Below are 202,960 nucleotides of genomic sequence, written 5' to 3' on the forward strand. Positions count from 1 at the left end.
AAACAAGGTTAAAAGATTTTCATTTTGAAATGTTAACATGGAAATCCTCACTTCAATTTATTGAAGGTGAAGTACAATTCATTAATCAACTCCTTAATTCCTATGTTTTTGAACCCAATACACCAAACCTTTTTGAAAGACTTCAGGAATTTAAAACACAAATAAAAACTGTACAGACAGAATTAGAGAATATTTATTTAGAGATAAGCAAGCAAGAAAGTGAATTAGGTGGAATGATGGAGTGCGATACCATGTCTTGCGATATTTTTTATAGTGATAAACATTATTCATTAAAGGAGAAATTTGATCTGTTTTATAAAAACTATCAATTTTTCAAAACAAAGGTGTTTAGCTATGCTGGAGGAGTGCTTAAAAAGAAGAAGAAATAAATCTTAAAGCTGAGAAATATCATTTTTTTCCTCATTCAACTGATTTAATTTTATTACAGATAATAACTATAAAACCTAAATATTATGTCACTAATTAAATTTAAAAGAAACAGACTTCCTTGGATTAATGATAGTATTGGTAATTGGTTAGATACAGATAGTTTTTTCTCTGATGATTTTTTCATTCGAGATAAGGATTTACCAGCCATGAATATTAAGGAAAATAAGGATGATTTTGAAGTAGAACTGGCAGTTCCAGGTTTTTCTAAAGAGGATATAGCTGTAACTATAGAAAATGATATGCTTCATATCTCTGCAGAAAATAGTAATAATGCTGTTCAGGAAGAAGAAAACTATACCCGAAAAGAATTTAGTTATAATTCTTTTCAAAGAAGACTACAGTTACCCAATAGTATTGACCAAAATAAGAAGGTCAAAGCGGCATATAAAGATGGTTTGTTAACCTTGAATTTACTCAAAAAAGAAGAGGCTAAGGAACCACCAAAAAGAGTAATAGAAATTGCTTAGAAAAAGAGGTAGGCAGAAAATGATGTGGGGTTAATTTTCTGCCTTTTCTATTTTAAAACTATCATCAATAAGAGCAGAAATATGAAAACCGATGAGCAATATATAAAATATGCTGAGTGGAAAAGTGCTGATGAATTACATGAAATAACAGTAGGCTGGATTTCTGAATTGAAATTTAGTAAAGATGAACAATTATTTCTTCAAAATCTTATCAGGAACTATCCGATAACGCCAATTTCAGAAATTGAAGTAAAAGAAAGCAAAGAAACTGCGGATCGTCTTGCTAAATTATATGAACAAATAGATCCTCTGCTTAAGAAAATTACGAATCACAATAATGAACTTCTTGTATTAGTAGACAGTGAAGATCAATTGGAGGAGGAAAAGGAGTATAAGCAAACACATCGATTATTATTGGAAGAAGTAAATAACTATTTAGAAACATATAAAGCTCACAAGAGAATAATTTTCGAACTAATTAAAAGCTTTATCAAAAAGGAAAAAGTAAAACGAATATCAAAATAATAGCATTGAAATTATTCAAGAACATATCAATAGTCATAGTTCTTTTGTTTATAGGATTTTGGATTTGGTATGAGTATACATATTCCATGGATACCGTAATACCATTTCAGGTAAATGATCCAAATCTAGAAACAAAAGTGCTTATCGCCTCTCAGGGAAGCAGGTTTAAAGATTCATTGGTACAAAGAGTATTAAAATATTATAAAGAGGATGCTATTTATTTTAAAGTAATTGATGTGTATACATTGTTTACAGTACCAATAGATAAATGGGATGCAATTGTGATTATCAATTCTTGGGAATACGGAAGCCCGCCATCTAATGTGAAGAGATATATCAAAAATCATCCTGAAGATCTTGATAGATTGATTATTCTTTCTACCGTTGGAAGCAGTCATATCACATTACAAGATGTAGATGTAATATCTGGCGAATCCATTATTGAAAAACTGCCAGAATATACAAATGAGGTAGTCCATAGACTAGATAAAATATTGTCAAACTTAAAAACTGATCATAATGAATAAAGTATTTATATATAAGCTACTCATCATAGGATTGCTTTGGAGTTGTTCTTCGAGTGAATTAGTAGAAAATTGGAAACATCCAGATATCGAAGTATTTGAATCTGAAAAGGTACTGGTGGTCGGAATTACTGCAGATAGTAAGAATCGAAAAAGTTTTGAAGAAAGGCTCTCTAAAACGTTACAAAAAAATGGAGTTAATGCTGTTACTAGTCTCGACCTTTTTGAACAATTCTATGACGATTCGCCAAAAACTGAAGAAGAATTATTAGAACTTGAGAAAGAACTGATTCAAGAAGGTTTTGATGCTATATTGCTTTCCAAAGTTCTTGGTGTAGAAGACAAGGTTACGGTAGTTTCTTCCATGAGAAACCTTGATCGCACTTTTAATAATTTTAGAGAAGATTATTACCAGAATCAGGAAATTTATCATGATCAGGATTATTATGAAGAGTATCAAATATTTCATGCTCAGTCCACACTGTATTGTATCTGTCCCGAAAAAGAAAAGGAAGTGATCTGGCAAGGATCCATCGACGTTACCATGCCTGATAATATAAAAAAGGCTATAAAAGATTATGTGAATATGTTAGTCTGGGCATTAAAAGAACAAAAACTATTAATTGTAAAGCATGAACTCTATTATGAAGGTGTTGATATATAGTGCAAAGGATTTTGAAATACCATTTTTGGAGCAGGCGAATAGCGATCAATTTCGTGTAAAATATAGTAAGGAACGTCTTACCGAAGATACAGCAGTTTTAGCTCTTGGATTTGACGTGGTTTCTATTTTTTCGGCTGATGATTGTTCCTCTTCGGTTTTAGAAAAGCTTAGAGATTTTGGGATACGTTATATTACTTTGCGTTCTTCTGGATATGATAATATAAATCTAAAAACAGCCAGCAGGTTGGGAATTCGAGTGGCCAATGCTGCGGGATATTCGCCACACGCTATTGCAGAACATGCCATTACATTATTATTATCACTAAATCGTAAAATAATAATGGCAAATCAACAGGTTCATAATTATAATTTTTTGCTGGATGATCTTATTGGTTTTGATCTTAATCAAAAAACTGTTGGGATAATTGGTACAGGAAGAATAGGAAAGGTAATTGCTAAAATCATGAATGGTTTTGGGTGCCAAATTATTGCTAATGATTTGATAGAAGATCCTGATTTAGTAGAAAATAATAAAGTAACATATTACAAATTAGAGGAACTATTAAAACAATCAGATATCCTATTTTTAAGTACGCCTTTGACTTCAGAGACACATCACTTAATTCGTACAGAGACTATTGAGTATATGAAACGAAACTTAATTCTTATTAATGTAGCCAGAGGAGGTATCGTAAGAACTGAGGATATCATTAAAGCTTTGGAATTAAAAAAGATTGCAGCATATGGCTCGGATGTTTACGAGTATGAAAATGGAGTTTTTTTCTATAATAGATCTCAAAATCATCCAAATGATCCACTTTTACAGGAACTAATAGATTTACCCAATTCTTTGATTACACCGCATCAGGCATTTGCGACTAAAGAAGCATTACATAATATTGCGAAAACTACTTTTGATAATATACAGAGTTGGCAAAATGGAGGAATACCGCAGAATGAGCTAACACCCGTATTAAAGGATATCGATGGTTAGGGTTTGACTAAAGAACTGGACTGAAAATTTTAGCGATACCTTCTTTTATTTTGTGTGACCAGGGTCTTGTTACGAAAGTATCATACGCTAAAAGAGTACTCTTATGACAATCCTCTAAAAAATCTTCTCGAAGTTGAATTGCAAAATCATCATCAAATAGTACAGCATTCACTTCATAATTTTGTTCGAAGCTCCTTATGTCTAAATTGGTAGTGCCTACTGATGATATTGTATCGTCCGAAACAATCGTTTTACTATGCAAAAAACCATCTTCAAAAAGATAAATCTTTACACCAGCTTGTAACAAATTTTCAAAATAAGAACGAACACACCACTTTACAATTAGGTTATCCGATTTTTGAGATAATAGTAGCCTTACATCCACTCCGCTCAATGCAGCAACCTTCAAAGCATCTAAAATCGATTCTCCCGGAATGATATAAGGATTCGCAATATATACGTAATCTTTTGCCTCATTAATGATAGAAAAATACATCTGTTTTGTAGCTGGAAAATTATCATCTGGACCACTATGAACTATCTGTACAGTAGAGTTTCCGTTAACAAGGTTTTTAGAAAAATAGGATGTGTTTAATATAGATTCGTCATTACTGACCAAATACCAATCAAGAGCAAATATTGCTTTTAAGTTGTTTACAGAAGGACCTTTTAGTTGTAAATGTGTATCATACCAAATTCCTAAATTGGGATCTCCTTTTATATATTTATCCGCAATATTAATTCCTCCTGTAAATCCTATTTCTCCATCGATCACTATGATTTTTCTGTGATTTCTATAATTGATAGAAGAAAGAAATTTGCCAAATTGGATGGGTAAGAATTTATGAATTTTTACTCCGATATTCTGTAATTTTTTGATGTATGCTTTACTCAGAGATAAGCTACCTATTCCATCATAAAGGATATAAATATCTACTCCATCATTAATTTTAGTATTGAATAGATTAAAAAGCTCTGTAGTAAGTCCTCCTTCTTCAAAAATATAATATTCAAGATAGATAAATTTGTTGGCATTCTTTATAGCTTCAAAAATGGCTTCAAACGTAGTTCTTCCATTTTTGAGTAGTTTTACTTCATTTCCTGTACTAGGTCTAAAAAGTGAGTTCTGAGTAATCAACGAAATTATTTTATGATGCTCATTAAATTCTTTTGTCGAAATAGGAGCGCATTCTGCTACGGCTCTTTCCATGAAAGTTGCAACCCTAGGTGTTTTTTTTAATCGAAAGAGTTTATTTTTTCTTCGATTTCTTCCCAACATAAAATACAGAAATATACCACCTATTGGAATTGTGAAAATAGCAAAAAGCCATCCTAATATTTTGGTAGGTCTCATACCATTAAGCAATAATCTAATAGTAATTATTGCACTAATGATTATGTATATAATAATACCTATTGAATAAATCACAAATTAAAGATAAACTTAATAATGCATTATCAATAAAGGAATTTGAGTTCCGTAACTAATTTTAGAAGTTTCAGATCCTTTAAAAAAGCGTTCTAAAAATGTTTCTCTTTTTACGAATATTGCAGTAAGATCTACTTCCATCACCTGCACAAAACTATGAATCGCTAAAGAAAACGGTATATTACTAATAGTATGAAAAGTATGGTTGTAGTCTTTAAAAAATGATTCTAGATTCTTTTTATCATCAAATTCTGTTACGGTTACCAATTCATCTTCTTTGGTTTTCAAAATTCTTAGAGAAGCATTGTGTTTTGATAAAATATCGGTGAGAGGATCAATTCCTTCTGTTGTAAAATGATCATCTATATTCAAAGCATATAACACTGTCTTTGGAACTCTGAATTTGATATTATTTGGTATTGCCAAAACTGGACAATCAATTTTACGGATAACTTTTAGTGTATTGCTTCCAAAAACCACCTCAGCAGCTCCAGTAGCTCCGTTTGTACCCATAACAATTAAATCAATTTCCTTAGTCACGACAGCTTGCCTAATGGCATCCGTGAAAATGTCATAATCAATTATTTTCTCGAAAGCATAGTTTTCATTAGAATATTTAATTTCTAGATCGTCGACAAGCTGATTTAATTTTGTTTTTGATTCATTAGTTATCGAATGATAAAGAGAAGTGTTTGTCGGAGCGCTCATCAAATCATCGGTGGTATAATGAGATGCTTTTTGTACATGTAAAATATAAAAAGTACATAGTTCTTTTTTAAAAAAATCCGTAGCATAGTCGATAGCATTTAAAGAATTTTTTGAAAAATCTGTGGGTAAAAGAATATTCTTCATGATGTTTGATTTATACCATAAAATTACTTTTTAAACCTTAGATCAAATATGATCTTTATCATATAAAAGGGGATTACCAGAGGGTAGATCACATTACTATATTTTTATGTATTAATACAGATTTGATTTTGGATTTCCTCCAGTATTTCAAAAACAGAAAGTAGATTCTCTTTGGATAATTTGGTTTTAAGATATTAATGTTTGAACAAGAATTATTCATACAGTCTTCCTCTACATTTAGACCAAAACTTAGGGTTACATTCATCAAAAAATAAAAATTTTTAAATGTTGTGGGTAACATTTTAATCTAGTTGAACTCCTTCTATCAAATGGACATTTATTATCTGGTCTGATCAACCTAAATAATTTTTGCAAAGCAAAACGCGTAAGCCGAAAAGCGAAAGAGTAAGCATTTCTTTTAAAACTTAATACAATGAAGCTTAAAAATATTTTATCGCTATTTTTTATGATAGCAAGCATATATCTGGGGATAAGTCAAAACCTGGTGTTAAACGGAGATTTCTCGCAATACGATGTTAACTGTAATGATTTTAGTTTTGGTTTTACTGGATCAGCAAACACCAATTGTGTAGATGATTGGAACTCCTATTCCGGAAGTCCTTCCCTACATGGAGTATCATCAAATCCACATGCTTGGATGTGGTCAGGAGGGACGAATGATCATTATGAAAGTATCCAAACTCCAGTAGCATTTGAACAAGGTAAGTGTTACACTGTTTCTTTTAAAGTAAGAACAAATGATAGAGGCAATCAGGATATCAGTGATCATGGTACCGTAAACTTAAGAGCTGTAAATTTTCAAAATGGAAGTATTGATACAGAACAAACGATATTTTCTAATACTATCGGAACCTATTTAGGGAATAACTGGCATACCGTAACCACTACGTTTACACCTAATGCTAATTATTCTAGATTATTAATAAATCCATTATACACAGGAGGTGTAAAACAGGCTGAGATGGCGATTGATGATATTGTGATTCAGGAAAGTCAAAACCTTAGTGTGGATTTTCATTTTGAAGATACAGCTGGTACTCATAAGAATACTTTTTGCGAGGGAGAGACTATTCTACTGAATGGAAGCGCTTCTCAAGGCGAGATTCATTATTTTATTGATGCCTGGAGAAGACCTAGCGGTAGTTTAGGAAGTTTTCAGTATGTATCTGGATTAGGATGGACAGCAGGACAATTACAAACGGTGAATTTAACCAATCTATTTGCTGGTAATAATGTTAATTTTGAGGCAGGTTATGAATATGAAATCAAAGTAGCGTTAGGGAATGATTGCATCGGTTGGCTGCCTTTAACTAAGAGATTTACTGTATTACCTAATGCAGCCTTGGATCCTGATTTTACAATAAATGCTAGTTGTGCAGGTAATGGAACTATTACCATTCAGGCAACAGCTACAACAACCAATGCCTACCAATGGTGGGGATTATTCGAAACAGCTACCTCAACTACAACAGGAGGTACACAAGTAGGACCTATTCAAGGAGGAACATCGGTTACTTTTAGTGGACTAAGTAGAACCAAAAATTATTACATAAAGCATGGTGTTTGGAAAGATTCTGATAAGAATTGCTATCCATGGCAAGAAGCCAGAAAAATTGTACCCAATTCTGTTAGTTGGGTAGGATATACTACAGATTTTACACTAAGCCTTAGTGCTAGTGGAGGTCTGGTAAATGTAAATCTACAGGCGGATCCAAATCCAGTATCTGTTTATCACGGATGGCAAGTGTATGATGTAAATCATAATGTAATCAGCGGTTTTTGCTGTAACTCCGATATCGCTTCTTTTTCAGGACTTTCTACAAACACTTGGTATTATATAAAACATGGAATTTGGAATGATTGTAAAGAATGGCAAGAGACCAGAAGATATTTTAGAGTTCAGATACAGGAAAGTGAGAATGATACAGGAGGTTTTGTATTAGAAACCAAAGAATATCCTTTTGAACCAGATAGTGCCTATACAAAAGAGATCAATGAACTCATTAATTCTGGTGTAATTTTCGAACTTTTTGAAGAGTATGAAGAGGGAAGTTTTGTGGAGGATGATAAAGAAATTTCAAAAATCGAAATGTACCCTAATCCAGTTCCAGCAGGAAGAGTGCTTACCATTACCACCTCAACTACTACGGATATTCAACATGTTGAATTGGTAACATTTACAGGGAAGAGTGTATCCATATCGTTTAAAAAAGAAAAAGGTATGATCCTTTTGGATATAGATGCGAAAACACCTAAAGGGATGTATTTCGTAAGAATCATTAAAGACTCTGGAGAAGTAATCACAAGACAACTAGCAATACAATAAGCTTTATAACCAATTTAATATAGAATAGATGAAAAATTTTAAAACATTTTTACTACTCTCATTTTTAGTACTCATCACTTTTTTTTACGCTTGTAATGATGAGTTTACTACATCAGAAATGAGTGTAGATATATTGGAAACTACTTTAAAAAGAGAAGGAACTTCGGATCGCCTGAGTGGGACTCTTCAAACTAAAAACAACAAACCAATTGTAAATGCGACGATCAAACTTCGAGGCGATATAATAGCATTCAGCGATTCGAAAGGAGGTTTTGTTTTAGAGGAAAACAGTTTTAGGTTAGGAGATGTATTAACTATAGAGCATGAGGATTTTGTTACAGTTTCTAAAGTAATTGAAAAGAACACAAAACTATTTGTTTTAATGAAAGAAAGAGCCAAAGCTCATGTAATTAATGCTGATAAAGGGGCAGAAATACCTGTGGACTTTCAAGGACAAATATCAATTCCTGCTAATGCATTTAACTATAAAGGAGAACCATATTATGGTAAAGTAGAAATAAGAGCCACTTATATAGATGTAACTGATCCGTTTGAATTAAGAAGTGCTCCTGGAAGTTACATTGCAGAAGAGGAAGATGGGACTTTATATCCATTAACATCTTTTGGAATGATAGAAATTACAGCTACAATACCTGAGAAAAATATTCCTTTAGATCTAAATGAAGGAGCGGTAATTGATGTTTCATTTCCAATACAAACAGAAAATACACCAGAACAAGTGAATTTATACGAATTGAATAAAGAAACAGGATACTGGGATATTTCTGGAGTTTTGGTTAATCAAGGAAATGTATTAAGAGGAGAGATTACATCGGTTAATAGTTCATGGAATGCAGATGATCCATGTGCAAACGCATTGGTATGTGTGAGAGTACAAGTGGTATATACCAATGGAGATCCTGGATGTTATGTTTGGGCTACAGGACTTACTTATAACGGTTTTTCGGGCCATTTTACCCCTGATGCAAATGGATTTGTAGAATTTTGGGTGTGCCCCGATAGCGTATTCCAGCTAAATGCTTGTTTATGCTTATGCATTCCAGGAGGACCAATTTATACTTCGATTATTGACCTGTCTACAGTTACGATGAATCCTTCGGGCTGTACAGATCTTGGTGTCTGGACAATTAATAACTAATATCAAATAATCCACCTTTGTGATTTTTATTCATAAAGGTGGATAAAAATACATTACGATGAAATCTTTTGTAACAAACCTATTGTTTATAAGCTTGGGGTTGACCATGCTTTATGGACAAGAACAGATTAAAGAAGGAAGCGATTTTGATCATATAGATGACTATAGACCTAAGATCTTTCAGTTAAAAGAAACTAATGAGCGTGTAGATAGTTTAGAAGAGTATTTTAAGAGTTATCAGCTTTTAGATTTTAATTTTGAAGAAGTATACCATCATGTTAAAAGAGATAATTATATATCAGAGTTCCTACTAGCTGCAGAAAACTGGAAATATGAAATTAGTTTACAATCTAATGATATAAGAAGTCCCGAGTATGTAGAAAGTATTAATGGAGAGATTATAAATCAAACAGATGAGGCAAACAATACTCAATCAAATACATATAAAGGAGTAGCAGATAAAAACAGAAATAATATTGTAAGAGTAACTATCACTAAAGATAATTTTTGGGGATATATTTATAATCAAGAAAAGGAGGATTGGTTGTTTTTTGAATCAACACGACATTTTCTTAAAGATGATGAAGCAAGAAATTATTTGTTAGTATATCATCTAAAAGATATGAGAGAAAATGCATTTGGAGAATGTCAAGAGTTGATAGCTGATATAAGTGATAGAGAAGAAATTAATATTGGAGGGCAAACATTTTCATCAAAAGGCGGTACTTCTATTTGTACACCAAAATATTTAGAAATTGCTACAGATGCAGATTATGAACATTATCAATACTATAGAAATATTGGTGGGTCTAATCCAGAGATTTTATCCTTACTAAATCAAACAGAAGGGATCTTTTCTATTTATTTTAATATTCTTTTTAGTGTAACAGGGCAAAATGTACAAACTTCAAACATGGATCCTTATACATCAATTATTGCTGAAGATCGTTTAATAGAATTTAGGGTTAATAGTCCCTCAGTTTTTTCTGGAATTAACAGAGATATAAGCATGTTATTTACAGGGTTAACTCGCATGAAAGATGATAATGGAAGTTTGTCTGTAGCTGGAATTGCTTACGTCGGCACCACTTGTAGATACCCTACATATGCCTGTACGGTTATCGGAAGAACAGCTGGTGCATATATGACCATCGCACATGAAATAGGGCATCTACTAAATATGCCGCATCCGTTTGAAGTTTCAGGGAATACAGAATGTGGTACAACTCCAGGAATTATGTGCTACGGTACTAGAGGATATTTTTTTAATGCTTCTAGTATTTCGAAAACACAAAATCACCTTGCTTCATATGGTAATTGTTTAAATAATATTAATTCATCGACGGTAGGAAATGATTGGGAAATGACTTGGACTAATGAAAGAAACAAAAGAAGATTAGGAGGATGGTATTTTAATAATGGAGATCATAAACTAGTAGGTGATTTTGATGGAGATACCGATGAAGAACTACTTTTTATGAGTAGTACAACCTGGTCTGGTATGGAAGATTATTCTTGTGATACGGGAACAGATTGGTACGATATGTGGAATAATCACGGAAGCAGATGGATAGGATCCTGGTATATGAATGAAGGAGATCGCCATTATACAGGAGATTTTGATGGAGATGGAATTACAGATTTATTGTCTATTTCTGTTAGTAATGCATGGGCTACATTACAAGGATTTAATGCAGCTACCAATTCTTGGTATTATAAATGGAGCAATTTTGGCAGCTTTAATATTTCTACATGGCATATAAGATCTTCTGATCAATTTCAGATAGGAGATTTTGATGGGGATGGAAAAGATGAATTGTTAGGATTCTCTTATAATTGGTCAAGCTTATTTGATTTTGAAGGAGGTACTTTTAGTCAAAGATGGACAAATAGTGGCAGCGGAAGAATTGGAGGTGTAGATGCTAATTATGATAATAGGTATACACCTGGGAGATTTACCGTTACGAATGCAGATGAACTTTTAACTTGGGTTAATACTTGGGTAACAGTACTGAGATTTGATACTAATACTTCGCAATGGAATTGGATATGGAGTCAATATGGAGATTCAAAATTTGCAAATATGCAGATATTACCTTTAAACAATCAACAAAAAATTTTGATAGGTAACTTTGATCAGGATGCTACGGATGAGGTTTTAAATATTAATAATACTTGGTCTGCAACCGCAGATTATAATGGCACCAATTTTCAACAAAATTGGAATAATTCAGGAACAGGAAGGTTAGATAATTGGTACTTAAATGGAGTTCAAAATGATTATTTAACTGTAAAAGCAACACCACATAATGAAAAACATATACTGGCTTTAAAGTATTACGAAATATTTGATTTCTTTTATTATGAAAAATATCCAGAATTGTCTAGTATGTATCGCAGCAATGAATTACATAACAAACAGAATATAGGAGATCCTTTAAATACTAATAGTGTAGATGTCTTGAGTTCGTATGAGATAACTTTATTTCCTAATCCTACATCTGATAAAATTCAAGTAAAAATAGAGTCAGAGAATGATAAATTGAATGGACTTCGGATAGAATTGTTTGATTTAAAAGGAACCAAACTGATTTCTGAAATAATCACTCAAAAACATTATAAAATAAATGTAAAACCCTACCCAAGCGGAGTATATATGCTTAAAATCTCTGATACGAATGGTTTTCGAAAAACTCATAAAGTATTAATTACAGATCATTAAACTATTTTCACTATAAATCTTGAAAGCAATATATGGAATCGAGTATTCCTATTTTGTTTTCAAGATTTTCTCGTTTTTCTAAAATAAATTAGGATTATAATTCCGATAATCACCAGTAAAATAGCTATCCATAAAAAACTGCTTAAATGATTAGAAAAGGGTATTGGAGCGTTATTGCCAATAAGTATCAAAGAACCCCAATAAAAAGGAGATAATTCACTTCCATCATGAGAATTAATGTATTGTAGTTTGGCGTTTCGTAAGGCAGAAGATTTAGAAAGTCCTTGATCAATGTTTTTATAAAAATTAATCATAAGTTCTTGATTAGCTTTATCATTTACAGACCATAATGAAGATACGACACTATTAGTTCCCGAAAGAAAAAAACCTCTTGCTAAACTCATAACACCTTCTCCTTTATTAAGTTCTCCTAAAGAAGTTTTACATGCACTTAATACAACCATTTCCGATTGGTTCTTGGTGGCATAAATCTCTTGCAATGTGATTTTTTGATTCCTAAATGCAATCCATGGACTTGTATGATGGTCGATATCAGCATGTGTTGATAAATGTATGATACGATATTGATCTATACTATCCAGCACATTGGTTTTAGTTCCTTGTTCCTCTAACAATACGTCACCAGATAATATGTCCGTGATTGTGGTTATTTCCTTTTTACTATGAACCAAAGATCCCAAGTTTTCTATCTTAAAATCTACAGGTGCGACTCCAAGAAAATCCAATGGCGCATTTCTTTCTTTTTGATCATTTTGGTCCAGATAACTCATGGAGTATGCATATCGTACCTCAACATCTTTAATTAAATAACTATGATCCTTATCAGAAGTAATAAGTGTTTCAAAAGAGAGTTGCTGTAATGCATAATCAGGAATAATAGTGATATTTTTTCCTTTTAGAATAGAGAAAACAGATGAGGGGATTAGTTTTTGAAAAATTTGATAGGCTGTTTTGTGATATGCTTTTAATTCTTCCCCATTCTTAAACCAGTTCGTAACTTGTTTGTTTAAAAGAGTAATATCTTGCGATAATTCGTTCACCCTTGGGATTTTAAAAAATAACTGTTGATCTCTACTGTGAAAAATTCCATATCCTTCATCTTCACTTAAAATATATTGTAATACAACTTCTTGATCTGAAATGAATTGAGATGTAAAACTGTCGTAGGGTAGTACTTTTATTTTCTGTTTGTTAATGGCATAATCAGGATATAGGAGATGAAGTGAATCTACAAATACTTCATAATTCTTTTTATGGTTATAAATTTCTTTTTTAGTCTTTTGCAGAGCATCTTCGGATGTATCGGTAAGAGTATTCAATCTATTTTCGGATAAATAGATGTTTTGTTTTAATAAAAACTCTCTATTGGCTAAGTCTTCAGGTAGTTTGGTGTTCTCTTTAGCTTGTTCGTTCGTAATATCTTCAAGCAGTAAGATCGCTTTATTTTTTTCCATAAAATAATACCCGTCTTTATGATTATTAAGCAGAAAAGAGGCTGCTACCGCATTTAGATACAAAGCGGAAGCCCGTTCTCTCCAGTATAATTTTGATCTGTATTCCGAACTTTCAAAACGAATAATATCCACTAATTGATCTGCTATTTTAAAGGTTTTGATAGCTTGATATAAGTGATCTTTATTTTGATCATGGTGATAATATTGAATCCAAGCATTAGCCTTTTGGATAAGATGACTCAAGGTGTAGTACTTATTAGATAATAATACCAGGTCTTCGATTTCTATGCTATCTTTATAATCATGTGGTTCGTTTGGATCAATATTGTACTGAATCGCTTTTTGATATGATTCTAAAGCTTTTGTAAACTCCTTTTTGGCGATGTATAGATCTCCCATATTTTCCATCGCAGGAGTATAGTTAGAATTATATTGATTAGATAGTTTTAGGTGAAATTTGGAGCTGTCTAATTGTTTTAGTTTTAGAAATGCCAATCCTAAACTATTATGAGTAGAAGCTCTGTTTATAGAATCTAAAAGTGATAAACCTTTTAAAGCTTGAGAAAATTTGACAATAGATTTTCTGTATTCTTTTATTTTTAAAAGTCTATTACCTTCTATTTGAAACATTCTAGTTTTTTGGTTAGAAGTATTATAAGAAACTAAGTTTAATAAGGAATCAGCTTTTTGCAAATAAGATCTAATTTGTTCTGAATATGGTTTGAATCCCATTGACGAATAGATATCTGCTTTGAGCAAATATAATTCAACTCTTTTTTTATAGTATTGCGGTGAGTTGAGACACATTTCAATAGCTTTTTCTGTGGTGTTTAAAGCTTTGTGATAATCTCCTATTTTTCTATAAATCTCTGAGAGTTCAGAATATGCACTTATTTTTTTTGGGAGTTGTCCTATCTCTGATAATCTAACGAAATAGTCAATGGCTGCAAAACAGTTATTAACTCTAGAGTTAAAAAGACCGAGATTGAATAAAGTTTTATCTAAGGATTTTGATGACTTAACCTGTAGACTATCTTTTATTTCAAGTGACTTTTTTGTAAACACAATAGCTTTTTTTAAGGCTTTCTCATTATTAAGTGTTTTTCGTTTTTTAAAAAGAAAAACTCCATAAGCATGATAGGCATCGGCTATATCAAAAGTGTAGTTATTGTTTTTAACTCTAAAGAATGAGTCTAACTTCTTTTCTTTTGTTTGTGGATTGGCGTGAGAGTTTAAAATTTTTAAAAACTCTTTGTTATCTTTTTGAGAATAAACTGTATAGGAAGCATGAATGCTAATAAGAAAGAAAAAAAGTGTAATTTTCATACTTTAAAAGTATGAAAATTACACTTTTTGTTGTTAAGAGAAAATACATTTGATTTCTTACGGTTATATAAATCGATCTTTAGAAATGATGTTTTTATAACTATTCCCTTATCACAACTCTTCCTTGATGAATATGATTTTCTAACCTGTATATGTTATACGCACCGCGCAATACATCTTGATGTAGCTCTAGAGAAGTGATTTCTTTGTCGTATAATTTCCCAGCAGAAGCAGTTATGTACGCAGCAGAAAAAGAAGTTCCTATAGGATTAATAGAAAGGTTTGATTCTTTGTTCATAATATAGAAATAGCCGTCTATAGGAGCAGCGATATCAATAGTCTCTGATCCGTAGTTTGATGAATTTATAGAAATGAAATCAAGTATATCTGGCATTTGTACCTCTTCAGGTGCATCAAGCTCATAACCTGCAACTCCCAAAAGATTTTCTATAGCATATCCCGAAGGGAAATGAGGGATCTCTTCGTCAACGTTTACACCTAAATTACCTGCGGAGGTAATGAATAAAACATTACTTTCCATTAGTTTAATGATCTGTTTTAAGATCTTCTGATTCTTTAAACCATACCAACCAAAACTCATATTAACGATATCTATATTGTTTAATTTAGAAAGATAATTCAAGCTACAAACGATATCATAATAACTACCTCTCCCTTCTTGGTCAAAAGCTTTTACTGATAACAACTGATGTGGGATATTGTTTGAGGTAAGTTCTGAGTTAATGATTTTGGCAACCATGGTACCATGCCCGTTATCATCTCTCATATCGTTATCGTGATTAACATAATCCCAACCTGAAATTCCGAATCTATTGTTAAAAATGTTTCTTGTACTATAAAGAATAGGACTGTCAAAATAGTCATAATCAATACCTGTATCTACAATAGCAATATTTACATAATCAGAATTGGTAGCAGGAATTATTTTGTTTTCTAAGATGCTACTGTAATTACCTGATAGTGTTTTATCCGCTATATCAATGTAAAATTGATAATCAAAAATAGCTCTTGGATCTACTTCTACTTCTTCATCTCCTGAATTATTTTCATGATTAGTTACCAAATTTTCTACTAGATGTTTTATTCCTGGAAAATTGGAATAAGTAGTATCTATTGTCCATAATTCAGGGCCTTCAGGATCGCAATCACAAACCTCCTTATTAAGTATTTTGAAATCATATGATTGTTCAATTTGTAGACGAAGTAACTTTTTATCAACTTCGTTTAAGTTCGGATTTGTAAATTTTACAACAACTTGATCTTTCATAATATCGGGTATTACTGAGTTGTAAGAGTTACTTTTTTCATACGCTTTATTAAGTTCAGCACTCTCAATCATGCTTTCCTCATCAACAGAACATCCCCATATTCCTAGTAATGAAAGACAGATTAATTTTAATGTTACAATACTTTTTTTCATGATAATTGATTAGTTTTTTAGGTGAGCAGTACTCATAAAAATACCTGTAGCACTGCACTTTTAAATTGGTATCCATTCATCCGATTCAAAAACCTTCGAAATGTTACCCTAAAAATTGGAATAATTAAATTTTTATATCAAAAATTATTTTTCATTGTGATTTTGATATGATGGTTTTGTGTTTAATTGTATGATAATTAATGGATTGCTGTTTTGTAATGATAATTTGTTCTTGGAGTTATAATTGAAACTATATAAGAAATCAAAAGAAGTTAACCCTAAAAAAAATAGGTATATCCCCCTGATGAAGTTTTACGAATTATCTTATGTTTGTGATCTTCATAATCTGAAGTAATTAAATAGCACCTATAATTACGCAAGAAATCACATGGCTACTCAGAAACAAGATGACTATTTATTGCAAAGCCTTATTGATGGTGATGACAAGGGTATAAAAGAGATCTACAAGAAAGTTTATCCTAAGGTTAGGAACTATATCCTCAGTCATGACGGATCAGAAGACGATGCTAAGGATATTATGCAAAAGTCATTACTACAATTACTAGCCAGAGCGCAGGCTGCAGATTTTAAAATTACATCGAGTTTTGATGGTTATTTTGTGACCATTGCCAAGAACTTATGGAGAAGGGCAGCAAAAATGTCAAAATCTCGGGTAACAAATGAAGGTGTTTTGGATCTTGTACATGAAGAACGAGAAATAGCTTTAGCAGCTTATGAACAAGAAAAATGGGAGCTATTTCAGGAAAAACTATCAGAAATATCACAGAACTGTAGAGAAGTTTTAACTTTTTTCTTTAATAAAGTGCCTTATGTCGATATTGCTAAGAAACTAGGGTATGCAACGGAGAATACAGTAAGACAGCGTATTTTTAAGTGTAAGTCAAAATTAAAAGAAGCGATATATTCTGATAAACGTTATAATGAATTAAAAGAGTTGTAAAAGATTATGGAACAGGATATAGAGAGATATCTTAATAATGAAATGACCCAAGAAGAGGTAGCTGCTTTTCTAAATAAAATAGATACGGATCCAGAGGCAAAAAAGTTGCTCAGTCTTTATCAAGAAATGCATATTGTTTATGATCAGAATGATTGGGAATTATCAGATAAAAAAACTACAAATCAAAAGGTTCAACAATACGAACAGTTTTTAAGAAGTGATAAAGGAAAAGAAATAGCCAGTAGTATTAAATCAGCAGAACAATCGTATTTTAATGAGAAACCTTTTAGGTTAACAAAAATTTTAAAGTATGTAGCGGTTGCAGCAATATTTATAGCGGGATTATTTTTGGTTGTTGAATACAATCAAGGGACTAATACCGAACAATTATATGCGACTTATAAGAATTGGGATGAGCTGCCATCATTAACGCTAAGAGATCAAAATTCTGATTTAACGGAGATAGAACAGCAATTTAGAGCAGAAAATTATGAAGAGTCTTTGCTGTTACTAAATACTTATGTTTTGAATAATGATCAAGATGTAAATCCACAGTTACTTATATACAAGGGAATATCTCAATTAGAGTTACATAAAAATGCAGCTGCAATTGATACTTTTACTGAATTATTAGAGAGTAACACCTTGGATGCGGATAAAGCCCATTGGTATTTAGCACTATGTTATCTGAAGAATCAAGATTTGGAAAAAGCCAAAACCGAGTTAGCACTTCTGTTAGAGAAACCTACCAATTTTAAAAATAAAGAGGCAAAAGAATTATTATCTTCACTAAATTGACATGGTTTTTGTATGTTCTACTTTTTTGTTTAACACCTTACTGTAGAAAGGGTGTTATATTTCGTCGTTTTTCTAAGCATTTAAACGATGTTTCTTGTCTGATTTAATAGATAATTCAATTTTTTAGACATTGATCTTTAATTTTCTTTAAAATTAATTGGATCGATGAAAGGGATAGTCAATAGTGTGCTTCTTGTCAATAGCGATAAAACTCATAATTTTTTAAATCAGTACCGTTTACTGAAATATTGTGCGCTTGGAAATATCATTAAAGTTTCTAATGGTAATGAGGCAATTGATTATTTGACAAAAGCTAAAAAAGACCTTTCGTTAAAACCAGATTTAATTATCCTGAATTGTGATTTGGCAATGATGAATAGATCAGAATTTTTCTCACACTTTTCTAATTTAGGACCTAGGATTACAAGAGGAATTAAAATAATAATTCTACATGAGACTTTACCTCAACAAGACTTAAAGAAGATATGTAAGTATAGAAATGTAGTAGGTGCCATAAAAAAACCCTTAAGTCCATCTAAAATTGATGAACTCTTTCATAAGTACTTTTTAATCGATATCAATAATCAAGATATATCTTAATTTTTCTCCGCTACATCTAAAAAGATTATGATTCTTTTGATAGTGAATCATTCATAATAACGATATCGTCTGGAAACGAATAATTTTTTGTCCTAAAAGAAATATTGTTTGTAAGTCCTATAAATAGTACCGGATTTCAGTCTAGATTTTCCCAAAATTGGATCAATAGTTTATAAAAATTACATTTGTTATATAGCTTAACTCATACACTATGCAAACGGCAAAGACTATTTCCTTTTTTAAAATTATTAAATGGACAGGATTCCACATACTTTGGTTACTTATTTTTTCTGGAGGAGTAGCGGCTTTGTATTATTTTAAGATTATAGAAGTAAGTATGCCTTGGTTGCCAATATCTGTTATTGGTACTGCAGTAGCTTTTTATGTAGGTTTTAAAAACAATCAGTCGTATGATCGAATGTGGGAAGCACGGAAGATTTGGGGCGGCATTGTAAATGATAGTAGAACCTGGGGGATGTACGTAGATGGTTTTGTTACCAATTTGTTCTCTAATACAGAGGTATCCGAAAAGAAAATTCACCAGATTAAAAAACGCTTAATTTATAGACATATAGCATGGTTGTATGCGCATAGAAGTCAATTATTGGTTCCTACACCTTGGGAACACGTTAGTCAAGGAGGTCCTGTTGCCCGAAAAGCAAGATATTACCAGAAAAAATTCGGAATAGGCTTAGTCGATGATGAATATACACGAACAGAATTAAAGAACTTTTTGCCAGAAGACGAGCATGATCGATTGGTAGCCAATGTAAATACAGCTACACAAATTATTAATGAGCAGTCTCAAGATTTACAAGAGCTTAGAGCGCAAGGGCTGATCGAAGATTTTCGTCATATGAGGATGGCAGAGTTATTGAGAAGCTTTTATGCTTTACAAGGCAAGAACGAGCGTATTAAAAAATTTCCACTTCCCAGGCAGTATGCAAATATGAGCAGAATTTTTGTGTGGATTTTTATTTTCCTACTACCATTTAGTATGATACCAGAGTTAATGAAATTAGGAGAAACGGGGTTTTGGTTATCCGTACCCATTACATCATTGATAGGATGGGTATATGTAATGATGGAATTAGTAGGTGATTACTCCGAAAATCCATTTCAGGGAATGGCGAATGATATTCCTATGTTATCGCTTTGTCGAGTAATAGAAATTGACCTTAGAGAAATGTTAGGAGAAAAAGATTTACCACCTGGCGTTAAAATCAAGAACAATATTTTAATGTAAAAGAGAAGATAATTTGTAAGCAAAAGGCGATCTAAGAGTAGATCACCTTGCTTATAGATGTACTATCTGCTTATCGCATAGCGACTAGCGGTAGGAAGGTTTGCTAACAATCTCTTCAATCTTTTTATAGAAATAAATTAGAAATTTTACTTCTAGGTATTTCAACAGCATAACTGCCTGAGTAGATTGGACAAATAACACAATCATCAAAATAAAATTTCACTGTATTTTGATTGATTACAAAATTATTCTTGTACTGTTGAAAAGTATCTAGGTCTAATTGCCAGCATTCTTCATATTGTGGTTCTGATTTTTTATACTTAGTCAATGTTTTATTTACTGCATCCAACATGTCTATTTCAGATCCATTCTTGAAAATGTTGTTGTAATTGATGAATTCAGCTTTTTTAGGATCAAAATTTAATGCTTTAAACATGTAAGACGATTGGTTATCATCGATATAGTGATTTGCTTTGTATAACAGAATACTAAAAATATTCTCCTGAGAATAAATTTTATAATTAATTAATCTTTTTTGCCGTTCAGAAGAATTATAACCAAGATCACATTGCAACTTTGTTTCATTCAAAGTGTTTTTTACAGAAACATTAGTGGATAAATAATTATTGGATATAAAATCATTAAATTTTTTGAAAGATGGGTTGGATGAAATATTTAAATAAGGATACTTATAATCAATAATGTAGTTTTTTTCCTTTTTATAAAAGGATTTGGTTATTATTATATCTTCTTCTGTTTTTGGATCACCTTTTAAGTCTCCAAAAATACTTGCAGTATTGATTTGCTCATTTGTTTGATTACTTGTCACGTTTTCTCCCGATAAAGTAGATTTTTCCTTTTTGCAAGACCCTACAAAAAGCAACAATACAAGTGATAATGATAAGGTGAAATAGGATCTTGTTGTCATAATATTAGATTTAATGAAGGTTTAATTGATAAATATTGACCGCAAAATTCTATACTTTTTTACATTTAATATTATTTATATTAATTATAATATTCATAATAAAAAATTATAATTAACTCATCTCTTATTTGTTCAGGTTTTTTCGTTAACAATTTTTTACATATTTCTTAAAGATTTATGAGTTCAAGTATTTGTTTTTCAAGTATTTATTAGATTTTTGAAAGCTCTAATGGTTTAACATTTTGGACAGTTGTTTTGTTAAACAAAGTATAATGAAAATTTTCATAAAAAATATTTATTAATTAGATAATAAATATAAATAATAATTAATGAAACAAAACTAGTAATTTAGAACAAAAAGGTTGGTTAATTAAAAGAAAGTAATATGAAAATCAGAGTTTTAATTTATGTCGGGCTTATTGTTTTTTTATCTAATTGCGCGGTAATAAGACCCGGAGAAGCAGGTGTTAAACAAACACTTGGAAAATTATCAAATAATGTTTCTACTCAGGGAACGATGTTCTACAATCCTTTAGTTAGTAGGGTAATAAAAGAATCTACTCAAACAAATAATATCAAGTTGATTTTAAATCTTCCTAGTAAAGAAGGATTGAGTGTTAATTCCGAGATTTCTATTCTTTATAGGTTAGAGCAGAACAAAATACCAAGTGTATTAGAAAACTTGGGAAGAGATTATGAATCCATTATAACAAGTGTATTTAGATCAGCTTCTTCGGATGTCTGTGCGAAATTTTTTGCTAAGGATATGCATTCTGGAATGCGAGCGAATATAGAAGAAGAGATCAAAGTGAAAATGAAAGAAAACCTGGAAAAACAGGCGGATGGTATTGAGCTTATTGCAGTGCTTATGAAAAGCATCCAGTTACCTAGAGGTTTGGCAAATTCTATAGAAAGAAAATTACAAGCTGAGCAAGATGCCATGCGAATGAAATTTGTAATCGACCAGGCAAAACTAGAAGCTGATAGGAAAATCATTGATGCAAAAGGAGAAAGAGATGCTCAAAAAATACTAGCAGAAGGTCTTACAAAAGAAATTATACGAATCCGTAGTATCGAAGCTTTTAACAAACTTTCAGAATCTCCGAATAGCAAAGTGATTATTACAGATGGTAAAGCACCTTTTCTTATAGCAGGAGATGATTAATCAAGAGTTTAACTTAAAAACAAATGATCATGGAATTATTAAATAAAGCATCAGAATTTATAAAAAGAAGTATGGCTAATATGAGCACAAGTGATAGGGTAGTAGCATCCAGAGAAGCCAAGGCGATTGTATTATCAATTAATGAAGTGTATAAAAAAACAAAAGATCCAGAGTTAATGGATATTATGAAGTCTGTAACTAACAAAAAACGTAAAATCGATAGAAGATTACGAGGTATGTTAGGGTAGTTGTTTGATTAGTTTATGGAATAGGAAACTTTAAAAGGAAAAAATATGGAAGTAATTTTTGAATATCATAACGCAAGAAGTAGTGGTTACTTGTCATCCATGGCAACTAAAAAACTGAAAAGATTAATTAAAAAATATCCTTTTGTGGTAAAAAGCTATGTGTTTTTTAAGGAAGAGCTTAGTCTTAAAGAAAAGGGACAAGGATATATATGTGGAATTCGTCTTAGTGGTCCTGGTCCATTATTATATGCTTCTTCGCATAATAGTGATCTCTTAAGTGCTTTGAATGAGACGATAAAAAGTTTAAAAACTCAACTCAATAAGCGTAAAGCGCTCTTATATAATAATTAACGATAGTAATGTTGTTTTCATTGATTGTTTAGTTGTTGCCCATTCTAAAGGCTGTTCTTTTCCCGTATGAACAGCCTTTTTTACAAAAGATCTCTAAGAAGATACTAACAGATAGATTAGTAATCGGTGTATATAATGGAAAACAAAAAGGCGATCTATTTTTAGATCACCTTTTTAAACTAAATGTATAATATATTACTTGTCTAATGCCATTTCTGGTTCTTTGGCAGTACTAGCTTCAAATTGATTACTAGTATTTTTAGCTCCTCCTGCTTTTAGTGCATTGTCACCAGCAAAGAATGTTTTGTGATCATCACCAAGATCTGAACCTGCCATACGTTGGTGTTTTACACAAGAAACTCCTTTTCTGATTTCCTGACGCTGAACAGAACCTACATATGCTAACATTCCTTTATCACCAAAATAACCTTCTACTAAGTCATTCATATGTAGTGCAGTAGTGTGATATGTTGGCAATGTGATCAAGTGGTGGAATACTCCTGCTTCTCTAGATGCATCTGCCTGGAAATTTCTGATCATTTCATCTGCTCTATTCGATAATTCGGTACCGTCATATTTAGCATCCATAAGCTCTTCGCGATTATATGTTGAAGTATCTTCTCCAGCTTCTACCATAAGATCATAAGCCTGCTGACGGAAATTAATTGTCCAGTTAAATGATGGAGAATTGTTATATACTAATTTAGCATTTGGTACTTGCTCTTTTACACGGTTTACCATATGAGCAATTTGTTTTACATTAGGCGTAGGTGTTTCGATCCATAATAAATCAGCACCATTTTCTAAACTAGTTACACAGTCTAATACAACACGATCGATATTAGATCCTTCTTTAAACTTGTATAATCCATTAGGTAATCTCACAGGTCTAACTAATTTTCCATCGCGTTTGAAAAGAACATCGTTTTCATTTACCTCATCAATACGAACTTCCTCAGCTTCTACAAAATCCATATACTGAGAAGCTAAATCACCTTCTTCTTTAGAAACTGGTAATTTTTGAGTTAAACCAGCACCTTCAGAATCTGTTCTTGCTACGATGATACCATCATCAACTCCTAATTCTAAGAATGCATACCTAAGAGCATTCAACTTTGCAATAAAATCTTCGTGTGGTACAGTTACTTTACCATCTTGATGTCCACATTGTTTTGCATCAGAAACCTGATTTTCTATCTGAAGTGCGCATGCACCAGCTTCTATCATTCTTTTTGCTAACAAATAAGTAGCTTCTTCGTTTCCAAAACCAGCATCAATATCAGCAATAATTGGCACTACATGTGTTTCGAAATTATCAATTTGATCTTGTACATCTTCACCTGCATCCAAACGACGGAAAAGATCATTAAGCTCTACCGCATCAGCCTGGCGTAAAAATGTATAAATCTCTTCGATTAGATTTGGTACAGCTGTTTTTTCATGCATTGACTGATCTGGTAAAGGTCCTAATTCAGAACGTAAAGCCGCAACCATCCAACCAGAAAGGTAAAGGTACGTTTTGTCGGTAGTTCCTTTATGCTTTTTTACCGCGATCATTTTTTGCTGTGCTACAAAACCATGCCAGCAACCTAGTGATTGAGTATAATTAACACTATTTGCATCGTATGCTGCCATATCCTTACGCATGATGGAAGCCGTATATTTTGCGATGTCTAATCCAGTTTTAAATCTATTTTGTACCGCAATTCTCGCTGCATTTTCTGGTTTAATGGTTGCCCAAGTGTTTCCGTATTTAGCTTTTAATGCTCGTACTGTATCAAGTGCCGAATTATAAGTAGTCATAATTTTGTATTTAAATTTTATTTCAAGGATTTACTTTTTATGCTTTAGTGGTTTTTTCTGAATTGTAATCAATCGTATTGTTGACCGCCCAGTTAGTGACTAGTGTCTTAGTTTTTGCTTTTGATTTCATCTTTATAATCTTTAGTGTTCATTAATAATCCGAATTCCAATTGCTACTTACAGGCTTCAACCAGATTCATTTTTCTGTAATATTATTTTCTAAGTGTTTTAGTAAATTAATTACAGGACAATATTAGAAAAAAGTTTTTTATAAAAAAAGCGAACGTTCGCTAAAATGATTAAAAAATGTAAAAATAAGATTTTCGCAAAGTGGTTTATATATAAATTTAAAATCTAAGTGCCAGCACTGTTTTTTGTTTATAAAAATCTGATAATTAGATATTTGACATGTTTCTAATTGCTCTTAGAATAGTGCAGAAAATTCGTTGTTAGTAACTGAATTATTTTTAGAAAAAAATAAATTAAAATAGAATTATTTTTCTGTTTTGAGCAGTTTTGAACTGTTTTTGGAAAGTGAAAACGTCAAAAAGAGTGAATCAAAATCTATACAAATGATAAAATCTGATCAAAAATTGAACGTAAAAAGAGGAAGTTGTAGCGGTTTTACGATTGGATTTGATTACTCTGTAAGAGTGTTTTAAAATGGGGAAGATAAAATTATATTGATTTTATATAATCTTCTAGGTTTTCCTGCTCCTGAAGTTGCATTCTTTTTCTTAGGCGACTTCTCGATTTTTTTACAGCTTCTGTAGATGTAAATCGCAGACGGGCAATTTCTTTTCGTCCTAAGGACATTCTTAAATAAGAACATATTTCCAAGTCCGTTTTGGTTAGATTTGGATGTTTTGCACTTAATCTTTCAAAGAAATCATAATTAATTTCTTCCAAATTATTTTTTATAATCGTTATTTTAGAATCCTCCAAAACCTCAGATTTAAGATCCGCAATAATGCTTTGAAGAGAGACCTCATTAGTATTTGAGGCTATTTTTTTGAGATCACCAACTAACTTTTCTTTGGATTGTAAATGCTGAATTGATTTAGTCATCAGCGTGGTTATTTCTTCTCTTTTTGATGTGATTTCATTTTCAAGAACTTCAATTTCAGCACGAACTTGTTTCATCCGTTGTTCGTTTTTCTGAGTTGACAAGGTGAGTAACTGATCTAATTCTTCTTGGGCCAGTCTAGCCTTTTTCCAACGTATTTTAAAATATCGTATTCCATAATATCCTATGATACTGGATACAACGAGTGTTATGATCAATAGAACGAGATATAATTTCTTTTTTACAGATTGTGTTTCTGCTTGAGCTAAGATGACTTTCTTTTCTTGCACAAATTGAATACTATCTTTTAATTTTTGTTGGCTAAATTCGTATTGTAATTCAATTTCTCTTAGTTCTTTTGCTTTAGTCAAATTGAAAACACTGTCGTTAGCTTTTGCATATTTTCTGTAGTAATCTAAAGCAGGTTCAAATTCTTTCATCATATAATAAGAGCGACTTTTTCTTTTATATGCTGCAGCTAATAGCTGCCCCATTTGTTCTTCTTTAACGATTTGTATGCATGAATCAACATGAGATAATGCCTTAGAAAATTGTTCTAAATTATTGTATGTACCTGCGATATTAAAATGTGTATTTCCGATACTAGCTTTTTTAGTATTTTTTTTACAGTAGTTTAAATATTCTAATTGAAGGGAAAGTGCTTGGGAGTATTTTTTTTGTTTCCTCAGAAGTATTGCTTTGGTTGATTTTAAACGATATATTCCTTCTATGTAACCTGCCTGTTCAAATTTTTTGTTTGCCTTATTATAGTAATATGAAGTAGAATCCATAAGACCTAATCTTTGATATGATAATCCAATTCCTTCATAATTATCTCCAATTTTTTTAGGAATGTCAAGTTGTTCATTAATTCTAATTGCCTTAATAAAATTTTCTACGGATTTTCTATATTCCTTTTGATATCTAAATACGGTAGCGATATTGTGATAATTAGAGGAGAGGTTGAGTGAATCATTTATGGATAAGAATATTTTTTGAGCGTCTAAATAATACTGTAATGCTTTAGAATAGTTTCCTCGTTTACGATTAATGATTCCTAATTGCTGAAAAACTTCAGCTCTATGTTGCCTTACATCATAGGAAACTTTGGATGCATTCAGAATTGAAGTAACTTCATCCATATAAGATGCTACTTCATTAAAATCTCTGCGAAGCTGATACACTCCTAGTTGTAATAAAGCGTGGACTTTTAGAGAATCGGTAGTGGCTTTGGCTACTTCTTGTTGTAGCATCACTAGTGTAGTGTCTTTTTCCTGAGCAAAGGAAATACAGGTGCTAAAAGTTATAATAATAAGAAAGTATCTGTGCAAAGTCACTCTTATATTGGTTTTAAGATAAAGATATTTGTTTTTCAAGGAATATATAAAGATTTACTTTTGAATTCTATGATAGATAGAGTTCTTTCAATAGACATAAAATATAAATTATAAAAACTGCCTAACATCCAAGATGTAGGCAGTTTTTGATTACCAATATTGCTAATTTAAGTATAACAAAGCCCCCTTATCTTTATACAAATTATTAGCAACCTTAAGTTATCTAACTACGCAGAAGATAACGCTACAATGGTATAAAACATAGTAGAGTAAAACAGTATTAAAATAATAGATAGTCTATGTTTTATTATAAATTCCTTTAACCACATATATTAATTTTTAACTATTCTTTTTATAATACTTCCTTGCTCAGAAGTAATATTTACAAGATAAACTCCCGACTCTAGATGTGAGATATCTATCTTATTACTTGTAGAAACCATTACTTTTTGACCAATTGTACTGTAGAATACTACTTCATCAATATCCATCGTAATAAACAACTTATCTGATGTTGGATTTGGGTAAATCTCTATCTGTTCAATATTGTTATCTTCTATACCTAAAGAAGGAATCACATTTACTGTTCTGGTAACTTCAACCGCATTGTTTCCTGCAGCATCACTTACATTATACGTTATAGTATATGTTCCTTGTACAGAAGTGTCCACAGGATTGGTTACAGTAATGTTTGAACTAATATCACCATCTAAGGAGTCTGAAGCTGTAGCGCCAGCATCTATATAAGTTTCTCCTTGCGCAATTTCAACTGGATTATCTCCTAACAGATTAATGACTGGAATTGTTGTATCAGAGACTGTAACTTGTCTGGTAACTTCTAAGGCATTATTTCCTGCTGTATCACTTACATTATAAGTAATGGTATATATTCCAGGAACAGCCATATCCACTGGGTTTACGGTAACAATATTTGCGGTAATATCATTACCTGAAGAGTCAGTAGCAGTGGCTCCAGCATCTGTATAGGTAGTTCCAGCTTCTACAGTTACAGTAGGAGAACCAATTAAAGTGATTACCGGAAGGGTTGTATCTAATACGGTTACTTGTCTAGTAACTTCTACCGCTTCGTTTCCTGATGCATCACTTACATTATACGTAATCGTGTATAATCCAGGTACATTGATGTTCACTGGGTTTACAACAACAATATCCGTGGTAATATCACCATTAAATGAATCAGATGCAGTGGCCCCAGCATCGGTATAGGTAGTTCCTACTTCTATAGTTATTGTTGGAGAACCAATTAATGTAATTACAGGTATGGTTGTATCTGAAACTGTTACTTCTCTAGTTACTTCTATCGCATCATTTCCAGCAGCATCGCTCACATTATAAGTTATCGTATATATTCCAGGAACATTAGAGTTTACTGGGTTTACGACAACCATTTCTGCAGTAATATCACCATCTAATGAATCAGAAGCAGTGGCTCCAGCATCAGAATAAGTTGTTCCAGCTTCTACAATTACAGTATCAGAACCTAACAATGCAATTACAGGTATGGTAGTATCGGAAACTGTTACTTCTCTAGTTACTTCTGTAGCATTATTTCCAGCAGCATCACTCACATTATAGGTAATCGTGTATACTCCCGGAACATTTGTATTAACTGGGTTTACAACAACCATTTCTGCGGTAATATCACCATCTAATGAATCAGAAGCAGTAGCTCCAGCATCTGTATAAGTTGTTCCAGCTTCTATGGTTGTAGTTGCAGCTCCTATTAATGTAATTACAGGAATTGTTGTATCGGAAACAGTAACTTCTCTGGTAACTTCTGTAGCATCATTTCCAGCAGCATCACTTACATTATAAGTAATGGTGTATATTCCAGGAATGTTAGTGTTTACTGGGTTTACAGTAATAATATCAGCGGTAATATCACCATCTAATGAATCAAAAGCAGTAGCTCCAGCATCAGAATAAGTTGTCCCAGCCTCTATAGTTACGGTTGCAGCGCCTAATAATGTAATCACAGGAATTGTTGTATCGGAGACAGTAACTTCTCTGGTCACTTCTGTAGCATCATTTCCAGCAGCATCACTTACATTATAAGTAATGGTGTATATTCCAGGAATATTAGTGTTTACTGGGTTTACAGTAACAATGTTGGTGGTAATATCACCATCAAACGAATCAGAAGCAGTAGCTCCAGCATCTGTATAGGTTGTTCCTGCCTCTACGGTTACGGTTGCATTGCCTGCTAATGAAATTACAGGTGCTGTTGTATCCGAAACAGTTACTTCTCTAGTAACTTCTACGGCCTTATTACCCGAAGAATCACTTACATTATAAGTAATTGTATACATTCCTGGTGTAGAGGTGTCTACTGGATTTACAGTAACGATATTTGCAGTGATATCTCCATCGAAGTTATCCATGGCAGTAGCTCCTGCATCTGTGTATGTAGTTCCTGCTTCTACAGTTAATGTTGCGCTGCCATTTAGAGTGATTACAGGTGCAACAGTTTCGCAATTTACTTCATTAAAGGAAGCAGTTACATCAATGTTTGTCCAATTCGTGGAACTATAGGCCGCATCATCCACTAAAATACATGTGAGATTATCATTATTAGTTGCGTTAAAATTGGTGATACTCGTATTATTTCCATTTTGAACATTTAAACTAGTAAGCTGATTATTGTCTGCTAAAAAGGTTGTTAGCGCTGTAAGACTGCTTACGTCAAGAGCAGTAAGCTCATTGCGTCCAGCATCTAAAGTTTTCAATTGTGTATTGTTACCAAATGTCAGTGTTGCCAGATTACAATTTTCAACATCAAGAGTTTCCAAAGCAATATTATTAGAGACATCTAATGATATAAGGTCGTTTGAGTCTATTTGCAAAGTCTCTAATGCTGTGTTATTGGATAGATCTATAGTCGTTAAGCTCATTTGCTGCACATTCATGTATTCCAGTAATGGATTATTAGTTACATCTAATGCAGATACATTATTGTTGCCTCTCATATGCAAGTTTACCAACAATGGATTGTTTGATATATCAAGTGCAGTAAGTTGATTATTAAAGATATTTAAGGTAACCAGTTTTGAGAGTGCACTAACGTCTATGGATGAAATGGTGGTATACTGAACTTCTAGTGTTTCTAAGTTAATGTTTTGGCTTACATCGATAGACCTTAAGTTATTGCCTTGGCAATTAAAGTTAGTCAAATTAACCAATGCAGAAATGTCTATGGATGTTAGGTCATTATCTCTAACATTTAAAACCTGTAAATTGGTATTGTTAGATAAATCTACAGATGATAATGAATTAAGACGAGCTTGTAGTTCTGTAAGTGCAGTGAAATCTTCTATACCAGAAAGATCTGCAACATCTTTGCCTTGTATGCTTAAGTAAGTAATTCCTTCGATCAAGGCAGTAGGCACTCTTCCATCAGCAGTAGTATCATCGTAACCCAAAGCTTCTAAAGCTGCTTCAAAGTTAGTATCGGGTATATCAGTATATCTACAATACGTATCACTAAAACTTGTGGTGTTATCGATTCTTGTCCAATTCGTGTTACTATACGTTACATCATCAACGAGAATACAAGTAAGATTTGGATTATCTCTTGCGTAAAAATCGCCTCCACCTAGATTCGTATTGTTTCCGTTTTGAACATTTAGATATGTTAACCCGGTTTCTTCGATTTCTAAATAAGATAGATTTTCATTTTTAGACAAATCCAGACTTGTAAGGGAAGGAGCTGTAGCAAATTCTAGTTCTTCTAAAGCGATATTGTTACTAAAGTCTACATTCCCTAAATCAACATTCTCACCACACTCAATACCTGTTAATTTCGTATTGTTAGAAACATCAAAGCTAGTCATAGCATTATCCCTTACGGTGATGTAATCTAAGTTAGTATTGGTTGAGATATCTATACTAATTAGTTGATTTTCATTAAGCTGTAATCTTGTTAATGAAGTTAACCCAGATACGTTAATAGTTATCAGATTACAGTTGTTAAAACGTACTTCTTCTAGTAGTGAATTATTACTAAGGTCTATAGTAGTCATTAAATTCCATCCCGCTTCCAAATTGGTAAGGTTTGTAAAATCTTCTATTCCTGTAAAGTCACTAATATCTTCTCTATCTAAATCTAATGCAGTAACAACATTGATAAATGAAGTTGGCACTTGTCCGTCATTTTGAATATTATCTAAACCAATACCAAACAATGCCGCTTCAAAATTAGTATCAGGAATACTTGTATATTCAAACGCTCTAACCAAAGCTGAGGAAGAATTAGTACTATCTCCACAAGGGTTTGTTAGTACTACTCTTAAAGATAGTCCAGTGGTATCTTCCGTATCAATGGTAACAGATAGATTAGCCGTATCTACTCCAGAAAAAGTGGCACCTTCAGTAGCATCAGACCAGTTCATACCGCCGTCTGTAGAAAACTGCCACGTATAGCTGTCTACATTATTGGCTGTGATAGATAGATTTGCCGTTCCTCCAACTTCAATATCAGTTCCAGTAGGTTGTTCCGTAATACTTATGGCATCACAACAATTTATTTGCGTGCTCATGGGTTCAATTCCACATCCTGCTGTTTCTGTAAATAATCCCATGGTATACACAGCTCCATCGATATCTCTTTGGTCTAAAGCATATCTAGAATCACCAGCTCCAATATTATAGTGCATGATCAGGTTATCATCGATTACATGTCCTAATTGATGTGCATGACCTAATTCGTGTAGGGCTACACTTTTAAAGTCGTATTGTGTAGCACTTGGTGTACCACTTCCATAAAACCAATTGGTTCCATCATTCCAGGTAACATCTAATTCCTTTACAATAGCTCTGTTTGTAGTTGGGCAAGTTCCAAGATAACGGCTTGTTACTCTTCCTAAAACACCAGAAGGAAGTTCTGATCCATTATCAAAGCGTACAATATTAATTCCATCATCTACAGATTCGTCTGTAGTAGTGGTTCCACCAAATACAAAATTAATATCGGATTCACAGTTCCAAAGCTCGAAAGCAGCTTCGAAGTCTGCTTTTGCAGAACTGGAATCAAAATCAGTATGATATACAAATGTGTAAGCTCCATTGCCGTCGTTATCTTTTAAGGTTGAAGGAAAAGCATCCGAACCAGAAGTAGCATTAATATGGCTATAATTTACTGTAAGACTACCACTACTGGTCCCTGTTTCTGAAGTACCATTAGTAACCTGAATAGTACCTGTACCAGCTAACCAAGGAACTTGAACTTGGATTTTTGTATCTGACCAACTAATGATTTCAGAGCTTAAAGCGTCGGTATAGGAAACACCTCCCGCATTTGCATTTGGAAAACTTACTGTCCCGGTAGTATTTCCGAAATTACTTCCGTTTATAGTTAATACCGTTTGTGTACCGGCACTGGCTGATGTAGGAGAGAAACTGGAAATAACTGGAGTAGCTAGTAATGCTTTTGAGTCAAATTTTGATGTAGCTGCAACCGTAGGACGTTTTAATAATGTTCTAAATGTTTTAGAAGTAACCCTTTGAATTTTTGGATACAACTCTTTTGTAATCGAATTGTATTTGTGGAATACATCAGATGCTTCTTCGTTAAATTTGTTATATTTTATAACACCTTGAGCAGCACCTACAAGTTCATATAAAGTGCTTTTGGTGTTAAGCTTTACAGCACTTTCTTTCAAGAAAAAAGTAGCAGTATTTCCTACTTCTAGTGATGCTGCACTAGAAGTAACTTGCATGGCTTCATCTACTTGTCCGCCCATTGTTGCAAATTGTACAGTTGCCGTGCTGTTACCAAGCATATCATTGTAAACTTGTATGGTATGTAAGGTGTAAATATTATGTTTAGGAGTATCCCAATAACTCTGACTACTCGTAATAATACCTTCGACAATTATAGTAGATTCTTGTATACGATCTTCTATGGATAACGGGATCATCATTCCACCACAAGATTGACCAAATGACCAAAAGGTAATTAAATGGATGATAATAAGGTTTAGTAATTTTGATTTCATAAATAGGGATAGTTTTAAAGTTCTGTTTCTGTTTTCATGTTTTATTCTAAAATCTCTTTAGGTTTAGGATAAATAGTCCCAGGATCACCCTTTTTATAAGGAGATCTAACTGATTTTGATTCTTGATTAATGGGGATTAATTCAGCGTGTAAATAAGTTGGTAAGAAGCTTCGGAATTTAGTCTATGAAATGAAGTTTCTTGTCATTTCTTTCTAGGGGTATGGATTTTTATTGTTCATAGTTTTAGGGTTTTAAAGTTTCGATATTATATCGAATATGGTTATTAGATTTGGATATGTCTTACTATGTATTTTATACAGATCAAAATTAATGTTGGTTTTGTTTAAAATAAATTAATGCGGGAGACTTATGGGAGACAATAGTTCGTTATTAATTAGTTGTTAGACTTCTATAGTATATATAAACTGACGCAATGACGATGCGGGATCTAATCCTAGTTTTTTACGCAATCGCTGAATTGCTTTTTTAACACCAGATATCGATATTCCCATAAAAAATGAGATTTCTGTATTGTTAAATCCCATTTTTAATAAAGCTGCTAGTTTAAGATCATTGTTTGACAAGCTAGATTCTTTAAATAATAATTTTTTGTAAAATTGTGGATGTACTTCTTCAAAATGTGCTTTAAATAACTCATAGTGGTTTCCATTTTTTAAGTTTTGAATAATATTATTATTTATCTTTATTAGTTCACTTTTAACTTCGCTGTTGGATATTGGATATATGGCTTCTATCTGATTTTTTGATTTCTCAAGGCACTCGGTCTTGGCATCCAATGATAGATAGTTGGTAGATAAAATTCTATTTAATTGATTGGTTTTGATCAATGATTCATTGAGTTTTCTCCAATATTTTACAGTTCCAAAAATCGCCCTAATAATGCTAATTGTATCATTGCGATGAAGTAACAAAAACTCTTTGTCTTTAAGAGACAGAACATCTTCTAGGCGTACTTCTTTTTCACTGAGTACAATCACAGGGATTTCTTTATAGATACTCTCTTCTTTTATTTTATTAATTTGCTTTTCCCATTGATTGTATGAGATGCTATCTATAACGATGGTGTCTGGTGTTGCTCCCCACGATTCTATCGTTTCAGGTATAACATTCCTCACATTTACTGTTATATTATATTGCTGCAAAAGTTGTATAAACTCTTGTGTAGAATCCCCTGTAATTACTGTGATTACTGTTCTTTCGAAATTACTTACTGTTGTCATCTCCATATCTATTGCTGAGTCACATAGTCTAAAGCGGCATCTTTGCTACTAAAAATTTTTACGGGACTTCCTGAGTAACGTATATAAATTTTCAGCATTATCGTTTTAAACCCAACAGTGCCTATGATAGCTGATGATTTAATTCCACGTTGAGCTTTTTCACCAATATCTTTGCAAAATCGAATTGCATCTAAACTTGGGTTGATATCTGTTATATCCGTAAATATCCTGACACTTTTATCTGGTCTTTGTAAAATCATATCACAAGCTTCTGCATAATGCTTTATCATTAAATCTTCCGAGCTATACTGAGCAAGATTAATTTCTATATATTCGATACCTTTATGATGCTTCCATAGTGGTTTTTTATAGGTCTCGTTTGAAACTTCCTTTACCATCTTAATTGTATCGTTTCGCTTTATTCTTTATAAATCACTCAGTCATTAATTAAATACCGGATAGCTGCTTCTTTGTCGGTAAAGAATTTTATTTTACTACCAGTATAACTGATATATATTTTCATTAATAGAGATACAATACCTACTGAGCCTACGAGTGCTGATTTTTTGAGCTTAGGTTGTACCATTTTGCCTAATTTCTTTATTGATCTGATAGCGTTTGGGCTGGTAGTAGAATCTTTTAAATAGACCAATGCTCTTACTGATTTATCTTCTCGCTGTAATCCCATTTCTACCGCATCTGCTACACATTGAATGATATCTTCATCTTTGCGTAATCCAGTGAAATTAATTTCGATATACTCTATGTTCATATAATGTTTCCAAGTAGGAGGTGTATATATGGGGGTAGTATGATCTGGCATCGTATATACATTTAAAGAACTCATTTCTTATCATTTTTTTTAATTGATCTTAATTCGTCTTCTAAATCTTTTAGACGGTTTAGAGTTGCTTGCAGTTCCTTTTTTTTCATTTCCATATCTTGAATTTTCTCGAACTGCGAATTTGATTTTTTAACGGTAAACATCTTTCGTATAAAAGGTATCATAGCTAATTGTTAAGCACACTGCTAAATAACTAACAAAATCTCTTTTATCTAAAAAAGGAGGGGGTACAAATAGGGGTACAAGTTTTTAAAAAACTGAAAATGAAAGTTTTATATCAATAAGAAGAGTTAGGGGATCTAGATCTAGATAGACTTTATATATTCTTCTAAGTTGATTTCTGAAGATAGTTCCATTTTTTTTCGTAGTCTACTTCTTGATTTTTTTACAGCTTCTGGAGATGTAAAACGCAGTCTGGCAATTTCCTTTCTTCCCAAAGACATGCGTAAATAGGTACATATTTCTAGGTCGGTTTTGGTGAGTGTTGGATGTACCTTTTTGATGCGTTGTGCAAACTCATAATTATAAGCTTCCAAATCATCTTTGATGAGCTTTAATTGAGAGTCTTCTAATAGTTCTGATTTTAGATCGGCGATTAAGTTTTGGATAGAGATAGTAGCGTCATTTGAGGCAACTTTTTTAAGATTTTCAACAAGTTTTTCTTTGGATTTTAATTGTTGAAAGGTCTCGGTACGTAAATCAGTAATCTCTTCTTCTTTTTCTAAAATTCGATTAGATAATTCAGCCACGTCCGTTGATAGTTTTATCAGTTGTTTTTCGGATTGTAGTTGTATTCTGTTATTCAAAATAATCTGAAACCCAACATAAAATAAAAAGCCATAGGTGATAATGTATGTAGTTTGTATGATAAGAACAGCATTTAAGAGGTCATTGATAAGCATAACCGATACAATACTCATACTAACGAGCATTCCTCTAGCATATGGTTTTTTATCTCTTACAGCATTGATCATTTGGTAAAAACCTAATGAGATGGTGAATAAACCAAATAACTGAAAAAATGGAGCACTGTAGGTGGCGTAGAATACTGGGGTAATCATCACATATAAAACACCTAAAACCGTAATGAACGAACAAAAAAGAGCAAACTTTTTGGAGTAATAGCCAGGGAAAAGATAAAAATGATACATAATTACAGAGCCCAATCCTCCATAATATCCTATATATCGCATTTTTTGAACGATATCGAATGGTATGTCTGGAATGAAGTAATAGATCAGTGCTTCTCCAACAAATAATTGTCTAGAGACACCTAAAAGACAAAACAATCCAAAATAAAGAAAGTAAGGGTATCTAGAGAAACTAAAAAAATGGAATACCTGGTATGCCCCAAAAAGAAGTATTAAGAAGGTTATGATTCCTTCGATTAAGGGTTTTGTTTTGTTTTTATTAGTAAAATGTGTTTTTTCAGTGATACTATTTTTTAGGGCAAATCCTCCTCCAAGCCGATGTTTATAATTAGAAATTAGTAACATGATATCCAAATCTTGCTCTTGCGGTAGTTCGAAGCGAAGAGGACGACCGTCTATCTCCTCTTCATCAGCAGTTTTGGATATTTTTCCATGAGAAGCTATTTTTTTTCCATTCACCCATACTTCTGTAGCTGCCAAACATCTAGGCATATCTACTATAATGTGATTACTCAGATCTTTTCTTTTGACAAAAAATCTAAATGTACCAAAGCCTCTATTTTGATCAATTTTTTGAGTCCATAATCCTGTTGGCCATGAGATGGTTTCAGGGTTTTGTAATAATGAATCATCATAAGAATTACTAGTGTCTAAAGGCCATTGTTTCCAATAGAAATAACCATCTCCTTGTAATAAGAATTCTGGATTTTTTTCAAAATTCCAGTCAGCAATTTTTATGGTTCCATTTTCTATTTTTGGAGGTGTTGGCTGGTTTGTATTGCAGCTCATTAGAAAAAGAAATAGAAATGCCAAACCACAAACTTTGGGTGTGTTCATCATATAAAATAGAGATGAAATTATGGTTTTTTCTATTTTCTTTGGATTCGTCATATTATCAAAGATACTTCAAAAATCTGGTAAGATTTTAGTAGCTTTCTTTGCTTTTCTCTTTAATGTCAAAACTGATTATGTCAATCAAATATTGTACTCCTTATATTTTTGGTAACTATATTTATATGTATAGTTTTGCGATCCTAATGACTAATGTTTTAGATTGAATAAACTAAGCAATATTTTTAGTTTTAGGAATTGTATTGGGTTAAATATGTAATTAATGTTCAAAAGGTATTTACTTTTTATTTTTAGTTGTTTTTGTATAACTGCTAGTTCTCAGATCGTTAATGTGGAGTCATTAAGAAAAGTGTCGGATACTTCTCGTTGGTATGGGTTTGTAAGTTTGGATGTAGCATTGATAAAAAACAAGCGTGATATATTTAAGATTGCTAATAGAACTCATATTCAATATAAAACAGATAAGAATTTGGTGCTTTTTATTAATGATCTTAATCTACAGCAATTGGACTCCGAAAGATTTGTAAACAGAGGCATTCAGCACCTTCGGTATAATTATAGATTTCATCCTAGGGTAACTTGGGAAGCCTTTGTGCAAACTCAATATGACCCTGTTTCTAATATAAAGTTTAGAGGGTTGTTAGGTTCTGGACCAAGATTTAAAGTATTACCTTCCGAAAAACATAAGTTTTATATCGGTACCTTGGTAATGTATGAATATGAAGAAACAGAAGAGTTAGATCAGATAATTACTAATTCGGATGTTAGAGGAAGTACTTATATTTCTGTAAACCTGTATCCATCCAATCAGGTTTCGATCATAAGTACTACATATTACCAGCCCAAAATAGATCTGCTAAAAGATTACCGTATTTCTACTGAGACTTCATTGGTGTTTAGTATTTTTAAAAATTTCGCTTTTAAATCCACTTTTACCTTGTTGTTTGATTCTTTCCCAGCAATGGGTATACCAGATACACAATATGAATGGACCAATGGCTTAGCCTATTCTTTTTAAATAAAAATTATTTTGATTTCCTAGTTTTATCGGTGCATTCTATCTAATATTTCCATTACTTCTACTTTCTTTCGAACAGAAACTGGAACGTTTTCTCCATTTTTTAGCATCAGGTAACCTCCATCAGCTTTTATAAAAGCGCTAATACATTGTAGGTTGATCAAATGACTCTGATGAACGCGTAAGAATTGATAATTCTTAAGCATATCAGCAAAATATTTTAGTGTTTTGGTTACAAAAACTTTCTGACCATCTTGTAGATAGAAAATAGTGTTATTACTATCAGATTCACAACGCACAATATCATCCAGGCTTACAATGATAATCTTGTCTAAAGTATGAAGAGATATTTTATCAGGTTTTTGTTCTGGAGCAGATAAAGTGTCCTTCAGAATGTTTAGGCGTTCTTTATTAGGCTGAATCTGTTGTTTGGCTTTGCTAATAGCCTGGGCAAGTTCTTCATTAGAATATGGCTTTAATACGTAATCTATAGCAGCAAACTTGAAAGCTCGTATAGCATATTCATCACTAGCAGTAACAAAGATGATTTTGGATTTTAATTCAGGAAATATTTCCAGTACATCAAAACCAGTACCATCACCAAGCATAATATCTAAGAATAAAATATCGGGTTCCTGAGTTCTTAATGCCTTTGCGGCTTCTACTACACTTCTAGCAGTATCAATAATTTTTATTTCGGGGTGGTTAGTTTCCAGGTCACTTTTTAATAATTGAAGTGCGTCTGGCATATCTTCTACAATAATTGCTGTAAGCATAGTTAACTTAATAATCAGTTAGTAATGGTATTTTAAACGAAATTTCAGTTCCTTCAATGGAAGAATCTTCGTGTACTATTTCTTTTATCTGTAAGGCATCTTTTCCCGAAATAGATTCTAATCTTTCTCTGGTAACCGTCAATGCCATGGATTGATGATCCGTTTTTGCCTTCGCTTTTTGGGATTGAAAAATACCCATCCCATTGTCTAATATCTTACAATGTAAGAATTCTTCATTAGTATCAAAAAAGACTTTTAATTTTCCATCTTTATTTCCTTTTAGGATTCCATGTCGTATAGCATTTTCTACAAAAGGTTGTATTAGCATCGGTGGAATAAGTACTTCTTCTGGATCAAATTCTGAATCAATAGAAATAGTATAATCAAATGGTTTTGTGGCCATTAGTTTTTCTACTTCTATATAATGTTTCAAGGTTTTCATTTCCTGATCCAAGGTAATATGATCTTTTCTAGAATTGTATAAAGTTTCTCTTAATAACGTAGCAAAAGTATTAATGGTGCTATTCATTTTTGATGGATTACTAGTTCCCATCGCTTTAATCCCATTTAACACATTAAAGATAAAATGAGGATTCATTTGAAGACGTAAGGCCTTTTGTTCTAATGAAAGGAGGTGGTTTTGCATCTGCAGCTTTTCTCGTTCTTCTTTGTTTTTAAGTTTTACTTTTCTAATGTAAAATAGGGCAATAAGGGTCACTATTAAAAGAAGAATACCTAACATGGTCAGTTGAAACCAAAGTTTTTCATAAATAGGACTGTCTATAAAGATATTGAACGTTATGGGTTGACTTTCTTCCCATCGATAATTTCTAGATTGTGCAGAAAAAGAATGTGCTCCATATGCTAATCCAGCCAGGTTCTGCTTTTTTTCTGATGACCAAGGGCTCCAGGCAGTACTATTTAAACGGTATCGATATTCTATATCATTAGGGTGATCTAAATCGATTGTTTTATAACTAAAGGATAACTCCGTTTGTTCTGGAGTTAATTGTAAAACATAATTGTTTTTAGCCCAATCGTCTGGATTAATGGAATCTAGTGTTTGGTATGCTATTTCAATATTTTCGAAATGAATTTCAGGTTTTATGGGTTCTTTATCTGTTTCTCCTGGTTCATATTTTGTTAGGCCATAGATAGCGCCAAACCATAAATTCCCATCATTATCTTTAGTAATCGCATTAAGACAAGTTTCGATACCTAAAAAACCATCATTGCGACCATAGTGAAAAATATCCTGAATTTGATTGAGTAAATTAATTTCTACACGATCCACACCACGTTCGGTCCCAATCCATAAGTTTTCTTCATTATCAAATATCATTTGATAGATATTGTTGGAGTATAGATTTTTTTCGCCTTTTAATTTTTTAAAAGAAAGTTCTTTTTCACTCAGATCAGCCCACCAAATTCCTTGTCCAGCAGTACCTAAATACATTTTCTTGTCTTTAAAAACAAAGCTGTTTATGGCTACTTTTTGATTTAGGACATTGCCGAGGTGAGTGACTTTATTTCTTTTTATAAATCCAAGACTTCCATTTTCTGTAGCATACCAAATCTTACCTTTTTTATCGGCTGACATATACTTAATTTCTAAGTCTTTGATTCCTCTTCTTTTAGCAAATTTGCGAACAGATTTCACCTTATGTCTTCTATAATCATAAATAAATCTGGTAATTCCAGAGGAGTAGGTGGCAGCCCAAACGGTGTCGTTACTGATGTGTATCGATCTTACCCAGTTAGAGGAAAGTCCTCTTTTTTTATTGATTACATAGTTTTTAATAACTTCTTTAGTAATGGTATCTTTCTTAGCCCTTTTAGATCTTCTTTTGGTAGTAAAAATGCTGTCTTTAAGTTTTATCTCTTTAAGTATAATACCTTTTCCTTCAGTACCAGCCCATATGTTTCCACGGCTATCACTAGTTAACGTTTTAATTTTTAACTCAGATAATTTTTTATCTTGTTTTATTTGATGAATTCCTGCGCTATCAATTTTTATAAGTCCAGCTTCTGAGTTAGAAGCCCAGATTTCATCATCCTTATGATGGACAGCGTATACGCGATTTCCTTTTAAACCTGTATCTTGATTGTAATGTGTGAAGTTGTTCTGAGAATATTTATAAAATCCACCTCCAGAAGTAGCGATCCAAATATTCGATTGACGATCTGTAATACTCTTTCTGATATTAGATACAGCTAGTCCGTTTTTACGATTTATTTTTTTCTTTAATCGATAGTTGGTAGCATCTAAAATGGTAACTCCATCATTACTGGTAGAAAACCATAGTTCATTGTTAATGATCGAAATATCATTAACATTTAGTGTTTCCTGTATCCATTTATTTCCATAGCTTTTGGCATTGGTGTTTAAAACTAGAGTTCCTTGGTTTAAAGCGGAAGCAAATACTTTGGTTTTATGATAAAGAGCAGCGCTAAAATTGTAAGCACTATGACGCACCATAATGCTCGCATCTTTATGAATTTGATTTAGTTTCCAAAGCCCCTTATTAGTTGCGATCCAAAATAGCTTTCCGTCGAATACAATATCATTTACAATACTGGTATTGATTCTAGGATCTAATTGTACTTTTTTCAAGCCATTGCGAGCTGTATATATGTAAATTCCAACATTCGATGCTAGATAGGTTTTATTATGAATTCTAAAAATCTTATTGATCTGAAGTCCTTCAAAATTGTGGAATTGTTTTTTTGTTTTTATCGAAAGTCCTAATCGTGTACCTACGAATAAACTGTCATTAACGAAAAGTAATGAATGAATATAATTCGATAAAAGCCCATCATCTTCATTCCAGGTTTCAAATTCCTCTCCATTAAATCTGCTAAGTCCACCGCCACGAGTTCCTAACCACAGATATCCGATATCATCTTGGATAATATCATGAACTTGTGATTGCGGTAGTCCATCTTCTAAGGTATAGGCTCTTAAGCCATTATTCTGGGCTGTGATTTTATTGGAGCTTCCAATTCCGATATATAATAATAAAAGGAATAGTAGGTATGAAAAGCGATTGGGGCTCATAACTTTTGGTTTGATAACAAATATAATCAAACTTGATTTCTTGTTAACGGTACCCATAAAATACTTATGATAAAAAGGAAAATAAAGTAAAACCGTATACAAGCAGGCAGTTTTTTTGGGAAAAAACAAATTGGAAATAATTGGACGCGCCTGCCGTATACAATGGTTTTAATATGATATTATAACATCTTAATGCTCAATAGAACCATAAAAACAAATAAAATAGCGCAATAAAATAATATGATTGAATAATAGAAATTCGCTGAATTTATATTCAATAAATTAATTACTGGTAATCGCTGTATTTTTTGGAGTAGTAACCTTGTTGTCATTCCAGGTAAAACTTTGTTTTAGATTTACGTATTTTATTTCAGATGTCTCTTTATATAATGTTTCAGTTTCTAATATATTTCCATGGATACCATACTCTTGGCTAGGAAAAGTATATTGAGAATCGGTGTTTGAATTATCGCAATAAACGTTCGTTAGATGTGGTAACTTAATTAGTTCGTTTTTATCATTCACCATAAAATAATAGGAATCTACCTCAGCACAACAGGCTAAATATTCCACTTCCATCTTAATCACCTCAGAGATCCCTTCCAGACCTGGGTTCTCCAAGGTGGTGATAAAGATGTCCTCAAAAAGCTCACTGTCTTTTACTTCGAAAGTAAAAACGTTTTCTGAAATTCCCCCCAAACGAATCAGATTAACAATGCAAGTCAGTTGTTCTGCCCCATTCTCTTTAATTTCAGTAACTGCTTTATACTTTCCTGTTTTCTGAAAACTTTGCGCTTTCATAAACTGAAATCCTAAAATTAGGATGAAAAAAACAATGATCTTTTTCATAACAGTATTATTTTGAGGTTGATTATTTGATACAAATGTATAGGCGTTACACCGTTCAAATTTGCTGGTTTTAGAATTCGTTAGAATCAATTTAGAATTCGTATCGCTAATTACGGTTTTAACATAATGAAGGAATATTCCTTATTGAGAATTCGTTGTATAGTGATTCATATCTAATAGTTATTTTTGCGCTATGATAAATAATTTCGAGAATGAGTTTTTTGGAATAGGAATCCAAAATGGGAAAACGCCAGAGAACTTAGGAGTATTATGGAGAACCGCGCAAAATATGGGCGCTAGTTATATTTTTACTATTGGTAATCGTTATGCTAAGCAAGCTTGTGATACTCATAATGCGGTAAAAGCTATGCCATATTTTCACTATAATACTTTCGAAGATTTTTATAGTCATTTACCAAAAGGTGCTATGCTTGTAGGAGTGGAATTGACGGGAGAAGCAGTTCCACTAGAAACTTTTCATCATCCAAAAAGGTGTGTGTATCTATTAGGAGCAGAAGATCACGGTTTGTCTAAATTAGCAATCGAAAAGTCACATTTTTTAGTAAAATTTTCATCTGAGCTAAGTGTTAATGTTGCTGTAGCTGGAAGTATAGTGATGTATGATAGAGGCATAGATAAGCCAAGGTTTATTAGAGCATCCTCATAAAAGTTCTTGAAGCGCGTCCGAATCGAAATATATCTTTATACCTCAATTTACAACAGTTTAAGAGAACTACTTTTTTTATAGTACATTTATAACTTATTTAGTTCTATGTTCGAAATAATTGAGAAATCTATAGCCCAATTCAGTTCATGGATTTGGGATTGGCCCTTGTTAGTTCTTTTAATTGGCGGAGGAGCTTTTTTTCTTTTGTATTCTCGATTTACTCCTTTTTTATATTTCGGACATGCTATTCAAATATTACGAGGTAAGTATGATAATGAAGAGGCTCCTGGACAATTAAGCCATTTTCAGGCATTATCATCCGCAATAGCCGCTACAGTTGGTATGGGGAATATTAGTGGAGTGGCAGTAGCCTTGGTTATGGGTGGACCTGGAGCAATATTCTGGATGTGGATAAGTGCTGTAATTGGAATGGCGACTAAATTTTATACCTGTACTCTGGCGATTATGTATCGATCGGAAAGTAAAGAAGGTACAACTCTTAGTGGTCCGATGTATGTAATTGTTGAAGGATTAGGGAAAAGTTGGAAACCATTAGCAGTTTTCTTTGCTATTGCTGGATTAATAGGAACATTACCCGCTTTTACTGTTAATCAATTAACACAGACACTGGTAGATGTTCTAGATTGGGAGGATAATACTAAGCTATATATAGGAATTGTTTTAGCGGTTATAGCTTCATTTGTCATTCTTGGAGGAATTAAAAGGATTGGTCTAGTTGCAAGTAAATTAGTGCCTTTTATGGTGGTATTATACTTTATTACTGTATTTACCATATTAATATTACAAATCGATAAGGTACCGGAAATGTTTATGTTGATTTTTTCTGATGCTTTTTCTGGAGAAGCGGCAGCTGGTGGTGCCTTAGGATATTTAATAAAAACAGGTGTAAAAAGAGCCGCTTTTTCTAATGAGGCTGGAATTGGAACTGCTCCGATGATGCATGGAACCGCAAAAACGAACGAGCCCATAAGAGAAGGTTTGGTAGCTATGATTGGACCTGCAATAGACACCCTTTTAGTATGTACCTTAACAGCCTTAGCTATTTTGTCTACTGGTGTTTGGCAGCACTCTGATGACAATGGAATTTCACTTACACTAGCTGCATTTAATTCTGTATTGCCTTATGGGATTGGAGATATTGTGGTAATTACTATGGTACTAGTTTTTGCTTTTTCAACCTTATTTTCGTTTTCGTATTATGGAGTTACTTGTCTAGGTTTTTTAACCAAACCAAAATTCGGAAAGTATTATAATTATATCTATATACTTTCTATTGTTGTTGCTGCGGTCGTAAAAATAGATTTTGCTATTAACCTAATAGATAGCGCATTTGCCTTAATGGCGATTCCCACCGTAATTTCCGGGTTATTGTTATCAAAAAAGGTAAATGACAAGGCAAAAACGTACTTTCAAAAAATCACTTCCAAATAATCTGTAAAACTACTTTTTAAACTAGTATTATTTGATAGGAGAAACTACAGAAAACCAAAGTCTCCTATTTTTCGTATATATTTGTTCTAACCCAAATTTTTGAAAATATGAACAAGTTTACCTATTTATCATCTGTAATATTGATGCTTTTTTTTGTTTCCTGTGAAGAATTGGAAAGACTAACAGTATTTGAGATTGACTACGATTCTGAATTTACAGTGGCTTCAACAACAATTATTGATGTGCCAATAAGTATAGAAACACCTCCGGTACCAACTAATTCGGAATCCGAATTTGAAAGTAATAATACGAGTAGTTCACTAATAGAGAGTATTCAATTAAAAAGACTTAGCCTTATCATAGAAAGTCCGGAAAGTGGAGATTTTAACTTTCTTCAAGAGGTTAGGTTATTTATTGATGCAGAGGGATTAGAAGAAACTGAAATCGCATTTGCCGAAGATTTAGAAAATGAAAACCTAAAGGTGATCGAGTTGGAAACGACCCGAGCAGAGTTAAAAGAGTTCTTAAAAAAAGACTCGTTTACTCTGAGAGCTTCCACCACTACCGATGAAACCATAAATGAAGATCATAAGATAAAAGTCGATTGTGTATTTCGAGTAGATGCAAATATTCTAGGGCTTTAATTATTTAAGATAAACACGAGGAATATCATTTTTAATTTCTCGTGTTTGTATTATAATTTAAGATGCATTTTCAAGCAAACAGTAGTTTTATTCTCTTACAATAAATTCACTTCTTCTATTTTCTTGATGCTCTTCTTCTGTACAAGGAACACCATTTGCACATTTATTTTTAAGTCTTCGTTCACCATACGCTTTTCCTCTAATTCTACGCCAATGTATACCACCATTTCTGATTATGTATCGTACCGTCGCTCGCATACGTTTTACACTAAGTCTTTTGTTATACCAATAGCTTGATCTGCTATCAGTATGCGAACGTACTTCAATTTTTAAATTAGGATTTTGTTGCATAACGGCAATTACTTTTTGTAAGTCAGCAATTGCATCAGGTCTTATTTCATCGTTATCTAGGTCAAAGAAAATCGTATTTAATTGTAAAGGGTCTACTATATCGTCACCGATAGAAACAGGTTCGGATGATGTAGATAGTAGTTTTTCTTTTGTGAAATTGATAGGTACATTGTTAAGAGTTTCATAGGTATTGTCTGATCTAAAAATAATATCATTAGGATTAAGACCATCGATTGCTACTCTTATAATATATTGCTTATCACATTCTACTTCAAAGTTATAACTACCATTATAATCAGATTTGATCTCATTAATCACATTTCCATCTGTATCCAATAAGATAACATCAGCATTTGCAATTGTTTCACCTGTTTTTTCATCAGTAATAATTCCAGTTAAATACTCTTTGCAGGAAGTGATAAGTTCTTCGGTTTGTTTAAAACTATAAATGTCATCATTTCCTTTCCCTCCTTTTCGGTTACTGGCAAAATAACCTGTTCTGTTTTCTTCATCAATAACAAAAGAAAAATCATCTTTTGGACTATTAATAGGTCTCCCTACATTAAATACTTCATAAGAGTTTTCTTCTTTTGGGATAGCAACAAAAACATCTAAACCTCCAAGTCCCACATGACCATCACTGGCAAAATATAATTGTCCACTGTTGCTCACATATGGGAATGTCTCTCTTCCTTCGGTATTAATAGAATCTCCAAGATTTCTAGGCTTCCCATAGCCTCCTCCTGGAAGTATGTCTACGACGAACAAATCAGACTTACCTCGGGTTCCTCTCATATCACTTGCAAAAAACAACTGTTTGTCATCAGGGCTTAGTGCCGGATGCGAAATGGAATAATTATCACTGTTAAAAGGTAGTTCTTCAATATTAGTCCACTTTTCATTAATGAATGTTGCTTTATACAATTTGAGTAACACAACACCTTTTCTGCTTTTTCCTAATTTGTTATTGGTGAAATTGTTTCTGGTAAAATACATAGTATTCCCATCCTTTGTAAAACTAGTAGAAGATTCGTGATATTTAGAGTTTATCTTACCCTTTAGTTTTTTAGATTCCTTTGTTGATATATTATCGTCATTTATTTTTGAGGAGAACAGGTCTAAGAAAGGCATTTTATTCCATTCATGTAGTTTTGAATTTTTACTTCTGGAAGAGGCAAAAACAAGATTTCCTTTATAATCAAAACTTGGAGCATAATCCGAAAATTCAGAATTTATATCTAATGTATAAGTGTCATATTTACCAGATTGCATTTCGATAAAATTTAAGTAATCTCTTTTGTCAACAAAAGATTTGGCTCGTTTATCATTACCAGTTATCGAATTAAATCTTTCCATAACAGTATCCGCTTCATTGTAACGTTCAGCACTTTTTAGACTTTGCGCATAGCGGAACAAATATTCTGGTTTAATTTGATCAGAAAAATTCGAGATCAATTTTTCATACCACTCGATAGATGCTTCGGGTTCTCCTGTAAAATAAAAGGAATCTGCCAATTTTCTGTATAAGTCTGGTGATGAATATCCTTTCTTTGCAACATCGAGATAGATGTCTCTGGCATTAATATAAGCTAATGCTTCAAAATTTTGATCCGCTTTAGAAAGTAACTTTTCTGTGCTTTGAGAAAAACAATTTATTGATATCAAAAATAACGTCATGACAGCATAAATAGATACCGTATGAAACGTCTTGAAATTAATAAAAAATGATATAGAACAATTTCCCAAAATGATCCCAGTATTTTAATGTCAATAATTTATTTTCAGGGGTTTTTGAAAATATACTGGAATTGAATTTACAAAAAATTAACAAGAGTACCTTTAGATTGTATTTCTATATCAGATTTTTCTGTGTTTTATGTATATAAATTTTAATCAATTGAAAAAGATAATAGTTTTTAGGAGTGCGTAGTTTTGTGAAATAATCAACTAACTTTGCATCAAAATTATAAGTATGAGTCATAAAGCTGGTTTTGTAAATATTATAGGAAATCCTAATGTAGGGAAATCAACTTTAATGAATGCATTTGTTGGAGAACGGTTATCCATCATTACTTCAAAAGCGCAAACAACACGGCATAGAATTTTAGGAATCGTAAATGGTGATGATTTTCAGGTAATTTTATCGGATACTCCAGGGATTATCAAGCCTGCTTACGAATTGCAGGAATCTATGATGGGATTTGTAAAATCTGCTTTTGAAGATGCAGATGTTCTTATATATATGGTAGAAATTGGTGAGAAAGAACTTAAGGATGAAGCTTTTTTTAAGAAAATTACAAATGCTAAGATCCCAGTGTTTTTATTATTAAATAAAATCGATCAATCCAACCAGGAACAATTAGAAGAACAAGTAAAGTTTTGGTCAGAAAAAGTTCCAAATGCAGAGTTATATCCAATATCTGCGTTAGAAAATTTTAACGTAAGAGAAGTTTTTGAAAGGATTGTAGAATTACTACCAGACTCACCACCTTTTTATCCTAAAGACCAGCTAACCGATAAACCAGAACGTTTCTTTGTAAATGAAGCTATTCGAGAAAAAATCTTGTTGCATTACAAAAAGGAAATTCCTTATGCTGTAGAAGTGGAAACAGAAGAATTTTTTGAAGACGAAAAAATCATTAGGATTAGATCTGTTATTATGGTCGAAAGAGATTCTCAAAAAGGAATTATTATAGGTCACAAAGGCTCTGCACTTAAAAGAGTTGGAGTAGAAGCTAGAAAGGAATTAGAGAAGTTTTTTGGAAAGCAGATACATATAGAGTTGTACGTAAAAGTGAATAAAAATTGGAGAAATAATCAGCGTCAATTAAAACGTTTTGGTTATAATCAATAATCATAGCACTTCTAAATTCTTCTAAAACTTTGTTTGTAAGATTTTTATAAGTTATCCAACTTAACGATTTACGGTAAAACTGTATTTGAAAGATAAAACCTTGCATTTAAACGTTTTTATAGGTTTTTCTATGATTTTTTAATGCGAATCTTCTAATTTTGTTACATAACAAATATCTAAAGCCCTAAAATATGATATGAAACTTACTTTAACTTCACTCGTTTTTTAATAACGTTTTACTTTTAAAATTTAATAAACAATAGACAATACAGTTCATGCTATAATGAATTTATTGACTCTTTTTGTCTTGTAATTGTTTATGAAATAACCCAAAATAATTAACCATATTGAATCTATTGATTCAAAAGAAAAAACTACACAATGTCAATATTTAATAAAAAGCTTAACTCTTTAAGCCGAAAGATAAGCGCAACAAATGTTGGAGCGACTATCTTTAGCCTAACCATGATCGTCATTTTTATGATGACAACAGGATTTAATTCTGTATTAGATAAAAATAATAGTGCTCCTGCTACCGTATGTAGCAATCCATTAGGAGAAGCATTAGGGTATAACGCGTTTGTTCGATATAATACAACACTCAAAGGAGGTGATACTGAAGGGCCTATAGCATTAGGTGGAAATTTAACAATGGATGGTATCATTACTGTAGCGGCACAAACTGCCGGTAATAATTTTTTTAATGGCGACGATCAGCCTTCATCATTAGTGGTAAACGGAAGAATAATTTATACTTCTGGAGAAGGAATTCATTTAAATCAAGGATATGTGAAAGTTGGGGATCTTAATGGTTCTTCTGTATTTGATTTAGATAGAAATAACGCATCTGTAAATACAAGAGTAACTTCTGGAGATTATGATGCAAAACCTAGAGTACAGGTACAAAGAAAACAAGTAGAGAACTCTGTTAGTAATGGAGGTTTAATAGATTTTGAAGCGGCTTTTAGAGCTTTCGAAACGAGATCATTAGATTATAGTCTGTTAACACCAAATCTTACGGTTAGTAGTGATAATAAAATTTCATTAGCTCCAAATACTGTGAATGTATTAAACCTTACGGGAGCTCAACTGCAAAGTCTTCCGTATTTAACTTTTGAGAATACGCCTAATCAAGATACTCCTTTAATTATTAATGTAGATTCGCCAGGTGATTTTGAATGGAATATTTTGAATATTGCTGGAATAGGAGACCCGCAAGGAGCATTTATTATTTGGAATTTTTATAATAATAATAGTATTACACTAAAAGGAGGTTCTACAATAATCGGAAGTTTGTTTGCACCAAAATCTGATGTAACAAAAGATTCTTCAGGGAATATCAATGGTCAGGTAATTGCTGCTAATTATTATCATATCCAAGGAGAATTGCACCAGCATGTTTTTGATGCTTGTACGGATAACAATATTTGCGAACTTACCGTTGATGCAGGTGAAGATTCTGAATTCTGTGGAGAAGGAGAAGTAACTCTTACTGCTAGAGTTAATGGAGCTTCTGAGTGTGTGGATTGTATTGGGACTTATGGAGTAGAAAATACGAATAACTGTAGAAGAGATCAAGACTACGTGATGTGGTTAACGGATGGGAGCAATCCAAGATGGTTTTCTAATGTAGATCTAGAATGGAATGAGTTAGCAGACGGAACTGCAACGCTTACAGGAACTATTTTTGATCATACCCTTACGCAAACTACATATGAAGTGAACGCAGTTTTATCTGGAAAAACATTTTCTACACCTGCTAATAGTCCTAAAAACCATGAGTGTAATTCAGAGAATACGAATGATTGGGTTTATTATACAGAATTAGCTGGTACAGTAACTAGTACAGATGGATCTTGGTCTATTGATTTATCTAGAAGAGGTCCTTCATTTCAGTTAGGAAATGGAGCAAATGTTACGGAAACGGAACTAGGTAAGTTAGGAGCTTGTGGATGGTTCAATACTACAGATGGTCAATACAATAGAGGAGATTTTAACTTTAACTTAGGCGACTGTGTTACAACAACAAATACAGAAGTAAGTTATTTGTGGTCTACAGGAGAAACTACACCTTCTATTACAGTTAATGAAGGAGGAACATATACTGTTACTGTTAAAGATTGTGAGAATTGTGAAGCTTCTGATGCTGTTGAGGTAATCATTAATGAAGCTCCTACTGTAAATGCAGGAGATGATCAGGAAATTTGTCTTGGAGATGAAGTAACATTAACTGCTACTACAGACAACAACGAAAGTTGTGAAAGCTGTGTAGAATATGGTATTCAGGATACAGAGTATTGTCGTGGAGATCAGAACTATGTGTTGTGGTTAGAAGGAAATAGATTTTTCTCTAACGTAGATCTAGAATGGAATGAACTTGCTGATGGAACTGCAACATTAAAAGGTACTGTTTTTGATTATACGGTAACACAATCTAATTATGAAGTAGACGTGGTATTTACCGGAAAAACTTCGGTAGCACCAGCAAATAGTCCTAAATCACATGTTTGTAATGATGAAAACGAATCAGCATGGGAGTATTATACAGAATTTACTGGAACAATTACTAGTGAAGATGGATCTTGGTCAACTAGCTTAACTAGAAGAGGACCAGCTTTCCAGATGGGTAATGGAGCAAATCAAACAGAAACTGAATTAGGAAAATTTGGAGCTTGTGGTTGGTTCGATACAGATGATAATGAATATCCTGTAGGAGATTTTAATTTTAATTTTGGAGATTGTATTTCCTCAGAAACGAGCAATACAACTTTCTTATGGTCTACAGGAGAAACTACAGCTTCAATTACTGTTTCTCCAGAAGAGGATACTACCTATTCAGTTACTGTTACTAATTGTAATGGTTGTACGGCAACTGATGAAGTAGTGGTAACTGTGAAATCTGCTGTGGTAGATGCAGGAGATGATCAAAATGTATGTTTAGGGGAAGAAGTAACACTTACAGCTACTGGAGAAGGTACATTTGTATGGTCAACAGGAGAGACAACAGAAAGTATTACAGTATCTCCGACAGAAACAACTACATATACTGTTACAGCTACTAGTGGAAGTTGCGAGGCTACAGATTCGGTTACGGTGGTAGTTAATGATCCAGTGATTGTTGATGCTGGTGAAGATCAAGAGATTTGTTTAGGAGAAGAAGTTACTTTAACTGCACAAGCTACAGGTATTGATAATTGTGGTGATTGTATAGAATATGGTATTAAAGATACTGACTATTGCAGAGGAAGACATCATCAGTTTGTTGTTTTCATAAATGATAACGGAACCAGATTATGGTTTAGAAACGTTGATCTTGTTTGGAGTGAAAATGCTGTTGATGGAACTGCAACGTTAAAAGGAGAAGTATTTGAATACAATTCCACGAACACTGCTTTTACAGTAGATGCTACCTTTACTGGATTTACAGATACACCGCCAGCAGGAAGTCCTAAAGCAAGTTCTTGTCAAACAGAAGATGCAACAGGTTGGGTATATTATACAGGAATCAGCGGAACGATTACACAAATTGGAGGTGATTTAAGTTATGATATCTCCAGAAGAGGTGAAGCTTTTCAGGTAGGAAATGGTGCTAACGTATTCGAATATACTCCAGCTGTTTACGGAGGATCTGGATGGTTTAACTTAGAAGGAAACCCAGATTCGTTTGGAGATTTTAATATAAACTTAGGAGATTGCATTTCTCAAGGACAAGGACAAGTACAGTATTTATGGTCTACAGGAGAAACTACACAAAGTATTACCGTTTCACCTGAAGAAGATACTACATATACTGTTACAGTAACTGGATGTACAGAGTGTGTTGGAGAAGATGAGGTAACTGTTACCGTTGATAATGCTACTGCAGATGCTGGAGATGATCAAGTTATTTGTGTTGGAGAAACTGCAACACTAACTGTTGTTGGAGAAGGAGCTATTCTATGGTCCACAGGAGAAACTACAGCAAGTATTGATGTTTCGCCAGATGCTACAACAGAATATACAGTTACGGTAACGAATGGAAACTGTTCTGCTACAGATGAAGTAATAGTTACAGTAAATTCGGCAACTGCAGATGCAGGAGAGGATCAAACAATCACGGTAGGAGAAACCGCTACACTAACAGTTGTGGGAGAAGGAGCTATTCTTTGGTCTACAGGAGAAACTACAGCTAGTATCGAAGTTTCACCACAAGAAACTACAACATACACTGTTACCATAACTAACAATGGATGTGCATCAACTGATGAAGTTACGGTATTTGTAGAAGGTTGTTCACTAGTTGCTGACGCTGGAGAAGATCAGGAAATCTGTTTAGGAGAGGAAGTTGTATTGTCGGTAGAAGGGGAAGGAGATATCTTATGGTCTACTGGAGAAACGACTAGAACTATAACAGTATCACCAGGAAATACAACTACTTATTCTGTAATTGTTACAGATGGAGCTTGTGAATCTATGGATGAAGTTATAGTAGGAGTAACGATATTAGAGGTAAGTGCTGGAAGAGATAGATTTTTATGTGAAGGTTTTGGAGAGGAGGCAACTTTAACAGCTTCTATCGGAGATAGTTATTTATGGTCTAACGGAGAAACAACAAGAACTATTATTGTATCTCCACCAGTTACTACGAATTATACAGTTACAGTGACTACAGGAAACTGTAGCGATTCTGATGAGGTTACCGTATTTGTAGATAACTGTGATGAGAGTATTATAAGTACAAAACTATATCCAACAGTACTACATTCTGGAGAAGATATGACCATAGATATCATGTCTAAGAAAGAACAAAATGTAAGAGTAACTTTCTACAGTATGAATGGTTCAAGAATGACTCCTACAAAAGAGTCAGTAATTACGAATGGTAAAAATTCGTTAGTGTTTAACATGACACAATCAATGGAATCAGGAGTGTATGTAGCGAAGATACACAAAGAAGAAGGTGTTGAATATAAGAAGTTTATTATAGAATAATACTTTCTTCGATATAGCTTAAAATTTGAAAGCGCTCTAAAAAGTAACACTTTTTAGAGCGCTTTTTCTATCTAACAATTTCTTAACTCTAAGAATTCGTAAAATAGACGTAATTTATTATTATGGTAACATTAAGGATATATGCATTATTGAATTTAGCTAGCTAACGCAAATCAAATTAATAATGAAAATCTTTAACAAATCAAGTCTATTTGTAATTGGGGCTTTAGGATTATTTTATTCTTGTAATCTCGATGATTATCAAGGTGGAGGTGGTAATACAGACGACCTTACGTTTAACAAAATTGGAGGATTTATCAACGGAACTGGAGATGAAGGCTTTGCAGAAATTTCTGCTTTTGATCCAGAAACAGCAAAACTGTTCGTAGTTAACCCTAATGATGTGGAACTTTCTGTATGGGATCTTTCTAATCCTTCTAATCCAGTAGCTGGCACAGATATTTCTTTAAACGGAATTCCTAATAGTGTAGCAGTACAAGATGGATTGGTTGCTGTAGCGTTAGAAAATGCAGCAGATAAACAGGCAAATGGTACAGTAGCAACATACGATGCAGATTCACAAACTTTGCTAACAACCTATCAAGCAGGAGCATTACCAGACATGGTAACATTTAGTCCAAATGGCAAATATATTATAGCTGCAAATGAAGGAGAGCCAAACGATGAGTATACCATTGATCCAGAAGGTTCTGTAACGATTATAGAGGTAGCAACAGGTCAAGTGCACCAAGTAACGTTTACTAGGTTTAATGGTGTTTCTATTGGCAATGACTTTAGGGTTTTTGGTCCAAATGCAACATTTGCTCAGGATATAGAACCAGAATATATAGCTGTTTCTGATGATTCTAGAACGGCGTATGTAGCATTACAAGAAAATAATGGGATTGCTGCAATAGACTTAAGAACTAAAACGGTACGTTATATTACTGGTTTGGGAACTAAGGATTATTCATTACCAGAAAACCAGATCGATGCGAGTGATCGAGATGATATTGTTGGAAACTTTCAGAACTGGCCAGTATTAGGGTATTATCACCCAGATGCTATGACATTTGCTAAAATACGAGGAGCGAGATTTTTAATTACTGCAAACGAAGGTGATGCTAGAGATTATGATGGATATTCTGAAGAAGAAAGAGTAAAAGATTTAACACTTGATCCTACTGTATATCCAGATGCTGAGACATTACAATTAGACGAAAATCTTGGACGTTTAAAGACAACTACTGCTAATGGTGATATAGACGGAGATGGTGATGTAGATCAAATCTATGCTTATGGAGGAAGATCTTTTACCATTTGGACTACAACAGGAGCAAAAGTATACGATAGTGGTGATCAGATTGCAAGAACCGTATTTGAATTTGATCCTAGCGCCTTTAATAGTAATGAAGGAGATGGAGTTGATAATAGATCTGATGATAAAGGAGCAGAACCAGAAGCTGTAGAAGTGCTAAAAGTTGACGGAAGTACGTTGTTGTTTGTAGGTTTAGAAAGAACAGGTGGAGTAATGGTGTATGATATTTCTAATCCAGTAAATCCGAGGTTTATCGATTGGTTGCGTGATGCCGCTGATATCTCTCCAGAAGGATTGATTACCGTTAAAGCAGAGGATAGTCCAACAGGTAATGCTTTGGTGATTGTTACACACGAAGTATCTAATTCTGTGGCTATCTACGAGGTGAAATAAAAGCATCCATAAAAATTTTGATGTTTTACAGTAACCAACTTATATAGATTTGTTTATATCTTTGAGGTAAGTAATTATTTCACTGACTGACTATCAATTATGAAAAAGTTCAATAGGTCGATGCGCTGACCGTTGAGCTTTTTCGTTTTTTACACCTATTTCATTACATTTTATTTACTTCATCTTACAGGATCAATAGTTTAGGAAGAATAAAAAGACTAATTTTGCACAAATTTTAGAATTCGAGATAATGAGTAATATAGTGGCAATTGTAGGGCGACCTAATGTAGGAAAATCTACTTTTTTTAATAGACTGATCCAAAGGAGAGAAGCCATCGTAGATGCGGTGAGTGGAGTTACTCGTGATCGTCACTATGGTAAGAGTGATTGGAATGGAAAAGAATTCTCATTGATCGATACAGGTGGTTATGTAGTAGGTAGTGATGATATCTTCGAAGCAGAAATCGATAAGCAAGTAGAACTTGCTATAGATGAAGCTGATGCAATTATCTTCATGGTAGATGTAGAATCTGGTATTACTGGTATGGATGAAGAAGTCGCTAATCTGTTGCGCAAAGTAGATAAGCCCATTTTTGTAGCGGTAAATAAGGTTGATAATGCCAAAAGAGCTGCCGATGCCGTTGAATTCTATAATCTGGGATTAGGAGAATATTATACTATTGCTAGTATTAACGGAAGCGGTACAGGAGAATTATTAGATGCTTTAGTAGACGCTCTGCCAGAACAAGAAGAAGAAGAAGTTTCTGAGCTACCACGTTTTGCTGTAGTAGGAAGACCAAATGCTGGAAAATCGTCTTTTATCAATGCCCTTATCGGCGAAGATCGATATATAGTTACGGATATCGCGGGAACTACAAGAGATGCTATTGATACCAAGTACAATCGTTTTGGTTTTGAATTTAATCTTGTAGATACTGCAGGAATCCGACGTAAATCTAAGGTAAAAGAAGATTTAGAATTTTATTCCGTAATGCGATCGGTAAGAGCGATAGAACATAGTGATGTATGTTTATTGTTAGTAGATGCTACGCGAGGATTTGATTCACAAGTGCAGAATATATTTTGGTTAGCAGAACGCAACCGAAAAGGAATTGTAATTCTGGTAAATAAATGGGATCTGATCGAAAATAAGGAAAGCAATACCCTTAAAGATTTCGAAAAGTATATTCGTAAGCAAATAGAGCCATTTACAGACGTGCCTATTGTGTTTATCTCTGCATTAACCAAGCAACGTATATTTAAAGCCATTGAAACGGCTGTAGAAGTGTATAAAAATCGTTCTAAAAAGATCAAAACGAGTGTTATGAACGATACCATGCTTCCTATTATTGAGCATAATCCACCACCTGCGTATAAAGGAAAGTATGTAAAGATTAAATACTGTATGCAATTACCTACACCCCAACCGCAGTTTGCATTTTTCTGTAATCTACCGCAATATATCAGAGATCCGTACAAACGCTTTATCGAGAATCAACTACGTAAGCAATTTGACTTTCACGGTGTACCTGTTGCAGTATATTTTAGGAAAAAGTAATTTTGGAAGTGAAGAAGTCTACATTGGTTATTTTAGTTCTTGTTGTTATGCTAATTTCTGGTGTAGCATGGTTTCTAAAAAAGGCTTCTCAAGAGGTGTTGACTGCTTTTGGTACAATGAATAGTAGATTGCAAACTAATTCCACTTCTGTAGCAAAAGATAACGATTCTTTATTAACTCTGATAAGAGATGAAGAACATGTGGTAAAAGCTAAAGAAATAGAAGTGTTAGTTGATGATTTTGGAAAGTATTTAGAATCTATCAAAGAAGAGATGTTAGGGATTAAAGATCCAACGAATTATGAAAAAATGGATCAGGCTAACAATATGTTTTTTACAGAAAATGGTCTTTCTGAAAAAGGATTAGAATTCCTAAATACGATCAATCAGTTTAGAGAAGAAATACTTAGTAGGGTTGATGATAATGGATTAAAAACCGATATCTCTGAAAAAATAAACACAAATGATGTGATTGATAGATCAGGAAAAAAACACAATTGGCTAATCTATAATTTTAAAGACTTTCCATTAGTAGCGAGCATAACCAAACTTACCCAAATGCAATCAGATGTTTCCAGTATCGAATCAGATATCTATAGAGCGTATTTAAGAAAACAAAAATAGACTACTAGTCCATTTTCACTTTAACTGTAAGTTCTTCGAAGTTTGCAACTTTGCAGGATCATCATGTATTGAGATTTTGAAGATTGTATAAAAGATAAAACCAATTATGATATATAATGCCCACATATTACATAGGTATTATCCGTTATTGAAGTCTACAACCTAGCGGCAGGAAAGGTATCTATATTTATCATGATAAATTTTAAAAATAGATATTATGCCTGGTAGAACTAACGGAGATCAACCCAATGATGATAAACCTAAAAATATATTTGAACGTGTTAAAAAGGCGTATAAAAAACGACAGGAAAGGAAAGCACGAGAAAGACAACGAAGAGAACGACAGAGAATAGAGGCAGCTAGACGCATTAGCGGATCTAGAGAGAATATAGAATGGCGGCAACAACAACGTAGAGAAGAACGAGAACGTAGGTTAGCAGCACAAATAGAAAGAATAGTATCTAATGTTAGGGTTCTTGATCCACGAGAACCTGTTGTTGAAGCTAGATTAGCAGAACGACAACCAGAAGATCTTAAACCAGGCAAACTCTATAGGAGTAGAGAGAATGGATATGATCCCTATGTAAAAGCTCAATATGTAGAAGAAGTAAATAATACATCACAAAAAGATCTTGATACATCAAATACAAAAGAGATTTCGAAAGAAAAACTTACAAATCTAACCGAACAACCTAAAGAGAAAGCTGAAAAAAGCGAAAAAGCTAAAGCTAGAGAACAAGATAAAAACAATAGAAATAGCCAAGATAGCACCAGAAGTAACAAAAGCAAGAAAAGAAAAAGCCAAGGCAGAAATATATGATGGTAACAAGATAGTGCAGATTTGCAATCCGTTTGATTCCGTACGATGATGTTTCTAAGATACTTGTAGCATCATTACTAATTCATAATCTAAATCTGATAATTTTTAGTTACAAACTTTTAAGAGCCATTGTTAAAAAAGAGATTGCCGACGTAGACAATCTCTTTGTTTCTTATAATTCGCACGGATTACAAATTCGCGTTATCGGGTTGATGCTTTAATTAGAGATTATAATGCTAAAAAAGTATATTCTTAATCCATGAAAAAACCAGCTACAACATCATTGTAACTGGTTCTTAATATTTATAATCCTTCTTTGATCGTTACGCTAAGTCAGGAGACTTTGCGCAGCTGGTCTTTATCTTTTATTATTCCTACCTGCCAATCTTTATCGGCACGAGCCTGGAGGCATCGCGCTAGCTGTTACTTTTTTTTGCTCGCGCTAGATTGGGGAATCACCTCAACCACATATACTAGATAACTTTTTTTGAATTGTTCACCATTTACTTTGATTGACAAATACATCATTATTATTAATTAAAACTGCCAAATAAAACAAAAACCACTCCGAAGAGTGGTTCCTAATTTAAGTTACTAAAATCTTAATTAAAAAAATAAATAAAACTTATTTTTCATCCCCAAAATACGTGATATTGGTTAATGCACCGATATAAATTCCTAAATGTCCTTTGTTCTCTTTAGAAAAAACTCCTTTTATTTTAATTTTCTTGTTAGAACAATCTAAGAGCTTATTTTTTGCAAAAAGTTCATTATTATTATTGTCCAATAAATTCTTTTTATAATCAAAATCAATCCAAATTCTTTGTTTCACACTTGAACTTTTATCATTTGTAATTGCAGCTTCTTCTAAACCATAAAAAAAATAACCGTTTAATTCAATTTTTTTTTCATGATATAAATTAGGGTTTTCCAGAATTTTATCTATTGACACTTTTGTATAATCGTCTTCTTCATATGACGTTGTTTTGTATGTTCCAATACTAGCACAACCATTTAAAAAGACAATTAGAATCAAGAACTTCATTTTCATAAATATTTAATTAATCAAAAGAGACAAATTTTTGTTTTTTGGTATCATATACTCTTCTTATTGAAGGTTTTCTGACATAAGTATTATCGATGCTTGGATTAAATTCAGGAACAGGAGTTATGCGCTTGTATACTTCATTTCTCCCCAATGGAGCTATGTAAGAATTAAAATAACTTGCGGATTTTCCTCCTAATGCATTGCTAAGACCATAATTAACTCCACCAAATCTATAGTTTAATCTCATATCTGTTTCTCCATCTTGAGCTCTTAAATAATTTTCAAATTTAACAGCATTTATTTCACTTGCCGGCAAGCCTCCTAACGCAATGCTCCCCATATCGAAACCTCTATCTGAATCATATGCATGGGCTAACTCATGTCCTAATTTAATATGACTCTTGTTGAACCTAACGCCATCATGACGACCCGCATCATCTTGAGAATAGCTTATACTATTGGTATTTGGGTCAAACGAATTATCTAATGCATTACCTGAATTAGAAATACTATAACCAGCTGAAGACTCTTGTAATTTTCCAATTATTCTACTTCCTTGCTTAGTATCTCCTATTTTATCTAAATCAGCTATCGCTTGTTTTAAAAACCCATTATCTTTTCCATCATATTCTTCCCCTTTGGTAATATTTCCATCTGAATCCTTGGAGTAATGATAGGTTTTTCCATTTTCATATAAAACAGAATATTTATTACCGTCATTATCTTCAATTCCAATGGTTATATAATCTCCATTATAATCTAGATATAGAATAGGATTATTTGCTCCGTATTGATATGGAGAAATAGGCATAAAAGTTTCCGAATACCTATCCATATTCATAAATCTACCTAATGCAGGGTCGAAATTCCTAGCTCCAAAATCTAACCAAGCTAAACCAAGTTCATCTTGTTCTTCCTTTCCATTATAGCTATAAGGATGTTCACGTCCAGTAATCGTACTATTATACCCCTTATGTGTTAACCCAAAGGGATAGTAGTTATTCTCTTCTAAGATTTCGTTTTCAGCTGATCCTAGGATTACATTAATATTTCCATCTTTGTTTTTATCGGAATAGGATAATCGTATATTTCCTAAATGATCCTTATACTGGTATACATAATCGTATTCACCATTTCCGTTTGGTTCTATATATCCTTCCGTATGATTAAAGAATTTAAGCTCTTCTTCTGGTTGTGGGCAACCACTACAAGTAGAAATACTACTTTTTTCATAGATATAATTACCCGCATAGGAGGTGATATTGGATGCGCCATTATTATAAGTCACTCTTTTACTTAATTTAGTACCTAAAGCATCGTAGGTATACGAAATAGAACCAATTAAAACAGGAAATAATCCAGAATTATCGGTAAAACCTATACTAGTGGGCAAGTTTAAATGATTATACGTAATATTAGAAATTTCTTTATTATTATCTTTTGTCATATTTCCATTCTCATCATAAAGATAATCATTTCCAGAAGTATTTTTATCATTAAATCCAGTGGTAATGCCACTGTTATCTGTTACACTAGTTAATTGATTTCCAATTTCATTTTCATTGTAATTGTAAGTTAACTGATCCATTACCCCAAAACTATTGGCATTTTCAGTTAAGTGCCCATTTCTGTTTAAAGCAGTGATATTACCATTTTTGTCATAGGCAATACTACTTAGACTATATCGCCTATCTGTGGTGTTATCTAATCCAGCAGTAATACGATTTAGTGCATCATATTGGTATCCATAGGCTCTTTTGATATTATCATTCACCGTTTTCCAACTGGTTTCACTAATATTTCCATTATAGAGTGGGGTAGCACCTAGATTTTCTGTAGTAGTACTATAGTTAATTGCAAATCCAAAGAGATCTCCATTATTGGTGGTTCCCTCATTAATGTTTTTTAACCATCCACGCACATTATAGGTATAATCTACTTTTTGTAATCCACCACCAACTTCTTTGGATTCCAATTGTCCAAGTGCATCATAGGTATTGGCTACCATATGTTCTTGAGCTTGATTGTTAATGGTTTGTTTTTGATCTAACAATCTTCCCATATGATCGTAGGTAAAAGTATCTACAGTCACAATAGGAGTGTTGCTTGCTTTGGTATGGGTAGTTTTAGTTTCTAATACCTTCCCAGCAAAATCTAATCGGGATTCTATAATATCTACGGTATTCAAATACTCATTAGTACTATGCACATAAATCGGTCTTCCTTTTGCATCATAATAGGTTACCGTAGTTATCCAATCATCTGTACCTAATACACGTACTTTGGTTCCTGTAGGCAATCCTTTTACATCAGAAGTTACTGTTTGACCGAATACCGTTCCTGGATTCGCAACAGAGTGATCAAAGGTATAGTTATCATAATAGTTAATGGTATAGATCAATTTGGTGTCTGGATACGCATTATCTGAATAGTAAATAGTTGTGTTTGCAATACTTGATGCTGAGTTTTGTTTGGTTTCAAATTGTACCAAATCACTATTGTTAAAAGCATTTTGTTGTAGTCCAGCTCTAGTGGTCACAAAGGAATGTTCGTGTAATCCTGTATATGCAACTCTACCAAAGGCATCATATTTAGTAAACAACCATTCTTTATTAGGTCTTTGTATTCCATCTTGTGTCATCACGGGTTGATCCAGTTTGTTGTATATGATATATTCTATATCCTTGCCAGGAATCTTTTTTTCTACCAATCTATTTCTGTAATCATAAATGTATTGGTAACAGAGTTCTGCAAGTTCTATGTTTGATACACCATCTGTTATATCCACTTTTGGTGGAATGACATAGGTAAGATTCCCAAAATCATCATATACATAATAAGTATCATGTTCTATACCATCATTAAAAGTACGTTTTAGGATCACTCTGCCCAGTTTGTCCTTGTATTCTCTGGTCGTATGATCATTAGGGTGTGTTTGTTCTGGTTGCCAGTTTTCATCTTTGGTAGTAGTTACCAAAAGTTCGTTTGGGTCATAATTCCCTTCCTGTACCAAAATAGGAACTTCGGTGTTTCCTTCATGAAAATTCACCCAAAAATAGGCTACTTCATCTGCTAGATTAGTATTCCAATCAAACTTAATGGTATGATCAGTATCTGCTTGGGAATCTGCTTTCCAATCTTTTCCGGGAGCACCTTGTTCTAGTACACGATTTAGTGGAGAAGGTTCGAAGATACTTTCAGAATAGGCATTAAAATTGGTTGTATCATCCTGATCAATTCCTGCAAAATCACTACTGTATTTGTTTTTATAATACGCATTGATATCGGTAATGATATTTACTGGATCATAGGCACCATTGGTGGCACTGACTTTTTCAAAAGGTAAATATTGTTTGTCTTGTCTTCCATATACATCATATGCAATATGAGTTACAATATCTCTTTTATCAGGAGAAGCTTTGATACCGATCTGCTGCTTCGCTCTTCCAAGTCCATCAAAATAGGTAATGCTCTCTATGACATCGCTATTGTTTTTTACCTCATCAAAGCTTGTTTTTTCTTCTTGATACACTCGAGTAAATACATAATTTTCATTGGTATCTAAAGAAGGTAATAGGTATGGATCTTCTGTGATTACAGCAGAGAATGTGGTTCCTGATTGTATCCAAGTCGTTGGTTTAATGATAATGGTTTGTCCAGCCCTTACATTTAGTAAAGCAGGATCACTGGATGAGTTGATGGTTTCATCCTGTACGGTTACAGTATCTGCAACCTGACTATATGCTGAGATGCCTACAAAAAGTAAGGCAACAGTTATGTATGGAAATAGTTTTTTCATCTGTTTCTTAGTTTTTGTAGTTATACTTGTTTTCTGATACGAGATTACCGTCATTATCTTTTACAAATTTCAGTCGGTTAAATTCATCATAATGATAGGTCATGTTGTATCCTCGGGGATCAATCATTTTAATTAATTGTCCTAAAGAATTATAAGCATAACCTGTGATCATCGCGTTGGGATGATCTGCATACAGATCTGGCAGTAAATTTTCTATATCATTTGCTATAGGGATGTCAGCTTGGTCATCAGAAATTGTAGGATTTGCATTTTCAATTTGAGCAATTATCCATCTGTTGTTAGGATGATATATGATTTCTTTATGCAAGTTTTCATTGACCAGAACTTTAGTTGGTTTAGCCAAGTTGTTATAGCTTTGATATTTTATCCTATTGATAAAGGGATTATTTGCTTTGGACTGATATACGTTATAAGGTAATGGTCCAAGGCCATCAAAACTTTTAAAACTAGTAATAACAGTAGATAATTTTTGGGTGTTTTTAAAACGCTCTATCCGAATCGGTATAGAAATTTTATTTTGATCCACCATAGCATCATATCCAGCCTTTTCCTCGTTATTATATATGTCAAGGTCTGGTAGATTGCCTAATTGATAATCTTTTGGATAGTAATAATGGATTGTCAAATTCTCTGTTGCTTCATTGTTTAGCTCCACAGATCTGAGTAGATAATCAATATCAGCGTCATGAGTGTAGTTTTTAGAAGTCTTTATAGATCCGTTAGAATAATAGTTATATACTATTTCTGATGCTAAAAAACCTCCACGCCCATTAATAGTTCTTCCTATGAGCTGTTTAGTAGCGGATTTTGGATCTAGATTACAATCCGCAAGGTTTGCTGGTCTATTAGGATGATTACTTGAAGTACATATTTCTGGTGGAGCAGCTTCGTTAATTACGACATCATTACTACATTCAAAACAAGATAGGTTTCCTGGATATGTTCCTTCATAAACCTGACCATTAGAATTGTTGTAATATACTTTGTATAAGTATTTGTTTTCTTCATTTAACTGAAATACTAAACCAGGAGAAGAAAAAACCGGATAATCCTCATAGGTAAATGCTCTAGACGATCTTAACCTTCTATAAGCATCGAATACATCTATAGTTTTAGGTTTTCCAATTTTGTAATCAGAAAAATAATTGTTTCCTAATCGATCCGGAACGATACCATGACGCCCTGTATGATAGGTAGTAATAGTATATCCATTTTTAGGAACGGATAATAATCTTGGTTGATCAGGGTCAGTTTCTTCAATTAAAATATCACCTTCGTCAGGAGGTGTTCCTATTGGAGGAGTACTTCCGTCATACTGATCTTCTAATACGCGATTGTATTCATATACTTTTTGGTAAACAATATGGTTTTGTGGCGAACCTGCTGCAGTTGCTTTTCTAACTACTGTTTTAGTATCTATAAAACCTTGATTAGCTTTAAAAATTTTGGAGGAGCTATAACTTACTAAAGAAGGTTTATACAATTCTCTACCACTAGAAAATCCATTGCCCAATCCGGTATCATACTGATATTCTTTTGAAGTCAATTTTGTGTCATTATGGTCATAGTTTGCTATAGATTTTAGGCGTAACCCAGGCTTGGTACTAGTAACTACTTCATATTCCTGAGAACGTCTATCAATGACTTCAATACCTACCGAAGTTCCTTCTTGCTTGTTAGCTATGGTAATTTGGTAATATCCAGAAGCAAAATATACATTGTTATCAGTGTAATCTCCTACCGTAGTATTGGGAAACCAACTAAAACTAGGATTTGGTAAAGAGCCACCTCCCCAGCCAATGAAACCATCATATACTACGGTGTTATTTGGTCTTTTAATGATCCAGGCATCATATAACTGACTTCCAGAATTTGTGAATTTAATGTCATATTTACCACTTTCAGGAATATATAACATTTTGGATTGCACTTTAGGAGGTTGTATATACTTATCCCTACAAAGACCTCTACAATCAAAAGTACTAGTGCCGCCAGAAACTATAACCTTTTCTAAAGTAATCGGATCTGCAGCTAAAGTTTTAGAAATTTGATGATTTTCAAAATTGAATATAGAGTATCCTCCTGTTGGATATATCACTTTTTTTAGCACACCTACATTAGATACAGCAGCGTTTGGATTACGATCTGCTCCAGCTATCTGGAGGTTGTTTTCCTCAATCTTTGGGAATAATGTGGTATTGTTTTTACCATTATAATATCCCATATAATCTTGAGCTTTCGAATTTCTTGCAGGAACAGCTGTTGGACTATAATACTCAAAACCAAACTTTTTATTTAACAAGTCATCGGCGTTTTTGAACGCCACAACATCTAGTTTTAATTTAATTTTTAAATGATCCCAATTAGAAACTGTTTGTGGATTGTTAGCTAGCGCAGATGGGCCAAAATAACTATGCTGCAGGTCGACGCTTTGTACAAGATCATTTATGTTTGTCTTATGATTGTATTGATATATATCGATGGCATCAATAACATTTTGTACAGAAGTATAGGTGTTGTTGGTGCGATTTACCTGTCTGTAATCATATCGATCACTTAAATTGATGTCATAAATTTGTCGTCCATTATAAGAAACACTGGTTAGAAAAAGTTGTTTAATACTTATATCAGGTGTAATACTACTGATATTGTCGATTCCATGATTAACCTGATTTGGTTTAATAGTTGTGGAGGCAATTTCATATTCTTGTGCTATAACGATCTCACTGCTATAAGGTTGTTGTTCATACTGAAATGTATAAATGTCTGCTCTATTGGGAGATTCAATTTTTGTTAGTACCCAAGAAGAATTATATATCTGTAATAGGCTATAAGAATTAAAAGAACTGTCATCTCCAATTTTTCTAGTTTGTTCAGCCATTTCAAAATGGTAACGACTGCCATCCTCTCCTGTAATAATCCATCCTTGAATATCCTGATTTGACGAAGAAGGAAATCCTCCAATGAGTTCAACTTGTATTCGCGGATTAGAAATAACTTTGGCTTCCATTCCACCACTAATATCAAATGCAATTACTTCATTAATTCCTAATGCATTCAAAGTAAAATAATCAGGATGTACATCAATACGGCCTTTTTCTATGTCCTTTGTCCATTCATAATGATCTTTTGCAGAAGAGACACTGCCAAACATACCGCCTTGACCATAATAGTTTTGTAAACTAGCTCTTGTATCTGCATCAAAAACAGTTTGACCACTGATACCGTTATCGGGTAATCCATTGACCACTCTGGAAATTCTACCACCTAGATTCAAATTCCATCCTAAACCAGCTCCTGTAGCCACTTGGGATACTTTGATATTCTGATCATAAGATAAACTCATGGGGAGCGACATCTCTGCTCCAGTATGTGTAAATAATGGTAAGGAATATCCTAAATTACCGGTGTAACTGTTTACGGGAACTTGTCCATATTGCATAAAAGCATATGCCTCAGGAGACAGAGGGGTTGGGATTGAACGACTGAGTTCACTTACATAGTCGAATCCAGCATTAGTTTGGTTGTCTTGAGCCCAACAAGAAATTCCTATGATTATTAAAAAAGTGGTAATATATTTTTGTATAAACATTTTTCTTCTTTTTGAGGAATTATTTCTTTTCTAATAGAGATTCAATCTTTGCAAGTCTCGCTTCGAGTTCGCTATTTTTAGCTTTTACTTCTTGTAGTCTTTTAATTTCCTTTTCTTGGTAATCAAGTTTCTTCTCCTGCGCAATTGTATATAAGGTAAGCTCTTCAATTTTCTCTAATAGTTTAGCATTCATTTCACCTAATTGGATACCATTTTGCTCCACTTCAGCAGCAGATGGAATGTTGATGAGGTGTCCTTTTTGGTCAATATGGTTTTCTACTTGTCTTAGAGTAGGTAATTCATAAGCATCTTCAAATACATAGTCTGGCCAACTATTTTGTAAAGCCACTTTTATTTCTTCTGCGATAACTTTTCCCGCTACTGCTAATTTGTATCCTTGGGTATTGGTGGTGCCTATACCTACATTACCCTCGTTGTTGATAATCATTCGGGTAGCAGGAGTAATGGTTTGACCGCTTGAGGTATTCTCCCTATTTGCGTAGAAATAAAGATGTCCCCAGGATGCTTTAACTCCAGCATAACCATAACTATTGGTGTGAGAATATGGAGTGAAAAGTTTATTATGGTCGGTACCACCATTTTGAATCGCTAAGTTGGTTCCAAATACAGCATTCCCTCCACTTGATCCCGAGATGGTAGCACCAAAATTATTTCCTACTACGACTTGGGCGTTTGGAGCAGAAACTCCTAAGCCTAAATTTCCCTTATAGTCCATTAGAAGATCATTTTCTCCAAAATTTAATCGTCCAAATTTAGCAGTAAGTAAAACAGACCCTTCGCCATTAGGCAAAGTTCCTTCGAAAAGTGTACCTCCGGTCCAGGCTGAGCTGTCCAAATGAACATCGAGTAAAGGAATATTTATAGTAAAATTTACTTCCAAATAAGAGCTCGTGCTATCATAGGTAATTCGAGCATCATACCAATGCCCATTATCGGATATAGAAGTTAGATTTAATCCTCCATAATTACTCCATCCCTTAAACCAAGAAATGGTTGCTACTCTTGGAGTAGTAGCGCCACCTTTAGTCATAAGAGTAATTTTATTATAGCCTCTTCCAGCTCCTCCATCTAGTTTAGCAACTCTTTTCCAACCTGGACTGTCAACAGTTACTGTTTTACTTATGTGGGTTTGAGCATTTATTACGAATGTGAAAAGGCACATTAAAAATAACAATGAGTTTTTCATAATTTAAAAATTGATTATATGATGTATTTTCCTTGAAATTCTCTCATTTAGAAAAGAATTATATAAGATAGTTTCAAAACGAAGGGATATGTTACTATAGAAATTATGATTATTTGCTATCCAGAATTTTGTTTAGTTTTTCTTCTAAAATTTTGATTCGATCTTTCTGTTCCTTTAATTCTTTCTCCTGCGCAATCGTATACAAAGTCAATTCTTCGATTTTTTCGAGGAGTTTAGCATTCATTTCCCCTAATTGAATCCCGTTTTGCGCTACTTCTGCAGCAGATGGAATGTTGATCAGATGTCCTTTTTGATCAATATGATTTTCCACTTCTTGTAAAGTTGGCAATGCATATGAATCTTCGAATACAAAGTCTGGCCAACTATTTTGTAAAGCCACTTTTATTTCTTCTGCGACAACTTTTCCCGCTACTGCTAATTTGTATCCCTGGGTATTGGTGGTGCCTATACCAACGTTACCGTAGTTGTTTACATAAAAAGTAGATATCCATTCTCCATTTTGCCAATTTTTATAACCTATATTAAAACTACCTAGGGAATCATCCCCTATTCTTAATTTTACCACAGCATTATCAACGCCAGCATCTTCTCGAAAAATTGCGGTATAATCAGAATTAGATCCTAAATCAGGATCTATTAATACTAATTCTTTAGATTGGATACTACCATTCACGTCTAATTTTCTAGAAGGAGAAGTAGTCCCAATCCCTACATTACCTCCATTAAAATAGGTTATACCATTGGATGCAATTTGAAATTTATTCTGAAAACTAGAATTCCTTCCTATTATATAGCCATGTTCATTTCCATTTAACGAAATTATGTAACTACCTCCCTTTTGCACATTAATAAAACTCTGTCCTGATATAGTTCCATTAACGTCTAATTTTCTGGAAGGAGAATTGGTTCCAATACCTACATTACCATTAGAGGTAAGCGTCATTATATCTGACCATGTAGAAGAATTATGTCTTCCTTGGAAATTTAGTAAAGTTTGACCTCCAGGATCAGTATTAAGAATTCTATGGCCAAAACCAGAACCATAATTAGATGTATACCAGGTTATAGATTTATTTGTGCTGTAATTGGCAGTTAGGTTATCGAAGTTGGTGTTTTGCCCAAAAACATTAATGCTTGATATTAAAATGCACAAAAAGAACAATGAGTTTCTCATAATTTAAAAATTAACTATGTTATGATATTTTTTTAATACTCTTTTTATTCAAGAAAGGCGACAAAAGTAATAGTTGTATATGAATACGATCAGCAAGAAATCAGATTGTTATCAACAAAATTTGATTAAATTCTGTATTAATATTTTTTCGATTTCCCTTACAACTTCTTCCTTTTTATTCAGAGTACTATTAGGTAGTGTCGAAAAGAGAAGAAATGTTACTATAGAAATTACACTTTTTTAGAAAAAAGTTTTGGATGGGTGTTGGATATTGGATTTTTTAGGAGATTATAGTTTTCCCTCTTCCTAATTCGGTCATAAGACTTCTGTCTTCTATTGATGAAAAAAAAGGAAAAAATTATTTAGGCTTTATCAAATGGGAGAAAAACGTATTACAACTGTTCTTTAATCTTTAACAATTGAGCACGTATAGATTCTAATTTTCGGATGATATCAAAGCTATCTAAAGCTTCTTGCTTTTGTTCTTTAAGGTGAGTTTTAGCACCTTCTAAGGTAAAACCTCGTTCTTTTACCAAATGGTAGATAAGCTCTAAATTTTTAATGTCTTCTGGAGTAAACTTTCGATTTCCTTTGGCATTTTTTTTAGGTTTTAAAATATCAAATTCCTTTTCCCAAAAACGGATAAGAGAAGCATTTACATCAAATGCATCAGCTACTTCACCAATACCATAATATAATTTTTTGGGTAAGTCTACGTACATATTTAGTTCTCTTTTTGTTGGGTAAAACTCCCATCTTCTTTAAATACCAAATTGCTTTCTGGAAAATCTTCCTCTGTCAATTTTTTAATTTCTTTTAGAGCTCTTTTTTTGTCATCCATAAACGGATAGATCTCATCAATCTGTTTAGCAGAATGTAATTTGCCTTGGATAAAATTACCTTCCGGATCGATATCGATCTCTGCTATGGGTGCATATCCTTTAATTCCAGTTAAATTAAATCTAGAATAAGTGCAAAAATTTCCTAAACTATAAGCAATAAATTTGTTATTATATACTTCAAAAGCTCTGGAAACGTGCGGTCCATGGCCTAAAATAACGTCTGCTCCTGCATCTATTAATGTATGTGCAAACAGGTATACATTACCGCGATCTTCACCGTAAAAACGTTCTGTTTTTCTAGGTACATGCGTATGATCCGATCCTTCTGCACCACCGTGGAAAGAAACAATTACAATATCTGCTTTTTCCTTCAGTTCCTTTACAATCCTTTTTGCTTTGGTTAAGTTATGAATTTTTACGCAATCTTTGTTTGGGGCAAAGGCACAAAATCCGTACGTGATTCCATTTTTTTCGAAAATAGTAGATTCCTGTGCGAAAATTCCAGCATAGGCAATGTTATGTTTCTCTAAAGTTTTAGCCGTGTTTTTGATACCTATAGCTCCAAAATCACCAATATGGTTATTCGCAACACTCATCACATCAAATCCGCTTTCCTCTAAATATTGACCAAAGAATTCCGGAGAACGAAACGAGTAACATTTAGAAGGGTCAGAACAACGCTTGGCATTTTTACCTTCGTCAGTAAGCGTGCCTTCTAGATTTCCAAAAAGAATATCTGCTTGTTGCAATACTATGTTCACATCATCGAATGGTCCTTTGTCTTTTGGAGGTAGGTAACTTTCGTTAGGAAAATTGGTTCCCATCATGATATCTCCAACAGCCATGAGTTTTATGCTTTTGGGAGCAGACAGTTTTTCCATTTCTAGTTTAAAATCCTCCACAATTGTGGTCATGGAGTCAATGGCTTCTTTTGAAAATTTCTGAGCTTGTATTGTAGTGCTAAAACCAATTAGAATTACAAAAAGAAGTGCTTTGCGCATATAGACTAGTCTAAAGTTTCATTAATAAGAGAAGAAGCTTTTAGCATTTCATTAAATTCCTCAGAAGTTAAACTTCCATAATAGAAGTTACGAGGATTAATACGTTCACCATCTTTAAATATTTCATAATGAAGGTGAGGCGCTACGGATCTACCGGTACTACCTACGTATCCAATAATATCTCCACGTTTTACTTTCTGTCCTTTCTTTACATTGTATTTGCTTAAATGAGCATACAAACTAACATAGTTAAACCCGTGATCTATTCTTATATGTTTTCCGTAACCACTTGAGTTTGCATCTGCACGAGTAACTGTTCCATTTCCAGAAGCATAAATTGGGGTTCCTGTAGCTGCAGAAAAATCCATTCCATAGTGAAACTTTCGGGCTTTGGTAAAAGGGTCACTTCTCCATCCATAACCAGAGGCCATACGTTTTAGATCAGAATTTTCGATCGGTTGAATTGCGGGAATCGTAGCAAGTAATTCTTCTTTCTGTTCTGCTAATTCTTTAATCTCATCTAAAGATATAGATTGAACAGCGATTTGTTTGGTAAGTTTATCTATTTGTTTTTGGCTTTCAATAATCATTTCAGAGTTATCGTAACCTTCATAACCTTTGTATCTATTTACTCCACCGAATCCAGCATTTCGTACTTCTTCAGGAATTGGTGGTGCACCAAAATATAAGCGGTAAATATTATCATCTCTTTCTGCAATTTCAGCAAGAACAGCATGATCTTTTTTCAATTGCTTGTTCATAAGTTCATATTGCAGTTTCATATTGTCTAATTCCCTTTTATATGCTTTCTCTTTAGGAGTTTCTAATTGAGGAATATTTAGGTAGATTACCAGAAGGATGAAGCCTGCTAAAAAAGCACCAAGAATCCCCAAGATGGCAAAACCAAATTTACGACCCTTTTTTTGCTCAATTCTACGATAAGATAGCGTCTCGCTATCGTAGTAATATTTAACCTTTGACATAATCTAAAATATACTATTTTTGCAGGATGTTAGCCAAAAACAGGCTAATTTATACTTTGAGGCTGCAACAAATATAATAAATTGTCGCAAAGTCCAGAAAAAACTGACAATTATCGATGGCGTAGGGAAGTCAGAACTATCGATAACTAACTGATAAGAAATAAAATAGAAGAAAAATGAAATCCCAAGACATCAGAAACCAATTTTTAGCGTTTTTTGAATCCAAAAAACATAGCATAGTGCCTTCTGCACCCATGGTGATCAAAGACGATCCTACACTGATGTTTACCAATGCCGGGATGAACCAGTTTAAAGAATTCTTTTTAGGAAACGGGATACCAAAGAATAATAGAATTGCAGATACCCAAAAATGTTTGCGAGTAAGCGGTAAGCATAACGATTTGGAAGAAGTGGGGATGGATACGTATCACCATACTATGTTTGAAATGTTAGGGAACTGGAGTTTCGGTGATTACTTTAAAAAGGAAGCGATCGAATGGGCATGGGAACTGCTAACTGATGTTTTCGGTATCGATCAAGATATCTTGTATGTGTCAGTTTTTGAAGGAGCAAAAGATGAAAATCTGGAAATGGATCAAGAAGCGTACGATTTGTGGACAAAAATAGTTCCAGAAGATCGTATCATTATGGGGAATAAGAAAGATAATTTCTGGGAGATGGGAGACCAAGGGCCTTGTGGACCGTGTTCGGAGATTCATGTAGATCTAAGATCTGAAGAAGAGAAGGCGAAAATTCCTGGACGTGATTTAGTGAATCAGGATGATCCATTAGTAGTAGAGATTTGGAATCTGGTTTTTATGCAGTTTAATCGTAAAGCTGATGGTTCTTTAGAAAAATTACCAGCACAGCATGTGGATACAGGAATGGGATTTGAGCGTTTGTGTATGGCGTTGCAAGGAGTAAAGTCGAATTATGATACAGATGTATTTACTCCGTTAATTCGAGAAATAGAAACGATTACGAATAGTACGTATGATAAAGATAGTATCCCAACTGAGGATAGTGGTAAGGTAAGTGTTGCTATACGGGTAATTGCAGATCACCTTAGGGCAGTATCTTTTTCGATTGCAGATGGACAGTTACCAAGTAATACAGGTGCTGGATATGTGATTCGTAGAATTCTAAGAAGAGCTATCCGATACGGTTTCACGTTTTTGAATACCAAAGAACCTTTTATCTATAAATTGGTAGATACGCTTAGCAATCAGATGAGTGATGCTTTTCCAGAATTGAAATCTCAGAAAAACTTAATTGTCAATGTAATTAAGGAAGAAGAAAATTCTTTTCTAAGAACCTTGGACCAAGGATTGGTGTTGTTGGATAATGTGATCAAGAATACCAAAGGAAAAGTAGTTTCGGGAGAAAAAGCATTTGAGTTGTATGATACCTATGGTTTTCCAAAAGATTTAACGGCACTTATTTTAAGTGAACAAGGATATGAATATGATGAAGCGAGTTTTGAAGTAGAGTTACAAAAACAAAAAGACCGTTCCAGAGCAGCTTCCGAAGTAAAAGCAGGAGACTGGGAAATCTTATTGCCAGATGCTGAAGAAGAATTTATCGGATACGATCATACTACGGGAGATGCTAAAATCTCTCGTTATCGTAAAGTAAATAGTAAGAAAGATGGAGAACTGTATCAATTAGTACTAGATCAAACTCCATTCTATCCAGAAGGTGGAGGTCAAGTAGGTGATAAAGGATATTTAGAAGTTGCTAATGGAGATGTGGTATATATTGTTGATACTAAAAAAGAGAACAATTTGATTATCCATTTTGCTAAAAGTTTGCCGAAGCATTTAGGAGAAACTTACAAGGCAGTAGTAGATACAAAACAACGCACCAGAACCGCTTCTAATCATACGGCAACACACTTATTACATCAGGCATTGCGCACTGTTTTGGGAACTCATGTAGCTCAGAAAGGTTCGATGGTACATAGTGGGAATTTGAGATTTGATTTCTCTCATTTTTCTAAAGTATCTGCAGATGAGTTACAGCAAGTAGAAGATTTTGTGAATGCTAGAATTAGAGAAGGATTGCCATTAGAAGAAAAACGAAGTATATCTTATGATCAAGCAATTGCAGAAGGTGCAATAGCATTATTCGGAGAGAAATATGGGGATTCAGTAAGAGCAATTCGTTTTGGAGAGTCTATGGAATTATGTGGAGGAATTCACGTGCAAAACACTAGTGATATTTGGCATTTTAAAATTACTTCTGAAAGTGCTGTCGCAGCGGGAATTCGAAGAATAGAGGCGATCACGAGTGATGCTGCTAAAGATTACTTCACAAATCAATCGGAAGCTTTTTCGGAAGTAAAAGCAGTATTGAAAAATGCAAAAGATCCTGTAAAAGCAATTACTGCTTTGCAAGAGGAGAATGCAAGTCTTAAAAAACAAATAGAAGCGCTTCTTAAAGATAAAGCCAAAAACCTAAAAGGAGATCTTAAAGCTGAATTTGAAGAAGTAAATGGAATTCAGTTTTTAAGTAAAAAAGTAGATCTAGATCCAGCAGGAATTAAAGATCTATCCTTTGAATTAGGAGGAGAAGTATCAAATGCATTTATGCTTTTTGGAGCGGATAATAATGGCAAAGCATTATTGTCTTGTTATATCTCTAAAAACTTGGTTGAAGAGAAAGGGCTTAATGCTGGTCAGGTGGTTCGCGAACTTGGAAAATATATCCAAGGTGGTGGCGGTGGTCAACCGTTTTTTGCAACAGCAGGTGGTAAAAATCCAGCAGGTATCGAAGAAGCCTTAGAAAAAGTAAAAGAATATTTAAACTGATAGCTCGTTAAGATGTAGAGTGAAACCTTATTTGCGTCTCTTCGAGATATAACATATATGAACTTACAAACCAACATACCCTTAAAACCTCAGCAACCTAAGATCAACTATGATTCTAATCTAGTGTTACTAGGATCGTGTTTTGCTGAAAATATTGGAGAGAAGTTCTCGTACTTTAAATATAAGTCTTTAGTAAACCCTTTCGGTATACTTTTTCATCCTAAAGCTATTGAGACATTTTTGTGGATGGCTACTCAGCAGGAAAAGTATACCGAAACGGATTTATTTTTTCATAACGAACGATGGCATTGCTTTGATGCGCATTCTAAATTGAGTCACCCAGATCAAAAAACAGTGTTGAATACACTAAATCAAGGGTTGGATCATACGTATAATGATATGCTGTCTGCTACGCATATTTGTATAACTCTAGGAACAGCCTGGGTATATCGACTGCAAGCGTTAGACATGATTGTAGCAAATTGTCATAAAATTCCTCAAAAAGAGTTTTCTAAAGAAATATTGTCCGTTGCCGAAGTAGTGCAATGTTTGCAGAATAGTGTTGGTTTGATCAGAAGTTTTAATCCAGATGTTCAGATAATTTTCACAGTATCTCCTGTTAGACATAGTAAAGACGGTTTTGTAGAAAATAATCGTAGCAAGTCGCATCTTATCGCTGCAATACATCAGATTATTAGCGTTGATCAGAATAGTACTTATTTTCCTTCCTATGAGATTATGATGGATGAACTTAGGGATTATCGATTTTATAAAGAAGATATGATTCATCCTAGTTCACTAGCTATTGATTATATCTGGGAACGTTTTAAGCAAACCTGGATTGATGAAAATGCCCTGCCGACTATGGATAAGGTAAATGAAATACAAAACGGGATAGCACATCGACCTTTTAATCCCGATAGCGACCAACATCATCAGTTTCTTCAGAAATTAGAACAAAAAAAACTACAAATCCAGCAGCAATATTCTTTTATTAAGTTCTAATTTAGGAAACCAGATAATACTTGTAGACTTCCTGCCAATATTCCTGCACCAAGAGAAGTGGTATTGTAAGGATTGTCCCAATTTCTTCGATCTACAGAATAAGATGTAAATGGGTCAAATAAGAATTCATGAGTAAAAGCATTGCTCGTAACCGCAACAAATGGACGAGATCTTGAGATTCCAAAAACTGGGTAATCAGAAATTCTTGAGGCACCAAAAAAAAGTCGATAGTCTACATTATTCTTACTGATTCCTGTTAATTGATAGTTCTTATACACAGAAACGGGAATAGAATCTATAATTAAAGTTTTCTGAACGTTCTTTTTCTTTGTCAATGACGGATTTTGTAGCGATTGCGCAGGTAGTATTTGAATACAAACAAAGCAAACGATGCAGAATAAAAGATTAAAATTTTTCATATTTCAAAAGGTTAGTAGGGTTTTGAAGAAAAATAGCATCAAAAAATATTCCATAAATATACACTATAAAATGTTAACTTTTTGATTTATTGAAAGACAAAAGGAAGGATAGATATAAGTATAAAAGTCTTTATTGTGAGGTTTTTTTACGTGAGATCGGGTGATGACTACGGTGGTTGCGCCCGATCTTTATCTAATGACTTCTCCTTAATTCCTCTTCTAATAAAACAATTTTAGTTTCTAAATCATGAAGCCTGTCATAAACATCTACAGGTTCAGGCATTTGTTTGGAAGCGAACATGGTAACATACCAAGCTTCCATAATTTCCTCAGAATTTATTGTGTAGGTAGGATAGTTTCCGTTTTTATTGTCAGATTTTAGAATAAGCTTACCTCTTTCTTCAATGCGATTGATTACTCGTTTTAACACAATACCGTCATTCTTACTTACAATTACGTAGATCCTTCCGTCTTTTATATCCTGTAAATCTTCCACATACTTCCCAAAAACCAAATCTCCATCAAAAAAAGTACGCACCATGGAATTTCCTTGTACTTCAAAACATCTAAAGGTTCCATTGGTAAGATGAGGCATATTAAAAGAAGGAAGTGTTTCTATAAATTCAGTATCTCCATATCCATCTAAATAACCAGCACGTGCTTTTATGGGTACGTAAACTACATTTTCGTCTCCTTCTTGATTTACAGCAACAACTTGCGGAATTCCACCATATGTTGAAATTTCTTGTTGTTTTTGTTTTAATATTTGATTGCTTTTACCAAAAAGATACTCAGGATCTATAGAAAATTCTTCAATCATACGTTCTAATAAATCGTACCCGGGTTTGGTTCGTTTTCTAGAGCCGTCAGATTGCAGTCTTCCTGTGGTAATGCTATCTATTGTTGTGCTGGTGACTCCTATGCGTTTGGCAAAAGAATGATTATTTAATCCAAAAAAATCTATTATCTCCCTTATTTTCGTGTCAATTTCTACCATTTTCCCATTCTTTTTGTTAAAAACATATGATGAAAATAAAATTAAACATTTTACGGAATTTTTCTGTATTTTGTTGTAAATTTCTGTAAAATGTTGTATATTTGTACTGTAATTAGTTGCTAAAATACGAAAAAGAATTCATAATCAAACATTTGTATTAATTCTATTGCAACATTTTCAGGTGAAATAGTATAAGACGTCGTGCTAAAATCACTTTAGACGGGTAACTGTTCAAACTTTTGTTTGAATAGGGTGATGTTTTTGTGTCTAATTTTAAAATAAGAGACCTATGCAACGAAGTAAACTGTTATTAGAAAAGCGTAAACAGTTTGTTCATAATTATGTACAAAACAATTCAGAAAAACAAATGAAAGTCATCGTTGAAGAGCTGATAGAACAGCTCTTCATTTCCGAAAAAACAATTTATAATATTTTAAAAGACTAAATATGAGTCAAAACATTAAGAATACACTGTATCGATTTGTTACAATGCGCTCTGCAGAGCTAATTGGAGATGAAGAAAAGAGAATTGGATTTATCAGTTATCCAGAGGCTCAAACAGATGTTGCTGTGGCTTCCGCTTTGATCACAGATGAGAGTGCGGATGTTTCTCGAAACGAATTAACTGCAGTTGCTTCTATATATGTTCCTAAATTTAAAACTGTAGAGGATGTTAAAAAAGCATTTCCAGATTTGGCTGAATTTGCAAAATGGTTAATTACAAATAGAACCAAATTAACAGTCGCAGAAACAGATGACAGAGTAGCTGATGTGGCTGGTGAAACCTTATCAACTATAGCCTTAAAATCGCTTTGGGATGATTTGCACAATAGTATTCTAACAAGTGGCTCTCCATATCTAAGAGATTTGTTACTTTCTATTATTGTAGCGGATTATTTTATCAAACAATCTGTACGATTAGAAAAAACCGATGAAGCTTACAGAAAGATGGCACAATCACGGGTGATCATTGACAAATCTTTATTCGAAAATAATGATGACGAAGGATCTGATCCTCTTCCAACTCCGGTAGTGATGGCAAAGGATTTTCAGAAAGAAATGGATATTGCTACAGCTATCGAGAAAAATGAAGAGTTGAGTTTGATTTTAAAAGAAGTTGAACGTGCAGAAACAGTGTATGTAAGGGAAAATGAAAAGGCTAGAGAAATTTACCAAAGAGATTATGATGGGTTGGTTTCAAAAGCGTATAAGGATGCTACGATTATTGATAAAATTATAGAAGATCCTGGATCGGGAAATAATATCGTAGTTCAGGAATATGAAAATCTAGTACTTCCAGAATATGATTTTTCTATCACTAATGAGTTGGAAGATCCTAAGGTGTTAGCATTATTGGGAGATAAAACTAAAAGTTACATAAATACTTTAGTTTCAGATTTGGCAATAGACTCTTTAGAAGAAGTGAAAGATGTGATCAATGATCAAATCAAGCAAAATGCTGAGGTTATTTCTGAAAACACCTCATCAGGAACCAAACAAGTAAGTGTTTTGGGAGCAACATTACCAGTGTCAGAAATCAATCCTGGACAGGCATTTACGTTTAGTTGCTGTTCTTTGTCGGAATTGGGAAGTAATCGATATTCTATTATCATGACGATTAAAGTTCCAGATACATCCTTAGATGTTACCAGTACTTTGTATCATATGAACTATGCCGATGGAACATCAAATACCAATGGGTTTTTTAGACAAAGAAAATTTAATAATAGTATTTCTTTAAGCCTATATTCTGGAATTGTAATTGATAAACCTGTTAGTAATTTCAAAGGGAATATAACCTTCTCAAATGGTGCGAAATACAAATTCAATATTCCAGATTTCACACCCACTCAATGTGCTACAGGATCATTAATTCTAGTTTCTGGAGGAGATACGGGTACTCCAGAAGAGGAAGCACCAAATGGTTTTGGAATTCAGCGTTTGGGAATTGCAGATTATCGCAAAGTGGAACAAGAAGTTTGTTGCTATGTGCCAGGAGAAGTTTCTCATATCGAGAACATTATGGCCCGTGAGTACAAGGAAAAATCTACTCGAAGATTAAGAAGGCAAGAAGATACAGTGACTGTTGCTACAGAACAAGAATTAGAAACATTAACGGAAACTACTTCCACAGGTCGTTTCGAGATGAATCAAGAGATTGCTTCAGTTCTAGCGCAGGATAGATCATTTGCTGCATCAGCAGGGGTTTCGTATTCTAATGCCGGATTTAATGCTAGTGCTAATGCAAGTTTTGCAAGTAATACCAGTAAAGAAGAATCTGATATTCAGGCGGTAAGTCAAGCAAGAGAAGTGACAGAACGAGCCTTAGATCGCGTAGTTCAAAAAGTGAGAGAAGAGCGAGTTACCAAGGTAATTGAGGAATACGAAGAAAATAGCTCGCATGGTTTCGATAACCGAGAAGGAGATAAGCATATTTCTGGAGTATATCGTTGGGTTGATAAAATTTACAATAATAGAATCCTTAATTATGGGAAGCGTTTAATGTATGAGTTTATGGTGCCTGAACCTGCTGCTTTTCATGATCTGGCTGTTAAACTAAAAGGAGATAGCGATGCAGAGGTATTAGTAAAACCATTAGATCCTAGAACAGCTTCAGGAACAATGAATCTTAAAGATTTTAGGAAGATTACCGATAGTACCTTAGCGCATTGGGCAGGAATTTATAATGTAGAAGTCGATAGTATTGCAAAAGAAATGAATGTTTCTGATTCATTTAGTGTAACTGGAACCAGTTATTTGAGCTCACACAACTATCCTGGTGCAAGTGATTTTAGCCTAAGAATTCCAGAAGGGTACAAAGCTACTAGAGCTTATGTAAATGGAGGTTATGTGTTTGTGCCTAATAGAATAGAGCTAAGTTATGCAACGATTTCTGTAGGTGATAAAAGTTTTAGCCTGTCTGGAAGAGCCTATTGGGATCAGGAAAGAACCTTATATCTAAATGGTGTAGAAAATGAATTAGGAGTTTCTGTAATTGGCTCTGATGTGGGTGGAATTCGCGTGAATGTTGTTGCAAAATGTGTCTTAACAGAAAAAGCTAAGCAACAATGGCAAATGGATTCTTTTGGTAAAATCATCGAGGCATATGAAGCTAAGTTGGCTGAATATGAAGAGAAATTAGCAGAACAAAAGCAATTACAAGAAGAAACCTTCAAGACAAATCCAGGCTTCTATCGTCAAATAGAAAAAACCGTTTTACGCAAGAATTGTATCACATATTTATTGGGTCATGAAAATATGGGACTCAATATGTTTACGGGTAACCAGAATAAGCTAGATGAATATCGTCCAGATCATACGAGTGATCGATTAGATGCGTATGCTGCCAAAGTAAAGTTCTTCGAGCAAGCCTTCGAATGGGATATTATGAGCTATCAATTTTATCCATTTTATTGGGCAAGCAAAAATAATTGGTCTAAGCGATACATTATCGAGAATAACGATCCACTATTCAAGGCATTCTTGCAAAGTGGTATGGCTAGAGTTATTGTAACCGCAAGACCTGGATTCGAAGAAATGGTTAACTGGTATTTAGCAACAGGCCAAATCTGGAATGGTGGACAAGTGCCAACAATTGATGATCCCGAGTTTGTGTCTATCGTAGAAGAATTACGTAACCCAGAAAGTGTAGTTGAAGAAACTTGGGAAACAAGAGTTCCTACCTCGCTTACTGTAATTCAAGCAGGATCTATAGGTCTCAATGTAGAAGGATTACCATGCGATAATGATTGTGCCGATTGGACACAGTTTGACTCTGATCGCAATCCTATCCAGCAAACCGATAATCTTATTGGAGGTAATGAGACTTCACAAGGAGTAGGTACTGATATTATTGGAGAAACAGCGGTTTCATAATCCCAACAATTATAAAGGAATGATGAGTTATAAAACCTGAAAAATGGTTTGCTATTCATCGCATACAAGTGTCCCTATTCTTGGGGATAGGGATGCTGTATGCCCTAAAATAAGTGTTAATACAAAAGAAAGTAATTATGTACGCATACGATTATGGGGTTAGGAATTTTAATAAAAAATATCAACCCTTTCCCAATATAACGGTTTTCAATGATCAAATAGAAGTACTAGACCAGTCCAGTTCATTGTTCTCAGAAGTTCTTATTTATAAACAAGTTACTTTGGATGAGAACAACGATTCTTACGCAAGAATTACGCCTTCAGGAATCGAATATTCAGATCTTTTTATAAAAGAATATTTGCAAAAGTTTGGCCAATTTCAATCAACAGGAGAAACGAGAAATATTGTTGGGTTTTCTGCCCAAAGAGAAATTTTTGAGTTTAAAGGAAATTACTTCGTTTTCAATCCTGAAATTGTGATTTTAGATGAGGTGGTAGTTACTGCTAAAGGAACAGGTAACAAGAAAAAATTCGCACCAGATCTTACGTTGTTGAGTGAGCAATTGCAAGGGTCGGAATTATCAGTGATTTTATTTATTACCAAAGATGGAGCAAAACTAGAACGTGCTTATCAAAAAATAGATCAATTCGGTGCGAATGAGATTGTCATGTTTGTAGAAAAAGACGATGCTTATAACACCTTTGGTTCGGTGATACGAGTAAATTCTGGTGATGAGATTACTGAAAGCACTGAGATACCATTTAATGATATTGCCAAATTAACCAAAACCTTTGAAATCGGAGTTAATTCTTCTGCAATTAAAGAAGTGTTAGAAGATCATGTAAAAGACAAAGACAGTGTTTTTTATCTGATTCGAAATGTATTTCAAAAAGGGATCGAAGTAGTAAACATTCCTGCCAATTTTGCTTTAGAAAAAGTAACAGATGCAATGGATGCTGTTTCCAAAGGTATCGAAGATAATCTTAAGATCGGAAGTAAATACTGGAAAGCATATGATCAAGAAGGAAATCCTGATAAAACTTATAGTCCAATACTTCCAGGTTTTGAATTCATAGAACAATTAGAAACACTGAATGAGAATATAGATTATGATCAGTTATTAAGTGGATTTACTCAAAAGTTAGATGCTTTGGAAAGTCAGTTGCAAACAGGAATTGATAAAATCCCTTTTCAGTTGATTCGTGATTTTGTAAAAGAAAAAGTAAGTGTCCTTTTTGACTTTATTAATGAAGGGAAATCATTTCTAAAAGAAGTGGCTTCACAGGTACTGTCGTTTACCAAAAGCTATTTTATTTTTCTCAATTCTTTTTTAGTAGGACTGATCAATAGTTTGGTTGATGTAATTAAAGGTATTTTTGATCTGATAGGGTTGATCTGCAAGATTGTTATAGGAATCAATAAAGCACAAGAGCAAACTGCCAAAACTCCAGCATCTATGTTTAGCTTATTTGTGGAGCTTTTCGAAAATGCTATGGAGACTACTGCAAAATTATTTACGCTAAAAAATATCAAAGCGTTCTTTAAGTTTATGATTGGGCTTTTTGTGAAATTCCTGACGTCTCCACCATCTATTTCCTCTGATAAATTAGGGTATGGAATAGGATATTTAATCGGGTTTATTGTCGAAGAGGTGGTGTTTGCGATTCTTACTGGAGGTGCAAAAACCGTAGGAACAGCCCTAAAACTGGCTGCTGATTCTTATAAAAGCTTGATTAGAGGTGTATATCGAGCTTCTAAAAAGGCCATCAAATTTACAATCGATGGCATTTTAACTATCATCAGAGAAATACAAAAACAACTGAATGATTTTCCAAAGCTTTTAGATGATTTAGGGAAATGGTTGGATGAGGTTTTGCAAGTGGGGAGGAAATTTTTGGATGAAGCTTATAAAAAACTATTAAGTTTTGAAGAACAAAGACTTCTGAAAAAGATGGGATTCACGCCAACAAAGTTTGATAACGGAATATTAACACTTTGCCCTTTGGGTAAATAATCCCTTTAATAAATGAGAAAATGGTTTAAAAAACTTCTCAGTTGTTGGGAAGTAAAACAAGATGTTAGAGATTCTAAATCGAACTTACGTCAAAATCCACACCTAAAGGTTGTCTACAAAAAGGATACGAGTTTAGTGTTGGGATGTTTTAGTGTACTTACAAAAGGTAAAAAGAAAGTTCTTAATTGGAAAGGTAACGAATTGGTTATCGAAAATAAACCATTTCAGATCAGAAAAGAGCTTAGTAGAATTGAAAAAGAAGCTAAAAAGGCAAATAAGAGTGTTACTAAATACCTTGATGATACAATCAAACTACGAAAAGCTTCTAAATTTGTTTCTGAATACCTTCAATTAAGGAAAAAGTATTTAGCTTTGAGTAAGAGACAATTATATGCTCTTTGGGATGATACAAATATTGTGAGCAGAGAAGTCTTAAGTGAAAAAGAATTGTTTAATTTATATTTTAAATATTTCAATAAATATCTTCGAAGAAGTAAAAAAGGGAATAAACTAAAAAGTAGATTAGAAGGACGAAATTTTGCTGAGTTTGAAATCAAACGTTTTGATGATAATGGAAAATTAGTTGAAAGAACTTTGGAGTTATCACATTCAGGACCTGATAGAATAGATACAGACTTTTTAGACGTTGTAACAGATTCCAAATTTCTTAGAAATGTAGAAGATTTTGAAGGTGTGCGAAGAGGGTTAGATTCAGAAGTTCGTTTTATTTATAATTTTATTCAAGAGCATTTGCCTAAAAAAGGTACTTTTGAGATTACAACAAAAAATATCTTTATTGCTTGTGATAGTTGTAAACGAGAGCTGTTAATGTTGCAAGAGTTAATAAAGGATAGAGGGACAATAAAAGTTGTATCTGTTGATACTATTAAGGGTACTAGAGATTTAAAAAATTATTTAAGAATTAAATAATATGGAAATTAAATATTTAAAGAGTTTTGCGGATCATCCCACATTAGCTGGTTGGACGAATAAGGGGCTTAGTGTAGCTCAAATACAAAAGTTGGAAACTCAGTATTTAAATGGAGTTCAGTTTCCAAGTAGCTATAGAGAGTTTTTGTTTATAGCTGGAGAGCGTACTTATATTGAGGCAGATATATTAGATTGGGATTGGATGATAGAGGAAGCAGAAGAGCGATTTGAGGAAAATAATATTCCTTATTTTGAGAGGCCGATTTGGATTACGGATCAAGTTGACGCGTGTAATCAATTTGGTTTCATTTATTTAGATGAAAATGTTGAAGATCCGATAATTTATAACTGCCGTCCAGGGTATGTGAAATTAGGGGATAAACTCATTGAACCAAGGCCACAAGGGAAATTCAGTAATTATATTAGGACTTGTGTTGAAAGAGCTAAAGTAATCGATGATTCTTTGCGCAAAAGAAAGGAACAAGGACTTCTTTAATAATCGATTTGTTAATATCAAAACCGCTCAATCTGAGCGGTTTTTTTATGATATTTCCCCTTAAAAGATGATAGTTTTTACAAGCTTGTAAAACGATTTTAAATAGTTAATCTATTGATTTACTGGGGTGTTTTTGATGGAAAAGATTAGGGTTTAGAAGGGGTTTTTGATGTTTTTTATCCTATCTTTAAGATTGTTAAAACCAATTTAAAATTAAACACTGCTTCTTAACCAAGGCAGAACTTACACAAACACTCTTAAAACCATGAAGAAAACACTATCGTTTATCTTATGGATCGGTATGATCCTAAGTTATCCTATGTTTGCACAGCAAACTCCAAAAGAACAGGCTATTGAATATATAAACCTTAAAGGAGAAGTAATATTTGATATAACTATTAAAAACCCTTTGCAAATTCAATCTATTAGTCAGGGACTTTCAGTTGTTAATTATGATGAAAGCACTGGAATTCTAAAACTTATGGCTAATCAATCTCAATTTGATCAGTTTTTGCAAAGAAACGTCTCATTCACAGTTAGTAAAGAAGATAATATTGTTGGTTATCAAACCATGACTTCGGATCTTTCCGTAAAAGCTGCAACCTTTCCATTAACAGCCTATCCAACGTACACAGATTATGTAAGTATGATGAATGATTTTGCAACGAATAATCCTACTATTTGTCAGGTGGAAAATATTGGTGCAACTACAGAAGGGGATAAATCAATACTTTTTGTAAAACTTTCGGATAACGTATCGGCTAATGAACAAGAACCTAGAGTGATGTACACATCTTCTATGCATGGTGATGAGATCGCAGGATATCCAATGATGCTTAATCTTATTGATTTTTTGCTAAATACCTATAATGACGCTTCGCATCCAAGACATGCAGAAATTAAACAATTGTTAGATAATAATGAGGTATGGATTAATCCACTAGCCAATCCAGATGGAACGTTTAGAAATAGTGCGAATAATACTTCGGTAGCTAATGCTACCCGAGGGAATGCTAATAATGTAGATCTGAATCGAAACTATCCAGATCCAGATGATGGGCCAAATCCTGATGGGAATAGTCATCAGATAGAAACCCAACATTTTATGAATTTTGCAGCCGATAAACATTTTGTGCTATCTGCAAATTTTCACGGAGGAATTGAATTGATTAATTATCCTTGGGACACCTACGCTGGAGCACATCCAGATCAAGATTATTTTATTCACATCTCCGAGGAATATAGAGATTTTTGCCAGCAAAATAGTCCAAATGGATACTTTGATGCTCTTAACAATGGAATTACAAACGGATATGCTTGGTATGAAGTACAGGGAGGAAGACAAGATTATCAAATTTATTTTCATAAAGGAAGAGAAGTAACGGTAGAACTTTCGAATGCTAAAACTCCTCCCGCAAATCAATTGGTCAATTTTTGGAATTATAATCAAGAAGCACTTATCGGATTTTTGAAACAAGTCAATTATGGAATTCGAGGTGTGGTTACCGATGCAGTAACTAATCAGGCGATTGATGCAAAAATAACAGTAGTTGGAAAAGAGAATTATGAAACCTGGACTCCTACCGAATTACCAGAAGGAGATTATTACAGACCTATCAAAGCTGGAGTATATGACGTGCTTTATGAAGCAGAATGCTATGAGTCCAAAAGCATTACAAATGTGGTGATCGCTGATGATCAGGCAGTCATACAAAATGTGCAGCTAACTCCAATTGGAGCGGTAGCTCCAACAGGATTAACCGCATCTGCAGTACAGTCTAGTAGCGCTAGTTTAAGCTGGACAGGAAGTGCTGGAGCCACCTTTGATCTTAGATATAGGGAAATAGGAACGACAAATTGGACAGTAGTAAATCTATCTACAAATACGACTACACTTAGTGGATTATTATCAGAAACTACTTATGAAGCTCAAGTTCGTAGCATCTGTTCGGGAGCTACTACATCTCCTTATAGCGATGCTATCTCATTTACAACAACGGCAACTCCAGCATGTGCTGGAATTAGCACATTTCCGTATACAGAAGGTTTTGAAACCGATTTGGGTGTTTGGTTAAATGCTAATAATGACGATATAAATTGGACAAGAGATAGTAATGGAACTCCATCCAGTGGAACAGGACCGTCTTCTGCTCAAGAAGGATCTTTTTATTTATTCACCGAAGCTTCAGGGAATGGGAGTGGTTATCCGGGAAAAGTCGCTTTGTTAAAAAGTCCTTGTATTGATTTAGGAAACCTAAGTGGAGCTACCTTGGAGTTTGCGTATCATATGAACGGTACTAATATGGGGTCGTTAGAAGTATTAGTTAGTACAGATGAAGGAGCAAGCTACACATCTCTTTGGTCTAGAAGCGGAAGTCAAGGGAATCAATGGAATCAAGCATCGATAGATTTATCGTCGTATGCCGGATCTGTAATTGAATTTCAGTTTAAGGGGACTACTGGAAATGGATTCAGAAGTGACATAGCAATAGATGATTTTGCGATTATGTCTAGCACACCAGATACGCAAGCACCTTCCATACCAACAAACCTTACAGCATCAAATGTTACAGGAACAACTGTAGATTTATCTTGGAATCCATCTACCGATGACATTGGAGTATCAGTTTACGAAGTGTATCAGGGAACAACACTCTTTGCTAGTTCAACTTCTGTAAACACCACAGTAAGTGGATTAACCCCAAATACTACATATACATTTGTTGTGATTGCTAAAGATGCTGCAGGTAACAGTTCAGCCGAAAGTAACGACCTTACTATTACCACGACAGGAGTTGTAATTACTTATTGCGATAGTCAAGGTAATAACGTAAATGATGAATTTATTGATTACGTAAGTATTGGAGGAATTGATAATATTTCTGGAGCAACAACAGGATACTCTGATTATACAAACCAAACAGGAACAATTGCTTATGGACAAAACACTATTGTTCTTAGCCTAAATTACACTGGTACGGTATATACAGAATACTGGAATGTATGGATAGATTATGATCAGAGTGGAACTTTTGAAAGTTCGGAGAAAATTGTTTCAGAATCTACCAGAAGTGATGCAAATCAATCTTATGATTTCACGGTGCCTTCTAGTGCATTATCAGGAACAACGAGAATGAGAGTGACTTTAAAATATAATGCTACAGCTACTCCTTGCGAAACCTTTACCTATGGAGAGGTAGAGGATTATACCGTAAATATTGGTAGCGCAAAGGTGGTAACAACTATAAACAATACGGATGATTTTGATAATAATGCAAAACTTCGGTTATATCCTAATCCTGTAACGAACGGAATTCTTTTTATTGATGGAGTTAATGATTCAAATACAGAAATAAAAGTTTATAATTACGCAGGTCAAATACTAATAAATTCAAAGTTCAATAACGGAAAAATAGATGTAAGTAATTTATCTAATGGTCTATATTTGTTACAAGTTGGTGATCAGTCTGATAAAAGAATAGAAAGATTTATAGTACAATAGTTTTTCTGTTTTATAAGCAATAAAATATCTTTTTTAGAAGGTCAAAATTCAAAGAGTTTTTCTTTTGAATTTTGATCTTTTTTCATCCCGTAGTTGCAGTAGGTAGTGGGCGAAATTTTTCTCAAAACCTTAATGTATTCGTATATTTGTATACGCTTTTCAAAGCACTGTAAATCATTGATTTTGATGACGATTCAATGATCAGAGTGTATTAACAGTTTACTGTGTAATGTGCAAAAAAAGAACGGGTTTTTGGGTTCCTGCAGGTATTATAATTAAGCCTAAAAACTTCACTCTTTTTAAGTGCAATTAACCAAGTTCTGCGTAATTAAAAAGATTCAAAAAAAAGGCAAACATATCACCAGTTTTCGGAGTGAATTAAGTGTTTTTTTGAACAATATTATTTACGTGGGAGTAATCAATCATTTTTAACATGTGAAATAAGCCATGATTACTATGTAGGTAGTAACCTAGGTGGTTAATGGCAAATTACATCTGATAGTCAAATAAACTAAAAAAACAAAAAACAGATGAATATTTTAGAAATGGCGCTATCTCAGTATGGCGTTACGGAGATTAATGGCTCCAAAGATCATCCACAGATCATTTCCTATTTTAATGAACTTGGCTTTGATGGCGCTCAATTGCATGATGAAACTGCTTGGTGCAGTGCATTTGCTAATTGGGTGGCTAAAAAATCTGGTTATTCCTATTCTGGTAAGCTTACGGCTAGGAGTTGGCTTAATGTTGGACAATCTACAAACACTCCAGGTGTGGGAGATGTTGTAGTCTTATGGAGAGAAAGCCGAACCAGTTGGAAAGGCCATGTTGGTTTTTTTATCAAAGAAACAAAAGGATTTGTATATGTTCTGGGAGGAAATCAAAACAATAAGGTGTGTATTCAGGCATATCCTAAAAATCGAGTTTTAGAGTATAAAAAATTAACAAAAAATGGATAAGATTATTAATATATTATTTTGGCTGCTTGCGATCCTGTCTCCAGTGAATGGAGTGATGATGACAATGGTCTTCCTGATTCTGGTGGATTTTATTACAGGTTCATATGCATCCTATAAAAACAAAGTTCCTATAAGTAGCGAACGAATAAGTAATACGATCTCTAAATTTTTTATCTATAATTTGGTAATTCTAGCATCTTTCTTATTAGAAACTTTTATCGTAGATGAAGTTCCTTTTCTTAAAATAATTGCTGGATTTATAGCCATTACAGAGATAAAATCAATTTTAGAAAACTTCAATAAAATTTATGGGATAGACCTTTTTAAAGCTTTAGTTAGTATGCTAAGATCAGGAGGTATTTCTGAAACCATAAATACCATCTCTAAAGAAGGAAAAAAATAGAGAGATGATCAGAATCACTACACTTTAGATAACACAATCTTAGGTAAGCATTTGCGTATGAGTAATACCTGGCAGGTAGTTGCGTGGACGATTATATGATAAATTTTAGGATTGATACTAGCAAAAGTGTAGTGGTTTTTTTAATGAAATAGAATAATAACTAATAGAAATACATAAAGAATGTCTATAAAAACAAAAGAAGAATTAAAATCATATTTCGAAACTGGGGATATTCCAACAGAACAGCAATATGAAGAATTAATAGATGGTTTTTATCATAAAAATGAGGGAAAACTTGTAAAGAAGATAATAGAAGATAATGATGAAGCTGTTGTAGTTGAATTTACGGATGGAACCGTACTAAATATTTCTAACTCTTGGGATATTGACCAGATAAACGGATTGTTAGAGGCACTAACGAATAAAGTAACTGTTGAGGATGGTAAAGGATTATCTTCTAATGATTTTACAAACGAAGAAAAACAAAAATTAGCATCATTATCTTCAACTGGTGGTAATATCACAGTGGATAGTGTGTTATCTGACGCTTCTGTGAACCCCGTTCGAAATAATGCGATTACAGTTGCATTAAAAAATAAGGTATCTATAAATGAAGGTGAATATAGAGCATTAAAGAATTCTGTTTTGAAACACAATGTTAGAACTTATGCTAACGTAAAAGCAGATGAAATTACTTTTGATACTGATTTTATCGAAGTTGATAAATTGCTTGATACTGATGGTACATCCATAGGGAGTTTTTTCTTTGTAAAAAACGTGTATTCTTCTTCTACAGGAGCATTTGCCTATTTTAAAAATAAAGGTAAAGTTAAAATCAGAGCGAACAAACATCCTCTTTCTTTAATTGTGGATACCACAAAAGAAACTGTTTCCTATAATAATTATAAGGGTTATAGGATGCAATCGTATAGTGGTCCAATTACTAATAAACTTTTGGAAGATGTCTCTCTAAAATTTGAATTGATTTTCATAGAAACAGAAGCGGATCAAATTGAAGTAATGAAAGATCGTATGATAGAAAACATTGATATCGTAAACGGAAATTTACAATTAACGACTGCAACAAACCCTAGAAAGATAGTTGCTCAAATATCTCTTAAAAGTTTGAAAATAGCATTGGATAATGTGGTCTAATTCTGAGTAGTTCATTAATTCAAATAACTCTAAAAATACCAGATTGATGTACTTCAATCTGGTATACCTTTCTAATTTAAAATATATTCGAATGTGGTATAAAATGTCGAGCAATAAAGTGCTGTTGATTATTATTTTAGTCTTGTCTGTATATATTTTGGCTCAAAAACAATGTTCTTCTGATCAAAATATACAATCAGAAAGTACTAAAGTTACTGTTATGACAGATACTGTTTATCAGGTTAAAATAGACACATTTTATTTACAAACCGAGAAATATAAAACAGTGTATATTCCTAAAAAGGTAGCATCTACAAAAATTAATCTAAATGTTAAGGAAAAAGAAGCTTTAACAAAAGAAGAACAAGTTCTTTTTGAGGAAGCTAGAGAATACCGGGATACTTTATTTAAGGATGATCTAGAGATTTATAGTTACAATTTGTTAAAGGGAGAATTACTTTCCAGTAGTTTTTCTTATAAATTAAAAGTCCCTAGAGAAATTAAAATAACAAATACTATAGAGCACCCGAAGGCTTATCGAAGTGGTTTGTATGCTTTTGGAGAAGTAGGTGGTAATCAAAGACAGTTTAATAATATTAGTTTGGGACTTCAATATAACAGGAAAGGAGACTGGTTCATAAGCTATAGATCTAATTTTAGTAGATTATCTAATGTAACCCATCATATAGGAGTAGGGTTTCGAATAAAATAACCGAAGAAGATAAATAATCAGACCAAGGTTTATGATGCTTTGGTCTGATATATGTGTATGATTTTAACTAGCTGATTAAAGCTTTTTTTGTAATAATTTCAATACCACTATCGATTAAATGAGCGATAGAAGGCTTTGCTGTTTTAATATGATCTAGATGTTTTAAAATATGATCCGCAAAATTAGGGTCTCGATCATGAATAAGCTCATATATCTCAATAGGTAATAACCAATCTTCAGAATGATCTTTTTTTATAATCGCAAAAACCGCTTCCAGAGAAAATTTTGTGTTTTCACCATTTCTAACATTTTTTACAGCCTGATATAGAGCGTGTAATTCTTTTTCCTGATCGGTATATGACCTTTTTATGGTATTCATATTGGGATTATGAGTAATCATATCAAAAGAATAATCATCTGCAGGACCCGAAAAAGCAGAAACAATTTCTTTCCCTACAGCTAGGTCAAAAGTTCCCCATTCAGGTCTGAATAAGAACTCATCTTTATATTTGATAGTACATTCTTTAAACTGAATAAGGATAAGTTCTCCTTTGATATTACGCATTCCAGTAACGTTGATTCCAGCTACCGTAATACCACTTTCAAACTCAAATTCAATATGTTCTCCATCATAAAAGTTATAAGCTTTTAAATCTCTTGGAGACATGTTTTCTATCGCTAGATTAATTCCTTTTAGTTTTCCTAATGGGGATCTAAATCCATTTGGGTGTGCATCAATTCCTTGTCCAATTAATTCTTTTTCTCTAAAAGAAAGAGCAGTAGGACCTTCGGTTTCAAAATAAATAACTTCATTGTCTTCATTCTTGATCATTCTAGTAAAAACACCAGAGACTTGTAGACCAGTACTCAACTCTATAGTCCCTAAGTTTTGAGATTCTATTAGTTTTGCAAGTCCTCGATGACCTCCTTTTCGTAAGGCCATTGTATCAGCAAACTCTTCTAATACCTGACATAGATAAGCAAAATCAGGAGTTACAAAAAGCTGAGGTTGAGGTTTCGTAATGTCAAAATCTTGAAACGCAGCATCTGGATGATAAGAAAGTTTTGTTACATTATCAGTCATACACCACTCACTTTCTCCAATAGATGAGAGTAATCCTGCACCATAAATTTTAGGATCTTCCACTGTTCCTATTAAACCATACTCAACCGTCCACCAATGCAGATTTCTTATCAGTGCCATTTCAGAAGGTTCTGATTTTTGGTTTTGTAGTTCGTTTACCCTTTTTTCCGCATTTTCAATCTCTCTAGGATCTGTATCAGGAGATTCTTTTAGTATGGAAAGCGTTCTTACAGCGTCATACATATCGTAGTCTCTCTTTGAAGAAATCGCTTTACAGCCAATTTTTCCAAAACGACGGAGGTATTCTGCATAATCCGGATTAGCGATGATAGGAGCATGTCCTGCTGCTTCATGAATAATATCAGGAGCAGGTGTATATTCTATATTTTCAAGTTGTCGAATGTCAGAAGCAATAACTAATATGTTGTACGCCTGAAATTCCATAAAAGCATTTGGAGGAATAAACCCATCTACAGCTACAGCTGCCCATCCAATTTCTTTAAGAATTCTATTCATACCATACATACTGGGAATTTCATCAATAGAAATTCCAGTCTTTTCTAACCCTTTTAAATATGATTTATGAGCTACTTTGCTTAATGTAGCAATGTTTTTACGCATTACATACCTCCAAACAGCCTGATCTATAGGTGTGTATTCATCATAATTTTGCGGTTTGATGAACTGTTTAAGATGAGGTGGTAGTCTATCAAGTAAAGGATTAGATTCTATTGGTGATGACATGTATAAATCAAATTTTGTGTGCTAATTTTTGGATTCCGAAAAGTACTAGTTTTAAAACTAAGATTAGAATTAATTAACTAATTTTGTTAACGAACAGTAGGGTTTTATTCTAATATTATGTTATAATTATAGATAGTAGTTTAATTTTTGTTCGCTTTGTCCGTTATAAGAAAAAGATTGTCAATCTTATTAAGATTATATACAATGATAAGAAAATTTATATGTGTTAGCGTTTCATTACTTTTTACCGTAGTGGTATTTGGTCAGGTAACTAATGAACTTCCTAAAAGTTCAGAAGTACAATTTAGCAAAACATTAGATAATATAGAGATACCTTCTGTAAAGATGGCTTCTATAGATCTAGAGGCATTAAAGAGAGAAGACGCTATAAATGATCAGGATAAGTCTAAGGTATATCGATTCGGTCATGAGTTTAAAGTAGATCTTGGGATTGCAAATGCAGGAGTATGGACAGAATTGCCAAATGGAGATAGAATATGGAGGATACGAATCATATCGGAAGGTGCAAACACCTTAAATTTTGTGTTTAATTCGTTCAGACTTCCCGAAGGAGGAAAAGTTTTTTTATATAACGAGGATAAATCATTTCACCTAGGAGCCTACACAGATAAAATGAATAATCCAGATGAAACAATAGGAACCTGGCTTGCCGATGGTGATAATATAATAATAGAATATTATGAGCCAAAACCTGTTAGAGGTTTAGGAAAATTAAATATCGGTTCTGTAGTTCATGGCTACAGAAGTAAGAGTAACTTCCAGGCGTTTCAAAAGGGATTGAACACTTCTGGGGATTGTAATCAAGATGTAAATTGCCCTGTAGGATCTGATTTTGATAGTATTAAAGATATTGTAAAAAAAGCTGTGGGTATTATTCTGGTGGGAACAAATGGATTTTGTACAGGTACCTTGATTAATAACACTAGTAGAGATGGAGCACCATATTTTCTTACAGCGAATCATTGTGGTACTGCTAATGCTAATTGGGCGTTTCGATTTAATTGGATAAGTACAAATGCTGTTTGCGCAACCACAGAGGATAGTGTAGATAATGGTTCTTCTAATTATTTTCAAACTACAAGTGGTGCAACACCACTAGCGGTAAATCCAGAATCTGATGTGCAATTAGTAGAGATTACTGGCGGATTGGATCAAGATTGGGATATCGAATGGGCAGGATGGGATCGTACAGGAAATACTCCTGACTTTGTGGTCGGAATTCATCATCCAGATGGTGATATTATGAAAGTATGTCGAGAAGATATAAGTCCAACAATAGCTGATAATGTAAATATTGGAGGGATACCAGATCCCGTAGATACTTGGAGAGTAGATGATTGGGATTTAGGGGTAACAGAAGGAGGTTCTTCGGGTTCTGCGATTTTTGATCCACAAGGTAGAATAGTAGGGCAATTAGCAGGAGGAGGAGCCGCTTGTTCTGGAACAGATGATAATGGAGCACCTGATTTTTATGGACGATTTAGTATTTCTTGGGATTTCGGAACTACAGATGCTACCAGATTATCTAATTGGTTAGATCCAACAAATACGGGTCAAACAGCTCTTAATGCACTGTCACAAGGAAATGATCCTGATCCTGGAGAAGGTGGAGAACCGTCAACAGAGATTGTTCTTTATCCAAATCCTACGGAAGGAATGATTACAATTTCTGAAGAAGAAAGCACTTTTGATTATCTAGTATTTGATATTTTTGGTCAGGTAGTTGCTAGAGGACAAATTACTAATGAAAGAACCATAGACTTATCATCGATAGCTTCAGGAATGTATTTTGTATACATGGAAAACCTTTCCGAAGGAGGTGATTTTACTAAAAAGATTATAGTAGAATAAGAAAAGGATATTTTCCTTAAAGTTTTTTCTTAGCAGAAAGGATAGTTATGCCCTTGTGGTTCGTTAAATTAAGTGTATTGCCTTCTAAGTTTTTGTATTTCTCTTCTGCGAACACTTTAAAAAACTCTTTCTCTACATTAGATGTTTCTTCGCAATAGATTTTAGTACCTATTGGGAAACCAGTATTCAAAGAGTTTTTGTCTGCTATATAATCACAAGTGTAAGAATTACATCCCGAAAAACCAGAAATACTGTTTTTAGAAGTATCAAAAATCATAGTTAGTTTATACTCAGAAACGTCCTTTCCGTAGAGATTGGTAACCATGTAAGTACCATTAAGTTTGGATGTATCTTGGGCTTCTTTATTGTTAGAATTTACAGCATTTACGCTATTACAGTTAGTTAGTAATAGAAAAAAAGTAAACAATAAAGTATAATATTTCATAGGTTTTCGATTTTTATCAAAAAACGGAGTAAAGGATGTCGTATAATTTCTAATATAACAAATTTATTATATTTTTAGTGTTTAATCTGTAATCAAAACATGGAATAAGTTTTTTGTAATGTTTGATTAACAGTCGTAAAACCCCTGCGCCAATGAAACAAGAGAGTAGAAAGCAAGAAATTGTAAATGCTGCGGCAATTCTTTTTAAAGAGAAAGGTTATAGTGCAGTTACTATGAGAGATTTAGCCACTGCTATGGGAATCAAAGCTGCTAGCCTATATAATCATATCCAGTCTAAGCAAGAGATCTTATCCACGATTATAATAGAACTGGCTGAAGAGTTTACTACCGGAATGAATCAAATTGTAAATTCGGATCATAGTGCTATTCAAAAATTAGAAAACATAATAAGTCTTCATATAGATGTTACTTTGCGTAATTCGGATGGATTGGCTTCGCTAAATAATGATTGGATGCATCTGGAAGAAGATAATCTCCTATATTTTGAAAAAATGAGAAATGATTATGAGGAGAATTTTAGACAGATTGTGATTTCAGGGGTAAATACAAATGAAATAAAACCTAATAATATAGAGATCATAGTATTTTCAACTTTATCTACTCTTAGAACACTTTATTTATGGTATCCTAAGCAGAAGAATATAGAAGCAGATATTCTAAAAAAAGATATGATTTCGGTACTGTTAAAAGGCTTGGTTTAAAATTAACAATTAATTAGTTGTGTATAAAACTAACAATTGTTAGTTTTGTTATACTATAACGTTATAGTGTAGCATGTATGAGTGATTTTTACACAGTTAAAATAGCTGAGGTTCAGGAAGAAACAAAAGATTGTACCTCTATTACTTTCGAGATTCCTCAAAAGTTAAAAAACGTCTTTGCTTTCACACAAGGACAATATCTTACGCTAAAAACTAACATTGATGGAGAAGAAATAAGACGTAGTTATTCCTTATGTTCTAGCCCTGTTGAAGATGTTTGGAAGGTAGCGGTTAAAAGAATAACGGGAGGTGTTTTTTCTAATTACGCTTGTGACGTTCTAAAAGCTGGTGATGAATTAGAAGTGCTACCTCCTACAGGTAGTTTTTTTACTCCAGTAGATCATAATAGTGCCAAAAATTATATTGTTTTTGCTGCAGGAAGTGGAATAACTCCTATACTTTCTATTATTAAAACACATCTCGCGCTAGAACCTGATTGTACGTTTAAGCTGTTTTATTTGAACAGAAATGCGAAATCCATTATCTTTAAAGAAGAGATAGAAGCCTTACGAAATAAATATTTTGGTCGATTAGAGATATTTTATTTCCTAACTAAAGAGCATAGAGATATTCCATTGTTAAATGGAAGATTTACTTCTGAAAAGTTAGAGGATTTAACTACAAAAGTTTTTGATGTAAATAACATAGATGACTGCTTTATTTGTGGTCCTGAAGAAATGATATTTCTAATAAGAGACGAGCTGGTAAAGGCAGGAATGTCTAAAGAAAAAATTCATTATGAGCTGTTTTTTACTGGAGGTTCTGAAGAGAATCAGAAAAAGATAGCTGAGGTACTTGATAAAAAAGTTGATGGAACCGAAATAACGATTATCGATGGAGGAAAAGAATTTCACTTTGCCATGGATGATGATTACGATAATATACTAGATGGAGCACTTGCTGCGGGAGCAGATCTTCCTTTTGCTTGTAAAGGAGGTGTTTGTAGTACCTGTAAATGTAAGGTTGTAGAAGGAAGTGTGGAAATGAAAATTAATTATGCTCTCGAAGAAGATGAGGTAGCCAAAGGTTTAGTGCTTTCTTGTCAAGCTGTTCCTACTGCCGAAAAAGTGGTAGTAGATTTTGATGTTTAACATTCTTAATGACTCGCTTCGTTGCTAGGATTTGAGTCATAATAAAAACTATTGTTATGAGTGAAAAAGAAATAAAAAATCTAGAAGAAATCTTTGAACAAAAGATTGCCAGAGATGAAAAGATTGAGCCAAAGGATTGGATGCCGGAAAAATATAGAAAGACTCATATTCGTCAGATATCTCAGCATGCACATTCTGAGATCGTAGGAATGTTACCAGAAGGTAATTGGATTACAAGAGCACCTTCTCTAAGACGAAAAGTAGCATTACTAGCAAAAGTACAAGATGAGGCAGGACATGGGCTATACTTATATAGTGCTTGTGAAACCCTAGGTATTTCTAGAGACGAATTATATGATCAATTACATACAGGAAAAGCTAAATATTCGAGTATCTTCAACTATCCAACAATAACTTGGGCAGATATTGGAGCTATTGGTTGGTTAGTAGATGGTGCGGCTATTATTAATCAGGTACCATTATGCAGTACTTCTTACGGTCCGTATGCAAGAGCTATGATCAGAGTATGTAAAGAAGAAAGTTTCCACCAGAGACAAGGTTTTGAAATTATGATGACTTTAGCTAATGGAACTCCAGAACAGAAAGAAATGGCACAGGACGCTTTAAATCGCTGGTGGTGGCCATCTTTGATGATGTTAGGTCCTACAGATGCCGAGTCAGTGCATACAGCACAATCTATGAAATGGAAGCTAAAACGTAAAACGAACGACGAATTACGTCAGCAGTTTATTGATCAAACAGTGCCGCAAGCTGATTTAATTGGACTTACGGTGCCAGACCCTGATCTAAAATGGAACGAAGAAACTGGCCATTATGATTTTGGAGAAATTGATTGGGAAGAATTTTGGCAAGTTGTTAAAGGACATGGTCCTTGTAATAAAGAGCGTATGAGTGCTAGAGTAAATGCTTGGGAAAAAGGAGAATGGGTAAGAGATGCAGCTATGGCCTATGCAAAGAAGCAAGAAGATAAAAAGCTGAGAGAAGCAATCTAAAATATAAGAAATGAAAAATAATTGGCCACTTTGGGAAGTATTTGTTAGAAGTAAAAATGGCTTAGAACATAGACATTTTGGAAGCCTACACGCTGCAGATGCAGAAATGGCTTTAGAAAATGCCAGAGATGTATACACCAGGAGAAGTGAAGGAGTTAGTATATGGGTTGTGGAGTCAAAGAATATTACAGCTTCAAATCCCGATAATAATGGAGAACTTTTTGAACCCGCGCAGGATAAAATATACAGACACCCAACGTTTTATGATCTACCTGATGAGGTAAAGCATATGTAATTCTTCTAAAAAAGGAAGTTTTTAGGTAAACTAAAAGTTAATTAAAAGATACCCGCTTTGGCGGGACAGTATCATGAAAAACGAAAATTTAGTTCAATATATATATGGTATAGCTGATAATGCCTTGATCTTAGGACAACGCTTATCAGAACTATGCGGTCATGGTCCTAGTTTAGAAACTGATATTGCAGGTACTAATATGGCTCTTGATCTTTTAGGTCAAACACGCAGTTATTATCAATATGTAGCCAGTCTAGTAGGTGAAGGAAAAACGGAAGATGATATAGCTTTTCTAAGAACAGAAAGACAATATAAAAATGTACTGTTAGTGGAACAACCTAATAGACATTTTGGATATGTAATCGCAAGACAATTTCTATTCGATGTTTTTCACCTTTTACTACTTCAGGAATTGCAAAGAAGCGAAGATGAAACCTTAGCAGCAATTGCTAAAAAAGGGATCAAGGAAGTAAGCTATCATAGAAGATTTTCCTCTGATTGGATAAAAAGATTGGGTGATGGAACAGAAGAAAGTCATCAAAAAGTTCAAGAAGCGATTAATGATTTATGGAGATTCACAGACGAATTATTCCATATGACAGAGAATGATATGATAATTGCTGATGAAGGAGTAGGAATAGATGTGAAACAACTAAGAGAAGATTATTATAGGATTGTAAAAGAAGTTCTCGAAGAAGCAACCTTAGCAGTTCCTGAAATAAAATATTTTCAAAAAGGAGGCAAGCAAGGAATTCATAGTGAGCATATGGGGTATTTGTTATCCGATTTGCAATATATGCAGAGAACTTACCCTAACATGAAGTGGTAAGAAATGTTTTTAAGTGCGAAAGAAAACCATTAGATTCTCATCTTTAATATAAAACAAGTATACATTGACTATAGAATTGCAACCTCATATCGATCCAAAACTAATTCCAATTCTGGAAAAAGTTCACGATCCCGAAATTCCCGTATTAGGAATTTTAGATATGGGTGTAGTTCGTTCCGCAATAATGAAGGACAATGTAGCCCAAATTAAGATTACTCCAACATATAGTGGATGTCCAGCGATGGATGTTATTGGTGATGATATTGTAAGCGCATTTGCTAAAGAAAATATTACAGCCAAGGTGCAATTAGTACTTTCGCCAGCTTGGACTACCGATTGGATAACTCCAAACGGAAGGAAAGCATTAGAGGAGTATGGTGTAGCAGCTCCACTAGGAGAAGAAGCTGATAAGGCTGTTTTATTAGAAGGAAAGAGGATTGTGAAATGTACCAATTGTGGTTCTACAAATACGAAAATGATCAGTCAATTTGGTTCTACGGCCTGCAAAGCATTGTTTCAATGCGAAGACTGTCTAGAACCTTTTGATTATTTTAAATGCTTAAAATGAATGTTAGGACTTAGAACTACCATATACAAAGTAAGTGATCTTGAAAAAGCCAAAAAATGGTATACAAAGGCTTTTGAAGTAGCACCTTATTTTGATGAACCTTACTATGTGGGGTTTAATGTTGGTGGATTTGAATTAGGTCTACAACCAGAAGAAGAAACTCCTGCAAAAAAAACTGAAAATGTGCTATCCTATTGGGGAGTTAGTGATGTTGAAAAAGAATTTCAAAGACTTATTGATTTAGGAGCTATATCTCATGAAAAACCAACTAATGTAGGAGGAGAACTCATGGTGGCAACAGTGAAATGTCCTTGGGATAATGTTATCGGAATTATTTATAACCCATACTTTAAAATAGAAACACAATAATCAAAAAAATAATCCTTAAAAATTTTTCTTCTTGAAAAAAATTAGGATACATAGTTTATGAGCTCAATACAAATAAAAATAGAAAACGGAGTTGCCTGGATTACCTTAAACCGTCCAGAAACATTTAATAGTTTTAATAGAGAAATGGCACTTTCACTTCAAAGTACACTAGATGATTGTGAAAGTAATAAGGAGGTAAGAGCTATTGTGTTAACTGGTAATGGAAAAGCATTTTGTGCAGGACAAGATTTAAATGAAGTTACATCTCCAGAACTAAATCCTGGTTTTAGAAAAATCCTAGAAGAACATTACAATCCTATTGTACAACGTATCCGAAAAATTGAAAAGCCTATCATAGCTGGAGTCAATGGAGTTGCTGCGGGAGCGGGAGCAAATATTGCTTTAGCTTGTGATATTGTTATTGCGTCAGAGGCATCAAGTTTTATTCAGGCATTTAGTAAAATAGGGTTGATCCCAGATAGCGCTGGAACATTCTTTTTACCAAGACTTATTGGTTTTCAAAAAGCGTCAGCATTAATGATGCTGGGAGATAAGGTTTCAGCTAACGAAGCAGAATCCTTACGTATGGTTTACAAAGCAGTTCCGATAGAAAGCTTTATGGAAGAAGTTGGGAAAATAGCAAATAAGTTGGCAATGATGCCAACAAAAGCTTTAGGGTTGACAAAAAGATTGCTTAATCAATCTATGGTTAATAATTTAGATCAACAACTCTCATTAGAGTCAGATCTTCAAATAGAAGCTGCTGAGACCGAAGATTATTCGGAAGGTGTTAATGCCTTTATAGAAAAAAGAAAACCTGTTTTTAAAGGAAAGTAAATGATAGTAGGTATTATAGGATCAGGAACAATGGGTAGCGGTATTGCACAAGTGGCAGCCACAGCTGGTAATACTGTAAAAGTATTTGATACTAGAAAAGAAGCACTGGAGAAAAGTAAACTCGCTTTAGAAAAAATATTATCACGTCTTGTAGTAAAGGGAAGAATAAACGAAGCTGATAAAGATCGTATTCAAGGTAATATTCAGTATGTTGATTCCTTAAAAAGCTTAGATAATACCGATTTGGTAATCGAAGCTATTGTAGAGGACTTAGATATTAAACAAAAGGTGTTTTCTGAACTAGAATCATATGTTTCAGAAAACACCATTATTGCTTCGAATACATCTTCTTTATCAATTGCATCTATTGCCGCTTCATTACAAAAGCCAGAAAGATGTATAGGAATTCACTTTTTTAATCCGGCACCATTAATGAAGCTGGTCGAAGTTATTCCAGCAGTACAGACTTCAGGAGGTGTTACTCAAAAAGTTGTAGAAACTATTTCTGACTGGAAAAAGGTAGTTGCATTAGCAAAAGATACTCCTGGATTTATAGTGAATCGAGTAGCTAGACCCTTTTACGGTGAGTCACTGCGAATTTTTGAAGAGGGTTTAGCAGATGTCAGTACCATTGATAAAAGTTTAAAAGAGTTAGGAGGTTTCAGAATGGGCCCCTTCGAATTGATGGATTTTATTGGTAATGATGTCAATTATAAAGTAACCGAAACCGTGTTTACGGCTTTTTATTATGATCCGAGATACAAACCATCTTTTACACAAAAAAGACTGTCCGAAGCAGGATATTTGGGTAGAAAATCGGGAAAAGGATACTACAATTATAATAACGAAGGGAAGATAGATTCACAAAATGTAGTAAGTCCTAAAAGCTCAAGTAAAGTCGAGAAATTATCCAAAGAAGAACTTCCACAATATATTTTCAACCGAGTATTGGTGATGTTAATTAATGAAGCTGCAGATGCATTGTTTTGGAATGTTGCTTCAGCAGAAGATATAGATAATGCTATGACCAAAGGAGTAAATTATCCTAAAGGTTTATTGGCATGGGCAGATCAAAAAGGTATAGACTGGTGTGTAAATAAACTAGATAAGCTCTATAACGAATATCATGAAGATCGATATAGATGTAGTCCAATATTACGAAAAATGTTGAAAGAAAATAAACGGTTTTTCTCATAGGTATGAATGGTGAGGTATTAGGTTATAGGATTATCAATAGAAAATATGGAGTCTAAATATAATTTTAAGTTTGAGAATTTAACGGTCTATAACAAAGCAATGGAATTTGGAGAAGTTGTTAATTCTTTGACTAAGAAATTTCCAAAGGAAGAGCGATTTGAATTGACTTCTCAATTTAAACGTGCAGCTGATTCTATAGGTCTAAATATAGCTGAAGGTGCCTCAGGAAGTGATGCTCAGTTTCATAACCATTTAGGTATTGCTTGGCATAGTGCGCATGAATGTGTTGCTTGTAGTTCTAAAGCAAGAATGAGAACCTACATTACATTCGAAGAAGATGAAGAAAATAGAAGAATGATTACTGAACTTTCAAAAATGATTACCACTTTGAGAAATAGAATTTCAACCAGAATTAAAAATAAAATATGAAATGAGCCATAATAATTGGGTGATACCCATCGAAATGATTAATGGCGAATTCGATCTGACAATTGAAGAAAAAATATAATATAAACAGATGAAAAATCTAAAACCTCTTTCCTCAAACCTAATACCTATTAAAATGCTGAGCATTGATCCGTTTAGTCAATGGTTAGGTATCGAAGTTTTAGAAGTAGAAAAAGGTAGATGTAAAGTAGGAATGACGGTTAGAAAAGAAATGTTGAATAGTATGGGTAAAGCCCACGGAGGCATATCCTATAGTTTAGCAGATACAGCTTTCGGTTTTTCCGCCAATACTCATGGTAAGTACGCTGTCTCTATAGAAACATCTATCAATCATATCGAAGCCTTAGAAGAAGGAGATTACCTAACTGCAGAAGCCGTTACCGATATAGCAAAAACAAAAGTTGGGTTTAATATCGTAGAGGTAAAAAGAGGAGAACAAATTGTAGCGCTTTTTAAAGGAGTCGTTTACAGAACAAATAAAGATTGGGAATAGCTTTTTAACTAACTATTTATTATTAACACAAACAAATGAGAGTATTATTAACAACAGCAGTCCTGTTATTATTTTTTTCCTGCGGGAAAGAAACAAAGTCTGAAAAAGAAACGCTAGAAGGAACAGAACCAGTTACCACTGAAACTTCAGAACAAAGATCCGAAGAGGTAGAAAGTGCTTTGGGAGGGTTGTTTAATGATCAAATTGATATGGAAGTTGATGAATCCGTTTTCGTAATTGATAATGGAACGAATAGAGCAAATGAAGATATGTCGGCAGGTATCATGAAAATGTTAGCGCCACAACCCTATGAAGCGTTTAAAAAGAGAATGATGGAAGAACCCGAAGATCAAAATGGAGTTACTTCTTTAGGAATAGAAGAAGTGGAATTAGGCGGGAGAACTGTTTTAGTCCAAAAGTCAAAAACGTTGGATGATGCTGGAGGAGAAATGATGATGATCATGCATGCTTTTGATGCAGGAGAGAACAAAACGATCATGATTTCTTCCTACTTTATGAAAGAGGAAGAATCCAAATATTTACCGCTAATAGAAAAATCAGTACTATCAGCAAAATTGAAAGAATAAAAAACAATGAAAGAAGCATATATTATAGATGGAGTACGAACTCCGATTGGTAATTACAAAGGAACGTTATCAGCTGTTCGTACGGATGATTTAGGTGCTTTGGTTATTCAAAAACTAGTAGAAAACAATCCTAATATCCCAAAAGAAGCCTATGACGATGTAATTATGGGATGTGCTAATCAAGCTGGAGAGGATAATAGAAACGTCGCAAGAATGTGTTCTTTGTTGGCAGGGCTACCTTTTACCGTTCCCGGAGAAACTGTAAATCGTTTATGTAGTTCTGGATTGTCAGCAATTATTCATGCCAATAGAGCAATTAAAGCAGGAGATGGAGATCTCTTTATCTCTGGAGGAGTAGAAAATATGACTCGTGGTCCTTATGTAATCGCAAAGCCATCTTCGGCCTTTGGTAATGACTCTAAAATGTATGATTCGAGCTTTGGATGGCGATTCGTGAATCAAAAAATGCATGAATTGTATGGTACTGATGGTATGGGTACTACTGCGGAGAACTTGGTGGAGAAATATAACATCTCTCGAGAAGATCAGGATGCATTTGCCTATTGGAGCCAGATGAAAGCTACAAAAGCGAGAGAATCGGGCAGGTTAGCAAAAGAGATTACTACAGTAGAAATTCCACAACGTAAAAAAGATCCAATCCTGTTTTCTGAGGATGAGTTTATAAAGCCAACTACAACAAAAGAGGTGCTTGCAAAACTACGCCCTGCTTTTAAGAAAGAAGGTAGTGTTACTGCTGGTAACTCTTCAGGTCTTAATGACGGAGCAGCAGCAACCATTATTGCTTCAGAGGATGCAGTAAAGCAATATGGGTTGAGTCCTATTGCAAGAATAGTAAGTTCTGCCGTAGTTGGAGTGGAGCCGAGAATTATGGGAATAGGCCCTGTACAAGCATCTAATAAGGCGCTAGAAAAAGCAGGGATTACGATGGATGATATTGATATTATAGAATTAAATGAGGCTTTCGCTTCACAAGCACTGGCTTGTATAAGAGAATGGGGATTAAAAGATGATGATCCTAGAATTAACCCAAACGGAGGATCTATTGCAATAGGTCACCCTCTTGGAGTAACAGGAACTAGAATTGCCTATTCCGCAGCACTCGAATTACAAGAGCAAAATAAACGATTTGCTCTTATTACAATGTGTGTAGGAGTTGGTCAAGGATATGCCTGTGTAATTGAACGAGTGAGTTAGTCGATGAGTGTTGAGTACACTCGCTTCGCTCGCTGTGAGGTTTGAGAATATAAGAAAAATTGTCATTCCTGCGGAGGCAGGAATCTATATAAGATTAAACTTTTTTGTTTCTTTTTTACATTACACAAAAAGGAAATAAAAAAAGAAAATAAAAAGCGAAAGCATGAAAATACTACAAAGCTATATCAATGGAACATGGGCAGAAGGAGAAGGTGATGGTATCATTATGAATGATGCCGTAACCGGAGAAGTAATTGGTCGTTCTACAACTGATGGTTTGGATATACCATCAGTATTACAATACGGCAGAACCAAAGGAGGCGAGGTGTTAAGAAAAATGACCTTTCAGGAGAGAGGAAATATGCTTAAAAAATTAGCATTGTTCTTAACTAAGAGGAAAGAGCAGTTTTACGAGATAAGTTATCGTACCGGAGCAACGCGTATTGATAGTTGGATAGATATAGAAGGAGGATTCGGAAACTTGTTTGCTAATGCATCTCTTAGAAAATTATTTCCTAACCAATCGTATCATGTAGAAGGTGATCCAGTAGATTTATCAAGAGGCGGAAGATTTATGGCACATCATATTTTGGTCCCAAAACGTGGTGTTGCAGTACATATCAATGCATTTAACTTTCCTATTTGGGGAATGTTAGAAAAATGTGCAGTCAATTGGATGGCTGGTATGCCCGCAGTAGTATTACCAGCACCACAGACAGCATATTTAACCGAAGCTGTGGTGCGTGTGATCATTGATTCTGGAATTCTTCCAGAAGGCTCTTTGCAATTACTTAGTGGTATGACTAAAAATATTTTGGATACTGTTGAATCTCAAGATGTAGTGACTTTTACAGGATCAGCACATACAGGTAAATTGTTAAAAGCACATCCTAGGTTAATTGAGGAATCAGTTCCTTTTACAATGGAAGCAGATTCTTTGAATGCTTCAGTATTAGGTAAAGATGCATTACCAGGTACTCCAGAATTTAATCTTTTTATCAAAGAAGTTAGGAAAGAAATGACCGTTAAAACAGGTCAGAAATGTACCGCAATCAGAAGAATTATTGTTCCATCTAGTTTAGTAGAAGATGTTCAAATTGCATTAGGACAACAATTAGATAAGGTTACTATCGGTGATCCAAGGTTGAAAGAAGTAAGAATGGGAGCTTTGGCGAGCAAACAACAAGTAGAAAGTTTCCGTAATAATGTATCCGAAATAGCAAAAACTGCACAAATGGTATATGGTAGTTTAGATACCATAGAAACTGTTGGTGCTGATGCAGAAAAAGGAGCATTTGTTAGTCCAATCTTGATGAGACAAGATGATCCCTTCAAAAATACAGAAGCACATATCATAGAAGCATTTGGACCAGTTTCAACCATCATGCCATATGATACATTGGATGATGCCATCACTCTTGCGCATATGGGTAAAGGATCTTTGGTATCTTCTATTTTTACCTATGATGATCGGATAGCCAAAGAGTTTGTAGTTGGAGCAGCTTCACATCACGGACGTATTTTAGTTGGAAATCGTGAAAACGCTAAGCAAAGTACTGGTCATGGTTCTCCATTGCCAATGTTAACCCATGGTGGTCCAGGTCGAGCTGGTGGTGGTGAAGAGATGGGTGGCATGAGAGGAATTAAACATTATATGCAACGATGTGCCGTACAAGGTACTCCAACAACTCTCACTGAAGTAACCGGGATTTACCAAGCCAACTCAAAATACAAAGAAACAGATAAGCATCCATTTGCATATCACTGGGAAGATATCGAACCAGGAATGTCGTTAAAAACACATAAAAGGACAGTTACGGATACTGATATCATAAATTTTGCTAATCTTACTTGGGATCATTTCTATGCTCATACAGATATCACATCGCTAGAAGGAAGTATTTTCGAAAAAAGAACAGCACACGGATATTTTATATTAGCAGCGGCAGCAGGTCTTTTTGTATATCCTAATAAAGGACCGGTAGCGGCAAATTATGGTTTAGAGGAGTGTAGGTTCCTGAGACCTATCTACCATAATGATACGGTATATGTAAGACTTACTTGTAAGCAAAAGATTGATCGTGATCATAGAGGTAAAGAGTTACCGAGTGGAATCGTAAAGTGGTTCGTAGAGGTATTTGATCAAGAAGATGAATTAGCCGCAATAGCTACAATTTTAACGATGGTACAAAAAAAATCACCATTTGTACAAGTGAATCGTTCAAATATTGAAGGATATTTAGCAAAGCTTACTGAAGATATGAAACCGAAGTGGGGCATCATGACACCACAACATATGATAGAACATCTAGAATATACAGTACGCATTGGAGCTGGTGAAATTCAGGATTTTGAGATCGCTACTCCAGAGGAGTATTTAGAAAAAGTACAAGAGATGGTTTATAATCATAAACCCATGCCAAGAGAACATCAACATCCTTTGATGAAAAAAGGAGACCTAGAAGTTTTAAGACATGAAAACCTTGCTACTGCTAAAACCAAATTGTTAGAAGCATTAGATAATTTGGAAATATTTTTCAAAGAAAATCCAGAAACAGTGACCAAAAATGCAGTTTTTGGAGAGATGAATAAGTTTGAGTGGGATCTACTTAATGTAAAACATTTGAATCATCACTTTGAACAGTTCGGATTATTATAAAATTTAAGAATAAAAAATTGACAGCACCTTACGTACATATAGATATAGAAAATGGGATAGGAACTATAGAGTTCTTTCATCCAGCGCATAATTCATTACCAGGAGATATTCTGGCTAAACTAGCACAAACAATTACTGAAGCTGGTGAAAATGACCAGATAAAAGTAATTATTTTAAAGAGTGGAGGTAATAGAACCTTTTGTGCAGGAGCTAGTTTTAAAGAGTTAATCAATATCAATGATGCAGAGACAGGTAAAATCTTTTTCTCTGGTTTTGCCAATGTGATCAACGCTATGCGTAAATGCCCAAAATTCATTATTGGTCGTATACAGGGTAAAACAGTTGGTGGAGGTGTAGGACTTGCTTCTGCTACAGATTATTGTATGGCTAGTAAATTCGCTTCGATTAAATTAAGTGAATTGAATGTTGGAATAGGTCCATTTGTAGTAGGTCCTGCAGTAGAACGGAAAATAGGATTATCTGCAATGTCTCAAATAGCTATTGACGCAAATTCTTTTTATGAAGCAGAATGGGCTCGTGATAAAGGATTGTTTACCAAAGTTTTTGAAGATACAGAGACCTTAGATGAAGAGGTGAAAGCATTTGCAGCGCATCTATGCACTTACAATCCTGAAGCCATGTCTGAAATGAAAAAAGCGTTTTGGGCAGGCACAGAACAATGGGATACTTTACTGGCAGAAAGAGCAGTGATAAGCGGTAGATTAGTGTTAAGTGATTTTACAAAAGAAACATTAAAAAGATTCAAATAAAAACCTGGTTGTCACACTGAGCTTGTCGAAGTGTAACAATTAGTGAATAGGAAAAGAGTCTTCGACAGGCTCAGACTGACAAAAATAAATATGATTTATAGCTTCAAAGGATATATACCTGTAGTACACGAAAGCAGCTTTGTACATCCACTAGCAGCAGTAACTGGTAATGTGATTATTGGTAAAAACTGTTATATCGGTCCTGGAGCTGCTATTAGAGGAGATTGGGGAGAGATCGTTTTAGAAGATGGAGTAAATGTACAAGAAAATTGTACCGTACATATGTTTCCGGGTAAATCCATTGTGCTTAAGGAAAGTGCACATGTAGGCCATGGAGCGGTAATTCATGGAGCTAATTTAGGACGTAATTGCCTTATAGGTATGAATACAGTAATTATGGATGATGCAGAAATTGGAGATGAGTGTATCGTAGGAGCGATGTCGTTTGTAAAAGCAAAAACAATTGTTCCCAAAAGAAGTCTTATTGTTGGTAATCCGGCAAAAGTTATTAAAGAGGTTACTGATGAAATGATTCATTGGAAAACCAAAGGAACCCAATTATATCAGCAGTTACCGACAGATTGTTTTGAGTCGTTACAAGAAGTAGAGCCCTTAAGAAAAATTCCTAAGGATAGACCAACTCAAGAAGCTTTTTATAAAACACTAGAAGAATTTAAAGAAAAAAGATGAATATAGATCAACTGATACAAGAATTAGAACCATTGCGATTACAGCTTGCAAAACATCCTTTGTATAATCAAATGAAGGAAGTACAGGATGTAAGAGTTTTTATGGAAAGTCATGTTTTTGCAGTTTGGGATTTTATGTCATTGCTAAAAAGTTTGCAAATACATTTGACAACGGTTAATCTTCCTTGGATACCCTCTAGTAATCCAAAAGTGAGAAGATTTATTAATGAAATTGTATTAGGAGAAGAAAGTGATATTGATCGATCGGGTAAATCAGTTAGCCATTTTGAAATGTATCTGGATGCAATGGAAGAAGTGGGAGCAAATACTGATCAGGTAAGTGCTTTGGTTAAGAATATCGCTGCAGGAGAAAATGTCCAAAATGCAATAGATAGCTTACCTATTTCTGAACAAGTAAAAATGTTTATGAAGTTTACATTCGAGGTTATCGCAACCAGTAAACCTCATATTATAGCTGCTGTATTTACATTTGGAAGAGAAGACCTGATTCCTGATATGTTTATCGAAATAGTAAAAGGAATTCAAGATAATTCGGATGTTACTCTGGAAAAATTAGTGTACTATTTAGAAAGACATATAGAATTAGATGGTGACGAACATGGACCACTTAGTTTAGAAATGATAGCGTCTCTTTGCGAAACTAAAGAGCATTGGGAAGAGGCATTATTATATAGCAAAATGGCCCTGGCGAACCGAATAGCACTATGGGATAATATCTCGGAAGTGTTACAAAATAGTACAGTAACATAAGAAATTTTAATTTTAGATTTAAAACTAACAAACATTAGTTAACCAAATGTCGACGATAGAATTGAAAATGCCCAAAATGGGTGAAAGTATTTCCGAAGCAACCATTTTAAATTGGTTAAAAAAGGTTGGAGATCCTGTGGAAGAAGATGAAACTATTCTAGAAGTAGCTACAGATAAAGTAGATTCTGAAGTACCTGCTCCATGTAATGGTGTTATTTCTAAAATTCTTTTTGAACCGAATGAAGTAGTAGCAATAGGAAGCGTTATAGCCATTATAGATGCAGATAGTGAAGTAGTACAAAAAGAAACCAAAAAAGAAGAAAGCTCTATAGAAAGAGTTCAAGAAAAGAAATCAAGTTCGGCTTCTCTCCCTTTGGGAGAGATGTCCACTTCAAGAGGACAGAGAGGGCAATTTAAAGCAATACGTTCTTCTGAAAATGATGGTTTCCTTTCGCCTTTAGTCATTAGTATAGCTAAAAAGGAGAATTTAAGCATAGAAGAAGTTCAAAATATAGCTGGAACAGGAGAAGGAGGACGTATCCGTAAGAGTGATATTATTGGATATTTGAAAAACAGAAAATATCCATTGCCTAGTAGACCTCAACAACCTCAGGTTTCAAAATCAACCTATAAAGCACCGCCAATTTCTTTTGTTGAAGGAAAGGATCGAATTGTTGAGATGGATCGTATGCGTAAGATGATCGCTGATCATATGGTATACTCAAAACATACCTCTCCTCACGTAACCAGTTATATAGAAGTTGATGTGACCAACTTGGTTGAATGGAGAAATAATCATAAAGTAAAGTTTCAGGAAAAGTATGGAGAGAAACTAACCTTTACACCAATTTTTGTTGAAGCAGTTGCAAAAGCCATTCAGGAATATCCTATGATCAATGTTTCAGTTGATGAAAACAAAATCGTTGTGCATAAAGATATTAATATAGGAATGGCAACAGCACTGCCTAGTGGTAATTTGATTGTGCCTGTGGTAAAACAAGCGGATGAAAAAAATCTATTAGGATTAGCAAAACAAGTAAATCACCTTGCCAATAATGCCAGAACTAATAGTTTGAAACCAGAAGAGATTCAAGGTAGTACATTCACCATTTCTAATGTAGGAACATTCGGTAGTTTAATGGGTACACCTATTATTAATCAACCGGAAGTTGCTATTCTGGCTTTAGGAATTATCAAAAAACGTCCAGAAGTTATTACTACAGATAAAGGAGATGAAATTGCCATAAGAAGTATGATGTATTTATCCTTATCATTTGATCACAGGGTAGTAGACGGTTTCTTGGGAGGATCCTTCTTAAGAAAAGTAGGAGATGAGTTAGAAGCTTTTGATAGTAATCGAGAAATATAATATGCGCAAGGGATAGTAGTGGTTACCCCACAGACTTGTATCCTGAGATGTCACACTGAGCTTGTCGAAGTGTTGCCGAAGGAGGCAAGACGAGGAGTATGAACGAATAGCCCGACCCGACTGAAGAAGGGATGCGCCAAAAAAAATATAATTATGGAACAACAAATCAAAATTACAAGAACTTCAGATTCAAGATTAAAAGACGTAGATTTTGATAATATTCCTTTAGGAACAGTTTTTACGGATCATATGTTTATATGTGAATATGAAAATGGAAGCTGGAACAATCCAAGAATAGAACCTTTAAAATTAATTCCTACGCATCCGGCAGCCATGGCATTGCATTATGGGCAAGCTATTTTTGAAGGAATGAAGGCGACAGTGGGAAATGATAATACTCCATTACTATTCAGACCTGAAGAAAATGCAAAACGTTTTAATCATAGTGCTAGACGAATGGGCATGCCTACCATTCCAGAATCTTTATTTGTAGAAGCCGTAGCAAAAATCGTGGGAGTCGAGCATTCTTGGATTCCACCAATGGAAGGTAGCGCACTATATCTAAGACCATTTATGTATGCAGATGAACCCTTTATCGGAATGCGAGCAGCGACAAGTTATAAGTTCATTGTGATTTGCTCTCCTGCAGGACCATTTTTTACCAAAAAAATTAGGTTGTATGCAGAAACTGAATATATCAGAGCTGCCGATGGAGGTACAGGAGAAGCAAAAGCTGCGGGTAATTATGCAGCAGCTATTCTGCCTACTGAGAAAGCAAAAGCCAAAGGATATGATCAGGTATTGTGGCTAGATGCCAATGAACATAAATATGTACAAGAGGTAGGAACCATGAATATCTTCTTTAAAGTAGAAGGTAAGTTTATTACTCCTAGTACAGATGGATCTATCCTAAAGGGAATTACCAGAGATAGTGTGATTACGTTATTAAAAGATAAAGGATTTGAGGTCACAGAAAGACCAATCACAATTGATGAGGTTATTGAGTTTTCAAAACAAGGAAAATTAGAAGAAGCTTTTGGTACTGGAACGGCTGTTGCTATCGCTATGGTCGAAGCAATCGGCTATAATGAAGAGGTAATTACATTACCATCCGAAAATCCAGTAAGTCAGGATATGAAAAAGACCATGGATGAGATCAAAACCCAAAAGCAAGCGGATAATCATGGTTGGATTATTCCTGTACAGATAGAAGAAAAGGTAAGTTAATTTACGAATTATGATTTCAGATTTACGATGGAAAGGCTTAAAAAGTAATCGTATCTCGTAAATCCTACATCAAAAATCTAGATGATATGATAGTATCAACAACGGTAGCAAAGGAAGTTTTACAAAAAGCATTTTCATTATTATGCACCGCCAAGTCTATGGCTGAGTTATATGAAGATAATTTCAAAGTAGTATCAAAGTATGTACACGCTACCTCTCGTGGGCATGAAGCTATTCAAATAGCTGCAGCAATGCAGCTATTGCCACAAGATTATGCATTTCCGTACTACAGAGATGACGCTATGTTATTGGGTATAGGAATGCGTCCGTATGATCTGATGTTGCAATTATTAGCAAAAAAGGAGGATCCTTTCTCTGGTGGTCGTACCTATTATTCGCATCCAAGTTTAAAGGATGCTGATAAACCAAAGATTCCGCATCAATCATCCGCAACGGGAATGCAAGCAATTCCGGCTACTGGTGTAGCGTTAGGAATGCAGTATAAAGAGTTAGTAGATATTCCCCATAACGATTCCAGCAACAGTGAGATATCTGAACAGCCTATGGCTGCACCACTAGTGTTGTGTTCGTTGGGAGATGCTTCGGTTACTGAGGGAGAAATTGCAGAGGCGTTCCAGATGGCAGCATTAAAACAATTACCAATATTATATTTGGTACAAGATAACGGATGGGATATTTCTGCAAATGAAGAAGAAACCAGAGCACAAAGTGCTTATGAATATGCGGCAGGTTTTCATGGATTAGAAGCCATTACTATTGATGGAGCTAATTTTATGGAAAGCTACTTGGCTGTTCAGGAGGTGATTAAAACAATTCGCGAAGAGAGAAGACCTATGTTGGTACATGCCAAGGTTCCGTTATTAAACCATCATACTTCTGGTGTACGGATGGAGTGGTATCGTGATGATTTGGAAGAAGCTCGATCTAGAGATCCATATCCAGTACTTAGGAATCAACTATTAGAAAATGGATTTACAGAAGAAGAAGTTCAAAAAATTGAAGCAGAAGCGCAGACAAATGTAAAAAAGGATTTGGAAGAAGCTATGAAAGCTGAAGATCCAACTCCTGAGGATTTGTTTACTCATGATTTTGCACCAACACCAATTCTTGAAGAATCTGGGGAACGCGCACCTGATGATAAGGATGAGGTGGTGATGGTAGACTGTGCTTTATTCGCAGTAGAAGAATTAATGAAGAAACACAAAGAGTGTTTGTTGTATGGGCAAGATGTAGGAGGAAGATTAGGAGGTGTTTTTAGAGAGGCAGCTACCCTAGCTCAGAAATTTGGAGATGAACGTGTATTTAATACACCTATTCAAGAGGCATTTATTGTAGGATCTACAGTTGGAATGTCTGCAGTTGGTTTAAAACCAATAGTAGAGGTTCAATTCGCAGATTATATTTGGCCAGGATTAAACCAGTTATTTACAGAAGTGAGTCGCTCTTGCTATTTGTCTAATGGTAAATGGCCGGTATCTATGATATTGAGAGTTCCTATAGGGGCGTATGGAAGTGGAGGACCTTATCATTCATCTTCGGTAGAATCCGTAGTAACAAATATTAGAGGATTAAAGATTGCGTATCCTAGTAACGGAGCAGATCTTAAAGGACTAATGAAAGCAGCGTATTATGATCCTAATCCCGTAGTGATTTTTGAACATAAAGGATTGTATTGGTCCAAAGTAAAAGGTACTGATGCTGCAAGAACTATAGAACCAGCAGAAGACTATGTCTTACCATTCGGTAAGGCAAATGTAGTACAACGCATCTGGCCACAAGATGAGAAAGAAACCATAACGATAGTTACCTATGGTATGGGAGTGCATTGGGCGTTGAATGCTTCTAAAGAAATAACAGATGTTGTAGAGATTATTGATTTGAGAACATTGCATCCTTTAGATGAAGAAACTATCATGGAATCTGTAAGAAAAACTAAAAAATGTTTAGTGGTTACAGAAGAGCCTTCAAATAATTCATTTGCCAGAGCACTAGCTGGAAAAATACAGGAAGAGTGTTTTAGATCCTTAGACGCTCCTGTGATGACTATTGGGGCCGAAAATATGCCAGCGATTCCGTTAAATAGTACATTAGAACAGACCATGATTCCTTCAACAGAAAAAGTAAAAAATAAAATATATGAGTTATTGAAGTATTGATACGTACAAAATATAATAGTTTCATCCCTAGTTATTTATATAGCTAGGGGTTTTTTTACTAGTAAAAATAAATAAAAGAAAGAAAAAACCTACAAAACATAATAATATTTGATTATAAATATGTTAAAAAGCATATTTTTTTAGACGAAATACACGATTTTGTTTGGAGAATTAAAAAATGATCGTATCTTTACACCAGAGTTAATGAGTTAGCGCTTTCATTCCCCCCAAGATGAAAGCATTTTAAAAAAGTGAGTTTTAATTTTAGAATAAGCCCCTAAATTAAGATGATTTGTGTGAAGAAAAAGAGCGTGGAGACGCTCTTTTTTGTTTTTATAAGTTTATTTTGTTTTTTTCAATTACTTCTAAGTCTTATCTGATTAAACTAATGCCTTAATAATGCGAGTTTATCAAAGTAATAATGATGTTAAGATTTTTTATTGTAAAGTGTTTACTTTTTTGTTTTGAATGACATCAATACCCTTTCCTACACGGCAACTTTTCCGTGACTATCAGGATATATTAGAATCTTTGATATAATGATAAGGCTTCTTTAGTTCTATATACTAGTAGAGTAGAAAATCATATGTTCATTTACTGTTTTATATTCTTTATCAAATTCTTTTCTATATTTTAATTCCACTGTATTCCAATCAGATGCCCAGCCTTTTACAATATTATTCAGATATACAATTTTGAGCTTATGTTTTCCTTTTTTAAGTGCAATAGAGCTTTCTTCAGGATGTTTTTTTATTATTTTTTGGTAATCAATAACTAATTGATTACCAATCCATATTTGATCTTGCGTACTGGAGAAATAGTATATCCCGTCTTCCGGGATATCAATATATCCTTCTAAAAATACAGCTTTAAAATTTTCTTTATTTACTTCATGTCCCCAATCGAAAGTATTATTCGCTTCTCTAATATTTTTAACAACTGATACTTCTGAAGGGATCTCTTTTTTGATTTCATTTATGTTCAAGAAATGTCCCTTGATCGTTTTTATCTTTAATCCTGGTGATAGATCTACGGATTCTGAAATAGATGGGAGATACGATTGCTTGACAATATCTATAGTTCTTGTTTTACTAATTTTGCCATGCGGTAATATAGAAGCGATTTTTAATGTTGTACTTTTATGAAAAGTAAGAGGAGAAGTATATTCTTCGCTGTTGTACGTTGGATTTGATCCATCTGTGGTGTATACCATTTTCACAGGATGGGTAGTGCTAAATGGCAAAGTCACACTATCTATAAATACTACGTGATCGGATGAAGGTCCTTCTGGTAATGGTATATGGTAATTTATTTCATGATCATCTAGTATTGGGTAAAGACTATTTAATCGGTTCAAGAAATTATTGAAGTTTTTGTTTTTACGAACTGTCCATCCAATTTCTGCAATCGCTATTAATCTAGGATATAGTTGATATTCTGCAATATTATCGTTATCCGTTTGCTCGGCCCACAAATTTCCTTGTAATCCTAAAATATGATGCCTTTTATCTTCTTTTATAGCATCCGGAATTGGATTGTACAAGTATGTTTTTTGTAATGGTGTATGCCCCCCAAAAGCCATGGGTTCAACTTGTTTACTACCTTGATAAAAATTAAGATATACATAATCCAATGGAGTCATTATTACATCATGACCTTGATTTGCCGCCTTTATTCCTCCTTTTTCGCCTTGCCATGACATAATGTTAGTAGTCTCAGTAATTCCTCCTTCAAGTATTTCATCCCAACCAATCATTACTTTATGATGTTTGTGCAATATCTTTTCTACACGTTCCATAAAGTAACTCTGTAGTTCTTCTTCGTCTTTTAACCCTTCTTTTTTCATCAACTTTTGACATAATTCTGATTCTTTCCAGTTGCGTTTGGGAACTTCATCACCTCCTACATGAAAGTACTGATAAGGAAATAATGTTGCCATTTCTGCTATGACATTTTCTATGAAGACATATACATTTTCTTTTCCTGCACATAAGATGTTGTAATCCACACCCCAAATTTCTCTTATTTCAAAAGATTTTTTCTCGCACGCCAATTCTGGATATGCAGCAAGAATTGCTCTGGCATGGCCAGGCATGTCAAATTCAGGAATGACATCTATAAATCGCTCTTGAGCATACGCTACAACTTCTTTTATGTCTTCCTGTGTGTAAAATCCGTGATAGATAGTATTATTATTATCTCCTCTTTTAGCACCAATTTCAGTTAGTTTTGGATATTGTTTTATTTCTATACGCCAACCTTGATCATCTGTTAAATGCCAGTGGAATTTGTTGATTTTTAGGGTTGCTAAGAAGTCTAACTGCTTCTTAATAAATTCTACTGTAAAAAAATGCCTGGATACGTCTAATAAAACACCCCTCCATTTAAAAGCTGGTTCATCCTTAATATCTACCGATGGAATGATAATTTCGATGTCTGATGTATAATCTTCTCTTGATACAGACGGTAGTAATTGTAATAAAGATTGTGTCCCATAAAATAACCCCTTAGCGGTTTTTGCAGTTATTATGATGTGATCTTCAAAGGTTTTTAGCAAATAGCCTTCTTCGTTTATGGATAAAGAAGAATCTATCACTAAATGGATGGAGTTTTCTTTTTTTTCTTCGGATGTATTAAGAAGTAATCCGGTTTTTTCCTGAATCATTTCTATGAAAAAAGTGGCAATTTTCTTTGCTTCTTCTTCTTTTGAAAAGAATGAGGTCTCTTTGTCGATTGTAAAACCTCCTTGTTTTTCCAATAATGACAGAGGCATTGGAGTAATTCTGGGGCTTGTATTAACGGCGATGTTTTGTTCATTTTTTTTGTAACAAGAGATGAATAAAACAAAAATGGATAGTATATATAGAATGGATCTATTCATATGTTAAGATGTTTTTTGCAAAGGATACTCATTAGAAACAATATGGTTAATTAGATTTTTAATAGGTTTTTTGACAAAGCTTTTGACCGAAAAACCCCTTTCCGATATCATTTTATTGATGATGTCTTGGGTAGAGTATGCTATGGAACCAACAAAATGTAAGGGATAATTTTGTAGCTCTTTTGCATAAAGCATTATATAATTGTCTAGGAATACCTTGATTCCATTGTGTAAAATTCTTTCGATAAAAGGATGACCTCGATGCTCGAATAAAAAGATCGCATATGACGCCAAATAAGCATTAGGTCGTTTTAGCTCATATAAATTATACAAGAGTTGCTCTAGATCAGCGCCAAATTTGCTCTTAAAACCTATAGCAAGGCTGGAAGGCATATTCCGGAAATAGAAACTTTTTAGTAATTCTTTCCCAAAATAATTACCGCTGGCTTCATCGGCTAATAGATATCCTAAAGAAGGCGTATGCTGTATTACTTTCTTTCCATCAAAGTAGCAGCAATTAGATCCTGTTCCAAGAATAGCGATGACTGCGGGTGTTTTTGTTGTAGCGTGAACAGCAGCAATCATATCCTCTTCAATTTTTAGTAGTTTTAAGTTTTTAAAAATGGAATAGAAGGATGCTTTAATTTTTTGATTAGATGTATCAGTGCCACAACCAGCTCCGTAAAAGTGTATTTTATCTATTTGATTTCTCTTTTCGAATACCTCAGAAATTTCGAATATTATATTTTCAATTTTACTTTGTGACATGTTTAATGGATTGATTCCAATGGTTGTTTGTGAGGATATATGATTCCCCAGTTGATCAATTAAAGTCCAATCACATTTTGTAGAACCACTATCAGCAATTAGTATCATACTTAATAATTTTATAGTTTGCTTGATAATTGAGATGTAAATGATTTATAGCTTATTTCTAAATCTGAATTTCGTTTTGATCCAAAACTTTTGCCTTGGTTTTCTCTATAAAGTGATCTACATCTAAATCAATGGTTAGCCTTGTTATATTTTTCATCATACACCTTTTAGATTCATAAAAAATGATGTGGTTATATGCACTAAAAATAATGTCTTTTAAAAGCTTCAATAGCTTCATAATCAGCTAACCCAAGTTTATCGTATAATTCTGCAGTATTTTTGTTTCTTTCTTCCGCTCTTAACCAAAATTCTCTAGAATCTTCTCCTTGAAACATTACTTTATCCTTTTGTGATTGGTGAAAAAGAATGGCATTTGTCTTTCTATTTACTTCATCTGGACTTAGAGGTACAGCCATTTCGATATCATGGATATCCCATTCGTGCCAAGCTCCTCGATATAACCACAGCCAACAGTCATTCATAAATTCTTCCTCCTTCAGAATGGATACGGTTTCTAAAATGGCATCAAGACAAAGTTTATGTGTTCCGTGCGGATCTGCCAGGTCTCCTGCAGCATAAATCTGATGTGGTTTTATACCCGTTATAATATCTTTTATGATATTGATATCGACATTGTCGATTGGGTTTTTCTTTACTTTTCCAGTTTCATAAAAAGGAAGATTGAGGAAATGTACTTTATGATCGGGAAGCCCTAAATAACGAGTCGCTCCGTAGGATTCCATTCTTCGAATAAGACCTTTGGTTAATCTAACTTCTGCGGTATCAATATCTCTATTGTTTTTATGTTTTATTGCGTCTATTATTTTTTTGAAAATTGGATCATTTTCAGACAGACATCGTGCTACCTCACCAAATTTTAAAGCTTCCTGATCTGTTACAGCGATATTTCCAGAGGTTTGATAAGCTACATGTACATCATGCCCTTGATCAATAAGTCTGGAAAATGTACCTCCCATAGAAATTACATCATCGTCAGGATGCGGACTAAAGATCAGGACTCTTTTTTTAGCTGGGTTGGCTCTCTCTGGACGTTTGGTGTCATCAGCATTTGGTTTTCCACCAGGCCAGCCAGTGATGGTATTTTGTAAATGATTGAACATTTTGATATTAAGTTCGTATGCGGACCCTTCTAATGTGAGTAGGCTAGACATACCATGGTCATTATAATCTTTATCTGTTAGTTTTAACAATGGTTTCTGTACCTCCTGGCTTAGCCAGGTGACTGCCTTTAGCTTAAGCTTAGGCGTCCAGATACATTGATCTACCAACCATGGTGTTTTTATTCTGGTAAGATCCTCGGCAGCTTCATTATCTAGAATTATGGTTATGTTTTTGTGTTCCTGAAGGAAGGAAGCAGGAATCTGGGATGTTACTTCACCTTCGATCGTTTTTTTAACAACAGATGCTTTTTTATGTCCCCAGGCAAGTAAAAGAATACGCTTAGCTTTCATGATTGTGCTAATTCCCATGGTAATTGCTCTTTTGGGAACATTTTCTAAACCATTAAAGTCTGAAGAGGCATCTCTTCTTGTAATATGATCCAATGTTATAATTCTGGTTCCAGAATTACGATGTGATCCTGGTTCATTAAAACCAATATGCCCAGTTCTGCCAATACCAAGTAGTTGAAAATCCAGTCCACCAAGTTTTTTGATTTTCATCTCATAATCGATACAGTATTGATCGATTTCTTCTACATTAATATTTCCAGAAGGTATATTAATGTTTTCGGGATTTATATCAACGTGATCAAACAGATGTTGATGCATAAAGTGATAATAACTTTGCTGGTTGTCTGTATCCATTGGGTAGTACTCATCCAGATTAAAAGTAATTACATTATTAAAACTGAGTTCTCCCAGTCGATGCAATGTAACGAGTTCTTCATATACTTTTATAGGAGAGGATCCAGTAGCTAAACCTAAAACACAGGGTTTACCTTCCTTTTGTTTTTGTTTTATTAAGTCTGAAATTTCTAAAGCTGCCAATTTAGAAGCATATGAAGAATCCTGAAATATTTCATTATGGATTTTTTCAAACTTCGTATCTTCAAATTTGCCGACTTGTCTGAATTTAATTTCTTTAATCATTTTTAGTCTTTAATGGTACCATATTTATTTATGGAGGGTTAATAAGAGTTTCTATGATAATTATTCAATATCCCACCAGATGGGGGTGGTCATTGTATCTGGTCCTTGTCTTTCTATGGCTTCTTTTACGTTTTCTTCGTTTGCAACCAATTCGGTAGTAGAGTATTGCAGTCTTCTAGGGATTCTTCCATTGTTGGGTTCAGAAACAAAAAACATCGAATCATCCGTTAAGGGAGGAATCAATTCTGTCCTTCTAACCAGAGACCAAGCCTCATATCCATTCATTAATAATGCTAACCATCGCTGGTTCCAGACAGCTTCTAGTTGTTCTTCATTAGATCCCGATAAAGTCGCAATAGGTTCGTTCATAATAAAAGTTTCGATGTCGCCAGAATCGACTCCCCAAAATTTCATGCTAGCTCTTATACCTTCTTCATATAAGGCTTGCGGATTTCCTGTATATCCCAGAAGGGCTGCTTCTGCCTGTAAAAAGTACGACTCAGCTGCGGTGAGTATTTGAGTAGGCACTACATTAGTAATATCGGTTGTTGAAGTTCCTATGATTTTTTCAGATGGGATTGCAAGATTATTTCTTGGGATAATTCCTCTCATGGAAATTGCAGTGCCCTCAAAAGTATTATTCGGAGATGGGTCAGCCACTTGAAAGACTCTAGGGTCGTTGTTATTATTTAATAAATTCATATAACGATCGGAGAATACCCACTTAGATCCCAATCCACCAAATCCCCAATATACATCTTCAAAACTTCCATCGAGGAATGATAATATCAATGCAGATTCGGATTTCTTTAATAAAGCTTCATTAGAACTGTCTAGTAATGGATTACTTAGACATTCATTAATCACTGTATCTATAAAAGATTGGTCACCATCTCGCATAAAAGCATCTCTGGATCGTATCGCGATGCGTAATCGTAAAGTATTAGCAAAAGTTTTCCATTTTTGAGGATCACCATTATAGATAAAATCTCCCTCTGCACCAGCAATTATTTCTGATGATGCACCAATCTCATCCATTTGTGTTTTTAGGTCATTTAATAATCCAGTATAAATATCTTTCTGAGAATCATAAGCTGGTTGGGGATTCTCTAAAATTAATTCATCTCCAACAACTTTACTGTAAGGAATATCCCCATAAATGTCTGTCATTTTTTGATAAAACCATGACATCATAATTTTGGTAACAGCCGCACCATTTTTATCTCCTAAATCATTGTAGGTACCCAGCAAGTTTCTAATGTTTAAAGAGACTTTTTGATAAGAAGCATCAAATATAGCATTCGTCCAACCCTGATTATTTTGATAAGCATCGCCCGCAAACCAAGAACCTTCAGCATTATAACTAAACTGATGTGCGAATTGACTTGTATAAATTAGATTACCTCTCCATGTCAGGAAACGAGGTTCTGCAAATTCAAAATACTGTACTCCAGCCATGATCCCTTCTACGGTTGCAGTCTCAGGATTTATAGGATTTGTATTTATTTCTTCGAAATCTTCTGTACAAGAAATTGTGGTAATAATTAGTATAAGAAAACCAACAAATAGTCTTATCGTGTGTTTTGGAGTTTTCATAATTCTTTGTTTATTAATATCATTATTCATTTTTTAAAAAGTAACGTTTACTCTCAGTCCGTGGCTACTTGCAGAGGGAATTCCAAAAAATTCAACACCTCCAAAACTTGTATTAAACCCTGTTTCCGGATCAAAATTATCAGTATGGCTATGCAGTATGGCTAAGTTTCTTCCTACATAGCTTATGGATAGATTAGAAAGATGCAATCCTTTAATACTTTTTTCTGGGAAATTATATCCAAAGGTTAGTTCTCTGAATTTGATAAAGCTCCCATCGTACACCCAATTTTCTCCGATCTGACCAACTCTACCCCAATATATTTGAGGATTTACCCCTCTTTGTGCAACCTCCGGATCTAAAATACCGTCTACAGTTGCGTTTTCAGGAACTATTATTCCTTGTCCTCCAGTAAAAAATTCTCTACCTTGTAATGTCTCGACTGCGGTACCTTGTGTATGTCTTTGTATTTCAGATAACGAGAATACATCGCCACCAAATCTTGCATCAAATAAGAAACCTAAAGAGAATTGTTTATAGGTGAAAGAGTTTCCCCAGTTTACAAAAGCATCCGGAGCCACGTCTCCAATTTGAGATATTTCAGTATTCACCACTGGTAATCCATTCGTATCATATACTATATTTCCGTTATCATCTCTGGTAAAGGTAGTGCCGAATAATCCCTGAGCACTGGAGCCTACTTCTGCAGCTACCTGTACAATATCATTAAATTGTCGTATCAATATGTTTCTGTCTACTCCTTGTGCTAATTCTTCTACTTTATTTTCGTTTGTAGTCACATTTACGGTAGTAGACCAGCTAAAATCTTCGGTCTTTATAATATCAGCATCCAGAGAAAGTTCGAGTCCTTTATTTGTTACTAAACCTGCATTGATAATTTGATTTGCAGCGCCACTTGCAGGAGGAAGCGTCAATCTTAATATTTGATCTTCAGTTCTGATGGTATAATAGGTAGCAGAAAGTCCAATTCTATTGTCCATAAAACGGGCGTCTAGACCAAACTCAAGTGCATTTGATATTTCTGGAACTAAATTAGGATTATTAAGTTCTGGACCAGAACCTGCACCTTCTTCTGCATTTCCGAAAAAGAAAAAACGTTGTCCATTAAAGAGATTTGAAGATACGTTATACGTATTTACCAAAGAAAAAGCGCTGGTAGCATTTCCCGTTTGTGCAAAACTTCCTCTTAATTTTAAATTTGATAATACCCCACTATCTTGTAATGATGGAAAAGCATCGGTTACCACAAAACTTAGACCCACTGATGGATAAAAAAACGAAGCATCATTTATCGGCAATGTGGAACTCCAGTCATTTCTAGCTGTAAATTCCGCAAATAAATAATTATTAAATCCTAAAGTCATAGAACCGAAGACAGAATTTGATGAATTTTTAGCATTGCCTGGAACTACACTAATACTTTCAAAATTATTCAGTGAGAAAAAATTGGGTAGTAAAAAAGTTTCTCCAATAGCTTGTAGTGATTTAAAAGAAACATCAGAATGACTAAAACCTAAGGTGGCCCCTAAATTGAAATTATTGCTTAAATCTGTATTATACTTAAAAATCAAATCATAATTATTGGTTCTTGCAGTGGAATTGGTATCAGAAAAACGGCCATTACCTGCGATGTCAAAAGCTCCGAAAGGATTGAATATCTGCTGATTAGTTGTAATGTGATCCTGAGAAAGTCTCATAATACCCTTTAATCCGGGTAAAATATCTATGTTTAATTCTAGTAGCCCTATATATCGATCAACCTCATCCTCATTTAGCAGCGTATTTGATGTGTAAAAAGGATTTGTGATGAAAGCTCCAGCCCAGTTATTGGGTGTGCCATCTGGTTCTAAAAAATTATCTCTTAGCAAAGCATTAGAAATATTTCTGGGTCTTAGAGAAAGTGCACGTGTAATATTTGTTTGTCCTCCAGTAAGTTCAGGTCGGTTTTGTGCATCTTGGTGGATATAGTCAACTTTTCCCACGATTTTCAACCAGTTAGTAATAGAAGCTCCTGCTTTAATACTAAAGTTTTGACGTTTCAGGTTACTTCCGGGAACGATCGACTCATCATCTAATCTGGAATAACTAAATCTATAGTCAAATTTTTCCGTACCCTGTGAAACCGAAACTGAGTTTAAAAAAGAGAAACCTGTTCTAAAAAAATCTTTAAATTCATTATCATTTGCCGCATAAGGTGCTGTTCCAATACCATCGAAACGTTCTTGTAATGACCCATCCAATCTCGGACCAAAACTACTACCATTGGTAATGTCATATACCAATTGATTTGTAGAGGTATCGAATACACCTTGTCCATATTCATTTTGGAATTTTGGAGATACCAATATAGAACTGGCTGTTACAGCAGAATTTATTTCTACAGTAGGTTTATCAGAACGTCCTTTTTTTGTGGTTATGACTAAAACACCATTTATTCCTCTAAAACCGTAAAGTGCTGTAGCGTTTCCACCTTTTAATAAGGAGATGTTTTCAATATCATTAGGATTTAAATTAGAAAGTGTATTACCATAATCGAGCCCTGAAGCAAAATCTCCTTGACCGCCCTGATTATCATCAATAATAACACCGTCTAATACAATTAGAGGTTGATTATTAGTGCCTAATGAACTGATTCCTCTAACATTAATAGATATGGAGGATCCAACTCCTCCTGAGTTTGAATTAATATTAACACCAGCTAATTTTCCTCGAATTGCGGATCCTACATTAGGATCTGCTGTTTGTACAATGGATTCAGATTTAATTTGCTGTACGGAATATCCTAGTTTTTTTGATTCTTCCCTAATACCAAATGCAGTGATTACCACATCTTCTAGTTGTTCTGTGTCCTGTTCCAAGCGGATATTAATAGAACCGGATGAATCAACTAACTTTTCTATCGTTTTAAATCCGATATATGAGAAAACTAATACGTCACCTACAGAAGCATTAATAGTATACAAACCATCAAAATCGGTCTGTACTCCATTAGAAGTTCCTTTAACAATTACATTTACTCCTGGTAATGGAGTATCGTTAACCATATCTGAAACTTTTCCTGATATACTTTTGTCCTGAGCGGCAACTCCTATTATTAAAAATAAAAATGAAATGAAAGTTAATTTTTTTTGCCTCATGTTTTCCTTTTATTGATTATTTGTGTTGTTCTAAATTAATAGATAGAAGGTTTTCTTTTTTTTTTTTTATCCAAACAGCAGCATTTTGATAATGAACGACATGTAACCGTAGATAACCGTTATTGATATTTTTAGTGATTGAATTTTTTTTTGCTTTTTATCATATTTAATAATACTTTTTCACAGTTTTTTTAATAAAATTAACATAATTCTGTGTCAAAAATTGAAGAAAACGCAATCCACAAAGATGTGGTAGGAAGATCAATTGAAACAAAGTACCATGTCTATTTTTGGATAACGTACTTTCTTTTTAATGTGATCAGATGGGGAAGTTATTTTAATGATTATTGGTATTCATTTAGATCTAACTTAGTTGAGTTTCCATTGCATTTAGTAATTGTTTATTTCAACATATATTATCTCATTCCTAATTATTTATTAAAGAAAAAGTATACAACTTACGTTACTTTTTTGCTTTTTAGTTTGGGGATCCATTATGTGGTAAGATCTACTTTGAATTATTGGTTAATTACGGAAAATATATGGCCAGAAGCTCAAGGTGAGAATGAACCTTTTGGGCTTAATCATATCATAGCGGTAGTACTAGGCGAACTCTACGTTCTTGCTTTGACCTTTTCTATAAAAATTAGTATAGATTTTATTATGGAAAGAAATAAAACAAAACAATTAACGGCATTACAGTATAAAACCGAATTACAATATCTCAAAGCTCAAATTCAACCACACTTTTTTTTTAATACGTTAAACAATTTATATGCGTTAACTATTCAAAAGTCTTCGAAAGCATCTGAGGTAGTTGTTAAACTATCAGAATTTATGCAATATATCATATATGATGCTAGTAAAAGAAAGGTTTCATTGATTCAAGAGATACAATATATTGATAATTATATAGAGTTGGAAAACATAAGATATGGAAGCCAAATTAAGACAGAAATTAATATAAAAGGATGTATCGATGATGTATTAATAACTCCTCTCCTGTTTTTACCTTTTGTCGAAAATGCTTTTAAACATGGTTTTAAAGATACAGGAGAAATGAGTCTGTTGGTTTCTTTTGAAGTTCGCGACGATACCTTGATTTTTATATCTGAGAATAGTTATGATGAAAAAGCCTCTTCAAGGTCAAAGAATGGAATTGGAATTAAAAACGTAGAAAGAAGGTTACAACTTTTATATAATGAAAATTACATGTTACTGATATCAAATGATAATAACCTATATAAGATTACTCTTAAAATCCCTACCTCATGACCATAAAAAGTATCATAATTGATGATGAACATTTAGCAATAAGTATTATTGAAACATATCTCAAAGAATTTAAAAATATTGAAGTTATAGCAGTGTTTAAGAATCCTTTGGAAGCATTACCTCTGTTGGAGGATGGGGGTGTCGATGTGGTGTTTCTAGATATAAATATGCCAAGGATGAATGGTTTGGAATTTTTAAAAACTCTGAAAGACTATCCACAAATTATTATTACTACTGCATATAAAGAGTATGCAATTGAGAGCTATGAATTAGAAGTACTTGACTATTTAGTAAAACCGATACCGTTTAGTAGATTTTTAAAATCAATTAATAAGTTGATGGCGAGATTGATAACACTAGATAAAGGAAAACCTTTCGCTGATTTCGAACAAGCTCCTCATATTTTTTTGAAAGTAGACAAAAAACTAATCAAGATTTTTCTTAAGGATATTCTCTATATAGAAAGTTTAAAAGATTATATAAAGTTGCGTAGTGTAGAAGGAACCTATATTTCCCATAAATCGTTGGCCAGTATAAGCGATGAATTACCATCTGAAAATTTTATTAGAATACATAAATCATATGCTATTGCTATTGATAAAGTAAAATCTGTAGAGGGGAATCTTGTAGAGATCGGAGACAAGAGAATTCCTATCGGGCGTAATTATTCAATTCACGCTAAAAAACAAATACTAAAAAACAAAGGAAATTTATTCAATGGGTAAATGCCAATTACATACAGGTTTTACAAGAAACCTTTTAAAACAAAGATAGAATCATATTTTTTACACGATAGGCATAACCATAATACAGCAAATATAATCACATGAAACTAAGCACACTTGATTACTCAATTATAATAGTTATTTTACTCACTACACTTTTTATAGGGATAATCGTATCAAAAAAAGCAGGAAAAAGCACTTCAGAGTATTTTTTATCAGGTAGAAATATGCCTTGGTGGTTATTAGGGTTCTCTATGGTAGCTACGACTTTCTCTACAGATACTCCAAACTTCGTAACTGATATTGTGAGAAAGGATGGAGTTTCTTCAAACTGGATGTGGTGGGCATTTTTAATTACTGGCCTTCTAACAGTTTTTATATATGCTAAATTGTGGCGAAGATCTAATGTAAGTACAGATATTGAGTTTTATGAATTACGTTACGGAGGAGCGCCCGCAGTTTTTTTAAGGTCATTTAGAGCTTTATATTTAGGTCTTATCTTTAATGTTTTTGCAATGGCAGGAGTTACATTGGCTGCGATTAAGATCGGTAGTATCATGCTCGGTTTAGAACCTTGGGAAACTATCGTGTATGCAGGAATAATCACCGTAGTATTTAGTGCTCTGGGAGGTTTTAAAGGAGTTGTTTACACGGATTTTTTATTGTTTTTTATCGCGATAGCGGGTGCAATAGGAGCAGCGTACTATCTGGTGAATATCCCTGAAGTTGGTGGACTTCAAAGCTTAATAACACATCCAAATGTGTCTGATAAATTATCTCTTTTGCCAGACTTTGATGATAAAGAAGCTCTCATTACATTACTGATTATTCCATTAGCAGTACAATGGTGGAGTTCTTGGTTTCCTGGAGCAGAACCTGGAGGTGGAGGATATATAGCACAAAGAATGTTAGCTGCTAAAAATGAAAATCATGCCATCGGAGCCACATTCTTCTTTAATATTATGCACTATGCATTGCGGCCATGGCCGTGGATATTGGTAGCCTTGGCCTCACTTATTGTGTTTCCTGATATTGCGAGTATCCAAGAAGCTTTTCCAAATGTAACCGAAGATAAATTAGGGCACGACTTAGCATATTCTGCAATGTTGGCAAAATTACCAAGTGGGCTCTTAGGATTGGTTTTTGCTTCATTAATTGCAGCATATATGAGTACTATCTCTACACATCTTAATTGGGGATCTTCTTATATTGTTAATGATTTCTATAAACAACAGATAAAAAAAGATGCATCAGAAAAGGAATTGGTAATGGTTGGTAGAATTTCTACAGTAGTGCTTATGGTTTTAAGTGCACTTTTTGCATTATATCTTAAAAATGCAAAACAACTTTTTGATATTATCATAATGTTTGGAGCAGGAACAGGACTTATATTTATTCTTAGGTGGTTTTGGTGGCGAATCAATTCATGGAGTGAGATCTCGGCAATGATTATTTCTGGAGTTGTTTCATTAATTTTTGCCTCATCAATTGGAGACAGGCTTTTTGGAAATGAAGCAATGATGTCAAGCTGGACAAAGCTTCCAAGTATTGTATTTATAACAACTGTTGTTTGGGTAAGTGTAACGTTATTGACAAAATCCGAAAGTAACAGTGTTCTGTACAATTTTTACAAAAAAATACAACCAGGAGGGCCTGGTTGGAAGAATATTATTAAAAAGGCAAAACAGGATAATATTGATATTGTAAAAAGCACAGACCGATGGAGTGTCCCATCAGGAATTTTAGCACTATTACTAGGATGTTTCTTAGTGTATGGAGTACTTTTTACAACTGGACATATAATTTATGGTAATTTACAGGAATCGCTCGTTTTGGGAACAGGAACCATCATTTCAGGAGTTTTGCTCTTGAGAGTATGGAGAAAAATTGGAAAAGACCTGATAGTCTAATAATATCATAGATTTAGCAAAATATACATAATGAATAGCACTGAAATTTCTCGGTGCTATTTTCTTTTCCGTAGCTAACACAAAGTATTTTTTTTTAAAACAAGGAGCAGAAGGAATTTGATGTCGTAATCTAGATTATTTTCTTAAGATCATCTTAAAATTACGGTCATAGGATTTTTGCTTCACAATATCTACAAAATGATGTCATTGATCCAATTAGTTTTTTGACTTATAGAGTTCTTTATACTTTAAGATCAGTTTAACATTAATTGTTCAAAAACTTTAACACAAATCATCATGAAACTATTAAAACCTTTATTGAAAAGATTTTCTTTTCATTTTGGCCTTTGGAAAGTGCCGTTATTATTAATGTTTTGTATGCTCACAGGTACAAACTGGGGGCAAGTAAATACGGGTGGAACAGCCACTACTGCTAATCATTCAAAGCAGGTGATCGGTTACATTACTAACTGGGATGCTTGGAAAGCAGCTAGTGCAGGAGTCCCCTCTGCCGGAGCATTAACACAATTGAACATTGACTACTCGAAGTATACCATCCTAAACTATTCCTTTTTTGGGGTAGCGGTTGACGGTTCTTTACACAGTGGAGACCTTCGCAATAAGAATATATATCAACCAGGAGTAGTTCAAGAACCTGCAGATCTGTTATATGGCGACCCATACAGTAGTTGGGATTTTCATATTTTATTTGGAGAAATCGAAAATGTAAATTACATAAGTCCTGCCGTAAAAGAGAGAGCAGAAGCAATGGGCTATGTGGTCGAAGTAGGTGGCAGCACATGGTCACATCCCGAATGGGGTCTAAGCGGTATACTACCATTACCGCTCCCAAAAGAAGGAAGTGGAGCCAAGGGACTGTTAGAACTTGCTCACGATAATGGTGTGAAAGTGATGGCTTCTCTCGGTGGATGGAGCATGTGTAAACATTTTCCAGAAATGGCAGCTGATCCTGTAAAAAGAGCTCGCTTTATTGAAGATTGTAAAAAACTGATCAATATGGGCTTTGACGGAATTGATTTAGATTGGGAATATCCTGGACCATTTCCTGGTATGAATTTTACAGGAACAAACGCAGATTATGCAAACTTTGAAAACCTTGTGGAAGAAATCAGAGCTGCCATAGGACCAGATAAACTTATAACAGCTGCGATGGCTGCAGATTATAAAAAATTGCAAGGATTCAATTGGTCCAGACTATCCAATACTATGGATTATTTTAATATGATGACATATGATTTTAATGGAGGTTGGTCTAATATTGCAGGTCATAATGCACCGGTATATCCATATGACGGTGCGGAAGCCCCTGATTTTAATTGGCAAACATTGTTAACGAAAATGAAAGGTATGGGAGTGCCTGTGAATAAAATTAACTTTGGAGCACCTTTTTATGGTAGAGGTGTCATTACAGATGGAGCAGCGGATCTAAATGCTCCTACAGTAAAAAGAAATGTAACTATACAACCTGATGGTCCGGTGAGCACTGCTGCTGATTATACCAATTGGCCTCAAGATGTATATGACGGAACACCTAATTATTTTTTCATTAAGCAAAAGACAGGTGCAGGAAGTGGTTGGACCAAAAAATGGGATAATCAGGCAAAAGTGCCGTATATGGTTAAAGGAAACTTCTTTTTGAGTTACGATGATGAAGAATCAATAACTGAAAAAGCTAAGTTTATTAACGCAAATAATCTAGCAGGAACGATCATTTGGACTGTTTTTGGAGATCTTGAGTTTTCAGGGGCACCACAGTCTTTTGGTACAAAATTAAAAAGGTGGTCGAATGTAAAGTCCCCTTTAGTAAACACCTTAAATGAAGTTTTTGCCAGTGGTGGAATAGGAAATAAACCTCCGGTAGTGAGCGTAACATCTCCTACAGATGGTGCTACTTTCGAAGCTGGAGACGCTGTACAAATTTCAGCAAATGCAAGTGATCCTGATGGTAGTATAGCTAAAGTTCAATTTTATAGAGGAACTACATTATTAGGGGAAGATACAACAGCGCCTTATACATACACTTGGAATAATAGTACAGCAGGAAATTACGAAATAACAGCAAAAGCGTATGATAATGATGGAGCAAGCGCTATAGCCTCGGTAAATATTTCTGTAACGGGTATAGGAGGGAATGAGTTGCCTACCGTTGCTATCACATCACCTACAGAAGGAGCAACTTTTACTGCTGGTTCCACAGTAGCTATCGCTGCAGATGCTTCAGACACAGACGGAACTATAAACCGCGTAGTATTTTATAATGGAGACACCCTACTTGGTGAAGACTCCACTGTACCTTACAACTATAACTGGGCGAATATATCTGAAGGAAGCTACACTATTAAAGTAAAAGCTATTGATAACGATAATGGTGAAGGAACTTCATCAATTTCAATAACTGTTACAGGAGGTGATTCTTGTACTACACCAGCTTATGTTGATGGTCAGGTATACGTAGGAGGCGATAGAGTTTCTTATCAAGGGAATGAGTATGAAGCGAAATGGTGGACGCAGAATAATGATCCTGTGACCAACCGTGAAAATGTATGGAAATTAATAGGTCCTTGCGGAGGTGGACAAAGTGCACCACAAGTATCAATTACCTCTCCAGCGTCAGGGCAATCTTTTATCCAAGGTAATACAGTTACTATCAGTGCGAATGCTTCAGATGCAGATGGAACTGTCTCCAAGGTAGCATTTTATGTGGATGGAAATATGATCGCAGAAGATACATCTGTACCATATACAACTAACTGGACAGCGACTTTAGGAAATCACAGTATTACGGCAATAGCAACTGATAATGATAATCAGTCAACCACTTCAGCAGCTGTTAGTATCATTGTAAATACTGATGGAGATAATGGTTGTGATCGTAGTGGTTTCAAAGTTGTTGGGTATATGCCTACTTGGCAAGGTGATGCCAATGCAATCCAATATGATAAATTAACACATATCAACTATTCTTTCTTATTACCTAATAGCGATGGTAGCTTACGACCGCTTGAGAATGTTTCTAAAATGCAGCAAATCGTTAGTTTAGGACATGCACAAGGAGTGAAAATATTAATTGCTGTAGGAGGTTGGATGGATGGGAATGATTCGGCATTCACAACGTTAGCAGCAAATCCAACTACCAGAGCTGCCTTTATAAATAACTTAGTCGATTTTGTCAATCAATATGATCTAGATGGCGTAGATATGGACTGGGAATATCCACGTGAAGGAAATGAACCTCAAAACTTTGAATTATTGATGCAAGAATTAGGTCAGGCAATGCACAGTCGAGGTAAGTTGCTAACTGCAGCGGTAGTAGTTTCAGGATGGAATGCTGATGGAGTTTTAAACGGAGTTTTTGATGATGTAGACTTCCTAAATATCATGGCGTATGATGGACCTGATCACGGTTCGATGGCCCAAGCTCAGGGTGGATTAGATTACTGGCTTGGACGCGGACTTCCAAAAGAAAAAGCGATATTAGGAGTACCTTTTTATAGTCGTCCTCAGGCACAGAGCTATGCTTCTTTATTAGCACAAGGTGCAGATCCAAATAGTGATTCTTTTCAAGGAAACAACTATAATGGAATTCCTACGATGAAAGCTAAAACACAGATGGCATTAGATCGCGCAGGAGGAATTATGATGTGGGAACTATCACATGACACATCAGATCCTAGCACCTCTTTATTAGCTGCAATTAATCAAGTAGCAGGGAATCCTTGTGAACCGGATAATGCAGCGCCACAAGTAGCTATCACTTCACCTGTATCGGGTGCATCATTCTCGGATGGCATTGATGTTTCCATAACAGCAGATGCTTCAGATGCTGATGGTAATGTGACTAAAGTTGACTTTTACACTGATGGAAGTTTGATTAGTTCGGATACTACTGCACCTTACACTGCAAGTTGGACAGCTACAAATGGAAATCATACGATAACAGCTCGTGCAACAGATAATGACAATGCAGTTACTACATCCACAGCAGTAGCCATTACAGTTACGGGAGGCAGTAACACTCCTCCTACTGTAGCCATAACAAGTCCAGCGGATGGAGCTTCTTTCAATGCAGGCGATAGTGTTACTATATCAGCAAATGCTGCGGATACTGATGGTTCTGTAACAAAAGTTTCCTTTTACCTGGATGGAAATATGATTAGCGAAGATACTTCTGCTCCGTATTCAGTAGATTGGATAGCTATCAGCGGAAACTATGCACTTACTGCTAGAGCAACTGATAATGATGGTGCTGCAACTACTTCTTTAGCAATTAATATAACTGTAACTACGGATAGTGGTGGATGTGATGAAGCACAATATGTAGAAAATGGAGGATATACCGAAGGCAGTATAGTACAAAATGAAGGGAATACCTACAAATGTAGACCATATCCATATTCAGGATGGTGTAACGGAGCTGCTTGGGCATATGCTCCGGGAACTGGTACATATTGGCAAGACGCTTGGACATTAGTTGGCACTTGTGACGATGGAGGTACTGATGGAAATCAAACTCCAACTGTAACAATCACTCAACCTACAAGTGGACAAACATTTACAGATGGTAGTACCATAACGATTAGTGCAAATGCATTAGATACAGATGGTACTATTACGAAAGTAGAATTCTTCAGCAATGGAACCAAAATCGGTGAAGATACGTCGAATCCATATAGCTATAGCTGGAATAATGTTTCATCAGGAAGTTATACACTAACAGCAAAAGCAATTGACAATCAAAATGGCGTAGGAGAGTCTGCTACCGTAAATGTTTCAGTGGGATCAATTAATCCACCTGATGGAGGAGATCTGCCAGACAGAATTTTAGTAGGATACTGGCATAATTTTAATAATGGTTCTTCAACACCAAAACTAAGAGACGTATCTGAAAAGTGGGATGTTATCTGTATCGCTTTTGCAGAACCAAAATTCGGTAGTAGATCTGATATGACATTTACTCCTTATGAGATTTACGGTAGCACTTCAGAATTTATAAATGATGTTAAAGCTGTGCAGGCAAGAGGACAGGAAGTGTTGATTTCTATAGGAGGAGCAAATGCGACTGTAGAGTTAAATAATACTACAGAAAAGAATGAGTTCATTACCTCAATGACTTCAATTATCAATACCTACGGATTTAATGGATTAGATATTGATTTAGAAGGAAGTTCACTTTCTTTAGCAGCAGGAGATACAGATTTCAGAAGTCCAACCACTCCGAAAATTGTTAATTTAATTGATGCAACCAAGCAAGTACGAAATAATATTGGTGCTGATAACTTTGTTCTAAGTATGGCTCCAGAAACATTATATGTGCAAGGAGGATTTAGTGCATATGGTGGAGCCAGTGGTGCTTATTTGCCAGTGATCTACGGATTGCGTAGTGAGATGGATTATATTCACGTACAGCATTATAATACTGGATGTATGTTAGGATTGGATGGTCTTTGTTATTCATCGGCTACTGCTGATTTTCACGTTGCGATGGCAGAGATGCTATTACAAGGCTTCCCGGCTGGAGGAAATCAATTCCCTGCTTTAAGACAAGATCAGGTGGCTATAGGGTTACCGGCTAGTCCAAGTGCAGCAGGAAGCGGATATACAGAACCTACGGAAGTACACAAAGCGTTGGATTATCTAATAAAAGGACAGTCTTTTGGAGGGCGTTACCAACTTCGTAATCCAGCTGGTTATCCCAACTTTAGAGGATTGATGACTTGGTCCATTAACTGGGATATCGTTGCAGGTTTTGGATTTTCTGATCCGCATCGAGCGTATTTAGATGCTTTAGGACAGAGAGCACCAGAGCAGGAGTTATTAGAAAAAGAAAGTTTAAAGACGTTTCCTAATCCTTTTTCTTCTGAAGTTAATATCACCTTCAAATTACATAAAGACAAGCCAATCACAGCAGTTGTGTATAATCAAATTGGTATTAAAGTAGCTGTTTTGAAGGAGAACGAAAGGCTAACTTCTGGAAATCACAATATTCAGTGGGATACCAATGGAATTCCTAATGGAATATATTTCTTAAAACTCTGGATGGGTAAAGAGGTAAGAATAATGAAACTGATGAAACAGTAATATTGTCCCCGATATTTCTTGAAATTTACCTCTCGACTCCAATTTTATATGTCGAGAGGTGAATTTTTCTATTTGTAATATTTTTTGATAGCATTTGCATCATCGAGGAATTTACACAACTACTCTTAAATAATAACCTTATGAAAATTCAATATATAATTTCAAAATATAGAATTTTGGTTCAAATTTTTATTTGGACTACTATCTTCGGATTTAAAATACAAGCTCAGCAAACCCCCGTAGATCAGAACGGACAACTAAAAGTCTGCGGAACGCAATTATGCAATCAATATAATAACCCAATACAGTTACGCGGTATGAGTACTCACGGGATTCAATGGTATGGTTGGGGAAATTGTTTGACAGAAACCTCTTTGGATGTATTAGCATATGATTGGGAAGCCGATATTCTAAGAATCTCCTTATATGTGCAAGAAGGAGGGTATGAAACGGATCCTACAGAATTTACAAATCAAGTATCTAGATTAATAGAAGAAGCTACAGAACGAGGAATGTATGCCTTGGTAGATTGGCATCAATTAAATCCAGGAGATCCTAATCTAAATCTAGATAATGCAAAACGCTTTTTTACTGATATAGCAAATCAACATAAGAATAAGAATAATATAATTTATGATATCTGTAACGAACCAAATGGAACAGGTGTTACCTGGAATCGAATTAAGAACTATGCAGATCAAATAATCCCTGTAATTAGAAGGGTAGATACAGATGCTGTTGTGCTAGTTGGTACGCACGGATGGTCTACTTTTGGAGTTTCTGGAGAAGGAACTCTTCAGGATATTGTTGATAATCCACTAAGTTTTGATAATGTAATGTATACCTTTCACTTTTATGCAAAAAGTCATAGAGATGCTTATTTAAATATGTTAGAACGAGCTTCAGGATTGTTACCGGTTTTTGTAACAGAGTTTGGTAGTCAGGAGTATACAGGAGATGGTCCCAATGATTTTGCGATGACACAGCAGTTTATTGATTTAATGAGGCAAAAGAAAATTAGTTGGACGAGTTGGAATTTTTCAGATGATTTTAGATCAGGAGCCTCTTGGAAATCTGGAACCTGCTCTGGAGGACCGTGGACCACAGGTAGTCTCAAACCAGCAGGAAATTGGATTAGAGACAAGATTAAATTTCCTGCAGATAATTTCCCTGGAGGTGGTGATCAAGGGAGTGAACAATCTCCATATGGAGGTACAGCCTGGAGCATTCCTGGTAAAGTTGAAGCAGAAAATTATGATTTCGGAGGACAAAATGTAGCATTTAACGACGCTTCTATAGCTAATGAAGGAGGGGTTTTTAGAAACGATGCTGTAGATATTGAGCCCTGTTCTGAAGGAGGATTTAATATCGGCTGGACAAAGTCTAATGAATGGTTAGAATATACCGTTGATGTAACCAACACAGGAGATTATGAAGTAGCATTTAGAGTAGCTGCTATTACATCTGGAAAGCAATTTCATCTAGAAATAAATAATGAAAATATCAGCGGAATCGTAACCGTTCCTAATACTGGAGGATGGCAAAATTGGCAAACCGTATCTACACGGGTTTCTCTTAATCAAGGAAAACAAATACTTCGATTGGTGATGGATAGTGATGACCTAAACATCAATCATATGATTTTTAGTAACCAATCAGGAATTCCTAATGAATCTCCTACGTGTATGATAACTTCTCCTTCTAACAATCAAGAGTTTGAAGAAGGCACCTCAATAACCATTAACGCAACAGCATCAGATAGTGATGGGACAATTTCTAAAGTTGAATTTTATAACGGATCAATAAGATTGGGTGAAGATTTAGTGGCTCCATATCAATATGTAATGACAAACGTTCGTAGAGATATTTTATATACGTTAATAGCAAAGGCTTTTGATAATGAAGGCGCTTCTACGAATTCACAATCTATTGATATTATCATAAATACCTCTGGAGGAGGAGATGGAAGTTGTGATATTCCAATCTATGTTGATGGAAATAGCTATCAAACTGGAGATGTCGTTCAAAATTTTGATAAAAAGTATGAGTGTTTAGTGGCTGGCTGGTGTTCTATTGGAGGACCTTATACTCCTGGAGGCATAGCAGACTGGGCGTGGCCTTCTGCATGGAAAGAATTAGGTGAGTGTAATTTTTTAAGGTCTGATAAGTTTAAAGCATCAAGAATAAGTTGTGATATTCCGCTGTATCAGAATGGTGCTACGTATCAAACAGGCGATGAAGTACAAAACTTCGGTAAAAAATATAAGTGTAAAGTTGGGGGTTGGTGTTCCATTGGCGGAGTCTATACTCCTGGAGGTTCTGATGACTGGGCGTGGCCCAGTGCCTGGGAGGAACTAGGTTCTTGTGATGGAGACATAGAAAATCAATTACCTATTGTTACTATCACAAATCCTATAGAAGGCGCTGAGTATCCATCAGGAGATGAGATTAACATTACCGCAGAAGCATTTGATGAAGATGGCAATATCGAAGAAGTTATCTTTTATATGGATGACATAGAAATTGGGTCTGACAGCATATTTCCGTTTGAGATCTCAATTTCTCCCGTAAACGGAGCGCATCAATTATACGCTAGTGCTACCGATGATCTAGGGGGTAGAACTGTATCCAATACTGTTAATATAACAGTGAAGCAAGATACCGGAGATGATGACTGTAATCTTGCCATTTATGTTGAAGGAAATACCTATCAAACAGGCGACGAAGTGCAGTATTTAGGTAATAAATATAAATGTAAAGTAGGTGGTTGGTGTTCTACAGGAGGTGCCTATATTCCAGAAGAAGGTTGGGCTTGGTCATATGCTTGGGAAGCATTAGGACTTTGTACAGGAACCCCCATAAATCAATCACCACAGGTGACCGTTTTAACCCCAGCCATAGTATATGCTGAAACTTTGCCAGTTACCATTCCATTGTATGTAAAAGCAATTGATCCGGATGGAACTATTGAACAAATTATAGTAGAAGTCGACGGAGAGACTTTACCTCTTACATCAGAAGGAAATGATATATATGTTGCAGACTGGTCTTTTTCAGAATACGGAACATATGCGTATCCAGCAAAAGCAGAAGATAATGAAGGAGCGTCTACGAATTTTAATTTCCAAATTACCATTAAAGAAACAGTATCAGGAGGAGATTTTTTAATTTCAAAAGAGGAATATAATGAGTTCTTCCCATATCGATACGGTACCGATTTAGCTACTTATGAAATAGATCCAGCACTGGACTTTTTTACGTATGAATCATTTATCGAAGCCATAGATCGAATGAGTGCTATAGAAGTAACTTTCGAAAGAAGAAAAGGAACCAACTTGTACAGGCTTACGCGTAGAGATAAAGTAACAAATCAATCTAAAATTATACGCACTGATCAGGATTTTGATGCTGATTGGAATCGGTCAAAACCAATTATTACTCAGGTAGTAGACTATGGTATGTTCGCCAGTGAGGGTGATGATACCACAATTAAAAGAGAATTAGCCGCATTCCTTGCAAACATCTCTCAGGAAACCACAGGAGGATGGGCTACCGCTCCTGGTGGTCCATATTCTTGGGGGTTACATTTTAGAGAAGAACAAGGATATGAAGGTACAGGTAATCTTGGATATCGTGATGAGGGTAATATCAATTATCCTGCAGCTCCTGGTAAATCATATCACGGTCGAGGCCCCATTCAACTTAGTTGGAATTACAACTACGGTCAGGTAAGTGAATTTCTATTTGGAGATAAAAATGTATTATTAAATTCTCCAGAACAAGTATTACAAGATGTCGCTCTTGCTTTCCAAACAGCGATATGGTTTTGGATGACTCCACAATATCCCAAACCTTCTGCACATGATGTTATGGTAGGTAACTGGATACCATCCCCCTATGATCAGGAACGAAACAGGAAGCCTGGTTTTGGGATGACGGTTAATATTATAAATGGTGGATTGGAATGTGGAAGTGGTACAGAAATTCCTAAAGTACTTGGTAGGATAGGATTTTATGAACGTTATACGGGCATATTAAATGTAAATAATGATTTAGATACTACAAATGACTGCTCCGAATGTGGCTGTGCTATGATGCAATCGTATCAAGGATTAGAACCAGAACCAGAGGTAGCATCTATAAGAACTAAGCCAATAGAAGATCAAATAGGATCAAAAATTATTATTTTACCAAATCCATTTAAAGATAAGCTTCAGATAACACTACAGTGTAATCAAAGAACTCAGATTACAGTAAGTATAGTGGATTTTAATGGATATCAGATCATTACAATTCCTGTTAAAAAGATCGAAAAGGGAAATCATCAGATCATTGAGGATGTTTCAGAACTACCTTCGGGAATGTATTTTCTTAGGATAGGAATAGGTGCAGAGATGAAAACCTTTAAAATAATAAAAAAATAATTTGAAGACCTCACGGGATATACTAAAATCAAGTCTGACAATATCTCGCGGGGTTTGATTAAAACAATTTAATGTATAAGTTTACAACATTAATAATATCAATGAGTTATATGTGTTAAACGACTAGGTAAACATCAGATTTTTTATCAAAATATTGAAGGCTAAAATAATCTATAAAAGAATTGTGGATATTTCAGAATGGAAATCAGATGTATATTTTATTAAGCTCATCGATTTTCTGGAGTTATCTGAAAATTTGGAGTAAGAAGTCTTAATAAAATATTGAAGTTTGAATAATTATATATACTTATATCGGGTGTGGTAATTTCTTACGACAAAATACTAACAAAGGATATTAGAATTATTGAGTAGTTAATACGAAAACTAAGCGGGGTTTTAAAGTGGGGTTTTTACTAGATATTGATAGTTTTTTTAAAATATTGATTCCTTAACACCTTGAAATCAAGTAGTTAATAAATTGCACAAAAATTAAGATGATTTGTGTGAAGAAAAAGAGCGTGGAGACGCTCTTTTTTGTTTTTATGTTTTTTTCTATCCCTTCTGTGAGGTGAATATAAATTTTGGATTACTTCACCTTGACAAAAACGCTATTAACATTTGTAATAAAATTACTACAAAACAACATATTTATAATGGTAAAATATGTTAAAAAGCATTTTTTTTAGACAAAATACACAATTTTGTTTGGAGAGTTAAAAAATGATTGTATCTTTACACCAGAGTTAATGAGTTAGCGCTTTCATTTTCCCCAAGGTGAAAGCAATTTTAAAAAAGTGAGTTTTAATTTTAGAATAAGCCCCTAAATTAAGATGATTTGTGTGAAGAAAAAGAGCGTGGAGACGCTCTTTTTTATTTTTATATATTTTCCTGTTCACTTATTCAACTTACATAGTTTTATCAAAAAATAAAAAAGTAGGGTGTTTTTGCTTTTGTATGTTTTAGGAGATGTAAAACATAAACTAAAAAGATATAAAAGTAATTATGAAAAAAATCATTTTATTATTTGCAGCAATTTCAACAGTGCTAATCTCCTGTCAATCCGATGATGATGCAGGTCCGTCTGATACACAGGATAAATTTATTGGTGTTTGGAAGATTATACAAGAATTCGAGGATGGAGTAGAAGTAACCCTGGATGCCTGTGATCTTGAAGATACATTGACTGTAACTGATGATCAGAAATTTAGTGGCACTTCACATGATGAGCAAAATGGCACCTGTACATTGCAGGGAACGTTAACCGGTGGTTGGGAAAATCTTGGTAATAATATCTACAAAATTACACCAGATCTACCAGAAGCAGAAGAGATAGAAGCTACTATTACTTTTTCTGGTAATACTATGACGATCGTAACAAACGATGAAGATGGAGAATTGAAGGAGGTACTAACAAGATCTTAAAATTATTTATATACCGAGAAGACTGCAATAATATGCAGTCTTCTAGTTTATATACTAAAAATCAAAACGTAAAACCAAATCTGGAGTAAAACGAAGAGATTCATTGTCAAAACTTTCTATGAAGAAATTGAAGTTTTCATCAACATTTTCACGATATCCCTGACTAATCACATTTTTTCTATTATATAGATTCCTAATAGATACACCTACCATACCTTTCCAATCTTTATCTCTGTCAAGTTTAAAACGATATAAAGCTGAAATATCTAATCGATGATAATCTTTATACCTACTCGAGTTAATTCCTGTAGGATCGGTAATCGTACCATCCAAATCATTATCATCTCTAAATAATTTGGTAAAAGGTCGTCCTGTGGCGTAATTCCAACCCATTGCAAATTCAAAATTATTTACTGTTAGCGTTTGCGAAAAATTGAATACATGTCGTTGATCAAAATTTCCTGGAAAATAAGAATCCTGAACCAGTGGAAATGAACTGATGGTCTTGCTGTAGGAGTATCCTGTCCAGAATCTGTAATTACGAATCCGTTTCTTAAGGAGTATGTCAACCCCAATTCTCTCTTCTTCGCCATAAAAAACAGCGGTATCATCAGTATCTGGTTGTGTCAAATCAAGTATGATATCACTTAATGAAGAAACATCGTTTATCTTTTTATAATACCCTTCTAGATCAAAATTCCAACCTTTATATGTATACAATCCTCCTAAAGTAAATTGCATGCTCTTTAGAACTCGTATAAAAACATTTTCGACATCCAAATCGGGAGAAGAGTTATTCGATAATATCCAGACATTATCAGAAACCGGTAAAGTGGGAAAAGCTCCTCCAATACTGTTATATGTTAGGTAATTATTGAGTTGTTGATTCTTTAATTCTGCAGAAGTGTTTAACGTAAAATTATCCCATAATTGATAAGATGAAAACATTCTAGGTTCTACAAAAAAAGCATTGGCATTACTTAACTGAGATCCTCTTAGTCCTATATTGATAAAGGTTTTGGGAGTTTTATATTTATACTCTGAATAGATTGTATGATTGGTACCGTTTCCGTTTAAAACGATATTATCGTCTAGAAATGCACTTTCAATAATCTCATATTCTGTCCTGTTATAAGTAAACTGATACCCTAGATTGAGGCTATGTTTCTTTGCTATAGGCAGATGAAGTGCATATTCCCCACCAATATCATTAACTTCATTGTTAATAGCTAAACTTTGTTCATTATCTGTATCAGAGACTAAAGGCCTGTTGATATAACTATAGCGTTGATCGTAAGAGGAAAAGTAGAAGTTAATATTTTGTGATATATCATTACGATACTTTTTATCCCAATTGAGGCTAAATCCCGAATTCCGGATTTTAAGAATGTCTTTAATATTGGTTTGCGTAGTGGTTCCTGGGATTTGTAAATTTTTATTGTTGTCCAAACGATTTTCAGCAAAAATCGCACTTAGCTTTATCGTATTGTATTCATTTGGTTTCCAAAGCATTTTGAAGTTGCTATCGGAAAAAGAAAAATCATCTTCTCTAGAAGTTTCCAAAGGTGTTGGGTCTTCATTAGCATCGGGAATATTCGCTCTAGTATTCTGAAATACTTTCCTTACCAGATTATTATAGGTAATATTTTGATAAATATCGGTGGTAGATCGCCGTCCAGCAAGCATGATTCCCAGTTTGTCAGATAGCGGTAGTTTTAAGTAAACATCTCCGTGGGTAAAATTTAAACCACCACCAACTTGTAGCTTATCAGTAAGATCATTGTCTGATTCAATGACAACAACTCCAGAAATACGATCTCCATAGCGAACACTTGTACCACCTCTGTACACCTGAACATTTTCGGTGATAAAGGGATTAAATGAAGATATTTGATTAAAAAAATGACCACTTTGATACATTTTGATACCATCCCAAAGTACTAGGTTTTGTCCGGGTGTTCCTCCTCTTATATATAACCCTGCAGGATCTTCTGTCGGGCTACTAATGCCTGGTAATAATTGAAGGCTTTGCAATACGTCAGGTTCTACAAGACCTGGTAACACACGCAGTTTTTTAGTTGATATATTTACCGAAGCGTCTTGATTTTTTTGAATTCCTCCAGTTAGATATTCCTTTACTAATACCTGACCTAAACTCTGAATTTCTGGTCGCAAGCTAATAGTATCACAAGATGTTGTAGTTAGTTCTGAAACTTTAATAGTTTTGTTTTGATAACCAAAATATCCTATCGAAATAGAATCCCATGGATGAACTTGTAACTCGAAATTCCCCATGTTGTCCGTAAGGTCAATGGTTTTACTATTTTGAATGATATCTGCTTGTGGTAACTCAAATTTGGAAATAGCATCTATGAGAACTCCGCAGATAGTAATTTTTTTAGTATTTTTTACTAAAATGTAGTCAGTCTCACTTACTTTTTGCAATAGGTAAGGGGTTTGAAGTGCTATAATGTTCTGAAGATTGGTAATGGATAGATGTGTATTCGTAAGCTTCAGTGCTATATCTTCGATAGCTTTTACATCATATGAAAAATTAAACTTTAATTGATCTTCAAAAGTTTCCAGTATAGAAACTAAAGATTGTCTTTCGGTAGTAGTTGGTAAATTTATTTCTTGAGAATAAGAAATAACAGTACAAAAGAGTAGTAGGACTGGAATAAATCTGGATAATTTCACCTATTTCTTAGTGCTATGTTTTAAAATTTTTAAAGATAACTATTATAAACGATTCCCAAAGGAATCATTACTCTGTATGAAAACAAAAGAGATTAAATAATATTTTAAAAAAAATAAAAAAAAAGTAGGGTGTTTTGATTTTCGTATGTTTTAGGAGTCGTAAAACATAAACGTAAAAAGATAAAAACGACCATGAAAAAAATCATTTTATTATTAGCCGTAATCTCTACAATTGTAATTTCTTGTAAATCCGATGATGATGCTGCTGGACCTGTAGATATGCAAGATCCGTTTGTTGGTACTTGGAAAATAACACAAGAATTCGAAAATGGAGTAGAAGTGATGCAAGAAGCTTGTGATTTAGAAGAAACTATAACTGTCAAAAGCGATATGACATATAGTGGAACCTATTATATGATGGGAGCTTCTAGTTGTGAGGTAGGAGGAACTTATTCCGGGACTTGGGAGAATCTTGGAGACAACAAGTACAAAACTACTTTTGATGATACAGAAGGTGAAGGTACTTTAGAAATTGAAGCAACAGTTACATTTTCAGGAAATACTATGACCATTGTAAGGAATGATGAAGATGGAGAATTTAGACAGGTATTAACCAGAGTGTAAATTACAAAAGAGATAAAAAGACAATGACTTATTTATAGTTGTTGTCTTTTTTGATTAAAAATTAAATCTCAAAACAAAATCTGGAGTAAAACGTAAAGATTTATTTTCGAAACCTTGAAGATAAAAGTTGAAATCTTCATCCTGAACATTTCTGAAACCTTGACTAATAGTATTTTTTCGGTTGTAGATGTTTCTCAGTGAAATTCCAATCATTCCATTTGTTTCTTTTGACGTATCAATTTTAAATCTGTAAGTAACAGATGCGTCCAGTCTGTGGTAAGACTTAAATCTACTGGAGTTTATACCTCTGGGGTCGATCACTCCGCCATCGAGATCATTATCATCCCGAATTATTTGTGTAAAAGGTCTGCCGGTTGCGTAATTCCAGCCAAGAGCAAACTCGAAATCCTTTACTTTCAATGTTTGAGAAAAATTGAATGTATGACGTTGATCAAAATTCCCATCAAAATAAGTGCCTTGAATTAGTGGGAAAGAAGATATGGTTTTACTTAAGGAATATCCTGCCCAAAATCTATAGTTCTGAACCCTTTTCTTGATCAATACATCAAAACCTATTCGCTCTTCCTCCCCATAAAATATTAATGAATCATCATCATCAGGCAATGCTAAATCAAGAATTAGATCGGTTAATGAAGATACATCCTTTATTTTTTTATAATATCCCTCTACATCAAAATTCCATCCTTGATAAGTATATAAGCCTCCTAACGTAAATTGCATACTTTTTACCACACGTATAGGAACTTCTTCCAGAAATTCTCCATCGAAATTATTATTAGAAAGAATCCAAATATTATCTGCAACAGGAAGTGATGGAATTGTTCCGAACACACTGTTATATGTATTAAAGTTATTTAATTGTTGGTTTTTTAGCTCTGCAGAGGTATTCAGAGTAAAGTTGTCCAATATTTTATAAGAAGAAAACATACGGGGTTCAAGGAAAAAGGAATTCGTATTACTTAATTGTGATCCTCTTAACCCAATATTTATATATGTTTTAGGAGTTTTATATTTATATTCGGAATATAAGGTATGATTGGTTCCATTTCCATTAATACTAGCACCAAACTCATCTGTTCCAAAATCATCCGATAAAATAGTTGTAGTTTCATATCCCGTTTCATTGTAGGTAAACTGATACCCTAAGTCTATAGATTGTTTTTTAGTAACGGGAAAATGTACTGTATATTCTGCTCCTATATCTTTAACAGTATTATTAATAATTAGGTTTTCCGAAGAATTATTAAATGACCTTACATCAATGTTATTATATCTTTGATCATAAGACGAGAAGTAAAAATTAATATTTTGATAGATGTCAGTTGTATATTTTTTATCCCAATGTAAACTAAGACCAAAGTTTCTAATTTTTAAAACATCTTTTACATCGGCCTCGATATTGGCTGCGGGAACTCTTACGGTTTTATCATTGTCGAGTCTATTTTCTGCAAAGATAGAACTGAGTTTAATCGTATTTTTTTTGTTAGGTTCCCAAAGAAATTTAAAATTACTATCAGAAAAAGAAAAATTATCTGTTCTGGTGCGCCCCTCAGGAGTTTCTTCTTCATCATTGTCAGGAATATTCGATCTGGTATTCTGAAATACTTTTCGAACTAGATTGTTGTAAGCAATATTTTGATAGATATCGGTAGTGGATCTTCTACCTGCAAGCATAAAACCTACTTTTTTTGACAATGGTACTTTAATATATGCATCTACATGAGTAAAATTTAAACCACCTCCAGCTTGAAACTTATCAGTGAGATCATCATCGGATTCTATAGCTACCACTCCAGATATTCTATCACCATACCGAACACTGGTTCCACCTCGATAAACGGTTACGTTTTTAGTAATAAACGGATTAAAAGTAGAGATTTGATTAAAAAAATGACCGTTGTGATACATTTTTATTCCATCCCAAAGCACCAAGTTTTGACCAGGTGTTCCTCCTCTAATATATAGTCCTGCAGGATCCTCTGTAGGACTACTAATTCCAGGTAGTAATTGTAAACTTTGTAATACGTCGGGTTCTACAAGCCCTGGAAGAATTCGAAGTTTTTTAGTAGATATATTAACAGAAGCATCTTGATTTTTTTGAATACCTCCTGTAAGGTATTCTTTAACTAAAACCTGTCCTAAATTTTGAATTTCAGGTTGTAAACGAATAGTATCACAGCTATTAGTAAGATTGGAAACTTTTATAATTTTGTTTTTATATCCAAGGTAAGATATAGAGATGGAGTCCCAAGGATGAAGCTGTAATTCGAAAAAACCTTTGTTATCTGTAAGATCAACAGTTTTATTATATAGAAGTATATCTGCTTGCGGTAGTTCGAATTTAGAAACTGCATCAATAACAACACCACAGACATTTACTATTTTATCATTTTTAACAAGAATAAAATCCGTATCGCTTACTTTTTGAAGCAGATAAGAGGTTTGAGATTCTATTATTTTCTGTAAAGAATCAATGGTAATTAGTTCGCTGTCAACAGATAGTGTTATATCTTTGATAGTATCAGCATCGTAAGAAAAACTGAATTGATACTGATCTTTAAACGCTTCTAAAATTATTCTAAGCGATTGTTTTTCTGAAGAACGTACTACTGTAATTTCTTGAGAATAAATATCAATATGCCAGAAAAAAAATAAAAATAGTATTAGTGATAAAAACCTCACCTGTTTTTTAATTCAATAGTTTTAGAGGATTTAAATATATAATTAATATTCATTGGTTCAAAACAAGTCTTTAATGCGGTATTAAGATCTGTGTGTGTAAAGAAACCAGAAAACAAACGGTTTGTATCTACATCTCCTTTTTCTATAGTAATGTCGTATTGTCTTTCGAGTTCTGCAATAAGTCTGCCTAGCGATACTTGATTAAAAGTACTTTTTTGTTGCATCCATCCAGGCTTAGACTCTTTAATTTCAACCGAATTTAGTGCGCTTTTATCTATAGAAGTAACACCTTTACCAGGAGTTAGTATAGCTTCATTCTTTCCGTTATTTACAGAGACTTTACCTTCATAACATTGTACTTCTATAGTGGTATTTCTAGAATATACATTAAACTCAGTCCCTAATACTTTAATAGCTCCATTTTTAGTTTTTACTGTAAACTGAGATCCTTTGGCAACATCAAAAAATGCTTCCCCATCTAGCGTAATAGACCGATCATTTGTAAAGGAACGGTCATTGTATTCAATAGTAGATTTAGCATTAAGCGTTACTATAGAGTTATCTGGTAATGTCCAGGTTTTTGTTTCTGCAAAATTGGTATTGATCGTTGTAGTATTAAAAAATACGGTTCGTAGACCAATTAACACAAGGAAAACAGCTGCTGCCGCATATAACCAAGGACGTAATTTTATTACTTTAGAACCTTTAGATACGTTCTTTAGATATGTTTGGTTATATTCCTTCTGCTTTTGCAGATTTGCTTCAATATCAAATACAGGACGTTCAAATTTATCAACGCCTTTTAGAATATCCTTATAAGCCAGATATTCTGGAGTATTCTCAAACTCTTTTTTTTCTTTTTCAGAGAGGTCATTAGCCAACCATCTCCCTAAGAAATTATCATCACTTTTATTCATCTAAGAATGTTTTTATATTTTAAATCCTGTTTATAAACAGGTGTCTATTTACATGTCTAAATTTCACTTCTTTACTATATAAGTGGAACTTTAAATTTTCCCTATTTTTTTTCTTAACGTTACCAAGGCTAAATGCATTCTTTTTTCTACTGCTTTTACCGAAATTCCTAGCATTTCAGCAATTTCTTTGTAGGTTTTCTTTTCGATTCTATTCAAAAGAAAAACTTCTCTTTGTCCTTCTTTTAATGCGCTAATTGCTTGGTTTAACTTGTCCATGAATTCCTTTTCTTCCATCTGAAACTCAGGAGACTCATTGGTATATGTTTTTTGTGGTGTCGATTTGTATTTTAAGACGGTTTTTTGATGTATGGCTTCATTTATAGAGGCGTTATTAGCTATCTTATAAAGAAAACTCTTAGCAGCACCAAAAATAATTTTGGAACAATTCATCCATAGTTTGGCAAAACTATCTTGTACTATATCCTGAGCTTTTTCCATATCACCATATTTGTAATAAAGATAATAGCATATCTTTTCTGCATGTTCTCTATATAATTGATCGTATACGCTTTCATCACATACACTTACTTGCTGTTCAGGCATTTTTATTTTGTTTAGTTGGCATAAGTTAATAGATTATTTAATATTCAGGTAGTAAATAGTTATAATAATCAATCTACCTGTTCTAATACTCTACATCTTATTCTAAAGGTTTGTTGGTTTAACGTAAAAAATATTCATTTGCTATTGTGGTCAGATTATAATAGAATGGTTTCGGTTATATATTTTTAATTTCCACTCTGTAATATCTTAAAATTCACAACCCTAAAACAAAATAGAATACATATACCCTACCAAAAAAATGGTTTTATTTAAATATTTTTTAAAATGAAAGAAAAAACTTACAAAATAACATATTTATGATAGTTAAATATGTTAAAAAGCATTTTTTTTAGATAAAATACACAATTTTGTTTGGAGAATTAAAAAATGATTGTATCTTTACACCAGAGTTAATGAGTTAGCGCTTTCATTTTCCCCAAGGTGAAAGCAATTTTAAAAAAGTGAGTTTTAATTTTAGAATAAGCCCCTAAATTAAGATGATTTGTGTGAAGAAAAAGAGCGTGGAGACGCTCTTTTTTGTTTTTGAGATACTATCGAGAATTGAAACCTGAAAAGTATTTGTAAGAAATAACCCTTTTATTATCAAGATTAGCGGTTTTTTTGACGGATGAAAATCTGTTTTTTTTAGATAAAAATCATAGTTTGTTTAGTGAGATTAAAAATATCGAACTTTATTTCTCCGTAATAATTTCAGATGAATTACAAAAAGTCAATTAATATTAGATTAAATCCCTAATAGTTGAAGTTTGTGTAAAGAAAAAGATAATATGGACGTTTGTTTTTTGTATTTGATGTCTTAGTTTGCTGTATTCAAGGTGTTTATGTTTTTTTTTAGTATATTATAAATGTAGGTTTAGGTTAACAGCGGGGTTTCTAAGCGGGGTTTTTAAGCGGGGTTTTCTAAGATTAGTTATCGCTTTATGATCAAATAAATTTATTGTTATATAATCTTATTTAGAGTTTACTAAGCTTGTATTAATACAGACAGTAAATCTTTTACCTATGTTATCCATCCCGATTAAATTATAAGTTTATACCCGAACCCTCAGAGTTCAAACTTTTGATTCAGGATTTGATTGATATTGAAAAGTTTATGAAAGAGTATCCAATTTAAAATATTCTATTAATTTTTAACTTGTAATTCTATCCTTACTAAAGTAGCAGGTTCGAGTCCTGCTCCCGCTACAACAAACCAGATACGAAAGTATCTGGTTTTTTTGTGGATGTAATTCTGAAGTTTACTTCAGGAATTGACATCCATAAAAAGGGATCAAGGATCAAGACTAATTGTTGTGTTCATGCAAATATTCTGGTTAATCTAAATAGGAAGAATTCTATATTTTTAACCTCACTACTGTACCAGAAGTTAAGGTAGTTGTTATTATGAAGCGTTTATAAAGAAGTTTGTAAGTTTATTTTTAAGTTGGTATACGGGTTTGATTTAAATTAAGAAATATTGTATCTCAGTATTTAACATATGATTTGGAGATAAGACCTAAATTAAAAGTATCTTTACAATGATAAAATTCGTAAAGCTTCAATTTAATCTTGTTTTCTCGGACTCAATATTCTTTTTCTGCTCTCTTTTTTTCTCGGCAATAGTGCAAAAAATATTTTTAAGCTAAATGTAAGGATAGCAACATCAGTTTTGACGCTGTTTTCAATGTAGAACAAGTCCTTATAATTGGATACTTCTGCTCGTTTCTCAATATTTTTATGCTTATACATCGTCCTCAAATTATACTTTGAAAGGCTTAAAACAAAAAGCGGGTAATCAAAAATATAATTTTCCCCGAAAGAACAAACTCTAGCTTCTAAAAAAACGCTAAGAAGCAGAGTAAATAATTATATCAAACAAGCATTAAATAGAATATTAAATAATAAATACAAAGTAATGAAAGGAGGAACAGTAAAATTTTCAATAATGCCAAAGGATTTGGCTTTATTAAACTCAAGGATTCTGATGAGGATGTCTTTGTACATCAAAGCGGTATTATAGATCAAATTCGTGAGAACGACAACGTAAAATTTACGATGGAAAGAGGCCAGAAGGGAATGAACACGGTCAATGTTGAATTAATTAAATAACAAGTCAAAGTCAGATAAGATTAAATATGACCATAGAAGTTTCCATCACGGCAGCAAAATTCAGTATGAAGTCCTATCGAGTGGTGTAAAAAGAACACGACATGCTTTCTAAATTAAAGACCATTAACTGAGCATTTTAAACGAGTGTGATGCGCGGTAGAATCATAATGCCAAATCATACACGTACATAGTACTTATGTGGTCAAAGTTCACATTCGCTTAGCTGTAAATAAAAATAGAGTATGTATCTAAAACCTGTTTACTCCTTAAAAATAGTACTCCTATGGACGAGAAAATATATTTATTTTTTTTTCTTAATGTCCATTGTACCGGTGATACTGTATGATGTTGTTGGGTTAAAATGGTTATATCTGCCTTGGCTTCCCATTGGACTTATAGGCACATCTCTCGCATTCATAACCGGATTTAAAAACAATGCTTCTTACGAAAGACTTTGGGAAGCCCGAAAGATATATGGAGGTATTGTAAATACTTCAAGATTATTAGCTACTATGGTCAATGACTTCATTACCAATGAATTTGTCAGAGTAGAGAGAACCGATAAAGAATTTTTTAATATAAAGAAGGTTATTATCATGCGCCATATAGCTTGGATGACTTCTCTTAGGTATGCTCTTAGAATCAAAAAGCCTTGGGAGACCCTTGTGGGTAGTAAGTCAGGTAAAGAGCACATGAAAACGATAGAAGTAAAAGAACACGAGCTGACGCTACAAGAAGAACTTCATGGATATTTAAATGAAGATGAAAAAGAATTTGTGTTGAGCATGACAAATAAACAAGCAGCCTGCCTCAATATGCAATCTAAGCATTTTAAAGAATTAAAATTAGAAGGATTGATTGATGACTTCCGACACATGGAGTTCAACAATATCATTGGTGAACTATTTACCTTACAAGGCAAGGTCGAAAGAATTAAAAACTTTCCATATCCAAGGCAATTTGCGACGCTAAACTTGTTTTTCATATGGATTTTCATGATTCTCCTACCGTTTGGAATGATGCATGAATTTCATGAAATTGGCCTCAATTTAGGCAATCATGAAAATAGATGTTTTATGAATCGCCTAATTGTTGAAAATTTTGTTTGGATGACCGTTCCGATCAGTGTTGTTATATCATGGGTGTTCATGCTTATGGAAAAGGTAGGCGATGTGTCGGAAAACCCTTTTGAAGGAACCAGAAATGACGTCCCGATTACTACAATTTCAAGGGGAATAGAAATTGACATCCGAGAAATAATTGGGGATGATAAAAATGTAATACCAAAACCATATCCAAATTATGGTGATACTGAAATGTAAAGAGGATATTAACAGTCAACCAGGTGTATAACTAACCGCTTTTGATCAACAACGCCCTGGGCATATAAAATTAGGGTATTGTTCTATCCCATAAAACGAACAGTTAAACTACCTTTTAAAGACATTAAGATAATGATACGTACAATGCTATTCTTTATATCTCTTATCTCATTAGCCATATTCCCTTCCCAAGGAACAAGCCAAATAAAAAAATAGAAGGGGTCTTTCTTGGGCGTGTTGAGAATGGTTATTCGTTTTGTTGTAAAACCGTATCTGGATTTGATGAGATATTGGTTTTTAATGAAATTTTGTCTGTTATACTTAAAAAATATCCATTACATACGGATAAACATATTGGAGAAAATTTTATCATCTCGTTTACTAAGGATATAATTATTGAGAAAAAAAAGAGTAGAGAAGTGTCAACCATATTACGCTTACAAAAGCTTGTACCTGGACAATATCTACGAGAATGATATAAAATCCTAATTCCTAACGTATAAATAAATACCTTACATATAAACGTTTATAAATATGAGTACAAAACTATTCATAAAATACATGGTTAGTTTACGATGCAAACTGATGGTCAAAGAAGAGTTAAAAAAACTTGGATTGCATTATTTGGTTTTAGAATTGGGAGTTATTGAGCTCTTAGAAGATATAACCAAAGACCAACGCCTTGAACTGAAGAAAAATCTAAGTAAATCTGGCTTAGAATTGATGGAAAGTAAAAAGAGTATTCTAATTGAAAAAATCAGAAATGTTATTATCGAAATGATTCATTACACAGATGAATTGCCCAAAGTCAATTATTCTGATTATATAAGTGAAAAAGTTGGTTATAATTATACATATTTAGCAAATATATTTTCAGAAGTGAAAGGAATTACCATTCAACAATTCATTATTATCCATAAAATTGAAAGAGTTAAAGAATTGCTTATTTATGATGAACTAAATCTTACCGAGATCTCTTATAGACTACACTATAGCAGTACGGCACACTTATCTAATCAATTTAAAAAAATCACAGGTTTAACGCCTACTTTTTATAAAAAACTGAAAGAAAAACGTAAACAAAATCTGGAAGATTTATAACCAATTATATCCTGTTAACCAGATCTTAAGCATATAAACCAATCTTTTATACAAACTTACAGGATACCACTCTTTCAATTTTGCATCATTTAGATAAACAGATATATTGTTTTGATACTTACATATCACAAAATGTCCTGCATTAAGCTCAATGATAGCTGTTTTACCAGTCACATTTCTTATCCTAATAGGTAAACCCATAGATAAAATTATTTTTTTATTCATAACCATAAAGGTGACCTATTTTTGCTAGAAATATGCATGTTGAAAGTTATTTTTATACTAAATAATCTTTTGCTGTATTGATATTTGAGAATGTGCGATATATGTAATATGTACTTAGTGTAGTATAACACAAAGTATATTCAATTATCCCATTTTTGTAGTAAAATAAAAGCAAAATGGATGATCAAGATATAAACAACATAACAGAGACATTGAAAAATACTAAATGGAGGAGATTGCTCATTGTAGTAGTAATACTCATTGTATTGATAGTATTTAAACCGTGGGCTCAGGTGGGGGCAGGTGAAAGAGGAATTGTTCAGAATTTTGGTGCAGTTCAAGATGTAGTACTAGGAGAAGGGATTCATTTTAAAATACCTATAGCACAAACAGTTACTTTGATAGATGTAAAGATCCAAAAAGCGATGACTGATGCTGCTTCTTCTTCCTCTGATCTTCAAGATGTAGATTTATCAGTGGCATTGAATTATCATATTATACCAGAGAAAGCAAATTTAGTTTACCAAACCATTGGAGTAGAATTTAAAGAGCGTATTATTGATCCAGCCATTCAAGAGGTAATGAAAGCTGTTTCAGCAAGATATACTGCAGAAGAATTAATTACCAAAAGACCGGCGGTCAGTACCGAAATGCAACAGGCGCTCACATCAAGATTGCTTTCGTCAAATATATCGGTTGATGCTTTCTCTATTATCTCTTTCAGCTTTTCTCAAACTTTTACTGATGCTATCGAAGCTAAACAAACTGCAGAACAAAACGCACTAAAGGCAAAGCGGGATTTGGACCGGATAAAAGTAGAAGCAGAACAAACAATCACCGCTGCCAAAGCAGAAGCTGAGGCATTGCGTTTACAAAAAATGAATATTTCACCCGACCTAATCGAACTTAGAAAAATTGAAGCAAACCTTAAGGCTATAGAAAAATGGAATGGAATTTTACCAAAGGTAACAGGTGCCGGGTCAATACCTTTCATCGGAGTAAGTGATGCACCCAAAAAAATATAATAGTTAAAGAATATAACAGAGCCTTTATAATGGTCAATCCTTAAAAAGTTTAATAGAGAAGGTAGTAAAATTTCAAACCTTTAGCATACTACCTATTTTATAAAATACCTTTAAAAGTGTGACATATGTAACCTAGGCCAAAACAGGTGTAACATAGTAAAGTACTTATTAACTGATTTTTGTATCTGTATCCAACTCTTTTTTATACGTGAAGGAGTATTAATAATCTAAAAACAGAAAATCATGTCAAAAGGAAAAGAAGGTAAATCTAAGTCAGGTAAAAAAGCCTCAGCAAAAAGTTTGAAAGAAAAGAGAGCTGCAAAAGCTGCAAAAAGAAAAGAGAAAAGGAACGAGGAATAAATAGTACTGACGTTCGTAGCCTTTGTATTCTAGTTTAACATTAGTCTTCTATAATATCATTTATGAAAAATCAAGAATTAGAAAAATCCTTTACGCATAAATTGGTAGATACCATTGATTACGTGCCTGGATCTGTGGTTATGAAAGTAATTTTAAAGAAAAAAACAGGAATTGTGGCCATATCATCATTTGATAGTGGAGAAGCATTAACTTCTAAAACTTCTCCTTTTGATAATCTTATTCAAATTATAGATGGAGAAGCTGAGATTATTATTAATGAAGAATCAAATATCATTGAAACAGGTCACGCAATTATTATCCCTGCTCATACAAGAAATGTAGTAATGGCTAATAAACGATTTAAAATGATATCGATTATCATTAAGAGTGGTTATGAAGACGTAAGTATCTAAAATTTAAAAACAAAGTATATGGAAAGGCAAGAGAGTAAATTCAAACCTGGCGATACTGTTTATGCCAAAGTAAATCCTGAAGTTAAATTGATTGTACGATTATATTATCGGCGAATATACTATTGCAAATTTGCTGAGGACCCAGAGAAAAAAGAGGTTGTGTTTTTTGAAAGAGAGCTTTTATAATCATATTTATTAAGACAAAAGTTGAACGCTAAAATAACACACAATTAAATGACACAGCGATTAGATATAACAAAAGCTCAAAGCTTTCATTTTAGGATTTTAGAAAGAAGGCAAAGATCGCCTACTTTATTATGGTTCACGGTTTTCCCCAACAGTTTAAGAGGTTGTTCAAAGCTATTTATCATCCTGAAAATCATTACTTAATTCATATCAATCAAAAAACCCACATCAATATAAAAGAAGGCATTAAAATTTTTTTGGCAGATTATTCTAATTCTTATTTCTTGAAAAGTACAACCATAGACATAGGAAAATACAATATGGTTCAATCTCAACTTAATGGGATAGAATATCTCCTAAACCGCTGCCTTAAATGGGATTTTTTTATCAATCTAAGCGATCAGGATTTTCCTTTGAAATCCCAAGATGCCATTCTTGATTTTTTACACAGGAATAGAGAGAAAAACTTCATGAAAATAGTTCATCAAGTTAGAGTGCGTCCTGATACGCTGAACCGCATTGAAAACTATTTTCAAGGCGTTGATATTGGTTTCTCAGGCATACCCTTTAAAAGATCTTATATGAAAAATGTTATTCCATATGTTGGCGAACAATGGATGATCTTAACTAGAGTATGTTGTGAATTTATCTGCCATAGCCATGAAGTTAAAAAATTTGAAGATTTCTATCATAATATCCAAAATGCTGACAAATCATTTTTTCAGACTGTACTGATGAATACGTCATTTAAAGAAATCGTTGTAAACAATGATAAAAGAGCTGTTAAGTGGATACCTGATGGAGATGTAAAGTTGAAACCAAAAACCTTAACAGAATCTGATTTTGAGTTTTTAATGCAAGAAGAAAATTTATTTGCCCGGAAATTTGATGAAAAAGTAGATGAATCTATATTACACCTCTTGGAAGAAGTTTTGACAGCAGATCAAGTAACAAATAATGATAATAGTATAGATTTTGACTTTATTTCAACAACTGATATAGAAATGAAAAAAGTATCTCATTAGATCAGGAAACAATTATAAATCCGCCAGCTTAACTACATAAGCGACTACTTAACGGAAGTAAATAAATAATAAAGATGATAGATAAATTTAAAATACAACCGCTTAGGGACTGGGTATTGATAAAGGTGGATGTAGCACAGGAACAATCTAAGACAGGGATCGTCATCTCTGATACTATTAATAACAATCAAAAATCTCAAAAAAGCAATCATACAGGCAATTGGAAAAGGTAAAAAAGGTAAACCTAAGATGGTAAATGTTGGAGATCTTGTGCTATTCGGAGAGGATTCAGTAACTGAAGTTTGCATAGAGGGTATAATTATGTATATTATTAAGGAATCAAACATCTTTGGTATTATTCGACCAGTCAGTTTAGAAGTTATATAGCAAGATCTAATAAGTTTAGTTTTTTGACTAAAATGATAAGCTATCCGAGAATATGAAGATTAATAAATAAACCTAAAGATAAAAAAGCGTTTTATCGGGATGTTGAAAAACAGTTGATTGAATATCCGATGCTTCTAAAATACCAAAATGAGCGTATTCCTTATTTTTTTCAACCGCCCAGGCAATATTACCATAGTCAAAATGCCAATACTCTTTATGGTCACATACAAAGTCTTCATCTTCGAAAAGTTTCATGAGAAGCTCTCGATTTTTCTTTGCTTTTTTACTAATATCAGGATATTTAGGATAACACTTTTCATTCAAATCAATATGTAATCCATCGTTAGTTCCAAAATCAAGTACGCATTCTGTTTGCAAATCATAAATCAGAGCATCAACAGCTCCTCCGGTTGCATGGGTAGATTGCATTCTGGGAGCAATGAAATTTGACACTATTTCATTAATTTCTTCTGCGGTTTTTTCCGGATGTTTCTTTTTCATGAAATCTGTCTTTTGATCTGATAGTTTTTGTTGGTGTTCAAATGATCTCCACGCTGATCTAATAATTAATTTTTTACCCTGATCGTACAGAAGTTTACTAATTCTCCGTATTTTTTTAGATACTTCTTTTCTAACCAAATAGCGATAGTTTTTTTGCAAGGACTTTTCGAATATTAGATTAAAGTCTGAATCCTGAAGGCTCGTCAATGGCGAGTTATTCTCCTTGACGGTCATCATTGCAGTTTTCTTTTTGTGTAACCTGTCTTTTTCTTCGACTATCAGACAATATTCCCTTACGCTTATTGGAGTAATGATATTTTTAAAAATATAGGATGAATTCATAGCAGTAGCTAATGCTCCATACTTTAACGTAAATGAAACATTGCTACCAACTTCTAATTTCTCTTTTTTGGCATTGATAATAATGTGATCACCACCGGCTCCCAGAATTTCAATATCTAATTTAGGAGTTAACCCTGTCACCATTACATCTTGAACGCCCATGGCTAGTATAGCTCGCGTTATCATACCCTGGTCTTTGAATTTTGGTGTGTTACCAAAGGCATCCAAACCGATTTCACCGTTTGGCACCGATCCTTTGTTTTTCAATTCGATGACTTCAGCTACCAACATAAAAGCGTCTTGATAAAGTTTGGGAATTGGCTTTCTGGTCAAAGGTTCATAACCTAAAAATATAGACTCTCCAAGTCTCAAATTATTGATCCTGCCTACATCTTTTGTAGTAGTAAACCAATTATAATTAGCTGAGTTCCCCCCTGAGATCATAGATAGCGTTATGTTGAACTTCTTCTCAATACTATTAGCAATAGCAGATAGTATATCCATTTTTTCTGCTGTGGGTTTAACTCCCGAAAAACAGGCAAGATTTGTACCTATACCTTCAAGTTTAATACCCTTTAGAGTTAGTACCTTTTTGATTGTATTTTCTAATTGTGATGGTAATATACCTTCCCGTAAATCCCCTAGTTCTACCATAAGTACGATCTTATGGGTCTTACCGTGTAGGATAGCAAATTCTGAAAGTTTTTTTATTACAGATAATTCAGAATTAAGACTCATATCAGTATATAATACTACTGATTCTGTTTGACTGATCATAGGGGTTCTAATCAACAGGAAATTTGCTTTGACTCCTGCAATACGCATTTTTTTGATATTTGATATTCTTGAATCGGCAAGAATTTTAACTCCGCTCTTCACCAAAATATTAGCAATATGAGGATCTGCACAAACTCCTTTAGTAACAGCAATTATGTCTATGCCTTTTGACTGAAAAATAGAGCTTAAAATCTTAGCATTGTGAGCAATTTTGCTAAGATTAATATCTATTCTTGGGATTGACATAGTAGTGGGTTGACACTAATTAGATCAGGAAATATTTCTTGAAGTTTTTCTACCAGCTTACTGCAGTCGTTTTTCAGGACATCAGTAACAGGTAATTGATATTTTTCTTCATAAGCCTTTGTTATATTTTCAACCTCTTGGTCATTCATATCTTCATGATTGATGGTTATTGCAATAACCTTGGATCCAGAGAAGGTTTCTAACATTTTTATTTCGCTCTCAATTGTTGGCATGGGAATTTCTGGAAAATCACACCTGGTGCGTCTTTTTGGTGGATGCTGAAGGATAATAGCCTTTGGCATAGCGCCTCGAAGGATTGCACTTGAAGAGGTAAATGCGGGATGACTAAGGGCTCCTTGACCCTCTACTACGATTATATCAGGTTGTTCTTTAATGGCTTCTAGAATAGCATTTTCTACTTCTCCTGTAGCGAAGCCAGAACTTAGAACATCTACAGCAATACCATATTTGGAACCTTGTAGTATCCCTGTTTGGCCCGTAGTTATGAAGATCGCATTTAAACCTATTTTCTTTAGAGCCGCTACCAACTTAAGTGCAGTGGTTCGCTTGCCAACTGCGCAATCTGTTCCAGATATTTTTATTATTGGTGTTTGAACATTTCTTATCTGTCCTGTAAAGTGCTTAAGATTTTCTTTAGATGGTGGTTTTCTAACATCAAATATGGATACATTGTACTTTTTTGCGAGATTCATGCAAACTTCATCATCAGAAAGAAACTCTGGAAGTCCGTTTACAATATGCATTCCTGTTTTAATTGCAGTGTAAATGACTTGTTTCTCATCCTCACTTAACAGTGGCTTGAGAGGGGCAATTCCGTAGATAAAATATTTTGGGATACTATCTAGTTTTTCAATAGCCTGACTAAAATTTTTGAATATTGGGATTCTATTTTTAACACCATCAAGATATTCTCCTGCGTCAAGGCCTGATTTTGTGCTATCAATAACACCAACAATTTTATACTTGTCAGAATGCCTTACAAGACCATTTGCTACTTTGCCATCCAGTTTGCCAAATTCATTTTCGCAATAGACAATTGCTGATGTTTTCATAATTTGTGTGATTTAAGATAAAAAAGATTTCGGAATGATTTAACTTCCTATCAATGCTCTTGCCGTCAAACCTAGTTCCCATCTATCAGGATCATTTTGAAATCCACAGTAGTAGATTCCATCAATATATCGCTTTACTATCAGCGAAATGCTAGGGTTTATTTTAGTAAATACCGTATCGCCTACTTCATATTTTAGAATTACATTTTTATTTAGTTTCATAATTAATATTAGAAGAGGTTTGTTTTTTACATTTTTTTGTCCCCAGAGAATTAATTAATAAGTAAATAATCTCTGAGGATAAAAAGAATCAGCAAGAAAAATGACGATTTTAAAGAATCTATTCGAATGGCTTTAAGAGTTAGACTAATTATGTGCCATCATTTTATATTAAAATTGATCTATAACATTGATTTGTGTGTTGTTTCGATATTTTCTTATTAAAGAATATTTGTTTTGTAAGGTTTTATTCATCTTTATTAAAAAAGGCAGAGTTTTGAATTTCTGCCTTTTTTTTACCTGAAAATGTTTTGTAGTATATATCAAATACTCCGCATGCATTATCATTTTGGTAATTCTAGGTTGTTCAAGATTATTTTTTGAAAACATTATATTCTCATTTTATAATATTTATTACAAAGATCTTTATAATTAATCGATGCAAGGTTATACAATAAGAATTGAATGTTACATAAATCATAGGTTAAACTCTAACCTATTTAATTAAATATTTAGAATGTAAAGAGAAGAGTGTTTAGATGAAATATTTTATAATAATAAAAATATCTTTAGACTGTCCCGAGAGTTGGGAGTAGCATATAAAAAATACTAAAATATTACCCCTAGTATTTAGGATAATATTTTAGTATTAATGAAAGTAAATAAGAGTGTACTCCTTATGAAGCTATTAATAATGTAGAATGGTTTTTATAAAAGCTTCTAATTCAATTAAATGATCAATAGAATGGTTAGATATTTCAATCTCTCCCGCTACTAATAACCACCTCAATATGAGGTGGTTGTTTTGTTTTTGGAGCTTTTTTTCTAGTTGCAAAAAACTAATTTTTGACAATAGAGCATGGTTTTGGAGCATGGTTTGTGTTACTTTTTAGATCTAAAATTGATCTCATTTTAAATTAGAGTACTGCAGATTTATTCAATTTATTTCTTTAAGCGATAGCCTAAGTGTCTGTAATTCATTTTGTTTTTATCTGGTTGCTCTTAATCTACTAGTAGTATTTTTTGTTCTTAAGTAGAGCATGGTTTTTTGCGACCTCTAGGCAGGAATGTAAATGAGTGCTGTTTTTTTTAAGAGGATGTAGTATTTAAAGCTTCTGCTGCTAAATTTGAAAGTATTAGATAGATTTTTAACATTATTTAATCACCCCAGATTATACTTAACGCTCTATTTTTAAACGTAATGCAGTGTTCAAAAAATTTTTCTTGTACGTCTTCATCTTTTACATACTTGAAAATATCAACTGCCCAGATTTGTTCTGTCTTAAAAATGTCGTCGGTAATATCTTGAAAATACTCTCCCATTACTGTGTTCGGAGATATGTTTTTTTCATAAAGAAGATATTTGTATTTGAAATCATCGCTGCAATGATACCATCTTATTTTTTTAGCTTCAGCATAAATAACCATAATAGAATGATTTCCAATATCGGCAAACCGAAATGCACAGGCTGTTCGACTTACTTTATATTCTTCTTTTAGATGGTCAATTAACCCAATATTAAATTTTTTCCTGTAGATATCTTTATCAAAACGCTTTTCTGGCATAAGAAGATTTGATGCAAAATAATCGGCTTCTCTTTCAATCTTATAAAACTGTTTTTGATTAGTTTTTGATGGATGAGGTTTTAGAAGTCCCTTTTTAAGACCAATTCTATGAGAATCTATAAAATAATGCCCCAGTTCATGCGCCAAAGTAAATCTACCCTTAGGAGAGTGTTGAGAGTTGCCTTGCCGAGTATTTATATGAATGGAAAATTTGTTGTTTCCATATATAGTCATTCCATCAAATGTATTAGCTCCGTAGTCATCATAAAAAACTCCGAGCCCTTCATCCTTGACAATTTCTTCTAAAGGAGTAATCTTGTTAGGATACTCCATTGCAATAGACTCTGCTAACCCTTTTATTGAAGAATTATTGATCATTAGAGGATTTGTTATTATGCTTCCTAAGCATTTTATCTATTATATGTTGCGGAACTTCTCCTTGTCCTTTTCTAGCTGCCATTCTTAAGGTTTCGAAATTTTCTTCTTCAATTTCTTCCTCTTTCCAAGGGAAAATAATTTTAGATCGTTTCAATGAACCATTTATGATCGAATCAACGTCAATACTTTCGTTTTTTAGTTTAAAATCATAGTTTTCATAAAGCTTATCGAATCTTTTTAATTGAATTTCATTTACAGGATATAAAAATCCTGTGGAAGCAAACCAATCATCCAAATGGTCTAATGCTATTTTTTGTATTTTTTTAGGCCTGCTCATTTAGTATTTTTAAATAGTTGTTAATATGCTTGTCTGCAACACCATAATAAGTGTTGATGGACTTTTGTGTAAGAGATAATTTTTCTCTTAATGCAGTTGTGACTTGGCGAGGTACTTTTTTTCCATCCCTTTGATATGCGCGATATGTAAAATAAATTATTCTGTGCTTAAAACTTAGCATTTGCAATGCGGATTCTATGGTGCCAAGTTTTGCTGTAAGTTCTCTGTTTTTTTCAATATTATCAATATTCAAGTATTGAACCAATCCTTTTGCATCTTCTATAATTACAAAATCCTCTTCCTCTGTTGGTTCAGCACATTTATTTTGCTCACCATATTTGACAATTTGTGTGTAAATTATAGGATGCATCCATAGTAAAATGCCTTTGTCTATATCTTTTGATTTTGACTTTTCTGGTTTAAAAGTCGGATACTTCCAAACTCGTGCAAAAGTACAGTGGGCAATTTCTAAAGCCACTACTTCGTTATAATTGAATTTATTACAATAGATTTCAGACTTTGAAATTATATCTTTTTCAAAGCGGAAACAAAATTCCGCAAACGCCTGTTTAGCTTCATCAAGAAATTCATTTTTAAAAGAAATGTACTCCAATAACTCTATACTTGGGAGTAGTTTGAAATTTATCTGTTCTTTCAATTGTCACTTTTCATTCATATACCAAAACGGATATATCTATTCAGGTAAATGAATAGAAAAAGGCTCCATTACCTAATACTTATTTAAAGAACGATAAGGTTGAGGGGATGACACAAAGTAATAATAATATCGTAAAGATAAAAATTATAGCAAAAGATTTAGCTTGGAAAAAGTTCAATAGAACCCTAGAAGGTAAATGACTTGTAGGTGGTAAAAATGAAAAATAGCGATGAGAAATTATAGTAGAGAAAGTATGAAAAATAAGTGGAACTCCACAGCTTTAAATGGAGATTGTATAACCTTTAATCATGTCTTATGAATTCTTTAAACATATCTAAAGAGCAATTAAGTCTGTGTCACAAAGAGACTTGTGTTAAAATTAATGGTAATATGGCTAAAACTATAGTTTTTAGTCTTGCTGCTATTGTTTTAATTAATGGAATTAGCTCTATGTTGGAATCTTCCAATTAGACTTTGATGGAGGCATTTATAAAAACTGTCACCATCAAAATGTGCCAATATGACATTCCTAAACATTTTTAACTAAAAGTTTAATAATTGATTATCAAAAAATAATATTATGAATATGACAGAATTATATAAAAATGAAGTAGCAGAAATCCTTGAAACATTAGGTGAAAATTTAGATATATCAGAGAGTCAATACAAGGAAGCTGTAAAGAGCTATCAAGCGGTGGGGGAATGGCTGTCTTGTGAAAACTCTTCTTTATATCCATACAAACCAAATATTTTACCGCAAGGGTCATTTATGTTAGGAACAATGACTAAGCCTATCAATGATGAGGATGATATCGATATTGATCTAGTTTGTAAAATTCAAAATAAGCCAAGCCACTGGACACAAAAACATTTAAAAGAAGCTATTGGCGATAGACTAAAAGAGCATTCACGTTATGAAAAAATGTTGAAAGAAAAGGGAGGTGGGAGAAGATGCTGGACAATTATTTATGCGGAAGATTCAAATTTTCATATGGATATTCTTCCATCATTAGCGGATGAAAATTTAAATATTATATTGAATGAGAAATTTTTTAGCACGCAGAATCTTGATGCAGATAAACTGGCTATAAGAATAACAGATAAGGAACATATTTTTTATTCCATTATGACTGACCGACTGTTTTGGATAAAAAGTAACCCTTTCGGTTATGCCAAGTGGTTTTTTCAAAAAGCAATAGTAAGTGAAAAAAGAATATTTTCCTTAAGAGAATCTATTGATCCAGTTAGACCTTATCAAAAGAAAAAGTTGCCCTTGCAAAGAGTTGTGCAATTGTTAAAGAGACATAGAGATATTATGTTTTCTTCCGATGATTACAATTCAGAGAACAAACCTATTTCGATTATTATTACAACACTTGCTAGCAGGGCTTATGATAAAAGTGAAAATATTGTAGATGCCTATATAAATGTTATTAACAGAATGCGAGGTTTAATTGAAACCAAGCTGAATGAAAAAACTGGGAAATATGAAAAATGGATTAGTAACCCGGTTAATGAAGAAGAAAATTTTGCTGACAAGTGGGTTGAAGAGCCACAAAAAGAAGAGTATTTCTATGGCTGGTTAGATAAATTGGAAAAAGATATACAAAGTATAAGATATGGAGCTGGAAAAGGGCTTCAAATATTAAATGAATCTTTGTCAAAGCAATATGGTAATAAAGCGGTACAAAAAACATTTGCCATTTATGGTGAAAAAAACAGATTGTTACGAGAAACTGGAGAAAGAAAGATGGCTGTTGGAACAGGAATTTTGGGAAGTACTGGGAAAACTGTTCCAAATCACAATTTTGAAGGAATAGAATAGATATGGGGAGTAAGTACTTTAGATCAAATAACAGGAGGGTTCTCAATGGATTACTTTCTTCACAGCAACTAAAAAAAATAAAAGCTGATTTTGCTGGTGCACAAGTTGTTAAGAATACTTGGGACAATTTTCAGGTGATTATAAAAGTCCAGCCAACAGCAATAAGTGAGGAATATGATTTATCAATAGTATATGAGCAGAACCAATTGGTAAAAGTCTTTGTGGTGAATAAGCAGCTTAAAATTGCAACGAACAGAAAAAAGTTACCTCATGTTTATGATAGTAAAAAGCAACAGCTTTGTTTGTATTCGCCATCTAAAAAGGAATGGGATGGTTTTAAATATATTGTCGACACCATAATACCCTGGGCTAGTGAATGGCTTTATTATTATGAATTGTGGTTGCCCGAAGGCAAGTGGTATGGTGGTGGTCACAATGAGTATCCTAATGAAGAAAATACACAAATAATAAGCGATGAATAAAAAGAAATTTAAAATACTGGCTATTGATGGAGGTGGTATAAAAGGAATTTTTCCAGCCAAATTACTAACACTTTTGGAAGATGATTTAGCTACCAGGACTGATGGTAAAACAAAGGTTTATCAGCATTTTGACTTAATAACAGGAACGTCTACTGGGGGAATTATAGCTTTGGCACTTTCTTTAGGGATTCCAGCAAAAGAGATTTATAATCTTTACTTGGACAATGCAAAAAAAATATTCGGAAATAAGAAGCCATTATTCTTAGGTCATAAAAAGCCTTTTTTACTGGGACAAGTATTTAACTCAGCTCACAATCGAAGTTACCTTGAAAACCTGGTTAGGGAAAAGTTTAAAGATGCAAATAATGGAAAAGAACCTAGACTTAATGATTGTAAGACGGATGTTTGTATACCTATTTATGATTTAGTTAAAGGAAATCCAAGTGTACTTAAAACACCCTATCACCCTTCATTGAATAGAGACTTTCATATTCCAGCTTACCAAGCTGCCATGGCTACATCAGCAGCACCTACATATTTTGACCCTTTCACTGCGGAATATTTAGATTTGAATGGAACTATCCAAGATTTTAGTAACAAAGTTGATGGAGGAGTGATGGCCAATAACCCGACACTGGTAGCATTTATCGAGGCAATTAAAGCTTTTAAAGTAGATATTTCAGACTTAGAAATATTCTCAATAGGAACTGGTTACAGGAGATTCACAGATAACAATACTTTAAAGAAGAAAACTTTTATTACTTCAATTTTGGGAAGAAAAAAAAGGTGGGGTTTGAAATATTGGATGGTTAAGGATAAAAGAAAAAGACTTATTGAGCTTTTTATGCAAAGTCAATCTCAACTAGTAGCTAACTATATAAGTTTATTACACCAAGGCATAGATAAATCTGAAAATGAAACCCCAAATTTTGTTTATGATAGAATAGATGTTTTACTCAATGAAGAGAGCAATATTGAAATGGATGAATTTGATACCAATAGGATTAAGAATTTTGCGGAGTTAGCCTCGGTCGAATATCAAGAACATAGAACCAAAATTTTAACGAACTATTTTTATTAATTCTGATTTAATATTTATAAAGATAGAGTTTTAGATTTCGGAGCATGGTTTAAGAAATTAAACTCGTTTCATTTAATATGATTTTGTTTAAAAAGCTCAAAAATAAACTCAATTATTAACATAACATTTGGAATTATAAGCTTTTCAGTACTGCGTTTTTTCCTTCTAGAAAGAAATATAAACCATGCTCCGTTTTGGAGCATGGTTTTTTAGTACGGAATTGTTGTTAAATGTATCGGTTTGCATGCTCCAAAAAATATAAAAAACTCTGATGCAGAGTGTTGTGGTTTTTTTGATTTGTCCTCATAACCCGAAGGTCGCAGGTTCGAGTCCTGCTCCCGCTACTATTAAAGCCATTTATGGAAATAGTTATTTTTTATATACGAAAACCCAATATTTTAAATAGACACATAATTCTTTTTGTAATATCATAGTTCTAAATTCTACTTAAATTATCTAAATTTTATTTAAAATTAAGCGGGGTTTTGAAGAGGGGTTTTTACTAGATATTGATAGTTATTTTTAAACTTTAATTCTCTAAATGCTTGAAATCAAGTAGTTATATAATTTCACAAAAATTAAGATGATTTGTGTGAAGAAAAAGAGCGTGGAGACGCTCTTTTTTGTTTTTTATAATTTGAAAAATAAATTGATATACCATCGCCATATAAATAAAATGTGCAGATAATACATATCCGCACATTTTTTTAATTACTTATTCGTAGAGAATATATCCTTCAGCTGTCTTAAGACTCCGTCATTTCCAGAAACTGTAATTTCACCAATTTTATCAGCGATTTTCTCTACATACTCCATTTCTTTTAGTTTGTAGAGCATAGTGTTTTCTTCCATAAGTTTTGCTGTATTTAGCAGACTTCTGGTTGATGCAGTTTCTTCGCGTCGAGTAATAGTATTAGCTTGAGCTTTCTTTTGCGCTATCAAAACCTGGTTCATGATTTCTTTCATCTCACCAGTAAGAATGATATCTCTGATACCACAATTCAATACTTTTACACCTAGTTTATTTGCTTGGTTTTTAGTAGATTCTAATATAGCAGTAGCCATATTTTCCTTACGTTCCAGCAATTCATCTAAGGTATAATTTCCTACGAAAGCTCTTAGTGCTAATTGCATCGCGATATATAATTGTCTCGAATAGTCTTTATTATCCAATAATGCTTTTTCTATATCTACCACTTTATACTGGACATCGAAATTAATACGAATAGCAGCTTTATCCTTAGTTAGTAGTTCCTGACCAGCTACTTCCAGTTGTAGTTGCCGTAGATCTACCTTCGCAATTTTAATAGTAGTGTCATTTTTCCAAAAACGATACGTACCACTATCTAATGTTTTGCTATATACATCATCGACTATAAGTACTGCTTTTTCGTAAGCAGCTACTTCAAACGTTCTGATATAGTTTCTTAAAGCATAATTGCTAAACAATGACTTTTCAATTTTTTCAGTGATATAGATTTTGCTAAGATCTACTCTTGTAAATTCATAGGTTAGTAGACCTTTCCACAGTGTATATCTTCCTGCAGGGAATACACTTTTGAAGTTTCCATTTTCATATACTAAAACAATCTCGTTATCTTTTACTTCAATCACATGTAGCATATCTTCCAATGTTTTATCTTTCAATAAGATTTCTAGTGCTACAGGAGCTGTAAATGGCTTGGAAAGATCGTATACAGTAATACGTTCATTCCATCCTAACCAATGTGTTCCTTTCGTAATTACACGATTGTAGTCACCTTTTCTGAAAACCAAGCCTATTGTACCAGCATTGATTCGTACTCGTTTCATTTTCTTAATTTTTGTGTCTGTAACTATACAGACAGATTTAACATTAATTGGATGATAACCCTGTAACGGAGGTATTATCGATTTCAGTTTATTTTATAAAAAACAGTGAAAGCAAATCATCTTTCCAATACGGAAATAATAGGATGCTATATTATTGATAAGTAGTTTTTAGTATCGAAATAGAAGACTAGATATTCTAAAATATATCATCACCTAATATTTGGATTCAAAAAGGTACCCATGTTTAATGGTAACATGGCTAAAATCTCAAAGTACTTTTAAGATTGTTTTTATAGCAAGAGTACTATAAAAACAGATCTGCCATCACGGTTTTTGTCAATCAGTTTTACAAGATGATTAGCTTTTATCCTACATTATGAGTGTAGTGCTCTACCTAACTGAGCTACGAAACCTAAGTTGGTGGTCTCGACGGGATTCGACCCCGTGCAACGTAAAAGGCATTTTCAGTGCCTTGTTCGCTAGATCTCTAATCTAGTGCGTTTACCAATTCCGCCATATCTCTTAGAGATAGTGGGACTCGAACCCACATGAACAAAAAATCTATCGCTCTAACCACTAAGCTACGGGACCATGTTTAATATGATATAGTGGTCCCGGTGGGATTCGAACCCACGACCTATAGAAAGACTATTATTTGGTTAATAGCCAAACCTTCAAATCAAGTTGCATATGAAGCAATCATACAAAAACTGCAATTCTTCATACAGTAGTGTTATACAGAAACACTCAACAAGACCTGATTGATACTGTCATTCCAGCGAAGGCTGGAATCTTATTAATCAATTACGCTTTTCGGCTTTATTTTTATCAAAAGCCCTGCTATTTTCATCCTCACTTCATAGCAGGGCACAACTTCAAACCCCAATTGTTTCCCCCATGTAAAAGGGTTTGTTTTAATTACTATGCAAATGTGTAATGTATTAGCGCAATGTATTTGCGTAGTAATTATTTATTTGTAAAAAATTCGATTCCTATTATTCTTAATAGGATAATCGGTTTCATAAAACAGTGTTGTTGTTATATTATTGATATAATTAATGATCAACTTATTAAGTAAGTTGTTGTTGGTTTGTTTTATGGTAGTTGCTAGTTGTGTTTTCATGATTTTAGATTTTAAAAATGTCTCACGGATTATATAATGTTTCATATTCGCGATCACGTCTGTCAATTTCTCCCAAAGGGCTTCCTTTAAAAGTGGAGATGTTGCGAAATCCATTTTCTTTGGAGATTAAAGAATCTTCCTTTTTAATGGCACCTCTTCTGGTGTTTCCGTAATCACCAGTAAGTTTTTTTGTTGCAGGATCCAGATCACCCCAAAGTTTATCTGGTTTACCATGATCTATTGGTTCTACGAAATAGGTAATACCAGTAATTTTGGATTGAACTATGAATCTGCCTGTGTCTTCAGTTTTGCATAAAAACCTTTGTAATAATTTATTTTTCATAGTTGTAAAATTTAATTGTTAGTGGAACAGACAGGAATCGAACCTGTATCTTCGGATCTTCAATCCGTTGCATTGACCAACTTTGCTACTATTCCTTTTTTGGGTGTACTCCGGGACTCGAACCCTGTTCCTCTCATTCACAGTGAGACGCTTTACCTGATAAGCTAGAGACACCATATATACGATTGTTTGATTTTCAGGATATTGATAATAAATCTTTATATTAGGCTATACATTCGAAAACAACCTAAATGGATAACATTTCAACTATTATATTGGCAGCATCCCTAATCATTATTATGCTGGGGATGGGATTATCTTTAGTTATATCTGATTTCAAAAGGATATTGATCTACCCCAAGGCTATTTTAGTTGGGCTTATAAATCAACTTATTATTTTACCTTTAATAGGTTTTACTTTGGTATCTATACTATCGCTAGAACCAGAAATTGCAATTGGGATTATGATATTAGCTGCTTGTCCGGGTGGAGCAACTTCTAATTTGATCTCTCATTTGGCACATGGTGATACTGCATTATCTGTTACACTTACTGCTTTTAGTAGTTTGATTACTATTATTACCATACCCTTTATTGTCAATTTTTCATTACTTCACTTTTTGTCTGAGAATCAAACAATCCAACTGAATGTTGTAGAAACAATTATTCAAATTTTTGTGATTATCATTATACCAGTTGTAGTAGGGATGATAATCAGAAAATATAATGAGGTTTTCGCGCTTAAAATGGCGAAACCAGTAAGAATTGCTTCAGCTGTTGTATTAGCTTTGGTGATTGTTGGTATTTTGGTAAAAGAAAAAGATAATTTCCTTTCTTATTTACAAGAAGCAGGCTTAGTGGCCTTTTTATTAAATATTCTCACAATGGCTATTGGATATTATTCCGCTAAGCTTTTCAAAGTTCATCATAAAGGTGCTATTTCCATAGGAATTGAGTCTGGTATTCAAAATGGAACTCTTGCGATATCAATTGCCATTGCTATACTACATAATACTTCGTATGCAATTGCTCCAGCTGTCTATAGTTTATTAATGTTCTTTACTGGTGGATTAGCAATTTTTTTAGGAATTAGAGGTAATAAATAAAAATACTTCATATTTACACTAAGAATAGATGTAAACTTAACTTGGACAGTACACTCTCAAAACCTTAAATCTTGGTAGAGAGTGACTGCCAGTTCCACTATTCTAGAGTTATTTCAAAGGCATTGGGAATCGAACCCAAGACTCCCGCGATATGGCCGCGGTACTCTACCACTGAGTTATACCTTAGTTTGATGACCCGAAAGGATTCGAACCTTTACACCAAGAGTCAAAGTCTTGGATGCTACCTTTACATCACAGGTCAGTTTGTAAGCTCAATAGGACTTGAACCTATACTTCAAGGGTCGTAACCTTGGGTGCTTCCATTTACACCATGAGCCTAAATTTGTACTCCACCTTGGATTCGAACCAAGACTGAACCGGGCTTAAACCGGATGCCTCTGCCATTTGGGCTAGCGGAGCGTTTGTACAGGAAGAGAGATTCGAACTCTCAGGATCTTGATTCTAAGTCAAGCGCGTATGCCATTCCGCCATTCCTGCATTAAAATTGTACTCTGTAGGAGAATCGAACTCCTATTTCCTCATAGAAAGTGAGGTGTACTAAACCATTATACGAACAGAGCAGTTTGTCTAGAGAGCAGGACTCGAACCTACAACCTCCCGCTTCCAAGGCGGGTAAACTACCATTGTTATATCTCTAGAATAAAAGCGGAAGAAGTAGGAGTCGAAGCCAAACGAGTCATTAGCTCCTAACAGTTTTATTCACATCAGTTTTATCTGTTTAAGAGTTGATCTGTTCGCCTGCCCGGCTCGGGTCAAGACTGCGGCCACCACCAATTGGCTTGCTCTTCCGTATTTTTATTGTCAATGAGAAATGATTGACAACATTTGTTGAATAAAGTCCAATTCCTTCATTCTTTATTGCAGTACCGACGGGATTCGAACCCGCAACCTTCCGAGAGACAGTCGGATGCACTAGCCGTTGTGCTACGATACTATAAATTCCCTTGGAAAAGAGGGGGTGTTTTAAACGAATTCACATTGAATTTTGCGCGCTCACCAGGATTTGAACCCAGACTAAAGGTGTTGGAGACCTTCGTGCTACCTTTACACTAAAAGCGCATGCATGAGTTAGTGGAAGTAGTAGGACTCGAACCTACAAGCTCCGAAGAGACCAGATTTACAGTCTGGGGAGCCAACCAATTGCTCAATACTTCCAGATATTAGAGACAAGAACAGGATTCGAACCTGTAAAAAACGGAGTTGCAGTCCGTAGCCTTAACCCTTCAGCCATCTTGTCTTTTGCGATACCAGTGACTCGAACTTACATCTCGAGAGTTAACAACACTATAAATAAGTGACCATTACCTTACAGTATCAATGTTGCGGAGGACAAAGGAATTGAACCTTCACTGCAATTATGCAGACCTGTTTAGCAGACAGGCGCAACAAACCAATATTTGCCTATCCTCCATAGCGGAAGAAGTGGGAGTCGAACCCACACGAGTCATTAGCTCCTAACAGTTTTATTCACATCAGTTTTATCTGTGTAAGAGTTAATCTGTTCGCCTGCCCGGCTCGGGTCAAGACTGCGGCCACCGCCAATTGGCTTGCTCTTCCTTATCATTATAGTTGACACAGAGGGACTTGAACCCACATCACCTCGATTAAAAGTCGAGTGCTTTTCCAATTAAGCTACGTGTCAATTTTGGTTTTCAGTATGTCAATGAACTATTAGAATAAAAAAAGGCGCCTGATTCAGGCGCCTCTTATATATCTTATGATGGTATGTCGAATTATGTTCGCATACACTTCTTTTCTATATAATAGACACCACTACTATTCCAATCGGAACAATATCCTCTTTGTTCGCTAAAGAGTTGGATTAAACTATGTTTTAAATTATTCGGTATCATTTCTTAATTTTTATATTCTTGTAAATTAGGCAATCGCTTTGTTGTTTCGTTATGATTACGGTGCAAAGATCAAAACTTTTTTTTAATCTCCAAATATTTTTTCGATTTATTTTATTGATTATCAGTCAGTTATGTTAAAATTTAAGCATAAGAATACCTGTTCGTTTCTCAACGAATTTTGGATTTTTTGGCAACTGTCTGTCTCCCTGATGCTTACTTTCCAAATGCTATTCTTTATGTCTTAATTAAGCTCTATTCATTTTTTCTAAAAAATTTCAATAAAAAAAGCGCCCAATTTCTTGGACGCTTATAGTTCTATATAGTTTTTATCTAAATCACTTCATATATAAGGATTAAAATTAGCTACATAACGTCCGTTTTCGATGGGATAACTCTCCTATCCATCGATAATCACACTGACTAAACAGTGATCTCGGCGTAATATGTGCTTTGTTTTTCATCATTTCTATCACAAATATTATATAATCTTGTGAGATAATCCAAATTTTACTTGCATTTTTCAGACTTATGAGTATTATTTTTTCTGAATTTATTCTCTATATTACCAAAATATATATGAAAATCTATTTATTCTCTTATAAATGACAGTTCAAGATTTTATTAATTGGTTCGGTAACCATCCTAATATAGTATTAGGATATTTTGCGATAGTGATCATAATTTCTCTAATAGGTTTACTCTTTGTAAAACCCTCAAACTTCAAAGCCCCTATTAATTATTTTTATGGGGTTCTTATTTACGCAGTTACCATTCCTGGATTATTAGCATTAATTTTACTTCTTTATAGTTTTTTCTTTCTAAAAACAAATCTACTTCAGTTAGATTTGGTTACGTATTTTGTTCCTTTAATCGGAATGATAGCTAGTTTAATAATCATTAATAAAACGGTAGCCATGTCTCAGATACCAGGTTTTGGTAAATTGTCTGGGCTTTTTATGTTGATCATGATAACCTTTGTGATCACCTACATATTACAAAGAATGTTTTTCGGAGTTTTCTTTGTCGGTAGATTCCAGTATTTAATAGGATTCTTCTTGTTATTATTAATAGGTATTAAAATTGCTTGGGATCGTATTGTAAGATAGCAGATGCTGTAATAACTGTAACGTTTTAGAGTCAAATGATACCAATATAATATAGGGGAAGTAGGAAATACATATTTTAAAACCTTACCGAACACTTATTTTTATAAATTTGTTTAAATTCACTAACCATGCTAAAAAACTTAAAGTCTTTATTTATAGTAGAAGATGAAGCAGAGAATAAGCAGGCTTCAGAACCCAAAGAGAATAATACGGGTACCAATGAAAAAAAATCAGCTCCAGCGGCTTCGACTCCACCGCCGCTTCCAAATAATCCTGTGCCTGTTTCTTCAGAAGGAGCGTTGGATAATAAAATAGTTGAAAAATTATTGCAAGCGATAGAAAAGAATAATCTAGACGGCTTTGACTATTTAGAATATAAGAAATCGCTAAAGGCATTGGAAAAAATGCCAATGGACGAAGCTACAAAGTATCGCTCTGCTTTTGCTACTGCATCTACTATGGGAGTAACGTTAGATAAGCTTTTGCAAACGACTAATTTTTATATTGGTGTTTTAGATAAAGAAAATGAGCAGTTTTTAGGGGCATTTAAAAATCAATTTGATAGTAAGGTGTCTGGTAGAGAACGAGAAATAGCACAGTTCGAATCTATTATTAAAGAGAAGTCAGAACAGATTAAAAAATTGACTGAGGAAATTACGAAGCATCAACAACAGATTAGTGATTTAAAAGCCAAAGTAGAGGAGAGTAATAATAAAATCAATAAAACACAGAACGATTTTAAAGTATCTTACAGTCATCTGAAGAAACAGTTTGAGGAAGATATTGTTAAAATGCAGAAATATTTAAAGTAAATGGACGACAACTCATTAAAACCAAAATCATTTTGGAAAAAACCCGAAGGTAAAACAGGGATGTTATTTATGGGGCTTTTAGGAGCCGGAGGATTATATGGTTTGTATAAAGTGCTGCCCTTTTTGATACAAATTGCAGAAAACACTCTGTATTTAGGGGTGCTTTTAGCTGTTTTGGGAGCTTTAATCTATATGGTATTAGATCCTAAGATGCGAAACCTAATTTTCTATATGTATAAATCTTTTATGCGCTGGATTACAGGTATTTTTATTCAAATAGATCCAATAGGTATTCTAAAAAGTTATATAGATGATTTAAAGAATAATCTTAGAAAGATGAATAAGCAGATCGCTGTGTTAAAAGGACAAATGAAGCGATTACAGCAAATCATCTATGACAATAAGAAAAGTATCAATAGCAATCTAAAACTAGCAAGTGCTGCAAAAGAAAAAGATAAAAAAGGAATTATGATCCTTAAATCTAGAAAAGCAGGACGTTTACAAGAATCTAATCTTAAGCTGGATGGGCTCTACAAAAAAATGGAAGTTCTATATAGAGTTCTTATTAAAATGTATGAGAATTCTGAAATTCTATTAGAAGATATCGAAGATCAAGTAATGGTGAAAGAGCAGGAAAGAAAAGCGATAAGAGCCAGTCATTCTGCAATGAAATCTGCCATGAATATTATTTCTGGTAATAATGATAAAAAAGAAATGTTCGATCGCGCTCTTGAGGTAATTGCCGAAGACGTGAGTATGAAAATAGGTGAGATGGAACGTTTTATGGATATGTCTACTAATTTCATGGATTCTATTGATTTGCAAAATGGAATTTTTGAAGAAGAAGGGCTAGAGCTATTGGAGAAATGGGAAAAAGAAGGTGTTTCTCTAATCTTAGGAAATCAAAAAGATTTATTAGTGCATGATCAACATAGTGTAGATTTAGATGCACCAATTGTAAAAACCAAAACACAAAATAATCAATATTCGGATTTATTCAATTTCGAAGATTAATAGTAATAACTAATCAAATATTATGGCAAGAGCTAAATTAACTCCATTTTCGAAACTTTTAATTGTAGCACTTATCCTTGGAGGGCTATATTTTCTTATAACTAAATTTGTAACCAACAATCCCGATGCTAAAGAACAAATAGAAAAACTCACTTCTAAGGACAAAGAAGGAAAAACAAAAGAGGGATATAAAGATGTAATCAATGTTGGAGTAGTGACTTGGGGTGGATATGCTGGTGGACAGTATTTCAATGAAGGATTCAAAGCGAATACAGATTCTAGGTTCTATAAAGATTATGGATTTAAAGTAAATTTTGAAGTAATCGATGATTTCGATGCTTCTAGAGATGCTTTTAAAAATGGTTCCATAGATTTAATGTGGGCTACGATTGATGCATTCCCAACAGAGGTAGAAGGATTATCTCAATATCAACCTCAAGTAGTGTTTCAGGCAGATTGGAGTAGAGGAGGAGATGCTATTGTGGCAGCGAGAGGCATAAATAAGGTAAGTGACTTAAGAGGAAAGAAAATTGCAGTGGCACCAATGACACCTTCACATTCTTTCTTGATCTGGTTATTAGAAGCTAGTGATATGACTACAAAAGATGTACAATTAGTAGAAGTTCCTAGTGCTATTGATGCGGCAGATTCTTTTAAAAGTAATACAGTAGATGCTGCAGTAGTTTGGAGTCCAGATGATGCGGATTGTGTAGCTAAAGTGGCAGGAGCAAAAGTGTTGGAAAGTACTAAGAATGCTACCCATATTATTGCGGACGTTTTTGTGTCTAAAAAGGAATTTGTAGAAACTCATAAAGAACAACTACAAGATCTGTATGAAGGATGGATGATTGGAGCTTCAGAATTAAATAGTTCAGATAGCAATAAGAGAAAAGCAGCTAAAATTTTAGCAGAAGGATTATCGCAGCCAGAAGATTTCTGCTACGATGCCATTAATAATGTTAGATTAGCTACTCATGGAGATAATAAAGATTTCTTTGGATTAAATCCTAGCTATAGTGGAGTTACTGGAGAAGATCTATACAATAAAATGAAAGTGAAATATAATAATCTTGGTTATAGTACAGCGGGTGCAAAAAGTTGGAGATTGTTATCTACAAAAGATTTAGTAAATAGAACTACACTTTCTGGTAATTCTCATAATGCAGAGCAACAGAAACAGTTTACCGCTGTGGATGAAACATTGGAGAAAAAAGAGTCCTTATCTTCTAAGAAAGTAAGTATTAGTTTTAGAACAGGAGAATTTCAATTAGATGAAAATTCAAAACAATTAATAGACTTACAGTTCACTCCAATTGCAAAGGCATTTGCCAATGCGAGAATTAGAATTGAAGGAAATACAGATAATGTAGGAAATCGTGCATCTAACATTGCTTTATCTAAGAAAAGAGCACAGTCGGTAGCTGATTATCTAGAAAAAGAACATCAAATGCCTCATAACCGATTTATCATTTTAGGAAATGGTCCAGACAAACCAGTTCCTGGTTGTGAGCGTAATCAAAATGCAGATTGTAAATCTAAGAACAGAAGAACAGACTTTGAATTGGTAGTAGACTAATGGCAGGGATCAAAAAACTTTTTGAGCTTAGAGGAAATTTAGCATCCAAAGACAAAGCAATACTAACAGCAATTGGAGCCATAATCCTTATCGGTTTATGGTTCCTCTTAGCTGAATTTCTGTCCACATCTGTAATTACTCAAGATGAATCCATTGATATTTCGAAAATAACGCAGAGTGAGCGAAAATATTACGAAAGTGATTCTTTGTTGGTAGCCAATTATGATGCACTAGAGAAGATGAGTTTAGAAGAATTGACTTCTTTTGGACTTAAGAAAAACAAAGTATATCCTTTACTGCCATCACCCGTAAAGGTAATTAAAGCGTTTCCTGATTTACATAAGAATGATGACGTAGTTGGGAATACATTCTACTCTATAAAACTAAACTTTTTAGGGTATCTAGTAGCTATTTTAGTATCAATACCAATCGGTTTTTTATTAGGATTGATCCCATTGTTTAGAGGATTGTTTAGTCAGATCATAAACTCATATCGATTTATACCACTTACTGCTGTAACTGGTATTTTTATAATGTGGTTGGGATTAGGAAGTGATATGAAGGTATCCTTTTTAGCTTTTGGTATCATTGTCTATTTGATACCTGTCGTCATTCAGCGGATCGATGAGGTACAGAATGTGTATCTCAATACTGTTTTTACGTTAGGGGCTACATCATGGCAAACCATTAGAACCGTATATATGCCATATGTGTTTTCTAAGATCATTGACGATATTCGGGTGTTAACAGCAATATCTTGGACCTATATAACTATCGTAGAAATGTTGAATAAAGGAGGAGGGATTGGAGAATTAATCTGGACTGCGAAACGGCAGAGTAGAATCGATAAAGCTTTTGCGATTCTTATAATCATTGTAGTAATTGGAATTCTACAAGATCGACTTTTTGTGTTGATTGATAAAATATTATTCTCTTTCAAGCATATTAATAAAGGAAATAAACACTAGTATGGCATTACAGTTTACAGATGCTCCTCAGGCACCTAATGTGATTGAACTTAGAGGGATATCCCAATCTTATGATGGAGGGAAAACCAAGATTATAGAAAATTTGGATTTGCTGGTAGAAGATAAGCCTATGCAAGGTCAGTTTACTGTTATACTAGGTATGTCTGGATGTGGTAAGTCTACTTTATTGAGATATATTGCTGGTTTGCAAAAGCCTACCTCTGGAACGGTATTGGTTAATGGGAAACCAGTAAGTAAGGAGAATAGAGTGAGTATGGTGTTTCAACAGTATTCTTCTTTGCCCTGGATGACCGTATTGGATAATGTAGGATTAGGATTGCGTTTTAAAGGAATTTCAAAGAAGGAACGGGACGAAAAAGCGATGGAAATGATCCAGTTAGTTGGCCTGGAAGGTCATCACAGGAAATATGCCCAATATCCGACCCTTTCTGGTGGGCAACTACAACGAGTAGCCATAGCCAGAAGCCTAATGTCTAATCCAGAGATTTTATTAATGGATGAACCCTTTGGAGCATTAGATATTAAAACTCGCTTGCAAATGCAAGATCTATTAATTGGTATTTGGGAAAAGTTTAGTCCTACGATCTTATTTGTTACCCACGATATTCAAGAGGCAGTGTATTTAGCAGATGATATTTATATTATGAAGCATGCACCATCGAATTTTGTAAAGCATATCGATATTGATTTACCTTTTAATAGAACACGCGAAACGAAAAGATTAGCACATTTTGATGAATTGGTTCATGAAGTTGAGGATGCTATGATGCAAATTGATGCAGGTAATTGATTTTGGAATTAAAAAGAAGAAAGCTGTTTTTAAAACAACTTTCTTCTCGAAATGCTTGTTTATTTAATATGATATTTTGAATGTCATATTAACCTGGAAAACCTGTGTTTCCAATGCAAGCACAATCAAACAAATACTCATTTGGTCCACATTCAGGTGGTAATTCGAGGCAATCAGAACCTAACGATCCCCCATGAATTGTGCTTTGGTTTTTCTTTGAAAGAATTGAAACATCCGATAAGTTTAAAATGCTTTTTAACATAATAAAAAATTAAAAATTAAAATGATTCCTGAACATAAGACACTCAGGTTTGTGTCAGAATCTTGTGTAAGATTCCATAGATACCTTTAGTTTTAGGAATATTTGTTATTGTTAAAAAGGTGTAATTTTCTGTTAAATTTCAGAAAAAGGAATGATTAAAAAATTAAAACAACTAAAATGAAAAGTGTAATAGGGATATTTTTGATTACGGTATCATTAGTGATATTTGGAGTTAGAATTTCAAAAAAAATACAGTTTAAACAAAATGTATCAGGATATTTAAAAAGGGCAGCTGATGCAAGTACAATTGAGATTGCAAATGAAGAACTGACTAAGGTAATTACGTATTTAGAAGCTAATAATTTAACAAGTGGATATACTTCAATGATGTGGGAAACTCCAAATGAAGATATTGGATTTTGGTATAAAAACTTAAAAGCAAGTCAAAATGAGTTACAGAATTTAAAATCCGAAAGCGCCTTAGAAAGAACCAATGTACTTATAAAGCTTAGAGAAACTTTGTTGGATACAGGTAAGAAAACAAAGGTGACAATTCCAAAAGGATTAGCGGTTTATCCTGATAATAAGTTATGGGGATTTTTGATAACAACAGCCTTATTTTCATTATTGATCGGTTTTGTACTAATTGCCATAGAAGCCGATAAAAAGGCTAAAAAGAAAGCCGAAGAACAATTAAAAGCATAATTCATTTTTCTTGAAAAAATCTTATGACCAACAGAAAATATCATAAAGCCACAGACCAGTTTTTTGCTAAATTAGATCAAAAACACAAAGCTTCTTTTTTTAAAGGAAAGTCCATTAATCCTCTAAAAATACTAACGATCTCTGAAGCGTTTCCTTCCTTAAAAATAAAAGATGAAGACTTACTACTATTGTATTCTCTAAAGGAATCTATAGATGAATTAGATTTTATCATTACTACTCAGTATATTCATATTGCTGGTGCAACACTTTCTCTAGATAAGGATATTTTTAAGGATGTAAAATTTAGTGCTTTTCCAAAAGAGCACATAGTATTATTAGATTCTTTGATGGAAGATCTTTTGCTTACTAAAAAAGACGAGAAAAAGACACTAGCTGATTTTACAAATAAATTCAAAGATTTTGTTAACCAAAAAGAAGACGTAGCGAAAGATTATGATGTGGATTATGAGTTTCTACAGATCTTAAAAAACGAAGGGGAAAAAATTCAAAATCTTGCTGAGGATCTTAATAATAACAAACGTTTTTCTAATACGATCAATGCTATTGTTCATAAAACTGATGATGCGATAGAGTTTAAAGCAGAACATGTGATTTTGCAGGATATTATTAAGGTATTTAATATGATTTATCCTTTAACGGATAAAGAAAATACTGTTGCCGATGCCAAGGTGAAATTTTTACTTGCATTCATGTTCGAAAAGTTGCAAGGCAATGATATCATAGCTTCACTTTCTATAGAGCGTATCAACAAATTTGTACAGTCAGAGAAGTTTGAAGAGAATATAGAAATCATAAAAACAGCAAGTCTTTTTGATTTAGGAGAAGATTATAAGAACGAATTTTTATTACCCTCCTTATTAAAGCGATTGGATAGTCAGCATTTTGCGAATTCAGCCTCTTTTTTATATCGGATTGCTTCGTTAATTGCAAAGGTAGATGATACTATTTCTGAAGAGGAAAAAACCTTGCTAAAGAAGATTAATGATAAGTTGCAACACCCCAAAGAAAAACTAGAAGGCGTAAAGCAAACCGAGATTGATGAAAATGAGACCTTGGATGATGTAATGGATGAGCTCAATGAACTAATAGGATTAGATAATATAAAAACGGCTGTTAAAGAGTTGTCTAATTTCTTGAAAGTGCAAAAGCTGAGAGAAGAAAAAGGGCTTAAAAATGTAAACAATTCGCTACATTCTGTATTTATGGGACCTCCTGGAACAGGAAAGACCACTGTTGCGCGTTTGGTGTCTAAAATCTACCGACACCTAGGATATCTAGAAAAAGGACATCTGGTGGAAACAGACAGAACAGGAATGGTAGCCGGTTACGTAGGTCAAACTGCCCTGAAGGTGGAAGAGGTAATCAAAACTTCACTGGACGGAGTTTTATTTATTGATGAAGCTTATTCTTTAGCCAAGGATAACAAAAAAGACTTTGGTAACGAGGCAGTTGAGGTATTGCTTAAGAAAATGGAAGATCATAGAGATCAACTAGTAGTGATTGTAGCAGGATATCCAGATGAGATGGAAGAATTTATTGAATCGAATCCAGGACTACAATCACGATTTAATCGATATTTCACCTTTGATCACTATAAACCCAAAGAGTTAATAGGTATTTTTGAACTATTCTGTCTCAAAAATGATTTTGTGTTAGCGGAAGAAGCAAAAGAAAAATTGGAATTTATTTTTGATAAACTTTACGAAAAAAGACATAAAAGTTTTGGGAACGCCAGAGTAGCACGTAATTTATTCGAAAAAATTATAGAGTACCAAGCGAATCGCATTGTAGCTATTACGCCACTTACCGAAGAATTGTTAAAGACAATTGTTGAAGAAGATATTCCACCAATTAATCAAACGGTTGATGATTATCTTAGATTTCAAAAAGATGAAGAAGAAGCTTAAATTAGCACGCAATGCATATTGAAAAAGTCTTATCCTATTATCAGGATTGTTACAAACAAGAATTTAGAGATAATGATGTCCTTAATTTCTTAGGAACAAAGGTAGATAAACGGTTTTTCTTAAAAAATAGCACAGGCTTATATAGAGAAGAGGATCCTACGTTTATGAAAATCGATTTTGGCGAGGATTTATATAAGTATCTAGAAATTTACCGAAAAGAGAAAACCTTTGTCGCGTGTAGTTTTTTTATAACAGGTAAACTCACTTTTTTAGGGAGAAAAAGAACAATATGTGCGCCGTTAATAGTAACTCCTGCTACCCTAGAGATTAATAGTGATGCACTCTATCACATCAACTATAATTTTGAAGAAAATAGAGTAAATGAAGCTTTATTAAATGTGTTAAAATCAAACTTTAATCTAGATGATTCCTTTTCTCTAGAGATAAAATCACTAATTAATGATCAGGAACCTTCTAAACAAGATATCCAAGGAATTGCAAAAAAGCTAGAAGAATATATACCTATTCATACCAGCGAATTAGAAATTTTACCAGTACTTTTAGAAGGGCAAAAAATTAGGGAACATTCAAAATCTCTTACTCTACAACTACTCCCAGCTATAGCTTTGGGGATTGTAGAAAAATCAAAATCGAGTCGAGACGTTTTGCATGAGATTGATGAAATCAAAGAAGGTCATTTATTCAATGATACGCTTCGTGGATTTTTCTCCAGAAGGAAAACTGAGATTAACACTGATGCAATATCTAAGGAAGGAGTTTATGTACCTTCTAATTTAAGTAGTTCACAACTTGGGATTATTCAAGCTGTAAAGACCAATGATATAACAGTGGTGATAGGACCTCCAGGTACTGGCAAATCGTACACAATAGCCTCTTTAGCATTGGATCAGGTATATCATAACAAAAGTGTTTTAATATGTTCTAAATCTGATCAGGCGGTGGATGTACTGCAAGAAAAAATAGTACAAGACTTAGGAGTAAAAGGGCTTTCTATACGCGCTGGATCTGGCCGTAGTCATAAAGCGAAATTAAAAAAGAAACTAGAATCAATTAATGTTTTTCAAAAAGGAGGGAAGGATTACTTCATCCCTAAAAAACAAAAAGAGATTGATCATGCCGTAAATAAGATCAAGGAAATTAGTGATGAAATTCGAGATCGAGAGGAGAGAGAAATTAAAAACGCTGAGTTGTTTTTAGATTACAACCCTTCTTTTTTTAAGAGATTAAAACGTAAATATGTTTCTAAGCAAGTCTTAAAAGAATATCCATTTTGGCAGTTAATAGAATTGTTGGAACATTATATTCATCAAAAAAATAAATTAATTAAAGAAATCATTTCTTTAAAATATAGAGATAAGATTTCTGATTTGTTATCAAAGGATCAAACACTATCTAAGTTTTCAAAATTGGTAAAGACCAGAAATATCGAAGAGCGAGAGCGTTTGTTTCAGGAAGTCGATTTTCAATCTGTATTGCAATGTTTGCCGATTTGGATAACAAAATCTACCGATGTTAGCGATGTTTTTCCATTACAAAATGATCTTTTTGATGTAGCGATCATAGATGAAGCTTCCCAGTGTGATATTGCTACGATGATTCCAGTACTAGCTAGAGCAAAGAAGGTAGTAGTTGTTGGAGATCCAAAACAATTAAGACACGTTTCATTTTTGTCTAAACAAGTTATGCAAGATACAGCAAATGCTTATGGTTTGTTGAAAGGCGAAGAAGTGATGAATTACAGAGAAACTAGTTTTCTAGATTATGCTTTGGAGCGACTGCCTTCTCAGAGCAATGTGCATTTTTTAGATGAGCATTACCGAAGTGTTCCAAGCATCATAAGATATAGCAATCAAAAATTTTATTTTGAAAAGCTAAAGGTGATGTCTGACTTACAAATCCATCATAAAACCTCTGCAGTACATTGGGTTTTCTGTGAAGGTGAAAAATTGAAAAACGGAACCAATTTACAAGAGGCAGAACAATTATTAGAAGATATACAAAAAGTTATCGATGAAGAACATCAAGTAGCTATTGGAGTGGCTACAACGATTGGAATTCTTTCACCATTTAGAGATCAGGTAAATTATTTGAAAGATAAAATCGAAGAGCTTGATCTTGCTGCTATCAAAAAACATAAAATTGCTGTAGGTACACCTTTTGAATTTCAGGGAGAAGAACGTGATCAGATGTATATTACCTTCACTATAGATAACCAAACAAGTACTTCGGTGTTCCAATATCTAGATAGAGAAGATGTTTTTAACGTTAGTATAACACGTGCCAAGCAGCAGCAATTTCTATACTATTCTTTCGATCCTAAGAATTTTAAAAACAAACATTTAGTAATCGATTATTTATCGGAAACAAGGATCCAATATCCTCAAAATTCTGTGGAGGAATACATGGATAATTTTGCCGAAGAAGTGTTAGAAGAGCTAATCCAGTTGGGCATTAAACAAGAAGATATTATTGTAAATTATCCTATCGCAGGTTATGTAATGGATATTTTGGTAACACATAAACAACGCACCATTTGTATAGACTTGGTTGGGTATCCAGGAGCATTGGAAAAGACATTTTCAATAGATCAATATAAAACATTATTTAGAACACAAATACCAATTATTACGATACCTTACGTATATTGGTTACATAATAAAAAAGAATGTTTACATCATATTACTAAGAAAGTAAGAATTGCCAAATGATTACCGAGAAAGAAATATCAAAGCAAATCGGAAGAGCAGTAAAATCACCTATCAGAGTTGGAAGTGTTACTGATTTAAAGATTGATGTTAGTTCTTTTTTACATTTTTTTAGACCTTTCTTTTCAGAGCTACAAGACGATGCATATGTAGTTAGAGGAAAACAAATCGCCTTTTTAAAAGAAGTTTTTCCAGAGGATTCCGTATCAATAGAAAAGTTACATAAAGCGTATTTTGAAGGGACCAAAACTTTGGATGCGTTAGCCTATTGGTTACAACAACTTACCGATAACCAACAAAGGGAATTCGAGCAATTATCTACCATTACCAGACAGCGCAATATCTCAAGTTTTTTGATTGAAATTTGGGATGATCAATATTTTGTAGAACGGATCATACAGCAAGGTTTTGAACAAGATGTAGATGATTTTCGTGTTTGGAAACGTGTTTTCAAACAAGCATCCAGATCAGCTGTAGAAAATGAGATGTTTTTTGAGTTGCTGAAGCGAATGGCAAGATTGGTAAAACACATACATCCTGAAGTTCGAAAGATTCAAATCACCAGTCATTTTATGAGAACTATTTCTCATGAAAAAATAAAAGGAGAAAACGCTCCAGAAGGTGTTCATGAAGATGGAGCTCAATATATCATGTCTGCTTTAGTGGTCAATAGACAAAATATAACAGGTGCTGAGAGTCAGATTTACGAAAAGACAATGGCAGAAACCAATGAGCTGATCTTTAAAAAAGTACTACAACCAGGAGAATTTATTTTTCAAGCAGATACGGGAGAAGAATTTACTTTCGGAAATGATCTATGGCATTATGTAACACCTATAGAACCAGAAGATATTTCTAAACCTGGAATCCGTGATATTATCGGATTTGATATCGATATTTTAGAGTAAAGATATTCCTGTTTCTTCTTGTAATTTATGAGAGATGATTTCAATTTGTTTTTTAATGAGTCTAAAGCTGGTATTCTCATATACAGTTTTTAATTCATCTTTCCCAGCATCTTCAAATTGATAAGCAAGTGTTTGAATACAAATTTTTCCTAATGATTGTGATGTGGCACCGTAGTTAGAACCTATGGAAACAGCATAGCATCTTTCTAAAATATTGGATATAAGCTTAATACAGTTTTGATTGTTTCTGTATCCATGTAGTTGTATCAATCCCTTGACTAGATTTATATTCTCTTGGTAAACATGCTCATAAACACCATAGATAATATCTTTTTCGTTATTGTCCTCTTTTTGCCTTAGTGTTACATTTCGTAATCGTAAATAAGCAAATTTTCGGAGTATTGAGTAGCTAAAATCATCGAACTTCTTTTGATGTATCTTTTCTAAACATTCATTAATCTGTATAAAGGATTTTTGATGAATATTTTTGGAGAGAATTTTAAGGATTTTCGAAATATTATGTTGGTATTTCTCACTCATATTAGAGATCAATTTGTTTACATGAACTCCAAACGGATCTGGTAATAACTGAAAAACATATGCCGAAGGGATTAAATTGATTTTACTGTTTTCCAGAATAACTCTATGAATAATACTTTTAGCATCCATATGCTGTTTTATAGAAAGATATTGTATAGATCTAGAGCGTAAGAAAGAATGTAAACTCACATTTAACTCAGGACTTATCTTATAATTAATGGAATGCTTTTTTAGTTGTCTCAATAATGGCCGAAGCGGATAATCGTATACGTAGGTGTCTTTCCATTTATGGAAGAAATAAGTAAAGTCCTGACTGGTAAGACGCATTTTAGAATTTAATAAGTGATATCCAATGGCGTGTTTAAAATCTTGTGGGATTTTATCAACTAATTTGCTCTCAGATTTGGAAGAGGATCTTCTGTTTTTAGAGCGTTCTTTAAAAAGATAATACAATACCTCTTTTTTAATTTCGGGATGAGAACCTAGTAAGGTTTTATGATGCTCCAAAGAGTTGAAAATTACTTTTTCTAGATTGTCATGATTGTAATCAAAAAGCGAAGTAGCATCTTCATAAATATTCGTTAGCATTTCTTCTGCTATAGGAGAGTCTTCATCAGAAAAATCAAGATCTATAATATAGGGGCCGTTCTTTTCTTGGGAGGAAGTTTCAGAACTTAAATGCGCTAATTCTTCCTTAGATATTTCAAATGTTTTTTTGATTCCAAAGAATGATAATATGTTCTTAATGTTTATAGCCAAATCTATTCTTTATGAATTCTAAATCAAACTAATCCCCATTTGTTCTTTAAGTATTTTTGACTCTTTTTCTATTGTTTGCTTTATCTGTTTATAGGTAGTTTCTTGATAGAGATTTTTAATTTTTTGTATTCCGGTTTCTTCATAATGATTTGCTAATGTATAGACACATAGCTTGCCTAATGACTGAGAGGTTTGGCCTAGCCGCACTGCATTAGCATTAGAAAAAGAACGTTCGGTAATTCTAAGAAGATTAGGGATTGCACTTTTTTTGTGTTTGAAATCCGCTAATGAAATGATAATACTTTTGAGAATTGTTATGTTCTCTTTTTTAATGTATTGACAATTATATCTTACTTCTTTTCCTGTGTTATACGTTACTTTTTCAACCCTCAGATTGCTCATTTTAGGTTTGAATAAAGAGGCTTTTTTAATAAAATGCAACATTTGTATTTTATAAGCATTCCTTCCTATAGTATTTAGCTCTTCCTGAATGAGAACTATTAATTTAAAAGGATTGTAAAATTCTTTATTCTCTTCAAAAGTCTTGAATATATGACAATAAGCATCTTGTTCTTTTTGATCACAGTTTCGAATAAATTTGTTGATGTAATCAGCAAAAGGGTCAGAAGCTAATAAAAATGAGGGTTGATTTTCATCATTGTCTTGAGCATATAAATGCAATATACGTTGTATTGTATTCCTAGGAGTTTTGTAATAGTTGTACCACTCATTATGAAACCTTGGGGTTTTTAAAAACTTTTGGAGATACTGATAAAACTCTTTACTTACTGTATCATTTTTTGTTTTTTTTCTCAGTCTAGAAGTTAAAGAAGCAATTGATACATAAGTGGGATATTTTACCCAAAGATTCATGAAGTATTCGAAATCTTTTTCTTTAAAATGCAGATTCGATCTTAGGAGAAGTTGTAATATTTCCTTTAAATACTGAGTTTTTAAGGGAGGCTTAACTATGTTTGGAGTGGTTTCAAACCAAATAATTTCCTTCGTAATCCAATAAGCAAAATCCCGTTTGAAAGATATTTGTTGTTCAGATAGAAATATATATGAATCTAAACTCGTGAACTTCGGAGCCCAATAATTATATCTGTTGATTTTAAATTTATGTTTGGCTTCTTCAAAAATGGTTTTGGATAACTCTTCAAAACTGTATTTAAACAGAGGAGTAGTTATTACATCAATGATTTCTTTTTCATGCTTGTCATTTTCTTGATTTTCATCGACATCATCTGTTATTTTTTCTAGTTCACGTTCCGTAATCTCAAATTTGGATTTTTTGATACCGAATAAAAAAGATAGAATTTTGTCTAAAATCATTAACAAGTAGGTTTTACTAGAAATGGAAAACATTAAGACAACATACAACTGATATGATCTAAAGAAGAACCATAATCGAAACTAAAATCTATGTGTACTAAATCTCCAGCTTTTACTTCTTGAGTATTGGTAGTTTTTAATACTGTAGGAGGCATCAGACTATCAGTTCCTGTAAAATTAGCACCTTCAGTAACTTCTACATAGGATTCTAGGTACAATGCGTTTACGGTTCCCGAAAATAAAACAGGAACAGAAAAACTTAGTTTAACTCCTTGTTTTTTTTCTTTTAATAATTCGATTTCATTTACCAAAAACTGTTGTGTTAAAAACATCGGTTGATGTCTGGTAAAATTAACAGGGTAATGATGTATGTTTTCATCAATTTCCGCTTCGCAAAGTCTAGCAAAGTTTACAATGCGGTTTGGGAATAATTTTCCGCCAGGTTTTAAAAATTCACGCATATGCTGAAAAATCTGTACCTGAAATTCATTAGCACAATAAATACTCATTAATTCGCCGACTACAAAGTCTACTTTTTCTGGTAAATCTACAGTGAGGGCATCAGCATAGATTACTTCTACTTTATCGGCCCAAGGATATTTGGAAATTTCTTCATTGATAAAAGGAATGAGATCTGGATTATTTTCGATCAGATATGCTTTTTTTACATAAGGCATGTATAATTTGGTAAGAGGCAAGGTTCCAACGCCAATTTCACAAACAGTAGCATCTTTAAAATTATCGTTGAGCTGAAAGGCCTTGTGAAAAGCATCTACACGTTGTTTATCTGTTTCCATAATCTTATAGTAGATTTCAGGGAAACCAAAATGAGATTCATCAAATGTCTGCGCTTTTAGTAAGCTATATTTTAGCGCATCATAATTGTCAACTACTTCCTCGAATAATTTGTCTTTCATCGTCGTATTGATTGTTTTGAGTAAATATAGTAATTAAACGAATGGGCGTAATAGATAAAAATAAAAGACCGAAAAAAATAATAAATAGGGGTAGGGTATATTTTATATAGTACGTTTTATACATAGACAACTGATGTAAATGAACTAAAACTACGCTGTAAGATGACCAAAACTATTCAAAAAGTGACCTTTGTTAGCATTTTAGAATCTGTATCATTGATTCTATTTATGTTGATAGGAACAGCAAGTTTTTCTCAGCAATCTAATAACTCGTATATTTTTGGTCACAGTTTAGTAAATCATAGTGCTGATCAGGCTACTCAAAATAGAAGTAATATACCAGATTGGATGTATTTGCTTGCTCAACAAGCAGGGAATCAATATACGGTAGATGGTCAGTTTAATTTTTTACCACTACAACAGTTGCCGCCCATATTTCAATGGGGGTTTATAGATGCGCCTAATACCAGAACCAATGAATCTAACGACGATTTTGGAAGTTGGAATTATGATAACGTAATTGTTACACTAGCTAACTTTATTCAGCAAACCTCCTCACCTTCAGAAAATGCTTTTTGTGATGCACAATATATAGAAGATTGTAATGAAGATCCTAATGCGTTAAGTTCTGTAGAGGCGGTTTTGCGAATTTTAGATTATGCCAGAACAGAAGAAACAGGAATTCATTTCTATATTTATGAAAACTGGCCAGAGTTTAACGGGACATTTCCTCCAAATTCTCAAGCACAGGAAGATCAAGAGTTTGGAGCTTTTTATGATTATACTCGTGAGGATTTTCATGATTGGTGGATTACGCTCCAAGATGAGGTCTTAGCATTAAGACCAGATGCTGAAGTGAAATTAATTCCTACAGGACCAATTTTAGCAGATTTATTTTCTGATCAAGGAATATTATCAGATATTTCGGCAACTACACTCTACGAAGATTCAGCGCCACATGGGTATCCGGTACTGTATTTTCTTGCGGCATTGGTACATTATTCCGTCATTTATGGAGAACAACCACCAGCTAATTTTCAGTTTCCGGATGAGGCATTAACTAGTCCCATTCAAATTCCTGATACAGTAAAAAATAATTATAATACGATAGTAGATTTTATTTGGAACAGTCTTCAGAATTATACATTTGATAATGGAGATAGCAGAGTTTTTTTAGAAAATCAAACCCTATCCATACAAGATATATCAACAAATACTCAAAAACCTATACTATATCCGAATCCCGGAAATGGTGTTTTTAATCTAGAACTTCCACAAACTACAATTTTCCCGGTTGAAGTAAAGATTGTAAATACCATTGGTCAAGTAATTGATGAAATTTCCATAGCTGATCATCAATCGACAAATTTTAATTTAGATAAAAAAGGGACGTTTTTTCTAAAAATTATTGGTGATCAGTATTCGGATATCGTGAAAATAATTGCCAGGTAAATGGTGATAGATAAAAAATCCTGCTAAGCTCATTGAATTAAGTTTGTGTTAGACGCTATTTTATTTGGGAAATAGTTATTTTCAATGAGCTCTAGCAAGATAATAGAATGTTCTATGCGTTTTTAAATTATATTTATTGTATTGATTTTTGATGATTTAACTACATCCCAGGTCGGCTTTCGATGCAGGATCGCTATTTGGAAAGCAGTTTCCAGAGTTTACCTGATCTGGATCATATCTTGATAAATTAGGATCTCTTAAACTATTTTCAATAAACAATACAAGATTATCTATTTCGGTTTTGTTTAGTTTAATATCACCAAATTGAGGAGCTAGATTAGCAGTTGTAGCTTCAGAACTTTGGGGAACACCTGCAATTTTATATTCTATGACCTCTCTAACAGATGTAAAAGTTCCTCCGTGACCATAAAAACCACCATTGTCAACTAGGTTGTATAGTGTAGGAGTTTTAAATTTATATTCGTCTGCTGCTACTTTGGTAAATCCACCTCTTCCTTTTTTTACATTTTCAAACCCAACAGGATCTAAAACAACAGCATCGCTAGAATTATCAAAATCCCCCATTCCGAAGGCATAGAAATTCTTGTCATTTAAAGCAGGTCCTGTATGACATTCATAACATTTTCCTTTCCCAAAAAATGCCTTCGCACCTTTCTTTTCATCATTAGATAACATGCTGTAATTACCTTTAAGCCATTCTTGCCAAGGAGATTGATTGGCTAATACGGTTCTTTCATAAGCCGCAATCGCTAGGGCTGCTGTTTGTGTGGTATACCTTTCAGAAACGGGAAGACTTGGAAAAGCGTCATCAAACATCTGTTGGTATCCAAAACTAGATACAAAATTGCCATCAACTAATAATCGATGTACTCCTTGTCCTTTGATCGCTTGTACTTCCACACCTTCAAATCCTATAAAGTTTTCAGGAATGTTGGTCCAATTAGCTTCTGTACCCAGATTGGTACCTGATCCTCCGAATTGACCATTCCATAGCATGATGTCCTGATACGCTGCATTTAATACTGTCGGAGAGCGGATTGGTTGGATATCCGCATCACTTACGGCAATGCCAGGATTAAAAACACGTGCTTCACCACTAGTACCAAAACCTACACCAGCTTCACCAATACCTTGTCTGATTCCTGCTCCAAAACCAGCTGCTGAATGATGGCAAGAGGCGCATGAATACGTAAATAAGTTAGATGCAGTCGTTGGGTTTCCTCCAGTTGCGGTTTCATGGAAAAGAAGCTTTCCTAAAGCTACTTTTTCATCTGTAATAGGATTTAATGGATCTTGAGGAATACTACTATATTGATCGCTATTTGGAAGAATAAAATAAGCAGCTCCAACGCCTCCAGAAATAGCATCCAATTCGTCTAGTATTTGTTTATCTAAACCAGTAGCAGTGTTGGAGTTTTTTGAAAATAAATTTTGATCTTCATTCGAGTTTAATGGAATGTACTCGTCTTGCTCACATGCCAATAGAGTGGAAATAAGGGCAAAAAAAAGTATTTTTTTCATAAGTTAAATTTAATAGTAGGTAATAATGTTAATAATAAAGTATTAAGGAACTTTATACACGAGTCCTACGGAAAATCCAGAGGCTCGATCATAATTCTTTCCACTCATATTGGTAGTGTATCCTGTAGAAACTCCAATACTCTGTTTATATACAGGGACATAGAGGTCAAAATAAAAGTTAGTGTAATCAACTTCAGTTTCTGGTAGTGCGGCCGCACCACCTGCTTCAGCAAACTCAGGAGTACCGATATCAAGACCGTCCAAAGAATTTTGAGTTCCTATTTTTGCATGAGCGTAAAACCATTTATTATAATATCCCAGTTTCGCACTAAAAAGAGTGGCATTTGGGATTTCAAAATCACCATTGTTACGCAAGCTGTAAGCTGCTTGCAATTCTACAAACAGATTTCTGGAAGCATTGATTTGTACAAACCCACACCCATCAATGGCAGTAGCTCCGTTTCCTAATGATAGAATTCCAGCTTCTTCATATCCTCCTACGGGAACGGATACACCAGCGGCGCCGCCGATAGCAATTTTCGATACGTTGTTAATTTGAGCATCTAAAACTCGGGCTTTAAAAAACATACTTAAGTCTTGTACTCCGCTTACCTGATCCGTTTGCGAAACAGGATCTAAAACGCCGGTTTCATTTTGCATAGAGATGTAAGGAAGGGTGACTGTGGTTGAAAGCCAATCTAGGATTCCATATTCTCCATAGACACTAACTACAGAAGAGCTGATTTCTCCCATATTCATTGGGGTCGTTTCCGTTTGTGTATTTCCCATAAAAAAATTGTCATAGCTTTTGTACGAATATGATGAAGCTACTGTAAACTCGTTCTTTTGTGGAAAAAAACCATTGATGATTGTTTGTGCTGTTAATGAAGAAAAAGAAGTTAAGCAGAGTATAAATAGTGAGATTTTAAGGGTAATATTTTTATTCATAATAGAGGGTAATTTAGTTTTAAAAGTATATCAATTTAGTATTGATAACTACTCATGGTTTTTTGCTAAAGCTTACAAGCATAGCGTAAGGTTAGTTCATGATAGTTCTGGCAAAATATTTTTGAGGCAATTTTGGCTAATTATTACTAGTTATAGGGGTTTTCTCGTGATTTTTGTTCAAATTCCAATCGTAGGTAACATATTTTTTCTTCATGTTTTTGTCGATGGTAATTGTAGAATATTCGTTTATAAAATCGATAACATCCACATTGTTACTGATAAAATCATCTTCATACCATTCGAATAATTGAGAAATTCTAACTGTCTGAGAGTTAATCTGATTTCTCTGAGGGTCGTTGATGAACTCTCTTGTTCTTTCATCAAGTGCGTACTCAATATTCTCACTAGTATATGCTCTGTTCCATAGTCTTGGAGAGGACATGGATCCACAGTTTAGTAAAAAGTGAATTCTAGGATCTCCGAATTTTCTTAAGATCTTATGTTCGATATCATCTAAACTATAACGAACATTATTCGATTTGAAAACTTTTCTTTTCCAAGGATCTTCTAATTGATTGATGGATGTGATAGGATATTCATCAATAATCATTTTCATCACCGTTGCATTATATACATTTAGCCAATAAGCTAATTTTTCTTCTTTACTCCAGTGATTTTCGGGAGAAACATTTTGTAGGTATCTAAAATACTTATAAAATACTATGACATCATTTGTAACTCCATCGTAGTCTACTAAACCATCTTCTGTAACATTAAGAACTAGGATTTGGTCCCAAGGAGAATGGTCTACAGTTTCCTGGGAATTGATTTGGAACGATACTAAATAAAATAAAATTAGTAATAGGGATTTTGGGATCTTCATTTTGTTAGTTTTTTTGGGGTTATTTACATTTTTTTCAACGTTAGGAAGGACTAAATTAACAAAAAAACGGACGTAATACATTCATGTAACTTTGTACTAGAAATGATAATAATATAATTCTTACATAAGTTGAAATTAACTTGTAACTTCTTTACTGTTAAACCTTTTAGTGATTTACGGTCAAGATTAATTTCTGAATAGTGTTTTGTTCTTTCACAAAATTGGGTTCAGATATGCAAAAATGACTTTAAAATTTAAGTGAACTATTATGATCAAAATTCCCGTTAATATTGATGCTAGAATTGAATTTAAGGATGCCTAAAAAGGAAGATTATTTAGAATTTTTCATGACGATTTTTTAAGTGTAGAATTGCTTATATTTAATAAAATACAAGTAAAAAAACATCATTTTTGAAGTGAAAAAGAAGAAAAATGATGAAAATTAGTGAACCTTACAAAAAAACACCACTTTAACATAAAATTAACATTTTGTTACGGTTTTCAAGTATCAAAATATTCTTTTTTATCGTTTGGAGAATGGCTTTGTAAGCGATGATAATAAGGGAAAACATCAAGATAAATGTATCTTGATGTTGTGAAGAGTGTTTTTTTGAATTATGAAAATATTATGATGTATCGCATCTTTTTTGTAAGAATTGATTTCTAGAATGTTATCTGTTTATCATTTTTTCTTTAACTAGAGACCATTGTAAAATTTTTGCAATATTTTTCGCATCATCAACACCTCTATGATGGGTTCCTTCTAAGGGAATATCAAGAATACCTAAAGCTCCTTTCATACCAACTTTTTTTCGTAACCCTCTGGTTTTTTGAAAAAGGTCCTTTACATTTATGTGGTTTTGCGATAAAGGGTATTCGATATCACGAAATTTACATTGCTTTTTCATCATATTTAGATCGTATAGCCCATAGCTAGCCCATGTAAATTGATGTCCTTGGTACTCGGTCCTTACAATTTCACATGCTTCGGCAAAAGAAATACCTTCTCGATCCAGTAAATCCTGAGTAATTGTTGTTAGTTCCGTGCAAAACGGACTTACTTCTGATCTTTCTGGTTTTACCAGGATTCCTCGATTTTTGGTAACCCCTCCAGTTTGCGTATCTAGTAAGCAAATACCAATTTCTATTATTTCATTGGTTTGTCCTGGAGGTATCTTACCGTTCCAGCAGGTTGCTTCTAGATCTATAATTATTATTGTGTTTTTGTTTTCCATTTTATTTATTTTTTACCTCACAAATCCCAAAGACCTGTGAGGTTGTAGTTATTTAATTTTTTGGAATTGTTACCAATTCTTCTCTATCTAAAGGATCGATTCCTTTATCTAGTAGTTTGATTGCGGATTGAACTGCCCAACACTTATCACTAGAGTGTATATTAGAGTACAATCCTAATAAATAGGTAGGTTCTACAATCTTCCAACCTTTTACAGTACGATGAGGAATCTCAGATTTCACGAAAAAATCAATGGTAATTCGTATAGATTTTTCATTTTCAGCGATTACCGTTTTTTCGTAGCGTCTAAAGTTCTCATCACTGGGTAAATGATCATAGCGCGTCCATACTTTTTGAAATCCATTCTCCAATAATATACACATGACACTAGCTACATCTTTCGGATCAATAAAGAGGTCAATATCTTTATGATCATGTGCATGTTTATATTCTGTATGACCTTCTGGAGAGAGAAAATGCCAGGCCCAACCACCTGATAGAATTACTAAATCTTTTAAAGTTTTTAAGGCTTCCAAAGCATATTCAATTCTATAGGATGGCCATACTTCTCCATATCTTTTTTTATTATGCGGTGCTCCCATGGTTTTTTGTTTTTTTGTCATCCTAGTACAGACTGGGATCCATTTTTGTATGATAAAACAATTCACTAAACGGATTCCAGCCTACATTTCGACATGCTCAATGTAACAGGCTGAAATGACATGTTTGTATAATTAGTTACTTTTCTTCTTCGACTTTTTAGAAGAATTCTTAGTTTTTTTACCTTTTTTCTTGTTGTTACTTTTCTTCTTTTTCTTAGGCATTTTATCTTTAATCCTTTTTTCGTCACCTTCTACATCACTGATAAAGTAGTTGTTATATGCATATATCTTGGCAGTTTTTAATACTTTAAGAGCTGCTTTGTACTCTTGTTTTTGCTCTAAAAGAATTCCTTTTTTTAGATACAATACTGCTTTATCGGTTCCTTTAATGGTTAAAGCAAAGTCGATTAACTTTTCAGCTTCATCATAATCTTCGTTCCAAAGTAATACATTGATATATTTTGGATACACATCTAGCGCATACATATCTGCTGCTAATGCTTGTTGATAATATTCCTTTGCTTCTTCGTAATTTCTTAGATTCTCTGCATAGATCTGACCCATTAGACATAATGCAATTGGATTTTTATCATCGTATGATAGTGCATAGTTCAAAGATTCTACAGCTTCTTCCAGATTGTATGGATAAGCATCTAATGCCTGAAATAAATATTTGTCTAGTAAATTGCTCATGACTTTAGTATTTTAATTCGTTGCGCAAATCGTTTTTTAATTGTTGACGATTTGAGGCATACGATTGTTTTTTCTTTATTTTCTTAAAATCAGTTCCTTTAAACTTTCTAACAGGATTACCACGTGCTACATTCAAATGATTTTCCCATTGATCGCATAACGACTTTTGTATGTTTTGGAGTTGACTTTGGTATACTTTTTCTTTTAATCTTTCGATTGCTATTTTTTTATTTTGATGTTGTGATCTGCTGTCCATTACCACTACTTGATCTCCTGTTGGGTGATAGGTAGCTCTTACGGCAGAATTCACCTTGTTTACATTTTGGCCGCCAGGACCTGAACTGCGCATGGTTTGAAAAGAGATTTCTTGTGCTTTAATACTTAGCTGTTCTACCTGTTTGATCTCGTACATTCCTATAAACCAGTTTTTACGTTTATGATATTTTCGGAACGTTGAGGTTCCTATCCATTGAATAGTGCCCAACCATGTAGAAAGAAAAGTATCAATTTCTTTTCCTTTTAATTGCACTGTTGCCGATTGTACAGTACCATTTTGACTTCCTTTTTCTCTATGTAGTACTACATACTCGTATGCATTAGCTTTTATTTCTTCTAAAAAAAGTTTCAATACTTGTGCAACTACCCAGCAACATTCTGAAGGTCCTCTTCCAGCCGTTATTTGAATTATTTTAGTTTTCATTGTTTTTGTTTCTTAGCATATAGCTGCTAGCAATTAGCTTTTGAAAAATTAAAAGCTAATTGCTGATAGCTTATGGCTTTTTTACTTATCCATTCGTACAATTTTTGGAGTAAAGGTTCCTACAACTTCTACAAGCTCTTGCTGGTTTGCCATTACTTTGGTAATATCCTTGTACGCCATTGGAGCTTCATCAATTCCTCCACCAATTAGGGTAACATCATTTGCTTTTAGCTCTTTTTTGATGTCACTTTTAGTAAATTTCTCTTTACACTTTCTTCTGGAATGTAATCTTCCAGCTCCATGAGAAGCAGACTGCAAGCTCTCTTGATTTCCAAGTCCACGAACTATAAACCCTGGTGCCACCATAGATCCAGGAATGATTCCTAACTCACCTTTGGCTGCTGGAGTAGCTCCTTTTCGATGTACAATACATTCTTCACCGTTTACCTCTTGCTTCCAGGCAAAGTTGTGATGATTCTCAATTTTGGTTACTGGTCTTGCTCCCAATAATTTTCCAATTCTGGCATGAATATTATCATGGCATGCTTGCGCATAGTCTCCTGCAAGGTTCATTGCTAGCCAATATTCTTGTCCATCATGCGTATCCAAATCCAACCATGCTAATTGCTGCACATGTTTTGGTAATGGACATTGCTTGGTAGCTAAATAGGTATAGTGCTTTGCAATATTGGCTCCTAGTCCTCTGGAACCGCTATGTGATAACACACCTATATAAGAACCGATTGCTAATCCCCATTCATTATTAGGATCTAAGATATCTACTGCTCCAAATTCTACAAAGTGATTTCCTCCGCCAGAAGTCCCCAGTTGTTTATACGCTTTGTCTTTTAATCTTTTTACTAACGGAATATCTTTAAATTCTGATCGCTCAAAGATCTCGTGATCATGCTTTACTTTATGGGTTTCATACATTCCGAATTTTGTGTGCTCGGAAAGTATGTTTTCTAGCTGATGCTTTTTTCCTTTTAGATAAGAAGTTGCTATTGGATAAATAGTTAAACACATTCTACATCCAATGTCTACTCCAACTCCATACGGAATCACTGCATTTTTGGTGGCTAACACACCACCAATAGGTAAACCATAACCACTATGTGCATCTGGCATCAATGCTCCAGCAACCGAAACTGGTAACTTTAGTGCATCAAATAATTGATATTTTGCTTGATCCTCGATTTCATTCTCACCATAGATCTGGAATGGAGCTCTTGTGGTTTTCAATGCGTGTTTTTTTACTTCAACAGGTTTTAGCAAACTCTCTGCAATTTTACCCCAAATCCCGTCACCTTGATATGCTTCTGGATTTAGTAATACTTTTTTTGCTTCTTGTAATATTTGTTCTTTTTTTACTCTTTTTTGATATCGATTAATCTGACCCAAGGTCACATTAATACTATTGTTTTTTGGAAAGCCTAATTTGATTAAGTCTTTTCCGCTTAATTTCTTTCCCATGATATTTCTTCGTTTATAATGTCCTGGATATTATATTTTTTAAGATCTCTTAGTTTGCTATTTGTTTGTAGCTTTTCTTTTCTAAGTTTTGGTGTTTGCCAATGATCTTTCCAGTTATATTGTTTTTGTACTTCTTCGAAGTATCCATGTTTTAACAACTTCTGTTCTAACAAAGCGTCTTCACTTTCTAGTTTTGGGTCAATCCGTTTGCTATGGGTTACATAAGCTCTTGTAAATTTGATCTTATAGCTGCCTTTGGGGAGATTTACATAAAATCGAAGCCTTACTTTTTTTTCCTTTGTATAATATCGAAACGGTACACACATTCGCTGTGCGCCATCACTAAGCTTATTAAAGGATCTTCTGCTAATGGTTGGTAAATCTTTATGGATTAAATACCTCGATATTTCCTCGTACCATTTACTTTCAGCTTCTTCTTTTGTTCTTCCCCAAAAGGATTTTAATAGCTTTTCGTGCAGTTCAATGATATATTCTTGGTTTTTATATTTTTCGACCTGTTTGGTAATGACTGATTCTTTGAACCATCCATGTCTTATAGGTTTCTCTAATTTTATATATCCAAGATTTCGTTGTGCTGCCCAAATTTTGCGTTGTTTCCTTTGGATGCTTCGAACTTCTTTTTGCCTTTGGCCTTTTATATGTGCCGGTCTCATTAAACATATTGTTTCGTTTGTAATAGTTTTACAAATGATTCCAGCTTATCTTCTGATACCTGAAATTCTAACTGTTTTGGTTATAAAATTTCATATGAATTATTTTTAAAAGTTTGTTCTTAATGTTTTATGTTCGGAACATTTCAATGACATTCTTATAAAACTTGAGTACGCTTGGTGAAGCAACCCAGATTAGAAAGTCTAGTAAAAAAGAAGTTTTATAAAAATAAAAGTCCGAAACTTTTGTTGGCTTCGGACTTTATAAGAAACTGTTGTATGCAGTTTATGAGTTATAGAAGTCCCGAAGCATATGCATAAAAGAACCTTGTTCTCTTAGTGCATCTGTGTGTAAATCTCTAAAGGTCATAATACTTCGGTTATTAATAGTTATTAATTTTTTGTCTTTACACTTCGACTCCCGATAGCTATCGGGACAGTGTGACATTTGTTATTGCTTTAGTGCGGTGCAAATATGAAATCTATTTTTTACTTACGCAAATAAAATTTCAATTTAATTAATTGATTTTTAGGGATTTATAGTTGTTTTTAAGCAAAGAAAATCCTGTCTGTCTTTCGACAAATATCTAATCAGCTGAGAATCTTTTTACTATCGTTCAAATAACTTTGTATCTGATTGCAATTTTTTTTTAGAATAAAAACATAAAAAAAGCGTCCAATTTGTTTTGGACGCTTAAAAGAAATATAATTATTCTAGTTTTTTATCTATGCTTTCGATTCGAAAACGACTTTACAGCGTCCTTTTTTATGTATTGAAAATGGATTCATAGATGTTAAACTTGATTTTTTGGTTCTTACTTTGGTTGCAAATATGAGATTATTTGTACTAAACTTCCAAATTTTGGTACTAATTCGTTTTTATTTTAAATAGTTGATATCAAGTTTTTACAAAATTCATCGCAACCATTTGGATACAATTTCATCTATAGAATAACATAAATCCTTACTCATGCAACGTATCTTACTTCTATTACTAATCGCAACTGCAATTTTGAGTTGTTCTAACGATGATGATAACAATGTAATTCCTACTAACTGTGATATGATAACCTTGATCAGTGCTACGGAATTTGCAAATGGCCCTTCCGATCCGGTTTCGATTAATAGTGTATCTATTACAGGCAATTGTTTGAAAATCAACTTTGGCGCTTCTGGTTGTGATGGAGATACTTGGCAACTGAATTTAATAGATTCTGGTATTGTTTTAGAATCTGATCCACCACAAAGAAATCTAAGATTGTCTTTAAGAAATGAAGAAGCTTGTTTAGCTTTTATTACACAAGAGTTAGATTTTGATATTTCCAATCTGCAAGTGGAAGGGAATCAATTGATATTGAATGTTGCTAATTTTGATGAAAGCATTTCTTACGAATATTAGAGTGAAGAAAGACATTATTCGAAGTGGTCTGTCTATGACAGATTGTGCTGAAGATTAGTAAAATTGTATAATCAAGCGTTGGTGATAGTGATGCTATAAGAACTACGATGTATGTGTTCTCTTTCTAAGTGCTGAATACCTTCTTTTTCGATAATGTTTTGATTCGTAGAAATTACATCTGCATATCCTAACCAAGGTTCGATACATACATAGGGAGCTTTGGGTTTTGCCCAGATACCAAGATCTGGAAAATCTTTAAAATCCATAGAAAGTATAGCTCCTTTTTCTTTATGAATAAGCGTAGCTTTATTTACTTGAATATCCTTAAAAATCAGCGCATCCTTATCAAAAATAGTATCGGTAAGCCAGATTTTATGGTCTTTAATTACCAATATCGTTTCATCGCTAATCAATCCATCAGAAGTAAGTACAAAGCAATCTGTATTCTTAGTTTGTTCTAATTCGATAAAGTAATCCTCGTAGTTTTCTGAATGATTCATAGGGCAGTTAAATGCTGGATGACCACCAATAGAAAAGTACATAGTTTTTGTGTCTGTATTTTCTATGGTATGCGAAACGATCAATTGATTCTCTGCAAGTTCATAACTAATAGTAAATGTAAATTGAAAAGGATATTTTACTAAAGTTTCTTCTGATGAGGATAGTGTGAATGATACTTTAGTTTCCGAGTTTTGAATTCCCTCAATTGCTGTATTATATCTAATAAAACCATGCTTAGGCAATCTGTATTGTTGATCTTGATAATGATAGGTTCCATTCTTTAATCCACCTACAATTGGGAACAAGACTGGAGCTTGACTGGCCCAAATACTTGGATCTCCTTGCCATAGGTATTCTTTGTTATCTTTTTTCGTAATGATACTAGAGAGTTCTGCTCCAACAGAATTGATTCTAACGGTTAGCTGATCATTTTGAATGGTAAAAATCATACAATAGTTTTAAGCTGGCACTTGGTTTTTACAAAGGTAAGTAAACCAACTTCTATAAATTACTTGTCTATAAAAAAGGTTCTAAGAATCCAATAAGTTTCGTTCCTTTGGCATTCCATCGGATACCATGACCACTAGCAACTCGAATTTCATATACGTATTCATGCTGATAATGGTAAAAGATATTCCACCAGGTTTTATTTTCGATGATCTCCAGAATTCTTTGTTTTACTTGTTCTTCTTTTTGAGCAGGATTTCCTTTCATCGTTCCCCAGAAATTGTCATCAGATCTCCCGATATGTTTTTCCCAAGCTCTGGTAGCTATACAGATTTGATGATTAAAAGGAGTAAAACAACTAGCTAATAATGTTTCTTTTACTGGTGGAATTGCCTTTTCATTTTGTAATGTGGCTGAGGTGCATCGTTGACCAATTAGTAATAAAAGATGCTCGAAAGGTGTGTTTTCAATAGTTATCGCCCAATCTTTTGGATTGGTGTCTTTTTCCGAAAGAATCGTTTTAAAATTTTCAAATGCTTTGGATAGTGGAGGAGTGGTTTCTTCTTCGAAATGGGGAAGTGGTAATGTGTCAGGCACACCAAACTTGTGCCACTTCTGAAGTGTATTTGCGAAAACCTGTAAATGTTCTTCTTCTAAAAAAGCAGCATACTTTTCTTTCCAGAATTCTGAAAGAAACGGTATGCTGTTTTGGATGGATTGGTAGATGTTCATTTCATTTGTTTTTTCTTTTTTGCATTGCCAAAAAAAGAAACAAAAAAGTCTAGGCTTACAAAAGCTTGTTTAAATTTATTGCTCAACACCTAAATTTTAGAAACTCGCTACGCTCAGACAGTCTAAAATTTTACGGTATTTTCACTTCAAATTTTACAACAAGCTTTTGATAGGCCGTTATAAACTCTTTTTAAACTAAGCTCTTTTTCGCCATCGTTTTTTTCGATAGCTTTTCCAATTGCGCTCAGGAATGGTGCAATTGATAGTTTCATATCCATGAGGGAAACATCTGGAACAGCCAGATTCTTCTCCTACTTTTATTCTAGAAATTTTAATTCCCGATACTTTTTTGGGAAAATCAATTATTCCGTAATCGTTTAGTCCGTATGCTTTTTTAAAGCGGTTGAACTTTTTCATTGGTATTAAGTTTAAAAATTAAAAACTCAATACAGTGTTCCTTTTCTTGTTGCCATTTTTTATGTGTTGTTTGTCAAACTGATTTCTATGACAAAACCAAATTGTTTTTATAAGCAGTTTGGTTTTTTATTATAGCAAAGATTCTATGAATAATT

The 202,960-nt window shown here is 33.7% G+C and carries 153 protein-coding genes and 16 tRNA genes (1 of these 169 only partly in view); 91 read left to right on the forward strand and 78 right to left on the reverse strand.

Translation table 11 applies throughout. The features are described 5' to 3' along the window. The 6 genes from Q1A73_RS12405 to Q1A73_RS12430 all read left to right on the forward strand — a co-directional run. Window positions 1-389, forward strand: partial view of a hypothetical protein gene (locus Q1A73_RS12405; RefSeq protein WP_299605977.1) — the 3' portion only. 22 nt of this gene lie to the left of the window's left edge; 389 of the gene's 411 nt are visible here — the last part of the coding sequence; the start codon falls outside the window, past its left edge; it ends in the stop codon at window positions 387-389. Window positions 390-473: 84 nt separating this feature from the next. Continuing rightward, entirely contained in the window at window positions 474-917 is a 444-nt protein-coding gene (locus Q1A73_RS12410) for an Hsp20/alpha crystallin family protein (RefSeq protein ID WP_299605980.1), read from the forward strand. 81 nt (window positions 918-998) lie between these two features. Then, window positions 999-1,442 carry a hypothetical protein gene (locus Q1A73_RS12415; RefSeq protein WP_299605982.1) on the forward strand — a complete coding sequence of 148 codons (444 nt, stop codon included), beginning with the start codon at window positions 999-1,001 and terminating at the stop codon, window positions 1,440-1,442. A gap of 5 nt (window positions 1,443-1,447) precedes the next feature. Continuing rightward, complete coding sequence (locus tag Q1A73_RS12420; RefSeq protein WP_299605985.1) at window positions 1,448-1,969, forward strand: hypothetical protein; 522 nt, start codon at window positions 1,448-1,450, stop codon at window positions 1,967-1,969. After that, window positions 1,962-2,630, forward strand: coding sequence for a hypothetical protein (locus Q1A73_RS12425; protein WP_299605988.1), 669 nt, complete (start codon window positions 1,962-1,964; stop codon window positions 2,628-2,630). The genes Q1A73_RS12420 and Q1A73_RS12425 overlap by 8 nt, the downstream gene beginning before the upstream one ends. Beyond that, the gene (locus tag Q1A73_RS12430) at window positions 2,599-3,624 is read left to right on the forward strand and encodes a 2-hydroxyacid dehydrogenase (protein ID WP_299605990.1); all 1,026 of its coding nucleotides are present in this window, start codon (window positions 2,599-2,601) and stop codon (window positions 3,622-3,624) included. The genes Q1A73_RS12425 and Q1A73_RS12430 overlap by 32 nt, the downstream gene beginning before the upstream one ends. A 7-nt stretch (window positions 3,625-3,631) precedes the next feature. Here Q1A73_RS12430 and cls read toward each other — a convergent pair whose 3' ends face one another. Together cls and Q1A73_RS12440 are read right to left on the reverse strand one after the other, a co-directional pair. Further along, on the reverse strand, window positions 3,632-5,053 hold the full coding sequence (gene cls, locus Q1A73_RS12435; protein ID WP_299605991.1) for a cardiolipin synthase: 1,422 nt from the start codon (window positions 5,051-5,053) through the stop codon (window positions 3,632-3,634). A 15-nt stretch (window positions 5,054-5,068) separates the two neighbouring features. Further along, the gene (locus Q1A73_RS12440; RefSeq protein WP_299605993.1) at window positions 5,069-5,905 is read right to left on the reverse strand and encodes a universal stress protein; all 837 of its coding nucleotides are present in this window, start codon (window positions 5,903-5,905) and stop codon (window positions 5,069-5,071) included. Between the two features lie 433 nt (window positions 5,906-6,338). On the opposite strand from Q1A73_RS12440, the gene Q1A73_RS12445 reads away from it, so the two are divergent. From Q1A73_RS12445 to Q1A73_RS12455, 3 genes are read left to right on the forward strand one after another with little or no spacing between them, the layout of a single operon-like run. After that, window positions 6,339-8,252, forward strand: a complete 1,914-nt coding sequence (locus tag Q1A73_RS12445) for a T9SS type A sorting domain-containing protein (RefSeq protein ID WP_299605995.1) — start codon at window positions 6,339-6,341, stop codon at window positions 8,250-8,252. A gap of 28 nt (window positions 8,253-8,280) precedes the next feature. After that, a complete protein-coding gene (locus tag Q1A73_RS12450) occupies window positions 8,281-9,411 on the forward strand; it encodes a hypothetical protein (protein ID WP_299605997.1) in 1,131 nt (376 codons plus the stop codon). 58 nt (window positions 9,412-9,469) lie between these two features. After that, window positions 9,470-12,133 carry a T9SS type A sorting domain-containing protein gene (locus Q1A73_RS12455; RefSeq protein ID WP_299605999.1) on the forward strand — a complete coding sequence of 888 codons (2,664 nt, stop codon included), beginning with the start codon at window positions 9,470-9,472 and terminating at the stop codon, window positions 12,131-12,133. 59 nt (window positions 12,134-12,192) lie between these two features. On the opposite strand, the gene Q1A73_RS12460 is transcribed toward Q1A73_RS12455, so the two are convergent. After that, complete coding sequence (locus tag Q1A73_RS12460; protein WP_299606002.1) at window positions 12,193-14,934, reverse strand: CHAT domain-containing protein; 2,742 nt, start codon at window positions 14,932-14,934, stop codon at window positions 12,193-12,195. A 100-nt stretch (window positions 14,935-15,034) separates the two neighbouring features. After that, a complete protein-coding gene (locus tag Q1A73_RS12465; RefSeq protein WP_299606005.1) occupies window positions 15,035-16,375 on the reverse strand; it encodes a S8 family serine peptidase in 1,341 nt (446 codons plus the stop codon). A 388-nt stretch (window positions 16,376-16,763) separates the two neighbouring features. Here Q1A73_RS12465 and Q1A73_RS12470 point away from each other — a divergent pair, with 388 nt between their 5' ends. From Q1A73_RS12470 to Q1A73_RS12485, 4 genes are all read left to right on the forward strand, one after another. Beyond that, window positions 16,764-17,336, forward strand: a complete 573-nt coding sequence (locus Q1A73_RS12470) for a sigma-70 family RNA polymerase sigma factor (RefSeq protein ID WP_299606007.1) — start codon at window positions 16,764-16,766, stop codon at window positions 17,334-17,336. A gap of 6 nt (window positions 17,337-17,342) precedes the next feature. Further along, window positions 17,343-18,134 carry a tetratricopeptide repeat protein gene (locus Q1A73_RS12475; protein ID WP_299606009.1) on the forward strand — a complete coding sequence of 264 codons (792 nt, stop codon included), beginning with the start codon at window positions 17,343-17,345 and terminating at the stop codon, window positions 18,132-18,134. Between the two features lie 165 nt (window positions 18,135-18,299). After that, window positions 18,300-18,734 (forward strand): hypothetical protein, encoded by a 435-nt coding sequence (locus tag Q1A73_RS12480; protein ID WP_299606012.1) that lies wholly within the window; start codon window positions 18,300-18,302, stop codon window positions 18,732-18,734. 211 nt (window positions 18,735-18,945) lie between these two features. Next, complete coding sequence (locus Q1A73_RS12485) at window positions 18,946-19,980, forward strand: bestrophin family ion channel (RefSeq protein WP_299606015.1); 1,035 nt, start codon at window positions 18,946-18,948, stop codon at window positions 19,978-19,980. A 124-nt stretch (window positions 19,981-20,104) separates the two neighbouring features. Here the strand turns inward: Q1A73_RS12485 and Q1A73_RS12490 are convergent, their stop codons facing one another. Next, window positions 20,105-20,908: a DUF3298 domain-containing protein gene (locus tag Q1A73_RS12490; RefSeq protein WP_299606018.1), complete on the reverse strand. Its 804-nt coding sequence runs from the start codon at window positions 20,906-20,908 to the stop codon at window positions 20,105-20,107. Between the two features lie 385 nt (window positions 20,909-21,293). Here Q1A73_RS12490 and Q1A73_RS12495 point away from each other — a divergent pair, with 385 nt between their 5' ends. The 3 genes from Q1A73_RS12495 to Q1A73_RS12505 are packed head-to-tail and all read left to right on the forward strand — an operon-like array spanning window position 21,294 to window position 22,672. Beyond that, a complete protein-coding gene (locus Q1A73_RS12495) occupies window positions 21,294-22,073 on the forward strand; it encodes a prohibitin family protein (protein WP_299606020.1) in 780 nt (259 codons plus the stop codon). A gap of 29 nt (window positions 22,074-22,102) precedes the next feature. Continuing rightward, a complete protein-coding gene (locus Q1A73_RS12500; protein ID WP_299606022.1) occupies window positions 22,103-22,321 on the forward strand; it encodes a hypothetical protein in 219 nt (72 codons plus the stop codon). A gap of 45 nt (window positions 22,322-22,366) precedes the next feature. After that, window positions 22,367-22,672 (forward strand): HPF/RaiA family ribosome-associated protein, encoded by a 306-nt coding sequence (locus Q1A73_RS12505; protein ID WP_299606023.1) that lies wholly within the window; start codon window positions 22,367-22,369, stop codon window positions 22,670-22,672. A gap of 195 nt (window positions 22,673-22,867) precedes the next feature. Here Q1A73_RS12505 and Q1A73_RS12510 read toward each other — a convergent pair whose 3' ends face one another. From Q1A73_RS12510 to Q1A73_RS12540, 7 genes are all read right to left on the reverse strand, one after another. Further along, window positions 22,868-24,475 carry an isocitrate lyase gene (locus tag Q1A73_RS12510; RefSeq protein WP_299606026.1) on the reverse strand — a complete coding sequence of 536 codons (1,608 nt, stop codon included), beginning with the start codon at window positions 24,473-24,475 and terminating at the stop codon, window positions 22,868-22,870. Window positions 24,476-25,153: 678 nt separating this feature from the next. After that, window positions 25,154-26,878, reverse strand: coding sequence for a tetratricopeptide repeat protein (locus Q1A73_RS12515; protein ID WP_299606028.1), 1,725 nt, complete (start codon window positions 26,876-26,878; stop codon window positions 25,154-25,156). A 332-nt stretch (window positions 26,879-27,210) separates the two neighbouring features. Then, the gene (locus tag Q1A73_RS12520) at window positions 27,211-32,892 is read right to left on the reverse strand and encodes an immunoglobulin-like domain-containing protein (RefSeq protein ID WP_299606030.1); all 5,682 of its coding nucleotides are present in this window, start codon (window positions 32,890-32,892) and stop codon (window positions 27,211-27,213) included. 401 nt (window positions 32,893-33,293) lie between these two features. Next, window positions 33,294-34,133: a hypothetical protein gene (locus Q1A73_RS12525; protein WP_299606033.1), complete on the reverse strand. Its 840-nt coding sequence runs from the start codon at window positions 34,131-34,133 to the stop codon at window positions 33,294-33,296. A gap of 8 nt (window positions 34,134-34,141) precedes the next feature. Further along, entirely contained in the window at window positions 34,142-34,531 is a 390-nt protein-coding gene (locus tag Q1A73_RS12530) for a hypothetical protein (protein WP_299606036.1), read from the reverse strand. Window positions 34,532-34,569: 38 nt separating this feature from the next. Continuing rightward, window positions 34,570-34,980 (reverse strand): STAS/SEC14 domain-containing protein, encoded by a 411-nt coding sequence (locus tag Q1A73_RS12535; protein WP_299606039.1) that lies wholly within the window; start codon window positions 34,978-34,980, stop codon window positions 34,570-34,572. A gap of 302 nt (window positions 34,981-35,282) precedes the next feature. After that, window positions 35,283-36,917, reverse strand: coding sequence for a 7TM diverse intracellular signaling domain-containing protein (locus Q1A73_RS12540; RefSeq protein WP_299606041.1), 1,635 nt, complete (start codon window positions 36,915-36,917; stop codon window positions 35,283-35,285). A 394-nt stretch (window positions 36,918-37,311) separates the two neighbouring features. Here Q1A73_RS12540 and Q1A73_RS12545 point away from each other — a divergent pair, with 394 nt between their 5' ends. Beyond that, entirely contained in the window at window positions 37,312-37,998 is a 687-nt protein-coding gene (locus Q1A73_RS12545; protein WP_299606044.1) for a DUF481 domain-containing protein, read from the forward strand. 26 nt (window positions 37,999-38,024) lie between these two features. Here the strand turns inward: Q1A73_RS12545 and Q1A73_RS12550 are convergent, their stop codons facing one another. The 3 genes from Q1A73_RS12550 to Q1A73_RS12560 form a co-directional block, all read right to left on the reverse strand. Beyond that, on the reverse strand, window positions 38,025-38,774 hold the full coding sequence (locus Q1A73_RS12550) for a LytTR family DNA-binding domain-containing protein (protein WP_299606047.1): 750 nt from the start codon (window positions 38,772-38,774) through the stop codon (window positions 38,025-38,027). A 7-nt stretch (window positions 38,775-38,781) separates the two neighbouring features. Next, complete coding sequence (locus Q1A73_RS12555) at window positions 38,782-41,832, reverse strand: two-component regulator propeller domain-containing protein (RefSeq protein ID WP_299606050.1); 3,051 nt, start codon at window positions 41,830-41,832, stop codon at window positions 38,782-38,784. A gap of 282 nt (window positions 41,833-42,114) precedes the next feature. Next, entirely contained in the window at window positions 42,115-42,681 is a 567-nt protein-coding gene (locus Q1A73_RS12560; RefSeq protein ID WP_299606052.1) for a hypothetical protein, read from the reverse strand. Between the two features lie 193 nt (window positions 42,682-42,874). Here Q1A73_RS12560 and Q1A73_RS12565 point away from each other — a divergent pair, with 193 nt between their 5' ends. The 3 genes from Q1A73_RS12565 to Q1A73_RS12575 all read left to right on the forward strand — a co-directional run bounded on the left by Q1A73_RS12565 (window position 42,875) and on the right by Q1A73_RS12575 (window position 45,444). After that, window positions 42,875-43,348 carry an RNA methyltransferase gene (locus Q1A73_RS12565; protein ID WP_299606055.1) on the forward strand — a complete coding sequence of 158 codons (474 nt, stop codon included), beginning with the start codon at window positions 42,875-42,877 and terminating at the stop codon, window positions 43,346-43,348. Between the two features lie 105 nt (window positions 43,349-43,453). After that, complete coding sequence (locus Q1A73_RS12570) at window positions 43,454-44,800, forward strand: amino acid carrier protein (RefSeq protein ID WP_299606057.1); 1,347 nt, start codon at window positions 43,454-43,456, stop codon at window positions 44,798-44,800. Window positions 44,801-44,907: 107 nt separating this feature from the next. Next, on the forward strand, window positions 44,908-45,444 hold the full coding sequence (locus Q1A73_RS12575) for a hypothetical protein (RefSeq protein ID WP_299606060.1): 537 nt from the start codon (window positions 44,908-44,910) through the stop codon (window positions 45,442-45,444). Between the two features lie 87 nt (window positions 45,445-45,531). Here Q1A73_RS12575 and Q1A73_RS12580 read toward each other — a convergent pair whose 3' ends face one another. Beyond that, entirely contained in the window at window positions 45,532-47,472 is a 1,941-nt protein-coding gene (locus Q1A73_RS12580; RefSeq protein WP_299606063.1) for an OmpA family protein, read from the reverse strand. A gap of 295 nt (window positions 47,473-47,767) precedes the next feature. Here Q1A73_RS12580 and era point away from each other — a divergent pair, with 295 nt between their 5' ends. From era to Q1A73_RS12610, 6 genes are all read left to right on the forward strand, one after another. Then, complete coding sequence (era, locus tag Q1A73_RS12585; protein WP_299606065.1) at window positions 47,768-48,649, forward strand: GTPase Era; 882 nt, start codon at window positions 47,768-47,770, stop codon at window positions 48,647-48,649. Window positions 48,650-49,030: 381 nt separating this feature from the next. Further along, window positions 49,031-53,620: a collagen-binding domain-containing protein gene (locus tag Q1A73_RS12590; protein WP_299606067.1), complete on the forward strand. Its 4,590-nt coding sequence runs from the start codon at window positions 49,031-49,033 to the stop codon at window positions 53,618-53,620. A 184-nt stretch (window positions 53,621-53,804) separates the two neighbouring features. After that, the gene (locus Q1A73_RS12595; protein ID WP_299606069.1) at window positions 53,805-55,331 is read left to right on the forward strand and encodes a choice-of-anchor I family protein; all 1,527 of its coding nucleotides are present in this window, start codon (window positions 53,805-53,807) and stop codon (window positions 55,329-55,331) included. A 250-nt stretch (window positions 55,332-55,581) separates the two neighbouring features. Further along, window positions 55,582-56,889 (forward strand): ribosome biogenesis GTPase Der, encoded by a 1,308-nt coding sequence (gene der, locus Q1A73_RS12600; RefSeq protein ID WP_299606071.1) that lies wholly within the window; start codon window positions 55,582-55,584, stop codon window positions 56,887-56,889. A gap of 8 nt (window positions 56,890-56,897) precedes the next feature. After that, on the forward strand, window positions 56,898-57,512 hold the full coding sequence (locus Q1A73_RS12605) for a hypothetical protein (protein WP_299606074.1): 615 nt from the start codon (window positions 56,898-56,900) through the stop codon (window positions 57,510-57,512). Window positions 57,513-57,729: 217 nt separating this feature from the next. After that, on the forward strand, window positions 57,730-58,332 hold the full coding sequence (locus Q1A73_RS12610) for a hypothetical protein (RefSeq protein ID WP_299606077.1): 603 nt from the start codon (window positions 57,730-57,732) through the stop codon (window positions 58,330-58,332). Window positions 58,333-58,957: 625 nt separating this feature from the next. Here the strand turns inward: Q1A73_RS12610 and Q1A73_RS12615 are convergent. The 8 genes from Q1A73_RS12615 to Q1A73_RS12650 all read right to left on the reverse strand — a co-directional run bounded on the left by Q1A73_RS12615 (window position 58,958) and on the right by Q1A73_RS12650 (window position 72,020). Continuing rightward, window positions 58,958-59,377: a hypothetical protein gene (locus Q1A73_RS12615; protein ID WP_299606078.1), complete on the reverse strand. Its 420-nt coding sequence runs from the start codon at window positions 59,375-59,377 to the stop codon at window positions 58,958-58,960. Between the two features lie 16 nt (window positions 59,378-59,393). Continuing rightward, on the reverse strand, window positions 59,394-63,179 hold the full coding sequence (locus tag Q1A73_RS12620; RefSeq protein ID WP_299606080.1) for a DUF6443 domain-containing protein: 3,786 nt from the start codon (window positions 63,177-63,179) through the stop codon (window positions 59,394-59,396). Window positions 63,180-63,186: 7 nt separating this feature from the next. After that, window positions 63,187-66,792, reverse strand: coding sequence for an RHS repeat domain-containing protein (locus Q1A73_RS12625; RefSeq protein WP_299606083.1), 3,606 nt, complete (start codon window positions 66,790-66,792; stop codon window positions 63,187-63,189). Between the two features lie 19 nt (window positions 66,793-66,811). After that, on the reverse strand, window positions 66,812-67,999 hold the full coding sequence (locus Q1A73_RS12630) for a hypothetical protein (protein WP_299606085.1): 1,188 nt from the start codon (window positions 67,997-67,999) through the stop codon (window positions 66,812-66,814). Window positions 68,000-68,108: 109 nt separating this feature from the next. Further along, the gene (locus Q1A73_RS12635) at window positions 68,109-69,194 is read right to left on the reverse strand and encodes a hypothetical protein (protein ID WP_299606087.1); all 1,086 of its coding nucleotides are present in this window, start codon (window positions 69,192-69,194) and stop codon (window positions 68,109-68,111) included. Between the two features lie 392 nt (window positions 69,195-69,586). After that, entirely contained in the window at window positions 69,587-69,916 is a 330-nt protein-coding gene (locus Q1A73_RS12640; RefSeq protein WP_299606090.1) for a MerR family transcriptional regulator, read from the reverse strand. Between the two features lie 2 nt (window positions 69,917-69,918). Beyond that, window positions 69,919-71,037, reverse strand: a complete 1,119-nt coding sequence (locus Q1A73_RS12645) for a CapA family protein (RefSeq protein WP_299606093.1) — start codon at window positions 71,035-71,037, stop codon at window positions 69,919-69,921. A gap of 5 nt (window positions 71,038-71,042) precedes the next feature. Then, on the reverse strand, window positions 71,043-72,020 hold the full coding sequence (locus tag Q1A73_RS12650) for a M23 family metallopeptidase (protein ID WP_299606096.1): 978 nt from the start codon (window positions 72,018-72,020) through the stop codon (window positions 71,043-71,045). A gap of 176 nt (window positions 72,021-72,196) precedes the next feature. Between Q1A73_RS12650 and alaS the strand changes: the two genes are divergently transcribed. Then, the gene (alaS, locus tag Q1A73_RS12655) at window positions 72,197-74,830 is read left to right on the forward strand and encodes an alanine--tRNA ligase (protein WP_299606099.1); all 2,634 of its coding nucleotides are present in this window, start codon (window positions 72,197-72,199) and stop codon (window positions 74,828-74,830) included. 57 nt (window positions 74,831-74,887) lie between these two features. Further along, window positions 74,888-75,835: a GSCFA domain-containing protein gene (locus Q1A73_RS12660; protein WP_299606102.1), complete on the forward strand. Its 948-nt coding sequence runs from the start codon at window positions 74,888-74,890 to the stop codon at window positions 75,833-75,835. Here Q1A73_RS12660 and Q1A73_RS12665 read toward each other — a convergent pair. Further along, window positions 75,832-76,254, reverse strand: a complete 423-nt coding sequence (locus tag Q1A73_RS12665; protein WP_299606105.1) for a hypothetical protein — start codon at window positions 76,252-76,254, stop codon at window positions 75,832-75,834. The genes Q1A73_RS12660 and Q1A73_RS12665 overlap by 4 nt on opposite strands. 193 nt (window positions 76,255-76,447) lie before the next feature. Then, window positions 76,448-77,251 carry a S24 family peptidase gene (locus Q1A73_RS12670; RefSeq protein ID WP_299606108.1) on the reverse strand — a complete coding sequence of 268 codons (804 nt, stop codon included), beginning with the start codon at window positions 77,249-77,251 and terminating at the stop codon, window positions 76,448-76,450. Between the two features lie 289 nt (window positions 77,252-77,540). Between Q1A73_RS12670 and Q1A73_RS12675 the strand changes: the two genes are divergently transcribed. The 10 genes from Q1A73_RS12675 (at window position 77,541) to Q1A73_RS12720 (ending at window position 91,299) form a co-directional block, all read left to right on the forward strand. After that, complete coding sequence (locus Q1A73_RS12675; RefSeq protein WP_299606110.1) at window positions 77,541-77,696, forward strand: hypothetical protein; 156 nt, start codon at window positions 77,541-77,543, stop codon at window positions 77,694-77,696. A 2-nt stretch (window positions 77,697-77,698) separates the two neighbouring features. Beyond that, on the forward strand, window positions 77,699-81,127 hold the full coding sequence (locus Q1A73_RS12680) for a hypothetical protein (RefSeq protein WP_299606113.1): 3,429 nt from the start codon (window positions 77,699-77,701) through the stop codon (window positions 81,125-81,127). Window positions 81,128-81,264: 137 nt separating this feature from the next. After that, a complete protein-coding gene (locus Q1A73_RS12685; RefSeq protein ID WP_299606116.1) occupies window positions 81,265-83,142 on the forward strand; it encodes a hypothetical protein in 1,878 nt (625 codons plus the stop codon). A 12-nt stretch (window positions 83,143-83,154) separates the two neighbouring features. Then, window positions 83,155-84,072 carry a hypothetical protein gene (locus tag Q1A73_RS12690; RefSeq protein WP_299606119.1) on the forward strand — a complete coding sequence of 306 codons (918 nt, stop codon included), beginning with the start codon at window positions 83,155-83,157 and terminating at the stop codon, window positions 84,070-84,072. A 1-nt stretch (window position 84,073) separates the two neighbouring features. After that, entirely contained in the window at window positions 84,074-84,568 is a 495-nt protein-coding gene (locus Q1A73_RS12695) for an SMI1/KNR4 family protein (RefSeq protein ID WP_299606121.1), read from the forward strand. A gap of 265 nt (window positions 84,569-84,833) precedes the next feature. After that, window positions 84,834-88,070, forward strand: coding sequence for a M14 family zinc carboxypeptidase (locus Q1A73_RS12700; protein ID WP_299606124.1), 3,237 nt, complete (start codon window positions 84,834-84,836; stop codon window positions 88,068-88,070). Window positions 88,071-88,600: 530 nt separating this feature from the next. After that, window positions 88,601-89,029, forward strand: a complete 429-nt coding sequence (locus tag Q1A73_RS12705) for a TIGR02594 family protein (RefSeq protein ID WP_299606127.1) — start codon at window positions 88,601-88,603, stop codon at window positions 89,027-89,029. Then, the gene (locus Q1A73_RS12710) at window positions 89,022-89,432 is read left to right on the forward strand and encodes a phage holin family protein (protein WP_299606130.1); all 411 of its coding nucleotides are present in this window, start codon (window positions 89,022-89,024) and stop codon (window positions 89,430-89,432) included. The genes Q1A73_RS12705 and Q1A73_RS12710 overlap by 8 nt, the downstream gene beginning before the upstream one ends. 180 nt (window positions 89,433-89,612) lie before the next feature. Beyond that, window positions 89,613-90,587, forward strand: a complete 975-nt coding sequence (locus tag Q1A73_RS12715) for a hypothetical protein (protein ID WP_299606133.1) — start codon at window positions 89,613-89,615, stop codon at window positions 90,585-90,587. 91 nt (window positions 90,588-90,678) lie between these two features. Next, a complete protein-coding gene (locus tag Q1A73_RS12720) occupies window positions 90,679-91,299 on the forward strand; it encodes a hypothetical protein (RefSeq protein WP_299606136.1) in 621 nt (206 codons plus the stop codon). A gap of 67 nt (window positions 91,300-91,366) precedes the next feature. Here Q1A73_RS12720 and Q1A73_RS12725 read toward each other — a convergent pair whose 3' ends face one another. Then, the gene (locus tag Q1A73_RS12725) at window positions 91,367-93,127 is read right to left on the reverse strand and encodes an aromatic amino acid hydroxylase (protein WP_299606138.1); all 1,761 of its coding nucleotides are present in this window, start codon (window positions 93,125-93,127) and stop codon (window positions 91,367-91,369) included. A gap of 204 nt (window positions 93,128-93,331) precedes the next feature. Here Q1A73_RS12725 and Q1A73_RS12730 point away from each other — a divergent pair, with 204 nt between their 5' ends. Further along, window positions 93,332-94,999, forward strand: coding sequence for a T9SS type A sorting domain-containing protein (locus tag Q1A73_RS12730; protein WP_299606140.1), 1,668 nt, complete (start codon window positions 93,332-93,334; stop codon window positions 94,997-94,999). A 16-nt stretch (window positions 95,000-95,015) separates the two neighbouring features. Here Q1A73_RS12730 and Q1A73_RS12735 read toward each other — a convergent pair whose 3' ends face one another. Continuing rightward, entirely contained in the window at window positions 95,016-95,444 is a 429-nt protein-coding gene (locus tag Q1A73_RS12735) for an META domain-containing protein (protein WP_299606142.1), read from the reverse strand. 152 nt (window positions 95,445-95,596) lie between these two features. Here Q1A73_RS12735 and Q1A73_RS12740 point away from each other — a divergent pair, with 152 nt between their 5' ends. The 20 genes from Q1A73_RS12740 to Q1A73_RS12835 all read left to right on the forward strand — a co-directional run bounded on the left by Q1A73_RS12740 (window position 95,597) and on the right by Q1A73_RS12835 (window position 114,829). Continuing rightward, entirely contained in the window at window positions 95,597-96,166 is a 570-nt protein-coding gene (locus Q1A73_RS12740) for a TetR/AcrR family transcriptional regulator (RefSeq protein WP_299606144.1), read from the forward strand. A 77-nt stretch (window positions 96,167-96,243) separates the two neighbouring features. Continuing rightward, entirely contained in the window at window positions 96,244-97,317 is a 1,074-nt protein-coding gene (gene paaE, locus Q1A73_RS12745; RefSeq protein ID WP_299606146.1) for a 1,2-phenylacetyl-CoA epoxidase subunit PaaE, read from the forward strand. A 56-nt stretch (window positions 97,318-97,373) separates the two neighbouring features. Beyond that, a complete protein-coding gene (gene paaA / locus Q1A73_RS12750; RefSeq protein ID WP_299606148.1) occupies window positions 97,374-98,330 on the forward strand; it encodes a 1,2-phenylacetyl-CoA epoxidase subunit PaaA in 957 nt (318 codons plus the stop codon). Between the two features lie 10 nt (window positions 98,331-98,340). Then, window positions 98,341-98,625, forward strand: a complete 285-nt coding sequence (gene paaB, locus Q1A73_RS12755; protein WP_299606151.1) for a 1,2-phenylacetyl-CoA epoxidase subunit PaaB — start codon at window positions 98,341-98,343, stop codon at window positions 98,623-98,625. 73 nt (window positions 98,626-98,698) lie between these two features. Next, window positions 98,699-99,454 carry a 1,2-phenylacetyl-CoA epoxidase subunit PaaC gene (gene paaC / locus Q1A73_RS12760; protein WP_299606155.1) on the forward strand — a complete coding sequence of 252 codons (756 nt, stop codon included), beginning with the start codon at window positions 98,699-98,701 and terminating at the stop codon, window positions 99,452-99,454. 64 nt (window positions 99,455-99,518) lie between these two features. Further along, the gene (gene paaD / locus Q1A73_RS12765) at window positions 99,519-100,022 is read left to right on the forward strand and encodes a 1,2-phenylacetyl-CoA epoxidase subunit PaaD (protein ID WP_299606157.1); all 504 of its coding nucleotides are present in this window, start codon (window positions 99,519-99,521) and stop codon (window positions 100,020-100,022) included. Then, window positions 100,023-100,391 (forward strand): VOC family protein, encoded by a 369-nt coding sequence (locus tag Q1A73_RS12770; RefSeq protein WP_299606159.1) that lies wholly within the window; start codon window positions 100,023-100,025, stop codon window positions 100,389-100,391. A 57-nt stretch (window positions 100,392-100,448) separates the two neighbouring features. Then, on the forward strand, window positions 100,449-101,228 hold the full coding sequence (locus Q1A73_RS12775; RefSeq protein ID WP_299606161.1) for an enoyl-CoA hydratase-related protein: 780 nt from the start codon (window positions 100,449-100,451) through the stop codon (window positions 101,226-101,228). Then, a complete protein-coding gene (locus Q1A73_RS12780; RefSeq protein ID WP_299606163.1) occupies window positions 101,229-102,425 on the forward strand; it encodes a 3-hydroxyacyl-CoA dehydrogenase NAD-binding domain-containing protein in 1,197 nt (398 codons plus the stop codon). 45 nt (window positions 102,426-102,470) lie between these two features. Next, window positions 102,471-102,854 carry a four helix bundle protein gene (locus Q1A73_RS12785; RefSeq protein ID WP_299606165.1) on the forward strand — a complete coding sequence of 128 codons (384 nt, stop codon included), beginning with the start codon at window positions 102,471-102,473 and terminating at the stop codon, window positions 102,852-102,854. A gap of 88 nt (window positions 102,855-102,942) precedes the next feature. Next, entirely contained in the window at window positions 102,943-103,365 is a 423-nt protein-coding gene (locus Q1A73_RS12790) for a hotdog fold thioesterase (protein ID WP_299606167.1), read from the forward strand. 35 nt (window positions 103,366-103,400) lie between these two features. Then, window positions 103,401-103,952 (forward strand): hypothetical protein, encoded by a 552-nt coding sequence (locus tag Q1A73_RS12795; RefSeq protein ID WP_299606169.1) that lies wholly within the window; start codon window positions 103,401-103,403, stop codon window positions 103,950-103,952. Between the two features lie 6 nt (window positions 103,953-103,958). Further along, entirely contained in the window at window positions 103,959-105,167 is a 1,209-nt protein-coding gene (gene pcaF / locus Q1A73_RS12800) for a 3-oxoadipyl-CoA thiolase (RefSeq protein WP_299606171.1), read from the forward strand. 163 nt (window positions 105,168-105,330) lie between these two features. Then, window positions 105,331-107,826, forward strand: coding sequence for a phenylacetic acid degradation bifunctional protein PaaZ (gene paaZ / locus Q1A73_RS12805; RefSeq protein WP_299606173.1), 2,496 nt, complete (start codon window positions 105,331-105,333; stop codon window positions 107,824-107,826). Window positions 107,827-107,843: 17 nt separating this feature from the next. Beyond that, window positions 107,844-108,596 carry an enoyl-CoA hydratase/isomerase family protein gene (locus Q1A73_RS12810; RefSeq protein WP_299606175.1) on the forward strand — a complete coding sequence of 251 codons (753 nt, stop codon included), beginning with the start codon at window positions 107,844-107,846 and terminating at the stop codon, window positions 108,594-108,596. Between the two features lie 90 nt (window positions 108,597-108,686). Then, window positions 108,687-109,286 carry a transferase hexapeptide repeat family protein gene (locus Q1A73_RS12815; RefSeq protein WP_299606179.1) on the forward strand — a complete coding sequence of 200 codons (600 nt, stop codon included), beginning with the start codon at window positions 108,687-108,689 and terminating at the stop codon, window positions 109,284-109,286. Further along, window positions 109,283-110,056 carry a DUF3050 domain-containing protein gene (locus tag Q1A73_RS12820; RefSeq protein WP_299606181.1) on the forward strand — a complete coding sequence of 258 codons (774 nt, stop codon included), beginning with the start codon at window positions 109,283-109,285 and terminating at the stop codon, window positions 110,054-110,056. The genes Q1A73_RS12815 and Q1A73_RS12820 overlap by 4 nt, the downstream gene beginning before the upstream one ends. Before the next feature lie 46 nt (window positions 110,057-110,102). Continuing rightward, a complete protein-coding gene (locus Q1A73_RS12825; protein WP_299606183.1) occupies window positions 110,103-111,425 on the forward strand; it encodes a dihydrolipoamide acetyltransferase family protein in 1,323 nt (440 codons plus the stop codon). A gap of 153 nt (window positions 111,426-111,578) precedes the next feature. Continuing rightward, on the forward strand, window positions 111,579-112,652 hold the full coding sequence (locus tag Q1A73_RS12830; protein ID WP_299606185.1) for a branched-chain amino acid aminotransferase: 1,074 nt from the start codon (window positions 111,579-111,581) through the stop codon (window positions 112,650-112,652). Between the two features lie 86 nt (window positions 112,653-112,738). After that, on the forward strand, window positions 112,739-114,829 hold the full coding sequence (locus Q1A73_RS12835) for an alpha-ketoacid dehydrogenase subunit alpha/beta (RefSeq protein WP_299606187.1): 2,091 nt from the start codon (window positions 112,739-112,741) through the stop codon (window positions 114,827-114,829). A 559-nt stretch (window positions 114,830-115,388) separates the two neighbouring features. Here Q1A73_RS12835 and Q1A73_RS12840 read toward each other — a convergent pair. The 5 genes from Q1A73_RS12840 to Q1A73_RS12860 form a co-directional block, all read right to left on the reverse strand. Then, window positions 115,389-117,710: a family 20 glycosylhydrolase gene (locus Q1A73_RS12840; protein WP_299606189.1), complete on the reverse strand. Its 2,322-nt coding sequence runs from the start codon at window positions 117,708-117,710 to the stop codon at window positions 115,389-115,391. 3 nt (window positions 117,711-117,713) lie between these two features. After that, the gene (locus tag Q1A73_RS12845; protein WP_299606191.1) at window positions 117,714-118,586 is read right to left on the reverse strand and encodes an N-acetylglucosamine kinase; all 873 of its coding nucleotides are present in this window, start codon (window positions 118,584-118,586) and stop codon (window positions 117,714-117,716) included. A 200-nt stretch (window positions 118,587-118,786) separates the two neighbouring features. Beyond that, the gene (gene nagB, locus Q1A73_RS12850) at window positions 118,787-120,697 is read right to left on the reverse strand and encodes a glucosamine-6-phosphate deaminase (RefSeq protein WP_299606193.1); all 1,911 of its coding nucleotides are present in this window, start codon (window positions 120,695-120,697) and stop codon (window positions 118,787-118,789) included. 60 nt (window positions 120,698-120,757) lie between these two features. Next, window positions 120,758-122,293 carry a SusD/RagB family nutrient-binding outer membrane lipoprotein gene (locus tag Q1A73_RS12855; protein WP_299606196.1) on the reverse strand — a complete coding sequence of 512 codons (1,536 nt, stop codon included), beginning with the start codon at window positions 122,291-122,293 and terminating at the stop codon, window positions 120,758-120,760. A 33-nt stretch (window positions 122,294-122,326) separates the two neighbouring features. After that, complete coding sequence (locus Q1A73_RS12860) at window positions 122,327-125,449, reverse strand: SusC/RagA family TonB-linked outer membrane protein (protein ID WP_299606199.1); 3,123 nt, start codon at window positions 125,447-125,449, stop codon at window positions 122,327-122,329. Between the two features lie 213 nt (window positions 125,450-125,662). Here Q1A73_RS12860 and Q1A73_RS12865 point away from each other — a divergent pair, with 213 nt between their 5' ends. The 6 genes from Q1A73_RS12865 (at window position 125,663) to Q1A73_RS12890 (ending at window position 141,304) form a co-directional block, all read left to right on the forward strand. Beyond that, window positions 125,663-126,724 carry a histidine kinase gene (locus Q1A73_RS12865; RefSeq protein ID WP_299606201.1) on the forward strand — a complete coding sequence of 354 codons (1,062 nt, stop codon included), beginning with the start codon at window positions 125,663-125,665 and terminating at the stop codon, window positions 126,722-126,724. After that, on the forward strand, window positions 126,721-127,449 hold the full coding sequence (locus Q1A73_RS12870) for a LytTR family DNA-binding domain-containing protein (RefSeq protein WP_299606203.1): 729 nt from the start codon (window positions 126,721-126,723) through the stop codon (window positions 127,447-127,449). Before Q1A73_RS12865 ends, Q1A73_RS12870 begins: the two co-directional genes overlap by 4 nt. A gap of 101 nt (window positions 127,450-127,550) precedes the next feature. Beyond that, entirely contained in the window at window positions 127,551-129,359 is a 1,809-nt protein-coding gene (locus tag Q1A73_RS12875) for a sodium:solute symporter family protein (RefSeq protein WP_299606206.1), read from the forward strand. A gap of 297 nt (window positions 129,360-129,656) precedes the next feature. After that, window positions 129,657-135,458, forward strand: coding sequence for a glycosyl hydrolase family 18 protein (locus tag Q1A73_RS12880; RefSeq protein WP_299606207.1), 5,802 nt, complete (start codon window positions 129,657-129,659; stop codon window positions 135,456-135,458). 140 nt (window positions 135,459-135,598) lie between these two features. Beyond that, on the forward strand, window positions 135,599-139,882 hold the full coding sequence (locus tag Q1A73_RS12885; RefSeq protein ID WP_299606209.1) for a glycoside hydrolase family 19 protein: 4,284 nt from the start codon (window positions 135,599-135,601) through the stop codon (window positions 139,880-139,882). Between the two features lie 1,002 nt (window positions 139,883-140,884). After that, window positions 140,885-141,304, forward strand: coding sequence for a lipocalin family protein (locus Q1A73_RS12890; RefSeq protein WP_299606211.1), 420 nt, complete (start codon window positions 140,885-140,887; stop codon window positions 141,302-141,304). A gap of 54 nt (window positions 141,305-141,358) precedes the next feature. Here the strand turns inward: Q1A73_RS12890 and Q1A73_RS12895 are convergent, their stop codons facing one another. Next, complete coding sequence (locus Q1A73_RS12895; RefSeq protein WP_299606213.1) at window positions 141,359-144,001, reverse strand: TonB-dependent receptor plug domain-containing protein; 2,643 nt, start codon at window positions 143,999-144,001, stop codon at window positions 141,359-141,361. A 192-nt stretch (window positions 144,002-144,193) separates the two neighbouring features. Here Q1A73_RS12895 and Q1A73_RS12900 point away from each other — a divergent pair, with 192 nt between their 5' ends. After that, window positions 144,194-144,625: a lipocalin family protein gene (locus Q1A73_RS12900; protein WP_299606216.1), complete on the forward strand. Its 432-nt coding sequence runs from the start codon at window positions 144,194-144,196 to the stop codon at window positions 144,623-144,625. A gap of 54 nt (window positions 144,626-144,679) precedes the next feature. On the opposite strand, the gene Q1A73_RS12905 is transcribed toward Q1A73_RS12900, so the two are convergent. The 3 genes from Q1A73_RS12905 to Q1A73_RS12915 all read right to left on the reverse strand — a co-directional run bounded on the left by Q1A73_RS12905 (window position 144,680) and on the right by Q1A73_RS12915 (window position 148,848). Then, the gene (locus Q1A73_RS12905) at window positions 144,680-147,328 is read right to left on the reverse strand and encodes a TonB-dependent receptor plug domain-containing protein (protein WP_299606218.1); all 2,649 of its coding nucleotides are present in this window, start codon (window positions 147,326-147,328) and stop codon (window positions 144,680-144,682) included. After that, complete coding sequence (locus tag Q1A73_RS12910) at window positions 147,325-148,245, reverse strand: FecR domain-containing protein (protein WP_299606221.1); 921 nt, start codon at window positions 148,243-148,245, stop codon at window positions 147,325-147,327. Before Q1A73_RS12910 ends, Q1A73_RS12905 begins: the two co-directional genes overlap by 4 nt. A gap of 90 nt (window positions 148,246-148,335) precedes the next feature. After that, window positions 148,336-148,848 (reverse strand): sigma-70 family RNA polymerase sigma factor, encoded by a 513-nt coding sequence (locus Q1A73_RS12915; protein ID WP_299606224.1) that lies wholly within the window; start codon window positions 148,846-148,848, stop codon window positions 148,336-148,338. 1,965 nt (window positions 148,849-150,813) lie between these two features. On the opposite strand from Q1A73_RS12915, the gene Q1A73_RS12920 reads away from it, so the two are divergent. The 3 genes from Q1A73_RS12920 (at window position 150,814) to Q1A73_RS12930 (ending at window position 153,380) form a co-directional block, all read left to right on the forward strand. After that, entirely contained in the window at window positions 150,814-150,957 is a 144-nt protein-coding gene (locus Q1A73_RS12920; RefSeq protein WP_366141457.1) for a cold shock domain-containing protein, read from the forward strand. Between the two features lie 242 nt (window positions 150,958-151,199). Further along, complete coding sequence (locus Q1A73_RS12925; RefSeq protein WP_299606227.1) at window positions 151,200-152,279, forward strand: bestrophin family ion channel; 1,080 nt, start codon at window positions 151,200-151,202, stop codon at window positions 152,277-152,279. A gap of 561 nt (window positions 152,280-152,840) precedes the next feature. Continuing rightward, the gene (locus Q1A73_RS12930; RefSeq protein WP_299606368.1) at window positions 152,841-153,380 is read left to right on the forward strand and encodes an AraC family transcriptional regulator; all 540 of its coding nucleotides are present in this window, start codon (window positions 152,841-152,843) and stop codon (window positions 153,378-153,380) included. Here Q1A73_RS12930 and Q1A73_RS12935 read toward each other — a convergent pair. Next, on the reverse strand, window positions 153,375-153,581 hold the full coding sequence (locus Q1A73_RS12935; RefSeq protein WP_299606230.1) for a hypothetical protein: 207 nt from the start codon (window positions 153,579-153,581) through the stop codon (window positions 153,375-153,377). The genes Q1A73_RS12930 and Q1A73_RS12935 overlap by 6 nt on opposite strands. Window positions 153,582-153,841: 260 nt before the next feature. On the opposite strand from Q1A73_RS12935, the gene Q1A73_RS12940 reads away from it, so the two are divergent. The 6 genes from Q1A73_RS12940 (at window position 153,842) to Q1A73_RS24600 (ending at window position 157,001) form a co-directional block, all read left to right on the forward strand. After that, window positions 153,842-154,630, forward strand: a complete 789-nt coding sequence (locus Q1A73_RS12940) for a prohibitin family protein (protein WP_299606232.1) — start codon at window positions 153,842-153,844, stop codon at window positions 154,628-154,630. Between the two features lie 422 nt (window positions 154,631-155,052). Beyond that, the gene (locus tag Q1A73_RS12945) at window positions 155,053-155,403 is read left to right on the forward strand and encodes a cupin (protein WP_299606234.1); all 351 of its coding nucleotides are present in this window, start codon (window positions 155,053-155,055) and stop codon (window positions 155,401-155,403) included. Between the two features lie 18 nt (window positions 155,404-155,421). Further along, on the forward strand, window positions 155,422-155,589 hold the full coding sequence (locus Q1A73_RS12950; RefSeq protein WP_299606236.1) for a hypothetical protein: 168 nt from the start codon (window positions 155,422-155,424) through the stop codon (window positions 155,587-155,589). A 128-nt stretch (window positions 155,590-155,717) separates the two neighbouring features. After that, window positions 155,718-156,614, forward strand: coding sequence for a beta-1,6-N-acetylglucosaminyltransferase (locus Q1A73_RS12955; protein ID WP_299606371.1), 897 nt, complete (start codon window positions 155,718-155,720; stop codon window positions 156,612-156,614). A gap of 74 nt (window positions 156,615-156,688) precedes the next feature. After that, a complete protein-coding gene (locus Q1A73_RS12960) occupies window positions 156,689-156,847 on the forward strand; it encodes a hypothetical protein (protein ID WP_299606239.1) in 159 nt (52 codons plus the stop codon). 16 nt (window positions 156,848-156,863) lie between these two features. Then, complete coding sequence (locus Q1A73_RS24600; RefSeq protein WP_366141456.1) at window positions 156,864-157,001, forward strand: hypothetical protein; 138 nt, start codon at window positions 156,864-156,866, stop codon at window positions 156,999-157,001. 72 nt (window positions 157,002-157,073) lie between these two features. Here Q1A73_RS24600 and Q1A73_RS12965 read toward each other — a convergent pair whose 3' ends face one another. From Q1A73_RS12965 to Q1A73_RS12990, 6 genes are all read right to left on the reverse strand, one after another. After that, a complete protein-coding gene (locus Q1A73_RS12965; protein ID WP_299606241.1) occupies window positions 157,074-158,867 on the reverse strand; it encodes an alanine racemase in 1,794 nt (597 codons plus the stop codon). Next, on the reverse strand, window positions 158,849-159,940 hold the full coding sequence (locus Q1A73_RS12970; protein ID WP_299606242.1) for a DUF1611 domain-containing protein: 1,092 nt from the start codon (window positions 159,938-159,940) through the stop codon (window positions 158,849-158,851). The genes Q1A73_RS12965 and Q1A73_RS12970 overlap by 19 nt, the downstream gene beginning before the upstream one ends. A 39-nt stretch (window positions 159,941-159,979) precedes the next feature. Further along, complete coding sequence (locus Q1A73_RS12975; protein WP_101444809.1) at window positions 159,980-160,162, reverse strand: hypothetical protein; 183 nt, start codon at window positions 160,160-160,162, stop codon at window positions 159,980-159,982. A 1,155-nt stretch (window positions 160,163-161,317) separates the two neighbouring features. After that, the gene (locus tag Q1A73_RS12980) at window positions 161,318-162,103 is read right to left on the reverse strand and encodes an ImmA/IrrE family metallo-endopeptidase (RefSeq protein WP_299606247.1); all 786 of its coding nucleotides are present in this window, start codon (window positions 162,101-162,103) and stop codon (window positions 161,318-161,320) included. Next, window positions 162,093-162,440 (reverse strand): hypothetical protein, encoded by a 348-nt coding sequence (locus Q1A73_RS12985; RefSeq protein WP_299606249.1) that lies wholly within the window; start codon window positions 162,438-162,440, stop codon window positions 162,093-162,095. The genes Q1A73_RS12980 and Q1A73_RS12985 overlap by 11 nt, the downstream gene beginning before the upstream one ends. Further along, entirely contained in the window at window positions 162,427-163,098 is a 672-nt protein-coding gene (locus Q1A73_RS12990) for an RNA polymerase subunit sigma (protein WP_299606251.1), read from the reverse strand. The genes Q1A73_RS12985 and Q1A73_RS12990 overlap by 14 nt, the downstream gene beginning before the upstream one ends. Before the next feature lie 580 nt (window positions 163,099-163,678). Here Q1A73_RS12990 and Q1A73_RS12995 point away from each other — a divergent pair. From Q1A73_RS12995 to Q1A73_RS13005, 3 genes are read left to right on the forward strand one after another with little or no spacing between them, the layout of a single operon-like run. After that, window positions 163,679-164,923 carry a nucleotidyltransferase gene (locus Q1A73_RS12995; RefSeq protein ID WP_299606253.1) on the forward strand — a complete coding sequence of 415 codons (1,245 nt, stop codon included), beginning with the start codon at window positions 163,679-163,681 and terminating at the stop codon, window positions 164,921-164,923. A 2-nt stretch (window positions 164,924-164,925) separates the two neighbouring features. Beyond that, window positions 164,926-165,405 (forward strand): hypothetical protein, encoded by a 480-nt coding sequence (locus Q1A73_RS13000; RefSeq protein WP_299606256.1) that lies wholly within the window; start codon window positions 164,926-164,928, stop codon window positions 165,403-165,405. After that, window positions 165,398-166,486, forward strand: coding sequence for a CBASS cGAMP-activated phospholipase (locus Q1A73_RS13005; RefSeq protein WP_299606259.1), 1,089 nt, complete (start codon window positions 165,398-165,400; stop codon window positions 166,484-166,486). Before Q1A73_RS13000 ends, Q1A73_RS13005 begins: the two co-directional genes overlap by 8 nt. A 711-nt stretch (window positions 166,487-167,197) precedes the next feature. Here Q1A73_RS13005 and Q1A73_RS13010 read toward each other — a convergent pair. From Q1A73_RS13010 to Q1A73_RS13040, 7 genes are all read right to left on the reverse strand, one after another. Further along, complete coding sequence (locus Q1A73_RS13010; protein ID WP_299606261.1) at window positions 167,198-168,298, reverse strand: slipin family protein; 1,101 nt, start codon at window positions 168,296-168,298, stop codon at window positions 167,198-167,200. Between the two features lie 418 nt (window positions 168,299-168,716). Then, window positions 168,717-168,813, reverse strand: a tRNA-Ser gene (locus Q1A73_RS13015). A gap of 94 nt (window positions 168,814-168,907) precedes the next feature. After that, window positions 168,908-168,995: transfer RNA gene (locus Q1A73_RS13020), tRNA-Asn, on the reverse strand. A 273-nt stretch (window positions 168,996-169,268) separates the two neighbouring features. Beyond that, a complete protein-coding gene (locus Q1A73_RS13025; protein WP_299606263.1) occupies window positions 169,269-169,421 on the reverse strand; it encodes a hypothetical protein in 153 nt (50 codons plus the stop codon). 22 nt (window positions 169,422-169,443) lie between these two features. Continuing rightward, window positions 169,444-169,764, reverse strand: a complete 321-nt coding sequence (locus Q1A73_RS13030) for a hypothetical protein (protein WP_299606265.1) — start codon at window positions 169,762-169,764, stop codon at window positions 169,444-169,446. A 22-nt stretch (window positions 169,765-169,786) separates the two neighbouring features. After that, window positions 169,787-169,859 (reverse strand) — tRNA-Phe (locus tag Q1A73_RS13035). Window positions 169,860-169,865: 6 nt separating this feature from the next. After that, window positions 169,866-169,939: transfer RNA gene (locus Q1A73_RS13040), tRNA-His, on the reverse strand. Window positions 169,940-170,015: 76 nt separating this feature from the next. On the opposite strand from Q1A73_RS13040, the gene Q1A73_RS13045 reads away from it, so the two are divergent. Continuing rightward, complete coding sequence (locus tag Q1A73_RS13045) at window positions 170,016-170,870, forward strand: bile acid:sodium symporter family protein (RefSeq protein WP_299606267.1); 855 nt, start codon at window positions 170,016-170,018, stop codon at window positions 170,868-170,870. Between the two features lie 114 nt (window positions 170,871-170,984). Here the strand turns inward: Q1A73_RS13045 and Q1A73_RS13050 are convergent. The 12 genes from Q1A73_RS13050 to Q1A73_RS13105 all read right to left on the reverse strand — a co-directional run bounded on the left by Q1A73_RS13050 (window position 170,985) and on the right by Q1A73_RS13105 (window position 172,533). Continuing rightward, window positions 170,985-171,056 (reverse strand) — tRNA-Met (locus Q1A73_RS13050). Between the two features lie 5 nt (window positions 171,057-171,061). Further along, window positions 171,062-171,132, reverse strand: a tRNA-Gln gene (locus Q1A73_RS13055). A 5-nt stretch (window positions 171,133-171,137) separates the two neighbouring features. Continuing rightward, window positions 171,138-171,209: transfer RNA gene (locus tag Q1A73_RS13060), tRNA-Arg, on the reverse strand. Window positions 171,210-171,295: 86 nt separating this feature from the next. Further along, window positions 171,296-171,368: transfer RNA gene (locus Q1A73_RS13065), tRNA-Leu, on the reverse strand. Between the two features lie 89 nt (window positions 171,369-171,457). Then, a tRNA-Pro gene (locus Q1A73_RS13070) sits at window positions 171,458-171,529 on the reverse strand. 223 nt (window positions 171,530-171,752) lie between these two features. Continuing rightward, window positions 171,753-171,825: transfer RNA gene (locus Q1A73_RS13075), tRNA-Asp, on the reverse strand. 54 nt (window positions 171,826-171,879) lie between these two features. Then, window positions 171,880-171,950, reverse strand: a tRNA-Trp gene (locus tag Q1A73_RS13080). A gap of 13 nt (window positions 171,951-171,963) precedes the next feature. Beyond that, window positions 171,964-172,046: transfer RNA gene (locus Q1A73_RS13085), tRNA-Tyr, on the reverse strand. 9 nt (window positions 172,047-172,055) lie between these two features. Continuing rightward, window positions 172,056-172,128, reverse strand: a tRNA-Cys gene (locus Q1A73_RS13090). Window positions 172,129-172,214: 86 nt separating this feature from the next. After that, window positions 172,215-172,301 (reverse strand) — tRNA-Ser (locus Q1A73_RS13095). 4 nt (window positions 172,302-172,305) lie between these two features. Continuing rightward, window positions 172,306-172,448 (reverse strand) — tRNA-OTHER (locus Q1A73_RS13100). 12 nt (window positions 172,449-172,460) lie between these two features. After that, window positions 172,461-172,533: transfer RNA gene (locus Q1A73_RS13105), tRNA-Lys, on the reverse strand. A gap of 813 nt (window positions 172,534-173,346) precedes the next feature. On the opposite strand from Q1A73_RS13105, the gene Q1A73_RS13110 reads away from it, so the two are divergent. The 10 genes from Q1A73_RS13110 (at window position 173,347) to Q1A73_RS13155 (ending at window position 185,560) form a co-directional block, all read left to right on the forward strand. Next, on the forward strand, window positions 173,347-173,850 hold the full coding sequence (locus Q1A73_RS13110; RefSeq protein WP_299606270.1) for a hypothetical protein: 504 nt from the start codon (window positions 173,347-173,349) through the stop codon (window positions 173,848-173,850). Between the two features lie 128 nt (window positions 173,851-173,978). Continuing rightward, window positions 173,979-174,662, forward strand: a complete 684-nt coding sequence (locus Q1A73_RS13115; RefSeq protein WP_299606273.1) for a hypothetical protein — start codon at window positions 173,979-173,981, stop codon at window positions 174,660-174,662. Continuing rightward, window positions 174,663-175,676: a hypothetical protein gene (locus Q1A73_RS13120; RefSeq protein ID WP_299606275.1), complete on the forward strand. Its 1,014-nt coding sequence runs from the start codon at window positions 174,663-174,665 to the stop codon at window positions 175,674-175,676. It begins immediately after the preceding gene. A gap of 22 nt (window positions 175,677-175,698) precedes the next feature. Continuing rightward, a complete protein-coding gene (locus Q1A73_RS13125; protein ID WP_299606276.1) occupies window positions 175,699-177,252 on the forward strand; it encodes a phosphate ABC transporter substrate-binding/OmpA family protein in 1,554 nt (517 codons plus the stop codon). Beyond that, entirely contained in the window at window positions 177,252-178,220 is a 969-nt protein-coding gene (locus Q1A73_RS13130; RefSeq protein WP_299606280.1) for an ABC transporter permease subunit, read from the forward strand. The genes Q1A73_RS13125 and Q1A73_RS13130 overlap by 1 nt, the downstream gene beginning before the upstream one ends. A 1-nt stretch (window position 178,221) precedes the next feature. Next, entirely contained in the window at window positions 178,222-179,031 is an 810-nt protein-coding gene (locus tag Q1A73_RS13135; RefSeq protein WP_299606282.1) for an ABC transporter ATP-binding protein, read from the forward strand. A gap of 439 nt (window positions 179,032-179,470) precedes the next feature. Next, window positions 179,471-179,998 carry a hypothetical protein gene (locus Q1A73_RS13140; protein ID WP_299606283.1) on the forward strand — a complete coding sequence of 176 codons (528 nt, stop codon included), beginning with the start codon at window positions 179,471-179,473 and terminating at the stop codon, window positions 179,996-179,998. 23 nt (window positions 179,999-180,021) lie between these two features. Then, window positions 180,022-181,926 (forward strand): AAA family ATPase, encoded by a 1,905-nt coding sequence (locus Q1A73_RS13145; protein WP_299606286.1) that lies wholly within the window; start codon window positions 180,022-180,024, stop codon window positions 181,924-181,926. 11 nt (window positions 181,927-181,937) lie between these two features. Continuing rightward, window positions 181,938-184,655: an AAA domain-containing protein gene (locus tag Q1A73_RS13150; protein WP_299606289.1), complete on the forward strand. Its 2,718-nt coding sequence runs from the start codon at window positions 181,938-181,940 to the stop codon at window positions 184,653-184,655. After that, complete coding sequence (locus Q1A73_RS13155) at window positions 184,652-185,560, forward strand: 2OG-Fe dioxygenase family protein (protein ID WP_299606291.1); 909 nt, start codon at window positions 184,652-184,654, stop codon at window positions 185,558-185,560. The genes Q1A73_RS13150 and Q1A73_RS13155 overlap by 4 nt, the downstream gene beginning before the upstream one ends. Here the strand turns inward: Q1A73_RS13155 and Q1A73_RS13160 are convergent. From Q1A73_RS13160 to Q1A73_RS13170, 3 genes are read right to left on the reverse strand one after another with little or no spacing between them, the layout of a single operon-like run. Then, window positions 185,552-186,859, reverse strand: coding sequence for a hypothetical protein (locus tag Q1A73_RS13160; protein ID WP_299606293.1), 1,308 nt, complete (start codon window positions 186,857-186,859; stop codon window positions 185,552-185,554). The genes Q1A73_RS13155 and Q1A73_RS13160 overlap by 9 nt on opposite strands. 18 nt (window positions 186,860-186,877) lie before the next feature. Then, window positions 186,878-188,194: a hypothetical protein gene (locus tag Q1A73_RS13165; RefSeq protein ID WP_299606295.1), complete on the reverse strand. Its 1,317-nt coding sequence runs from the start codon at window positions 188,192-188,194 to the stop codon at window positions 186,878-186,880. Between the two features lie 32 nt (window positions 188,195-188,226). Further along, window positions 188,227-189,111, reverse strand: coding sequence for an rRNA adenine N-6-methyltransferase family protein (locus Q1A73_RS13170; RefSeq protein WP_299606297.1), 885 nt, complete (start codon window positions 189,109-189,111; stop codon window positions 188,227-188,229). Window positions 189,112-189,273: 162 nt separating this feature from the next. Between Q1A73_RS13170 and Q1A73_RS13175 the strand changes: the two genes are divergently transcribed. Beyond that, window positions 189,274-190,563, forward strand: a complete 1,290-nt coding sequence (locus tag Q1A73_RS13175; protein ID WP_299606300.1) for a T9SS type A sorting domain-containing protein — start codon at window positions 189,274-189,276, stop codon at window positions 190,561-190,563. 156 nt (window positions 190,564-190,719) lie between these two features. On the opposite strand, the gene Q1A73_RS13180 is transcribed toward Q1A73_RS13175, so the two are convergent. The 9 genes from Q1A73_RS13180 to Q1A73_RS13220 form a co-directional block, all read right to left on the reverse strand. Further along, a complete protein-coding gene (locus tag Q1A73_RS13180; RefSeq protein WP_299606303.1) occupies window positions 190,720-192,105 on the reverse strand; it encodes a cytochrome c peroxidase in 1,386 nt (461 codons plus the stop codon). A 42-nt stretch (window positions 192,106-192,147) separates the two neighbouring features. Continuing rightward, window positions 192,148-193,053 (reverse strand): hypothetical protein, encoded by a 906-nt coding sequence (locus tag Q1A73_RS13185; RefSeq protein WP_299606305.1) that lies wholly within the window; start codon window positions 193,051-193,053, stop codon window positions 192,148-192,150. A 136-nt stretch (window positions 193,054-193,189) separates the two neighbouring features. After that, window positions 193,190-193,936, reverse strand: coding sequence for a DUF547 domain-containing protein (locus Q1A73_RS13190; protein ID WP_299606307.1), 747 nt, complete (start codon window positions 193,934-193,936; stop codon window positions 193,190-193,192). 671 nt (window positions 193,937-194,607) lie between these two features. Beyond that, the gene (locus Q1A73_RS13195) at window positions 194,608-195,171 is read right to left on the reverse strand and encodes a 3'-5' exonuclease (RefSeq protein ID WP_299606309.1); all 564 of its coding nucleotides are present in this window, start codon (window positions 195,169-195,171) and stop codon (window positions 194,608-194,610) included. A gap of 52 nt (window positions 195,172-195,223) precedes the next feature. Further along, complete coding sequence (locus Q1A73_RS13200; protein ID WP_299606311.1) at window positions 195,224-195,793, reverse strand: hypothetical protein; 570 nt, start codon at window positions 195,791-195,793, stop codon at window positions 195,224-195,226. A gap of 111 nt (window positions 195,794-195,904) precedes the next feature. Continuing rightward, entirely contained in the window at window positions 195,905-196,465 is a 561-nt protein-coding gene (locus tag Q1A73_RS13205; RefSeq protein WP_299606313.1) for a tetratricopeptide repeat protein, read from the reverse strand. A 4-nt stretch (window positions 196,466-196,469) separates the two neighbouring features. Then, window positions 196,470-197,165, reverse strand: a complete 696-nt coding sequence (prfH, locus tag Q1A73_RS13210; protein WP_299606315.1) for a peptide chain release factor H — start codon at window positions 197,163-197,165, stop codon at window positions 196,470-196,472. A gap of 81 nt (window positions 197,166-197,246) precedes the next feature. Beyond that, window positions 197,247-198,638: an RtcB family protein gene (locus Q1A73_RS13215; RefSeq protein WP_299606317.1), complete on the reverse strand. Its 1,392-nt coding sequence runs from the start codon at window positions 198,636-198,638 to the stop codon at window positions 197,247-197,249. After that, on the reverse strand, window positions 198,623-199,312 hold the full coding sequence (locus Q1A73_RS13220) for a hypothetical protein (protein ID WP_299606319.1): 690 nt from the start codon (window positions 199,310-199,312) through the stop codon (window positions 198,623-198,625). The genes Q1A73_RS13215 and Q1A73_RS13220 overlap by 16 nt, the downstream gene beginning before the upstream one ends. A gap of 967 nt (window positions 199,313-200,279) precedes the next feature. Here Q1A73_RS13220 and Q1A73_RS13225 point away from each other — a divergent pair. After that, entirely contained in the window at window positions 200,280-200,708 is a 429-nt protein-coding gene (locus Q1A73_RS13225) for a hypothetical protein (RefSeq protein WP_299606321.1), read from the forward strand. 71 nt (window positions 200,709-200,779) lie between these two features. On the opposite strand, the gene Q1A73_RS13230 is transcribed toward Q1A73_RS13225, so the two are convergent. From Q1A73_RS13230 to Q1A73_RS13240, 3 genes are all read right to left on the reverse strand, one after another. Beyond that, complete coding sequence (locus Q1A73_RS13230; protein ID WP_299606322.1) at window positions 200,780-201,658, reverse strand: aldose 1-epimerase family protein; 879 nt, start codon at window positions 201,656-201,658, stop codon at window positions 200,780-200,782. A gap of 67 nt (window positions 201,659-201,725) precedes the next feature. Beyond that, complete coding sequence (locus Q1A73_RS13235; protein WP_299606324.1) at window positions 201,726-202,388, reverse strand: hypothetical protein; 663 nt, start codon at window positions 202,386-202,388, stop codon at window positions 201,726-201,728. 195 nt (window positions 202,389-202,583) lie between these two features. Next, window positions 202,584-202,805 carry a phosphate ABC transporter substrate-binding protein gene (locus tag Q1A73_RS13240; protein ID WP_299606326.1) on the reverse strand — a complete coding sequence of 74 codons (222 nt, stop codon included), beginning with the start codon at window positions 202,803-202,805 and terminating at the stop codon, window positions 202,584-202,586. Between the last annotated feature and the right edge of the window lie 155 nt (window positions 202,806-202,960).

The sequence above is a fragment of the uncultured Aquimarina sp. genome (assembly GCF_947492115.1).
Taxonomy (GTDB): Bacteria; Bacteroidota; Bacteroidia; order Flavobacteriales; family Flavobacteriaceae; genus Aquimarina.

What these genes read in the sequence shown, in the direction of transcription:
- Q1A73_RS12815 (WP_299606179.1), top strand. Translation starts at nt 108,687, where the DNA reads ATGATTTATAGCTTCAAAGGATATATACCTGTAGTACACGAAAGCAGC.
- Q1A73_RS13165 (WP_299606295.1), bottom strand. Translation starts at nt 188,194, where the DNA reads ATGATTTTAGACAAAATTCTATCTTTTTTATTCGGTATCAAAAAATCC.
- Q1A73_RS13120 (WP_299606275.1), top strand. Translation starts at nt 174,663, where the DNA reads ATGGACGACAACTCATTAAAACCAAAATCATTTTGGAAAAAACCCGAA.
- Q1A73_RS12565 (WP_299606055.1), top strand. Translation starts at nt 42,875, where the DNA reads ATGATAAATAATTTCGAGAATGAGTTTTTTGGAATAGGAATCCAAAAT.
- Q1A73_RS12825 (WP_299606183.1), top strand. Translation starts at nt 110,103, where the DNA reads ATGTCGACGATAGAATTGAAAATGCCCAAAATGGGTGAAAGTATTTCC.
- Q1A73_RS12410 (WP_299605980.1), top strand. Translation starts at nt 474, where the DNA reads ATGTCACTAATTAAATTTAAAAGAAACAGACTTCCTTGGATTAATGAT.
- Q1A73_RS12875 (WP_299606206.1), top strand. Translation starts at nt 127,551, where the DNA reads ATGAAACTAAGCACACTTGATTACTCAATTATAATAGTTATTTTACTC.
- Q1A73_RS13045 (WP_299606267.1), top strand. Translation starts at nt 170,016, where the DNA reads ATGGATAACATTTCAACTATTATATTGGCAGCATCCCTAATCATTATT.
- Q1A73_RS12415 (WP_299605982.1), top strand. Translation starts at nt 999, where the DNA reads ATGAAAACCGATGAGCAATATATAAAATATGCTGAGTGGAAAAGTGCT.
- Q1A73_RS13185 (WP_299606305.1), bottom strand. Translation starts at nt 193,053, where the DNA reads ATGAATAAAAATATTACCCTTAAAATCTCACTATTTATACTCTGCTTA.
- paaB (WP_299606151.1), top strand. Translation starts at nt 98,341, where the DNA reads ATGAAAAATAATTGGCCACTTTGGGAAGTATTTGTTAGAAGTAAAAAT.
- Q1A73_RS12740 (WP_299606144.1), top strand. Translation starts at nt 95,597, where the DNA reads ATGAAACAAGAGAGTAGAAAGCAAGAAATTGTAAATGCTGCGGCAATT.
- Q1A73_RS12775 (WP_299606161.1), top strand. Translation starts at nt 100,449, where the DNA reads ATGAGCTCAATACAAATAAAAATAGAAAACGGAGTTGCCTGGATTACC.
- Q1A73_RS12535 (WP_299606039.1), bottom strand. Translation starts at nt 34,980, where the DNA reads ATGAGTTCTTTAAATGTATATACGATGCCAGATCATACTACCCCCATA.
- Q1A73_RS12685 (WP_299606116.1), top strand. Translation starts at nt 81,265, where the DNA reads ATGTACGCATACGATTATGGGGTTAGGAATTTTAATAAAAAATATCAA.
- Q1A73_RS12555 (WP_299606050.1), bottom strand. Translation starts at nt 41,832, where the DNA reads ATGAGCCCCAATCGCTTTTCATACCTACTATTCCTTTTATTATTATAT.
- Q1A73_RS12725 (WP_299606138.1), bottom strand. Translation starts at nt 93,127, where the DNA reads ATGTCATCACCAATAGAATCTAATCCTTTACTTGATAGACTACCACCT.
- Q1A73_RS12580 (WP_299606063.1), bottom strand. Translation starts at nt 47,472, where the DNA reads ATGACGTTATTTTTGATATCAATAAATTGTTTTTCTCAAAGCACAGAA.
- Q1A73_RS12490 (WP_299606018.1), bottom strand. Translation starts at nt 20,908, where the DNA reads ATGACAACAAGATCCTATTTCACCTTATCATTATCACTTGTATTGTTG.
- Q1A73_RS12715 (WP_299606133.1), top strand. Translation starts at nt 89,613, where the DNA reads ATGTCTATAAAAACAAAAGAAGAATTAAAATCATATTTCGAAACTGGG.
- Q1A73_RS12930 (WP_299606368.1), top strand. Translation starts at nt 152,841, where the DNA reads ATGGTTAGTTTACGATGCAAACTGATGGTCAAAGAAGAGTTAAAAAAA.
- Q1A73_RS12670 (WP_299606108.1), bottom strand. Translation starts at nt 77,251, where the DNA reads ATGGTAGAAATTGACACGAAAATAAGGGAGATAATAGATTTTTTTGGA.
- Q1A73_RS12485 (WP_299606015.1), top strand. Translation starts at nt 18,946, where the DNA reads ATGCAAACGGCAAAGACTATTTCCTTTTTTAAAATTATTAAATGGACA.
- Q1A73_RS12890 (WP_299606211.1), top strand. Translation starts at nt 140,885, where the DNA reads ATGAAAAAAATCATTTTATTATTTGCAGCAATTTCAACAGTGCTAATC.
- Q1A73_RS12870 (WP_299606203.1), top strand. Translation starts at nt 126,721, where the DNA reads ATGACCATAAAAAGTATCATAATTGATGATGAACATTTAGCAATAAGT.
- Q1A73_RS12960 (WP_299606239.1), top strand. Translation starts at nt 156,689, where the DNA reads ATGATAGATAAATTTAAAATACAACCGCTTAGGGACTGGGTATTGATA.
- Q1A73_RS13030 (WP_299606265.1), bottom strand. Translation starts at nt 169,764, where the DNA reads ATGAAAAATAAATTATTACAAAGGTTTTTATGCAAAACTGAAGACACA.
- Q1A73_RS12550 (WP_299606047.1), bottom strand. Translation starts at nt 38,774, where the DNA reads ATGCTTACAGCAATTATTGTAGAAGATATGCCAGACGCACTTCAATTA.
- Q1A73_RS12645 (WP_299606093.1), bottom strand. Translation starts at nt 71,037, where the DNA reads ATGCGCAAAGCACTTCTTTTTGTAATTCTAATTGGTTTTAGCACTACA.
- paaZ (WP_299606173.1), top strand. Translation starts at nt 105,331, where the DNA reads ATGAAAATACTACAAAGCTATATCAATGGAACATGGGCAGAAGGAGAA.
- Q1A73_RS13005 (WP_299606259.1), top strand. Translation starts at nt 165,398, where the DNA reads ATGAATAAAAAGAAATTTAAAATACTGGCTATTGATGGAGGTGGTATA.
- Q1A73_RS13135 (WP_299606282.1), top strand. Translation starts at nt 178,222, where the DNA reads ATGGCATTACAGTTTACAGATGCTCCTCAGGCACCTAATGTGATTGAA.
- Q1A73_RS13215 (WP_299606317.1), bottom strand. Translation starts at nt 198,638, where the DNA reads ATGGGAAAGAAATTAAGCGGAAAAGACTTAATCAAATTAGGCTTTCCA.
- Q1A73_RS12830 (WP_299606185.1), top strand. Translation starts at nt 111,579, where the DNA reads ATGGAACAACAAATCAAAATTACAAGAACTTCAGATTCAAGATTAAAA.
- Q1A73_RS12525 (WP_299606033.1), bottom strand. Translation starts at nt 34,133, where the DNA reads ATGACAACAGTAAGTAATTTCGAAAGAACAGTAATCACAGTAATTACA.
- Q1A73_RS12700 (WP_299606124.1), top strand. Translation starts at nt 84,834, where the DNA reads ATGAAGAAAACACTATCGTTTATCTTATGGATCGGTATGATCCTAAGT.
- Q1A73_RS13200 (WP_299606311.1), bottom strand. Translation starts at nt 195,793, where the DNA reads ATGACAAAAAAACAAAAAACCATGGGAGCACCGCATAATAAAAAAAGA.
- Q1A73_RS12970 (WP_299606242.1), bottom strand. Translation starts at nt 159,940, where the DNA reads ATGAAAACATCAGCAATTGTCTATTGCGAAAATGAATTTGGCAAACTG.
- Q1A73_RS12660 (WP_299606102.1), top strand. Translation starts at nt 74,888, where the DNA reads ATGAACTTACAAACCAACATACCCTTAAAACCTCAGCAACCTAAGATC.
- Q1A73_RS12915 (WP_299606224.1), bottom strand. Translation starts at nt 148,848, where the DNA reads ATGCCTGAACAGCAAGTAAGTGTATGTGATGAAAGCGTATACGATCAA.
- Q1A73_RS12790 (WP_299606167.1), top strand. Translation starts at nt 102,943, where the DNA reads ATGAAAAATCTAAAACCTCTTTCCTCAAACCTAATACCTATTAAAATG.
- Q1A73_RS12885 (WP_299606209.1), top strand. Translation starts at nt 135,599, where the DNA reads ATGAAAATTCAATATATAATTTCAAAATATAGAATTTTGGTTCAAATT.
- Q1A73_RS13205 (WP_299606313.1), bottom strand. Translation starts at nt 196,465, where the DNA reads ATGAGCAATTTACTAGACAAATATTTATTTCAGGCATTAGATGCTTAT.
- paaE (WP_299606146.1), top strand. Translation starts at nt 96,244, where the DNA reads ATGAGTGATTTTTACACAGTTAAAATAGCTGAGGTTCAGGAAGAAACA.
- Q1A73_RS13180 (WP_299606303.1), bottom strand. Translation starts at nt 192,105, where the DNA reads ATGAAAAAAATACTTTTTTTTGCCCTTATTTCCACTCTATTGGCATGT.
- Q1A73_RS13220 (WP_299606319.1), bottom strand. Translation starts at nt 199,312, where the DNA reads ATGAGACCGGCACATATAAAAGGCCAAAGGCAAAAAGAAGTTCGAAGC.
- Q1A73_RS12460 (WP_299606002.1), bottom strand. Translation starts at nt 14,934, where the DNA reads ATGAAAATTACACTTTTTTTCTTTCTTATTAGCATTCATGCTTCCTAT.
- Q1A73_RS12995 (WP_299606253.1), top strand. Translation starts at nt 163,679, where the DNA reads ATGAATATGACAGAATTATATAAAAATGAAGTAGCAGAAATCCTTGAA.
- Q1A73_RS12465 (WP_299606005.1), bottom strand. Translation starts at nt 16,375, where the DNA reads ATGAAAAAAAGTATTGTAACATTAAAATTAATCTGTCTTTCATTACTA.
- Q1A73_RS12540 (WP_299606041.1), bottom strand. Translation starts at nt 36,917, where the DNA reads ATGAGCTGCAATACAAACCAGCCAACACCTCCAAAAATAGAAAATGGA.
- Q1A73_RS13175 (WP_299606300.1), top strand. Translation starts at nt 189,274, where the DNA reads ATGACCAAAACTATTCAAAAAGTGACCTTTGTTAGCATTTTAGAATCT.
- Q1A73_RS12770 (WP_299606159.1), top strand. Translation starts at nt 100,023, where the DNA reads ATGTTAGGACTTAGAACTACCATATACAAAGTAAGTGATCTTGAAAAA.
- Q1A73_RS12470 (WP_299606007.1), top strand. Translation starts at nt 16,764, where the DNA reads ATGGCTACTCAGAAACAAGATGACTATTTATTGCAAAGCCTTATTGAT.
- Q1A73_RS12900 (WP_299606216.1), top strand. Translation starts at nt 144,194, where the DNA reads ATGAAAAAAATCATTTTATTATTAGCCGTAATCTCTACAATTGTAATT.
- Q1A73_RS12510 (WP_299606026.1), bottom strand. Translation starts at nt 24,475, where the DNA reads ATGACTACTTATAATTCGGCACTTGATACAGTACGAGCATTAAAAGCT.
- Q1A73_RS12630 (WP_299606085.1), bottom strand. Translation starts at nt 67,999, where the DNA reads ATGAAAAACTCATTGTTATTTTTAATGTGCCTTTTCACATTCGTAATA.
- Q1A73_RS12425 (WP_299605988.1), top strand. Translation starts at nt 1,962, where the DNA reads ATGAATAAAGTATTTATATATAAGCTACTCATCATAGGATTGCTTTGG.
- paaA (WP_299606148.1), top strand. Translation starts at nt 97,374, where the DNA reads ATGAGTGAAAAAGAAATAAAAAATCTAGAAGAAATCTTTGAACAAAAG.
- Q1A73_RS12780 (WP_299606163.1), top strand. Translation starts at nt 101,229, where the DNA reads ATGATAGTAGGTATTATAGGATCAGGAACAATGGGTAGCGGTATTGCA.
- Q1A73_RS12480 (WP_299606012.1), top strand. Translation starts at nt 18,300, where the DNA reads ATGAAAGGGATAGTCAATAGTGTGCTTCTTGTCAATAGCGATAAAACT.
- Q1A73_RS12860 (WP_299606199.1), bottom strand. Translation starts at nt 125,449, where the DNA reads ATGAGGCAAAAAAAATTAACTTTCATTTCATTTTTATTTTTAATAATA.
- Q1A73_RS12520 (WP_299606030.1), bottom strand. Translation starts at nt 32,892, where the DNA reads ATGAAATCAAAATTACTAAACCTTATTATCATCCATTTAATTACCTTT.
- Q1A73_RS12980 (WP_299606247.1), bottom strand. Translation starts at nt 162,103, where the DNA reads ATGATCAATAATTCTTCAATAAAAGGGTTAGCAGAGTCTATTGCAATG.
- Q1A73_RS12795 (WP_299606169.1), top strand. Translation starts at nt 103,401, where the DNA reads ATGAGAGTATTATTAACAACAGCAGTCCTGTTATTATTTTTTTCCTGC.
- Q1A73_RS12705 (WP_299606127.1), top strand. Translation starts at nt 88,601, where the DNA reads ATGAATATTTTAGAAATGGCGCTATCTCAGTATGGCGTTACGGAGATT.
- prfH (WP_299606315.1), bottom strand. Translation starts at nt 197,165, where the DNA reads ATGAAAACTAAAATAATTCAAATAACGGCTGGAAGAGGACCTTCAGAA.
- Q1A73_RS12680 (WP_299606113.1), top strand. Translation starts at nt 77,699, where the DNA reads ATGAGTCAAAACATTAAGAATACACTGTATCGATTTGTTACAATGCGC.
- Q1A73_RS12445 (WP_299605995.1), top strand. Translation starts at nt 6,339, where the DNA reads ATGAAGCTTAAAAATATTTTATCGCTATTTTTTATGATAGCAAGCATA.
- Q1A73_RS13115 (WP_299606273.1), top strand. Translation starts at nt 173,979, where the DNA reads ATGCTAAAAAACTTAAAGTCTTTATTTATAGTAGAAGATGAAGCAGAG.
- Q1A73_RS13125 (WP_299606276.1), top strand. Translation starts at nt 175,699, where the DNA reads ATGGCAAGAGCTAAATTAACTCCATTTTCGAAACTTTTAATTGTAGCA.
- Q1A73_RS12640 (WP_299606090.1), bottom strand. Translation starts at nt 69,916, where the DNA reads ATGTACGTAGACTTACCCAAAAAATTATATTATGGTATTGGTGAAGTA.
- Q1A73_RS12650 (WP_299606096.1), bottom strand. Translation starts at nt 72,020, where the DNA reads ATGTCAAAGGTTAAATATTACTACGATAGCGAGACGCTATCTTATCGT.
- Q1A73_RS13240 (WP_299606326.1), bottom strand. Translation starts at nt 202,805, where the DNA reads ATGAAAAAGTTCAACCGCTTTAAAAAAGCATACGGACTAAACGATTAC.
- Q1A73_RS12495 (WP_299606020.1), top strand. Translation starts at nt 21,294, where the DNA reads ATGAAAATCAGAGTTTTAATTTATGTCGGGCTTATTGTTTTTTTATCT.
- Q1A73_RS12855 (WP_299606196.1), bottom strand. Translation starts at nt 122,293, where the DNA reads ATGAAAACTCCAAAACACACGATAAGACTATTTGTTGGTTTTCTTATA.
- Q1A73_RS12720 (WP_299606136.1), top strand. Translation starts at nt 90,679, where the DNA reads ATGTGGTATAAAATGTCGAGCAATAAAGTGCTGTTGATTATTATTTTA.
- Q1A73_RS12665 (WP_299606105.1), bottom strand. Translation starts at nt 76,254, where the DNA reads ATGAAAAATTTTAATCTTTTATTCTGCATCGTTTGCTTTGTTTGTATT.
- Q1A73_RS12475 (WP_299606009.1), top strand. Translation starts at nt 17,343, where the DNA reads ATGGAACAGGATATAGAGAGATATCTTAATAATGAAATGACCCAAGAA.
- Q1A73_RS13235 (WP_299606324.1), bottom strand. Translation starts at nt 202,388, where the DNA reads ATGAACATCTACCAATCCATCCAAAACAGCATACCGTTTCTTTCAGAA.
- der (WP_299606071.1), top strand. Translation starts at nt 55,582, where the DNA reads ATGAGTAATATAGTGGCAATTGTAGGGCGACCTAATGTAGGAAAATCT.
- Q1A73_RS12505 (WP_299606023.1), top strand. Translation starts at nt 22,367, where the DNA reads ATGGAAGTAATTTTTGAATATCATAACGCAAGAAGTAGTGGTTACTTG.
- Q1A73_RS12840 (WP_299606189.1), bottom strand. Translation starts at nt 117,710, where the DNA reads ATGAATAGATCCATTCTATATATACTATCCATTTTTGTTTTATTCATC.
- Q1A73_RS24600 (WP_366141456.1), top strand. Translation starts at nt 156,864, where the DNA reads ATGGTAAATGTTGGAGATCTTGTGCTATTCGGAGAGGATTCAGTAACT.
- Q1A73_RS12735 (WP_299606142.1), bottom strand. Translation starts at nt 95,444, where the DNA reads ATGAAATATTATACTTTATTGTTTACTTTTTTTCTATTACTAACTAAC.
- Q1A73_RS12835 (WP_299606187.1), top strand. Translation starts at nt 112,739, where the DNA reads ATGATAGTATCAACAACGGTAGCAAAGGAAGTTTTACAAAAAGCATTT.
- paaC (WP_299606155.1), top strand. Translation starts at nt 98,699, where the DNA reads ATGAAAAACGAAAATTTAGTTCAATATATATATGGTATAGCTGATAAT.
- Q1A73_RS12575 (WP_299606060.1), top strand. Translation starts at nt 44,908, where the DNA reads ATGAACAAGTTTACCTATTTATCATCTGTAATATTGATGCTTTTTTTT.
- Q1A73_RS12430 (WP_299605990.1), top strand. Translation starts at nt 2,599, where the DNA reads ATGAACTCTATTATGAAGGTGTTGATATATAGTGCAAAGGATTTTGAA.
- Q1A73_RS12695 (WP_299606121.1), top strand. Translation starts at nt 84,074, where the DNA reads ATGGAAATTAAATATTTAAAGAGTTTTGCGGATCATCCCACATTAGCT.
- Q1A73_RS12820 (WP_299606181.1), top strand. Translation starts at nt 109,283, where the DNA reads ATGAATATAGATCAACTGATACAAGAATTAGAACCATTGCGATTACAG.
- era (WP_299606065.1), top strand. Translation starts at nt 47,768, where the DNA reads ATGAGTCATAAAGCTGGTTTTGTAAATATTATAGGAAATCCTAATGTA.
- Q1A73_RS13170 (WP_299606297.1), bottom strand. Translation starts at nt 189,111, where the DNA reads ATGAAAGACAAATTATTCGAGGAAGTAGTTGACAATTATGATGCGCTA.
- Q1A73_RS12560 (WP_299606052.1), bottom strand. Translation starts at nt 42,681, where the DNA reads ATGAAAAAGATCATTGTTTTTTTCATCCTAATTTTAGGATTTCAGTTT.
- Q1A73_RS13195 (WP_299606309.1), bottom strand. Translation starts at nt 195,171, where the DNA reads ATGGAAAACAAAAACACAATAATAATTATAGATCTAGAAGCAACCTGC.
- Q1A73_RS12880 (WP_299606207.1), top strand. Translation starts at nt 129,657, where the DNA reads ATGAAACTATTAAAACCTTTATTGAAAAGATTTTCTTTTCATTTTGGC.
- Q1A73_RS12625 (WP_299606083.1), bottom strand. Translation starts at nt 66,792, where the DNA reads ATGTTTATACAAAAATATATTACCACTTTTTTAATAATCATAGGAATT.
- Q1A73_RS12965 (WP_299606241.1), bottom strand. Translation starts at nt 158,867, where the DNA reads ATGTCAATCCCAAGAATAGATATTAATCTTAGCAAAATTGCTCACAAT.
- Q1A73_RS13190 (WP_299606307.1), bottom strand. Translation starts at nt 193,936, where the DNA reads ATGAAGATCCCAAAATCCCTATTACTAATTTTATTTTATTTAGTATCG.
- Q1A73_RS12710 (WP_299606130.1), top strand. Translation starts at nt 89,022, where the DNA reads ATGGATAAGATTATTAATATATTATTTTGGCTGCTTGCGATCCTGTCT.
- Q1A73_RS12690 (WP_299606119.1), top strand. Translation starts at nt 83,155, where the DNA reads ATGAGAAAATGGTTTAAAAAACTTCTCAGTTGTTGGGAAGTAAAACAA.
- Q1A73_RS12450 (WP_299605997.1), top strand. Translation starts at nt 8,281, where the DNA reads ATGAAAAATTTTAAAACATTTTTACTACTCTCATTTTTAGTACTCATC.
- Q1A73_RS12440 (WP_299605993.1), bottom strand. Translation starts at nt 5,905, where the DNA reads ATGAAGAATATTCTTTTACCCACAGATTTTTCAAAAAATTCTTTAAAT.
- Q1A73_RS13000 (WP_299606256.1), top strand. Translation starts at nt 164,926, where the DNA reads ATGGGGAGTAAGTACTTTAGATCAAATAACAGGAGGGTTCTCAATGGA.
- pcaF (WP_299606171.1), top strand. Translation starts at nt 103,959, where the DNA reads ATGAAAGAAGCATATATTATAGATGGAGTACGAACTCCGATTGGTAAT.
- Q1A73_RS12785 (WP_299606165.1), top strand. Translation starts at nt 102,471, where the DNA reads ATGGAGTCTAAATATAATTTTAAGTTTGAGAATTTAACGGTCTATAAC.
- Q1A73_RS13140 (WP_299606283.1), top strand. Translation starts at nt 179,471, where the DNA reads ATGAAAAGTGTAATAGGGATATTTTTGATTACGGTATCATTAGTGATA.
- nagB (WP_299606193.1), bottom strand. Translation starts at nt 120,697, where the DNA reads ATGATTAAAGAAATTAAATTCAGACAAGTCGGCAAATTTGAAGATACG.
- Q1A73_RS12610 (WP_299606077.1), top strand. Translation starts at nt 57,730, where the DNA reads ATGCCTGGTAGAACTAACGGAGATCAACCCAATGATGATAAACCTAAA.
- Q1A73_RS13130 (WP_299606280.1), top strand. Translation starts at nt 177,252, where the DNA reads ATGGCAGGGATCAAAAAACTTTTTGAGCTTAGAGGAAATTTAGCATCC.
- Q1A73_RS12595 (WP_299606069.1), top strand. Translation starts at nt 53,805, where the DNA reads ATGAAAATCTTTAACAAATCAAGTCTATTTGTAATTGGGGCTTTAGGA.
- Q1A73_RS12950 (WP_299606236.1), top strand. Translation starts at nt 155,422, where the DNA reads ATGGAAAGGCAAGAGAGTAAATTCAAACCTGGCGATACTGTTTATGCC.
- Q1A73_RS13010 (WP_299606261.1), bottom strand. Translation starts at nt 168,298, where the DNA reads ATGAAACGAGTACGAATCAATGCTGGTACAATAGGCTTGGTTTTCAGA.
- Q1A73_RS12730 (WP_299606140.1), top strand. Translation starts at nt 93,332, where the DNA reads ATGATAAGAAAATTTATATGTGTTAGCGTTTCATTACTTTTTACCGTA.
- Q1A73_RS12945 (WP_299606234.1), top strand. Translation starts at nt 155,053, where the DNA reads ATGAAAAATCAAGAATTAGAAAAATCCTTTACGCATAAATTGGTAGAT.
- Q1A73_RS13230 (WP_299606322.1), bottom strand. Translation starts at nt 201,658, where the DNA reads ATGATTTTTACCATTCAAAATGATCAGCTAACCGTTAGAATCAATTCT.
- Q1A73_RS12675 (WP_299606110.1), top strand. Translation starts at nt 77,541, where the DNA reads ATGCAACGAAGTAAACTGTTATTAGAAAAGCGTAAACAGTTTGTTCAT.
- Q1A73_RS12985 (WP_299606249.1), bottom strand. Translation starts at nt 162,440, where the DNA reads ATGAGCAGGCCTAAAAAAATACAAAAAATAGCATTAGACCATTTGGAT.
- Q1A73_RS12635 (WP_299606087.1), bottom strand. Translation starts at nt 69,194, where the DNA reads ATGAGAAACTCATTGTTCTTTTTGTGCATTTTAATATCAAGCATTAAT.
- Q1A73_RS12500 (WP_299606022.1), top strand. Translation starts at nt 22,103, where the DNA reads ATGGAATTATTAAATAAAGCATCAGAATTTATAAAAAGAAGTATGGCT.
- Q1A73_RS12620 (WP_299606080.1), bottom strand. Translation starts at nt 63,179, where the DNA reads ATGAAAAAACTATTTCCATACATAACTGTTGCCTTACTTTTTGTAGGC.
- Q1A73_RS12845 (WP_299606191.1), bottom strand. Translation starts at nt 118,586, where the DNA reads ATGATACTAATTGCTGATAGTGGTTCTACAAAATGTGATTGGACTTTA.
- Q1A73_RS13150 (WP_299606289.1), top strand. Translation starts at nt 181,938, where the DNA reads ATGCATATTGAAAAAGTCTTATCCTATTATCAGGATTGTTACAAACAA.
- Q1A73_RS12935 (WP_299606230.1), bottom strand. Translation starts at nt 153,581, where the DNA reads ATGGGTTTACCTATTAGGATAAGAAATGTGACTGGTAAAACAGCTATC.
- Q1A73_RS12570 (WP_299606057.1), top strand. Translation starts at nt 43,454, where the DNA reads ATGTTCGAAATAATTGAGAAATCTATAGCCCAATTCAGTTCATGGATT.
- Q1A73_RS12910 (WP_299606221.1), bottom strand. Translation starts at nt 148,245, where the DNA reads ATGAATAAAAGTGATGATAATTTCTTAGGGAGATGGTTGGCTAATGAC.
- Q1A73_RS12615 (WP_299606078.1), bottom strand. Translation starts at nt 59,377, where the DNA reads ATGAAGTTCTTGATTCTAATTGTCTTTTTAAATGGTTGTGCTAGTATT.
- Q1A73_RS13145 (WP_299606286.1), top strand. Translation starts at nt 180,022, where the DNA reads ATGACCAACAGAAAATATCATAAAGCCACAGACCAGTTTTTTGCTAAA.
- Q1A73_RS12590 (WP_299606067.1), top strand. Translation starts at nt 49,031, where the DNA reads ATGTCAATATTTAATAAAAAGCTTAACTCTTTAAGCCGAAAGATAAGC.
- Q1A73_RS12975 (WP_101444809.1), bottom strand. Translation starts at nt 160,162, where the DNA reads ATGAAACTAAATAAAAATGTAATTCTAAAATATGAAGTAGGCGATACG.
- alaS (WP_299606099.1), top strand. Translation starts at nt 72,197, where the DNA reads ATGAAATCCCAAGACATCAGAAACCAATTTTTAGCGTTTTTTGAATCC.
- Q1A73_RS12530 (WP_299606036.1), bottom strand. Translation starts at nt 34,531, where the DNA reads ATGGTAAAGGAAGTTTCAAACGAGACCTATAAAAAACCACTATGGAAG.
- Q1A73_RS13110 (WP_299606270.1), top strand. Translation starts at nt 173,347, where the DNA reads ATGACAGTTCAAGATTTTATTAATTGGTTCGGTAACCATCCTAATATA.
- Q1A73_RS12455 (WP_299605999.1), top strand. Translation starts at nt 9,470, where the DNA reads ATGAAATCTTTTGTAACAAACCTATTGTTTATAAGCTTGGGGTTGACC.
- Q1A73_RS12925 (WP_299606227.1), top strand. Translation starts at nt 151,200, where the DNA reads ATGTATCTAAAACCTGTTTACTCCTTAAAAATAGTACTCCTATGGACG.
- Q1A73_RS13225 (WP_299606321.1), top strand. Translation starts at nt 200,280, where the DNA reads ATGCAACGTATCTTACTTCTATTACTAATCGCAACTGCAATTTTGAGT.
- Q1A73_RS13025 (WP_299606263.1), bottom strand. Translation starts at nt 169,421, where the DNA reads ATGAAAACACAACTAGCAACTACCATAAAACAAACCAACAACAACTTA.
- Q1A73_RS13155 (WP_299606291.1), top strand. Translation starts at nt 184,652, where the DNA reads ATGATTACCGAGAAAGAAATATCAAAGCAAATCGGAAGAGCAGTAAAA.